This is a genomic window from Pseudomonas sp. MT92, from assembly GCF_058792515.1.
Genome location: NZ_JBXAFA010000012.1, coordinates 1 through 164,966 on the forward strand (window position 1 = coordinate 1; position 164,966 = coordinate 164,966).

A 164,966-nucleotide genomic window follows, 5' to 3' on the forward strand; every position below is an offset into this window, starting at 1 on the left:
AGGATTCCTTAACAACTTCAACCACTTGCGCTTTCGATCTCTCGTCAGCGGGAGGCGAATTCTACAGCGTTACTCGCCGCTGTCAACACCTCTTTTTCAACTTCCTTTCGACTTCGATGACCTGAAGCAACCTGCTGCCGAACACTGCGTAACTCATTGTTTGCCAAGGAGTTTTCCGTTTCGACTGCGCCGGAAGTGGGGCGAATTATAGGCTTCCAGAATCTGCCGTCAACTCCTATTTTCGTAAATCTGTCATACAGGTCAAAAAGGCCCGAAAACAAAAAGGCCGACCCAATGGGTCGGCCCTCTATTCCCTTCTACTTACAAGCTAGGGAATGCGAACTGCGACGCTTCATGGCTAGCACGCTGCGGCCAACGCTGAGTGATGGCCTTGCGACGGGTGTAGAAGCGCACGCCATCCGGGCCGTAAGCATGCAGGTCGCCAAACAGCGAACGCTTCCAGCCACCAAAGCTGTGATAAGCCACCGGCACCGGCAACGGCACGTTGACGCCGACCATGCCGACTTCGATCTCGTCGCAGAACAACCGTGCCGCTTCCCCATCACGGGTGAAGATGCAGGTGCCGTTGCCATACTCATGATCGTTGATCAGTTGCATGGCCTCTTCCAGGCTGTTCACTCGAACCACGCACAGCACCGGCCCGAAGATCTCTTCTTTATAGATGCGCATTTCCGGGGTGACGTTATCGAACAGGCAGCCACCCAGGAAGAAGCCTTCCTCGTGACCGGCCACGCTCAGACCACGGCCATCAACAACCAGTTTCGCGCCGGCTGCAACGCCGTCTTCAACATAACCGCTGACCTTGTCGCGTGCCTGACCTGTGACCAGAGGCCCCATGTCCAGACCGCAAGAAGTGCCGGCACCGATTTTCAATGCCTTGATTTGCGGTACCAGTTTGGCCACAAGCGCATCCGCCACCTGGTCGCCAACACAAACGGCTACCGAAATCGCCATGCAACGCTCGCCGCAGGAACCATAAGCGGCCCCCATCAGTGCGCTGACGGCGTTGTCCAGATCCGCGTCGGGCATCAGCACCGCGTGGTTCTTCGCCCCGCCCAGCGCCTGGACGCGCTTGCCGCGCTTGGTGCCTTCGGAATAGATATATTCGGCAATCGGCGTCGAACCCACGAAGCTCAGCGCTTTGACTTCCGGCGCTTCGATCAGCGCGTCCACCGCAGTCTTGTCGCCGTGCACCACGCTCAGCACGCCTTTCGGCAGGCCGGCTTCCAGCAGCAGCTGTGCGATCAGCAGCGTCGAGCTCGGATCACGCTCGGAAGGCTTGAGGATGAAGCAGTTGCCGCACACGATCGCCAGTGGATACATCCACAGCGGCACCATGGCCGGAAAGTTGAACGGGGTGATACCGGCCACTACGCCCAGCGGCTGGAAGTCGGACCAGGCATCAATGTTCGGACCAACGTTACGGCTGTACTCGCCCTTGAGGATTTCCGGTGCTGCGCAAGCGAACTCGACGTTCTCGATGCCACGCTTCAGTTCACCGGCAGCATCTTCCAGAGTCTTGCCGTGTTCTTCGCTGATCAGTTGAGCAATGCGGGATTCGTTCTGCTCCAGCAGTTGCTTGAAGCGGAACATCACCTGGGCACGCTTGGCCGCCGGCGTGTTACGCCAGGCCGGGAACGCAGCCTTGGCAGCATCGATAGCGCTCTGGATGGTTTCGCGGGTCGCCAGTGGCAGCTTGTGGATGGCTTGCCCCGTGGACGGGTTGAACACATCAACCGCGCGACCGTTCTCGGTCACCAGTTCGCCATTGATCAAATGCGGAATAACGCTCATGGAAGCTCCTGAAAAGTTGTCCACAGGCGCGCTCCAATCGGCGCGCCCGTTGTGTGTATGTATATAGAAGGAGAAATCAGTCGATTTTGCTCAGCACTTCACCCACCGCGTCGAACAGACGATCAAGGTCTTGCGGCTTGCTGTTGAAGGTTGGGCCGAACTGCAGGGTGTCGCCGCCGAAGCGCACGTAGAACCCGGCTTTCCAAAGCGCAATGCCCGCTTCGAACGGACGCACGATCGCGTCGCCGTCACGCGGAGCGATCTGGATCGCACCGGCCAGGCCGAAGTTGCGGATATCGATGATGTTTTTGGTGCCCTTCAGACCGTGCAACGCATTTTCGAAATGCGGTGCGACTTCGGCCACGCTCTGCACCAGGTTTTCCTTCTGCAACAGGTCGAGTGCTGCGAGGCCCGCGGCGCACGCCACCGGGTGTGCGGAATAGGTATAGCCGTGCGGGAATTCCACCGCGTATTCAGGGGTCGGTTGATTCATGAACGTCTGGTAGATCTCGGAGCTGGCAATCACCGCGCCCATCGGGATCGCACCGTTGGTGACTTGCTTGGCGATGCACATCAGGTCCGGGGTCACGCCAAAGGTGTCGGCACCGAACATGTTGCCGGTACGGCCGAAACCGGTGATCACTTCGTCGAACACCAACAGGATGCTGTGCTGATCGCAGATCTCGCGCAGACGCTTGAGGTAACCCTGTGGCGGAACCAGCACGCCAGCGGAGCCGGCCATTGGCTCGACGAATACCGCTGCGATGTTCGACGCGTCATGCAGTTCGATCAGCTTCAGCAGTTCGTCTGCCAAGGCGATACCACCCTGCTCCGGCATGCCACGGGAGAACGCATTGCTCGCCAGCAACGTGTGCGGCAAGTGATCGACGTCCATCATCGCCTGGCCGAACAGTTTGCGGTTGCCGTTCACGCCGCCGAGGCTGGTGCCGGCGATGTTCACGCCGTGATAGCCACGGGCACGGCCAATCATCTTGGTCTTGGTCGACTGGCCCTTCAGGCGCCAGTAGGCACGGACCATCTTCACGGCGGTATCGGCGCACTCGGAACCCGAGTCAGTGAAGAACACGTGGTTCAGGTTACCCGGCGTCAGATCCGTGATTTTTTCTGCCAGTTGGAACGACAGCGGATGGCCGTACTGGAAGCCCGGCGAGTAATCGAGGGTACCCAGTTGCTTGGCGACTGCTTCCTGGATTTCCTTGCGGGTGTGCCCGGCGCCGCAGGTCCACAGACCGGACAGCGAGTCATAAACCTTGCGGCCCTTATCGTCGATCAGCCAGCTGCCTTCCGCGCCGACAATCAAACGCGGATCGCGCTGGAAGCTACGGTTGGCGGTGTATGGCATCCAGTGAGCATCGAGCTTGAGCTGGCTGGCCAGAGAAGTCGGGGCGTTTTCGGGCAAGTTCATGAGCGAAACCTCGCAAGGCAATAAGCGGCGTAGGGATTGAAAACCGTTGTTGCAGCTAAGTTGCCACGGCGATAAAGTCGGTGAAATGCAACTTTTGTAACCTTCAGTCTGCCACTCACTAAACATTCGAGCAGCCCGCATGAGTATTCGCCGTCCCGATCCACTGGCTCAAGTCAGCGACTTCGATATCCGCCTGTTGCGGATTTTTCGCAGCGTGGTCGAATGTGGCGGCTTTTCCGCGGCTGAAAGCGTGCTCGGCATCGGTCGTTCGGCCATTAGCCAGCAGATGAGCGACCTGGAACAGCGCCTCGGCCTGCGCCTGTGCCAACGCGGTCGCGCCGGCTTTTCCCTGACGGAGGAAGGGCGCGAGGTTTACCAATCGGCATTGCAGCTATTGAGCGCACTGGAAAGTTTCCGCACCGAGGTCAACGGCCTGCACCAGCACTTGCGCGGTGAATTGACCATCGGGCTGACCGACAACCTGGTCACCCTGCCCCACATGCGTATCACCCACGCGCTCGCGCAATTGAAAGAGCGCGGCCCGGACGTGCAAATCCAGATCCGCATGATCGCGCCCAACGAGGTGGAACAAGGTGTACTCGACGGTCGCCTGCACGTCGGCGTGGTGCCACAGGCGAGCGCACTGTCGGGGCTGGAATATCAACCGCTCTACAGCGAACGCTCGTTGCTGTACTGCGCGGTTGGCCATCCGCTGTTCTATGTCGATGACAAACAATTGGATGATGAACGCCTGAACAGCCAGGACGCCATTGCGCCGACCTTTCGTTTGCCCGCTGAAATCCAGGCCCATTATCAGGCGCTCAACTGCACCGCCAGTGCTTCCGACCGCGAAGGCATGGCGTTCCTGATCCTGACCGGGCGCTACATCGGTTACTTGCCGGACCACTACGCCAGCCTTTGGGTGCAACAAGGCCGGTTACGCGCCCTGAAACCCAATGCGCGCTTTTATGACCTGAGTCTCGCCTCGGTCACGCGCAAGGGCCGTCGCCCTCATCTGGTGCTGGAAAGCTTCCTCGAAAGCCTGGCCGCCACGCGCTGAACAAACGCAAATCCTGCGACGGGACTTGTCTGAAGCCCATGGGTGCGCTATCAACGCACTGGATGCACCCACCCACTTGTCCGGAAGTGCCTATGACCTTTGAAGTCCCAGCCCACGGTGGAAAACCCGCCAGCCGCATTCGTCAGAAGAACGAAGAGACCATCATCAAAGCCGCCGAAGACGAGTTCGCCCGTCACGGGTTCAAAGGCACCAGCATGAACACCATCGCCCTGAATGCCGGGTTGCCGAAGGCGAACCTGCATTACTACTTCACCAACAAACTCGGTTTGTACGTGGCGGTGCTGAGTAACATCCTGCAATTGTGGGACAGCACCTTCAACACCTTGACCGCCGAGGACGATCCGGCTGAAGCCCTGACCCGCTACATCCGGGCCAAAATGGAGTTCTCCCGGCGTCAACCGCAGGCGTCACGCATCTTCGCCATGGAAGTCATCAGCGGTGGCGAATGCCTGACCGAGTATTTCAACCAGGACTATCGCAGCTGGTTCCAGGGCCGGGCCGCCGTGTTTCAAGCGTGGATCGATGCTGGCAAAATGGACCCAGTCGATCCGGTGCACCTGATCTTCCTGCTGTGGGGCAGCACCCAGCATTACGCCGACTTCGCCACCCAGATTTGCCGTGTCAGCGGGCGCAGCAAGTTGACCAGGCAGGACATGGAAGACGCCGGCAACAACCTGATCCGTATCATCCTCAAGGGCTGCGGCCTGACTCCGACTATTTAAGACACCTATGCCTTTTACCCTCAGTGGTTTTTGCGAATACCGCGAAGAAATTCGCAAAAGCCGCTTCATTACCTTCGCCGCACCGATCACCAGCCCCGCTGAAGCCCAGGCATTCATCGAACAACACAGCGACTTGAATGCCACGCACAACTGTTGGGCATGGAAAATCGGTGATCAATACCGCAGCACCGACGATGGCGAACCCGGCGGCACGGCGGGCCGACCGATTCTGGCCGCGATCGATGCTCAGGATTGCGACCAGGTCGTGGTGCTGGTGATTCGTTGGTATGGCGGCATTCAACTCGGTACCGGCGGACTCGCCCGGGCGTACGGCGGCGGTGCGAACAAATGCCTGCAGCCAGCACCGAAGATCGAGTTGATCAGTCGGGTGCCATTGAGCTGTGCCTGTGCGTTTAGTGAGTTAGCCCTGGTGAAGCTGCGCGTTGCAGAACTCGGGGGTCTGGTGGTGGAAGAAAGCTTCACGGCCAATGGTGTGGAATTGCAGTTGGCGGTCGGTGCAAGTCAGATTGATACCCTGCAATCCCAGCTCGCCGACTTGAGTCGGGGACGCATTTTGTTGCAGCGTTGAGGCCTGCATTTTTTTGGGGCGCACCGATTTTTCACTTATTCCATACTTGCCCACATCAGCTGTGCACCCGACTGTGGATAACCTGAGCACATACTGCTGTAACCCTTCTGTCATGCGGCTTTCAGGGCTTTGCTCACTTTTCGTCCAATTCGACATTGAAAACGCCAAATCCACATAAAAACAAATAGTTAGAGCGGTTTATCACCTTTAGAAGATAGCCGTCGCGCGCTTATGCCCTCCCTTTGAGCTTGCGCACAAATACTGTGGAGCAATCTGTGGATAACCCGTTCATGGCCGCTGCCGCACCATGCCGGACATGGCTTACGCTCAACTGCTCATTTTTTGATCAAACGCTGCCGAGCGAAAGCGGAGCCCGATCAAAGGCTTTGCCCTCAAGTGGTGCCGAATTCGGAAGGACTCCCAGCGAAGTGGCCTGCGCAACGCCTTGACGCATGGCGGTTTGACAATTTCCTGACCCAATGGCCAGAAAATTGCTTTATCCACAGGCACACGTCCATAGCACTGAGCCTGTCATGCCCAATCCCGTGCCACATTCCATTCAAGCGCCACGCTTGCAACTGCGCAGCATCAGCAAGCGCTACCCTGGCTGCCTGGCCAACGATGACATCGACCTGAGCATCGCCCCGGGCGAAATCCATGCCTTGCTCGGTGAAAACGGTGCGGGCAAAAGTACGCTGATGAAGATCATCTACGGCGTCGTCCACGCTGACGCGGGGGAGCTGATCTGGCAGGGACAACGCGTGACCATGCGCAACCCGGCTCAGGCGCGCAACCTCGGAATCGGCATGGTGTTCCAGCATTTCTCGTTGTTCGAAACCTTGAGCGTGGCGCAGAACATCGCGTTGGCCATGGGCGCAGCGGCTGGCACGCCGAAACAACTTGAACCGAAGATCCGTGAAGTCTCACAGCGTTATGGCATGGCGCTGGAACCGGAGCGACTTGTCCACAGCCTCTCCATCGGCGAACGGCAACGGGTGGAAATCATTCGCTGCCTGATGCAGGACATCCGCCTGCTGATCCTCGACGAACCGACTTCGGTTTTGACCCCGCAGGAGGCCGATGATTTGTTCGTCACCCTGCGCCGGCTCGCCGCCGAGGGTTGCAGCATTCTGTTTATCAGCCACAAGCTCGGCGAAGTCCGCGCCCTGTGCCACAGCGCAACAGTGCTGCGCGGCGGCCGGGTGGCTGGGCAATGCGTGCCTGCCGAATGTTCAGACCCGCAATTGGCGCGACTGATGGTGGGCGAGGCTGCAGAACTGATCACCGATTATCCAAAGGTGCGCGGCGCTGAAGCCTTCTTGAAGGTCAAAGACTTGTCCTGGCATAACCCCGATCCGTTTGGCTGTTCACTGAAAAACATCAACCTTGAGGTGCGCAGCGGCGAAATCGTCGGCATCGCCGGGGTGGCCGGCAATGGCCAGGACGAATTGCTGGCCTTGCTCAGCGGTGAAGAACGGCTGACCCGCGACGAGGGCACAACGATCTGCTTTGGCAGCGAAGCGGTGGCCCATTTGCGCCCCGACGCGCGTCGCCTGCGCGGCCTGGCGTTCGTCCCCGCCGAACGTCTTGGCCACGGCGCCGTGCCGGAACTGAGCCTGGCGGATAACGCCCTGCTCACGGCCTTTCAACAAGGGCTGGTCAATCACGGCCTGGTGCAGCGCGGCAAAGTCGTAGCGCTGGCCGAAGAAATCATCCGTCGCTTCGCGGTCAAGACACCGGACAGCCAAACCCCGGCCCGCAGCCTGTCAGGCGGCAACTTGCAGAAGTTCATCCTCGGCCGGGAAATCCTTCAGCAACCGAAACTGTTGGTGGCCGCGCACCCGACCTGGGGCGTGGATGTCGGCGCCGCCGCGACCATTCACCGGGCGCTGATTGCCTTGCGCGATGCTGGCGCGGCGATCCTGGTGATCTCCGAAGACCTCGACGAATTGTTCCAGATCAGCGACCGCCTCGCCGCCTTGTGCGGCGGACGATTGTCGCCACTGCGCGCCACGGTCGACACCCGCCTGATCGATGTCGGCGGCTGGATGGCCGGCCGCTTCGACGCCCCTCAATCACCTGTATCCGCAACGCTTTAACGGAGTGTCACATGCTGCTTTCTCTTGAACCCCGAGGCCAGCAATCGCGCCTGATGTTGTGGTGTTCGCCGATGCTCGCGGCGGTCCTGACGCTGAGCTGTGGCTCGCTGCTGTTCATCGCACTGGGGCATGACCCGCTGCTGACGCTGCACACCTTGCTGATCGCACCGGTCAGCGACTGGTATGGCGTGTCCGAATTGCTGGTCAAGGCCTTGCCCATTCTGCTCTGCGCACTGGGCCTGGCGGTGGCCTATCAGGCGCGGATCTGGAACATCGGCGCCGAAGGTCAACTGTTGCTCGGTGCACTGGCCGGCAGTGCGCTGGCGGTGAACATCATCGATATGCAAAGCCGTTGGGCGCTGGTACTGATCCTGCTCACCGGCACCTTCGCTGGCGCGGCATGGGCCGGTCTGACCGCCTGGTTGCGCACGCGCTTCAATGCCAATGAAATCCTCACCAGCATCATGCTCAATTACATCGCCCTGAACCTCTTGCTGTATTGCGTTCATGGCCCGCTGAAAGACCCGGAAGGCTTCAACTTTCCGCAGTCGGCGATGTTCGGCGATGCCAGTCGCTTGCCGTTGCTGACGGAGGAAGGACGAGTGCATGCCGGGGTGTATTTCGCCCTGCTCGCGCTGGTGGCGGTGTGGGTGTTGTTGCAGAAAAGCTTTGTCGGTTTCCAGATCAAAGTGCTTGGGCTGGACAAGCGCGCGGCCGGTTTCGTCGGCTTTCGCGAGAAGCGCCTGATCTGGCTCGCGCTGTTGATCAGCGGCGGTTTGGCGGGGCTGGCCGGCGTCTGCGAAGTCACCGGGCCGATCGGTCAATTGGTGCCACAAGTGTCGCCCGGCTACGGCTACGCGGCGATCACCGTGGCCTTTCTTGGTCGATTGAATCCTGTCGGCATTCTGTTTTCCAGCCTGTTGATGGCGCTGCTATACATCGGTGGCGAGAGCGCGCAAATGAGCCTGAACCTGCCCCAGGCGATCACGCAATTGTTCCAGGGAATGATGCTGTTTTTCCTGCTGGCCAGTGATGTGCTGATCCTCTATCGCCCGCGTTTGAACCTGCGCTGGACCCGCCGCGCCCCCACCACCGCCGTACACGCAGGAGCGCTGTGATGGATATCGATCTGCTGAGCAATATTTTCTACGCCATGGTGCGCTGCGGCACACCCTTGCTGCTGGTGGCATTGGGTGAACTGATCTGCGAGAAAAGCGGCGTACTCAATCTGGGCCAGGAAGGCATGATGCTGTTTGGCGCGGTGATCGGTTTCATCGTCGCGTTCAGTACCGGCAACTTGTGGCTGGGGGTGTTGCTGGCCATGCTGGCCGGGATGCTGTTGTCCTCGCTGTTTGCACTGGTGGCGCTGGTGTTCAATGCCAACCAGGTGGCCACCGGCCTGGCGCTGACGATTTTTGGCGTGGGCCTGTCGACCTTCGTCGGCGCGGCATGGGTCGGTAAACCACTGGCGGGTTTCGAACCCCTGGCGATCCCTTACTTGAGTGAAATTCCGCTGATCGGACGCATGCTGTTTGCCCAGGATCTGCTGGTGTATCTGTCGTTCGCCCTGTTTGCGCTGGTGGCCTGGGTGATTCTAAAAAGCCGCGTCGGGCTGATTATCCAGGCAGTCGGGGAAAACCCGGATGCGGCCAGTGCCATGGGCTTGCCAGTGCTGGGCGTGCGCGCATTGGCGGTGTTGTTCGGCGGTTCGATGGCGGGGTTGGCCGGGGCGTATCTGTCCCTGGCGTATACGCCGATGTGGGCGGAAAACATGAGCGCCGGACGCGGCTGGATTGCCCTGGCACTGGTGGTGTTTGCCAGTTGGCGGGTGTGGCGACTGCTGCTCGGCGCCTACCTGTTCGGGCTCGCCAGCATTCTGCATCTGGTGGCACAGGGTTTGGGGCTGGCGATTCCATCGAGCCTGCTGGCGATGCTGCCGTACGTGGCGACCATTGTGGTGCTGGTGCTGTTGTCCCGGGATGCGGTGCGCACCCGGTTATATGCGCCGGTGTCGTTGGGACAGCCGTGGCAGGCCGGGCGTTAGTCTGAACAACAGACAACAACGGACTCGACGCCTGGCATCAAGCGATGCAGCATAGGCTCAACCCGCGCGCCCATCGAGTCCGCGACGTTCAATTTTCAAGGAAGCCCATCATGTCCACGGCAAAAACCGCACTCATCATCGGCGCCTCCCGGGGCTTGGGCCTCGGGCTGGTGAAAACCCTGCTGGCCGACGGCTGGCAAGTCACCGCCACCGTGCGTAACCCGCAGAACGCCAATGCCTTACAGGCCTTGGGCAAGGTGCGGATCGAGAAACTCGACATGGACGACCAGCAAGCGGTAATCGCATTGAGCCAACAGCTCAAAGGCGAAGTGTTCGACCTGCTGTTCGTCAATGCCGGGGTCAAGGGCCCTGACGTGCAGACGCCGAACGGCGGTGCGACGCTGGCCGATGTCGGTCAGCTGTTTTTCACCAACGCCGTCGCGCCGATCAACCTGGCTCAGCGTTTCATCGGGCAGATCCGGCCGGATACCGGCGTGCTGGCGTTCATGAGTTCGGTACTCGGCAGCGTGACCATGCCGGACGCGCCGGAATTGGCACTGTACAAGGCCAGCAAAGCGGCGCTGAACTCCATGACCAACAGCTTCGTCACCCAGTTGGGCGAACAGAAGCTGACTGTGTTGTCGTTGCATCCGGGCTGGGTGAAGACCGACATGGGCGGTGAAGGTGCCGACATCGACGTTGAAACCAGCACCCGCGGCCTGGTGGATCAGGTGGACGCGTACACCGGCAAGGGCGGGCATCATTTTGTGAATTACCGGGGTGAAACCATTCCCTGGTAACACACAACCCCCTTTGGAAGCCGGTTGCTCTGTCGGACGAGGCTTGCCGGGAAAGCCGTTTTCATCGAAACTCCGCACCTCGCCTCCCCGGCGACCCTGGATCAGCAGACAGGGCAACACTGAGCTGGCAACCCTGAACCCCACTTTCAGAGGAGCCGGCCAACATGCCTGCGACCCGTACCTGGTTAAAAAATCCCCTCGCCATTTTCACGGCCAACGGTCTCGATGCCCGTGGCGGCCTGGTGCTGCAAGACGGCGTAATCGTCGAAGTGCTCAGCCTCGGTCAACAACCTTCGGCACCGTGCAATGACGTGTTCGACGCCCGCGAGCACGTGATCCTGCCTGGCCTGATCAACACCCATCACCATTTCTATCAAACCCTGACCCGCGCCTGGGCGCCGGTGGTCAACCAGCCTTTGTTCCCGTGGCTGAAAACCCTGTACCCGGTCTGGGCCCGACTGACGCCGGAAAAACTGGCCCTCGCCACCAAAGTCGCGTTGGCCGAGTTGCTGCTGTCCGGTTGCACCACCGCCGCCGATCACCACTATCTGTTCCCCGAAGGCCTGGAAAATGCGATCGACGTGCAGGTTGAAAGCGTGCGCGAACTGGGCATGCGCGCCATGCTCACCCGTGGCTCCATGAGCCTCGGTGAAAAGGACGGCGGCCTGCCACCGCAACAAACCGTGCAGGAAGGCCAGGTGATTCTCGACGACAGCCAGCGCTTGATCGCTGAGTACCACGAACGCGGCGACGGCGCACAAATCCAGATCGCCCTGGCGCCCTGCTCGCCGTTCTCCGTGACCCCGGAAATCATGTCCGCCAGCGCCGAACTGGCCAACAAGCTTGACGTGCGCCTGCACACTCACCTGGCCGAAACCCTCGACGAAGAAGACTTCTGCCTGCAACGCTTCGGCCTGCGCACTGTGGATTACCTGGACAGCGTTGGCTGGCTCGGCCCGCGTACCTGGCTGGCCCACGGCATCCACTTCAACCCGGATGAAATCGCCCGCCTCGGCGCGGCCGGCACCGGCATTTGCCATTGCCCGAGCTCGAACATGCGCCTGGCCTCCGGCATCTGCCCGACCATCGAATTGACCGATGCCGGCGCGCTGCTCGGCCTTGGCGTGGATGGCTCGGCCTCCAACGATGCGTCGAACATGATGCTTGAAACCCGGCAGGCGCTGTACATCCAGCGTCTGCGCTACGGTGCCGAGAAGATCACGCCGGAACGCGTACTGGGTTGGGCGACCAAAGGTTCGGCGAGCCTGTTGGGCCGTACCGATATCGGTGAGATTGCCGTGGGCAAGCAAGCCGACCTGGCGCTGTTCAAGCTCGACGAACTGCGCTTCTCCGGCAGCCACGATCCGGTATCGGCGCTACTGCTGTGCGGCGCGGATAGCGCGGACCGGGTGATGGTCGGCGGTAAATGGCGAGTGATTGATGGACAGGTCGAGGGGCTCGACCTCAAAGGCTTGATAGCCGATCACAGCCAGGCGGCACGACAGTTGATTGCCGGGACCTGATCCGACCACCATCCCTGTGGGAGCGGGCTTGCCCGCGATAGCGGACTGTCAGCCGACAGAAATGTTGAATGTGACGGCCTCATCGCGGGCAAGCCTGCCCCCACAAGGGATTTGTTGGAGATTCAAAGTCCGAGCAGCGACAACATGATAAACGTCGCAAACAGCACAAAATGGGTCATGCCTTCGATCGCGTTGGTCTGGCCATCGTTAAGGTTGATTGCGCTGACGATCAGGGTGATGAAGATCATCACGGTCTGAACCGGCGTCATGGCCATCTGGAACGGCTGGCCGGTGTAAAGCGCCATCGCTTCCATCACCGGCACCGTCAGGATCACCGTCGACAGCGACGCGCCCAATGCGATGTTGACCACTGCCTGCATGCGGTTGGCCAGCGCCGCGCGCAACGCGGTCAGAATCTCCGGCGCCGCGGAAATCGCCGCCACCAGGATTGCCGTTATCACCGGCGGCGCGCCTGTTCCTTCCAGGCCCAGATCGAGGGTCTTGGACATCACCTCGGCCAGTGCGCCAATCACCACCACACCGAACACCAGGATGCCGATGGACAACGTCAGGTTGATGGGTGCCGGTTCGCTTTCCAGGGGTTCCTTCTTGCGACGCTTGTCCGGATAGCTATAGCTGAAAAAATAACTGTGCGGCCCGACTTGCATGCGCAGGAACAAAGCGTACAGCAACACCATCGCGCCAATGGTGAAGGCCGAATAGAGCTTCCAGTTGGCCTCGGGAATGAACTCCGGCACCACCATCGACACCCCCATGGCGGTAAGGATCATCACGCTATAGCTGCGCGCCGAATCATCGTTGTAGGACTGTTCGCCATGTTTGAGCCCGCCCATCAACGCCGCCAGACCGAGGATGCCGTTGATATCGAGCATCACCGCCGAATAAATCGTGTCCCGCACCAGAGTCTTCGAGGCTTCGTTGCTCATCATGATCGCCAGGATCAGCACCTCCACCAGCACGGCGGCCAGGGTCAGGATCATGGTGCCGTAGGGGTCGCCGACTTTCTCCGCCAGCAACTCGGCCTGGTGAGCGACGCGCATGGAGGCAGCGACGATGAACGCGATCAGCAGCAGTCCGCCGATCAGTGCGATGGCCTGGCCGCTGTGCAGCAACCAGTGCTCCAGCGCGAAGGCAATGACTGCGGCAATCAGGGCCAGCAGCAGAAAGGTTTCTTGCTTGAGGACGGAGAGCATGTCGAGCCTTTTGCCGTGAGGAGCCGATGAGCTACTGACTGTGGAGCAGCGCTGATGGTTCGCGACACCTTAACGCACCAGTGCATTGCAGCCGTACAAGCCCATGCACTTTTTTTGGCCCTGCCGACCTCTTCGCGGGCAAGCCCGCTCCCACGGGGTTGACGGTGCTTTGGTGGAAGCGAGCTTGCTCGCGAAGGGCGTTATGCGATTCAGCGCCATTTGTTGTCTTGTTGGTCAGCAATTTGCATTGACCCTGCCAACCACACAACAACATGGAGTTCCAATTCATGCACAAGCGTCCGTTGAAGAAGCTGCTTTGCGCCATTACGGCGGCCATCGGTCTGAGCGCCAGCCTGTCCGCCAGTGCCACCGACCCGCTGAAAGTCGGCTTCGTCTATATCGGTCCGATCGGTGACCACGGCTGGACGTATCAGCATGAACAGGGACGCAAGGCACTCGCGGAAAAATTCGGTCCGCAGATCACCACCAACTACGTGGAGAACGTCGCCGAAGGTGCCGACGCCGAACGGGTGATCCGCAACATGGCCAAGGACAAGTACGACCTGATCTTCACCACCTCCTTCGGCTACATGAACCCGACGCTGAAAGTCGCCAGACAATTTCCCAACGTGACCTTCGAACACGCCACCGGCTACAAGCAGGACAAGAACCTCGGCACCTACCTGGCGCGCACCTACGAGGGTCGCTACGTCGGCGGCTTCCTCGCGGCGAAGATGACCAAGACCAAGAAGATCGGCTACGTCGCATCGTTCCCGATCCCGGAAGTGATTCGCGACATCAACGCCATTCAACTGGCCCTGAACAAGTACAACCCCGGTACCGAAATCAAGGTGGTGTGGGTCAATTCCTGGTTCGATCCGGGCAAGGAAGCCGATGCCGCCAACGCACTGATCGACCAGGGCGTGGACGTGGTGTTCCAGCACACCGACAGCCCGGCACCGATCCAGGCCGCCGAGCGGCGTGGCGTGTATGCCGTCGGCTACGCCTCGGACATGGCGCACTTCGGGCCCAAAGCGGTGCTGACGTCCATCGTCAATGACTGGGCCCCGCACTACATTCAGGCAACCCAGAGCGTGATCGACCATGCCTGGAAATCCCAGGATTACTGGGGCGGATTGAAAGAAGGCACGGTTGAACTGCCAATCAGCGACCTGGTGCCGGCGCCGGTGAAAGCCGAGGCCGAGCAGATCATTGCCGACATCAAGAGCGGTGCGTTGCACCCCTTCAGCGGGCCGATCAAGGATCAGGCCGGTGTCGAGAAAATCCCGGCGGGCGTGAGCGCGACCAATGCGGAGCTGGCGTCGATGAATTACTACGTGGAAGGCATGAAGGCCGAGATGCCGAAGTAAACCAACGATCAACACAAACCCTGTGGGAGCGGGCTTGCCCGCGATAGCAGACATTCAGTCAACAGAGATGCAGGATGTGCTGACGTCATCGCGGGCAAGCCCGCTCCCACAGGCTCCCCAGCGTTTCCCGTTTGCGTACTTCTCAGGACAATCGCATGACCAGCCGTCCCATCATCGACATCGCCCCGCTCTACAGCGACAACCAGAACGCCTGGTCTGAGGTGGCAACGCAAATCGACCACGCCTGCCGCGAATGGGGCTTTTTCTATATCAAGGGCCATCCGATCAGCGCCGCACGGATCGACGCCGTACTCGACAGCGCCAGGCGTTTCTTCGCTCAACCTGCCGCCGAAAAGCTCAAGATCGACATCACCCAGACCCGCCACCATCGCGGTTATGGCGCCATCGCCACCGAGCAGCTTGACCCGAGCAAACCCAGCGACCTCAAAGAGACCTTCGACATGGGTTTGCACCTGCCCGCCGACCATCCCGAGGTACTGGCGGAAAAACCCCTGCGTGGCCCGAATCGTCATCCGTCAGTGCCAGGCTGGGAAGCACTGATGGAGCAGCACTACCTCGACATGCAGGCCCTCGCGCAAACGCTGTTGCGGGCGATGACCCTGGCGCTGGGGATCGAACGCGACTTTTTCGATACGCGCTTCAACGAACCCGTCAGTGTTTTGCGGATGATCCATTACCCGCCGCGCCACACGGCCAGTTCCGCCGAACAACAAGGTGCCGGTGCGCACACCGATTACGGCTGCATCACCCTGCTCTATCAAGATGCCGCCGGCGGCCTGCAAGTCCGGAACGTAAAAGGCGAATGGATTGAGGCGCCCCCCATCGAAGGCACGTTCGTGGTCAATCTGGGCGACATGATGGCGCGCTGGAGCAATGACCGTTACCTGTCGACGCCACACCGGGTGATCAGCCCGCTGGGCGTGGATCGCTATTCGATGCCGTTCTTCGCCGAGCCACACCCCGACACGCGCATCGAATGCCTGCCCGGCTGCCAGGATGAGCTGCGCCCGGCGAAATATCCGACCACTACCTGTGCTGAATTCCTGCTCTCGCGCTTCGCCGATACCTACGCCTATCGACGGGAACAGCAAACGGTGTGATGAACCCCTCGGTCAGGTTTTACCAATTATTGCAGCGAGCACCTGTAGAATGGCGACCATTGCACCTGATGAGAACAGACTATGTACGACTGGCTGAACGCCCTGCCCAAGGCGGAACTGCACCTGCACCTTGAGGGTTCGCTGGAACCCGAGCTGCTGTTCGCCCTGGCTGAACGCAACAAGATCGCCCTGCCGTGGAGCGACGTCGATACCTTGCGCAAGGCCTACGCCTTCAACAACCTGCAAGAGTTCCTCGACCTGTATTACCAGGGCGCCGACGTGTTGCGCACCTCCCAGGATTTCTACGACCTGACCTGGGCCTACCTGTTGCGTTGCAAGGCGCAGAACGTGATTCACACCGAACCGTTCTTCGACCCACAGACCCACACCGACCGTGGCATTCCATTCGAAGTGGTGCTCAACGGCATCGCCGCCGCGTTGAAGGACGGTGAACAGCAACTGGGGATCACCAGCGGTTTGATCCTGAGTTTCCTGCGTCACCTGAGCGAAGAACAAGCACAGAAGACCCTCGACCAGGCACTGCCATTCCGTGACGCATTCGTCGCCGTCGGCCTGGACAGTTCCGAGATGGGCCACCCGCCGAGCAAGTTCCAGCGCGTGTTCGATCGTGCCCGCGGCGAAGGCTTCCTCACCGTCGCCCACGCGGGTGAAGAAGGCCCACCCGAGTACATCTGGGAAGCCCTCGACCTGCTGAAAATCCAGCGCATCGACCATGGCGTGCGCGCCATCGAAGACGAACGCCTGATGCAACGCATCATCGATGAGCAAATCCCGCTGACCGTGTGCCCGTTGTCGAACACCAAGCTCCGCGTGTTCGATCACATGTCGCAGCACAACATTCTCGACATGCTCGAGCGTGGCGTGAAAGTGACCGTGAATTCGGATGACCCGGCGTACTTCGGCGGTTACGTCACCGAAAACTTCCATGCGTTGTACACCGATCTGGGCATGACCCAGGACCAGGCCAAGCGGTTGGCGCAGAACAGCCTGGATGCACGCCTGGTAAAACCGTAACCACACCGTAAAGCCAATGTGGGAGCGCGCTTGTTCGCTCCCACAGGGTCAGCATTTAGCCGATGGACACCGGCTCGCTCAATTCCTCCAGGGTCTTGCCCCGCGTCTCCATCCCGAAGACCCAGACCACCAGCGCCGCCACCGCAAAACACAACGCCCCCAGGGCGAACACCCCGCCCTGCCCCGTTATCGGGAACACCAGCCCGGTCACCAGAGGCCCGAGCAGCGAACCCACGCGACCAATCGCCGAGGCAAAACCCGAGCCGGTGGCCCGCGCCGATGTCGGGTACAGCTCCGGCGTGTAGGTATAGAGCACCGCCCACATGCCGAACAGGAAAAACTGCATCAGCAACCCCGAGGCGATCAGCAGGCTGACGTTGCCGCCAAACACCGCACTCTGCCCATAAAGAAACGCCATCACCCCGCCCCCGAGCAGCGTCACGACGCACACCGGCTTACGTCCCCAGCACTCCACCAGCCAGGCCGCCATCAGGAAACCGGGAATCCCGCCAAGGGAAATCAACACCGTGTAGTACACCGACTGAGTCACGGCAAAACCCGATTGTTGCAGCAAGGCACTGAGCCAGGAGGTCAGGCCATAGAAGCCGAGCAAGGCGAAGAACCAGACGCTCCAGATCATCATCGTGCGCTGGCGATACAGCGGCGACCAGATCTGCCTCAGTGCCGAAAAAAAGTTGCCCGGTTGACTGGCCACCTGCGGCAGGCGAATCGGCTCGGGCAAGTGCGAATGGCCCAATGACGTCCTGACCCGCTCCTCGATGCGCCGCAATACCGTATCCGCCGCCTCATGGTGACCGGCCTGTTCCAGCCAGCGCGGTGACTCGGGAATGAAAAAGCGGATCGCCAGGACGAACACCGCCGGCACCGCCAACACCAGAAAAATATCCCGCCAACCAATCACCGGCAGCAGGAAGTAGGAAAGCACCCCGGCCGCGACGAAGCCAAGCGGCCAGAAACCGTCCATCAAGGCGATGTAGCGTCCGCGCCGTTTGGCCGGAATCAGTTCGGACAGCATCGACTGAGCAATGGGAAACTCCATGCCCATGCCGATCCCCAAGAGGACTCGGAACAACGTCAGTGTCTCTACCGTTTGCGCCGTGGAACACAGGTAGCTGGCGAGCCCCCACAACACGATGCTCCACTGGAACACCGGCTTACGCCCGAAGCGATCGGCCAGCATTCCGGACAGAGAGGCGCCCACCACCATTCCGAAAAAGCTCGAACTGGCCAGCAGCCCGGCCTGCGCGGTGCTCAGGCCGAACTCGGCTTTGATGGAACCGAGCAGGAACGTCATCATCGCCAGGTCCATGGAGTCGAAGAAAAACGCCAGGGCGATAATGATGAAAATGACGCGGTGATAACCGCTGATGGGCAGTCGTTCCAGACGTTCTGCCGCGCTGTAGCTTCGTGTGTCCATACCGCATCCCCCAATCCAGGAAGTCCCCGGTTCGAGTGTGCGTGATAGCCATGCTGGGTAATTGCTGGATGCGACCTGTCCAGGCTTCTGAACGACGTCTGGCGCCCCAACCCCAGACGTCAGCCTGAAAAAGCCCTAGAGCGCCAGTTCCAGCTCGGTTTCCTTGGCAAAGCGGTGAATTTCACGCTGCCCGGCGGCGGTAATCTGCAAGGCCCGCGAATCGTTGGCCAGGCTCAACCAACCTGATTGCATGAACAGCTGCAACAACGCAGCCCCCAATGAGCCGCCCAGGTGAGCGCGTCTTTCGCTCCAGTCCGGGCATGCGCACGCGACCCGCCCGTTGCGATGGGCCAGTGCCTGGATGTAGACACCACGAGCCGCCAGCTCCGTGGAACCCTTGAACGTGATCGTGACACGCTGATCGAACTGTTCGATCCAGCCTGAATCCAGTAACCGCTGATAAAGGTCAGCGGCCAGTGTGCCGCCCAAATGATCATCGCAAAGCCGGGCACGCAACAATGGCGAACGGGTCGGCAGCGATTTGGCCAGGGGCGCGGTGCGTTTGAAAATGTCAGGGATATTCTGTGGCGTGCTGGCAATCGTCGCACTGGCCAGGGCTTCGATCGCCGCTCCGATTTCAGGGGCGGCCAGGCGAAAGAAACGCTTGCGCCCGCGAGGCTCGACCTTCAACAGACCTCCGGCGGACAAACGCCCCAGATGCGCACTGGCCGAAGAGGGTGACAGACCTGCCAACAACGCCAACTCTTCGGTCTGTCGTGCCGAGCCGTCCATCAAGGCCCACATCATTGCGCTGCGCTTTGGGTCAGCCAGCAAGGTGGCTATCTGGCTGATGCAAGGTGCATGTTCCATGTATTCACTCCCTGTTGAATCGTTTCGTCTACTGCTCACGGGACATCTTGAGCAGTAATGTGTCGTCGGCCAAGACGCGATAACCGCCATTCACCGGACAAAACCATCGCTCACTCAAGCCCTCACCGGACAAGGGTTGCAGAGGGCAAACGACGGGATATGGGGCAAGGTCGGCTCCAGCGAGGCCTCGCCATTCGGATCGACGGTGCAGACATGAGGCGAGCGCTAGTATAGGCGGGTTAGCGCCTGGTTCCTGCCCTCCGCGAAGCGTTGGTGGTGATAGTTCCTGAGGGAAATTTCGCTTTTTTACTGCGATTAATGATCGATGCCCGCCAACCCCGGAAAATGACTGCTCAACCGCGCACATCGGCTGGCCAACATTTCTCGCAAAAGCTTCACTGGCTTACTCAGTTGGGCGCGATGGGCGCACAGCAGATTCAGCGGTGCGCGCTCGCAGAGCAGCTCGGGCATCAGCACCTTCAAACGGCCGGCGATTACATCGGCCGCCACGTCAAGCCAGGACTTGTAGGCGATGCCTGCCCCCGCCACCGCCCACAAACGCACCACATCGGCATCGTCACTGAAACGATCGCCACTGACCGTCAGGCTGATCTCGCGCTTGCCATCATGGAAACTCCAGTGGTCGTGGACGCGGCTGCCGAGCATGAACAGCAGGCAATTGTGTTGGGCCAGTTGCTCCAGTTGCCGCGGCTCACCATGCCGGGCCAGATAGTCCGGTGAAGCGCAGAGGACTCGCCGGTTCTGCGGGGCGATGGGCAATGCCACCAGGCTGGAGTCTTCCGGCTCGCCATAACGCAGGGCAATGTCCACCGGCTGCCGAAACAGATCGGCGATACGGTCGCCCAGCAACAGGCGCACCGTGAGTTTCGGGTGCTCGCGCTGGAACTCATCGAGCCAGGGCAGCAACAGGTTGCGACCGAAATCCGACGGTGCCGACAACTGCAACACGCCGCTGACCTGGTCCTGTCCGCTGGCCAACAAACGCCGACCCTCGTCGAGATTGCTCAGGGCCGCCCGGGCGTATTCGAGAAAACCTTCGCCCTCGGCGGTCAGCCGCAGGCTGCGCGTGGAGCGCGCCAACAGGCGGGCGCCGAGCTGCTGTTCGATGCGTTTCAAGGCGGCACTGGCCACCGCCGCCGACATGTCCATACCCCGCGCGGCCGCCGACAGACTGCCCAGGTCCGCCGCCCGGACAAACAACTGCAAGTCATCGAAACGCAGCATGTGAAGCCTCTATTATCAAAAAAATATTGAAAGAGACTGCTCTTTTAGCGGGTTTTATCTTCAGTAGAAATAGCCAATCATCTCTCCATCGAAATCACCCCGTTCCCGGAGTCGAAGATGTCCCAGCCTTTTACCGCTATCGCCACCCTCATCGCCAAACCCGGCCAGCAGGACGCCCTCGAACAGCACTTGCGGGCGCTGGTGGAGCCGACCCGTGCCGAGGCGGGTTGCGGGCAATACGATCTGCATCAGGACCTGGCCAATCCACTGGCCTTCTACATGATCGAGCGCTGGAGCAGCGATGAAGCCCTGCAAGCCCATGACGCCAGTGCTCATATCCAGCACTTCCGCGCCAGGGCCGGGGATTTTCTCGAACACTTCGAACTCAAGCGCCTGCAAGCCCTCGCCTGAATCTTTCTTCTATTAGTTAACGGAGTCCTCCATGAAAGCCATCGCCTATTACGCCTCCCTGCCAATCAGCGACGAAAAATCCCTGCAAGACATCGAACTGCCGGAGCCTGTCGCCGGGCCCCGCGACCTGTTGGTAGAAGTCAAAGCCATATCGGTCAACCCGGTGGACACCAAGGTCCGCCAGAACGTCCAGCCTGAGGGCGGCGCGGCCAAGGTGCTGGGCTGGGACGTGGCCGGTGTGGTCAAAGCCGTTGGCAGCGAAGTGACCCTGTTCAAGACCGGCGACAAAGTGTTCTACGCAGGCTCCATCGCCCGCGCCGGTGGTAACAGCGAACTGCACGTGGTGGATGAACGGATCGTCGGCCACATGCCCAAAACCCTGGGATTCGCCGAAGCGGCCGCCCTGCCGCTGACCGCCATCACGGCGTGGGAACTGCTCTTCGAACGCCTGCAAGTACGCGAGGGCAACGTCGATGAAGGCCAGAGCCTGCTGATCGTCGGCGCAGCCGGCGGTGTCGGCTCGATCCTCACGCAACTGGCGAAACAACTCACTGGCCTGAACGTCATCGGCACCGCTTCGCGTCCGCAAACCCAAAGCTGGGTGAAAGCCTTGGGCGCCGACCTGGTGGTCGATCACAGCCAGCCGCTGAGCGAAGCACTCAAACACGCCGGTATCGAACACGTGACCCACGTTGCCAGCCTGACCCAGACCGATCACCACCTGGATCAACTGGTCGAGGCATTGGCGCCGCAAGGCAAGCTGGCACTGATCGATGACCCGAAAACCCTCGACGTGACCAAGCTCAAGCGCAAGAGCCTGTCACTGCACTGGGAGTTCATGTACACCCGCTCACTGTTCGAAACCGCCGACATGATCGAGCAGCACAATCTGCTCAATCGCGTGGCCCGGTTAATTGATGCCGGGACGCTGAAAACCACGGTTGGCGAACACTTCGGCACAATCAACGCGACGAATTTGCGCCGAGCCCATGCGCTGCTCGAGAGCGGAAAGTCCAAGGGCAAGATTGTGCTGGAAGGCTTCTAGGCCGACGGCTTCGGTGTCGCCCCGAGCACGGGCGACACCGTCAGTCAGAAGCTTGATCCTTGTCACAATTGCGATCGTATTCAGGACTACAATCGACACCTCTGTGAGACACATTTTTATCTGAGGAGGTCAGTAATGAAGATCCTGATAAAAGAATTGGCAAAGTCCCAGTGGCAAGTTCGTCTGGACCAACATGCGGTGACTTTTCGCAGCGAAGCCGAAGCACGCGCCTTCACCAACACGCTTGAAGCGCGCTTGCAGGCCCCCCATCAAATTCCCGACCGTCAGCAGCGAGCTGCCGGCTGAGTCCGCCCTCAGACCTGGGCTTGCACCAACGCCCGGGCATTCTGCAAGCGTCGGGTAAGCATCGCCGCGCTCACCACCAGAATGCCGCACAGGCTGATGACCAAGGCCATCGGCATCGCGCTGCCGTCGTGTAAAACCCCCACCAGCGCGGAAGCTCCGGCGGCCACACTGAATTGCAGGCAACCGAGCATCGCCGAGGCGCTGCCGGCGCGGGCGCCCTGGCCGTTCATCGCGCAGGCCGAGGCGTTGGGCAGGATGCAACCCAGGCTGGCGATGCAGACAAACAGCGGAATCAACAACGGCCAAAGCTGAGCGGTATGCAGCGCACTGACGGCGAGCAACGCCAGGCCGGCGCCAAGGTAGATCCACACCGTGCGCGCCAGCAGGAACGCCGGGCCACGCCGGGCCAACAGCCGTGCATTGACCTGGGCCACCAGAATGAAACCCGCCGCATTGGCCCCGAAAAACCAGCCAAAATGTTCAGCCGGAACACCATAAAGTTTGATGAAGACGAATGGCGAACCGGCGATGTAGGAAAACATCCCGGCGATGGCGATACCACCGGTCAGCGCGTGGCCGAGATACACCGGATCCTTCAACAGCCGTCCATACTGGCGCAACGCCCCCGACAAGGGTTGGCGCGGCAAATGGGCGGGCATGCTTTCCGGCAATCCAAGGGCCACGGCCAGACCGGCCAACGCGCTGAAACCGGTCAGCACCAGGAAGATCGACTGCCAACCCGCGGTGTTGACCAGCACGCCGCCGAGCATCGGCGCAAGAATCGGCGCCAGCCCCATGACCAGCATCAACTGCGAAAAAACTTTCGCCGACCCTACTGCATCGCATTTGTCGCTGACCACCGCCCGTGAGATCACCATCCCCGCACACCCGCCCAGCGCCTGGACGAAACGCGCGCCGATGAGCCAATCGAGGTCCGGCGCATAGGCGCAGGCCAGAGAGGCAGCGGTGAACAGCCCGACGCCGATCAACAGGGGAATGCGTCGCCCAAAGCGATCCGCCACCGGGCCATAGGCCAATTGACCGATGGACAGGCCAAAGAAGTATGCCGCCAGCGTCAGCTGCACATGTTGCTCATCGGTAGCAAAGGCAAGCGCCATGGCCGGAAAGGCCGGCAAGTAAAAATCGATCGCCAGCGGACCGAACGCGCTCAAGGCGCCGAGAATGAGGATTGTGCGCAGGTTCATCAGGCATCCAGTTGGGCAGAGTCAGCAGCCCGACAGTCTAGCCGTGCATGGATGCCTTGAACATTCAGATAGCTCGCTAACTATTAAAAAATCAGGCTAACTTGACGTCATAACCTTCTTCGCTGATCGCCGCGATCACCTGCTCGGCGCTCAGCGAACTTTCGACGCCCACTTCTTTCGCCGCCAGATCGACCCGCACACTGGCGGCCGCATCCCTGGCCTGTACCGCAGCCGTGATGGCTTTGACGCAATGGCCGCAGGACATGCCTTCAACATTGAATACTTGCATGGGACAACTCCTTGAATAAGGTTTTTTAAACAGGCGACGCGCAGTGTCGAGCTTGCCATCATGGCAAGGTCAAGTTCTGAAATAATCTGCCGGGCTGGCAATCGGCGTCGCGCTCGGCCAAGCTGCGTCCATCTATGACTCGATCTCAGGAGATTCAGCCATGCGCTGGTCAGCTTTCAGCCTGTTTGGCTTTCTCAGCCTTTTCGCCGCCATGCCCTCGGCCAATGCTGCCGGGGAGGACTATGGTGTGCTGATCATTTCCCGCGAACGGCTGGAAGTGTCGACCAACTGCGAGATTGGCGTTTACATCCAGGATCAGTTGTCGGCGCGGTTGTTCCAGGAGCAAAGCACTTCGTTCAATCTGCCGCCGGGCAATGTCTCGCTGCGCCTGAAACTGCTGCCCGGCCAGGCACCTGGCTGCAATCCGGGCATGTTGGCGCCGGGCTCGCAAAACATCACGCTTCGGGCCGGGGACGTGCTGAAGTTCAGGATTGCGATGACACAGGAAGGGATGTACCTCAAACAAGCGGCGCTCGAGTACTGATCAGCACCTGATGTGGGAGCGAGCTCCCACTATTTACGGTGGTAGTTTTTCGATTCGCGCTTGACCTTACCCGCATGGCAAGGTTGATCCTGTGGGTATCCACTACAGGGAGCGTGCCCCATGTCCGAATCCATTACCTACGATCTGCCCATTGCCGGCATGACCTGCGCCAGTTGCGCCGGGCGTGTCGAACGCGCCTTGAGCAAAGTCGTTGGCGCCACGGCTGTCAGCGTCAACCTGGCCACTGAGCAGGCCCGTGTTCAAGCACCCGCCGACAGCCTGCCGGCCTTGATGGAGGCCGTGCAAAACGCCGGCTACAGCGTGCCGCAGCACAGCCTGGAATTGAGCATCGACGGCATGACCTGCGCCTCTTGCGTCGGTCGCGTCGAACGGGCGCTGAACAAAGTACCCGGCGTGAAGAGCGTCAGCGTCAACCTGGCCAACGAACGGGCCCACCTCGAACTGCTCGGCCAGATCGATCCGCAAACCCTGCTCGCCGCCGTGACCAAAGCCGGATACAGCGCCAGCGTCTGGGAGGCCGAACAGCCACAAACCGACCGCCAGCACACTCGCCTGCACGGCGAGCGCTGGGCCTTGCTCGCGGCCATCGCCCTCGCCTTGCCGTTGGTACTGCCAATGCTGCTGCAACCGTTCGGCGTGCACTGGATGCTCCCGGCCTGGGTGCAATTTGCACTGGCCACGCCAGTGCAGTTCATCTTTGGCGCGCGCTTTTATGTCGCGGCCTGGAAAGCCGTACGTGCCGGGGCCGGCAACATGGATTTGCTGGTCGCCCTGGGCACCAGCGCCGGTTATGGCTTGAGTCTGTATGAATGGGCCACTGCCGCCGGACGCATGCCGCACCTGTATTTCGAAGCCTCGGCGGTGGTGATCGCCTTGGTGCTCTTGGGTAAATACCTGGAAAGTCGTGCCAAACGCCAGACCGCCAGCGCCATTCGCGCCCTCGAAGCACTGCGCCCCGAGCGTGCCATTCAAATCGTCGACGGTCGTGAGCAGGAAGTTGCCATCAGCGCCTTGCGCCTCAATGACCTGGTGCTGGTCAAACCCGGCGAACGTTTCCCGGTGGACGGTGCGGTGGTCGAAGGCCAGAGCCATGCCGACGAAGCGCTGATCAGCGGCGAGAGCCTGCCGGTGCCGAAACAGCCTGGCGACAAAGTCACCGGCGGCGCGATCAATGGCGAAGGCCGGTTGCTGGTTCGCACTCAGGCGCTCGGTGCAGAAACCGTATTGGCGCGCATCATCCGTCTGGTGGAAGACGCTCAAGCGGCGAAAGCACCGATCCAGAAACTGGTGGATAAAGTCAGCCAGGTATTCGTGCCGGTGGTTTTGCTCATGGCCGTGGCGACGCTGATCGGCTGGTGGCTGTACGGTGCACCGATGGAAACCGCGTTGATCAACGCCGTGGCGGTGCTGGTGATCGCTTGCCCATGCGCCCTCGGACTGGCGACACCGACGGCGATCATGGCCGGCACCGGGGTCGCGGCGCGCTACGGGATTCTGATCAAGGACGCTGAAGCGCTGGAGCGAGCCCATGAAGTCAGCGCGGTGGTGTTCGACAAGACCGGCACCCTGACCTCGGGCGCTCCGCGTATCGCCCATTTGAGCGCCATCGACGGCGACGAAGCCGCGCTGCTGCAAATGGCCGGCGCCCTGCAACGCGGCAGTGAACACCCGCTGGCCAAAGCGGTACTGGATGCCTGCAGCGAACGGGGCCTGACCGTGGCCGATGTCGGCGACAGCCAGTCCCTGACCGGACGCGGCATTGCCGGCAGCCTTGACGGGCGGCGGCTGGCCCTGGGCAATCGGCGGTTGCTGGAAGAAAGCGGCTTGAGCGCTGGCCCCTTGGCCGAATCGGCAAGCGCCTGGGAAACCGAAGGCCGGACCTTGTCCTGGCTCATCGAGCAAAGCCCGGAGCCACGAATGCTGGGCCTGTTCGCTTTTGGTGACACCCTAAAGCCCGGCGCACTGCAAGCGGTGCAACAACTGAGCGCACGGCACATCAGCAGTCACTTGCTGACCGGTGACAACCGTGGCAGCGCCAAAGTAGTGGCCGAAGCACTGGGCATCACCGATGTGCATGCCGAGGTGCTGCCTGCCGACAAAGCCGCCACGGTCACCGCGCTGAAGAAGACCGGCGTGGTGGCGATGGTCGGTGATGGCATCAACGACGCACCGGCGCTGGCCGCCGCTGACATTGGCATCGCCATGGGTGGCGGCACCGACGTAGCCATGCACGCCGCCGGCATCACCCTGATGCGCGGCGATCCACGATTGGTGCCCGCCGCGCTGGACATCAGCCGCAAGACTTACGCGAAGATCCGGCAAAACCTGTTCTGGGCATTCGTCTACAACTTGATTGGCATTCCATTGGCGGCGTTCGGCTTCCTCAACCCGGTGCTGGCCGGCGCGGCCATGGCGTTGTCGAGTGTCAGCGTCGTGAGTAACGCGCTGCTGTTGAAAACCTGGAAACCCAAGGACCTGGAGGACAACCGATGAACATCGGCCAAGCAGCGCGCCACAGTGGCCTGAGCGCCAAGATGATCCGGTATTACGAGTCAATCGGCCTGCTCAAGGCCGCCCATCGCACCGACAGCGGTTATCGGATCTACAGTGACGACGATTTGCATACCCTGGCGTTTATCAAGCGCTCTCGGGATTTAGGGTTTTCCCTGGAAGAAGTCGGCAAATTGCTGGCCCTCTGGCAAGACCGCCAGCGCGCCAGCGCCGATGTCAAAGCCCTGGCCCGTCAGCATATCGAGGAGCTGAATCAGAAGATCCGAGAACTGGGCCAGTTGCGCGATACCCTCCAGGACCTGGTTGAGCATTGCCAAGGGGATCACCGGCCGGACTGTCCGATTCTCAAGAACCTGGAATCGGGGTGCTGTGCTGAACCTGTTTCTGCCTGACACCTTGATGCTGAATGTACTGACGCCTTCGCGGGCAAGCCCGCGAAGGCGGACGATCAGGCGACATCCATATTGAATCTGTAACCCTAAAAAAAGCCGGCCGAAGCCGGGTTTTTCTTTAGCCGATCACTGCATCCACGGCGGAGGTGGTTCTTCGGCCTTGCCCGGTGGCGCGTCATCAGCGGCACGTGCAGCCTGCTTGCGCTCTTCATCCAGGCGTGCGGCCTCGATCTCGCGCATGATGCCGCCCACGTCAGCCAACTCTTCCGGTTCGTCGAACTCACCGGTCAAGACGCTCGCCGGGTGCAAGGTGCCGGCCTCGTACAAGGCCCACATTTCCTTGGCGTACCGGGTCTTTTTCAACTCCGGCGCGAAACGCCCGAAGTAGGACGCCATGTTGCCCACGTCCCGCTCCAGCATGCTGAACGCGTGGTTGTTGCCCGCTGCGTCCACCGCTTGGGGCAGGTCGATGATCACCGGACCGGTCGGGGTCAGCAATACGTTGAACTCCGACAGGTCACCGTGCACCAGACCGGTACACAGCATCAGCACAATCTGCGAAATCAGAAACGCGTGATACTCGCGTGCCTGGTCCGGTTCCAGCACCACGTCGTTCAGACGCGGCGCGGCATCACCGTACTCGTCGGCCACCAGCTCCATCAGCAGCACGCCTTCGAGGAAGTCGTACGGCTTGGGCACTCGCACACCGGCATTGGCCAGACGGAACAGCGCCGCCACTTCGGCGTTCTGCCAGGCATCCTCGGTTTCCTTGCGGCCGAACTTGGAGCCCTTGGCCATGGCCCGGGCCTGACGGCTGTTGCGCACCTTGCGGCCTTCCTGGTACTCGGCCGCCTGACGAAAACTACGTTTATTCGCCTCCTTGTAGACCTTCGCGCAACGTAACTGGTTACCGCAGCGCACCACATAAACAGCTGCTTCTTTACCACTCATGAGTGGGCGCAGCACTTCGTCGACCAGACCGTCTTCGATCAGGGGTTCAATGCGTTTTGGAGTCTTCATCAGCTTTTATTGTGGGTCCTTTATTACCAAACACGCGAAAGTCATTCGTTATACGGCAATCCTCTCCTTGACGGGAGGGGTTGCCGACCTATGAACGCTGCCGTTGCACACAATGTGCCGAAAAACCTGACAATTTCCGCCGATGTTCATCGACCGCCAAGAATCATAGCCGAGCCCGCAGCACTTGTTGGAGAAGGGATGCAAGGGGATTGACGACAAAATCCGACATACCGGCCGACCTTTTTCGTAGGATTTTTTTCCAACAGCCCTCAATTTCCTACGAAAGCAGCCGAAGTCATCAGTAACAAAGCGAATTGTCCGACGCTCGTTTCGATAGAAGACGACGACTTCCCCAGGAACGGGATCAACAACTCAGTTTATGTCTGCCATTAAATTCCGCGAGTCCTCTGCACTACGTGGGTTACAACAAAATATGGAGCGCGGATGAATATCAAACAGAAGTTGACGTGGGCGTTTGCAATCATCGCCTGCTTGCCCGTGGTACTGGTCGCCACCCTTGTGGTGCTGAACCTGCGCAGCGATGCCAAGGACAATTTCATCGACGGCAGCGGCCGCGAGATTCGTCAGGTCAGCAACGCCATGCAGCTGTTTTTCGACGGCATCAGCCAGAACGTCGAGTACCTGGCCAACCAGCCCTTGGTCAAGACAGCCGACGCCAGCGTGAAAAGCCGCGTCAGCGCTGACGCCGCGAAAATTCCAGACACCGAGATCGACACCAAGCTGTTTGATTTGTTTGCGGCCCTGGCCGCCAGCCATCCGGCTTACTCCTACGTGTCCTACGGCCTGGCCAGTGGTGGCTATGCGTTCTGGCCTGGCGACGCCAAAATGGCCAACTACGATCCGCGCGTTCGTCCCTGGTACAAAACGGCGATGGCCAACCCGGGCAAGACTGTGCGCACCGAAGCCTATTACTGGGCTGGCGATGACGCCGTGCTGGTGAGTACCGTGCGCGCCGTGGCCAACCAACTGGGTGCCCAGGGTGGCGTGGTCAACATCGACGTGTCGCTCAAGCAGCTCACCGAAATCGTCAAACAGATCAAACTGGGTGAGTCCGGCTACCTGATGCTGATGGAAAACAACGGCACCGTGCTGGTGGACCCGAAACAACCGGAGCATAACTTCAAAGCCCTGAGCAGCCTCGGCGACGGTTACGCGCAATTGGCCAAGGCCGGTAAAGGTCTGGTCGAAGTCGAGCTCAACGGCGAGCGCTACATGGCCAACGTCTGGCCGTCGGAGCAATTGGGCTGGACCTTCATCGGCCTGATCAAGCAAAGCGAAGTCATGAGTGCGGCAACCCAACTGACCTGGTTGATCGCCATCATCGCCGCTGTGCTGGCGGTGCTCTTCGCCGTCGTCGGCGCCAGTTTCGCCAGCCTTATCGTGCGCCCGATCCGCAGCGTGGCCAGCGGACTGGAAGGCATCGCCCAGGGTGAAGGCGACCTGACCCAGAACCTGCAAATCCGTGGTCGCGATGAAACCGCGCAACTGGCCAACTGGTTCAACCAGTTCCTGGCCGCGATCCGCAACCTGATTCAGAGCATTGGCGGCGCCGCGAGCAAAATCCTCGACACCTCCAAGAGCTCGACGCAGGTTTCCCACGACATGGCCGAAGCGGCCGGTCGTCAACGTGAAGCCGTGGACATGGTGTCCACCGCGTTCCACGAAATGGTCGCCACCGCCAACGAAGTGGCCCGCTCTTGCAGCCAGGCCGCCGAATCGGCCGACAGTGGCCAGCGCCAGGCCCGCGAAGGCCAGCAACAGATTGACGCCGCAGTGACCAGCGTCGATCGCCTGAGCCAGGAAATCGAACAGTCGGCCCAGTCGATGCAACAGCTGGAGCGCGACAGCAACGACATTCAGTCGATTCTCGGGACCATTCGTTCGATTGCCGAGCAGACCAACCTGTTGGCGTTGAACGCCGCCATCGAGGCCGCACGCGCCGGTGAACAAGGCCGTGGTTTCGCGGTGGTCGCCGACGAAGTGCGAGCCCTGGCCAAACGCACGGCCGACTCCACGGCGGAAATCGACGGGCTGCTGGGCAACCTGGCCAAACGCACCAGCCAAGTGACCCAGCAGATGCATGCGAGCCTGGAAGTGTCGCAGCAATCGGTCATACGCATCGGTGAAGCGCGCAGCAGCTTCGGGCAGATTCGCGAGTCGGTGGACGTGATCCGCGACATGAACACCCAGATCGCCACGGCGGCCGAGCAACAGCATCAAGTGGCCGAAGACATCAACCGGCACATCAGCCACATCCATGGCGATGCGCAGTTGGTGGCGGAGCTGGCGAACTCGGCGCGCCTGGATTCCCAGAGCCTGGCCGGGTTGTCGAATGAGCTGGACGGGTTGGTGCGCCGCTTCCGCACCTGACCGAAGACCGCTGCGCGGTCGATCGCTGGCAAGCCAGCTCCCACAGGTTCGTGTCGTACCCAATATCGGGAATGACGCGACCTCTGTGGGAGCTGGCTTGCCAGCAAAGGCTTCATCACTGCCTAAACAACTCTCCCGGCGTAAACCCGAACAGGTTTTTGAACGCCGCAATGAACGCTGACGTCGAGTCATACCCGCATGCCAGCGCAGCGTTGGTCACGCTGTCGCCCTCCTCCAGCAAGCTCAGCGATGACAACAGCCGCATGCGCTGACGCCAGCCACGGAAACTCAAGCCCGTTTCGCGCTGAAACAAGCGCATCAGGGTTTTCTCCGAAATGCCCAAGCGCTCAGCCCACGCCTGCAAAGTCACGTTGAGCTCGGGATTTTCGATCAGTTCGTTGCACAACCCCAGCAACCGTTCATGCCGAGGCAACGGCAGGGAAAACCCGACTTCCGGCAACGTTGCCAATTGATCCAGCAGCACACTCACCAGCCGCGCCTGCGGGCTATCGCCCTGCGGATACTCCACCGGCAGCAGGCAAAAACTCTTGATCAGTTCACGGGCCAGCGGCGTCACTTCCAGCACCCGGCAACGCCCGTCCGCCCACTGGCAATCCTCGCGACGCACGTAGAGGCTGCGCATCTCGGCGCGCATCGAGGTCACCACCTGATGCTCAAGATCCGCCGGAATCCAGATCCCCCACTGGGGCGGCGCGAAAAAACTGCCTTCAGCAGTGTGTACGCCGAGTACGCCACTGATCGCGTAGGAAAACTGCACCCAGTCGTGGCGATGGGACGCCGTCCATGAACCGGCATTGAGGCTCTCCACCCGTGCATACAGCGGACGCGGCAACGCCTTGAGGGGAGGAATGCTGCGTTCGAGGGTGACTTGTCCGTTAGTCGGCATTGACTGACCTTATGTTGCGAGACGGCTGATGGGGCCGACGTTAGGCCATGTCACACATCGATTCAACACCGGTGGCCCATTGTGGGAGCGGGCTTGCCCGCGATAGCGGTGTGTCAGGCAACAGAGATGTTGAATGTGCGGGCCCCATCGCGGGCAAGCCCGCTCCCACAGGTCTTTCGCTGCCTTCAAAAATCAGCGCTCGATGATGGCGGTGACGCCCTGCCCTCCCGCAGCACAGATCGAGATCAGGCCCCGGCCTTTGCCTGCCGCCGCCAACAACTTCGCCAGGTTGGCCACGATGCGCCCGCCCGTCGCCGCAAACGGATGCCCGGCCGCCAGCGAGCTGCCTTTGACGTTGAGCCGGCTGCGATCGATCGACCCCAAAGGCGCATCGAGGCCCAGGCAGGTCTTGCAATAGTCCGGGTCCTCCCAGGCCTTCAAGGTGCAAAGCACTTGCGCGGCGAAGGCTTCGTGGATTTCGTAGTAATCGAAGTCCTGCAAGGTCAGGCCGTTGCGCGCCAGCAGGCGCGGCACCGCATACACCGGTGCCATCAACAGCCCTTCGGCGCCGTTGACGAAGTCCACCGCCGCCGCCTCGCCGTCGCGCAGGTAGGCCAGAATGGGCAAGCCACGTTCCTTCGCCCACGCTTCGCTGCCCAGCAGCACCAGTGACGCGCCATCGGTCAGCGGCGTGGAGTTGCCCGCCGTCAGCGTGCCCCTGGCACTTTTTTCATAGGCCGGTTTGAGTGAGGCCAGCTTTTCCAGCGTCGAATCCGCACGCAGGTTGTTGTCGCGGGTGAGGCCGAGGAACGGCGTCATCAAATCGTTGTGCCAGCCTTCCGTATAGGACGCAGCCAGTTTCTGATGACTCTCCAGGGCCAGTTGATCCTGTGCTTCGCGGGGGATGTTCCAGGTCTGTGCCATCAGCTCGCAGTGTTGTCCCATGGACAAACCGGTACGCGGTTCGCCGTTGCGCGGAAACTCGGGGATCAGATCGCGGGGCCGCAACTGCAGGAAGGTTTTCAGTTTGTCGCCGGTGGTTTTGGCGCGGTTGGCTTGCAGCAGAATCTTGCGCAGGCCTTCACTGACACTGATCGGCGCGTCAGACGTGGTGTCGACCCCGCCGGCAATGCCACAGTCGATCTGGCCCAAGGCAATCTTGTTCGCCACCAGCAACGCCGCTTCCAGTCCGGTGCCGCAGGCTTGCTGGATGTCATAGGCCGGGGTCGTGGGTGACAGCCGCGAGCCGAGCACGCATTCGCGGGTCAGGTTCATGTCTCGCGACAGCTTGAGCACCGCCCCGGCAACCACCTCCCCGATGCGCAGGCCATGCAGGTTGTAGCGCTCGATCAAGCCTTCGAGGGCAGCCGTGAGCATGGCCTGGTTACTGGCGGTGGCGTATGCACCGTTGGAGCGGGCGAAGGGAATCCGGTTACCGCCGATGATCGCGACGCGGCGCAGCTGAGTCATGAAAAGCTCCTGGTGAAAAATCCAATGTAAACACCGGCCTCTGTGGGAGCGGGCTTGCCCGCGATGGTGTGTCAGCTACATTGATTTCGACTGACACCCCATCGCGAGCAAGCTCGCTCCTACAGTTTGAACAAGCGTAGGCCTTATCTCGTGGATCGAACGACTGATCGCCATTCATGGTCCACACTTTGAACCTCAGCTGCTGGAGCGCGTTCCATGTCTGACCGCTATATCGACTTCGCCAATTCCTCCATCGGCCATCGTCTGGTCGGGGCCTTGGGCCTGCCTTCGCCGGTGCGCCTGGAGCGTTGGCAAGCGGGCCGCTTGCGTCCTATCGAAGGCGCATTGCTGATCGGCGGCGGGCCGCTGGCGGAAAACGTCAGCGCCTTCGCCAATCGACTGACCGATGCCATCTACAGCTACGCCACCGATCCTTCGCTGGCCACGGCGTGGATTCCCGGCCATGGCCCGAAACTCAAGGCCGTGGTGTTCGATGCCACTCACCTGGTGCAGACCGATCAGCTCAAACAGCTGCGCGAGTTCTTCCAGCCCTTGATGAAGAACCTCGACCACTGCGCGCACCTGGTCATTCTCGGGCGTGAGCCTCAGACCTTGAGCGACCCGTTCGCCGCCAGTGCCCAACGGGCGATTGAGGGGTTCAGTCGTTCGCTGGCCAAGGAGCTGCGCAGCGGCGGCACCTTGCAGCTGATCCACGTCGGCGAAGGCGCTGAAGATCAACTGGAAGGCCCGCTGCGGTTTTTCCTTTCGCCGAAAAGCGCCTTCGTCTCCGGGCAAGTCATTCGCCTGAACGCCTGCGACACCCCGGTGACCGACTGGACCCGTCCGCTGTCCGGGCGCAAGGCGCTGGTCACCGGCGCGGCGCGGGGCATTGGTGCTTCCATCGCCGAAACCCTGGCCCGCGACGGCGCCGACGTCATTCTGCTCGACGTGCCACCCGCCAAAACCGATCTCGACGCCCTCGCCGCACGCCTGGGCGGGCGCAGCATCACCCTCGACATCTGCGCCGAAGACGCCGCCACGCAACTGGTCGAAGCGCTACCCGACGGCATCGATATCGTGGTGCACAACGCCGGCATCACCCGCGACAAAACCCTGGCCAACATGACCCCGGAATTCTGGGACGCCGTACTCGCGGTCAACCTCAATGCCCCGCAAGTCCTGACCAAGGCCTTGCTCGATAACGGCACCTTGCGTGACCACGGCCGGGTCATCCTGCTGGCGTCGATCAGCGGTATCGCCGGCAATCGCGGACAAACCAACTATGCGGCGAGCAAGGCCGGGCTGATCGGCCTGGCGCAGGCCTGGGCGCCGCTGTTGCAGGCCAGGGGCATCAGCATCAATGCCGTGGCACCGGGGTTTATCGAAACCCAGATGACCGCACACATTCCCTTCGGCCTGCGCGAAGCCGGGCGACGCATGAGTTCCCTGGGCCAGGGCGGCCTGCCTCAAGACGTCGCCGAAGCGGTGGCGTGGCTGGCGCAGCCGGGCACGGGCGCATTCACCGGGCAGGCCTTGCGCGTCTGTGGGCAAAGCGTTTTGGGGGCATAGGCATGATCACTGACTGGCACACACTCAACCGCGAGCCGAGCCTGCCGGGGCTCTATCTACGCGCGGCGACGCGACGCAAAATCAGCGGCACCACCCTGCCCGATGCCGGTTTGCGCTGCTGGGTCAATGTCGATCCGCAACGCCTGGCGGCCTATCGCAAGGTCTGCGGGTTCGCCGACGATGGTTTGCTGCCACCGACTTATCCGCACATCCTCGCGTTCGCCTTGCAGATGCAATTGCTGACCGCCCATGACTTTCCGTTTCCGTTGCTGGGGCTGATTCATCTGAGCAATCGCATTCGCGTACTGCGACCCCTGGGCGGGGTCAATCGGGTCCGGGTCAGCGTGCAAGTGCAGAACCTGCAACCCCACGCCAAGGGTGCGACCTTCGACCTGGTGACCACCCTCGACGATCAACTCGGGTCGCTGTGGGAAGCTGAAAGCCGGATGCTCTGTCGCGGCGTCAAGCTTGAGGGTGATCCCGTCGAGCAGGTGTTGGCCTCGACACTGCCGCTGAGCGAAGTCGCGCACTGGAAAGCACCCGCAGATATCGGCCGGCAGTACGCCAAGGTGTCCGGCGACTACAACCCGATTCACCTGAGTGCCGTCAGCGCCAAACTGTTCGGGTTTCCTTCGGCCATCGCCCATGGTTTGTGGAACAAGGCGCGCACCCTGGCCGCGCTGGCCGATCACCTGTCGACGGCAAACCTCGAGATCACGGTGCAATTCCAGAAACCGGTACGCCTGCCCAGCGAGGTGACGTTGCTCGCCAGTGCGGCGGGGTCGAGTGGCGATCTGCGCTTGATCGGCGCCGGAGAGCTGGAGCACATGATTGGGCATTGGCGGCCGCTTGCCTGACAACGCCTGAAGAAGACGCAGTGCTGGCGAAGGATATTGCAGGGAGTCGTGTTCTACTGGCTGCCTTCGCGGGTCAGCCAGCCGTCAACGGATCGCCAGACCCAGACAGCGACATTCAGGGATAAACCAACTGAAGCCGCGGCAGTGGAAACAGGTTGTTCAACGTCTCCAACAGCCGTACGTGATAGATCGGCTTGCGAAACAGGTCCAGCACCTGCAACCGCAACATGTCACTCACGTCCTCCATGCCCGCATGCCCGGACATCACAATCACCGGCAAATGCTGGCGCGACGTATGCTCGCGCAAGCGCTTGATCAACGACATGCCACTCTCTTCCGGCATGCGCAGGTCGGTGATGACCAGTGCAATATCCGGATGGAGGGTCAAATGCTGCAACGCCAGTTTGACCGACGTCGCGGTAAAGCAAATAAAGCCTTCGCCCTCCAGCCACTCGGCCAACTCAAGTAACGCCTCTTCCTCGTCGTCGACCAGTAGAAGTTGCTGGCGCGAAAGCACAGGAGCGTTCATAGGAGACACCTGGAGTGGGTTAGCGCTGACATTAATATCGTTTTTTCAATATTGGGAAGTTGCGGGGTGATTCAACTTCCACCCAAAGCTACCGAAATTTTTCCAAAGATAGCCTTGATCGTATCGCCCATACCCCCGCTGAGATTGGCAATCACCACCGCCACCATCGCCGCCACAATGGCGTACTCAATACCCGAAGCCCCTTCGGTATCTTTGGCCAGACTTTTATAGAAAGCGATCTCGGATTTGATCTTCTGAACAACCTTGGCAACAGACATGACGTTCTCCTTGATGACCACGGGTGTTGCATCGACGCAACATGATTCCCCTATGCCAGCACCAGCATTGTCGGCATTTCCCCGGTCAACAACTGTAAGAACGCATTAATACAAAAGTATTAGTCACTTAGTTGGCGTCAAATAACCTGACATTTCAGCTTAATCATTCACTTTTATCAGATATTTCCGTGCCGGTAATGGCATTTTGCACTAGCTGCGCTAGGGTCAAATAGCGAAATAGTTCAATGTTCATAGCTGCCTTATTGCAAATTTTTCTCGTTCTCTGACACGGATTTTTGCGCAGCAGGAAAGGGAGAGCCGTCATGAACAGTCGTGCCATTCTGGGCCTTGCCGGACTGTCTCTGGTGGGCGCTGTCATTGCCGGTTACTGGGGTTTCACCCTGAGCCGGCAACCGGCTGCCGCACCTGTGGTTGCACAGACCGGGATCGTCACTCCGGCAGCCGCCACTCCCCAGGCAGCGGCACCACAGGAAGAAGACACCCGCCAACCCGTCGTCGTGCTGCTGCATGACGTCGCGCCGTTCGTGCAAATCACTGCCGCCGACGTGGCCGTGGAAAAACTCCGCACCGCCCCTGCCGGCAGCCTCACCCGTCTCGATCAAGCGATCGGTCGCACGCCCTGGCGCAGCCTGCGTGCCGGAACCTGGCTCAGTGACGAAAGCTTCGAAGCCGGCAGCAAACTGGCGCGGATGATTCGTTCTGACGAACGCGCGCTCGCCGTATCCGTGGACGAAGTCATCAATGCCGGCGGCCAACTGGCACCGGGGGACTATGTCGATGTCTTGCTGTTTTTGCGCATGGACGCCATCAATCCCCAACCCTCCGCACAACTGGTGGTTCCGGCATTGCGCGTGCTGGGGGTGGGCGAACAGTTGGGCCTGACCAACGATGGCCAACCCACCAACCCGGCCTACAGCAATGATGAAAAGCTCAAGCAGGAACAACAGCGCGCCAACGCCCGTACCGTACTGCTCGCCGTTCCCGCGCCACTGTTGAGTCGCCTGCTCCTCGCCACCCAGGCCGGGGTGTTGCGCCTGGCCGTTCGCAGTGCGGATGAGAAACGCCTGGCCCGTTATTGGGCCGGCGAGCGCGATTCTTCGGCCAACCTCGCCAACGCCAATCGCGAGTTGATCCAGTTCAATCAACTGGCCATGACAGCACCACCCAAACCCGTCGTCGCCAGTGTCCCCGTCGCACCGAGAAAATCGGGCGTGGAAGTCATTCGCGGCAATGAACTCACTCAACAGACCCCCTGAATCGAGCAAGGACGCCTTTCCATGCGCAGACGTATTACTCCGTTATTCAACGGTTTGTTCTGGGCCATTTTGATGGGTGGCATGCCGTTGACGGCAGCCATCGCGGCAAGCGGAAACTGCGCCGCGCTGGGCCCGTTACCCGCCACCGTGGAAATCGGCGAAGGGCAGCAACAGGAGCTGCAATCGCCCGTCCCCATCACGCGCCTGGCCGTGGGGGACCCGAAGATCGCCGACGTTCGGGTCAATGGCAACCAGGCGTTCCTGCTCACCGGGATGGCCCCTGGCACCACCAGCCTGATGGTCTGGACCGCCTGCGCCAGTGCACCGCGCCAAAGCATGGTGTTCGTCCAGGGGCGCGCCACTGCGGCCATGACCAGGGCCGCGCGGCTGCCATCGGATGATCCGTCGCTGCCGTCACAGGTGCAGACCGACATCCGTTTCGTCGAAGTCAGCCGGACCAAACTCAAGGAAGCCAGCACCTCGATCTTTGGCAAGAACTCGAACTTCCTGTTCGGCTCCCCTGGCACAGTGCCCAATACCGGGGTGACACCCCGTGTGCTCCCACTGCGCAACATCGATCCGCGCATCGCCGCCCCCAGCATTCCCCTGGCCAACGACGTGTTCAATATTGTCGCCGGTGGCGGCAACTTCCTCGCCATCATCAATGCCATGGAAAGCAGCGGCTTCGCCTACACCCTGGCCCGCCCGAGCCTGGTCGCCCTCAGCGGGCAGAGTGCAAGCTTCCTCGCCGGCGGCGAAATCCCGATCCCGATTCCCAGCGCCAACAGCAACAGCTATTCCATCGAGTACAAGGAGTTCGGCATCCGCCTGACGCTCACGCCAACGGTGGTCAGCAACGATCAGATCGCCCTCAAGGTCGCCCCCGAGGTCAGCGAACTGGACTACAACAATGCCGTGACCATCGGCGGCACCACGGTGCCGGCGTTCACCATTCGCCGCACGGACACCAGCATCTCCCTGGCCGACGGCGAGAGCTTTGTCATCAGCGGTTTGATCAGCACGCAAAACGGCTCGCAGGTCAGCAAGTTTCCGGGCCTGGGTGACATTCCGATTCTCGGCGCGTTTTTCCGCAGTTCTTCGATCAGCCGCGAAGAGCGTGAACTGCTGATGATCGTCACCCCGCATCTGGTCCAGCCGTTGGCCGCCAACGCGCAGCTGCCGTCGTTGCCCGGGGAGAAACTGCGCAACTACGACCCCAACTGGTATCGCCTGTACTTCCTCGAAAACGGCGACTTCGATAAACGCAGCGGGTTATCGCAATGAGCCAGAACCTGAGCCAGACCTTCCTCGCGATCACGCGCAACCACACTGACCTTGAGTGGCTGCAGGGCGCCCTCGCGCCGCTGGGTCAAGTGGTCAGTGCCGGCTCCGGCAGTCTCGACGAACTGCTGGCGCTGGTGGATGTGACCTTCGCCAGCCTGGTGTTCGTCGGCCTCGACCGCGAACACGTGGTGGCCCAATGCGCATTGATCGAGGGCGCCCTGGAAGCCAAGCCGATGCTGGCGATCGTCGCCCTGGGCGACGGCATGGACAACCAGCTCGTACTCAATGCCATGCGCGCAGGGGCGCGGGATTTCGTTTCTTATGGATCGCGCTCCAGTGAAGTCGCCGGGCTGGTACGCCGCCTGAGCAAACGCCTGCCGGCCGTGACACCGAGCACCCAACTGGGTGGCCTGACCGTGCTGTATGGCGTGCAGAGCAACGCCGACGGCGCGCTGCTGGCCAATCACATGGCGCAGGTGGTGCAGAAGAGCGGACAGCAAACCCTCTTGCTCGACCTCGGTCTGCCGCGCGGCGACAGCCTGGCCTTGCTCGGGCTGGAGAGTTCGTTTCACTTCGGCGATGCCTTGCGGCATTTGCGCCGACTCGACGCGACCCTGATCGACAGCGCCTTCACCCGTTGTGGAGTGGGGGTGCGAATCCTCGCCTACGCCAGTCACGATGAGCCGCTGGAGCACACCAGCGCCGCCGAGTTGTACATGCTGCTCAGCGCCCTGCGCCAACACTTCCAGCACATCGTGGTGAACCTCACCGGGCAACCGGACAGCGAAGCCCTGCGCACCTTCGTCAGCCATTGCGACAAGCTGTTGTGGTACACCGACCAGAACGTGCTCGACTGCCGCCGCAACCTCGAAGTGCTCAATCTGTGGCGCGAAAAGGGCATGAAACTCGATCACGCCCGGCTGTTGGTGGATCGCTACTTGCGCGCCGTCGCGCCGGACTCTGATGCCTTGGGCAAAAGCTTCGGCATGGAGGTCATCGCCACCCTCGCCTATAGCCCCGAGGTGCGCCTGAACGCCAAGAATCAGGGCGTGACCCTGTTCGAACTGGCGCCACGGGAAGTCCTTACGCAAAGCCTGCGCACCCTCGGAGAACGCTTGGCCAAGCGTTCCGAAAACCTGGCCAAGCCCAAGTCCTGGTTCAGCCGTTTGAGAGGTGCGCAATGAGCGGCGAAAAACTGTTCGGCGCGACGCAGCGCAGTGTGGCCGGCAACACCGACCATGAAGGCCTGAAACTGGTGCTGCACCGCTACATCATCGATGCGATCGAGGAGTCGGGCAAAAACCTCCTGGAAGGATCGCGGCAGGCGCTGTCGCAATTCGTCATCGACAAGGTGGCCGAATACATCGCGCGCCTGCACCTGGCGATTTCCCGTTATGAGATGGAGCGCCTGGCCGAAGAGATCGTCGACGAGCTCACCGGTTTCGGCCCGCTGGAAGTGTTGTTGCGAGATTCGGCGGTGACCGAAATTCTGGTCAACGGCCCGCACCGGGTGTTCATCGAGCGCGACGGTTTGCTGCACCAGAGTGATTTGCGCTTCATCGATGCGCACCACGTCGAACGCGTTATCCAGCGCATTCTCGCGCCCCTCGGCCGGCGGCTCGATGAGTCGTCGCCGATGGTCGATGCGCGCTTGCCGGACGGCAGCCGGGTCAACGCGATCATTCCGCCGATTGCCCTCGATGGCCCGTGCCTGTCGATCCGCAAGTTCCGCCAGGACATGCTCAACAGCACCGACCTGATGACCATGCAGACCATCGACCAGGCGATCTACGACTTCCTCAAGGAGGCCGTGGGCAAGCGCTGCAACATTCTGATCAGCGGCGGCACCGGCACCGGCAAGACCACGCTGTTGAACATTCTCAGCCAACTGATCAATCCCCAAGAACGGCTGGTGACCATCGAAGACATCGCCGAACTGCAACTGGGCCACCCTCATGTGGTGCGCCTGGAGACCCGTCCGCCGAATGCCGAGGGCCACGGCGAAGTGAAGTCCAGCGACCTGATTCGCAACGCCCTGCGGATGCGCCCGGACCGCATCATCCTCGGCGAGATCCGCGGTGTCGAAGTGGTCGATGTGCTCACCGCCATGAACACCGGCCACGACGGTTCAATGAGCACCGTGCACGCCAACAATGCACAGGATGCGCTGCTGCGCCTGGAAACCCTGGTCGGCCTGACGGGCCGCAGTATCGCCGAACGCACCTTGCGGCAAATGATCTGCGCGGCGCTGGACGTGGTGATCCAGTTGACGCGCTTGCCCGATGGCCGTCGCTGCGTCAGCGAGGTCGTGGAGGTGATCGGCATCCGTGAAGATGTGTATGTGACCAATACGCTGTTCCGCCTCGACCGTCGCAGCGGCTTCGGTTTCATGCGCGAAGCGGTCAACCCTGCCGGTGACAAACTGCGTCGCGAATCGGCGCTCTCTCCCTCGGCGTACTGAAGGTTACAGCATGCTCAAATCGCTGCTGCTCATCCTCGTTTGCCTGGCCTTGCTCGGCCTGTCGGCCCGCCTGCTTTACCGCGGGTTGCGCCAGCCCGGCACCCAGCGCGTGCTGGAGCGCCTGACCCAGGGACAACCCGAACGGGTGGTGCAGAAATCGTCCTGGGTGGCACTGGATCGCGCCTTTTTGCGTGCAGGCCTCGGGCGGCCCACGGAGCGCCTGGGGCTATGGCTGACACTTTGGGGGCTGGCGGTTTTGCTCGGGGTCGCGGCGGGCGGCTGGGCCGGTCTTTTCATTCTGTTGATGCTGCCGCCGCTGTTTCTACACCTGTACATCGGTTGGCGTTATCAACGCCGGCTCAAGCGCATGATCGAGCAATTGCCGTCACTGCTTGACCATGCGGTGCGCAGCCTGAAGTCCGGACGCACCCTGGCCGATGCGGTACTGGGCGCCATCAACGCTGCCGAAGACCCGCTGAAAAACGCCCTGGGCCGGGTGCAACGCAGTGTGCAGTTGGGCGTCAGTCTGCCCGACGCCGCCTCGGACTTTGCCGAGCTGTACGACAAAGACGAACTGCGCCTGTTCGCACTCGGCTTGAAGGTCAACCATCGCTATGGCGGCAACGCCAGCGAGCTGCTGGAAAACCTGATCAAGCTGATCCGCGAACGCGAGCAAGCAGCTCGTCAATTGAGCGCCATGACCGGCGAAACCCGCGTCACGGCGGTGGTCCTGGCCCTGCTGCCGGTCACCGTCGCCGGCTACTTTCTGATCTCCAATCCTAAGTACCTGCTCAGCATGTGGAACGACGGCTCCGGGCAATGGATGCTGGTGAGCGCCCTCCTCTTGCAGGTGTTCGGCTGTCTGGCACTGTGGCGGATGTTGCGTAGCCTATGAACCTGTCCATGTTGCTGAGCTCATTGCTGTTTCTGTTGGCATCGCTGCTGCTGTTGAGCGTCGTGCTGGAACTGCGTCGGCGTGCGCGGCAAGTGGTGCGACGACTGGACGGCAAAGCGCCGAGCGAGCCCCGCTTGAGTCAATGGCTGCTGGCCCTGGGCACCAGTCGGCTGGGTCAGCAGTCGGTCAAACTCGATAACGAAACCCAGACACTGCTCAACTGCCTGGGCTGGCGCACCGCGCGCAAACGCGCCCTGTATGCGGCGTTCCAGGTCGGCGTGCCGGTGCTGGCACTGGCCCTGAGTGTGCTGATTCAAGAGCTGTTTTTTGCGCACGTCACCCATCGCTGGGTCGCGCCGACGTTTGCCACCGGCATGGGCTATCTGCTGCCCAAACGCCTACTGGCGGCGGCCGCGCAGCATCGGAAGAAAAAACTGGCGATCGAGATTTCCACCTTCATTCCGTTGCTGCGCATCCTGTTCGAATCAGGCATGGCCGTGGAGCAATCGCTGCGTGTGTTGAGCAACGACGGCAAACAGCTGATGCCCACGCTCACCCATGAACTGCGCCTGGTGTTGGCCCGGGTCGATTCCGGCCTGGAACTGGGCGATGAACTGAACAAGGCGAGCCGCTTGCTGGCGGTGGATGAGTTCACCGACACCTGCGTGATTCTGCAACAGCTGATCCATCAGGGCGGCGGTGCGATGAAGTCGCTGCTGGCACTCAAGCTGTTGCTCGATGACCGGCGCCTGACGCGCCTGCAGGAATACATTTCCAAGATGTCCGCCAAAATGTCCGTCGTGATGATGCTGTTCCTCTTCCCGGCGTTATTGATCGTACTGGCCGGCCCGGGCCTCACCGCCCTGACCCGGGCCTTTGCTTCTTAGAGGGATCGTGATGAAAGTAGTGATTGCCGGTTTGAGTCTGCTGTTGCTGGGCGGCTGCGCGAGCAACGGCCAGACACCCTGGAACGCCCTGACCGACTCCGCCCGTTGCGGCAAGTTGAGTTCCGAAGAACAGCTGTCGCTGAACCTTGCGGACGACATGGCCAATGACGGCAAGCTGCACGCCAGCCTGGCCAATCTGCAGAACCTGCCGGACAACCTGGCCGATGTGCGCTTGCGCAAGGCCAAGGTCTATCGACTGCTGGGCCGCACCGAAGCCGAGCCGCTGTACCGCAGCCTGCTTGGCGGCTGCAAGGCGGCCGAGGCCGAACACGGCCTGGGTCAACTTGCTGTCGCACGGGGCGACAACGGCCAGGCCCAGTCCCACCTGCAACGGGCGGCACGCCTGGCGCCCACCGACGAAAAAATCCGCAACGACCTCGGTGTGGTGTACCTCAATCAATTGCGTGTCGAAGACGCCCGATTCGAATTCCTGACCGCCCTTGAACTCAAGCAAAACAACACCTTGGCAGGACTGAATCTGGTGACGCTGCTGATCTATCAGGACGACTGGAGCCGCGCCGCCGAACTGGTCAGCCGTCTCGGCCTGAGCCCCGCCCAGGTCACCGAGGCCCAGGCCCGCGCGCAAAGACTCAAGGCGCCAGCCACGTCCGCCCCGACCGTCGCCGCGCAAGTCGCCGTCGCCACCGCACCCGCCCTTCAGTAGGGAGAACCCAGGATGAAACCGACCACCCTCTGCTGCCTCGGCCTGCTGGCCCTGCCCCTCACCAGCCACGCCATCGACCCCGGCCCGAACTCGCCACAACAACAGGAAACCGAAGGCTGGCTGCAATTGCAAAGCAGCAAGAACGCCGCTTCGCAAAAACTGCAAACCGCTACCGCAACCGAACGGGAACTGACGATGCAGCGCTGGTTGAAGACTTATCAGCACGAGATCCCGCAGTTCTTTGATCAGGATGCGGGCGGTAAGGTGGACAGTGGGTCGGGGAATTAGCGTTGGTGGTTTGCGGCCATGGGGTGGACGCAAACCTGTAGGGTCGCCGTAAGGGCGAAGCCATAAGTCGCCATTACCGCGCAAACGGATAGGTACACCATCCAAAAAACCGATGGGCTATTCAGTGCGCGGTCACCCGCTGCCGCAACCCGGAACCGCTCGGCGAAAGCGCCAACGCCAACTGCGTCCGATTATGCATATGGGTCAAGCGCAGCACCTGGGACACATACAGCTTCACCGTGTTCTCGGTGATCCCCAACTCACAGGCAATCTGATAATTGGTCAGCCCCTTGCCCACCAGCCGCGCCACATCCAGTTGCCGGGGCGACAACTGATTGAAAATCGCCGGGATCTCTACCCGATCCGCTTCGCTGACGGCCTCATCGCCCGACTCCCCCGAACCCGACGAAAGCGGAGTCCGGCGAACCTTGTCCAGGTCCTGATACAGGTCCTCGATCGACTCGGACAGGTACTGCAGCTTCTGATCCAGGTGCCCCAGTTGCAGCGCCTTGTGCCGTTCCTGCAAGACCAGTTCCTGCCGCTGCAAGCCTTCGAGCAGCTCCGTCAGATCAATCGGCTTTTGGTAGTAATCGGCAAAACCGGCACGCAATGCCTTGATCACATCCTGCTTGTCCGCATGCCCGGTCAGCATGATCGCCTCGAACGCGCGGTGTTTGCCCGACAGCCGTTGCAGCTCCAGAACCAGTTGAATGCCGTCCAGACCCGGCATGTGCAAATCACAGAGCACCAGGCCGATATCAGGGTCTTCGTTAAACCGCTCAATGGCTTGATGGCTGGACCCGCAGGCAACGGAACGGTAGCCGCGGCTCTCAAGAAATTCGCAGAGTTCTTCAACGATGAATGGCTGATCGTCGACCACAAGGACTTTTACTGCCGAGGTACGCTTGCTCACGTGCAACTCCCTGCCAGGTCAAAGGCTGACCGTACTTCCACTCACAGCTCAGGGCTGTACAACTACTGAATGAAAGTAGTCGCACTTTCCGACTCTGTAAAAAAACGAAACACAGCCAATGTCAGCAACAAGCCCACGAGCAAAAACGGCGCGAAGGGTTGTTTCTTTGACATTCCAGGCTGCAGATAGCGAAGGCGTCCTCTAAGCCTTTGACCGATATGGAGCCAGACGCTTGGCGCCAGCAGCAGCCAGCACACACTGGCCAATCCGGCACCGATGAACACGCCCAGCACATGCCGACCATCGGTCGCCAGACCCAGGGCGGTCATGAGTTTCACATCCCCCGCGCCCAGGCGTCGTAACGCATAACCGGGCAGGGTGAATGCCAGCGCCAACAGGGCTGCCCAGCCGCCCTGCTCTGCGGGTGCTCCTACCCAGGTGGTTCCGCTCCACAGCATCCATGCCAGGGCCAATGCCCCTGCGCCAAGGGTCAAGCCATTGGCGATGTGCCGCTCCCGGGCATCCTGCGCTGCGCATAGCGCCAGCCAGATCAGTAGGACAAAGCTCTGCATCCGGTAAAAAACGTCCGTTTTGGCTGAATGATTCTATGCTGACATTACCTAGTGATGTCAGGGTAGACGCACTCATGAAAACCAGCTTCCCGCGCAAGCAAAAAGGTGCCGCAGCGATTGAGTTCGCCTTGGTCTTCGTCATTTTTTTCGGCGTGTTTTACGCGATTGTCACGTACAGCCTGCCGCTGCTGCTGATGCAGTCGTTCAACCAGTCGACGGCCGAAGCCGTGCGCCGGAGCGTGGCACTGGACCCGAATACTCCCGGTTACGAAGCCCAGTTGAAGTCCACCGCCACGCAGGAACTGACCCGGCAACTGGCGTGGATTCCTGCGGGTCTGAACTTCAACGTTGCCACTGACGCCACCACCACCTATGTCGGCGGAGTCCTGAAGGTGAGCATCAACTACCCCACCAGTAAATTGAATGCAGTCATTCCGTTTCTGAACCTGCCGGGAATAGGTCAAGTGCCTGATCTGCCCGCGACCCTCACCGCCAGTTCGAGCCTGCAATTTTGAGTGCCGGGGATAAACTCTTCGGGCGCTTGCTCAACCGCCATCCGCCTCTGGAGGCCCTGCAAGCGCCGAGCATGCCCGGTGTCGGTTTACAGATGCATCTGGACACCGAAGGTCGCGTGCTGCACCTGACCGGACCGCTGCGACACGTGCTGGCCCAGCAGGTACCCGACGCCCGGGCCCCGCATCTGCTCGACTTTTTGCTCCCGCATTGCGGCCTCGTCGTCGAAGGCTCTCCCGCCGATTGGCAGGGCCAGGCCCTGGACCTGGACTTCTGCACACTCAGTGGTCAAACCCTGCACCTGCGCGGCTGGGTCCAGCCTTTGGCCGATGCCTGGCTGCTGCAGTTGCTGGACATCGGCGACCTGCTACTCGAGCGCCGGCAATCGCGGGTGAGCGAACAATGCCGATTGCTCGCGGTGCAGATCGGCGAGCAATTGCGCCTGTGCAGCCTGACGCGCTTGCCGGAAATGCTCACCGATCAATTGCAATGCCTGGCCCAACGCTTTCACATCCCCTGCATCGCCCTGGCATTGCTCGACGAGCAAGAACAGGGCTGGCAGATTCACCAGCACTTTGCAGGCTTCGATGCGCCACAACTGTGGCACACCGGACAACGGCTGGGGACCGGCCTGGACAGCCTGAACGGCTCCGCACCGCAGCACCTGAACCCTGTCGAACACCCCCGTCTGCAAGTCATCTTTGGCAATGCCGAGGGGTTCGTCGTGCCTTATCACGATGCTCAAGGCGTGGCGGCCTGGTTGCTGTGTGGTTGCTATCCGGTGCAACAACGGGCGCCCGATGTCAGCGAGCGCGATTGGCTGCAGTTTGCCTCAGCGCTCGCCGGTCCCTTGTTGGAACGCTCCCGTGAGCAACGGCATCACCTGCAAATGGAGCGCCTGGAATCGCTGCAGGCTTTGCTGGGCGCCGGCTGGTGGGAAGTGTTCAGCGACAGGGCCGAGGTGCAACTGGCGCCCTCGCTGGCCAGCACCCTGAACCTTGCCAGCGGGCGTTTACCGCTGAACGACTGGCTCGATCAGGTGCATCCCGCTGACCGCGAAGAACTGCGCAGTCGCTTGCAAGACCTGCTGGACGAAGGCACGCCTTTGATGCTGTGCGTGCGTTTCTATCGCCCCGACGCCGCGCTGCCGCCGAGCTGGTATCGCTTGCAAGGCCAGGCCCTGGGTGTCGGCCGCCATCGGCGCCTGGTGGGTTTCATGCTCGACATCAGCGACATCAAAAACCAGGAACAACACGCCGCCGCCGCACACGCACGCCTGGACAATCTGATCGCCAGTTCGCCCGCGGTGATTTACGTGCAGCGTTATGGGGAAGGCGCGCTGCAACCGACGTTCTTCAGCGACAGCCTGCTGCCGCTGCTCGGCTGGACGCTCGCCGATTGCGCCACGACTGCGTTGGTTGAACGGGTCCACCCCGAAGACCGTGATCGTTATTTCGAGCGTACCCGGCAACTGCTGCGTGAAGGCTCGGTGCGCGCCCGCTATCGACTGCGGGACAGTCGTGGCGATTACCATTGGTTGCTCGACGAGGCCAAGCTGCTGCGCGACGACCTGGGTCTGCCGGTGGAAGCCGTGGGCCTGTGGCTGGATGTCACCGAAGCGACCGTGGCGGCCGAACAGGTCAAGCAAAGCGAAGAGCGCTATCGGATTCTGGTGGAAGACTCTCCGGCGATGATCTGCCGATACCGCCCCGACCTGTCCCTGACCTTCGGCAACCGGCCACTGGCGGCGTATCTTGAGTGCACGCCCGAGCAACTGCCAGGGCTGAACCTGGGCAACTGGATGTCGGCGCAACAGCGCGAATCCTTCCTCCAGCGCCTGACCCGTCTGAGCCCGGAGTTCCCGGTCAGCACCGCGGAAATCAACCTGCAATTGCCGGGACGGGAACACGCCTGGTGGGTCTGGTCGGATCGCGGGGTGTTCGATGAGCAGGGCCAGTTGCTGGAGATTCAGGCCGTGGGCCGCGACAACACTGAAGTCCGGCGTTCCCAGCAGCAACTGACCCAAAGCGCAAAAATGGCCACCCTCGGCGAAATGGCCACCGGCCTGGCCCACGAAATCAACCAGCCTCTGAACGTGATGCGCATGGCGATCATCAATGTGCTCAAGCGCCTGGGCAACGGTGACGTGCAGGTCGATTACCTGACCGACAAGCTCAATCGCATCGATGCGCAGGTACAGCGCGCCGCGCGGGTAGTCGATCACATGCGGGTGTTCGGCCGCCGCTCGGAGATCGAGCAACAACCGTTCAATCCGGCCCAGGCCATCGAAGGCACGCTGTCGTTATTGGCCGAAGGCATGCGTGGCAAAGGGGTGGAACTGCGCATCAGCGAAACCGGGTTCGAGGTGCAAGTTCGCGGTTACGTCGATCAGCTTGAACAAGTATTGATCAACCTGATGGTCAACGCCCGGGATGCATTGCTGAGCAAGCGTGAAACCCACCCCGAATTCAAACCGTGGATCGCGGTGTACGCCGAACGTGACCCGCAGTCGGTGCGCCTGTGGGTCGAGGACAACGGCGGCGGCATCGACCCGCGACTGCTGGAACGGATTTTCGAACCGTTCTTCACCACCAAACCGGTCGGGATCGGCACCGGGCTCGGCCTGTCGGTGAGCTACGGCATCGTCGAAAACATGGGGGGCAAACTGAGCGTGCGCAACTCCACCGAGGGTGCGCGGTTTTGTATCGAGTTGCCGGTTGTGCAGGAGGATCAGATCACCAGGTAGGCTTTGCCTTTCTCGCCGCAGGTCAGGTTGAAGCCGACGTCAACTTTGTTGATGTCGATCCCCAGGTTCATCAGCAGGCTGTTCACGATCGGGTCGACCAGCGGCGCCAACAGGCCACTGATGGCCGATGCCAACAGCGCGACGACGTTGGACAGCGTCGACAGCAACGTACTCAACAAACTGCCCAACAGACTGCCAATGGTGGGCGTGTGTTGAATCAGCGTGATCCCGCCGAGCGTGCCCTTCAGACTGCCGACCACACCCGACACCATCACCGGGTGCGTCGGGTCCGCAGACACATTGATCTCATGGGGGTTGGCAAAGGTGTAATTGGGCTCGGTGGTGCCGGCGACCGGGCTGTCGATCATGATTTCGCTGCCGCCACCGCCGAAAGGGGTTCGTGCGCCACACCCTGAGAGATTGCAGGTTTTCGAACCGATATCGACCAGCGTCAGCGGCGACAGGCTTTGAGCCGGCGACGACGATAGCCAGATGGCGTCGTCGATCTGGCCGACCTTGACCTGCACTGCGGAAATGTTGGTGGTGGCGGTGAGGCTTTTGTTGGTCGGGCTGGCGCAGGAATAGTCCGTGACGTAACTGCTGCCCGTGCCGGCTTCAATGCCCAGATCGAGGTTGAGCCCATTGGGCAGTATCTGCAGGTCGGTCTGGGTGCAATTGCCCAGGAGACAACCGGGCGCCAGCAGTGTGTTGACCAGCCCCACCACCGGGCTCAACAGCGAGTTGACCAACTGCAGCACGGCATTGATCACCGACAGGTCCACCGACACCAGGATGCGAACCTGCGCAGTGCGCACGTAGATTCTGTTCACGCCCAGCGGCGCTGCTTTCGCCAGCGCCGGGTCGCCGACCGCCGAGAATTGCGGCGGTTGAATGACCTTGATGCGGGTGGTCACGCCCGCCAGTCCCAATACATTGACTGGCAACACAGCAGTCACCGCGCTGTTCTTGTTGGCCAGTTGAACGAACCCCTGAATCAATTGAAACAACTGCACCGTAGCGTCCAGCCCTGCCGCCTGCGTTCCGGTTTGCAGCTGAAGCAAATCACCCAGTTTGATGGGCGAAGCGCTGGTGGCCGCTACCTGCAAGTTGGCCAACGCGGTGGTGACGGCCGCCGTGGCGCCGTTGAGGTTCACCACGGTGGCCGCAGCCTTGATGAACTGGGTGACGTTGCCTTGCGTGTTCAACAGTGTGGTGTAGTTGCCGGCCGACACGCCCAGTTCGATGGCGAGTTGGTCCATGAATTTGAGCAGGTTGATATCGGTCTTGACCAAGCCATCCCAGCCGCCAACGGTCAGGTTGACATTACCCCCCAGCAGCGTCGAGAACAGCGGATTCAAGAGGCTGGATTGTGAGCTATCGACGCCCAACAGGGTGCTGCGGATGCTCAATTGCGCCAGTGAGATCTTGGGTTCGGCGGCGACGGCCGTGGCGCTGAGCCGGGTCGTGAGGCTGGCCGGCCCACCGGAGAGCAACGCGCCGATACCGGCCGCGACGCTGGTGGCCACCGTGCGGGTGGCGATGACTTGAACGGCAGCGGACTTCTTCGGGTCGGCGCTGAAGGCGCGCAAGTGATCGGCGCCGATCTGCAAGGTGCCGCAACTGACGGTCAGCGTGTTGTCGGCGTTGACGGTAAAACCGTTACGGGTAGCGCTTTGGGTGGCGTAAGCGGTGGCACTCGCCCCGGACAAGCAGTTGCCATCGCGGGTCACCGCCTCCAGTGCGGCGGTGTCTGCTACGCGCTGCAGTTTGCGCTGCTCCAGGTAAAGCCTGCCGCTATCGATCACCAACAGCATGAAACCCAGCGCCAGCGCCAGCGTACCGGCAGCCATCAAACCAATCGCCCCCCGTTGCCGGGCCGGACCGCGAAACTGCAAGCAGGGAGACATCGAGCACTCCTTTGCCGGCGCACTGCCGAGCGCGACCTCCGTTGGTGTGAAGCAGTGTAGACAAGGCGTGGCAAGACTGCTGGCAACTCGCCAGTGCCGTGTTGTATTTATCGTGGGGGATAGTTGGACAGTATCCGGGTGACCGTTTCGCGTATCGCGTCGCTGCGGTCCGAAGGGTTCGGTGTGCGGCTGAGTATCTGCTCGTCACTGCCGCGCCACACCAGTTTGCCGTCCTTGCCATCGAGCAGATCGATCTGGAGAGTGGCGACCTTGTAGGGAACCACGCGGGTTTCGTTGTACATCGGCGCGCCCCAATAGCCGTTCCAGGGATTACCCCAACCGCCGCCATAGTTGGTGCTGATCTGCTGCTGGCGCTCCTCGACAATCAGGTAGGTCTGCACATTCAAATCGCCCTTGGCACCTGCGGCAGCCGGGCGCAGGCCACGCTGATCCAGTTGATCGGCCACCGACTGGCGCACGCGCTGTTCGGTCAGGTCACTCTTGATCCGTGGGTCGTCGGGGCGATATTGCAGGGCGGGCTCTTTCCAGCTCCAGCTGCGATAGGCGGAGAAATCGCGGCTGGCGTCGAAGTCATGATTGACCTGGTTGGCGGCGCAGGCACTGAGCAGCGCGGCCACTGCCAGTAAAACGAAACGGCGGAACATGATGATTCTCCGGTAGAAGGCATGAACCTGCGAAACGCTCCATAACGACAGAAGCTAACTCGGAGGATACGCCGACATTGCCTTTTCCACAGCCTCCCGAATCGCATCGGCCTGTTCCATCTGCGTGCCCTTGCGCAGGGTTTCGGCGCTGGAGCTCCAGACCGGCTGACCGCTTTGTGCGTCGAACATATCGACCTGCACCACCACGACCTGTTCCTGATAAGTGCGGACGATCGGCACCGTGTTGTACATGCCAACGCCGTTGCCATAACCGCCGTGACCGCCGTAGTAGCCGCCGCCGTAATAGCCATAGTCATCCTGGACCTGGCGCAGGCGGGTTTCCAGGCGCAGGTTGGCGCTGACAAACAGGTCCGCCGGGCGATTGTCATGCAGCGGGCGCAAGCCGCGCTGATCGAGGGCATTGCTGACCGCTTCGGCGACCTGCGCCGAGTCGGCCCATGCGCTGCCCGGCGGCAGTTGCCCATTGAGCCAGGCCCAACTGCGGTAGCGACCGTAATCACGTGGCGCAGCCGGGTAAGCGCTGCGATCGAAGGTGTTGGCTGCCTGAGGCGGCGCCGGTGGCAAAGGGTTGGAGGTTGCCACATAGGGATTGCTGCCCTGACAAGCCGCCAACCCCAGACACAGAACTAACAACCCTGAACGACTGCTCATTTCATACTCCGATCAGACCGGCCGACAAATCCAGTGCAAATAACGCCCAAGCCCGGCAAAGCTTGGGTGACGACGATGGGCCAGTTCCATTTCCAGCAAGTCCACCAGCTCGGCGCGGGCCTGGAATTCCACCGGCATATAATCGTGAAAAACCCGCACGCCGCTCTGGGTTTCGACTTGCCACAGACCTTCAAGTTGCGCCGCCAACTCCCGTGGATCAAGGGGCTGTTGCGGGGTCAGGCTTTGCTTCTCGCCCGCCATGTCGTTCTTGCGCATCTTGCGGAAATGGCCCTTGAGCAAGTTGCGGTAGATCAACGCATCACGGTTATAAAAGGCCAGGGAGAGCCAGCCGTCTGCCTTGGTCAGTTGATGCAGCACCGGCAGGATCGCATGGGGTTCGGCCAGCCACTCCAGCACCGCATGACAGAGCACCAGATCGTAAGGTTCGTTGAGTTGGCCGAGCAGATCCTGCCAGGGCGCCTGAATGAACGTTGCCGCTTGCCCGGCCTCGGCGAAACGCTGGCGGGCGCCTTCGAGCATGGGTTCGGCGGGCTCGGCCAGCGTCACCTGGTGGCCGCGTTGTGCCAGCCACAGCGACATGTGGCCGAGGCCTGCGCCAATGTCCAGTACGCGCAGCGGGCGTTCCGGCAAGGTTTCGGCCAGATCCGCCTGCAGCACTGCCAGCCGGATCGCACCTTTGGCGCCGCCGTAGATTTTTTCGGCGAAGCGGGTCGCCAACTGGTCGAAATGACGATCGCTCATCAGCTGAACCTCCGTTCGCTGTCCGCCAGCTTGCTGCGCACCACTTCATTCATGTCCAGACCCAACTCGCTGCACAACAGCAATAGATAGAGGACGATGTCGCCGACTTCCTGCCCGGCATGGGCCAGTTGGTCCGCCGGCAACTGGCGCGACTGGTCTTCGGTCAGCCACTGGAAAATTTCCACCAGCTCGGACATTTCGACGCTCGCGGCCATGGCCAGGTTTTTCGGGCTGTGAAATTGCCGCCAGTCATTGCGGTCACGGATGGCGTGCAGGCGTTCGGTCAGTTCAACAAGGTTCATCGGGCTCTCCTGAAGGCGTATAGCTTCGGGGGGATGGCGGATGAAGGCAAGCGGCAGAGGTGAGTCGTGGTCACCGGATCGTTCCCACAGCGGCAAGACAACCCTCTATGCTTGTGGGGAACCCGGCGCTGCAATCGACAGCCCAAGGCTTAAGTCCGGCAACCCCGCCTTTCATTATCAGGACGCTCATTCCATGCAGGTAGAAGGTTTTTTCGAATGGCTCGGCCAGGCCCTCGGTTCCGTCATCCGTTTCATCGTTGATGGCCTCAGCGGGTTGTTCCAGATGATGAGCCGCGCCAGCAGCAATTTTGTCGAAGGCTTGTCCCGCGCCCTGGGCATGGACACGTCGATCATCAGCATTGCCACGCTGATCCTGGGATTGGTGGTGTTGTGGTCGGCGATCCGCGCGTTCATGAACGCCTCATTCATCATGGGAATCATCTGGTTGATGCTGGGCCTCTGGTTGTTGAGCTGGGTGGTTCACTGACACCCTGTAGGAGCGCGGCAAATCCAAAATGTGCCGCTACAATGCCCGCTCCTCAAGGAGCCTGCATGTCCAACCTGATTGCCGACTGGCGCGACCGCCCGACCCATCGCCGGGTCTGGGCGCTGGCTGCGCCGATGATCCTCTCGAACATTTCCGTTCCCCTGGTGGCGCTGGTCGACAGCACCGTCATCGGCCACCTGCCCCACGCCCATCAACTCGGTGCCGTCGCGGTCGGGGCCAGCCTGTATACCTTTCTCGCCTGGGCCATGGGGTTTCTGCGCATGGGCTCCACCGGATTCGCTGCCCAGGCGGCCGGCCGTGGCGATGGCGCGGCGCTGCGACAGATTTTATTGCAAGGGTTGCTGTTGGCCATGGGACTGGCCGTGGTGTTGGGTGCGCTGGGTGTGCCGTTGAGTGGCGTCGCCCTGCATTTCATGCAGCCGTCGGCGGAACTGGACCAAATGACCCGCGAGTTCTTCCACACGCGGCTCTTCGGCCTGCCAGCGGCGCTGGCCAGTTATGCACTGGTCGGCTGGTTTCTCGGCACGCAGAACGCCCGCGCGCCATTGGTGATTCTGCTGAGCACCAACCTGGTCAACATTGCGCTGAATCTCTGGTTTGTCCTCGGCCTGGAATGGGGCGTGGTGGGTGCCGCCCGTGCATCAGTCATCGCCGAGTGGACCGGCGCCCTGATCGGCCTGCTGATGACCCGCCAGGCCCTGCGCGCCTACCCTGGCCACATCGCCTGGGCCGCACTGGCGCTGTGGCAGAGCTGGCGACCTCTGCTGGCGGTCAATCGCGATATCTTCATCCGCAGCCTGGCCCTGCAATCGGTGTTTTTTCTGATCACGGTGCAAGGTGCACGACTGGGGGATGCCACCGTCGCCGCCAACGCCCTGTTGCTCAACGGCCTGCTGCTGACCGCCCATGCACTGGATGGTCTGGCCCATGCCGTCGAAGCCCTTTGCGGCCATGCCATCGGGGCTCGTGACCGCAAGGCCCTGCGCCGCTCATTGGTGGTGGCCTGCGGCTGGTCGCTGCTGGCGAGTCTCGGTTTTGCCGCGTTGTTCCTGTTTGCCGGGCATCTGTTCATCGAGATGCAGACCGATATTCAAAGTGTGCGCGACACCGCGTTCATCTATCTGCCCTATCTCGCGGCGCTGCCGTTGATCGCGGTCTGGAGCTACCTGCTCGATGGCCTGTTCATCGGCGCGACCCGCGCCCGGGAAATGCGCAACGGCATGCTGCTGACGGTGGCGTTGCTGGTGCCGTTCGGTTGGGCGTTGCGAGGTTTCGGCAACCATGGCCTGTGGATAACCTTCCTGTTGTTCATGGTGTTGCGCAGCCTGACCCTGGGCGCGATTGCCTGGCGTCTGCGGCGCAACGATGGCTGGTTCGTGCAGATTCAGGGTTGAGGGTTCTGCCAACGGTTGCGCAGGAAATCGAGGCGCTCTTTCTGGGTAGCGCCCGGCAGCGGCAGATCGGGCACAGCCTCCGGGTGCTGCAAGCGTAGCCATAACCAGCCATCGAGCACCGCGCGCTCGCTGAACCCCAATGTCAGCCCTTCCTGGAGATGGGACCACAGCGTGCGGTAATCGGTGCCGGTGGATTTGAACCATTGCCAGGTGTGGTGCTCCAGCAGGCAGGTTTGCAGCCTTGCCTTCTGATGGGGGCTGAGTGCTTCTTCGATCGCCAGCGGGCTGACGGCAAGCCCCGGATTGAGCAGCCGTTGCCAGCCCTGGCTGCCGTTGGCCCGGTCCGCCCAGGTGCCACCGAACCAGCGCAACTGGCTGATCGGCCCCAGCCAGCGACTCAGCTCCCTGGCGTCGCAGGCATCGAAGAAGTAACTGGCGGTGCAAGGGTTGTAGTAACTCAGCAAGGCGCGGTGATGCGCGCCGAAACCGACCGTGAGCATGCGCCGCAAGTGCGCCAGCAAGGCCGATGCCGATGTCTCGCTGATCAACAGCAGGCCACGCCAGTACCGCGCATCGCGCTGGCACGCCCGGGCCAGAATCGGACAGCTCCGCAGATCGATCAGGGCCGGACCTTGCTCGCGCAGCGCATGCCACTCCGTGCCTTCGAACAGCCAGAACCACCGCGCATGCGCAAACCGGTGCGGCAGGGCGGCGCCCGCTTGTGGCACACCCGGTGTATCCAGCAAAAACCAGAGCGGGGTCGATTCGGGCATCTCGACGGCGATCATGCCGCACCACTCTGGCCAAGCCGCAACGCCGCCCGACAGGCACAAAAAGCCTGTTCACAATGATTGAAACTGCCGCCCCCGGGAAGCAGGCACAGCAACAACAAGGGCTCTCCAGAGCACAACCAGCCCTGAATACCTTCGGGCGGATCGTCGTCAATAGAGAGCGAACCGGGTGTATCGACCGCTTCGGGCATCTGCATCGGGTTAAGAACGCCGATAATCAATGGTTGATCCGGATCGCCTTCGATGAAACTCACCACCACTTCCGTGCCTTCACTCAAACGAGCGACGTTTGCCGCTTCCAGCTCCGGTGATATCGGCAGCCAACAATGACTGGGCGCTGCTCCCTCGCCTTGATAAAGCCAGTCAAATTGCACCGCCACAGGCCTGGACGGATCGGGCCGGGGCTCATCGACGTCAACAATCCAGGCCCGTTGCAGGCTGTGCATGACCGGTTTGCGTGCAGAATGAGGCGACTTGAACGACACCTCCCAACGCATCGCACGCACCTGGTTGCTGTAGGGAACGTCCGGGTCCTGACGGCCCTGATGCTCGACATGGGTCAGCAACCACGATCGATTCCACTCGGCCACTGGATGTTCGGCGAGCGGCATCATCTGCCCGCTGCGCAGTGTTGGCAGATCCGTGTGACATTGCGCGCGCTGCACCGCACTCTGCGCGCATTGCCGAACCTCGAAACGACGCACCGCCGGTTGTTCGCCATCGCTGTTGAACAACGCCCTTTCGCCACGAGAAAAACAGCCCCGACCATCGGAAAACACCACGCAGTGTCCTCTCGGCCGATGTTCGAAGTGGTAGTGCAGCCGTTCCTGGGCACACAGGCGCTGAACGAATTGCAGATCCGATTCCCGGTACTGCGTACAGAAATCATGAGGCGGGTAATCACCGCCCAGTTCGAAGCGCCGGTTCGGACCGACGATGCCGTGCTCCTTGAGCACCTGATCGAGGATTTGCGGCACCGAGCGGGCACTGAAGATGCGTTGGCTGGAACGCTGGGAAAGGCAAGCCAACCGAGGGCCCAGACGAACATGACAGAGCCTGGCCAACGGCCCGTGGTCGCGCTGGACCAGCTCATGCAGCTGTCCGTGCACACGGTTTCCCGGTGGCCCGAAATGCAGGGAGGCCGAACGGTACAACAGGCTGGAGAGGTCAAGACTCAGGTCATCGATCAGCAACTCAATGTCAAACACGAATGGCTCGCTGATGGATTCTCTACCGGTAAAGGCCAGGACCTCGAAGGTGTCGGACAGACCAGCTACGTCCAGACGAAATGCGGGTTCGTTGACTGGATCGAACATCGGCGATTCTCTACAGGAGGGGCGGTCGGGGATTCTCGCCGAGAGACATGGCCGAGTAGAGAGGCGAAGTACAACTTAGGAAATGACCTACGCGAAAAGAGGACTAAATGGCCTGGATGGGCGAGGACGTAGGTCGTTTCGCTTAGAGAAAGAGAGGTGTCGCACCAGGTCATCTGAAGTTTCCGCAGCGTACGGTAAATTTTCAGACAACCTGATGAGAGCGGGGCTTACCTCAAGAAGACAGGTAAGACGAACGGGTCAGGCCCAGACGCAGGGCATCGAGGAACTGGGTGCGCTCGCTGGCACTGATGCGGGCACTGGCGCACTTGTCGCGGTAGTGGGTCATCAGTTCTTCTGGCGACAGGTGCACGTAACGCAGCATGTCTTCGATGGTGTCGTGGGTTTCGATACCCGCGTGATACACGCTGCCGTCGGCGTTCTGATAGATGTTCACCGAGTCGGTGTCACCGAACAGGTTGTGCATGTCGCCGAGAATTTCCTGATAGGCGCCGACCAGGAAGATGCCCAGCAGGTAGTCTTCACCGTCCTTCAGCGCGTGCACCGGCAGACTGGTTTCGATGCTCTGCTCGTCGACGTACTGCTTGATCTTTCCGTCCGAGTCACAAGTCAGGTCCTGCAGCACGGCGCGACGCAGCGGCTCCTCGTCGAGGCGGTGCAGCGGCAGGATCGGCAAAACCTGGCCGATGGCCCAGGTGTCCGGCAGGCTCTGGAATACCGAGAAGTTGCAGATGTACTTGTCGGCCAGCTTGTCATTGAGTTCGTCGAGCACCTGGCGGTGGGAGCGCTGGCGCGCCTTCAACGAGTTGTGCAGGCGACGGCACACGGCGAAGTAGCATTGCTCGGCCAGGGCTTTTTCCGCCAGGGTCAGCTTGCCGTCGGCATACTGGGAGGCCACATCGCTCATGTAGTGCGTGGCGCGCCAGTAGGTTTCGGTGACCATTTCGATATCGGTCGGGCCGAGCAGGTCCACCAGCCACTGCACGGTTTCCGGCAGCGCTTCCTTGTTCTCGATCTGCGGCACGTCGTCGTTGTGTTTCTCGACGTCGGTGACCTGCACCACCAGCATGGCGTGGTGCGCCGTCAGGGAACGGCCGCTCTCGGAGAAAATGTTCGGGTGCGGCAGGCTCTGCGCGTCGCAGAACTCCTTGAGCATGCCGACCACGACACCCGCGTAATCGTCCATGTCGTAGTTGATCGAACTGGCGTTACGCGAGTGCGTACCGTCGTAGTCGACGCCCAGGCCGCCGCCGACGTCGATGTGATCCACCGGCAGGCCGAGGTTGCGCAGTTCGCCGTAGTAGCGAATCGCCTCCTTGAAACCGTGCTGGTAGTCCGCCAGGTTGGCGATCTGCGACCCCATATGGAAGTGCAGCAGGCGAATGCCTTGATCCAGGCCGGCAGCACGGAAACGCTCGACCACCGACAGCAACTGCGCCGCCGACAGACCAAACTTGGATTTCTCACCACCGGTGTCCGCCCACTTGCTCGACGCCAGGGAGGACAAACGCACGCGCAGACCGACCTGGGGCTTGACCTTGAGCGACGCCGCTTCTTCGATCACCAGGCCGACTTCGGACTCTTTCTCGATCACGATGAACACGTTGTGGCCGAGTTTCTGGCCCATCAGCGCCAGACGGATGAACTCACGGTCCTTGTAGCCGTTGCAGACGATGGTGCCGCCCTTCGGCGCCAGTGCCAGTACCGCCAGCAGTTCAGGCTTGGAGCCGGCTTCCAGGCCGATGGAGACGTTCTGGGTAGCGATGATGTTTTCGATCACCGCTTCCTGCTGGTTGACCTTGATCGGGTACAACGCGGTGTATTTGCTTTGGTATTCCAGGCGTTCGATGTTGGCGTCGAACGCACCGGTCAACTGACGCACGCGGTCTTGCAGAATGTCCGGGAAACGGACCAGCAGCGGCAAGGACAAGCCGCTTTTACGCAACTGGTCGACTTGCTCGAACAGGTCGATCGGCGCGCTGCTCGGGCCGTTCGGACGAACTTCGACGCGACCGGCGTCGTTGATCGCGAAATACCCGGCCCCCCAATGGCGAATCCCGTAAACACTGCGGCTGTCCGCAACTGTCCATTGGCTGCCATCGTCTTTGCGTGTGCGTCGTACGGACATCGAAGTCCCCTATAAAGAAGTCATAGTGCGTCGCCTGGATTCAGGCCGGCGCAGTCTAAAGAATGAAAATGACGGTTCGTCAACGAGGGGTAGACCCCGTCGACGGCAGTGAGTTTAGAAACCGGTCATGAACAGGCTCTGTGAAAACCATGATGACGACGCCAGACCTGACGTTCATCAGGACCGGGTCAAGCCACGGGTGGTTTTCACAGAGGCTGCTAGCCGCCGGATTTCTTCGCTTTGAAACCGTGTTTGGTCAACTCGGCCAAGAGTAGCTCGACATGGTCGCCCTGGATTTCAATGATCCCGTCTTTCAACGCCCCACCGGTGCCACAACGTTTTTTCAACGTCGTGGCCAGCTCCTTGAGCGCGTCTTCAGCCAGCGGCACGCCGGTGATGGTCGTCACCGTCTTGCCGCCACGGCCCTTGCTTTCGCGACGCACGCGAGCGATGCCGTCGCCGGCCGGAATAACGGTCTGTTTGCAGATACAGGCGTCCACCGGTTTACTGCAATCCGGGCAATGACGACCTGCGTCGGTGGAAAATACCAGGCCACCGAGGGCGGCGAAGGATGCGGCTTTTTTGGCCACCGGCAATCCTCTTGGGAGGACAAAGACTGGTCGCAGCACTTGGGAAAGGCTATCGACCGCGAAACCCCACTCAGGCAGGGGCAGCGCTAGTGAAACAGTACATCACTGCAGGAGCTGGCTTGTCGGGTCGCCGCATCGCAGCGATGGACATCAACGATAACGCGCGGCACTCGGCAGCACGCGTCGTCCTTGCGTTTTTCGCGAGCAGGCTCGCTCCTACAAAAGGTCGCGCAGTGTAACGGCAAAAACGCCGATTGCTAAGAGCCAATCGGCGCCAATTTACAGCTCTTTTGCGACGTCGCCGCCGCGGGCCCTGAGATAGCGTTTCAGCGCGGCCAATGAGTCCGGGCAATAAGGCTTTTCGTCGATTTCCCGAAGCACTTCGTCGATTGGCAGAAAACGCGCCTCAAGCACCTCCTCCGGTTGCAGGACCAACGGACCGTCCCACACCGCCGAAAACGCTGAGCACCAGAGCCGGTTGCCGGTGTCTTCGAAGAAAAAATGGTCATGGGCGGTCAATTCCACACCGCTCACGCCAAGCTCTTCTTCCAGCTCGCGGGCCGCCGACTCGGCATAACTTTCGTCGGCCAGCACCATGCCGCCCGCCGCCACGTCCCAATATCCGGGATAAATCGCTTTGCTCAGGGTTCGACGGTGCACGCAAAGCTCACCGGCGGAATTGAACAGCATGATGTAGGTGCCCCGCCCGATCAGCCCGCGCTCGCGCAGATCGGCACGCACCAGGGCTCCGAGCGGGTTGTCCTGCTCGTCGACCCAGGCGATCTGTTCAGCATCCGAAGCTGCCCGGTGGGCAGCCTCCTTGGCACTATCGACCATGACTCAGCCCTGATTCAGCAGTTGACGCAAATCGATCACCGCCGCATTGGCGCGGGAGATGTAGTTGGCCATGACCAGCGAGTGGTTGGCCAGCACACCGAAGCCGCTGCCATTGAGGATCATCGGGCTCCATACCGGTTCCTGCGAAGCTTCCAGTTCACGGATGATCTGGCGCACGCTGACCGTGGCGTTCTTCTTCGCCAGCACATCGGCGAAATCGACCTCGATAGCGCGCAGCAAGTGCGACAGGGCCCAGGCCTGACCACGGGCTTCATAGAATACGTTGTCGATCTGCATCCACGGGGTTTCGACGATTTCTTCGTCAACCTGCGGCGCCACACCCGGTGCCACGACTTCGGTTTTCAACGCCGTGTTGAGCTTGACTCGGCCGACGCTGGCCGACAGGCGTTGCGACAGCGACCCCAGGCGAGTCCCGACATCACCCAGCCAGTTGTTCAGGTTGTCGGCACGGGCATAGAACAGGGCCGTCTTCTGGTTCGGATCAGACAGGCGCGCCTGATAGCGACTCAGGGAATTGATGCCTTCCTGATACTCGGACTCACTGGACGGCAACACCCAGCTCTTATTGTCGAAGTTGAAACGCGGCTCGGCCTTGGCCAGATCGGCGTCTTCAGTGGACTGCGATTGCGAACGGGCGAAGTCCTTGCGCATCGCACGACTCAGATCACGCACCTGGACCAGCACGCCATATTCCCAGCTCGGCATGTTGTCCATCCACAGGCCCGGCGGGAAACGGTCGTTGGAAATGTAGCCGCCTGGCTTGTTCAGCAATGTACCGGCGACGGTCTTGAGGGTTTCGACCGTGGTATAGCCGACCACCATCTGCTTGCCTTCTTTCTCGGCCGCCATTTGGGCATTCTGCTGCACCGGAAACAGCGATGGCTCCTGGCTCCAGTACCAGCCCAGAATGCTCGTTACCACCAGGTAGATCACTAGCAGCGTGAGAAGCGCCCGACTGAACAACAGGCCGCCCAGATAACTGCGGGTAGCCGACTTCGGTTCAGCGGCACGTTCAGGCGCGCTACCGGCGCGGTTCTTCCAGTCCAGCATGGCGATATCCTTTCAATCACTTGGGTTCATCGGTTCGACCACAACCATACAACAACGTGCCTTGGCCCGGCACCCGCCGTTGGGTTGATGCTGAAAATTAGTCGCCTCGTTCGCGAAAAAAACCGGGGTTGCCGGCGGCTGACTATCAGGGCCGGTATTGATCGGTTGTTTTTTGCGACGACGGCTCAGGGCCTGACAGAAAGCTTGTAGGGGATTCCCCTACCTGCGAAAAACGAAAATCGTCGTCAATCCGTCCCGTCAAAACGCCGCGAATCGTTGCCGGGCAAGGCTGGAAAACCACCAGAATCGGCACCCTGCCAAACCAGAAAAACCCTGAAAGCCCCCGATCTAAAAGGCCCTCCAAAGAACAGCCATTCAATTAAAGACCGAACAGTCACAAACTGAATGAAGGTGCTTTACAGATTATTGACTTACAACACTCATACAATCGAAAAGAGGTGCTAGCATAGAGCCACCAGTCGACCCTCAGCGTGCACCCTAACTAGTAGTCAGGATATGACCGAGCCAGAAGACCCCAGCCGCGAGCGCCTCAAGCATCACTTTGCCCAGCGGGTAATTCATCAAGCACGTCAGATTCTTGAGATATGGCAGCGCCTGCAGCGCAGCGAGTGGTCGACCAATGACCTGTCGGAACTGAGCGAGGCCAATCTGCGCCTGCTGCGTTTCGCCGAACGTTTCGAGCAACCGGAACACACGCAACTGGCCCGCCATATCAGCCAGTCGCTGGAAGCTGTCGACGCCAATCGCGGACGACTGAGCAGCGGCCTGATCACCGACCTCAATCGCTTGATGCAACGCTTGTCGCGTACCGGCCTGCGTCATGGCGATCAGCTCGACCAAACCTTCCTGCCGCCCCTGCGCAAGCCGATCTACGTGATGCTGCAGGATCATGACCGTGCCGAACGTCTGGCCAAACAGCTTGAGTTCTTTGGCCTCAGCGCCCAGTCCCTGGACAGCGTGGCGGCGTTTCGTTCCTCAATGGTTGAGCGCCTGCCGGCGGCGATTGTCATGGACGTGGATTTCAGCGGCCCCGGCATCGGCCTGAAACTGGCCGCCGAAGCCCAGGAAGGCCTCGATCATCGTTTGCCGCTGTTGTTCTTCAGCCTGCACGAAACCGACACCCCGACTCGCCTGGCCGCGGTGCGAGCCGGTGGCCAGGAGTTTCTCACCGGTACCCTCGAAGCCTCGAGCCTGCTGGAGAAAATCGAAGTCCTGACCTGCGTCGCCCAGTACGAACCTTATAAAGTGCTGATCATCGACGATTCCCGCGCCCAGGCGCTGCACACCGAACGCCTCCTTAATAGCGCAGGGATCGTCACCCGGACCTTGATCGAGCCGATCCAGGCCATGGCCGAGCTGGCGGACTTTCAACCGGACCTGATCATCCTCGATATGTACATGCCGGCGTGCACCGGTACGGAACTGGCCAAGGTGATTCGCCACAACGACCGTTACGTCAGCGTGCCAATCATTTACCTGTCGGCCGAAGACGATCTGGACAAGCAACTCGACGCCATGAGCGAAGGGGGCGACGACTTCCTGACCAAGCCGATCAAGCCTCGGCACCTGATCACCACCGTGCGCAACCGCGCGGCACGGGCACGCAACCTCAAGGCACGGATGGTCCGCGACAGCCTCACCGGGTTGTACAACCACACCCACATTCTGCAATTGCTCGAAGACTGCTCGTTCCGCGCCCGCCGCGAGAACAAGCCGCTGAGCTTTGCGATGCTCGACATCGACCACTTCAAACGGGTCAATGACAGCCACGGCCACCCCATGGGCGACCGCGTGATCAAGAGCCTGGCCCTGTTTCTCAAGCAACGACTGCGCAAGACCGACTTTATCGGCCGTTACGGCGGTGAAGAGTTCGCCATCGTCATGCCCGACACAGACCTTGAGGCGGCCTACCGGGTACTCGATGAAATACGTCAGCGGTTTGCCGAAATTCATTACCCCGCTCAACCCCACGATCTTTGGTGCACCTTCAGTGCCGGGGTGGTCGAGTTGTGCGAACACTCGGACAGCCTGTTGATGGCCAGCCAGGCGGACGAGGCGCTCTATCGGGCCAAAGACGCCGGGCGCAATCGCGTACAGGCGGCCAGGACGTCAAAGCAAAGTGCCACTTTTTCATCGCAAATCACTCCATCAGTCATAACCCTGTAACAGAAACGCAATAAATTCAGGCGCTTATCAATCTGCCGTTGGTAGACACGATGCGCCTTAAGCTGCTGACCAATCTCAATACCCTTCTTTTAGTTGCCGTCTGCGTAGCCCTTGGCGCGACACTCTGGTGGTCGCAAAAGGCCCTCGAACGCCCCTATCTGTTGATGGAGCGATACCTCGGCCTGTCCCAGCGGTTTCAAAATGAAGTCGCGCGCAACGTCGAAGACTATCTCGCCAGCGGCGATGCCCTGCGCTTGAGCAGCGCCAGCCAGGCGATCGATGGTTTACAGAACGAACTCGGCGAATTGCCGCCGGCCCTGGCCGAAACCTTGCGCCCCAGCCTGTCGACCCTGGACGAATTCAGCAAAACCGACCTGCTCGCCGCCGGCAAACTCGCGGGAGACCCGCAAGCCCTGTTGCTGCAAGCCGAACGGGAACTCGGCGCCAGCCTTGACCAACTCAGCCAGTACGCCAGTGGCAACGCGGCTTACCTGACACCATTGCTCGCCGCCGCCCAGCACCTGGGCAAACTTTCCCTGGCCCGCGACAAACTGGTCAGCAGCGGCCGCAGCGAACTGGCTGCCGATGTCGAGCGCGAAGTCGCCAACATCCGTGCCCAGGCTGAGCAGCTGGATGCCCTGCCACTGCTGGGCGTGGCCGTCAGCGCTGAATCGAATACGGATGATTTCGCCGCCATGATGGGGCTGGAAAACACTGAAAAAGCCGTTGCGGAAGATGCCGGCGTCGGCCTCAAGCGTGAACTGAACAGCCTCCTCACCCGCTACCCGGCGGAACTGGCGCGTACCCGCGAGCAGATCCAGAAACGCGCCGACCTCAGTGCCGCGACCCACCTGAAAATCACCGCCGTACAGCAAGCGATCGCCGGTCTTGAGCCCGTGGTACGCGCCCAACACGGACAGATCCAGAGCGAAGTGCGATTGATGCAAGGCGTGATGATCGGCCTGATTTTGCTGATCGCCCTGCTCATCGACACCCTGCAACGCAAGCTGGCCCGAACCCTGACCAACCTCGCTCCGGCCCTGTCCACCTGGGCCGAAGGCGATTTCAGTCGCGACATTCAATTGGGCAAAACCAACCGCGAACTGCAAGACATCGAAGCCTCGCTCAATCGCCTGCGCGCCTATCTGGTGGATCTGGTGGGCACCATCCGCCTCAACGCCGAGCAGGTCGCCGGCAGCAGCCGAACCCTGGCAGAGTTGAGCAATGACCTGCACAGCGGCGCCGAACATCAGGCCGGTGACACGGCCATGATCCGTGATTCGCTCAGCGAACTGGAAGCGACCATTCAACAAGTGGCCGGCGATGCCAGTCAGGCTGCCGATGCCAGCCGCCACGCTGGCCAGGCCGTCGCGCACGGGCAGCAAGTCATCGGCCTGAGCCTCACCGGCCTGCATGCGCTGGTGGGTGAAGTGCAAGGCAATGCGCAGATGATCGAACACCTGGCCGAGGAGTCGGCCACCATCGGCGGTGTGTTGACCGTGATCCGTTCGATTGCCGACCAGACCAACCTGTTGGCCCTGAACGCGGCCATCGAAGCCGCTCGCGCGGGGGAAATGGGGCGCGGCTTTGCCGTAGTGGCCGAAGAAGTGCGCTCCCTGGCACAACGCACCGCCGGCGCCACGGGCGAAATCCAGACCCTGATCGCCGGCCTGCAAACTGCCGCGCGGCAATCGGTCGAAGGCATGCGCGCCCAGGTCGAACACGCCGAAGCCACCGCCAATCAGGCTCAGGCGGCCGACGGTGCGCTGGATAAAATCGTCGGAGCGATCCAAACCATTTCCGAGACAGCCGTGCGCATTGCCGATGTCACCGCCCAGCAGAGTGGCGCTGTCAGCGAGATACGCGATCACAGCGAGCGGATTCACCAACTGGGTGGGGATAACTTGCTGCGCATTGGCGAAGGGCGAGAGCAAGGGGAAAACCTGCTGGTGTTGGGCGGGCAACTGCATACGGCCGTTCAGGCGTTCCGCGTCTGACGAATTGCTATCGCGGGCAAGCCCGCTCCCACTGGATTCTTGGCAGTACACAATGTTTGTGTTCACTGAAGATCACTGTGGGAGCGGGCTTGCCCGCGATGGCGTCAGTTCACTCACCACACTTCCGTGGCTCTGCACACCGAACGACTGTCCGCTATCATGCCCCCAATTCCGATACGCGAGATTGTCATGCGCCGTTTGCTCTGCCTGCTGCTTTTAGTGCTCGCCCTGCCGGCCACCGCCACCGGGCTGCTGGAGAGTCGGCCCAGTTCGACGCTGGGTTCGATCAACAACAGCGCCGATTTCCTGCCGGTGCGCGAAGCCTTCCAGCTCAGTCTGGTGGAAAGCACGCCGCAATCGATCAAGCTGCGCTTCGTGGCCACCGAAGGTTATTACCTCTACCGCCACCGCTTTCAGTTTCGCGCCGATCCAGCCGATGTCGCCCTCGGCACTGCACGACTGCCGGACGGGCAAAAGAAGCATGACGAGTACTTTGGCGACGTCGAGGTCTACCACGGCATTCTCGACGTGGAACTGCCGCGCACTGATCAACGCGCCTTTACCCTGGCCGTGACCTATCAGGGCTGTGCCGATAAAGGCCTGTGCTACCCACCCGAGACCGAACGCCTGAACATCAATGGCGACGGCGCAACGACAGCCCGTGACTGGGGCTGGCGTGAACTGGCGCTGTTCTTTCTCGCGGGCCTGGGCCTGACCTTTACGCCCTGCGTACTGCCCATGCTGCCGATTCTTTCCGGTGTGGTGTTGCGCGGTCAGGTCGGTGGCTGGCGCGGGTTCAATCTGTCGTTAGCCTATGTACTGCCGATGGCCACCTGCTTCGCCCTCCTCGGGGCCTTGATGGGATTGTTTGGCGCGCAGCTCAACTTGCAGGCACGCCTGCAATCAGCCTGGGTGCTGGTGCCGTTCGCGATGTTTTTTGCCGTGTTCGCCCTGGCGATGTTCGGCGTGTTCGAACTCAAGTTGCCACACGCGATCAGCAGCCGACTCGATCGCATCGCCGGACGCACCGAAGGCGGTTCGTTGTGGGGCGCCGCCGTGCTGGGCGTGGTCTCGAGCCTGCTGGTTTCACCTTGCGTCTCGGCACCTCTGGCCGGCGCGCTGCTCTACATCAGTGCCAGCGGCGATGCCTTGGGCGGAGGCCTGAAACTGTTCATGCTCGGCCTCGGCATGGGTGCACCGTTGCTGCTGGTGGCCACGGGGGGAGCCGCCTGGTTGCCAAAGAGCGGGCCGTGGCTGGTCTACGTGAAAAACGCGATTGGCGTATTACTGCTCGGGCTGGCGATCGGCCTGTTCAGCCGCGTCATGCCCGGGCAGGTCACCTTGCTGTTGATCGGCTTGCTGGCCGGTGGTGTCGGCCTGTTCATGGGCGCGCTGGAGTTCGTCTACAAACCGCCTCGAAAACGCCTGGGTCAATTGCTCGGGTTGTTTCTGCTGTTTTATGCGCTGGCCTGCTGGTATGGGGCGTTCAGCGGACAGACCGATCCGTTCAACCCGATCGGTCAGACGCGCACGGTTGCCGGCAACCCGCCAGCGCCCAACAGCAATGCATGGCAGACCGTCAGCACCCCGGCCGACCTCGACCGCGCACTGGCCGAAGCCCGCGCGTCGGGCACTGCGCTGCTGCTCGACTGGTACGCCGACTGGTGCATCAGTTGCAAAGTCATCGAACACGAAGTGCTCAACGACTCCACGGTTGTTGAACGGCTCAAGGGCTACCGGCTGATTCGATTCGACATCACCGCCAGCAATGCCGAGCAACGCGCCCTGCTCGACCGCTACAAACTGTTCGGGCCTCCGGCACTGATGTTTTTCGGCAAGGACGGCATCGAACGTGCCGAAGTGCGGGTGATCGGCGAGATCAATGCGGCGGACTTCGCCGAACGTGTCGCCAGGGCGAATGACCGGATTTAATCAAGCGGTCATATAACTCGCGCAAACATCGGGCATCGTGCTGGCTATTGCAGAGAACTGGACAGTCACAAAGGCTTTGCGGCATAGTCGCCGGGTTCTGACAATTGCACACGGATAACAAAGGAACAGCCGATGGCGACCCTACTGGTTCTGCACGGACCCAACCTGAACTTGCTTGGCACCCGTGAACCGGGCACCTACGGCGCCACGACACTGGCGCAGATCAACCAGGACCTGGAACGCCGGGCCCGTGAAGCCGGCCACCATTTGCTGCACCTGCAAAGCAATGCCGAGTACGAATTGATCGACCGCATCCACGCCGCTCGCACTGAAGGCGTGGATTTCATTTTGATCAACCCAGCAGCTTTTACACATACAAGTGTCGCATTACGTGACGCGTTGCTGGCGGTGAGCATCCCATTCATCGAAGTGCATTTGTCTAACGTGCACAAACGCGAACCTTTCCGCCATCACTCTTACTTCTCCGACGTAGCGGTGGGAGTGATCTGCGGCCTTGGCGCCAGCGGTTATCGACTGGCCCTGGAGGCCGCCCTAGAGCAGCTTGAAAAACAGGCAACAGCTTGAACAACAAGCGTTAAACGCCCCTGACCGACCCTTGGGAGTTGATGATTCATGGATATCCGTAAAGTTAAGAAACTGATCGAATTGCTGGAAGAGTCCGGCATCGACGAGCTCGAGATCAAGGAAGGCGAAGAGTCCGTACGCATCAGCCGTCATAGCAAGACCCCGGCTCAGCAGTACTACGCACCGGCTCCAATGCATGCCCCGGCTGCCGCGCCTGTCGCTGCTGCTCCGGCTGCCGCTGCCGCCCCTGCTGCTGCGGCCGCACCAGCGCTGAACGGCACCGTTGCCCGTTCGCCGATGGTCGGCACGTTCTATCGCAAGTCTTCGCCAACCTCGCCGTCCTTCGTTGAAGTTGGCCAGACTGTGAAGAAAGGCGACACCCTGTGCATCGTTGAAGCCATGAAGATGATGAACCACATCGAAGCTGAAACCAGCGGTGTGATCGAATCCATCCTCGTCGAAGACGGCCAGCCGGTTGAGTACGACCAACCGCTGTTCACCATCGTTTGAACCGCGGAGAGCCTTTGATGACTGCGAAGTTGGAAAAAGTTCTGATCGCCAACCGCGGTGAGATCGCACTGCGGATTCTGCGCGCCTGCAAAGAGATGGGCATCAAGACCGTCGCCGTTTATTCCAAGGCTGACAAGGAACTGATGCACCTGGGCCTGGCAGACGAGTCCGTCTGCATCGGTCCTGCATCGGCCGCCCAATCTTACCTGCACATCCCGGCGATCATCGCCGCGGCCGAAGTGACCGGCGCCACCGCCATTCACCCAGGCTACGGTTTCCTCGCGGAAAACGCCGACTTCGCCGAACAGGTCGAGAAATCCGGCTTCGCCTTCATCGGCCCGAGAGCTGAAACCATCCGCCTGATGGGCGACAAGGTTTCGGCCAAGCACGCCATGATCGCCGCCGGTGTGCCTACCGTTCCGGGTTCCGACGGCCCGCTGCCGGAGGACGAAGAAACCGCCCTGCGCATCGGCCGTGAAGTCGGTTACCCGGTGATCATCAAAGCCGCTGGCGGCGGTGGTGGTCGCGGCATGCGCGTTGTGCACAAGGAAGAAGACCTGATTTCCTCGGCGAAACTGACCCGCTCCGAAGCGGGCGCAGCGTTCGGCAACCCGATGGTCTATCTGGAAAAATTCCTGACTAACCCGCGCCACGTGGAAGTCCAGGTACTTTCCGACGGACAGGGCAACGCCATCCATCTGGGCGACCGCGACTGCTCGCTGCAACGCCGTCACCAGAAAGTTCTCGAAGAAGCGCCGGCACCGGGCATCGACGAGAAGGCTCGCCAGGAAGTCTTCGCCCGCTGCGTCAAGGCGTGCATCGATATCGGCTACCGTGGCGCAGGCACCTTCGAGTTCCTGTACGAGAACGGTCGCTTCTACTTCATCGAGATGAACACTCGCGTCCAGGTAGAGCACCCGGTATCGGAAATGGTCACCGGCATCGACATCGTCAAGGAGATGCTGAGCATCGCCGCCGGCAACAAGCTGTCGTTCACCCAGGATGACGTGGTCATCCGCGGTCACGCGCTGGAATGCCGGATCAACGCCGAAGACCCGAAAACCTTCATGCCGAGCCCTGGCACGGTCAAGCATTTCCACGCCCCGGGCGGCAACGGCGTTCGCGTCGATTCGCACCTGTACAGTGGTTATGCCGTTCCGCCGAACTACGATTCGTTGATCGGCAAGCTGATCACCTACGGTGCAACCCGCGACGAAGCCATGGCGCGCATGCGCAATGCCCTGGACGAGATCGTGGTCGACGGGATCAAGACCAACATCCCGCTGCACCGCGACCTGACTCGCGATGAAGGCTTCTGCAAAGGGGGCGTGAACATTCACTACCTCGAGCACAAGCTGGCGGGCGAGAAGCACTAAGCTTCGACCTCATCAACAAGGCCGCCTTCGGGCGGCCTTGTTGTTTCCGGAGGGCCAACCTACTCCCACAAACCCCCCGCGCTCGCGTAAACTTGCGCGCTTCTCGCAGCCCGCTAGGCTGCAATCAATACTTTTCAAAGGTGCCCGCCATGCCTTGGCTGCAAGTCCGTCTCGCCATCAGCCCAGAACAAGCCGAAACCTATGAAGACGCTTTCCTTGAAGTGGGCGCCGTGTCGGTGACCTTCATGGACGCCGAAGATCAGCCGATCTTCGAGCCGGAACTCAATACCACGCCACTGTGGTCGCACACCCACCTGCTGGCCCTGTTCGAAGGCGGCACCGAAGCCGCCCCGGTACTGGCCCATCTGGAACTGCTGACCGGCAGCCCATTGCCCGAGCACCACAGCGAAGTGATCGAAGACCAGGACTGGGAACGCAGCTGGATGGATAACTTCCAGCCGATGCGTTTTGGCCAGCGCCTGTGGATCGTGCCGAGCTGGCACGCCGCCCCCGAACCTGAGGCGGTCAACCTGTTGCTGGACCCGGGCCTGGCGTTCGGCACCGGCACCCACCCCACCACCGCGCTGTGCCTGGAATGGCTCGACGGTCAGGACTTGAAAGGTTGCAATGTGCTGGACTTCGGGTGTGGCTCGGGGATTCTGGCAATCGCCGCCCTCCTGCTGGGTGCGAAGGAAGCCGTGGGCACCGACATCGACGTTCAGGCGCTGGAAGCCTCCCGCGACAACGCCGGACGCAACAATATTGCCGAAGAGCTCTTCCCGCTGTATCTGCCGGAAGATTTGCCGCAGGTTCAGGCCGACGTGCTGGTCGCCAACATTCTCGCCGGCCCGCTGGTGTCCCTGGCACCGCAGCTGTCCGGACTGGTCAAGACGGGCGGTCGCCTGGCGCTGTCAGGCATCCTTGCCGAGCAAGGCGAAGAAGTGGCCGCCGCCTATGCCAAGGACTTCGACCTGGATCCGATCGCCAATCGCGATGGCTGGGTGCGCATCACCGGCCGTCGGCGCTAGAATGAGCCTCTGCATAATCCGGATCGCCGCATGACCGACAGCTTCGTCACTCAGTGCCCGCATTGCCAAACCAGCTTCCGCGTCAGCCATGCTCAGTTGAGCGTGGCTCGCGGCGTTGTTCGCTGCGGCTCATGCCTGCAGGTGTTCAATGCCGCCAAGCAGTTGCTTGAGCAGGCCGGCAAAGAACCTGTCGCACCGGTCGTCCCGGCCATCGTCGAAGCACCGCCACCCGCAGAACCCCGCGCCATCAGCCAAAAACAATGGACGGCCGCCGAGCTGGACCTCGACAGCCTCGACCTCGACGAAGAGCTGGCCCGACTCGAGCAGCGGGAAATCCAGCCGACCACGGAGTTCACCCGGCATCGCGAAGACACGCTCAGCGCCCGTCGCGACACCGCCGAGACCGAAGAGCCCTGGTCCGACAGCCTGTTCAGCGAATCGGCTGCCGATCGTGCCCAGACCGAAGAAGAGGATTTGCCGGAACCGGAGCAGGTCCCGAACAAACCCTCGCGCACTGAACCTTCGCTGTCCCTGGAGCCCGTAGAACCGGAGGACGAAGCAACACCGCCACAACTGCGCCTGCACGACCCGCTCGACACACCGGTTCATCATGAACGCCTGTCGGCCACTGCAAGCGACGAACATGACGACGACCTGCCCTCGATCGAGCCATTGCGCAAGCGCCGCGAACGCAGTGAACCCGGCGTGCGCACCGACGTGTTGCAAGACCTGACCGACGATCCGCTGCAACTGGACTGGCAACAACGTCGCTCCCCGTGGGGTCGCCGACTCTTCTGGCTACTGTTGATCGTGCTCGGCGCTGGTGCGCTCGTCGGCCAGTACGTTGCTTACCACTTCGATGAACTGGCACGTCAGGACCAATACCGTCCGTGGTTCCAGCAACTGTGCCCGCAAATCGGCTGCACAGTGCCATCCAAAGTCGACATCGCGAAAATCAAAAGCAGCAACCTGGTGGTGCGCAGTCACCCGGAATTCAACGGCGCCCTGGTGGTCGACGCGATCATCTACAACCGCGCGCCTTTCTCCCAGCCATTCCCGTTGCTGGAACTGCGCTTTGCCGACCTCAATGGCCATCTGATCGCCAGCCGTCGCTTCAAGCCCGGCGAGTACCTGAGCGGCGACCTCGAAGGCATGGCCGAAATGCCCCCGCAGACACCGATCCACATCGCACTGGACATTCTCGATCCGGGCGCCAAAGCGGTGAACTACAGCCTCAGCTTCCACTCACCGGAGTGAAACGGTTCACCGATCCTGAATTGACGACAACTTTCTGACTTTACCCGCCCGGACCAAACCGCTGGCGATAACAGAATAACTGTTCAGATTTTGTTCAATTCAGCCTTTATCCAGTCATCGAGAGCGGGTATCATGCCAACCCTTTTTCGAACTCTCATGATCCGGCCCCACAACAGGGAAGTCCTATGTCGGCGGTACGCATCGGCCCATACACATTACACAACGGCTTGATTCTCGCCCCAATGGCGGGCGTCACCGACCAACCCTTTCGTCAGCTGTGCAAGCGACTGGGCGCGGGGCTAGTAGTCTCCGAAATGGTCACCAGCGACATGAGTTTGTGGAACACCCGCAAGTCGCGCATGCGCATGATCCACGAAGGCGATCCCGAGCCACGCTCGGTACAGATCGCCGGTGGTGACGCACAGATGCTGGCGGATGCGGCCCGGGCCAACGTCGAGCTGGGCGCACAGATAATTGATATCAACATGGGCTGTCCGGCAAAAAAAGTCTGCAACAAGGCTGCCGGCTCCGCACTGTTGAAGGATGAGGCATTGGTTACCGAGATCCTGCAGGCCGTCGTGGCTGCGGTTGATGTGCCGGTGACCCTGAAGATCCGTACCGGCTGGGACCGGGACAACAAGAATGGCCTGACCGTGGCGAAGATCGCTGAACAGGCGGGCATTTCGGCGCTGGCGGTCCATGGCCGCACCCGCGCCGATCTGTACACCGGTGAAGCCGAGTACGACACCATCGCCGCGATCAAGCAGGCGGTGTCGATGCCGGTCTTTGCCAATGGCGATATCGACTCGCCAGAGAAGGCGCGATACGTGCTCGATGCGACCGGTGCCGATGGCCTGCTGGTTGGTCGGGCTGCCCAGGGACGGCCATGGATTTTTCGCGAGATCGACCATTTCCTGCGAACCGGCGAGAAGCTCCCGGCGCTGGAACTGATCGAAGTGGAACGCATACTGCTAGAGCATCTGGCTGCGCTTCACGCCTTCTACGGAGACGTGATGGGCGTACGCATTGCTCGAAAGCATGTGGGCTGGTATCTCGCAACCTTGCCGGGCGCCAGGGAGTTTCGCGCCCACTTCAATCGTTTGGAAGATACGGAAGCACAATGCGCCAACGTTCAGGGCTTCTTCGCAGAACGTTACAAGAGCCTGACAGGGGACGGAGAGGGGGTGGCCGCATGACGATGATGACCGAGACTTTAGTGAGTGGAACAACACCCGTGAGCGACAACGTGAATTTGAAACAGCACCTCAATACCCCGAGTGAAGAAGGCCAGACCCTTCGCGGGAGTGTCGAGAAAGCGCTGCACAATTATTTCGCCCACCTTGAGGGCGCTGCCGTCACGGATGTGTACAACCTGGTGCTCTCCGAAGTCGAGGCTCCCCTGCTCGAGTGCGTGATGAACTACGTCAAGGGCAACCAGACCAAAGCCAGCGAGATGCTCGGGCTGAACCGAGGCACGCTGCGCAAGAAACTCAAGCAGTACGATTTGCTGTAAGCATTCAATCAAACCAGAAAGGCGCCCGCGTAAAACCGGCCGCCTTTTTTGCTGACTCCTTTGCTTTTGATGGAAATTGAAATGACCGACCAGACTACCCGCCTGCCGATCCGCCGCGCCTTGATCAGCGTTTCCGACAAGACCGGGATCCTCGAATTCGCCAAAGAACTTGAAGCACTGGGCGTCGAGATCCTCTCCACCGGCGGGACGTTCAAGCTGCTGCAGGACAACGGCGTTGCCGCAGTGGAAGTCGCTGATTACACCGGCTTTGCCGAAATGATGGACGGTCGGGTGAAAACCCTGCACCCGAAAATCCACGGCGGGATCCTGGGTCGTCGCGGTATCGACGACGCCATCATGAACGAGCACGGCATCAAGCCGATCGACCTGGTAGCAGTTAACCTCTACCCGTTCGAAGCCACCATCAACAAGCCAGGCTGCGACCTGCCGACCGCGATCGAAAACATCGACATCGGCGGCCCGACCATGGTTCGTTCGGCAGCGAAGAACCACAAAGACGTCGCCATCGTGGTCAACGCCAGCGATTACGCCGACGTCCTGGAAAACCTCAAGGCCGGCGGCCTGACCTACGCCCAGCGTTTCGACCTGATGCTCAAGGCCTTCGAACACACCGCTGCCTATGACGGCATGATCGCCAACTACATGGGCACCGTGAACCAGGCCGCTGATACCCTCAGCACTGAAGGTCGCAGCGAATTCCCGCGCACCTTCAACAGCCAGTTCATCAAGGCCCAGGAAATGCGCTACGGCGAGAACCCGCACCAGAGCGCGGCGTTCTACGTGGAAGCCAAGCCTGCCGAAGTCGGCATCGCCACCGCGACCCAGCTGCAAGGCAAGGAACTGTCGTACAACAACGTGGCCGACACCGATGCCGCGCTGGAATGCGTGAAGAGCTTCGTCAAGCCAGCCTGCGTGATCGTCAAGCATGCCAACCCGTGTGGCGTGGCCGTCAGCCCGGACGCCGAAGGCGGTATCCGCAAGGCCTACGACCTGGCCTACGCCACCGACACCGAATCCGCTTTCGGCGGCATCATCGCGTTCAACCGCGAGCTGGATGCTGAAACCGCCAAAGCCATCGTCGAGCGTCAGTTCGTCGAAGTCATCATTGCCCCGAGCGTCAGCGAAGAAGCCCGCGCCATCGTGGCCGCCAAAGCCAACGTACGCCTGCTGGCCTGCGGCGAGTGGTCGGCTGACCGCGCGGCGGCCTGGGACTACAAACGCGTCAACGGTGGCCTGCTGGTGCAGAGCCGCGACATCGGCATGATCAGCGCCGACGACCTGAAAGTCGTGACCAAACGCGCACCGACCGAACAGGAAATCCACGACCTGATCTTCGCCTGGAAAGTCGCCAAGTACGTTAAATCCAACGCCATCGTCTACGCCAAGAACCGTCAGACCATCGGTGTCGGCGCTGGCCAGATGAGCCGCGTGAACTCAGCACGTATCGCCGCGATCAAGGCAGAACACGCTGGCTTGCAGGTAGCCGGTTCGGTAATGGCTTCCGACGCATTCTTCCCGTTCCGCGATGGTCTGGACAATGCGGCCAAGGCCGGTATCACTGCGGTGATCCAGCCAGGCGGCTCGATGCGTGACAACGAAGTGATTGCAGCCGCCGACGAAGCCGGCATCGCCATGGTGTTCACCGGCATGCGCCACTTCCGTCACTGACAGCACAGCATTCCCTTGTAGGAGCGAGCTTGCTCGCGAAGAACGACTAGACGCCACAGTGTTTCAGACACCCCGCGTTATCGTTAACCACCATCGCGAGCAAGCTCGCTCCTACTGTTCCCAGATTTGCGTCATCCGAGGTTTTTGAAATGAATGTTTTGATCATTGGCAGCGGTGGCCGTGAACACGCCCTGGCCTGGAAAGTGGCTCAGGATCCCCGTGTGCAGAAGGTTTTCGTGGCTCCGGGCAACGCCGGCACCGCCATTGAAGCCAAGTGCGAGAACGTCGCCATCGATGTGCTGGCGCTTGAGCAACTTGCAGACTTTGCCGAGAAAAACGTTTCCCTGACCATCGTCGGCCCTGAAGTACCGCTGGTCGCTGGTGTCGTCGATCTGTTCCGCTCCCGCGGCCTCGACTGCTTCGGCCCGACCGCCGGTGCCGCTCAACTGGAAGGTTCGAAAGCGTTCACCAAGGACTTCCTGGCTCGCCACAAGATCCCGACCGCCGACTACCAGAACTTCACCGAGATCGAGCCAGCCCTGGCTTATCTGCGTGAAAAAGGCGCACCAATCGTGATCAAGGCCGATGGCCTTGCCGCCGGTAAAGGCGTGATCGTTGCCATGACCCTGGCCGAAGCCGAAGACGCCGTACGCGACATGCTGGCGGGCAACGCTTTCGGCGACGCCGGCTCCCGCGTGGTGATCGAAGAGTTCCTGGACGGCGAAGAAGCCAGCTTCATCGTCATGGTTGACGGCAAGAACGTCTTGCCGATGGCCACCAGCCAGGACCACAAACGCGTCGGTGACGGCGATACCGGCCCGAACACGGGCGGCATGGGTGCCTACTCCCCTGCTCCGGTGGTCACCAACGAAGTGCATCAACGCGTCATGGACCTGGTGATCTGGCCGACGGTTCGCGGCATGGCCGAGGAAGGTAACGTCTACACTGGTTTCCTGTATGCCGGTCTGATGATCGACAAGGCTGGTAACCCAAAAGTTATCGAATTCAATTGCCGTTTCGGCGACCCTGAGACCCAGCCGGTCATGCTGCGCCTGCAGTCGAGCCTGGTACTGCTGGTCGAAGCAGCCCTGGCCCAGGCGCTGGACAAAGTTGAAGCGCAATGGGATCCACGTCCGAGCGTCGGTATCGTTCTGGCCGCTGGCGGCTATCCAGGTGACTACGCCAAAGGCGCGGCCATCAAAGGTCTGGATGCAGCCGCGACACTGGAAGGCAAAGTCTTCCACGCCGGTACTGCACTCAAGGACGGACAAGTCGTGACGGCCGGCGGTCGGGTGCTGTGCGCCACCGCCATGGGCGCAAGCGTCGATGCCGCTCAACAGCAGGCATACAAGCTGGCAGCCAAAATTGATTGGGAAGGCTGTTTCTATCGCAAGGACATTGGCTACCGTGCCATTGCCCGCGAGCGTGGCGAAAATCCGGAATAAGCTACCCATTCAGCCGGGCAAGGGCTTCGAGCCCTTGCCTGACTATTCCGGCGCCGCGCATAGTTATATTCTGGCATCAACCTACGAAGGGATTTCGCCGTGCGCTGGCTCAGGATTGCCATAGGTTTTACCGTCACTCTGCTGACCTTGCTCTGCATGCTTACGGCTCAGGCCGCACAAGGCAGCGGCTGGTCCGTTTTGCTCGACGAACAGGGCGACCTGCAGCTGAGCGACATCCGTTCCACACGCTATACCAATCAATTCAGCCCTATCGAACTCGATGAGCTCACCGCCGCCGAGCCCGAAGGCGCCCTCTGGCTGCGGTTCCGGCTTGCTCCCGGCAAGCATGAACAGTTGCTCCGGGTGTTCGCACCCGATTTGCTGCACTTCAATATGTATGTGCTGGACGGCGACAAGCTGATCGAGCAATCGAAGACAGGCAGCGAACAAACCAATACCGATCGACCTTTGCCCAGCAGCGACCTGATGCTGCCGTTGCCGCAAAGCGACAAGCCTCTCGACGTTTACCTGCGGCTGGTTTCCGAACACCAGCTACGCCCTTACATCACCTTGCAATCAGCGGTCATGACCGCAGCCAACCAGAGCCAGACGCTGATCTACGGCCTGCTGTTGGGCTGCATTGGCATGCTGATCCTGCACAACCTCATCCGTTACGCCTACACACGCTCACGCAGCAGCCTGTGGCTGGCGGCATCCGAAGGCTGCCTGATGCTCAGCCTGGTCCTGCTGTTGAACCTGGCCGGCCCCTGGCTTGCGGAGTGGCAAGCGGTGAAAACCCCTGGCGCGTACCTCGCCTTGTTGCTGACGGCACCCTGCGGCCTGATGTTTGCGCTACGCTTCTTCGCCCCCCTCGGTTTCCACCCGCTGAACAAAGTGATCGCGGGCGAAATTCTGTTGATCGCGATCTCAGGGCTGCTACTGCTGTTCGTCAACACGCTGCCGTTGAACTTCATCACCTACGGACTGGTGGCCCTTGCAGGCTTGACGATGCTGTTCGTCAGCGCCTTCCACTGGCAGAAAGGCTATCGCCCGGCGCGGCTGTTCGTGGCCGCCATGGTGGTGTTCAACCTCGGCGTACTGATCATCCTGCCTGCCCTGCTGGGGCTGACCCACATCGAACCCCATGGCCTGATCACCACCCTGCTGGCATTCATTTGCATCAGTGGCCTGCTGATGAGCATCGCCTTGAGCGAGCGCCAGCGCAGCATCACCGAAGACCGCTTTAGCATCAGTCGCGACCTGGCCGCCAGCAACGCCGAAATCAACGCCAAGGCAGAGTTTCTGGCGAAGATCAGCCATGAGATCCGCACCCCGATGAACGGCGTACTGGGGATGACCGAGCTGTTGCTGGGCACGCCACTTTCGGTCAAGCAGCGCGACTACGTGCAGACGATTCATAGCGCCGGCAACGAACTGCTGACGCTGATCAACGAAATTCTCGACATCTCCAAGCTCGAATCCGGACAGATCGAACTGGACGATGTGCAATTCGACCTCAACGCCCTGATCGAAGACTGCCTGAACATCTTCCGCGCCAAGGCCGAACAGCAGAACGTCGAATTGATCAGCTTCATCCAGCCTCAAGTGCCGCGAGTCATCAGCGGTGATCCGACACGTTTGCGCCAGACCCTGTTGAGCCTGGTTGAAAACGCCCTTAAAAAATCCGATGAAGGCGAAATCCTGATCGTCGTCGCGCTCGACGAACGCAGCCCTAAACCGCGCCTGCGCATTGCCGTGCAGGACAGCGGCGAGCCCATGGACGCTGAAGAGCGTGACGCGCTGATGCACGCCGAATTGCACAGCAAGCATTTCCTCTCGACCAACCGGCTGGGCGGTAATCTGGGTCTTGTCATTGCCCGTCAGTTGATTCGCCTGATGCACGGCGAGTTCGGCATCAAGAGTGGCACCAACCAGGGCAGCACACTGTGGCTGACCTTGCCGCTGGACCCTGACCGCCTCGAACACCCGACTTCCGACCTCGACGGTCCTTTGCAGGGCGCACGGGTGTTGGTGGTGGACGACAACGACACCTGCCGCAAAGTACTGGTGCAGCAATGCAGCGCCTGGGGCCTGAACGTCAGCGCCGTACCCTCCGGCAAGGAAGCGCTGGCCTTACTGCGCACCAAGGCGCACCTGCGCGACTACTTCGACGTGGTCCTGCTGGACCAGAACATGCCTGGCATGACCGGCATGCAACTGGCCGCCAAGATCAAGGAAGACCCGAGCCTGAACCATGACATCCTGCTGATCATGCTCACCGGCATCAGCAATGCGCCGAGCAAGATCATCGCACGCAACTCAGGAATCAAACGCATCCTCGCCAAACCCGTGGCCGGTTACACCCTCAAGACAACCCTGGCCGACGAGTTGACCCAGCGCAACAAGGGCCTCGCCGTGATGCAGCAGCCATTGGGTCCACCTCTGCCGATCAAGGTCCCCAGCGATTTCCGCATTCTGGTGGCCGAAGACAACAGCATCTCGACCAAGGTCATCCGCGGCATGTTGGGCAAGCTCAACCTGCAACCGGATACCGCCAGCAATGGCGAAGAAGCCCTGCAGGCCATGAAGGCCCAGCGCTATGACCTGGTACTGATGGATTGCGAGATGCCGGTCCTCGATGGCTTCTCGGCCACCCAGCAATTGCGTGCCTGGGAAGTCGGCAACCAGCGCACCCGCACGCCCGTGGTGGCATTGACCGCGCACATTCTCGCCGAGCACAAGGAGCGCGCGCGCCAGGCCGGCATGGACGGACACATGGCCAAACCCGTCGAATTGTCGCAATTGCGCGAACTGATCGAACACTGGGTTGCCCAGCGTGATCAACAAGACCGCGCCACGACCCCAACGTCCTGAGCCGACAGACCCCGCAACGCCTGATAGACTCCCCTCCTCGACTTCCCTCGCCAGTGAGCCTGCACCATGCTTCACGTGTTGTTCAGTGTTTACCTGAAGATGCTGGTGCTCTACAGCCCGTTCTTCGTATTGTCCTGCTTCATCAGTCTCACCCGCGGTTACTCGCGCAAGGAACAGCGTCGCCTGGCCTGGAAAGTGGCAATCGCCACGCTGGTTTCCAGCGTCTTGCTGTACCTGTTCGGGAGAGTGATTTTCAGCGTCTTCGGCATCACTGTGGATGCGTTCCGCATCGGTGCCGGTAGCGTGCTGTTCATCTCGGCACTCGGCATGGCGCAAGGCAAGTCGGCAGTGCAAACCGACAACGTGCAACAGGACGTGACCATCGTCCCGCTGACCATCCCGCTGACGGTCGGCCCCGGCACCATCGGTGCCTTGCTGGTCATGGGTGTAAGCCAGCCGCACTGGGACGACAAGCTCACCGCAATCCTCAGTATTGCCCTGGCCAGTTTCACGGTCGGCGTGGTGCTGTACCTGGCCAATCATATCGAGCGCATTCTCGGCGACCAGGGATTGCAGATCGTCAGCCGGTTGATGGGGTTGTTCGTGTGTGCGTTGGCGGCGCAGATTATTTTCACCGGGGTCAAGGGCTATCTGATTCCTTGACTGGCACCGCCCGCTCCGCGACTTCACTCGGGAGAGATAACGCCAGCATCAATCAACGAGCCATTTTTCAGACGGGCCAGAGGCAGCAGATGCCTCTGACCCTTTCGTGTTACTTGCGACGCCTGAAACGCTTGACCAAAATTTCCTTTCGATGCTCGCCAAGATACTCTTCAATGTCCGCCCTTATTTCCGCATATCGGGCAGGATTGAAGGTGACGAACGACTTCCCGTGAAAAATATCCAGCGAGGAAGTTTTCCAGTCGACAAACAGCACGCCCCCCTCACGGCCTCCACCTTGATGATCAACAGCGGCTAGCGCAACCAGGATAATTCCATTCGACATTTGTTCGCAGGGAATCGTGGACAAACGTACGCCTTCAGCACTCTTCGCCCCTATATTCAGCAAGTTGATGGCTTCAGGCTCTTTCTTTAGTGCGTCCAATGTAGAGTTCGCGACCGCACTAAGCACCGCGGCGCCTGGGAAGGCCGCTTTGGCCGCTTCGACGGCAGCCCGGACAATATCAACCATGACATTATCGATTTCCAGCTTCAGCGACATTGCGCTGTACTTCGAGTAGCCTTTATCTGGAACAAAACATCCCAGGTCTTCCATGCACGTCGTAAAGGCGTGATACCAGGCCTTGGGATCTTTATTTCCTGGAACTTCGTAATTAGCCTCCATTTTCGACATGGTGATCAAGTTCTCGATAATCGCCATGTTCTCAATGCTTATCTTGTCACCATAACCAATCAGGCTATTGCCGAGCACCAGTGCATCCAGCTCTTTTGTTGGACTCGTTGCAACCGTCGACGGCACCGACCTTTTAAGCCGCTTGCCTGCCACGGCTTTTTTGCGTCTTTCAACGCGCGCCCTTACCAGATCGATACGCTCAGAAACGCTTAAAGAACTTTCAAACTCACTCACAATAATATCCTTTTATTTATTAACAACCGCTCCCTCCCGGAGCGAATCAAATCTAACGCGACCACACTCAACCAACAACCATAACTAAATACAACATATGTAGCGCGCATCAAATAATCATGCACACAATTACGACCACAACAAAAAGCTCACAAAACAAACCGGACCGCCACCGAACAATAGTTCGGGCGATCCGGGGTTATTCGATACAAAAAATGAAGCCGTTATTATCGGGCGGGATTGAGCTTATCGCCGTAGCTACGTGGCGTGTACACCCAGGTACTACCGCCTGGGCGAGGAATCACACGAGTCGTCGAGGAGCCAATGAGCACCATCGTTCGCATGTCCACCTGATCGGCAGTCAATTGCCCGAGTGTCGTCACCCGCAAGGTCTGACCCGGGCGACCGATATCGCGCCCCAGCACGACTGGCGTTTCAGGTGTGCGATGCCTGGCGACGATGTCCAGCGCCTGCCCCAGCTGCCAAGGGCGCGAGCGCGAGATCGGGTTGTAGAACGCCAGGGCCAGGTCCGCCTGGGCCGACAGATCCAGGCGCTTTTCGATGATCGACCAGGGTTTGAGGTTGTCCGACAGCGACAACACGCAGAAGTCATGACCCAGCGGTGCGCCTGCTTGTGCGGCAGTTGCCAGCGACGCGGAAACGCCCGGCAGGATCTCAAGATCGACGTTGTGCCAATGGACGTCCGTAGACTCGTCGAGCGCTTCCAGCACGGCGGCAGCCATGGCAAAGACACCCGGATCGCCAGACGACACCACCACCACCGACCGCCCTTGGGCCGCCAGTTCGAAGGCGTGGCGAGCGCGCTGCATTTCTTCACGGTTGTCGGTGCAATGCAGCACTTGATCAGCCCGGAATGGCCCGGCCATGCGCACATAGGTTTCATAACCCAGCACATCGTTGGCACGCGCCAGTTCGGCCTTCACCGCCGGGACCATCAGCTCGGCCGCACCGGGCCCCAGACCGATCACGGCCAGGCGCCCACGAGGTCGGCCGATCTGCAGCGGGTCCACTGGCTGTTCGGCAATCGCTACGCTGATGGTTTCATCGCCAGCGATGGAAACAGCCTGCCCGATGGCATCGCGGGCCAGCTCGCTGAGCGTTCCTGCCGCGCTGGAAAAACGCAGGGGGACGCCCAATTCGAGTGCGGCTTCACGCAGAGCCGGGTCAGCCATTTCCGTGTCGGCAGCCAACAGGCAGGCCAGCGATTGCCGGGCAATATTGGCCTGATGCAAAACATCACCAATCACCTTCGGCAAATCCGCAACGCCGGGCCTTACCGCGACCACCACGCAACGTGGATAGATCAGCAGTTCATTGGCCGCGACCGCTCGCTCGGCATGGCCGACATGAACGGTCAACCGCGCCTGCCCGTCCTCAGGCAACTGCGCCTGCGCCAGCCAGGGCGCCGAACCTTCGATGCGCACCGTTTCACCGGCCAGCAAATCGGAGACGAAACGCTTGCCCAGCTCCAGGTCACCCAAGGCATAGCCACTGGGTGGATTGAGCAGGCAAGTGCCAAAACGCAGCTCGCCACTGGTGGTGATCGCAGGCGCCACCTCGAGATGAGCAGCAATCTCTCGCGCCAACACATTCACCCCGCCCAGGCCGCCGAGCAGCGGCACCACTGCGCTGCCGTCTTCGGCCACGGCCAGCACCGGCGGCTCACTGCCCTTTTCAAGTAGCAGCGGCGCCAGTGTACGAATCACGATCCCGGCCGCGCACAATGCAATGATCGGCGTGTCTTGCCTATATAGATCGCGCAACGTCGCACCGAACTCGCGATAGAGACAGTCCGCGCCTTCAACCCGTTCGGCCAGGCCGTGGATCAGCGCATCCGGGTAGAGTTGTTGAATCTTGCGTGCGGTCGCAAGGCTGCCATGGCCGAGTATGACAATCGCCGGAACTGGACGGGGCATCAGCCTTGCCACCTTTCGCCGGGAACGATGATCAGCGAGAAATACGGCGAAGACATCGGCTCGACCTCATCCAGCGGGACGATTTTCTGATTGGCCATGGTCGCGCGCTCGACGTACAGCGCACGCTCGGCCAGACCGAGCTCTTCCAGAACCTGGCGGACCTTGGGGAAGTTGCGCCCCAGCTTCATGATCACCGCCGCGTCTGCATCGGCCAGGCGACGCTTGAGTTCATCGTGCGGCAATACACCGGACAACACCGACAGGCTCTGATTGCGATACACCAGCGGCGCCCCGAGTACCGAAGCACCGCCGAGCATTGAGCACACGCCTGGCACGACTTCGGCGTCATAGCGCTCGGCCAGGCGATCGTGCAGGTACATGTAAGAACCGTAGAAGAACGGATCACCTTCGCAGATCACCGCCACATCTCGACCAGCATCCAGGTGCGCGGCCAGTTGTTCGCCAGCGGTATCGTAGAAGTCGCTGATCACTTGCTCATACGACAGCGGCGCGGGCAGTGCCTCGGTGGTCACCGGGTAAACCAGCGGCAGCAGGGTTTGTGCATCCTGCAAATGGGCCTCGATGATGCCAAACGCATTGCCCTTTTTTCCCTTGGCGACGAAGTACGCCACCACCGGCGATTCGCGCAGCAGACGCAGGGCTTTGACGGTAATCAGTTCAGGATCACCCGGGCCGACGCCGAGGCCGATCAAACGTCCTGGTTGCTGCATCATTCGATCTCCGTGGCGAGGGCATTGACAGCGGCCGCGGCCATGGCGCTACCGCCCAGCCGGCCTTGCATGATGACGAAGGGCACGCCACGACTGTCGGCGGCAAGCGCTGCCTTCGATTCGGCGGCCCCGACGAAGCCCACCGGGAAGCCGAGGATCAGCGCCGGTTTCGGTGCTCCGGCGTCGAGCATTTCCAGCAGATAGAACAGCGCGGTCGGCGCATTCCCGATCACCACCACACTGCCTTCCAGATGCGGGCGCCACAGCTCCAGCGCGGCGGCGGAGCGGGTGTTGCCCAACTCACGGGCCAGCTCCGGAACGCTTTCATCGCGCAAGGTGCAAATCACCGGGTTGTTCGCCGGCAAGCGCGCGCGGGTGACGCCTTCGGAGACCATCCGCGCATCACACAGGATCGGCGCACCGGCCGCCAGCGCATCGCGTCCGGCCTTGCCCGCGCCTTCGGAAAACTGCAAACCGTCGATGGCATCGACCATCCCGCAGGCGTGAATCACCCTCACCGCGAGTTTTTCCAGATCGGCCGGGATTCGCGCGAGGTTGGCCTCGGCGCGAATGATCGCGAAGGAATTGCGATAGATCTCCTGACCGTCGCGGATGTAATCAAGCATCTAGGGGGCTCCGTGAGCGGGCGTCGAGCAAGGCGCCGACCGCGTCGATAGTAAGGTTGCGTGCGTGCAAGGCGCCGAATCCCGGCTGCGCTGCATCGCGAAAATAGAGGTCGTAATGACCGGGAGAAACGGCCAGCAAAGTGACCGGAGCAATATGCGCGGCAGCACAGGATCGTGAGCAACCGCTCAAGTGCACCTTCAATGCATGCCCATGGCGTTGCAGCAAAGCAGCCAGTTGCAACGCGTCCGCCTTGGTGTCGGCCAGGCCTTTGCCGCAACCGCTGGATCCGGTACAGGCGATCAACCGGGACAATGGTTGAGCGCTTGCGCATAACAAGCCCAATGACTCCAGGCGCCGGATGACTTCAGCGGCGTTTTCCTCATGGATATTGGGCAGCAGCAAACTCTGCCAAGGGGTGAAACGCAGGCTCGAATCGCCGAACGCTTGCGCCAGTTGCGACGCGCCTCGGAGCATATCCGGGGTCAGTCGGCCCAGCGGCGGCACGGCGCCGATGTACACCAGGCTCGCCTGTGCCTGTGGGTGCGCGCCAATGTGCAGAAAGTCCGGGCTCACGCGGCGTTGCCAGCCAACAACGGGATTGATTGGCAACTGCGCCTGCAGCCGGGCGAGGAACGTGGCGACCGGGTATTCGGCCAACAAGTGGCGCATTCGCGTCTGATCCGGTCGTGCGAGTTCAAGAAACAACTCCAGCACCGCCACCACCAATGCGTGACCATCGTCCAGCCTCACCGCACCGAGCGCAGCATCCATGGGGGTGCCGGCCAGGCCGAAGACGAGCCAATGGGTGCCATCCTGCTCTGTCGCGCTCAGCCACAGATCATGAGGGTGTTCCAGCATCGCCAGCGCTTCGCCGCCATCGATTTGCACAGCAAACTTGGCGCTCAGATCGTGGAAGCGTGCATGAGTTTGCAGCGTGTCCAGCACCTGTTCCGCCAGTGCGCGGGTGTCGAACAACATCTGAGGGTCTATCCCGGCAGCCGGGCTGAGCATCAGATTGCGTACATCATCACCCTCGGCATGGCTCGGCCCCAATCCAGCGGCGAGCAAGCTGTCGATCAACGCCGCCGTTTCGCTGCCAATCCCGCGAATCTGCAGGTTGGCGCGGTTGGTCGCCTCGATCACCCCGGCGGCATATCGTTCGGCGCCCTCTGCCACGGAGATCGCCTGCCGGGCCTTGATCGAGCCACCGCTGAGTTTGATCCGGCAGATACCACCGTCCAATGCCTGGACGACCCGCAACAACCCGGGACAGGCCGAAGGGCGCAAAAGGGTGGGTTTCTGATGTGGATTCACAGGATGACCGGTACGAGATGAAGGGCAGCATTATGCCTGCTTTGTCTGGCCGGATGAAAAGCCCGCGCAGATTGACGACGAAAAGCGATCCCGGGGCCGGTTTGCAGCTGTTCGAGCCTGCATTGCGCATGGGCAATTCATTCAGGCAATAACGCCACGATAACGCTTAACAGCAAGAATCAAATTTATAACCCGCCATCATTTCAACGACCGATGATTCTTTGTAGTTTCATCAACCATTAAAAACACGCATCACAACACAAACACCATCTACAAGGAGCAGTGTATGGTTATGGACAAACTCTCTGGAACATTAACCGGCCCCAATCTTATTTCATGCATCAGTGAACTCTCACCCGCGGACTACGATGATTTTACCTTTTGCACACAAATAGCCACCCATTCCGCGGACCTGGTCAGCAGCCGATTTACCGATTCGGAAAAATGGTTACATGAGTATGTAGTGACGCTGAATTTTTTTTGGCTGGTCTGTCTTTCAGGACGCCATCTTCACTCGCACGCGATACGACATCTCGACGAGCATCGCGGATTTTCTGGTTCAGAGCGCACAGCGCATGCCCGACTCCCGACAAGGGAACGCCATGATCGATACCCTCGACGCGTTGAAACCGGACAATCCGGCGATCGCCTCACTGGATAAGGAAAGTCTTAATGGCAAGCGCTTTCAGGTTATCCCTGTGCGGTATGACTCAAAAGGCTTTCTTGAAGTTGCAGTGTTCAATCTGGAATTGGTAGCCAACGCCAAAAAGAACAGTTTTATTTTCTGGAGCTGGGAAGAACAGCCCGTAACAATCATCCAGCATCGAGCCAGCCTTAAACTGGATAAAAGAATACTTGAAAGCAAAAGATCAATGATCGAGAAAAAGCGCCTCGAAATCAGAATGAAGAGATTCGATCTGAGAAAGCGTCATCAATAAAATTAAATCCACCGCCCCCATTAACACCTCTATCACCGTCAACAACGATTTCGCACGCTGCCACAGGCGAATGCATTCGCCGCCGCGTTATGATGCGCAACCTGCGTGAGTCGACGCAGGTTGCGCAGAGTGATTTGGCTTCGGTTTACAGAAGAGGAACGGCATGGCCCCCTGGCTGACGGTAGTAGGCATCGGTGAAGACGGTTTCAAAGGCCTGGGCAAGAACGCCCGGCACGCCCTGTTGCATGCCTCACGGATCTTCGGCGGTCAGCGGCACCTGGACCTGTTGCCGGCGTGCATTCGGGGCGAGCGCCAGAGCTGGCCGAGCCCGTTTTCCGTCGAGCCCGTGCTGGCCCTGCGCGGTGAGCCCGTGTGTGTGCTCGCCAGTGGCGATCCGATGTTTTTCGGGGTCGGCGCCAGTCTCAGCCGACAACTGGCCAGCGACGACCTGCAAATTCTGCCAGCCCCCTCCTCTTGCTCGCTCGCCGCCGCCCGAATGGGCTGGCCCTTGCAGGAGGTCGTGACGTTATCGGTGGTGGCCCGCCCCGTCGCCGCTCTCAACGCGCAATTGTTCAGCGGCGTGCGCTTGCTGGTCCTGAGCAACGACGGGGGCAGCCCCGCCGCCATCGCCGCATTGCTGCGTGATCGCGGATTCGGCCCCAGTCGCCTCAGCGTGCTGGAACACTTGGGCGGCCCCGCGGAACGGCGGATCGACGGCATTGCCAGCGAGTGGAGCGATCCCGCTATTGCCGACCTGAACCTGATCGCCATCGACTGCATCGCCGAGTCCGATACGCCGCGCCTGTCTCGACTGGCCGGTTTGCCGGACTCGGCGTTCAAACATGACGGCCAACTGACCAAGCGCGATGTACGCGCGATCACGCTCGCCCGCCTGGCCCCGATCCCCGGTGAGCTCTTGTGGGACGTCGGTGCCGGCAGCGGCTCGATCGGCATCGAGTGGATGCGCGCCCACCCAAGCTGCCGGGCGCTGGCCATCGAAGCCGATGCAGGGCGCCAGCAGTTGATCGAACACAACCGCGATGCCCTCGGCGTCCCCGGCCTGCAACTGATTCGCGGCAGTGCCCCGCAAGCCCTGACCGGGCTGGAGCGACCGGACGCGATTTTCATCGGCGGCGGCGTGACCCGCGAAGGCGTGCTCGACGCCTGCTGGGCCGCCCTCAAACCCGGCGGCCGGCTGATCGCCAATGCGGTCACGCTGCAAAGTGAAATGACCTTGATGGCCTGGCGCGACCGACACGGCGGAGACCTGACGCGGATTCATATCGCTCAGGCACAACCGCTGGGCGACTTCGATACCTGGCGTCAGGCGTTGCCGATTACCTTGCTGGACGTGACGAAGCCTTTCGATGCGTGACGAAACCGCCGAACAACCCGCCCCCCTGCGCAGTGGCCTGACCACGGGCAGTTGCGCGACGGCGACCAGCCTTGCGGCGGCTCGCCTGCTGCTCGGCGGCGCGAGCTCGGATGCCGTGGAGATCATCTTGCCCAAAGGCAAACAGGTGCAGATGCGCCTGGAGTTTTGCCGCACGACCGAGGACGGCGCCGAAGCGGGCACCATCAAAGATGCTGGCGATGATCCTGACGTGACCCACGGCGCCTTGCTCTACTCCCGGGTCCGCCTTGTGGGCGAGCCGGGCGTCAGCTTCAGGGCCGGTCGTGGTGTCGGCACCGTCACCCGGCCGGGGTTGGTGCTGGGCGTCGGCGAACCGGCGATCAACCCGGTGCCGCGCAAAATGATCACCGATCACCTCACCCGACTGGCCGATGAATTCGGCTACGGCGGCGGTTTCGAGGTCACGGTGAACGTCGAAGGCGGCGAGGAACTGGCGCTGAAAACCATGAACCCGCGCCTGGGGATTCTCGGCGGTCTGTCGATTCTTGGCACCAGCGGCATCGTCCGGCCATTTTCCTGCGCGGCGTACATTGCCTCGATCCATCAGGGCATCGATGTCGCCAGGACCAACGGTTACCTGCACATCGCCGCGTGCACCGGCAATGCCAGCGAAGACACGATGCGTCGGGTCTACAACCTGCCGGAAATTGCCCTGATCGAAATGGGTGACTTCGTCGGCGCCGTGCTCAAGCACCTGCGCAAAGTGCCGGTGGAAAAACTCAGTCTTTGTGGCGGCTTCGGCAAGATCAGCAAGCTGGCGGCCGGGCACATGGACTTGCACAGTCGGCACTCCAGCATCGACCTGCCACAACTGGCCGAATGGGCGGCAGCGATTGGCGCCGACGCGGCGCTGCAGCAAAGCATCCGCGAAGCCAACACCAGTCAGCAAGCGTTGGCCATGGCCAGTGCCGCCGGCATCGCCCTCGGCGATGCAGTGTGTCGGCATGCCCTGGACTTTGCCCGCAGCGTGGTGCCGGCGCAGGTTCAGGTCGAAGTGTTCGCGATCGATCGCCAGGGCGGGATCGTCGGCCATGCGGGTGCCTTCCAATGAAACGCCTGCTGTTGCTCGGTGGCGTCACCGAGGCCCTGGCAATTGCCCGAACCTTGGGGCCACAACACATCTACAGCCTGGCCGGTGTCGGTCGGGTGCCGACGGATCTGACTTGCCAGGTGCGCGTCGGTGGCTATGGCGGTGCCGAAGGCCTGGCGCAGTTTATCCGCGATGAAAGGATCGATCTGCTGCTCGACGCCACCCATCCCTACGCCGCCCGAATCAGCCAAAACGCCGCGACCGCCGCCCGCTTGAGTGGCATCGCCTGCTGGGCGCTGCGGCGTCCGGCGTGGCAATCACAGCCCGGGGATGACTGGCGCGAAGTCAGCGACTGGGCAGAACTGACCCAGGCACTCAAACCCTTTCGGCGACCGCTGTTTACCCTCGGACGCGAGCCCCTTCAGCACCTGGATGAAATCCCGCCGGATCAATTCTGGACCCTGCGCGCACTGGACGTTTATCCCGGCAACGAGCGCTGCGAAGTGATCGGTGCACGCGGGCCGTTCCTGATCGAGGATGAGCGTGTGCTGTTCGAACGCCGGCAGATCGACGTGCTGATCAGCAAAAACAGCGGCAGCACCGCCACCGAACCGAAGCTGGAAGTGGCGCGGGAACGCGGGGTGCCGGTGCTGGTGTTGAAGCGGCCGGTGTTGCCGGGGGTTGAGCGGGAGTTTCTGACGCTTGAGGAAACACTTGATGCGTTGGCGGCCTGCGCTCAGTAAGGCAGGATCATTGGCTTGCATGAACAGTAACCTATTTGTTACCTTCAGGGCCGCCTGTGATCACACTCGAAGAATACGTGCAGGACAACGAATCAAGCCCCTTTGGGCGCTGGTTTTCCACCTTGAATGCTCAGGCAGCGCTAAAGGTTTCCAATGCATTGCTCAGACTGGAGCTAGGCAATACATCCAACATCAAGTGGTTTGAAGGTCTCGGCGAATATCGAATCAATTGGGGCCCCGGCTACAGGATCTACCTTGTTCAAGAAGGGAAACGCCTGATCATCCTTTTGGGTGGAGGCGACAAGTCCACGCAAAAAACCGACATCAAACAGGCAAAAATACTGATAGCCGAATTTCGGACCCGAAAAAAAGCTCAACGAAATCGGAGATAGAGTCATGGCGCTAACCCGAAGCTACAAACACACGATCGCCGAGCGTGCCCAGCGTGATCCCGAGTTCGCCCAAGCATTGTTGGATGAGGCTGCTACCCTGTTTCTCAATGGTGAACCTGAAATGGCCAGGATCATTCTGCGTGACCTCGTTAACGCCACTGTAGGTTTCGAAGAACTGGCAAAGGGAACAGCGAAGCCCAGCAAAAGCCTCCATCGGATGCTATCTGCCAAAGGCAATCCGAGCATGGACAACCTGGCTGCGATATTCGCGGTCATTCGCGCTACGCTTGGAGTAGATATGCAAGTACATGCGGTGCGTGCGCACTGACAGCATAAGAAACAAGCGAACTTGGCTGCGACACCACACCGCACGCAGCCTTTTTACTTATCGGCCCTGATCAGGCTAAATAGCCCGCGCCTGATCGCCCACCCAAACGGATTTTTTCCATGTCCCGACAACGGCTCGCAATTGCCTGGATAGCCTGCTTCGCAGTGCTGTTCAACATGCTCGCCATGCCGATGTCCGGAGCGATGGCGAAGACGGCCACAGCGCCTGCCGAACAAGTGTTGTGGGGCAGTTTCTGTTCATCCAGCGGCACCAAAATGGTGGCGATTTCTCTGGGCAAGATTGAGCAGAAGGCACCGCAAAGCGACGAACATTCCAATATGCAGCATTGCTGGTGCTGCTCCGGTTCCGCGCCGCTGGTGGCGCTGCCCGGGCATGAACCGCAGCTGTATTTCGCCAGTTTCGAATCCAATCGCAGCTTGCCTCCGTCGTCCCTCAACACCCCGACTCCACGCCAGCAATGGCCCAGTCTCAATCCCCGCGCTTCCCCTCTGGTGTGATTCCTTCTCGCAATCGAACTGCGTTTTGAATCGTTCCGGAGAACTGCCATGTTGAACAAATTCATCGTTCTGGCCGCGTTGCTGCTGCCTGCCTGCTTTGCCAATGCCCACGAATACAAAGTTGGCGAATTGGAAATCGCCCACCCGTGGTCGCAAGAGTTGCCGCCCAATGCGCCGACCGTTGCGGCGTACTTCGTGATTCACAACCAAGGCAAAACCGCCGACCGCCTGCTCAGCGCCGATACCCCCATTGCAGGCGAAGCTCAGTTGCATGAGCACGTCATGCAAAACGACATGATGAAAATGCAGCACGTACCGAGCGTGGAGATCCCCGCTGGCGGCGAGGTCACTTTTGCGCCGATGGCCTATCACGTGATGCTCCTGAACCTGAAAGACCGCAGCCTGCTCACTGACGGCAAACGGTTCCCGATGACCCTGCACTTCGAGAAGGCCGGTGACGTGAAGGTCGACGTCACGGTGCAGAAGCAGGCGCCGGATGGCATGCCAGCACACGCGCATACCCCGTAATCGCCTGAGCTGAAAACGCCCATGCGCGCGCTTAGCGCCAGGTCATCCAGGTCACGTCGTCAGCCATTGAGCCTGACACGCGGCAGCTGGATCAGCCTGTTCGCCATGCTGATGATTTTCATCGGCCCGCTGATATCTCAGTCGATGCCGATGGATTCGCGTGCGGCCATGTCCATGAACATGTCGATGGACATGAGCATGGACATGTCGGCAATGGAGCACGCCGACCACGGTGCGCAACCCGCCGCCGAGCACTGCCCGCCACAAGCCGGGCATCATGTCCTCTGGGAAAAATGCGGCTATTGCAGCCTGCTGTTCAACTGCCCGGCGCTCACCGGTGGCGTGTCATTCACCGCATTCGACACCCCGCACGTCAATACTTTCACCCCACCTTCCCCACGCCTGGGCCATGCCCGGCAAACCTTCTTCCCCGGTGCTCGCACCCGCGCCCCGCCCGTCCTCGCGTAAACACCCACCACTGATTTCACACGTCCGCAAGACAACCGAAGCTCGGTCCCACAGGGATTGCGCAGGTTGTCGGCCGTGTCGTTTACGACTGTTCGATGGAAATTGTCATGTCCAGGTTTTCTGCTGACTCACGCTTGAGCCCTGCCCAAGCCTCTTTTGCCCTGAACGAAGCCAGCATTCGTTTCAGGCACGCCACCGCCATCCTGTGCGGTGCCCTTCTGGCGCCGGTGGCGCTGGCCGATGAACACGCCAATCATGTTGAAGAACTGAGCCCGACGGTCATCACCGCCGTTGCGCCGAGTTCACCGCTGACCATCGTCACCAACCCCAAGGAGCCGCGCCAACCGGTGCCGGCCAGCGACGGTGCCGACTACCTGAAAACCATTCCCGGATTCGCCATGGTGCGTAACGGCGGTACCAATGGCGACCCGGTCCTGCGCGGCATGTTCGGTTCACGGCTGAACATCCTCACCGACGGCGGCATGATGCTCGGCGCCTGCCCCGGCCGGATGGATGCACCCACCTCGTACATTTCTCCACAAACCTACGACAAGCTGACCGTCATCAAAGGCCCGCAAACCGTGCTCTGGGGGCCTGGCGCTTCGGCCGGCACCATCCTGTTCGACCGTGAACCGGAACGTTTCGGCGAACTCGGCACCCGGGTGAATGCCAGCGTGCTGGCCGGTTCCAACGGCCGGTTCGACAAGCTGGTGGACGCTGCTGCCGGTGGGCCGCTGGGATACGTGCGCGTCATCGGCAACACCGCGCACTCCGATGATTATCGAGACGGCAACAACGACACCGTCGCGTCGCGCTACGACAAATGGAACGGCGACGTCGCTGTCGGCTGGACCCCCGACGCCGATACCTTGCTGGAACTGACCGCCGGCAAGGGCGACGGCGAGGCCCGTTACGCCGGGCGCGGCATGGACGGTTCGCAGTTCAAGCGCGAAAGCCTTGGCCTGCGCTTCGAAAAGTCGAACATCAGTGACGTCCTGGACAAGCTCGAGGCTCAGGTCTACTACAACTACGCCGACCACGTGATGGACAACTACACCCTGCGCACGCCGTCCGGCACCGGCATGATGGCCGGCCCCATGGCCTCCAACGTCGACCGCCGCACCCTCGGTGCCCGCATCAAGGCCACCTGGCACTGGGCCGATGTGCAACTGATCAGTGGCATCGATGCGCAGACCAACGAACACCGCCAACGCAGCGCCATGGGTGTCGACACCTACCAGAATCTGCCCTACACCAAGGACGCCGACTTCCATAACTACGGAGTGTTCGGCGAGCTGACCTGGTATGCCGCCGAGCGTGACCGTTTGATCAGCGGCGCACGCCTGGACCGTGCTTCGGCCAAGGATTACCGGCAAACCACCGGCTCCGGCATGATGACCCGGCCCAATCCGACCGCCGACGACACCTGCGCCGACACCCTGCCCAGCGGCTTCATTCGCTATGAACACGATCTGGCTGACAGCCCGACCACGCTGTACGCGGGCCTCGGGCACACCCAGCGTTTCCCGGATTACTGGGAGCTGTTTTCGCCGAACTCCGGTCCTGCCGGTTCGGTGAACGCCTTCGATTCGATCAAACCGGAGAAAACCACCCAACTCGACGTCGGCCTGCAATACAAGACCGAAGCGCTCGAAGCCTGGGCCTCGGCTTATGTCGGTCAGGTGCGCGATTACATTCTGTTCGACTACACGCCGGGAATGATGGGCACCACCTCGCAGGCCGAGAACATCGACGCGCGAATCATGGGCGGTGAATTGGGCGCGGCCTACCAGCTCACCGACCGCTGGAAAGCCGACGCGACCCTGGCCTACGCCTGGGGCAAGAACAGCAGCGATGGCAGTGCGTTGCCGCAAATGCCGCCGCTGGACGCACGTTTCGGCCTGACTTACAGCGAAGACAATTGGAGCGCCGGCGCACTGTGGCGAGTGGTCGCCGCGCAAAACCGCATCGACCAGAACAAAGGCAATGTCGTCGGCAAGGACTTCGACAAGACCCCGGGGTTCAGCGTGTTCTCGCTCAACGGCGCCTACCGGATCAACCAGAACTGGAAGGTCAGTACTGGCGTCGACAACCTGTTCGGCAAGGCCTACGCCGAACACCTGAACCTGGCGGGCAACGCCGGTTTCGGTTACCCGGCCAATGACCCGCAAGCCATCAAGGAGCCCGGGCGCACATTCTGGACCAAGGTGGATATGAGCTTCTAACCCTTGAGGGCAACCCGCTCCCCCTGTGGGAGCGAGCTTGCTCGCGATCGGTTGCGCAGCAACCGTAACAGACAACAAAAAGATCCAAGCCAAGCGGAGCACACACGATGAAACAGCCCAAAGTGAATTTCTACAACCTGGCCTGGCGCTGGCACTTCTATGCCGGCCTGTTCGTGGCCCCCTTTATGGTGATGCTGGCCCTGACCGGCACGATTTACCTGTTCAAGCCGCAACTCGATTCATTGATGTACAGCAGCCTGCTCAACGTCCCCGCCGGCCATCACACCGTCCCGGCCGACGACCTGCTCAAGCGCGTGAAAGACGCGTATCCACAAGGAACGATCAAGCAGTACCTGCCACCGGTCAACGCCGAACGCAGTGCCCAGTTCGTCGTGCTCAATGGCGGCAACGAACTGAATGTATTCGTCGACCCGTACCACGGCGACATCCTCGGCGAGCAAGATGCCAAGAAGAACCTGCAAGCCATCGCCCGTGCGATTCATGGCGAGCTGATGATCGGCACCGTGGGTGACCGACTCATCGAACTGGCGGCCGGTTGGGGCGTGGTGCTGGTGGTTTCCGGGGTATTCCTGTGGTGGCCGCGCGGCCAGGCGGCGGGGATTCTGTGGCCACGCCTGAACAGTCGCGGACGGGTGCTTTGGCGCGATCTGCACGCTGTGACCGGGTTCTGGGGCGCCTCGCTGCTCTTGGTGATGCTGCTCAGCGGCATGACCTGGACAGGGTTCTGGGGCAAGCAATACGCCGAAGTGTGGAACGTGTTCCCCGCCGCGATGTGGGATGACATCCCCAAGTCCGACGTCGAGGCCCGCAGCCTCAACAGCGCCACGCGCCAGACCGTGCCGTGGGCCATGGAAAATACGCCGATGCCGATGTCCGGCGACCATGCCGAGCACATGGCCCACGGCGGTGCGCAAGCCGGCCCTGCGGCACCGGCCATCAGCCTGCAAGACGTGCAGGACATCGCCGTGCAACGCAAGGTCGAGCCGGGTTACAGCATCACCTTGCCGACCACCGCCACGGGAGTGTTCACCATCGCCGTGTTCGCCGATGACCCGCGCAATGACGCCACCCTGCATGTCGATCAGTACAGCGGCAAGGTCCTCGCCGATGTGCGTTTTGAGCAATACGGCACCGTTGCCCGCGCCACGGAAATCGGCGTGATGTTGCACGAAGGCAAGATGTTCGGGGTGTTCAATCAGATCATTGTGCTGCTGATCTGCCTGATGATCCTGCTCAGCGCCGTCAGTGGCGTGGTGATCTGGTGGAAGCGTCGCCCACAAGGCAAGTTCGGCGTTCCGCCGCTGCGTCACGACCTGCCGAAATGGAAAACCGCGATGGTCATCATGTTCGTGTTGGCCGTGGCGTTTCCGTTGGTGGGTGCCTCGCTGGTGGTGATCTGGGTGCTCGATCGTGTGCTGTTTTCGCGCTTGGGCCGGCAAACTGAGTCGGCCTCATCTTCATCTTGAGACAGGCGAGATGCGCAGGGTTGTCAGCACTGTAGACTGCCTCGCGCATCACCCCGGCAGTTCCGGGTTTTCTTTCGGGCCCCTTCGCTGGCAAGCCAGCGAAGAGACCATCAGCTTCACCTCAAGAGTAGCGGCATGACCTCGCTTCACCTCAACAACATCACCTGGTCGCCCCTGGGCCACGGCCACTGTCATCACCAGTTCCAGCTGCGTGATGCCTCGCTGCACGTGGCTGCCGGTGAGTTCGTCGGCTTGATCGGCCCCAACGGCAGCGGCAAGACCAGCCTGTTGCGTTGCGCCTGGCGCTTCAGCAAACCGCAGGGCGGCGAAGTCCGGCTCGAGCATCACAACGTCTGGAAGCAATCCTCACGCTGGTGCGCGCAACGCATCGCCGTGGTCCTGCAGGAATTCCCCGAGGCGTTCGGCCTGACCGTGAACGAAGTGGTCGCCATGGGCCGTACGCCCCACAAAGGCCTGTTCGATGGCGACTCCCTCGAAGACCGGAATCTCGCGGCCCAGGCCCTGGAATCAGTCGGCCTCAAGGGCTTCGAGGACCATGCCTTCTCCACCCTCTCCGGCGGTGAAAAACAGCGCGTGATCCTCGCCCGGGCCCTGGTCCAGCAACCACAGTTGCTGATCCTTGACGAGCCAACCAATCACCTTGACCCGCGCTATCAGCTTGAGCTGTTGAGGTTGGTCAAGCGCCTGAAGATCGGCACGCTGGCCAGCATCCACGACCTCAATCTGGCCGCCGCCTTTTGCGATCGACTGTACGTGATCAACCACGGCCGCATCGTCGCCGGCGGCACGCCCAAAGAAGTCCTCAACGCCGCGCTGTTGCGTAACGTTTTCGGCGTCGAAGCGCTGATCGATGAACACCCCTTGCACGGCTACCCACGAATGACCTGGATAACCCGACCATGATTTTGCGCTCCCTGCTGCGCCGCAGTTTCACCCTCGTTTTACTGCTGGGTAGCGCCCACGCCTTGGCCGAGGCGACGCATTACCCGCTGACCATTCAGAGCTGCAACCGCGAGGTGACCTTCCAGCAGGCGCCGAAACACGCGGTCAGCCATGACATCAACATGACCCAAATGATGCTCGCCCTCGGCCTCAAGCCACAGATGGCCGGGTACAGCGGTGTGTCCGGGTGGAAGGCGGTGACGCCTGACATGCAGACCCTTCTTGATGGCTTGCCGGAACTGGCGGCGAAGTACCCGTCGGTGGAAACCCTGCTCAATGCCAACGTCGATTTCTTCTTCGCCGGCTGGGACTACGGCATGCGCGTGGGTGGCGACCTCACGCCGCAAACCCTTCAGCCTCTAGGCATCAATGTCTATGAGCTGACCGAGTCCTGCGCCTTCGTGATGAAGCGCCCGCCGGCCACGCTGGAAGACACCTACAACGACCTGCGCAACCTCGGCAGAATCTTCGATGTGCAGGATCGCGCCAATGCCTTGATCGGCGCCATGCAGGCGCGAGTCGCCGGGATTCGCCAGGGTCTGCCCGCCGAAAAACCACGCGTGTTCCTGTACGACAGCGGTGAAGACCGGGCCATGACCTCGGGCCGCCTCGGTATGCCGCAAGCTTTGATCGACGCCGCTGGCGGGCGAAATGTGCTCGACGATGTCGAGGCGAGCTGGACCAGGGTCAATTGGGAAACCGTGGTCGAACGCAATCCTCAGGTGATCGTGATCGTCGACTACAGCGAGATCACCGCCGATCAGAAGATCCGGTTTCTGCTGAACAACAAAGCCCTGCAATCGGTGGACGCGATCAAGCACCAGCACTTCATCGTCATTCCTTACGTGCAGGCCACGCCGGGGATCGATAACGTGCTGGCCGTCGCCACCCTGGCCAAGGGTTTTCACGGCGAATGATTAACCGTCACTACCCCTGGTTGCTGATCGCGCTCGGCACGCTGTTGCTGATGTCGGCGGTGGTGTCACTGGGTTTCGGCCCGGCGCGGGTGCCGCTGGACGTCGTCTGGCGGATTCTGCTGCACAAGCTCTGCGGTCTCGGCTTACCCGACTGGAGCACCGGACAGGAACACATCGTCTGGCTGATTCGCGTGCCACGGATGTTGCTCGGTGCGCTGGTCGGCGCCGGGCTGGCATTGATAGGCGCGGTGCTGCAAGCGGTGACGCGCAATCCGCTGGCCGACCCGCATCTGCTGGGCGTGACCTCGGGTGCCACCCTCGGCGCAGTGATCGTGGTGTTGCACGTGGGTGAAATCGTCGGCCTGCTGACGTTGCCCATCGCGGCGTTTATCGGTGCCTTGTCGAGCATGCTGCTGGTGCTGATGATCGCCAACCGCAATGGTCGGCTGGACAGCGATCGCCTGCTGCTGTGTGGCGTGGCAGTGTCGTTCGTGATGATGGCGATGGCCAATCTGCTGCTGTTCATGGGCGATCACCGCGCCAGTTCGGCGGTGATGTTCTGGATGCTCGGCGGGCTCGGCCTGGCGCGCTGGGAATTGCTCGCGGTGCCGGCTGCCAGCGTGATGCTGGGGTTGCTGTTGCTGCTCGGCATGGCCCGGCCGCTGAACGCATTGATGGCCGGTGAACAAACCGCCGTGACGCTGGGGCTGAATGCACGAACGATCCGGCTGCGGGTGTTCGTGATTGCCTCGCTGATGACGGGCGTGCTGGTGTCCATCAGCGGTTCCATCGGCTTTGTCGGCCTGATGGTGCCGCACATTGCGCGGCGACTGGTGGGGGCCGAGCATCGGCGGTTGCTGCCAGTGTGCGTGTTGCTCGGCAGCGTATTTCTGGTGTGGGTCGATGTGGCCGCCAGGACGTTGATCGCGCCGGAGGACCTGCCCATCGGCGTCGCCACTGCGGCGATTGGCGGCCTGTTCTTCATCGGTTTGATGCGTCGTCGCTGACCGCACTGCTGCGCACCCGCAGTGATCGGTGCCAACCAACACCTCTTCGCCCCAATCTGGCGCACCCCTGCGCACCAAGGTGCCGGACACGATCCTTCATGGTGCGCCAGCCACTCGCGCAACGGCGCCAAACCGACATTTCCCTGTCTTTTCCCGACCGGGCACAGCCCTTGCTAAAGACCCTTCAGTAGTCCGCATCTGCCAACCAGAAAAATTCATAAGTTCATGGAGATCGCACAATGAAGCGTCGTAGCTTGATCAAGGCTTTCACACTCTCGGCATCGATTGCCGCGATGGGCTTGACCTGGACCGTCCAGGCCGCCGAGACCATCAAGGTGGGTATTTTGCATTCGTTGTCCGGGACCATGGCGATCTCCGAAACATCGCTCAAAGACATGGCGCTGATGACCATCGACGAAATCAACGCCAAGGGTGGCGTGAACGGCAAGATGCTGGAGCCGGTAGTGGTCGACCCGGCATCGAACTGGCCACTGTTCGCCGAGAAAGGCCGCCAGTTGCTGACCCAGGACAAGGTCGCCGTGGTGTTCGGCTGCTGGACGTCCGTGTCGCGTAAATCGGTATTGCCGGTGTTCGAAGAACTCAACGGCCTGCTGTTCTACCCGGTGCAGTACGAAGGCGAAGAGATGTCGCCGAACGTGTTCTACACCGGCGCCGCGCCAAACCAGCAAGCGATCCCCGCAGTGGAATACCTGATGAGCGAAGAAGGCGGCAGCGCCAAGCGCTACTTCCTGCTCGGCACCGACTACGTCTACCCGCGCACCACCAACAAAATCCTGCGCTCGTTCCTGCATTCCAAAGGCGTGGCGGACAAGGACATCGAAGAGGTCTACACCCCGTTCGGTCACAGCGACTACCAGACCATCGTCGCCAACATCAAGAAATTCTCCGCAGGCGGCAAGACAGCCGTCATCTCCACCGTCAACGGCGACTCCAACGTGCCGTTCTATAAAGAACTGGCCAACCAGGGCCTGAAAGCCACCGACGTACCGGTCGTGGCGTTCTCGGTGGGCGAAGAAGAACTGCGCGGCATCGACACCAAGCCGTTGGTGGGCAACCTCGCGGCGTGGAACTACTTCGAATCGGTGGAGAACCCGGTGAACAAGAAGTTCGTCGCTGACTGGAAAGCCTACGCCAAGAAACACAACCTGCCGGGCGCCGACAAAGCGGTGACCAACGACCCGATGGAAGCCACTTATGTCGGCATCCACATGTGGGCCCAGGCCGCTGAAAAAGCCAAGTCCACCGACGTCGACAAAGTCCGCGAAGCCCTCGCCGGCCAGACCTTCGCTGCGCCGTCCGGCTACACCCTGACCATGGACAAGACCAACCACCACCTGCACAAGCCGGTCATGATCGGCGAGATCCAGGCTGATGGTCAGTTCAACGTGGTCTGGCAGACCGAAGGCCCGATCCGCGCCCAACCGTGGAGCCCGTTCATTCAGGGCAACGACAAGAAGCCGGACTATGCGGTGAAGAGCAACTAAGCCACTGGAGGTCGGGCCCGGGCATTCGGACCCGACACAAATCCCTGTGGGAGCGAGCCTGCTCGCGATGACGGCAGCACATTCAAGATCTCTGTGACTGACCCACCGCTATCGCGAGCAGGCTCGCTCCCACAATGTCCGCGTCAAGGCGACTCTCTATGCCCACTGCCCTTTACCGACTTGTTCTGACCATCGCACTCTTGCTGCCAATGGTTACCTACGCCGGCGACGCCGAAGACTTCGTCGCCGCCAATCCCGTGCAGCAAGCCAAATTGCTGGAAGCCTGGGCCGCGCAGCCCGATCCGGCGCGCATCGAACTGATCAACGCCCTGCAACAAGGTGAGTTGAGCATCGACGGCCAGCCGAAAACCCTGCGCCTGAACAACCGCCTGCGGGGTCTGATCGACACCGCGCTGGCCAGCCATCAACTGCTCGCCGCCGACGCCAAAATCCGTCTCGGTGCCGCGCAGCAATTGCAGAAAAGTGCCAAACCCGCGCAGTTGAAATTCCTCGATCAGCAACTGGCTGGCGAAAAGGACGAAACCGTTCACGCCGCCCTCAGCCTGGTCCTGGCCAATCTGCAACTGGTCGACAGCGCCCCGGCCGTGCGCCTCGCCGCAGTGCGACTGTTGGGCGAAACCGGCGATCCGCTGGCCCGCACCCGCCTCGAAAGTCTGCTGGAACCGGGCGTCGAAACCGATGCCGGCGTGCGCACCGCCGCCGAAACCAGCCTGGCTCAAGTCAAACGCAAACTGCTGGTCGGCGAGTTACTCGGCCAGGCCTTCAGCGGCATGTCACTGGGCTCGATCCTGTTGTTGGCGGCGCTTGGCCTCGCGATCACCTTCGGCCTGCTCGGCGTGATCAACATGGCCCACGGCGAGATGCTGATGCTCGGCGCCTACTCGACCTACGTGGTGCAGTTGATGTTCCAGCGCTTTGCCCCGCAGGCCATCGAGTTCTATCCGCTGATCGCCTTGCCGGTGGCATTTTTCGTCACGGCGGCCATCGGCATGGCCCTGGAGCGCACGGTGATTCGTCACCTGTATGGCCGCCCGCTGGAAACCCTGCTCGCCACCTGGGGCATCAGCCTGATGCTGATTCAGCTTGTTCGATTGGTGTTCGGCGCACAAAACGTCGAAGTGGCCAATCCGGCCTGGCTGTCGGGCGGGATTCAAGTGCTGCCCAATCTGGTGCTGCCGTACAACCGCATCGTCATCATTGCCTTCGCGCTGTTTGTGGTGGTGCTGACCTGGCTGCTGCTGAACAAGACCCGTCTTGGCCTGAACGTGCGTGCGGTCACCCAGAACCGCAACATGGCCGCCTGCTGCGGCGTGCCCACCGGACGCGTGGACATGCTCGCCTTCGGCCTCGGCTCTGGCATCGCCGGCCTCGGTGGCGTGGCCCTGAGCCAGATCGGCAACGTCGGCCCGGACCTGGGCCAGAGCTACATCATCGATTCGTTCCTGGTGGTGGTGCTTGGCGGCGTCGGGCAATTGGCCGGTAGCGTGCTGGCGGCGTTTGGCTTGGGGATTGCCAACAAGATTCTCGAACCGCAAATCGGTGCCGTGCTCGGCAAGATCCTCATCCTCGCGCTGATCATTCTGTTCATCCAGAAACGTCCGCAAGGCCTCTTCGCACTCAAAGGACGGGTGATCGACTGATGAACCAGCCCCTGCTCGTTACCGCCACACAAAAAGCCGGCCCCAAAGTCACGATTGTCGTGGGTGCGGTCATCCTGATCCTGCTGCTGGCGTTGCCGTTGCTGTCGCTGTTATCGGCGGACAGCGCCTTTCACGTTTCGGCCTACACGCTGACGCTGGTGGGCAAGATCCTGTGCTACGCCATCGTCGCCCTGGCGCTGGATCTGGTCTGGGGCTATGCCGGATTGCTGTCGCTCGGCCATGGCTTGTTCTTCGCCCTGGGCGGCTATGCGATGGGCATGTACCTGATGCGCCAGGCTTCGGGCGATGGCCTGCCGGCGTTCATGACCTTCCTGTCGTGGACCGAACTGCCCTGGTTCTGGACCGGCACCAGCAGCTTTCTCTGGACCCTGTGTCTGGTCGTCCTGGCGCCGGGTTTGCTGGCACTGGTGTTCGGTTTCTTCGCCTTCCGTTCGCGGATCAAGGGCGTGTACTTCTCGATCATGACCCAGGCCCTGACCTTCGCCGGCATGCTGTTGTTCTTCCGCAACGAAACCGGGTTTGGCGGCAACAACGGCTTCACCAACTTCCGCACGATCCTCGGCTTCGGCATCACCGAACCGGGCACCCGCGCCGTGCTGTTTTTCGCCACGGTGCTGTTGCTGGTGGCGAGCCTGTTCATTGGCTGGTGCCTGGCGCAGAGCAAGTTCGGCCGAGTACTGACCGCACTGCGCGATGCGGAAAACCGCCTGATGTTCTGCGGCTACGACCCGCGCGGCTTCAAGCTGTTCGTGTGGGTGCTCAGCGCAGTGTTGTGCGGCCTGGCCGGTGCGCTGTACGTGCCGCAAGTGGGCATCATCAACCCCAGTGAAATGTCGCCAACCAACTCCATCGAAGCGGCAGTCTGGGTAGCACTGGGCGGTCGCGGCACGCTGATCGGCCCGCTGCTCGGCGCCGGTGTGGTCAACGGCATGAAGAGCTGGTTCACCGTGGCGTTCCCTGAGTACTGGTTGTTCTTCCTCGGCGCGCTGTTCATCGTCGTGACCCTGTACCTGCCCAAGGGCGTGATCGGTTTGCTGAAGAAGAACGGCGAACAATGAGGATTGTAAAATGAGAACCACTGCGACGGCTGAATTCATGCTCGAACCGGCGTTTTTCCCCGTGGAGCCCAACAAGGACGCCGGCACCAGCCGCGATTCGATCGGCCTCGGTCAGCGCGCCGGCAAAGGCCTCAATACACGGCACGGCACCATCCTGACCCTGGAAGACATCAGCGTCAGCTTCGACGGCTTCCGCGCGTTGAACAACCTGAACCTGTACATCGGCGTCGGCGAGTTGCGCTGCATCATCGGCCCCAACGGCGCGGGCAAGACCACGCTGATGGACGTGATCACCGGAAAGACCCGCCCCAGTCATGGCAAGGCCTGGTTCGGCGAAACCCTGGACCTGACGCAGATGAGCGAAGTGCAGATCGCCCAGGCCGGCATCGGTCGCAAGTTCCAGAAGCCCACGGTGTTCGAGGCACTGAGCGTGTTCGAGAACCTGGAACTGGCGCAGAAAACCGACAAGTCGGTATGGGCCAGCCTGCGGGCGCGGCTCAATGGCGAGCAGAAGGATCGCATCGCCGAAGTGCTCGACACCATCCGCCTGACCCCTTCGGTCAATCGCCCTGCCGGTTTGCTCTCTCACGGCCAGAAGCAGTTCCTGGAAATCGGCATGTTGCTGATGCAGGACCCACAACTGCTGCTGCTCGACGAGCCGGTGGCCGGCATGACCGACGCCGAAACAGAATTCACCGCCGAGCTGTTCAAGCGCCTGGCCGGCAAGCATTCGCTGATGGTGGTGGAACACGACATGGGCTTCGTCGGCTCGATTGCCGACCACGTCACCGTGTTGCACCAGGGCAGCGTGTTGGCCGAAGGATCACTGGAGCAGGTGCAGGCCGATGAACGAGTCATTGAGGTTTATTTGGGTCGGTGAATCGGCCAGCTACAAGCTTTCAGCGACAAGCGGCAAGTTACGAGCGAAAAGCCGTCCGGCTTTTTCTTGCGGCTTGTAGCTTGCCGCTGACAACTGCCCGGAGGGCCCTATGCTGCAAGTCGACAAACTGCACCAGTACTACGGCGGAAGCCACATCCTGCGCGGCCTGACGTTTGACGTGAAGGTCGGCGAGGTCACCTGCCTGCTCGGGCGCAACGGCGTGGGCAAGACCACCCTGCTCAAATGCCTGATGGGCTTGCTGCCGGCCAAAGAGGGCGCGGTGAATTGGGAAGGCAAGCCGATCACCACGTACAAGCCGCATCAACGGGTGCATGCCGGCATCGCTTACGTGCCCCAGGGTCGGGAAATTTTCGGACGCCTGACCGTGGAAGAAAACCTGCTGATGGGCCTGTCGCGCTTTCCCGGCTCCGAAGCCAAAGCAGTCCCGGCGTTCATCTACGAGCTGTTCCCGGTGCTGCTGCAAATGAAGCACCGACGCGGCGGCGACCTGTCCGGTGGCCAACAACAGCAGCTCGCCATCGGCCGCGCCCTGGCCAGCCGCCCGCGCCTTTTGATTCTCGACGAGCCCACCGAAGGCATCCAGCCATCGGTGATCAAGGAGATCGGCGCCGTGATCAAAAAACTCGCAGCCCGCGGTGACATGGCGATTTTGCTGGTGGAACAGTTCTACGACTTCGCCGCCGAACTGGCCGATCAATACCTGGTGATGTCACGGGGCGAGATCGTGCAACAGGGTCGCGGTGAAAATATGGAAGCCGAGGGTGTGCGCGGCCTGGTTACCATCTAAAGTTGCGATCTGATCCGTAGCATCCTAACGATAATTAGACATCATGAATCTACCCGCCTCGCCGTTGTTCACGCCCAGTTGGCATGCCGAACTCGAACTGGCTTACGCCCGTTTCGGTGACAGCACACGTCCGGTGCAGCGCCGCCACCTGGGCCCGTTGCGGGTGCAGAAGCACCTGTACGCCGAAGGGCCGCAGGTCTGCCAGCACATCATCGTCCACCCGCCGGGCGGAATCGCCGGCGGTGATCGCCTGAACATCTCGGCCAGCGTCGGCCGCGATGCCTGGGCACAGATCACCAGCCCCGGCGCGGCCAAGTGGTATCGCGCCGCCGGCCCCGCTTATCAGCAATTGAAATTGCAGATCGCGGCCGGTGCGACACTGGAGTGGTTGCCACAGGAAACGATCATCTTCAGCGCGGCACAGGCTGAACTCAGCACCGCCATCGACCTTGAAGGCGATGCGCGGTTGTTCTACTGGGATGTCGTCGCCCTGGGTCGCCCGGCCAGTGGCGAGCGTTTCGACCTCGGACACTTTCAGGCGCAACTGGATATCCGCCGCGATGGCCAGTTGCTCTGGCACGAACGCCAGCGCATTGTCGGGGCTGACGGTTTGCTCGACTCACCGATTGGCCTGGACGGGCAACCGGTGTTCGCCACCCTGTTGGTGACCGGGGAAATCGATAGCGAGTTGCTGGAACGCTGTCGCTCGTTGCCCCATGCCGTACGCGGGGATCTGACGCAATTGCCGGGGCTGTTGATCGCCCGGTGCCTGGCCAGCGAGGCACTGCTGGCCCGTGGCTGGCTGATTGATTTATGGCGAATGCTCAGGCCTGTGCTGCTCGGCCGTGAAGCGGTCCCACCCCGAATATGGAACACCTGAACACCGACCCCTGTGGGAACTGGCTGGCAAGCCAGCTCCCACAGGGGTCGTGTTTATGTACCCGAATACCTTTTTAATCTGCCCTGATGGATTGCACCAATGGACCTGACCCCACGCGAAAAAGACAAGCTGCTGATCTTCACCGCAGGCCTGGTGGCCGAGCGGCGTTTGGCGCGCGGCGTAAAACTCAATTACCCGGAGGCCATGGCCTACATCTCCGCGGCGCTGCTCGAAGGTGCCCGCGATGGCCAGACCGTGGCCGAGTTGATGCACTACGGCACCACCCTGCTCAGCCGCGAACAAGTGATGGAAGGCATCCCGGAAATGATCCCGGAGATCCAGGTCGAAGCGACTTTTCCCGACGGCACCAAACTGGTCACCGTCCACCAACCGATCGCCTGAGGCCACGCCATGACTTACCACATCCGCGATGCGGTACATGCCGACCTGCCGGCCATCCGCGACATCTACAACGACGCCGTGCTCAACACCACGGCCATCTGGAACGAACAGGCCGTGGACCTGGGCAATCGCCAGGCCTGGTTCAGCGCCCGGCAATCCCAGGGGTACCCGATCCTGGTGATCGTCGACGCCGAAAACCAGGTGCTGGGCTACGCTTCATTCGGCGACTGGCGGCCTTTTGATGGCTTCCGTCACACCGTCGAACACTCGGTTTACGTACGCAGCGACCAGCGTGGCAATGGCCTCGGTGCTCGGTTGATGGAGGTACTGATCGAACGCGCCAAGGGTTGCGGAAAACACGTGATGGTCGCCGCCATCGAAAGCGGCAACACCGCGTCCATTCGCCTGCATGAGCGCATCGGCTTCGTGACCACCGGGCAAATGCCTCAGGTGGGCACCAAGTTCGGGCGCTGGCTGGACCTGACCTTTATGCAATTGACCCTCAATCCTGGCGCCCAACCACCGAGCGCCAACAAGGAGTGATACCCGATGAACCCCGCCCAACTGCGACGCGTCAATGTTGAAAGCTTTGCGCACTATCGTCAGGGTTTGATTGACCTGCTGCTCGACGCCGTGGGCTATGGCGCCAGCGTCGGTTTCATGGCCGACCTGGATGCGACTCAGGCCCGCGCGTATTTCGATGAAGTCCAGGAAAACCTGAACAAGGGCCATGTGCTGCTGTGGGTGGTGGTCAAGGACGAACAAGTGCAGGCCAGCGTGCAACTGACCCTGTGCCAGAAAGCCAACGGCCTGAACCGTGCCGAAGTGCAAAAGCTGCTGGTGCGCGAACACGCGCGGCGTCGAGGGTTGGGCCAACAGTTGATGAATGCTCTTGAGCAAGCGGCCCTGCAGCACAAGCGCGGCATGCTCTACCTCGACACCGAAGCGGGCTCTGTGGCGGAAGATTTCTACAAGGCCCTGGGTTACACCCGTGCCGGCGAAATCCCCGACTACGCCTGCGACCCGAGCGGACGCTACAAGCCGACCGCCCTCTACTACAAGATTCTCCAAGGAGCCCATTGATGATTCCCGGTGAATACCAGATCCAGCCCGGCGACATCGAACTCAACGTTGGCCGCCGCACCCTCAGTTTGAAAGTGGCCAACAGCGGCGACCGGCCGATCCAGGTCGGCTCGCACTACCACTTCTTCGAAACCAACGACGCCCTGACCTTCGACCGTGCCGCCAGCCGAGGCATGCGCCTGAACATTCCCGCCGGCACAGCCGTGCGCTTCGAGCCGGGGCAGAGCCGCGAGGTCGAGCTGGTCGACCTGGCCGGGCATCGGCGGGTGTTCGGGTTTGCCGGCAGGATCATGGGGAGTCTCTGATTAAGGCAGTGTCTGTTCCGGCCCCTTCGCGAGCAGGCTCGCGCCCACAGGAGAATGCGATCAACTGTGTGCGAGCCTGCTCACGAAACTGAGCGCAGCGAACGATTTCAAATTCAATTGAATCTCAAGGCAAACGAATGAAAATCTCCCGTCAGGCCTACGCCGACATGTTCGGCCCTACCGTCGGCGACAAGGTGCGTCTGGCCGACACCGACCTGTGGATCGAAGTGGAAAAAGACTTCACCACCTACGGCGAAGAAGTGAAATTCGGCGGCGGCAAAGTGATCCGCGATGGCCAGGGCCAGAGCCAGTTGCTCGCCGCCGACGTGGTCGACACCCTGATCACCAACGCGCTGATCATCGATCACTGGGGCATCGTCAAGGCTGACGTCGGCCTCAAGGACGGGCGCATCGCCGCGATCGGCAAGGCCGGCAACCCGGATGTCCAGCCCGATGTCACCATTGCCATTGGCGCCGGCACCGAAGTCATCGCCGGCGAAGGCATGATCCTCACCGCCGGCGGCATCGATACCCACATCCACTTCATCTGCCCGCAACAGATCGAAGAAGCGCTGATGAGCGGCGTCACCACCATGATCGGCGGCGGCACCGGCCCGGCCACCGGCACCAATGCCACCACTTGCACTTCCGGCCCATGGCATCTGGCGCGGATGCTTCAAGCCGCCGATGCCTTCCCGATGAACATCGGCCTGACCGGCAAAGGCAACGCCAGCCTGCCGGGGCCGCTGATCGAGCAGGTCAAGGCCGGCGCCATCGGCCTGAAGCTGCACGAGGATTGGGGCACCACGCCCGCGAGCATCGACAACTGCCTGAGTGTCGCCGACCAGTACGACGTGCAGGTGGCGATCCACACCGACACCCTCAACGAATCCGGCTTCGTCGAAACCACCCTCGCCGCCTTCAAGGGTCGCACCATTCACACCTACCACACCGAAGGCGCGGGCGGTGGTCATGCCCCGGACATCATCAAGGCCTGTGGTTTCGCCAACGTACTGCCGAGTTCCACCAACCCGACCCGACCGTTCACCCGCAATACCATCGACGAACACCTGGACATGCTGATGGTCTGCCATCACCTGGACCCGAGCATTGCCGAAGACGTGGCCTTCGCTGAAAGCCGCATCCGCCGCGAGACGATTGCCGCCGAAGACATCCTCCACGACCTCGGCGCGTTCTCGATGATCAGCTCCGACAGCCAGGCCATGGGCCGCGTGGGCGAGGTCATCACCCGCACCTGGCAAACCGCCGACAAGATGAAAAAGCAGCGCGGCCCGCTGCCCGGCGACGGTGAAGGCAACGACAACTTCCGCGCCAAACGCTACATCGCCAAATACACCATCAACCCGGCGATCACCCACGGCATCAGCCATGAAGTGGGCTCGGTGGAAGTCGGGAAATGGGCCGACCTGGTGCTCTGGCGCCCGGCGTTCTTCGGGGTCAAACCGACGCTGATCCTCAAGGGTGGCGCCATCGCCGCCAGCCTGATGGGCGACGCCAACGCTTCGATTCCGACGCCGCAACCGGTGCATTACCGCCCGATGTTCGCCAGCTTTGGCGGCTCGCTGCATGCTACCAGCATGACCTTCATCAGCCAGGCCGCACAGGAGGCCGGCCTGCCCGAAGCCCTGGGCCTGAAGAAAAAAATCGCCGTGGTCAAAGGCTGTCGCCAGGTGCAGAAAACCGACCTGATCCATAACGACTACCTGCCGAACATCGACGTCGACCCGCAGACCTATCAGGTCAAGGCCGACGGCGTGTTGTTGTGGTGTGAGCCGGCGGATGTGTTGCCGATGGCGCAGCGGTATTTCCTGTTCTGAGTGCGAGCCGCTCGTCCAAAGAAAAACCCGATGGCGGTCACCCGCCATCGGGTTTGCTTTTTCTGCCGTAGGCGTCAACAGGCTTAGCTGTAGGCAATGGTCAAAGATTTTGTAGCTCTGATGACAAAACCCTGAAAGCGCTTAAACAAGCCCTGTCGAAATGCGTTTAGCGGACAAAGACGCAACGTTTAGAAACGATGAAAACCCTTGAAAAATCGAGGAAGCATCCGACGCTTTTTTAGGGTTGGCCGTCGGAAGTCAGAGGGGTAGCGTGGCATCTCCAGACCTACCACGGAGACTCACCATGCCCAACGTCACCGACACACCCGCTGGATCAGACGCTCAATGCACTCACGCGAACCTCTGCCCCCCTTCAAAAAAGCTCCACCCCGCCGTCGACCGCGCACTGGACTATTACCTCAAACCCAATATGCCGACGACGGCCGCGACGCGCTCGCCCAGCACCATTTTTGTCGTTGCACCGGACGTCGACAACGAAACGTTATTGGCCCATGCCTGCGAGTCGTTGGCGTCGGCGAGCGTGATGGCGAGTGAGTTTGCCGGGATGCTGGACGGTGCGAACCGCAACGCCATGCTGGCGCTTCAGCAGGTGATCATGCTCAGTGAGCTGGCGGTGAATCGGGTGCTGGATAATCGGGCGTGAACCTCAAAAAGGCTCTGTTCAGTTCAAGACGAACACCGCACCTGTGGCGAGGGCGCTTGCTCCCTCGCCACAGGTTACTGATTGCTCGCTCTACCTCTTAAATGAACGTTCTGGTTCGCGGTTATTGAGCGGGTGGAAGCTCAAGGCGCGTTAACCGGGCTCGTTCGATCGCTTGTTGAGTGATCGATTTCAGCGTCTGCCGGATCTGCCGGTCGATGTCGGTCAACGCCTTGATGTAGTCCTCATCACTCATGACCTGCCCCTCGCTGAAGGCGTTTTCGTCGCGGTTCAACTCGCGACAGAGCGCCTTGATCTCCACCTCAAAAGCCACCTTCGCCGTCGGTTCCACGGCCTCGGAGCGACGCAGCAACGCATCTTGCAACTCCGTGGTCGCGTCGATCTGTCGCTTCAAACTGTCCAGTTCTTTAGCGCTGGAAGACTCCAGCCAGGTGTTCCACAAGGGCTGTTCAAGGATTCGATCCGTGAGCAAGTCGCCTTCCTCCAGCGCCACGATTCGCCGGAACGCCGCGTCGATCATTTCCTTGCTGACCCCGGCAATCTTGCGGAACTGCATGCCCCGGGCCTGCCACGGCAAATCAAGGCGCTGCGCCAGGTCCGTCATGTACGCCAGGTGCACTTCCACTTCATCGATGGTCCCGGTGACATTGCCCTGCCCGTCGAGTCGCCGAAACCGCTCCCCCGCCGCCAATCGTGACGCGACCCGTTGACGAGCGATGGCGCCCAATTCATCGAGCCTGGATTTGCCCTGGGCCAGCTCCAGCAACCGAGTTTCGATCAGGTCCGCGCTGCCCAGGGCGTAGGCCTCGTGAATCAGCACTTGCAGGCCCATGGCGTTGAACAGTTGGGTGCCGCCATCCACGCACTCGGTGGGTGTGGCGGCCTCGTTGAACAACTTGACCCGCAGTTCGCTGTCCTTGGCCATGGCCTCGAGCATGCGCCAGACCTTGGCGGTCAGGTCCGTCTTGTAGGCGCCGCCCGCCGTGAAGTCGGCCGATTGAGTGAGCTTGCGGATTTCATTGAAGAAAGGCACCGAGTCGAACTCATCCTCGACCTCGTTCCAGATTTCCTGTTTTTCCTGCCATTGCCGATCGGTCATGCCCATCCACCAGTCAGAGCTGTCCAGCGTGCCGCGCGGTGGGTACGGTCGCTCCGGGTCCATGCCCACCGATTCAATGTAGGACTTGAGGGTGTCGAGGTTATCCGGCGAAATCCAGCGGGGTTCACGGCTGATCAAGGTGCGCGCCAGCAGTTCGGCGCGAAACGATCCCGGTGCGACCTCCGGGATCCGGGTGATCGGGTTGTGTCGCAGATCGAGGTAAATACTGCGCGGCCGCGACTGGGAAAACAGTCCGACGGGCCAGCTGTCCAGGCCCGTTTCGTTGAGCAAAATGACCTGCAATTGCGGCATCCGGCTGATGTTCGGCGCGAGCTTCAACGGGTTGCCCCGCAAGCCGAGCGAACGCAATTGAACCAGCTTTTTCAGGCGATCCACCGCCAGTGCGTCCAGTTCGATGCGATTTTCATTGAAGGAAAGGTCCGTGAGATGACTCATCTCGTTGATCGCCTCTGGAACGGCGGTCAGCAGGTTGTCCTGCAGGTTGAGATAACGCACCCGGCGAAACGAGCGGAGAAACCCCAGGTGCTCGTTGCGCAACTCGCCGCTGCGCACGCTCAGACTGGTGACGTGATCGAAGTTGGCCTCCAGTTTCGGCAGCGTCTCAAGCAGCCGACGGATCAGAGGAAAATCGTCGAGCTGCAGCCATTGCGTGTGCGCCGCACCTGCCACTTGCACGCCCTCGGGCCCGCTGCGCTGCCAGCATTGCCGGATCGCCTTGTAGAAGCGCTCCCGGGCGCGCAATTCGGCAATCCCTGACGGCGTGAAACGGAAGGACGCCGTCGGTGAAGTCATCCAGTTTTGCATCGTCCGGTTCAATTGATCGAACTCGGCCTCCAGCGCGGTCAGCCTTTCATGGGCCGAACCACCGTTCTGAGTGAACTCGGTCAACAGCGTTTCAACCTCTTGCGCAGTGAAACCCGGATACAGCGAACGAGCCCGGCGCCGCAATCCCATGCCGCGCGGGACCTGTGCATAACCTGGCATTCCGCCGCGCAAGCGCATGACGCTCGGGTCGTAGGACGGCTTGAGGACCGGGTTGTCCCGCAGGACCGGTTCGAACACGGATCGATCCAGCGGCCGTGCCTTTATCGCTTGCTCAAGTCCCGCTGCATCATGGATTTCATAACCCAGGGCTACGCGCTGTTGGTCGGGCAATGCGTGCAGCACGGCGGCATAAAGCGTGTCCGCGCCGTGCAGATGTTGATCGAGCGCATCCCGGGCTTCATATCGGCCATCCTCGCCCAGAATCAGCACCTTGCGGATCGGCGCGTCCTCCGGGCCAAGACTGTCGCGCAACGTGCCCGAAGATGAATATTCACGAATCTCCAGACGCAGGTCCGCAGGCCAGCCAGGCAGGGCTGCCAGGGAGTGCAGCTGCAGTCGCTCGGTGTCGGTGTTGTGCAATTCGTCGAGGTACAGGCCCTCATACGCTCGCGCCACCCTGAGCTGGTGCGCCGCTTCCCGGGCCTGTTGGGAAAGCCTCAAGGGCACGCGTTTTTTCTCGGCCAGATGCCGCAGGTCCGAAGGGTCTGCGTGATCCAGAAGCGCTTGCGCCACGCTGGTCGACAGCGAGGACTCGTCGCCCTTGAGCAAATTCAATCGGGCATCGTCCGTACCCTCCCGGCGCTCGTACAACTTGTCGAACAAACGCCTTTTACTGCCTCGTGCCTGATCGGCCAGACGATCGCGCAACGCCTTGACACGCGCCTTTGAATTCCCGAAAAACCACTGCCCCAGCATTTCGCGCAGGGCCTGTTCATCCAAGAACCCGACCACGCGCTCAGGCAAGCCACCGGCCAACAAATCCTGCCAGGTCATTTGCAAGGTGTCGGCCGGCAACGCGTCGGCATAGCCCTCCTTGATCGCCGCCCCCGACAGGCCCGGCCCCTCGAACACTTCGATGGCCTTGCCCTCGGGCCAGCCTGGCAGTTCCGTCATGAAGCGCACGGCATAATCGCCCCAATCCTGGCCGACTCGATTGGCCTGAATCTGTTCCGCACAGGCCTCGGCGTCGGCGTATGCCCTGAAGCGCTTGAGGGTATCGGTCAGCAGCGCGGGCGGGGTTTCGTGTTCCACGTGCAGCCGGCGCAATGCATCTTCGTGAACGCCACTGACGGTCAGGATCTGCTCCAGGGTTTGATCCGTGAATCCATCCACCGAGGCGCCCAAACGCTGGAGCAATTGACGCCGATCCCACTCCAGGGGTTGATCCAGCTCCGTCTTCCACAGGCCCGCGCCGTTGTGTTCCAGCAAGGGTTGATAGGCGTCTGCACGGGTTGGGTGTTGCAGGCGATGCTGGCCCGTGTCCGGGTCCTGTTTGACTTCATAGCATTTTTCGTCGATGCGCAGCAGGTCCCGATCCTGATGCCGGTACAAGCCTTTTTCACCGACGACGCCCTCCTTGGGCACGGTGAGCGATTGCTCATAGGGCGTCAGATCCGGATTCCACAACCGCTGCTTGCCCGCGACCTCCACAGGCTTGAGCCCTTCGACGAAGGGCGAGACCTTGAGCGGTGTCAACTGGCCGCTTGGCAATGCATGACCGGCGCTCATCAGCGCCAGCTGTGCAAAGTTGATCAGCACGCCATTGAAGTAGGCAGAGGCCTCTTCCTTGTCGCCTTTGCTCCAGTCTTCGATACCTTCGGCTACCTCGGCGAGCATCTGCGCAATCATGATGCCGAGCATCGCTTCGCCCACGCCGGGCACCAGCATCGCGGCGAAATTGAACAGGTTCCAGCCGATGTCCAGGTAACTGGTCAGGCGCTTGAAGCGGGCGTTGGCGTCCTCGTCGTCGGTCGGCACCGCGATGCGTCGGGCATCGGCGATGGCCTTGTCGCGGCGCTGCACGAACAGTGTCGCCCACAGATCGCCGGTGATCTGATTGGTAATGGGTTCCGCATCGGGATTCTCCACCGCCGTTTCGCGCCACCACGGCCCCATGTCCAGCGGCTCGCGTTGCTGCCAGGTAAACGTCTTGAGGCGCTCGTTGACCCGGTGGAAAAACAGCCCTTTGTCCTTTTGCGCCACGAACCGGCTGAAAAAGGCCTGGTACTCAGCGTCGCGCAGCTGTCCGATCAGGGTTTTCATGAACTCGGTCAGCGACGAGTATTCCTTGAGAGGATGCTCCGGATCATCCGGAACATAGACGATCAAGTGGCCGGACAAACGACTCTGATGGTAGACGTCGTCCCGGCGCAGAAGCTCATCGCTGAGACCCTGGGGCCCATTGGCAAAAAACGCCTGCAGCAGTTTGAACCGCTCGTACTCTGTTCCGGGCAATACCGGGATACGCTGCGACCATTCGCTCCAGAACTTCAACAACTCAGGGGTCAAGGCATCGATCGCCTGCTTGATCTGCGACGGATCACTCACGGCGCTGAACAGCACGATGCCCGTCAACCGAAAGCCCATCAGCGACAATCGGTGGCACTGCAACGGTCGATCGTACAGCGTGGTATTGGCCTGGCCCTCGCATATTTGCCTGAGCTTGCCGTAGGCATGGTCGCTGATATCGCCCTTCAATCGCGCGACCAGTGACGCCAGCTGAAACGTGGCTTTTTCACTGGCCACGGATTGGTCCTGCAAGGCGCTCCGGGCTTTGGCTGTTGCGGGCAGCAGGACGGATGTGATGTGCCGCTGGTACTGTCCGCCAAGGTCGAGGCTGCGGCACATCGATGCAAACCCGGACAAGGAAATCGCGGGCTCAAGCGCAAGAGCGCCACGCTCATCCTTGCGATAGATGCCGGAGTTGCTGCGCCAGGCGTCCTCGGTGGTTTCAGATTCCTCGAAATTGTGCAGCGCCGCCTCCAGCAACGAGGACTGCCGAACGCGACTGGCCCCGGCATCAATGACAAGGCCAATTTTGCTGGGCACTTCAAGTTGTACGCTGAGCCCGTCGATGCCTTTGACGTTTTTGAAATTCGATTGCATTGCCGTGCGCAGCAGTGGCTCGGCGAAGGCATTGATGTCGTGCTGCAAATCGCCCAGGGTCTTGTCCAGTACGCCTTGCAGACGCCCCTGTTCTTCAATCAATTCCTTCAGGTATTGGCGGTCTGTTTCCCGTGCACTGCTATACCACTCGGGGGGCAATGGCCTGAGCGTTTCAAGGCTTTCCAGTCTCGACATCGAGGCCTTTTTGATCGCCTCAGGTATTACCGCGAGTACACGACGGTAATAAACCCCATTATTTTGCGCGGGGGTTGCCCGCACGTTGCTTCCATGCAAATCAGACACTGTTCAATCACCTTGATGACAGGATAGGAATCACCAGCTTATTGATCCACCCTCGAAAAAAAAGACCAAATAACTGTTGGACCAATGCGCTGAAATGGCCTGCACGCTTCGAAAATCAAGGAGCCTTCAATAGGTATGTACCGCCACAAAAGCGGCCGGTTATGCCACTGAATGAGCGGTCGTGTATTTCTCGCCAAAGGGGCTACTATTCGAGTCGATCTTCCATGTTTCATGCTCAGGTACCTGCCATGCGTCTTTCCGAATTCATCGTGTTACATGTCGATCGCATCGTCGATGAATGGGAGCTGTTCGCCGAAACCATCACCCCTGCCGCCGAGCTCATGGACAGTGCCGCGTTACGCGATCATGCGAAAGCGATCCTGCTGGCCGCCGCGCGGGACATGACCAAGCCTCAAACGCCCGATGAACAAGCGGCCAAGGCCAAGGGCGAAGGCCCGGAAAAAACCCCGAGCCTGGACCAGGCCGGCGCCAGCCACGGCGAGTTGCGTCACAACGTCGGTTTCGATCTGGTGCAGATGACCAGCGAATTTCGCCATTTGCGCGCCTGTGTGATCCGCCTGTGGGTCGACAGCCTCGTGTCCCCCGACATGGCTTACTTCCAGGACATGATCCGTTTCAACGAAGCCATCGACGAAGCCCTGGCCGAGTCCACGGCGGCCTATGCCGAGCAAGTCAATCGTTCGCGGGACATCTTTCTGGCGATTCTCGGCCACGACCTGCGCGCGCCGCTGCAAGCGGTGAGCATGTCCACTGAACTGCTGTTGCGCAAAACCGCACTCGAGGGCGATGCCCTGGCCTGCGTGACCCACATCCAGCGTGGCACACGCCATATGACGGTGATGGTCAGCGACTTGCTGGAACTGGTGCGCAGCCGCCTGGGCCGGAGCCTGCCGATCGAACCCGCCCCCATGGACATGGCCGAAGCGGCGCATGCGGCGATTGCCGAGGCCTGTGCGGGCAATCCGGAGTCTGATCCGACCCTGGAAGTACTGGGCGACGTTCGTGGTAACTGGGATCCGGGGCGCATCGCTCAGTTGTTGCAGAATCTGATCGGCAACGCCTTGCAGCATGGTTCGGACAAGCGCGACGTGACGGTGACCCTCAAGGGCGAGCCGGACGCCATTCGTCTAATGGTGCACAACCACGGATCGCCGATCTCCGAAGACGCCATCGCCACCATCTTCGACCCACTGGTGCGCAGCGCCGACGAACAACTGGGTCAGCCTTCAACCAGCCTGGGATTGGGGTTGTTTATCGTCAAAGAGGTGGTCAACGCTCACCAGGGGACGATTGAAGTCAGCTCGAATGAAGAGGACGGCACGCGGTTTACGGTGGTATTGCCCAGAAAGCTTTGAAGCCGTTGCGACCGGCGGGCTTTTTGTGGCGAGGGCCCCAAGCTCCTCGCCACAGATTCGGTGTTCCGATTACTCCACCACCAACCGCCCCAGCCGCTGCCGCAACATCCGGTTCTCCGTCCGCAGTTGCTGCACCTCTTCGAGCAGGTCCAGCGCCAGGGCGACGCCTTCCCATTCCAGTTCCAGGTCGCGCCGCAGCTTGGCGGCGCGCTTGGCCAGGGTCAGTTCGTAATCGGTGAAGCGCCAATCCTTCGGCGTGCCCCCTTGGGGTTCGAGGATGCCGTGTTCGACGATTTCGATCACGTAGACGTCCGACAGGTCGGTCGCCTCACAGAATTCGGCCAGGTCCAGTTGAACGATCAGAGGGCTGCTCATTACGGGCTACTCCGGGTCTTGGATCAGAAATTTTCTCTCGGGTCGAACGCGGCTTTTTTCGCCAGTTCCTGCCACAGGGCCTTGATCTCATCGTCCGATTTTTTCGGCATGACGGCCTTCAGTTGCACGAAAAGGTAACCGCGCTCGCCGGCCTTGCTCTGCAGGCCATGGCCCTTGGCGCGCATGCGCTGGCCGTTCTGGCTGCCGGCCGGCACCTTGAGGTTGATCTTGCCGGTCAGGGTCGGCACGGCCACTTCGGTGCCCAGGGCCAATTCCCAGGGGGCCAGCGGTAGCGTGATGATCAGGTTTTCGCCTTCGACATCGAATTTCGGGTGCGGCGCAAAACGGATGGTCAGGTACAGGTCGCCATTGGCGCCGCCACCGATACCCGGTGCGCCCTGGCCCTTGAGGCGAATGCGCTCGCCGTCGGTCACGCCGGCGGGGATCTTCACGTTCAGACTTTTAGTGGTATTGCTGACGTGTTGGCCGGCGGCGTTGTACTGCGGCACCTGGAAGGTGACCTTCTTCGATTCGTTCGAGAGGGTTTCTTCCAGAAAAATCGCCAGTTCCATTTCCACGTCCTGTCCTCGGCGCCCGCTGCTGCGACGCGACTCTGCCCCGCCAAAGCCGGGGCCACGGTTACCGAAGATCGAACTGAAGAAGTCCGAAAAATCGCCAGTGTCCTGACCGCCGCCACCGAAACCGCCACGGCTTTGCCAGCCTGGCGGTCCCTGGAACGGTTGACCATGCTGGCCATAGCGGCGCAAGTCGTCGTATTCGGCGCGTTTGTCGGCGCTTTTCAACGCTTCATAGGCCTCGGAGGCATCCTTGAACTTGGCCTCGGCGTCCTTTTCCTTGCTGACGTCGGGGTGGTATTTGCGCGCCAGCTTGCGATAGGCGGCCTTGATCGCCTTGTCGTCTGCGGTCGGCTCCACACCGAGAATCTTGTAATAGTCTTTGAAGTCCATCGTGGGAATCACCATCCGTTATCGAAATCGCGCCACCTGACACAGCATGCGCCTTATTTGCCGCACAGAGTTTGACCGATCTCAAGTTTGTGACCGGGCAGCGCTTCATAAGTTTATCGGCAGCCGGCGGGACTTCTTGCGATTGCCCTGCGGCTGTCCGGTTGATGCAGGGTAGTTTGGGGGTGATCGCGCGTCTTTCAAGCAGTTGATCGGCAGATTTAGCGGATGGTCGGCCTTCGATTCTGTGCCGCACTGACATACACTGCGCGGCCGTTTTTTAACCGGAACTTGAAAGACATGAAAAACGCATCTCCAGCTCGTGCCTGTGGCATCGACTTTGGCACGTCCAACTCCACCGTCGGCTGGCTTCGCCCTGGCATGGAAACGCTGATCGCGCTGGAGGACGACAAGATCACCCTGCCTTCGGTGGTCTTCTTCAACATGGAAGAACGCCGCCCGGTGTACGGCCGGCTGGCGCTGCACGAGTACCTGGAAGGCTACGAGGGGCGCCTGATGCGCTCGCTCAAGAGCCTGCTGGGTTCCAAGCTGATCAAGCACGACACCAGCGTGCTGGGCACGGCGATGCCGTTCAAGGACCTGCTCGGACTGTTCATCGGGCAGCTGAAAAAGCGTGCCGAGGCTGCCGCTGGTCGGGAATTCGAAGAAGTCGTGCTGGGTCGCCCGGTGTTCTTTGTCGATGACGATGAAATGGCCGACCAGGAAGCGGAAAACACCCTGGTGGACGTCGCCCGCGCCATCGGTTTCAAAGACGTGTCCTTCCAGTACGAACCGATTGCCGCGGCATTCGACTACGAGTCGACCATCGAAAAAGAAGAGTTGGTGCTGATTGTCGACATCGGCGGTGGTACTTCGGACTTCTCCCTGGTGCGCCTGTCCCCGGAACGTCGCAACCACGACAACCGTCACGACGACATCCTGGCCACCGGTGGCGTGCACATCGGCGGGACCGACTTCGACAAGCAACTGAGCCTGCAGGGCCTGATGCCTCTGTTCGGCTACGGCAGCCGGATGAAAAGCGGCGCCTACATGCCCACCAGCCACCACATGAACCTGGCGACCTGGCACACCATCAACTCGGTGTACTCGCAAAAGTCGACCCTGGCGCTGGGCAGCATGCGGTATGACATCGAAGACACCGGTGGCATCGATCGCCTGTTCAAGCTGATCGAACAGCGCGCCGGACACTGGCTGGCCATGGAAGTGGAAGAAACCAAGATCCAGCTGACCCATGCCGACAGCCGCCACGTCGCGCTGGACCGCATCGAACCCGGCCTGAGCGTGGAATTGAGCCGTGCACTGTTCGAGTCAGCCATCGAGAACCTGCTCGAGCGCGTGCGCGACAGCGTGACCCGATTGCTGGCGGACGCCGATGTGCGGGTCGATCAGGTGGACACCGTGTTCTTCACCGGTGGTTCGAGCGGGATTCCGGCCCTGCGCAACAGCGTTTCGGCGATGCTGCCGAATGCGCGGCACGTGGAAGGGAACATCTTTGGCAGCATCGGCAGTGGTCTGGCCATCGAGGCCGCAAAACGCTATGGCTGAGGAGCAGCTGCAAGCTGCAAGCTGCAAGCTGCAAGTAAGAACCCAGAGCGAACACCGTCCTGCTTTTACTTGAAGCTTGCAGCTTGAAGCTTGCAGCTCACAGCTCGCAGCTATTGGCTGCCGTCAAACCATCCCCACCTGCTTCAACTCGCTCTTCAGATACGCGTAATAAATCGGCCCTGCCACCACCCCAGGCAGGCCGAACGCGGCCTCGAACACCAGCATCGCCAGGAGCAACTCCCAGGATTTGGCACTGATCTGTCCGCCGACAATGCGCGCATTGAGAAAGTATTCGAGCTTGTGGATAAAGATCAGATAACCCAATGCCGCCACGGCCACCCAGATCGACAGCGACAGGCCGACGATGGTGATCAGGGTGTTTGACATCAGGTTGCCAATCACCGGCAACAGTCCCAACAGGAAGGTCAGCACGATCAGGGTTTTGGTCAGCGGCAGCTTGATGCCGAACAGCGGCAGGATCACCGCCAGAAAAATCCCGGTAAAGAATGTATTGAGCAGGGAAATCTTGATCTGCGCGAACACGATGTTGCGAAATGCCTGGACCAAAAGGTGCAGGCGATCAAACAGCGCCGCGGCCAATGGCTTGCGCTTGGTCAGATCCGGAACGCGCTGCAAGGCAATGATCGCACCCAGCACCATTCCGATCAGCAATGTCACAAACATGTGCGCCGCGTCTTTGCCCACCAGTTGCAAGTCGCTGAGGTGCTTGCTCATCCACTCGCCAATCGCCACGCGAAACTCGGCGGCGCTGGCCGGCAGGTAAGCGTCGATGAACGGCGGCAGCTGTCCGCGAGCGCGGTCGACCACGTGCATGAATTTATCGAGGGAAGCGCCGGGGTTCTCCGCCTCGTGCAGCAGAAAACTGATGGCGCCGGCGAAGATCAGCGTCAGCACACTGACCACTAATGTCCCCAGCAACGCCACGGCCAGCCAGCGCGCGCGCCGCCCTTCGATCAGCCGCTGCAGCTGCGGGGTGAGCATGTTGACCAGTTCAAACACCAGCAACCCGGCCAGCAGGCTGGGCAGCAACCGCAACGGAATCACCAGCAGCAGCCCGCCGAAAATGATGACCCAGCTGATGACCAGCAACACTTGACGCTGAGAAAACGTTGGCATACAGCCTCAAAACGAACGGCGTAAAAGGATGGGCAGTCTGCCAGCGATCCGGTGGCAGCACTAGAGATTGTGTGGGACGACCTTGGTGGTGCGGCGTTCGGCTATTTTTCTGCGGCCGTACCGGCCCCATCGCAGGCAAGCCCGCCATGGGGCCCGAACAGTCACCGCAGGCCCGCGCCCCGGCCCATGACTCATTTTTTCTTCAGGCAATCGCTCATGAACGCCTTGCGCGCGTCACCCTTGAGGGCTTTGGTGGTGGCGTCGGCGTTGCAGGTTTTCATCTTCTCTTGCTGAGGGGTCAAGGCTTTGCCGGCATCGTTGGCCGCTGGAGCGGCTTTCAGACAATTGCTCATGAAGGCTTTGCGCTCGTCGCCCTTGAGGCTTTTAGCGGTAGCGTCGGCATTGCAAGTGGTCATCTTGTTCTGCTGGTCAGTGGCGGCGAAACCCTGGGAACAGAGCAGCAAACCGATCATCAACAAAGGGACACGCACTATCTTCATGGAGTTTTCTCCTTGTCGCCGCATCGAGCGATGCAGCCTTCCCGAGGAGTGTAGTCAAGCCTTGTTACACCTTCCTCCAGACATAAACGCCCCACCTCGATGCGTTCGTTAAAACATCTTGTTGCGCCGATAGTAGTCAGGCGTGCACCCGGCCTGGCGCTGGAACATCGCGATAAATGCCGAGCCTGTGCTATAGCCCAGGTCAAAGGCGATTTCCTGAATGCTGCGCTGGCTGTCCAGCGCCTCAATCGCCGTCAGAAAGCGCAAACGCTGGCGCCACTCGCCGAAACTCATGCCCAGTTCGCGGATAAACTGCCGCGCCAGGGTGCGCTCACTGACATGAATGCACCCGGCCCAATCCGCCAGTGGCCGGTTATCCCCGGGATCGGCTTGCAGCGCCTCGAGTATGCCCAGCAGCCCGGGACTGCTGGCGTAGGGCAAGTAGCACTCATGCACCGGTGCCTGTTGCAACTGGTCCACCAGGACCTGGGCCAGGCGTTTGTCCGCATCCCGCTCGGGGATCTTCACGTCCCGGGCCGCGAAGTCCTTGAGGATTGCCTTGAGAATGTCGCTGATGGCCAGCGTGCATGCCTGCTGTGGCAGATCGGCACAAACCGTCGGCGCCAGGCAAACGGCACGGTAATTGATTGGCTGATGACTGTAGAAACTGTGCTCGATTCGCGGCGGCACCCACATGGCGTATTGCGGCGGCGACATGAAACGGCTGCCGTCGACGTCCATGTGCAGCACCCCGTGGGCCGCATACTCCAGCGTGCCCCAGGGGTGGCGGTGCGGCGCGGCGAATTCGTGGGTATCGAAGTCGGCGTAGCGGAAGTAGACCGCTGAAGGCAGTTCGCTGAAATCCAGCAGGTCGATGTGTTTTCGGTTCATGCTGTCCGGAATCAGGGGCGGGTTGTCTGGATCGAAGTATAGGCTTGTATCCAGACAGGGGATAATCACCCTTCATTAACGTTCTGGTTTTTCCCTGATGCAATACGCTTATCCCCTGCTGGCCATCTTTATCTGGGCCGGCAACACCGTGATCACCAAAATGTCGGCCGGGGCGATCTTCCCCGCCGAGATCGGCTTCTACCGCTGGCTGCTCGCCGGACTGCTGTTCACCCCCTTCATGCTCAAACCGGTGATCGCCCATTGGCTGGCGATCCGCCCGAACCTTGGCAAGATCTTTGTCCTCGGCGTGCTCGGCATGGCGGTTTATCAAAGCCTGGCGTACTTCGCCGCAGGACTGACCTCGGCCACCAACATGGGCATCATCCTGTCGTTGATGCCCTTGATGTCACTGGCCATGGCGATCATCAGCCTCGGCCAGCGCCTGACCATGGGCGCACTGGCCGGTGCGGTGCTGTCGTTTGCCGGGGTATTGGTGGTCGTCTCGTCCGGCAGCCTTGCGGTACTGCTCGAGCATGGCGTGAACCTGGGCGATGCGATGATGCTGATCGCCACCCTGGCGTACGCGATCTACAGCACGCTGCTGAAAAAATGGCAGCTGCGCTTGCCGCCCCTGGTGTTGCTGTACTTGCAAGTGCTGGTCGCGGTGGTGGTGCTGTTCCCACTGTTTCTCGCGTCCCCGAAAGTCGGCCTGACTTTGCAGAATATTCCGCTGGTGCTGTACGCCTGCCTGCTGGCTTCGATGATCGCTCCCCTGGCCTGGATGCAGGCCGTGGTTCGCCTTGGACCGAGCCGGACCACGTTGTTTTTCAACTTGCTGCCGTTGATCACCGCGCTGATTGCGGCGGTGGTACTGCATGAACAGTTGGCGCTGTATCACTTGGTGGGCGGCTTGTTGACCTTGGGCGGGGTGATTCTGTCCGAGCGGTGGACCACGGTGTTGGGCCGCGCGTAATCCCTCGCCACAGGGTCGGTCTAAAGGCCGGCCGCGTTCAACCGGGCCGCATGTTCGACAAACAATCGGATCGGCTCGGCCTCCTTGCCCACCCACCCCCAGGGCTGATTGACGATGTCGAAATGGTTCAGCGGAAACTCATCGCCAATCACCCTTCCAAGGTGCGAGCTGTAGCGCCCGACCATCCCGTCGCAATACCCGGATTCGCGCACGAAGGTTTTGGCGAACAATCGGCAACTGCGATGGGTGCCATCAAGCGGATTGCGCCCCCGGTCGGTCTTGCCCGGTTGCAAGGTCCCGGACCAGGAGTAATACCGCACGCCGTTGACCTCTTCCGGTCCGTGCCCGCCCCAACACTCGGGCAGGCCTTGTGGATAACGTTGATTGAACAACGCCACGCCTGCGCTGGTGAGTGAATGGTGGGAGGCATGGATATCCACCGGCAGCTTCGGCCCGCGATAGCCGGTTTCGAGCAGGCTCATCAACGCCGCGACCCACCGTAGCAGGCTGCTCAGCATCCGCCCTCTGACGCTGTCATGGGGATAGTGTTCGTGCAGGTAGTCCGCCAGCTCCGAGCCGTGATTCGGCCCCGCCACCGATGTGACTGACGCCACCCGGTCGGGGCGTTTGGCGGCGGCGTATCGAGCGGTCAACGAGCCCTGGCTATGACCGATCAGGTTGACCTTCTCGGCCCCCGTCTCGCGCAGGATCTCGTCGATCCGCGCCAAGAGTTGCTCACCGCGCACTTCGCTGGAATGCAGCGGCGAGACCTGTACCGCAATCACCACCGCCCCACCCTGACGCAGCGCGGAAATGATGCCGTGCCAATAGGGATAGAGCAGTAACCGGACAAACCCGAGCATTCCCGGGACCAGCACCAGCGGGTAACGCGGAGCGGAATCTTGCGACATGGGCGGACATCCTGATGATCGATGAGGCGATGCAAGGAGCGAAGCAAAGACTCGCCAAGCATCGCCAGCAAAGATGACAACTCATACACCAGTTTATGACATCCACCCTGCTTCAGATCCCCCCGCGACGATCAGCCCGACGAGAGCGACTCGATCACGGGCAGGCAATATTCAGCGGCCGGCTCGCGATGGGGCCCTGATGGACGCCCGATTACCGGGTGGGCTTGACGGTCACCGGGGCCTTGCCCGACTTCATCTGCTCCAGCAGCGGCGCACACTGGTTCGGCTCGCCCCCACTCGGGGCCACCAGCGCCAGCAAGCCTGCCGCCGGCGCGGCGATCACGCCCAATGCGACCATGCCGGCGCCGCGCAACATCAACGGCACGGCTTTCACCCCGGCATCAGGCTTGATGAACTTGCCCCGCACGTACAGCGGCGAACGCAACGAAATCAAGCGCCAGCCCTTGGATTCCGGGGTGATGGTCAGGTCCAGTTGCTCGGTTGCCATGTTCGCCGTGCCATCGATGTAGATGATCGCGTTCTCGGTATCGAACACGAACAGCCGCGTGGTGGCCAAGCCGGTCTTGATGTCGAAGTCGGCGGCCGCGCAGTTGATCTTCACCTCCTTGTCGCCAAAGATCCGACCGACCACATAATTACCGACGTTCAACCCGGCCAGCTCCATCAATTCGCGACTGATGGCACCGTCGTTGATCAGCATCTTCAGCGTGCCGTTGGCGCTGCCCAGCAATTTGGCCACCGAGTTGCCGCGACCGGTGATGTCGGCATCGCCATTGAGCTCGCCGAAACTGGTTTTCATCGGTTCGAAGGTCGGGAACAACTGTTTGAGCTTGAACCCCCGGGCCGTGAGTTTGGCCTTGCCCTCCAGCGGCTCGGTCTGACCGTTCAGGCGAATCTGCGCATCCAGTTTGCCGCCCGCCACGCCGAATCGCAGCGGCTCGAGGCTGAGGACGCCATCGGTGAGCACCAGGTGCGTATAAAGATCGTTGAACGGCAGTTTTTCGCTGTGGACGATGCGCTTGCCGGTGAATTCGACATCCGCGTCCATATCGCGCCAGCGCTCGGTCTTGAACTCTTCGACCGGCAACACTTTGTCCGCCGGTTGCTTGCTCTCACCACCCCGGGCCTTCTGTTTGGCATTGGAATCGGCACCGATCAGCGGCGCCAGGTCGGCAAACAACAATTGATTGGAAAGCAGCGAGCCGCTGAGTTTCGGCCGAGGCTGGCTGGCGACGTAAGCCAGACTGCCGTGGATGTCGCTGGCGCCGATCTTGCCGTTGAAGTCCTCATAGCGGAACACCGCGCCAGTCGGCTCGTGCAGCTTGGCGATCAAGTGACCGTCGGTGGCGTAAGGCGGTGTGTCCGGCAGGGTCACGCCGGTCAGCGGGTAGAGATTGCCCAGACTGGTGCCGGCCAGTTTCAGACGCAGATCCAGGGCGCCAAGATTCAGCGGATCGGTCAGGGTGCCGGCCAGTTCGATGCGGGTGTCGGCAATCGTTGCCTGTGCCTGGAGCGGAAACGGTCTGGCGGCATCCTGCAAGGCCAGCAAGCCGCCGATCTTGCCCTGACCCGCGAGTTTCTGCCCGTGGTATTGGCCTTTGACCTTCAAGGCGAAGGCGTAGTCCTGGGGGGCTGCGCCCTTTTCTTGCGCGGTTTTCGCGGCTTTGTCGCCAACGATCTCGCTGAATGGAATCGGTTTGCCCAGCGGGTCGATCAGCAGGTCGAGTTGGGTCTTGAGGCTCTGGTCATCCAGGGTGACGTGCCCCTTGTCGAAGCCGATCGCGCCGATATCCACCACCCACGGAGACGGTTGGGCATTCGGGTCCTTGGGGTCGAACTTGAAGGTCCAGTTGGCGCGACCGTCGGCCAGACGTTGCAACTCGGCATTGGGCTCAGTGAGGTCAATGCGCGGGATCACCACGCGCTGGGCCAGCAGGGCCAGGGGCGAGATGCGAAGTTCGACACGCTTGAGACTGGCCATCTGCGGCGCTTTCGACCAGTCCGGGTTGCCCAGGCTCAGGTCTTCGGCCACCACATGCGGCCAGGGCACCCAAGCCCGCCAGCCACCCTCATCGAGTTCACGCCGCCAGACCACCGCCAGGTTGCCGTTGATGGCGAACGGGCGGTGCAGTTCTTCAGAGACTTTGGCATTGAGGGCTGGTTTGATCCGGTTCCAATCGAAGAACACGATGATCAGAACCAGGGCCGCCAGCAGAACAACCAGGCTGAAGATGCTCCAGGCGAGAATTTTACGAGTGCGCGTCATTGCACAGGGCTCCTGATACGACTGAGCGCCCCGACCGCGACGCACATGAGAAACGCGGAGCCAGAACCGGCCCGCTATGGAATCTACGACTGAAGAACCGCCCGCAGGTTTAATCGAAAAGCCGATTTTGCCGCCATCGCCCCACCGAACGCAGCGCTCTTGCGCCCCCAGCGTTACCTTGCCCGCACTTTTGCGTGGCGCCAGTGAGTCGAAAATACCCACCTCGGTGCACCGCAAAGGCCCGTTTTACAAGGGCTGCAGAGAACAATCAATTCCGTTGATTATTACCATTGCGTTTATGAACTTTTATATCGACTTATCGAGAGTAGCATTGTCTTCGTACCCAATTTATCGCCCTCCTACGGAGCACCCGAACATGAAACGCCAACTTCTGCTTAGCCTGACACTCTCTATGTTGGCCAGCACTGCATTTGCACTGCCGGCCGCCGAGCAAGCCACTCCACAAGTGAAAGACAGCCACTCGGTGTTCAGTCACACCCTCGCCGCTGACGGTTCCGACCGCACTCCTGGTCAAACCCTGGCCGAAGGTGGTAACGATCGCCTGAAAGAAAAAGGTCTGATCACCGAAGATGGCTACGACAAGACCCCTCAGGGCCAAACTGTGGCTGCCGACGGTTCCGACCGTACCCCAGGCCAAACCCTGGCTGCCGATGGTTCTGACCGTACCCCAGGCCAAACCCTGGCTGCCGATGGTTCTGACCGTACCCCAGGCCAAACCCTGGCTGCCGACGGTTCCGACCGTACCCCTGGTCAAACCCTGGCCGAAGGTGGTGGTGATCGTGTGATCGAACGCAACAGCGCTATGAGCTAAGCCCATGGCGGCCATGAAAAAAGCCCAATCACTCGATTGGGCTTTTGATTTTCTGGCGATTCACCTGATCGAAATCGCCTCTGTGCAATTGATCTCCTCTCGTCGTTCGACGCCAGCAAAGCCGATTTGCTAGAGTGCGCCGCTCTCCTTCTCCAGAAAACGCCCTTGCGATGCTGCCCCGCGCCGAACAGAAGCAACAAACCCGCACTGCCCTCATGGACGCTGCTCGCCATTTGATGGAAGGCGGCCGAGGATTCGGCAGTTTGAGCCTGCGCGAAGTGGCGAAAACCGCCGGGATTGTCCCCACGGGTTTTTACCGGCACTTCGCCGACATGGACGAACTGGGTCTGGTGCTGGTCAGTGAAGTCGGTCAGACCTTCCGTGAAACCATCCGCCTGGTGCGGCACAACGAGTTTGTCATGGGCGGCATCATAGACGCCTCGGTACGGATCTTTCTCGATGTCGTCAGCGCCAACCACTCGCAATTTCTGTTTCTCGCCCGCGAGCAGTACGGCGGCTCGCTGCCGGTGCGCCAGGCCATCGGCCGCCTGCGCGAGGACATCAGCTCGGACCTGGCCGCCGACCTGTCGTTGATGCCGAAGCTGCAACACCTGGACATCGCCGGCCTGAGCGTTATGGCGGACCTGATCGTCAAAAGCGTGTTCGCCACGTTGCCAGACATCATCGACCCGCCTCTAGAGGCGCTGCCTGCACACCTGACCCCTCAGGCCAAGATTACCCAGCAACTGCGGTTCATCTTTATTGGCTTGAAGCACTGGCAAGGGCTCGGCAGCACTGAATAACCCTGTCGAGCAGGTTCGCGCCCCTCCAGCAAATCGTCGCGCATTAAATCGGTGCACTCAAAAAAAACAATGCACCAAAATCATCCAAAACCTGCACCAAGACCGACCTCGCCCCACCTTTCCCACAGGCATTTCCTACAATTCCATCGATTGGCAAGCCCCTTGCTCTAGCCTGAGCATTGTCCATTGCTGGAAGCTTTCCGATGCTGGTGATTCACCGCAGAATCGACCCTCAACCCGTCTGGGCCGCCGAGTTGCACCTGACCTTCGAAGCCCGGAGCAAAAGCCGGCTGCGCTGTTTCAGTGCCGAGGGCGAAGACGTCGGTTTGTTTTTGGAACGTGGTCAGTCGCCTCTTTATGACGGCGAATGCCTGCAGGCCGAAGACGGGCGCATCGTCCGCGTTTGCGCCCGCCCCGAACAACTGCTGCACGTCACCTGCGCCAATGCCTTCGAACTGACCCGTGCCGCCTATCACCTGGGCAACCGGCACGTCGCCTTGCAGGTCGGCGACGGCTGGTTACGCCTGCTCGATGACTACGTGCTCAAGGCCATGCTCGAACAACTCGGCGCCACCACCGAGCACATCGAAGCGCCGTTCCAGCCGGAACACGGGGCTTACGGCGGAGGCCATCACCATTCGCGCCACGGCGATGAAGACTTCAACTACCCGCCCAAACTGCACCAGTTCGGCGTGCGCCCATGAACCCGGCCTGGGCGCTGCTGCGTCTGGCCAGTCCGCAATTGCCGATTGGCGGCTACAGCTATTCCCAAGGCCTGGAAATGGCCGTGGAGAATGGTCGCGTTCATGACCCTGCCAGCGCTCGGCGCTGGATCAGCGATCAGTTGCTGTTGAACCTCGCCCGTTTCGAGGCCCCGTTGTTACTCGCCCATTGCATGGCGGCGGCCGAGGACAATTGGAGCGACCTGCTGCTGCGCTGCGAAGAACACCGCGCCAGTCGGGAAACCCGCGAGCTGCATCAGGAAAGCCGGCAAATGGGCTACTCCCTGCAACAACTGCTCAGTGGCTTGCCCGAACTCGATGCACCGGCCCGTACCTTCCTCGAACAGCGCGCCGAACCGCACCTGGCCCTCGGCTGGGCGTTGGCCGCTCGAGCCTGGCAGATCAGTCCGCAGGACGCACTGGCCGCCTGGCTCTGGAGCTGGCTGGAAAACCAACTGGCGGTGCTGATGAAAACCCTGCCATTGGGCCAGCAAGCCGCGCAACGCCTGACCAGCGAGTTGCTGCCGCTGTTGCAGCAAGCCCAGCAGGACGCTACGCGAATCAACCCCGAACACTACGGCAGCGCCGCGTTCGGCCTGTCCCTTGCGTGCATGGCCCACGAGCGCCAGTACAGCCGTCTGTTCCGTTCCTAGGACCTTTTATTCTGGAGAGTCACATGAACACACAACCTCTGCGCGTCGGCATCGGCGGCCCGGTCGGTTCCGGCAAAACCGCCTTGACCCTGGCCCTGTGCCTGGCCCTTCGCGACCGCTACAACCTGGCGGTGGTCACCAACGACATCTACACCCGTGAAGACGCCGACTTTCTGGTGCGCAATGAAGCGCTCGCGCCGGAACGCATCATTGGCGTGGAAACCGGCGGCTGCCCGCACACGGCGATTCGCGAAGACGCCTCGATCAACCTTGAGGCCGTGGATCAACTCAATCGACGCTTTCCGGGCCTGGACCTGATTCTGGTGGAGTCCGGTGGCGACAACCTGTCGGCCACCTTCAGTCCGGAACTGTCGGACCTGACCATCTACGTGATCGATGTGTCGGCCGGCGACAAGCTGCCGCGCAAGGGCGGGCCGGGGATCTGCAAATCCGACCTGCTGGTGATCAACAAAATCGACCTTGCTCCGCTGGTAGGGGCATCGCTGACCTTGATGGACAGCGACACCACCCGCATGCGCAACGGCAAGCCTTTCGTATTCAGCAACCAGAAAACCGGCCAGGGCCTGGAAGAGATCATCGCCTTCATCGAGCGCCAGGGCCTGCTGACGGCAGCCTGATCATCACTTATCAACAAGGAAGCTTATCCATGACACTCAAACGCATCTTCGGCACCCTGGCCCTGCTGCTGACCCCTGCCATCGCCTTCGCCCACCCCGGGCACGGCGACAACGGCTTGATCGCTGGCATCAGCCATCCACTCGGCGGCCTCGATCACTTGCTGGCGATGCTGGCCGTCGGCCTCTGGGCGGCGCAGCAACAAGGCGCCGCGCGCTGGGTGCTGCCGTGCACCTTCGTCGGCACCCTGCTGATGGGCGGGCTGCTGGGCTTTGAAGGGCTAAACCTGCCGGCGCTGGAAAGCGGGATTGCCGCGTCCGTGCTGGCGCTGGGCCTGGCCGTGGCGCTGGCGGTGCGTCCGCCGTTGAGCGTGGCGGTGGCTGCAACAGCGCTGTTCGCGCTGTTCCATGGCGTGGCCCATGGCCTGGAACTGCCGGACATGTCGAGCCCCTGGACGTACGCCGCCGGTTTTGTAGTGGCGACAGCTGCGCTGCATGCAGCGGGTTATGCCGTGGTACGCGTGCTGCCCCGGGCAGCAGCACCGTTGGTTCGACTGGCGGGTGCGGCTTCGGCGGCGACGGGGGTGTGGTTGCTGGCAGGTTGATTCTTCATAGCCTGTGATGAGCTCTTCGCGGGCTGGCTCGTTCCCACAATGAAATGCCTACCCCTGTGGGAGCAAGCCTGCTCGCCAAAGCGGCCTGACAGACAACACACCGCTCAGGCCTGCTAACATGTCGCGCAATCGCCCCTGCCGTGACGACGCCAGCCAATGCCGCATGTTTCCCGCTCCGCCTCCCAGCCTGAACTGACCGCCCTGTTCTCCTCGGTGCAACAGCACTTCCAGGATGTGATCGTGCCCCTCTGGCAGGGCCCCGGCTGGAATGCCGACATGGCGCTGCCCTATGAGGCGCTGGATGCCGAGCATCAGCCTCTGCCCCCTCAGCGCTACCGGGCCATGGCCTGTGCGCGACAGCTGTACCTGTTTTCCAGCCTGATCGGCCAGGTGCCGGCCGCCGAAGAACGCGCGGCAGCCCTGTTCCGCTCTTTGCAGCGGCATTTTCACGACGCCGAGCATGGCGGCTGGTTCTACAGCATCGACCCGCACGGCGCGCCGCTGGATCAGCGCAAAGACCTCTACACCCACGCCTTCATTCTGTTCGCCTGCGCCCATTACTGGGACAAAGTCCGCGAGCCGCTGGTGGAGTCCGTGCTCAACGCCGCCCTGGAAGTGATCGCCCGGCGATTCGCCACGGGTGATGGCCTCTACGAAGCCAGCCTCGACCGCAACTGGTCGTCCCTGGGCAGCGGGCCGCTGCAGAACCCGTTGATGCATCTGGCGGAAGCCTTTCTCGCCACGCTCTCGGTACGCGAAGACCGCGCCGTGCAACGGGCACTCCTCGAGTTATGCACAGCCATGCAGAAGCGCTTCATCGACCCGCAACATGGGGTGTTGATGGAAAAACCGCTGGGCGCTGTGGATAACTGGTTTGAACCGGGGCACCAGTTCGAATGGTATTTCCTGCTGGAGTCATCGCCGCTGCTACGCGGCTCGACACTGCATGCGTCCCTGGAGCGCGCCTTTGCCTTCACCGAGCAACTGGGGGTCGATCAACAGACCGGTGCGGTGCGGGCCATGCTCGACTTCGGACCGGACGGCGGCTCTCGGGACGCCACACAGCGCATCTGGGCCCAGGCCGAATACCTGCGCGCGTTGACCCTGCGTCCGGACAGCGAGCCCGCGGTGTTGCGCCAGTTGCAGGCGCTGCAACAGCATTCGCTGCACTCGCGTGGCTGGTACGAGTGCCGTGACGAGCAGGGTCAAGTGAGCCGTCGGGACATGCCGTCGACCACGCCTTATCACTTGGCGACCTGTTATCGCGGGTTGGCCGAGTATCTTCGCTGACATTCAGATAGCGATTGCGAGCAAGCTCGCCCCCACACTCGGTCCTGTGCATGCAGTTCCATTGGGGGAGCGAGCCTGCTCGCGATTGACCGCGAAGCGGTCTTAAGCCTTGCCACCACTGCGATCAATGGCAAACCCGGCCCAGGTCTGGCTCACCGGCATCAGCTCCAGGCTGTTGATGTTGATGTGGGCCGGCGCATTGAGGACCCAGAAAATGGTGTCGGCGATGTCTTGCGGCTGGATCGGATCGGCACCGGCGTAAGTGGCGTTGTAACGCTCCTGATCACCGGCAAAACGCACCAGCGAGAATTCGCTCTCGCACAGGCCAGGTTCGATGTTGCTGACCCGCACGCCGGTGCCTTGCAGATCGCAGCGCAGGTTCAGGGAGAACTGTTTGACGAACGCCTTGCTCGCGCCATACACGTGGCTGCCCGGGTAAGGGTAGTTGCCGGCGATGGAACCCAGGTTGACGATGCCGGCCCCGCGACCATGGGCGATCAGGCGCGGCAACAGCAGACGGGTGCTGTACATCAGGCCTTTGATGTTGGTGTCGACCATGGTGTCCCAATCATCCAGATCGCACTGGGGTGCCGGGTCAACGCCCAGGGCCAGGCCAGCGTTGTTGATCAGCCCGCGCAGCTTGGCGAAGGACGGCGGCAGATTGGCGATGGCCGCTTCCATGGCCTTGCGGTCACGCACATCGAGGACCAGGCCATGAACCTCAGTCTGCTTCGACAGTTCGGCGCACAGCGCGTTGAGGCGTTCTTCACGACGACCGGTCAGCACCAGTTTCCAGCCGGCCTCGGCAAAACGACGGGCACAGGCTTCACCAAAACCGGAGGTCGCGCCGGTAATAAACAGGGTGTTGGACATCGTGTTCTCCTTGCTTCGGCTGATCGACAGCCATTGGAATAGAAAATCAGCAGGCAGCATGCCCGGCCTTGTCCACAGCGGCAACCACCACCCAACCTGTACAAAAAACGATCAGACCTCGTCACCCCTTGTCCAGCGTGGCCTGCAGACAGGTGCGCGCATGTTATCCACAGGTGGGTCCACAGTCTTTGGGGGCAAGTGTAAAAAGCTGAAAGCCGCTATCCACAAGGCTTTGCGACGGATTTTGAAATTTTTTTACTTGACCCTCATTGGTCTGCTGTGCACCAAAGGGCAAACAACCCGACCGGGCGGTCAAGTCGATGATGGCGCCAAGCCTCTAACTACGGCCTTTATCCGGGTCTTTCCAGAGTTTAATCACAGACTTATCCACAGGCTTGTCCACGCCTTTTCGAGCGGTTTTCGACGCCAATAAAAAGGTTGACAAAGCGGCCTCATGGCTGCGCAAAAACGCCTGATCAAAAAACAACCACACGCCTGCAGGCCTCGAATTCAAAGGCGTTCAGCCAGCTACTCCCACGTTATTCACAGCCAGCTCCACAGCAAACGGGGACAAGTCAAAACCTCGGCAAAACAACTATTTGCAGCGGCTTTATGTCGCGCTTTCAGAGCTTGGCTAATTTGTTTTCCACAATTTCCCGAAGGCACACCACAGCCCACTGTAGGAGCGAGCTTGCTCGCGATGGACGTTAACGAAAACGCGAACATTCTGAATAAACGCGTAGTACTGAAGACCTTCGCGAGCGGGCTCGCTCCTACAAGGGATTGTGGCGAATTGGAGGTGTAAAAAAGCCCCGGCGATTGCGCGCCGGGGCTTGTGTACAACAGGTATAACTCAGTGCCCGCCGAGATAGGCGTTACGCACGTCCTCATTGACCAGCAGCTCCTTGCCGGTGCCGGTCATGCGAATCTCGCCGTTGACCATCACATAGGCCCGGTCCGAAAGCCTGAGGGCGTGGTTGGCGTTCTGCTCGACCAGGAAGATGGTCATGCCGGTCTTGGCCAGTTCCCGCAGGGTGGCGAAGATCTGTTTCACCACAATCGGCGCCAGCCCGAGGCTAGGCTCGTCCAGCAGCAACAGTTTCGGGCGGCTCATGAGCGCACGGGCGATGGCGAGCATTTGCTGCTCGCCGCCGGACATGGTCATGGCGCGCTGGTTGCGCCGCTCTTCGAGCCGCGGGAACAGTTCGAACATGCGCTGCATGTCTTCCTTGGCGTACTTGTCACCGATCGGGATGGTGCCCATCAGCAGGTTTTCCTCGACGGTCATGTCGGGGAACACCCGCCGCCCTTCCGGCGATTGCGCGATGCCGTTGGAGGCAATGTAGTGCGACGACTTTTGGGTAATGTTCACACCTTGATAGAGAATCTGCCCGCTCGCCGCCCGTGGCTGGCCGAAAATCGACATCAGCAGGGTCGATTTGCCGGCGCCGTTGGAGCCGATGAGGCTGACGGTTTCACCTTCATTGATGTGTAGCGAGACTTTCTTCAGGGCCTGGATCGGCCCGTAAAACACGTCCAGCTCCTTGAGTTCGAGGATGGCACCGTTAGTCATACGAGCTCCTCTTCGTCGGCGCCCAGGTAGGCGGCAATCACTTTCGGGTCGTTACGGATATCGTCAGGGCCACCCTCGGCGATGACGATGCCGTGGTCCAGCACCACGATGTGATCGGAAATACTCATTACCATGCCCATGTCGTGTTCGATCAGCACCACGGTCAGATCGTGCTCGTCGCGCAGCAGCCGGATCATCGCGCTCAGCGCTTCGGTTTCCTGAGGGTTGAGGCCGGCGGCCGGTTCGTCGAGGCAGATGATCTGCGGGCGGGTGCACATGGCCCGGGCGATTTCCAGGCGACGTTGCTGGCCGTAAGACAGTTCACCGGCCAGACGGTTGGCGCAGTCCACCAGGTCCACCACTTCCAGCCAGTAGAACGCATGGTCCAACGCATCGCTTTCGGCCTTGCGATAGCCCTTGGTGTTGAGGATGCCGGCCAGCATGTTGCGGTTGACCCACATGTGCTGGGCCACCAGCAGGTTTTCCAGCACCGACATTTCCTTGAACAGGCGAATGTTCTGGAAGGTCCGCGCCAGGCCGGCACGGTTCACCAGGTGGGTGCCGCCGAACGCCTTGTAGAACAGGCGACTGGCGAAGGATTTCGGCGAGACGAAATCGGTCGGTTTGAACGATTCGCCGAGCAACTTGATGACGTTGGTTTTCTCGCCGCGCACATTCAGTTCGATCTTGCCGCCCGAGGCCTTGTAGAATCCGGTCAGGCAGTTGAACACGGTGGTCTTGCCGGCACCGTTGGGGCCGATCAGGGCGAAGATCGAGTTGCGCTTGACCTGCAGGCTGACATCATTCAATGCCTTGATGCCGCCGAAGTGCATCATCAGCTTCTCTACGGAGAGTACGACTTCGCTCATGGCGCTACTCCTTTACGCGGGGTCACACCGGTACGGCTGATCCGAATCAGGCCGCGCGGTCGCCAGATCATCATCAACACCATCAGGATGCCGAACAGCAGCACGCGGTACTCCGCAAAGCCGCGCAGCAGTTCCGGGGCCACGGTCAGCACGAAGGCTGCCATCACCACACCGATGGTCGAACCCATGCCGCCGAGCACCACGATGGCGAGGATCAGTGCCGATTCGAAGAAGGTGAACGAGGTCGGGTTCACAAAGCCCTGGTAGGTGGCGAAGAACACGCCGGCCAGACCGGCCGTCGAGGCGCCAATGGTAAACGCCGAGAGCTTGACCAGTACGTGGTTCAGCCCCATGGAGCGGCAGGCGATCTCATCTTCACGCAGGGCTTCCCAGGCACGCCCCACCGGCATCTTGACCAGACGATGCTTGATGTAGAGCACGGCCAGCACCACCAGGAACAACACCGCATAGATGAAGTAGTACTTCACGTCCGGGTTATAGGCGATACCGAAGAACTCGTGGAAAGGCACCCCGCCATCCTTCGCCCGCTTGCCGAACTCGAGGCCGAAGAATGTCGGCAACGGTGCCGGCATGCCGTTCGGGCCACCCGTCAGGGACAGCCAGTTGTTGAGGATCAAGCGGATGATTTCACCGAAACCCAGGGTCACGATCGCCAGGTAGTCACCGTGCAAGCGCAGCACCGGGAACCCGAGGATGCAACCGGCCAGACCGGCGGTGATCGCCGCCAGAGGCAGCACCGTCCAGAAACCCAGTCCCAGGTACTGATACCCGAGCGCCAGACCGTAGGCCCCGATGGCGTAGAACGCCACATAACCCAGGTCGAGCAGGCCGGCCAGGCCGACCACGATGTTCAGCCCCAGCCCCAGCAACACATAGATCAGGCCGAGGATAACCACGCCCAGCAGGTAGGAGTTGGAGAAGAACGGAAACACCACCGCGATGACGATCACCAGCGGGATGATCCAGCGCAAGCGGGATTTGTAATCGGGTGGCAGTACATGCACCCCGGAGCCGGTAGTTTCAAAACCTTCGAGGATTTTCAGGCCCTTCGGGGTTTGCAGGAACAGACTCAAGATAAAGCGACCGGCCATGACGATGGCGACAATCCATGCCACCCGGGTCGTTTCCAGGTTGAAGCCGTAGCCGTCGAGCACGACGCCGACGATCGGTCCGAACACAATCAGGGCGATGAGACCGGCAAGAATCGCGTCAACCAGACTTTTTTTGACATCAATGGATTTTTTAGTGGTTGAAGACATCGCTTACACCTTCGACACAAGAGGACGGCCGAGCAGGCCTTGAGGCCGAAAGACCAGAACGAGAACCAGCAGCGAGAAGCTGAAAACGTCTTTGTAGTCCGAGTTGACCAGACCAGAGAACAGCGACTCGGAAATCCCGAGAATGATCCCGCCGAGCATGGCGCCAGGCAGCGAACCAATCCCGCCGAGTACGGCGGCGGTGAACGCCTTGATGCCGATGATGAAGCCGGCATAGAAGTCGAATGTGCCGTAGTTCATGGTGATCAGCACGCCGGCCAGGGCCGCCATCGCTGCACCGATGATGAACACATAGGAGATCACCCGATCGGTGTTGATCCCGAGGATCGAGGCCATCTTGCGGTCTTGCTGTGTTGCGCGGCACATGCGGCCGAGCTTGGTGTACTTGATGATGTAGGTCAGCACGGCCATGCCGGCAAACGCGGCGACCAGAATGAAGACCTTGGTGTAGGTCAACTGCACGAAACCGGTGCCGATGTCGACGCGCCAGGCACCCGTCAGCAAGGTCGGTACACCTTGTTGCTTCGCGCCTTGGGCGATCTGTGCATAGTTTTGCAGGATCAGCGAAATACCGATGGCGCTGATCAGCGGTGCCAGTCGGGTGGAGTTACGCAGGGGTTTGTAGGCGACACGCTCGATGACCCAGCCATACACCGCCGTGACGACGATGGTGAAGATCAGAGTGCCGAGCATCAGCAGAGGGAAGGATTCAATACCGAAGTATGCCAGCAGAGCCAGACTGATTGCCGCGAGGTAAGCGGAAATCATGTAAACCTCGCCGTGGGCGAAGTTGATCATGCCGATGATGCCATAGACCATTGTGTAGCCGATGGCGATCAGGCCATAGACCGACCCGAGGGTCAGGCCGTTGACCAGTTGCTGCAGGAAAATACCATCCATAACGCAATCTCACGCATTTGAGAGACTGCACAGAAGCCGGTTGCGACGGACCGGGGTTCAGCCACCGGCGCAACACGGTTGTGTGCAGCTCTACGAGAAAAGACAGGTACTGCACGGACATGTTTCAGGATTGCCCGACACCCAGGGCGTCGGGCAAATCAGCTGTTCATATCACTTCTGTTTTTCCAGTTGATGGTATTTGCCGTCCTTGTCCCACTCGTAAACCACGTAGTCGGAGACTTTCAGGTCGCCCTTGCTATCCCAGGACTTCTCGCCCATGACGGTCTTGACCGGGTGTGCTTTCAGCCATTTGGCAGCGTCCTCACCCTTGTTGGATTTGGCGCCGTTGAACGCTGCTGCCAGGGTCTGGACCGACGCGTAGGCATACAGGGTGTAGCCCTCTGGCTCGGTGCCATGTTTGCGGAACTCGTCTACCACGGTCTTGCTGTCTGGCAGCAGGCGTGGGTCGGCGCCGAAGGTCATCAGCACGCCGTTGACGAATTGCGGGCCGCCAGCGGTGGTCACCAGTTCGTCGGTCACGATGCCGTCGTCGGACATGAACTTGACGTCTTTGAGGCCTTGTTCACGCAGTTGACGAACCAGAGGACCGGCTTCCGGGTGCAGACCGCCAAAGTAGACGACATCGGCGCCAACACCGCGGATTTTGGTCACGATGGTGCTGAAGTCTTTCTCACCACGGGTCAGGCCTTCGTACAGCACTGGCGTCACGCCGCGCTTGACCAGTTGAGCCTTGGTGGCATCTGCCAGACCCTGGCCGTAGGTGTCCTTGTCGTGCAGCACGACAACCTTCTTGCCCTTGAGCACGTCGACGATGTAGTCGCCGGCCACGATGCCTTGCTGGTCGTCACGACCGCACATACGGAACATGGCGCTCAGGCCGCGTTCGGTAACCTGTGGGTTGGTGGAACCTGGAGTGATCGCGATGATGCCCGCTTCGTCGTAGATCTCGGAGGCCGGGATGGTCGACGAGGAGCAGAAGTGACCGACCACGCCGGCGACTTTCTGGTTGGTCAGGTCCTTGGCGACCGTCACAGCCTGTTTCGGTTCGCAGGCGTCATCGCCCTTGACCAGTACGATTTTTTCCCCGTTTACGCCGCCCGCTGCGTTGACCGCATCGGCAGCTGCCTGCGCACCCTTCATGTACTGCTCGCCAAATGCCGCGTTGGCGCCCGTCATTGGACCCGCTACGCCGATCTTGATGTCAGCCTGAGCAAACGCAGAAACACCCAACGCAGTTGCCACTGCGAGGGCCAGAAAGCCTTTCTTGTAAAACGTCTGGGACATGAGGTGGTGCTCCAAGGTTTTTTTAGTTGGCACTGCGACTTCATTAATGCTCAGAGCAAGTGCCGTGCCATCGGTTTTTTATTCTGAAAAAAGTCGCTGCTTTATTGTTATTTTGACTGTTTCGATCCCATTTTCATTGGGTGTGCAACCGTCTAAACCGGAGAAGGTGAAACCTTTTATTTATTGAGGCGCAACCCTCCCGTGCCATCATTGCAACCACTACACCAAACGGTGTGCAACCCGCCTGTAACAACGCACGTCACCGAACTGCACACTGCTGGTGCGGTACTGCTACAACCCGCACCATTACAGGCTAGTCGCTGCGCGAAAAAGCGCCGCTCTCCAGCACGATTTCAATCATCAAATGACGATCCGCAGGCACTGGCCCGCGTGATACAGCGAAAAGCCCGCCTCATAGAGACAACTGCGCAACCCGACCCCTGCCAATGGCTGCATGGGTGCAAAGGGAATCGGTAGCGCTTGAGGATTTCCGTTACACAAATAATCGGCAAAGGCTTTACCAACGACTGTACCCGTGGTCACGCCCCGGCCGTTGTAACCGGTGACTGCCACTAAACCGGGCGCCGGTTCGAACAATCGCATCAAATGATCGGGGGTGAACGCAATGCGACCGGTCCAGGTGCACTCCCACTCCACCGGTTTGAGGTAAGGGAAATAATGCTGCTGGACGCGATCGGCCCACGCCTTGAGGAACCAGGTCGGTTTCTGATTGCCGTTGCCCAGACTGCCGAGCAATAGACGGCCGTCTTTATCGCGGCGAATACTGCTGAGCACCTGGCGGGTATCCCAGGAACCCTGGCCACCCGGAAGAATGTGTTGCGCGGCCTCTTCCGTCAGCGGCACCGACGCCACCTGGTAGTAATAACCGGGGAAGAAATTGCGCCGTAATTCCGTCCAGTCGCCCTCGGTGTAAGCGTTGGACGCAATCACCACTTGCTCGGCCAGTACCGAGCCCTGTGCGGTCTGCACCGACCAGCGCTGGCCCTGACGTTCGAGTCGGGTGACCGGGGAATGATCGAACAATTGACCACCGAGGCCGATGGCCGCTTTGGCCAGCCCCGTGGTGTAGGCCATGGGATTGATCGTGCCGGCACGCCGGTCGAGCAAGGCGGCGGCAATCTTTTTGGTGCCCGTGGCTTGTTCGCAAGCCTGCCCGGTCAGTAGCTCGACCGGCGCACCACGGCGCTTCCACTGTTCTTCGCGACTGCGCAGATCCGCTTCACCGCGGGCGTTGTGCGCCATGTGCAACGTGCCTTCACGGCGTAACTGGCAATCGATGTTGTATTTGTCGACCAGGCTGAACACCAGGGCCGGTGCCGCACCGAGCATGCGGTTGAGCTGACTGCCGACCGCCTCGCCAAACCCGGCCTCAATGTCGTCCGGTGGAATCCACAGGCCGGCATTGACTAGCCCGACGTTGCGCCCGGAACCGCCATGACCGGCGCGATGGGCTTCGAGCACGCAAACCGTTTTACCCTGCTCCAGCAAATGCACGGCCGCCGACAGACCGGTAAAACCGGCGCCGATGACGCAGACATCGACCTTCACCTCTCCCTTGAGCGCCGCGTTATCAGGCCTTTGCGGCGTCAGTTTTTCCCAAAGACACTCTTCGCGTAACGGCATTGCCAGACTCCAACAGAAACCTAACCAACACACAATTCAACTGTAGGAGCGAGCTTGCTCGCGATGGACGTCAACGATGACGCGCGCTGTCTGGATGACTGCGTTGCCCTGACGTTTTTCGCGAGCAAGCTCGCTCCTACAAAGGGATCGACTCAAGCATCAGTCGAACGTAATACCCTGTGCCAATGGCAACTCCAGCGAGTAGTTCACGGTGTTGGTCTGACGGCGCATGTAGCCGCGCCATGCGTCGGAGCCGGACTCGCGACCACCGCCGGTTTCTTTCTCCCCACCAAACGCGCCGCCGATTTCAGCGCCGCTCGGGCCGATGTTGACGTTGGCGATACCGCAATCGCTGCCCACCGCCGACATGAACTGTTCGGCTTCACGCACGTCGGTGGTGAAGATGCACGAAGACAGGCCTTGCGGTACAGCGTTGTTCAAACGCAGGGCTTCGTTGAAATCGCTGTAACCGACCACGTACAGGATCGGCGCGAAGGTTTCGTGGCAGACCACGTCGCTCTGCTCCGGCATTTCGACGATGGCCGGCGAAACGTAGTAAGCGTTCGGGAATTTGTCTTCAAGCTGACGCTCGCCGCCGAATACCTTGCCGCCTTCGCTCAGGGCCTGCTCCAGCGCGTCCTGCATGTTTTCGAAGCTTTGCTTGTCGATCAACGGGCCGACCAGGTTGCCTTCCAGTGGATGGCCGATACGCACTTTGGAGTAAGCGGCTTTGAGGCGGGTGACGATCTCTTCCTTGACCGATTCGTGGGCAATCAGACGACGCAACGTGGTGCAACGCTGACCGGCAGTGCCGACGGCGCTGAACAGGATGGCGCGTACGGCCATGTCCAAGTCGGCGCTTGGGCCGAGGATCATGGCGTTGTTGCCGCCCAGTTCCAGAATGCTGCGGGCGAAGCGTGCGGCGATTTTCGGCGCCACTTCACGGCCCATGCGGGTGCTGCCGGTGGCGCTGACCAGCGCGACACGCGGGTCGTCGACCAGGGCTTCGCCGGCATCGCGGCCACCGATGATGACCTGGCTCAGGCCCGCAGGCGCATCGCTGAAGTTCTTCAGCACGCGGTCGAACAGTGCCTGGCAGGCCAGTGCGGTCAGTGGAGTCTTTTCCGACGGTTTCCAGATCACCGGGTTGCCACAGACCAGTGCCAGCGTGGCGTTCCAGGCCCAGACCGCGACCGGGAAGTTGAACGCACTGATCACGCCGACGACGCCCAGCGGATGCCAGGTTTCGCGCATGTGGTGGCCAGGACGCTCGGAAGCGATGGTCAGACCGTACAACTGACGGGACAGGCCGACGGCGAAATCGCAAATGTCGATCATTTCCTGAACTTCACCCAGGCCCTCCTGAGTGATCTTGCCGGCTTCCCAGGACACCAGTTCACCGAGATCGGCCTTGTATTCACGCAGGATGTCGCCCAGTTGACGCACCAGTTCGCCACGGCGTGGCGCCGGAACCTTGCGCCACAGCTCGAACGCATGATCTGCGCGACTGATGTGCTGCTCCACTTCGGCGGCACCTTCCCAGTTCACGGCGGCGATGCGGCTGCCATCGACAGGCGAATGCACCGGCACTTTGCCGTTCTGGTACAGGGCCGGGTTTACACCAAGACGATCAAGCAATGCGGCAACCATGGGTGACTCCTCAAGCAAAAAACGGAACGGGCGCAGCCGGAAAATCACGGCTGATCAGGCCTGTAGTTTTAGCTCCCCGGAGGTTACTCAACAAACGACCTTTAAGAGAGATATCATTCCGTTTATTCATGCTGTGCATTGCTGGCAATAAAGAGACAAGAACAAAGGACCGCCCATGCTGAACAAACGCTATTTGCCATCGATCGCTGCACTGCAGTGTTTCGAAGCCGTGACCCGGCATCTGAGCTTCACCCGGGCCGCCGAAGAGTTGAATCTGACCCAGAGTGCGGTCAGTAAACAGGTCGCGCAACTCGAAGAGCTGTTGCAGCACCTGCTGTTTCGCCGGGTGCGTCGACGCCTGCAAATGACGCCAGCGGGCGACTTGTACCTGGTCGAGGTCAGAAAAATCCTCACGCAAGTCGAGATGTCGACCCATTACCTGCGCTCCTATGGCGGTGAAACCGAAGTCCTGCGCGTCTCGACGCCACCGACGTTCGGCGCGCGCTGGCTGGTGCCACGCCTCAAAGGCTGGCGCCTGCGTCATCCATCGATTCACCTGGACCTGTGCAGCGAACAGGAGGCCGACGATCTGCTGCAAGGGCGCAGCGACCTGGCGTTCTACTTTGGCCAGGGCTCACGGCCCGGCACCGAATGCCTGAAGCTGTTCGGCGAGGAGCTGGTGCCCGTCTGCGCCCCCGGCAGCCTGCCGGCCGAGCCGTTTACCGATCCAACGCAACTCACCGATCTGGTCCTGCTGCAAAACGCCTCGCGCCCCCAGGCCTGGCATGACTGGTTCGACAGTCAGGGCTACCACACCGAACACAGCTACCACGGCCCGCGTTTCGAAACCTTCTACATGTGCATTCGCGCGGCGCAGGTCGGCTGTGGCGTGGCACTGCTGCCGCGGTTTCTGGTGGAAGAAGAGTTGGCGGACGGCAAACTGGTCATTCCCTGGAAGCATGCGATGCCCAGCACTGATGCGTATTACCTGGCGTACCCGGAGCATTCGGCGGAAGTGCCCAAGGTGCGGGACTTCGTGAAGTGGATGCTGGAGCAGGTTGATAGCCCGGAGCCTCCACCACTTTAGGCTTTAGCCATCCCCTGCGGGAGCGAGCTTGCTCCCACAGGGGATCTGTTGTGATCCAAGAAATCGCTGGCAATCCAGCCCTCTGATATGCGCCACTAGCGCCATTGATCAATACCGCTGCAACGCTGGAGATTCCCGTTATGAGCGAGAGTGTGTTTGCCGATCGCATCGTGCAGAACCTGCTCGACACCGACTTCTACAAACTGACGATGATGCAGGCGGTGCTGCACAACTACCCGAACGTGGAAGTCGAATGGGAGTTTCGTTGCCGCAACAGTGAGGATTTGCGCCCTTATCTGGCGGAAATCCGTTACCAGCTCGAGCGCCTGGCCGAGTTAAGCCTGAGCGCCGACCAGCTGAGTTTCCTGGAACGCATCAGCTTCATGAAGCCGGATTTCTTGCGCTTTCTCGGGTTGTTTCGCTTCAACCTGCGCTACGTCCATACCGGTATCGAAAACGGCGAACTGTTCATCCGCCTGCGCGGCCCCTGGCTTCACGTGATTCTGTTCGAAGTGCCGATGCTGGCGATCGTCAGTGAAGTGCGCAACCGCTACCGCTATCGGGAAGTCGTTCTGGAACAGGCGCGCGAGCAGCTTTATCGCAAGTTCGACTGGCTGACCGCCAACGCCAGCAGCGACGAGCTGTCCGAATTGCAGGTCGCCGATTTTGGCACTCGCCGTCGCTTCTCGTACCGTGTGCAGGAAGAAGTGGTGAACGTGCTCAAGCATGACTTCCCGGGACGCTTTGTCGGCACCAGCAACGTGCACCTGTCCCGCGAGCTGGACATGAAACCGCTGGGCACCATGGCCCACGAATGGATCATGGCCCACCAGCAGCTCGGCCCGCGACTGGTCGACAGCCAGATCGCGGCGCTCGATTGTTGGGTCCGCGAATATCGCGGCTTGCTGGGCATCGCCCTGACCGACTGCATCACCATGGATGCCTTCCTCGGTGATTTCGACCTGTTTTTTGCGAAGCTTTTCGACGGTTTGCGCCATGACTCGGGTGATCCGGTGGTTTGGGCGGAAAAAGCCATCGCCCACTATCACAAGCTCGGCATCGACCCGATGAGCAAGACGCTGACGTTCTCCGACAGCCTGACACTGCCCAAGGCCCTGGAAATATTCCGTGCGTTGCGTGGGCGGATCAACGTCAGCTTCGGCATCGGCACCAATCTCACGTGTGATATTCCGGGTGTCGAACCGATGAGCATCGTGCTTAAAATGACCGCCTGCAACGGCCAGCCGGTGGCAAAGATCTCCGACGAGCCTGGCAAGACTCACTGCAAAGACCCGAATTTTGTCGCCTATTTGCGACACGTTTTCCAAGTTCCTGCCCTTCCCAGCCTATCTAGCAAGGAGTGAATTCATGCAAGCCGTACAGCGTGAGATTGCTGAACAGCTCAAGGTCCAACCGCCGTTTGCCGACGAGGCCGCCCTCAAGGCTGAAGTCGCCCGGCGGATTACCTTTATCCAGGACTGCCTGGTCAATTCCGGGCTCAAGACCCTGGTACTGGGCATCAGTGGCGGTGTCGACTCCCTGACGGCCGGCCTGCTGGCTCAGCGTGCCGTGCGTGAACTGCGCCAGCGCACGGGTGACGATCAATTCAAGTTCATCGCCGTGCGCCTGCCGTACGAAACCCAGTTCGATGAACACGACGCCCAGGCCTCCGTGGATTTCATCGATCCGGATGAGCGCCACACCGTGAACATCGGTCCGGCGGTCAAGTCGCTGGCCAACGAAGTCGCGGCCTTTGAAGGCAAGCACGCGGTCTCGGTGGACTTCGTACTCGGCAACACCAAGGCGCGGATGCGCATGGTCGCCCAGTACACCATCGCCGGCGCGGCCCACGGCCTGGTGATCGGTACCGATCACGCGGCAGAGGCAGTCATGGGCTTTTTCACCAAGTTCGGCGATGGCGCTTGTGATCTGGCACCGCTCAGTGGCCTGGTGAAAAACCAGGTCCGGGCGATCGCCCGCAGCTTCGGTGCGCCGGAGTCGCTGGTGGAGAAAGTACCAACCGCCGACCTCGAGGACCTGTCCCCTGGCAAACCGGACGAAGCGTCCCACGGCGTGACTTACGCCGAGATCGACGCCTTTCTGCATGGCGAACCGGTGCGCGAGGAAGCGTTCAAGATCATCGTTGGCACTTACAACAAGACGCACCACAAGCGGGTGATGCCGTTTGCGCCTTGATTCGTGAATGCATGAAAAAGCCCGCTGAAGTGTTGATCTTCAGCGGGCTTTTCTTTGGCCATTGCATTCACTGATGCTGATGACCCCTTCGCGAGCAGGCTCGTTCCCACATGAACCACCACCGTACCTGTGGGAGCGGGCTTGCCCGCGATGAACGTTAACGCGGTGCTTCGGCTTACTTCAGCGTCACGGTGCCTTTCATCATCGAAATGTGGCCTGGGAACGAGCAGAAGAAGCCATATTTTTCAGCGGCGTCGAGCTTGGACACGTCGAAGGTCACCGAATCTTTCTCACCAGCGCCGATGACTTTGGTGTGCGCGATGATGCGAGCATCACCTTCTTTCAAGTAGTTCTTTTCGATACCGGCGCCCAGGCCGTCGGTGGCGATCGGCTGCATGTCGGCTTCCTTGCTCAGCACCCAGTTATGGCCCATGACGGTTTTCGGCAAAGCGCCGGAGTGGGTCAGTTCCACGGTGAAGGTCTTGCAGCTCTTGTCGATTTCAATGGCCTTGGTGTTGAAGGACATCTGATCAGTGGAGTCGATAGTCGTTTTGCACTCTGCAGCCATCAGTTGGCTGCTGGCCAGTGTCAACAGAGATACCGCAACGAGTTTGGCAAACATGGTGAATCTCCAAGGCAGGGTTAACAGAAATGCGAGTGGACAGAAGACTGCCTGAAAACTTCGCAAGTTCCTATGACCTGAATCAAAAATTGTATACAACTTTCGGGCTATGACACCCATCGAAACAATCTACCAGCCAGACCTCTGGACCGGGCCTATGATCAGGCCATAACCCCCAACCGGAGCGTCTGACATGTCCCTCAATAGCTTGTTGTGCAGCTTGCTTGCCGCCTACGCCTGTGGCGCCAGCGGCACTTACGAAACACCCAAGCGCGAAGTCTAGCCCTTGGAGCGTCGCGCGCCTGCCTTTACTCTGTGGCCCTGATCGACCATGGAGTAAGGCATGTCTTTAGTATCCGTTTGTGTATTTTGTGGTGCCAGCACCGGGACCCATCCCGCTTATCGGGAAGCGGCCGAGGCCCTCGGCCGGGCACTGGCTGAGCGTAAGCTGACGCTGGTTTACGGCGGCGGCGCTGTCGGACTGATGGGCATCGTGGCCGATGCCGCGCTGGCGGCCGGTGGCGAAGTCGTGGGCATCATCCCGCAAAGCCTCATGGACAAGGAAATCGGCCACAAAGGGCTGACTCGCCTGGAAGTGGTGGACGGCATGCATGCGCGCAAGGCACGGATGGCCGAACTCAGCGATGCCTTCATCGCCCTGCCGGGCGGCCTGGGCACGCTGGAAGAGCTGTTCGAGGTCTGGACCTGGGGCCAACTCGGCTACCACGGCAAGCCGCTGGGCTTGCTGGAAGTGAACGGTTTCTACAGCCAACTCACCGGTTTTCTCGATCATATCGTCGGCGAAGGCTTCGTTCGCGCAGCGCACCGTGACATGCTGCAGGTGAGCGAATCGCCAAAATCTCTGCTCGACGCCCTCGATCAGTGGCAACCCACCGTACTGCCCAAGTGGGTCGAGCAAAAACCCGACTAACGACTTGGCACCGATACAGGGCAGAATACGCGCCGCTCAACCTCACCTTCGACCCCAGAGGATCGCCCATGGCTAAACCCAACTACTCCTTCGCCAAACGTCAGCGTGACCTGGCCAAGGAACAGAAGAAAGAGGAAAAGCTTCAGCGCAAGAAAGCGATGGCTGAAGACACGGCACTGAACCCTGACGGTGAAGTCGCTGCAGAAGATGATGTTGATGCACCGAAAGATCAGGCGCCGGACGCCTGAGTCCCTCCGGGCCGGATGATCCAGTCAGGCCCACCGGATCTGTGTCCAGGGCTGGCAGCGTTGCTGCCGGCCCTCACAGGCCGATCTGAAACACCCTATCCAGAACAGCCCACGCACTCCCTGTGGGAGCGAGCTTGCTCGCGATGGTCGTCAACGATGACGCGTTTTATCTGGATTGACGCGGCGCCCGTTGGTCCATCGCGAGCAGGCTCGCTCCTACAGTAGGGCTGCACTACTCCAATGGCATAACGGTGACGCGCACTTCCGGGTCGTGGTTTCCTCCGCCCAGAATCACCCCGCGCAACGGCGAGACATCGGAAAAGTCCCGGCCCCAGGCCAGCGTGATGTGCTCCAGCGCCGGTTGCACGTTGTTGGTCGGGTCAAAATCTACCCAACCCAGCACCGGGCAAAACACCGAAACCCAGGCATGGGACGCATCGGCGCCGATCAGTCGTGGCTGGCCCGGTGGCGGTTGTGTCAGCAGGTAGCCGCTGATGTACCGCGCGGCCAATCCACGAGACCGCACGCACGCGAGCATCAGGTGGGCGAAGTCCTGACAGACACCCCGCCGACGCTCCAGCACTTCCACCAGGGGCGTCGCCACTTGCGTCGCTTCGGCGTCGAAGGTGAACTCACTGAAGATTTTCTCCATCAGGGCCTGAACCCCCAGCAGCAATGGCCGCCCCGGAGGAAAACAACTCTGTGAGAACTCGACGAAGTTGCGCTTGAGATGCACGTAGGGTGATTCGAACCGGTAGCGGCAGGCGTCCAGGATTTGTGGGGACAGTGGCTGGCTGCTGTAGGTCAGTGCATTGCGGGTGTCTTCCCAGGCCGGAGACTGATTGAAGTCCAGCACCGGCCGGGGCAGCACTTCGATCGTGAGGCTCGCATTGACCAGCAATTCATCATGGGGACGCTCGAACGCCAGCCGGGTCAACGGATTGCCGAACACATCCAGCTCATCACGGCGCGAGGTGGGTTCCGGGCTGATCTGCAATTGCTGTGCGGTACAGCGCTGCCAGGCACAGGGGCGCGGCCACAGGTGCGCCAGTTGCTGGGCCAGGGATACCGGGCTGTCGTAGTGATAATGGGTGTCGTGCAATATCTGGTAATGGGCACTCATCAGACGGACACCGTGCGTTGGCTGACATCATCGACATGGGCGAAATGGCGCAAGGCCAGGCGATCCGACACTTGCCCGCTGGCATCGGCGATTTCTTGCAGCAGATCGGCCAGCCCCTCGACGGCGGCACGCACGCTGGCGGCACCAAACAACGGGTTTTCCAGACAGCCCAGATCGAAGCGCGCCAGACGCTCCACCAACTGCGGCAGACCGGCTTCACGAGGCACGCCAAAGTCGTCGTTCAGGCGTTTGAGTGTGCGGGTCACCAGTTTCAGCTGGAACAGCACGGCATGGGGGTTCTGCTCGTCGAGCAGCAGCAGGTCGAGCACCGGGATCAATTGCGCCACCGCCAGGTAACGCGAACGGTAGGTAATGCTGCTGTTGCCCAGCTCCAGGAGCCATTCCAGCCCCGCCTGATCGAAGGCCCCGGCGCCACGCAGGAACGCCGCCAGGCTGCCACTGAGAAATTGCAGACGCTCGATCCGCCGGCCGATCATCAAAAAGCGCCAGCCTTCGTCGCGGGTCATGTCGTCCAGGGCAAACCCCGACAGTGCCGCCAGGGACATCACCAATCGGTTGAGAAAATCCAGCAACTCGCCGAAGTCCGGTTCTTCGGTTTCCAGCTCCATGGCTTCGCGCTGCAATTCCACCAGCGCCTGCCAGTTTTCCCGCGAGAGCTTGCCACGCACCTGCGAGGCCGCCCATTGCAAACGTTGCAGGTTGGAACGCAGGCTGAAGGGCCAGTCATCGCCCAGTATCGCGGCCAGCAAGCGCTCAGGCAGTTCGCCTTCTTCGGGCAGCAATATCAAGCGCTCCCCGAGATCGACCGCCGCGTCCAGCGCCTGCGGGTCATCGCCGTCGACATAGCGCGCCAGCATGATCCGCAACAACCGCGCACTGTCATCGCAGCGCTCGCAGTAGCGGCCGAACCAGAACAGGTTTTCCACCACCCGTGACGGCAGGTACGGGTCGCGGCGCACCAGATCATGTACGCCGATGTTGCGTTGGGCTTTCCATTGCTCGCCGCTCGGCGGCCGGTCGCCCAGGACCCAAGTGTCCTTGCTTGCCCCGCCGCGCTGCATCGACACCACTTCAGCGTCCGCCTCGGCGGCGACGCGGGTCAAACCACCGGGCAGGACACGGTAACCATCGCGACTGGCCACGGCGTACACACGCATGCCTATGGCCCGGGGTTGCAGTTGACCGTCCTCGGCCTGCCAGATGGGCGCCTGGGAGAGTTGAGCCAGTTCTTGCGCAACATAAGCGTAAGGACGCGCCTGCATGCGCTCAGCGAGCGATTGCCGCTGTTTTTCGCTCAGATCACGGCCAAATACCGGTGCAAAGCTCTGGGACGGGAATGCCGGTTTGATCAGCAATTCCGGCAATTTCTCCAGGGCCTGGGCCAGCACGGGCGCTTCGCCGCACCACCAAGTGGCGATGGACGGCAAAATCAGCTCTTCACCAAACAGGAACTGATTGATCTTCGGCAGGAACCCCAGCAGTCCCGGCGATTCGAGTACGCCGCTGCCGAGGGCGTTGGCCACCAACACCCGCCCCTGGCGTACGGCCTCGAGCAAGCCCGGCACACCCAGAGCCGAATCGGTACGCAGCTCCAGCGGGTCGCAGAAGTCGTCGTCGAGCCGGCGCATGATCGCGTGGACCCGGCGCAGGCCACTGAGGGTTTTCAGGTAGACCGTGGCGTCGCGCACGGTCAGGTCGCCACCCTCCACCAGCGGGTAACCGAGCTGACGCGCCAGGTACAGATGTTCGAAATAGCTTTCGTTGAATCGCCCCGGCGTCAGCAGCACTACCAACGGCACCTCTTCATCGCTTGGCGCCTGGCGAGCCAGGGTTTCCTGGAGCGTGCGGAAGAACCCGGCCAGGTGCTGCACCTTCAAATCGCGGTACAACTCGGGAAAGGCGCGGGACACGATGGTGCGGTTTTCCAGCGCGTAACCGGCCCCGGACGGTGCTTGCGTGCGGTCTGCCGTCACCCACCAGCGACCATCGGGGGTGCGCGCCAGATCCACGGCATACAAATGCAGAAAGGCCCCTTCAGGCGGATTGATACCCTGACAGGGCCAGAGGAAGTTGTTGTGGCCGAATACCAGCTCGGCCGGCAGCAAGCCTTCGGCGATCAGGCGTTGCGGGCCGTACAGGTCGGCCAGCACGGCATTGAGCAAACGGGCGCGCTGGGCGATGCCGGCCGACAGCTGTTCCCATTCATCGGCGGCAATCACATGGGGCAGCAGGTCCAGCTCCCAGGGACGATCGGCGCCCTTGGGATCGGCGTAAACGTTATAGGTGACACCGTTTTCATGAATCTGCCGGGCCAGCAGTGCCTGGCGCTGCACCAGTTGCGCAGGCGTGCTGCGCTGCAATTGGTCGAACAGCCGGCGCCAGTGCGCACGCACGGCGCCGCTGTCGTCGAGCAGTTCATGATAAGTGCCCGCCGTCAGCGGGTAGCGGTCAAGCAGGTCAGGCATTGGAAAGCTCGGCAGACAGCAGGGAAAGGTCAGACTAACGCAGGCTCATGACGCCCGGATAGACGAAACATCCGGGCGTCGCGTACGGTTTAGAAGCGTCGTAAATCGAGCGTCATCGGCAGTTCGTCGTTAATTTCCAGAATCGGCACAGGAAGTTTCCCGGGGGTGAGTCCGATCCGGAAGAAGCGCGCCATCCGCCGGCTCTCGGCCTCGTTGGCATTGACCGGCAAGCTGTCGTAGTTGCGCCCGCCCGGATGGGCCACGTGATACTGGCAACCGCCCAGCGAACGCCCCATCCAGGTGTCGAGCAGATCGAACACCAGCGGCGCATGCACGGGAATGGTCGGTTGCAGGCAGTTGGCCGGTTGCCATGCGCGGAAACGCACCCCGGCGACAAACTCGCCGACGCGCCCGGTGGGCTGCAGCGGCACCGGGATGCCGTTGCAGGTCAGCAAATAGCGCTGCGGCGGCAACCCGTTGAGTTTGACCTGCAGACGCTCCAGCGACGAATCCACGTAGCGCACCGTGCCACCAACCGCGCCCTCCTCGCCCAGTACATGCCACGGCTCAAGTGCCTGGCGCAGTTCCAGCGCAATGCCACTGACGGCGTAATCGCCGACCTTGGGAAAGCGGAACTCCAGATGCGCCGCGAACCACTCGGCCCGCAGCGGATAACCGGCGGCGTTGAGGTCGACAATGACGTCGGCGAAATCCTGCTCGATAACGTGCGGCAACAGAAACCGGTCGTGCAGCTCCGTGCCCCAGCGCGCCAGTTTCGGCGGTGCATAAGGCTCGCGCCAGAAACGTGCGACCAGCGCCCGCAGCAGCAGCTGTTGAGCCAGGCTCATGCGTGCGTGAGGCGGCATTTCAAAGGCACGCAACTCAAGCAATCCCAAGCGACCCGTTGCGCCGTCCGGCGAGTAAAGCTTGTCGATGCAGAACTCGGCGCGGTGAGTGTTGCCCGTCACGTCGATCAACAGATTGCGCAGCAACCGGTCGACCAGCCACGGCGCGCATTCCTCGCCGGGTTGCGGCATTTGGGCAAAGGCGATTTCCAGCTCATACAGGGCATCGTTGCGCGCTTCATCGACCCGTGGCGCCTGCGATGTCGGGCCGATAAACAGCCCGGAAAACAGATAGGACAAGGACGGGTGGTTATGCCAGTAGCTGATCAGGCTGCGCAGCAGATCCGGACGCCGCAGGAACGGTGAGTCGGCCGGTGTCGCGCCACCCAGTACGAAATGGTTACCGCCACCGGTGCCGGTGTGGCGGCCATCGATCATAAATTTCTCGGTGGTGAGCCGGGTTTGCCGCGCCTGCTCGTAAAGGAATTCAGTGCGTTCGACCAATTCATCCCAGGTGGCGGACGGCTGCACGTTGACCTCGATCACCCCCGGGTCCGGCGTGATGCGGAAGTTGCTCAAACGCGGATCGCTCGGCGGTTCATAGCCTTCCAGCAATACCGGGCAATGCAGCTCTTCAGCGGTGGCTTCAATCGCGGCGACCAGTTCGAGGTAGTCCTCAACCCGCTCCAGCGGCGGCATGAACAGGTACAACCGACCTTCCCGCGCCTCGGCACAGAACGCGGTGCGGGTCAGCCAGTCGGCGGATTCATCGATTTTCGGTGCACGATCAACCACAACGGCAGCGCCCTGGCTTTGCAATTGAGCGGTGTCAGGCAAATCCGGGAAATCCTGGTTCGGGTCCTGCGGATGAATGAACGGGTATTCCGCGGCTTTCACCCAGGGCTGCGAGCCGAGGGGCAAGCGATAGCCCAGCGGTGAATCCCCTGGCACCAGGCGACAGTGCTCGTCGCGCAAGTACCAGCGTCCGCTCTGCCACTGGTCGCCCTTGGCGGTCCGCGCCAGCGGCAAGACCTGGCCAATCACCTTATCCAGGCCCTGGCTGAAGACTTTACGCAGTCGCGCACGCTCCAGCGGCTCCTCGAGACGTGAATCCTCGGCGCTGACGTTCTGCGGCAAGGTGCCTTCACGCCAGAGGTAATAGAAATTGTCTTCGTAGGCGGGGAACACAAAACGTGTCGGAATTTTCAGGCGTTCGGCGACACTCGCCAAAAACCGCCCGGCCAGTTCGCCATCAGCGCCATAGTCTTGCTGCTCGTCGGCGATCAGCGCGCTGTTGTGCCAGATCGGCACCCCGTCGCGGCGCCAGTAGCAGTTGAGCGACCAGCGCGGCAGTTGCTCGCCGGGGTACCACTTGCCCTGGCCGAAATGCACCAGGCCCTTGGGCGCGTAGTGCTGACGCATGCGCTGGAACAGTTCGGCAGACAGGCGACGTTTGTCCGGCCCCAGCGCCGCAGTGTTCCACTCGGCACCGTCCGGGTCATCGATGGACACGAACGTCGGCTCGCCGCCCATGGTCAGGCGGACATCGCCTTCCAGCAGGTCGGCATCGATCTGCCGGCCCAGGCTCTGAATCGCCAGCCACTGCTCTTCGGTGTAGGGCTTTGTGACCCGAGGCGCTTCCCAAATCCGCTCCACGGACATTTCGTGGCTGAATTGACATTCGCACGGCTCCACCAGGCCACTGATCGGTGCCGCAGAGGACGGATCGGGACTACAGGCCAAGGGAATATGGCCTTCACCGGCAAACAGCCCCGAGGTCGCATCCAGGCCGATCCAGCCGGCGCCGGGCAGATACACCTCGCACCAGGCGTGCAGGTCTGTGAAATCCACATCCGTGCCCGAGGGTCCGTCGAGGCTTTTGACGTCGGCCGTCAGCTGGATCAGGTAGCCGGAGACAAAACGCGCGGCCAGTCCGAGGTTGCGCAGCAGTTGCACCAGCAACCACGCGGAATCGCGGCAAGACCCGGAGGCGTGTTCAAGGGTGTGCTCGGGCGTTTGCACGCCAGGTTCCATGCGGATCAGGTAGCCGATGTCTTCGCTCAGGCGCTGATTGAGCGCGACGAGGAAATCCACAGCGGGTAACGGTGTGCGGTCGATGCCCTCCAGGTACGCCTTGAACTTCGGCGTCAGCGGCAAGGTTTCCAGGTAGGGCGCCAGCTCCTTGCGCTCATCGGCGGCATAGGTGAACGGAATTTTTTCCGCGTAGGGCTCAAGGAAGAAATCGAACGGATTGAACACCGCCATTTCCGCCACCAGGTCGACTTCGATCCGCAGCTCATCGGTTTTTTCCGGAAACACCAACCGCGCCAGGTAATTGCCCTGGGGGTCCTGCTGCCAGTTGATGAAGTGTTGCTCGGGCGAAACCTTCAGCGCATAGGACAGGATCCGCGTGCGACTGTGGGCGGCCGGACGCAGGCGAACGATCTGCGGACCGAGCTCAACGGCACGGTCGTAGCGGTAATGCGTAACGTGATGCAATGCGACATGAATCGACACGGCGTGCCTCCTGCGAGCCCTAAGCGTATGTGAAAGCGCGCAAGACTTATGCCACCCAGCAGTGCTGGCGCTTTCTCCGGTTACTGGAGGCAGTACAGCACCAAAATCGGGCGAGGCGGGAAATTGGTTGGGGGGCATTGCACGTATTTGTGGCGTTACGCGGCCCGGAAATGCAAAACGCCAACCCGAAGGTTGGCGTTTTGTTCAGCCCAAGCGCGGTTTAGCGCGGTACGACCGGCTTGCGAGCCGGTTTCGGCCCTTTGCCTTTGGCCGCATCCTTGCGCTCCTTGGCCGCCTGCTGGTTACGGGCGAATGCCGCAGCCTTGGCTTGTTCACGCTTGTCCCACGGGTTACCGCCGTCGCTGGCGCGTGGTGGCAGGCCGGTGTGCTGGGTCAGGATCTTGGTCGTTTCCTTGGCCACTTTATGGCTGCCGGCCGGCGTCGAATTCTTGCGACGGGCGCTCTGGTAGCTGTCGGTGGACGGCTGGTGCAACGGGATCAACTGGTTCTTGCCCGGCCCGATCAGGTCGCTGCGGCCCATGCGGATCAATGCTTCACGCAGCATCGGCCAGCCTTTCGGGTCGTGATAACGCAAGAACGCCTTGTGCAGACGGCGCTGCTCCTCGCTCTTGACGATGGTCACCGCGTCACTCTTGTAGGTGACCTTGCGCAGCGGGTTCTTGCCCGAGTGGTACATCGCGGTGGCGGTGGCCATCGGCGAGGGGTAGAACGCCTGCACCTGGTCGGCACGGAAACCGTTGCCCTTGAGCCACAGGGCCAGGTTCATCATGTCTTCGTCAGTGGTGCCTGGGTGGGCAGCGATGAAGTACGGAATCAGGTACTGCTCTTTGCCGGCTTCCTTGGAGTACTTCTCGAACATGCGCTTGAACTTGTCATAGCTGCCAATGCCCGGTTTCATCATCTGGTTGAGCGGACCTTCCTCGGTGTGTTCCGGGGCGATCTTCAGGTAACCGCCAACGTGGTGGGTCACCAGCTCTTTGACGTATTCCGGCGACTCGACCGCGAGGTCGTAACGCAAGCCGGAAGCGATCAGGATCTTCTTCACACCCGGCAAGGCACGGGCACTGCGATACAGCTGAATCAGCGACGAGTGATCGGTGTTCAGGTTCGGGCAGATACCCGGGAACACGCACGACGGCTTGCGGCACGCGGATTCGATTTCCGGCGTTTTGCAAGCGATGCGGTACATGTTCGCGGTCGGGCCGCCGAGGTCGGAGATGACGCCGGTAAAACCTGGAACCTTGTCGCGAATTTCTTCGATTTCGCGAATGATCGACTCTTCGGAACGGTTCTGGATGATCCGGCCTTCGTGCTCGGTGATCGAGCAGAAGGTGCAGCCACCGAAGCAGCCACGCATGATGTTCACCGAGAAGCGGATCATCTCGTAGGCCGGGATTTTCTCCTTGCCATACGCCGGGTGCGGAATGCGCTGATAAGGCATGCCGAACACGTAGTCCATTTCTTCGGTGGTCATCGGAATCGGTGGCGGGTTGAACCAGACGTCGACTTCACCGTGTTTCTGGACCAGTGCGCGGGCGTTGCCCGGGTTGGTTTCCAGGTGCAGCACGCGGTTGGCGTGAGCGTAAAGCACCGCGTCGTTACGGACCTTTTCCACCGACGGCAGACGAATCACGGTCTTGTCGCGGGTCATCTTGGGGCTGGCCAGGATCTGCACGACCTTGGCTTCCTGCGGATCCTCAACCGGACCTTTTTCCTGCTCGATGGCGCAGGCCTGAGTGTCCTGGGTGTTGACGTACGGGTTGATGATCTTGTCGACCTTGCCCGGACGGTCAATGCGCGTGGAGTCGACTTCGTACCAGTCTTTCGGCGTGTCGCGACGGATGAACGCGGTGCCGCGCACTTCGGTGATGTCTTCGATCTTGTGACCGTAGGACAGGCGCTGGGCGACTTCGACAATGGCACGCTCGGCGTTGCCGTAGAGCAGGATGTCGGCGCTGGCGTCGATCAGGATCGAGTTGCGAACGCGGTCCTGCCAGTAATCGTAGTGAGCGATGCGGCGCAGGGACGCTTCGATACCGCCAAGCACGATGGGCACGTGCTTGTAGGCTTCCTTGCAGCGCTGGCTGTAAACCAGGCTCGCGCGGTCCGGCCGCTTGCCCGCCAGGCCACCCGGTGTGTAAGCGTCATCGGAACGGATTTTCTTGTCGGCGGTGTAGCGGTTGATCATCGAGTCCATGTTGCCGGCCGCGACACCGAAAAACAGGTTCGGCTCGCCGAGCTTCATGAAGTCGTCTTTGGACTGCCAGTTTGGCTGGGCAATGATCCCGACGCGGAAGCCCTGGGACTCCAGCAGCCGGCCGATGATCGCCATGCCGAACGACGGGTGATCGACATAGGCATCACCGGTGACGATGATGATGTCGCAGGAATCCCAGCCAAGCTGATCCATCTCCTCCCTGCTCATCGGCAGGAATGGCGCAGGCCCGAAACATTCGGCCCAGTACTTGGGATAGTCAAATAACGGCTTGGCTGCTTGCATGTCGATAACCGGTGTTGGCTTTCATTGAATTTCGGGGGCGCGGAATATAGCACAAATTTTGACCAATTCCGACGGCTATGGTCGGAAATTGCGGCGCGTCTAGCGCTGGCAAGCCAGCTCCCACCGGGATCGCATCAGCCCTGTGGGAGCTGGCTTGCCAGCGATGGGGCCCTTCAAGACGCTGAATTACTCGTCGTCATCGAAGTTATAGCTACCCGGTGCCAGGTTCTCGAACCGGGTGTACTTGCCGATGAATGCCAGGCGGATAAAGCCGATCGGCCCGTTCCGCTGCTTGCCGATGATGATTTCGGCGATGCCTTTGTGCTCGGTTTCCGGGTGGTACACCTCGTCGCGATACACGAACATGATGACGTCGGCGTCCTGCTCGATCGCTCCGGATTCCCGCAAGTCGGAGTTCACCGGGCGCTTGTTCGGCCGCTGTTCCAGGGAACGGTTGAGCTGGGACAACGCCACCACCGGGCAGTTGAATTCCTTGGCCAGCGCCTTCAGGGACCGGGAGATCTCGGAAATCTCGTTGGTCCGGTTGTCGCCGCTGGAACCGGGGATCTGCATCAGTTGCAGGTAGTCGATCATGATCAGGCCGACATCACCGTGCTCACGCACCAGACGCCGGGTCCGGGCGCGCATTTCCGACGGGCTGATGCCGGCGGTATCGTCGATAAACAGCTTGCGGTCGTTGAGCAGGTTGACCGCCGAGGTCAGGCGCGGCCAATCGTCGTCTTCCAGCTGGCCGGAACGGACCTTGGTCTGGTCGATGCGTCCCAGGGACGACAACATACGCATGATCAGCGATTCACCTGGCATCTCCAGCGAGTAAACCAGAACCGCTTTCTCGCTGCGCAGCACGGCATTTTCCACCAGGTTCATCGCAAAGGTGGTTTTACCCATGGATGGACGGCCGGCAACGATGATCAGGTCGGCCGGTTGCAGACCGCTGGTTTTCTCGTCGAGGTCGGTGTAGCCGGTGGACAGGCCGGTGATGGCGTTGTCAGTGTTGAACAGGGTGTCGATGCGGTCGATGGCCTTGGTCAGCAGGTCATTCACGCCCACCGGGCCACCGGTTTTCGGCCGGGCCTCGGCAATCTGGAAGATCTGCCGCTCGGCTTCGTCGAGAATCTCGGCGGCGGTACGGCCCTCCGGGTTGAACGCGCTGTCGGCGATTTCGGTGCTGATGCCGATCAACTGGCGCAAGGTGGCCCGCTCACGAACGATCTGCGCATAGGCCTTGATGTTGGCGACGGACGGCGTGTTTTTCGCCAGTTCGCCAAGATACCCAAGGCCGCCGACTTGCGAAGTCTGACCTTCCTTGTCCAATTGCTCGGCCAGGGTCACGACGTCGATCGGCGAGTTCTGATCGGCCAGTTTGGCGATCGCACGGAAGATCAGGCGGTGGTCATGTCGATAGAAATCACCGTCGGAGACTTGATCGAGGACGCGTTCCCAGGCGTTGTTGTCCAGCATCAGACCACCGAGTACAGCCTGTTCGGCTTCGATGGAATGCGGCGGCACTTTCAGCGCGGCGGTTTGCAGATCGTATTGCTCGGGAGCGGAAATTTCGTTCATGGCCACTTGGTATTTTTTGGAGAAGCAGGGGTTAAAAAACGGAACTGCCAGAAAGACAAAGGGCACGACCTGTAAACAGGATCGTGCCCGATGTTACCGGCAAGCACCCGAGGGTGCCAGCCGACAAGTGCTGCTTAAGCTGCTACCACGACAACGCGTACGGTGGCTTCAACTTCGGCGTGCAGGTGCACGGCTACGTCGAATTCACCTACGTTGCGGATGGTGCCGTTCGGCAGACGAACTTCGCTTTTTGCCACTTCAACGCCAGAGGCGGTCAGTGCATCAGCGATGTCGTGAGTACCGATCGAACCGAACAGCTTGCCTTCGTCACCAGCGGTGGCAGTGATAGTCACTTCCAGCTCAGCCAGTTGGGCAGCGCGGCTTTCAGCCGATGCTTTACGGTCTGCTGCAGCTTTTTCCAGCTCAGCGCGACGCTCTTCGAACGCAGCCAGGTTGGCTGGGGTCGCAGCGGTAGCTTTGCCGTAAGGCAGCAGGTAGTTACGACCGTAACCAGCCTTAACGTTCACTTTGTCACCCAGGTTGCCCAGGTTGGTGACTTTTTCCAGAAGGATCAGTTGCATGTGAAAATCCTCTTAACTTTTAACCTTCACCGTTCGCGTTATCGGCGTCTTTCGGCGCCAGACGACCGCGAAAATCAATCAGGCTGTCGACGATGGCCAGGACCACCAGCAACGGATAGATCAGCTGCATGAACAGCAACAGCGTGACGTACAACCCCACCAGCCAGAATCTGGCCAGTCGCTTTTGCGCCACCAGCCCGTGAATCAGGGCCAGCCCGGCGAAAACCAGCGGTACGCTGCACAACGGCACGAGCATGGACATCTGGACACCGAAGTTCGGTGTCACAACCATGCCGGCCAGCAGCAACATCGCGGGACCCAGCGGGATTCGAATGGCGCGAAACTCGCGACCGAAACCACCCGGGTTGTACAACAACGCCTGCCAGTAGCGCCCGACAATCAGGCTCAGCACACTGACGATTTGCAACAACGCCGCAATCAGGCCAGTCAGGATTGGTGCAATCAGGGACGCGAAACGCGCTTGCTCGTCTACCGACATCTTCTGGTAGACCTCACCGAGTAGCGACGGCATGACTTTTATCAAAGCCTGCGCCAGCATCTCGATCTGAGGACCAAAAGCCGTCCCCAGCACCACTGAAAACACCACTCCCATCGCTATGCTGACCAGCAGCACGCGGTTCCAGGACTCGCTTGCGCGCAAAACCAACGCAAGGCTCGCAGACCCCAGCAGCACCAGAAGTGCACGTGGATCGTCGAATTTCAGCCACCAGATCAACGCCGGCAGCAGCCCCAGAGCAAGAACGCCCAAGGCGTCCCTCAATCCGCGCCGCAGGAGCACAAGGCATCCGGCGGCAGCACCCAACCAATACAACAACGGCAATGCCGCGCATCCGGCCACTACCAGAGTGGCCTGCATACGGCCCCGCATGATGAACTCAGCTAAGGCACGCATACATTCAATCCTTTGCTACGTGTCGACTGCCCGGTCTCAGCGGCCGTGGCTGTCGGTGTAGGCCAGCAGGGCCAGGAAGCGGGCGCGCTTGATAGCGGTGGCCAGCTGACGCTGATAACGAGCTTTGGTACCGGTGATGCGGCTTGGAACGATTTTGCCGGTCTCGGATACATAAGCTTTCAGAGTGTTGAGATCTTTGTAATCGATCTCTTTCACGTCTTCAGCGGTGAAGCGGCAGAATTTACGACGACGGAAGAAACGTGCCATGTAATTGGCTCCTCAAAAGGTCCGTGGATTACTCGTCAGCGTTATCGCTGTTGTCGCTGTCATCACCATCAACGCCTTCAGCGTCGGAGTGCTCAGGACGGTCGCGACGCTCACGGCGCTCACTGCGGTTTTCTTCAGCCTTGAGCATCTCGGATTGGCCGGTAACGGCTTCTTCGCGACGGATGACCAGGTTACGGATCACTGCATCGTTGTAGCGGAAGTTGTCTTCCAGCTCGGCCAGGGCCTTGCCAGTGCACTCAACGTTCAGCATCACGTAGTGAGCCTTGTGAACATTGTTGATTGCGTAGGCCAGTTGACGACGGCCCCAATCTTCCAGACGGTGGATTTTGCCGCCGTCTTCTTCGATCAGCTTGGTGTAACGCTCAACCATGCCGCCGACTTGCTCGCTTTGATCCGGGTGGACCAAAAAGATGATTTCGTAATGACGCATGAATGCTCCTTACGGGTTGTAGCCTGCCGCTCAAAAGCGGTCAGACAAGGAGTGAATGACACTTATGGACTTGTGGACGCTAGACACATGCGTGCCTGCCATCGCAGCAAGGGGCGCAATTGTAGAGAAGGGGCGAGAGAGGCGCAAGGTAATTGGTGATTATTTGAACAGCTCGTTTGCCCGCCATTTTTTGACTGGCCAGAAACCATTGTGGGAGCGAGCTTGCTCACGATGAGGACGTAACATTCAACATTGATGCCGAATGTTACACCGCTATCGCTAGCAGGCTCGCTCCCACAGGGATTGCAGCCGGATCAGGCCTTCTTGGCGGCAGCCGCAGCCTTGACGCGGCGCTGACGCTGCGCCTCGAACAGACATACGCCCGTCGCCACGGAAACGTTGAGGCTGCTGACGCTACCGGCCATCGGCAAATTGACCAGGTAGTCACAATGCTCGCGGGTCAGGCGGCGCATGCCTTTGCCTTCGGCCCCCATGATCAGGATGGTGGGGCCGGTCAGGTCCTGGTCATACAGACTGACTTCGGCCTCCCCCGCCGTACCGACAACCCACAAGCCACGCTGCTGGAGTTTCTCCAGGGAGCGCGCCAGGTTAGTCACGGCGACCAGCGGAATCACTTCCGCAGCACCGCAGGCGATTTTTCGCACAACCGGCGTCAGGGTCGCCGACTTGTCCTTCGGAACAATCACCGCCAGCGCGCCCGCCGCATCGGCGGAACGCAGGCAGGCACCCAGGTTGTGCGGATCGGTTACACCGTCGAGCACCAACAGCAACGGCGCACCTTCGGTACGGTCGAGCAGTTCGTCGAGCATCGCTTCGCCCCAGACCTGGCTCGGGCTCACGTCCGCGACTACACCCTGATGCACACCTTCGACCCAGGCGTCCATTTCACGGCGCTCAGCCTGGCCGACCTGGACACGATTCTCGTTGGCCAGTTCGATCAACGTCTGTACGCGCGGATCACTGCGACCTTCGGCCAGCCAGATCTGCTTGACGCGTTTCGGGTGATGACGCAGCAATGCTTCTACAGCATGCACGCCGTAGATTTTTTCCAACTGACTCATGGCTTGGCCTTAGGTTTACGCGCCCCGCCACTTTTGGCTGGGGCCGAGCCCGCTTTTGGCGGGCCTTTACGATGTTTGCTCGGTTTGGCAGGCTTGCCGCCGACGGCCTTTTCAGGCGTCGACCTTCCGGTCTTTCCCGCAGACGCCGCTTTACCGCCGCTTTTCGCATCGGCCAGCAAGGCCTGCTTCATTTCACGGCTTTTGCGTACTTCGGCGTTTTTCGCCGCCGCATCGCTTGGGCGGTAGGCTTCTACAACCTTTTCTCTGGCAGGACGACGACCGGTTTTCTCCGGCACCGGCTCTGCGGCTGTTTTTGCAGCAGATGCCGCTGGCGCCGCAGTTTCAGTACCGCGTTTTTTACGACCGATTGGCGCGCTGAGGGTTTTTTCGGCCATTTCGAAGTCGATCTTGCGTTCGTCGAGATCGACGCGCATGACCCGCACTTCAACAGTGTCGCCCAAACGGAAGCTGCGACCGGTACGCTCACCGGCCAGGCGGTGATGCACAGGGTCGAAGTGGTAGTAATCGCCCGGCAATGCGGTGACGTGCACCAGGCCTTCGACGTAGATATCGGTCAGTTCGACGAACAGACCAAAGCCGGTTACGGCGGTGATCACACCCGGGAACGATTCGCCCACGCGGTCTTTCATGAACTCGCACTTGAGCCAGTTCACCACGTCGCGGGTCGCTTCGTCGGCACGGCGCTCGCTCATCGAGCACTGCTCGCCGAGTTGCTCCAGGGCCGCTTCGTCGTACGGATAGATACGCGCCTTCGGAATGGTCATCGCACCAGCACGGCGAACGTGCGGGGTGTCCCGCTTCGAATGGATGACGCTGCGGATTGCCCGGTGAGTCAGCAAGTCCGGGTAGCGGCGGATCGGCGAGGTGAAGTGGGTGTATGCCTCGTAATTCAGACCGAAGTGGCCCTGGTTATCAGCGCTATACACCGCCTGGCTCAACGAACGCAGCATGACGGTCTGGATCAGGTGGAAATCCGGACGATCCTTGATACCAGCCAGCAGTGCCTGGTAATCCTTCGGCGACGGGCCGTCCTTGCCTTTGTGCAGGGACAGGCCGAGCTCACCCAGGAAGGCGCGCAGTTTTTCCAGGCGCTCCGGTGGCGGACCATCGTGGACGCGATACAGCGCCGGGATTTCGTGTTTTTTCAGGAATTCGGCAGTGGCCACGTTGGCCGCCAGCATGCATTCCTCGATCAGCTTGTGGGCATCGTTGCGCACGGTCGGGCGAATTTCCGCGATCTTGCGCTCGGAGCCGAAGATGATCCGGGTTTCCTGGGTTTCAAAATCGATCGCGCCACGCACATGACGCGCCGCCAGCAACACCTTGTACAGCGAGTACAGCTGCTTGAGGTGCGGCACGACATCGGTGTACTCGCCACGCAGCTTCCGCGCTTCGGTGGCTTTCGGCGTTTCGAGCATGGCGCTGACTTTGTTGTAAGTCAGGCGTGCATGGGAGTGGATCACCGCTTCGTAGAAGCAGTAGTCGGTCATTTCGCCGGTTTTGGAGATGGTCATCTCGCAAACCATGGCCAGACGATCGACCTGCGGGTTCAGCGAGCACAGACCGTTGGACAGCTGCTCAGGCAGCATCGGGATCACGCGCTCGGGGAAGTACACCGAGTTGCCGCGCACCTGGGCTTCAGCGTCCAGCGCCGAACCGAGCTTCACGTAGCTGGAGACGTCGGCAATCGCCACGTACAACTTCCAGCCACCCGAGAACAGACGCAACTTGCCCTTACGGGCTTCGCAATAGACCGCGTCATCGAAGTCACGGGCATCTTCGCCGTCGATGGTGACGAACGGCAGATGACGCAGATCGATGCGCTTCTCTTTGTCTTTCTCTTCGACTTCGGGCTTGAGCTTGGCCGCTTCCTTGAGCACCGCCTCAGGCCAGACGTGAGGAATGTCGTAAGTGCGCAGGGCGACGTCGATTTCCATGCCCGGCGCCATGTAGTTACCCACGACTTCAACCACATCGCCCTGAGGCTGGAAGCGTGGCGTCGGCCAGTGAGTGATCTTCACTTCGACGAACTGACCGATCTGGGCGTTGGCATTGCGACCCGGCGTCACCAGCACTTCTTGCTGGATCTTCGGATTGTCGGCAACCACGAAACCGATACCGCCCTCTTCGAAATAGCGACCGACGATGCTCTCGTGAGCACGCGAGACCACTTCGACGATCATGCCTTCGCGGCGACCGCGACGGTCGAGGCCGGAAACCCGCGCCAGGGCGCGGTCGCCATCGAACACCAGACGCATTTGCGCCGGGCTCATGAACAGGTCGTCACTGCCATCGTCCGGGACCAGGAAACCGAAGCCGTCACGGTGACCGCTGATGCGGCCCAGGATCAGGTCGAGCTTGTCTACCGGTGCATAAGTGCCACGACGGGTATAGATGAGTTGAGCATCGCGCTCCATGGCGCGCAGGCGGCGGCGCAGGGCTTCGATCTGGTCCTCTGTGGTCAGACCAAACTCTTCGACCAACTGCTCGCGGTTAGCAGGCGAACCTCGATCAGCAAGGTGCTGAAGGATCAGTTCGCGGCTAGGAATAGGGTTTTCATATTTTTCCGCTTCACGAGCGGCCTCGGGATCGAGGGACTGCCAATCGGCCATTAGAGAGTTTTCACCTTGTCTATATACGGGTTAGTTTGGCATAGGCGTAATGAAACGGGAAATTTCAAGCTATGACGGCCCTTCTAAAGCCTTTTATCGACGTCACAAAGCTGATTTGAAGACCGCTGGTGAAATTTTTCAGGTTTTTTTGATGTCAGGGGTTTACAGTTAAAAAGACGCTCCGTATAGTGCGCGCCATCGACGACAGACAACGTTGCCGATACTGCCCAGATGGTGAAATTGGTAGACACGCCAGCTTCAGGTGCTGGTGGCCTTACGGCCGTGGAAGTTCGAGTCTTCTTCTGGGCACCAATTTCGAGCTTGAGATTAGTTCAATTTCAAGACTCACACAAAAACCCGCGAAAGCGGGTTTTTGCATTTCAGGCCGTTGATTTATTTATTTTAAATCAGGGGTTTACAGATCAAATTGCGCTCCGTATAGTGCGCCACATCAACAGCGGCAACGCTGAAGATAAATGCCCAGATGGTGAAATTGGTAGACACGCCAGCTTCAGGTGCTGGTGGCCTTACGGCCGTGGAAGTTCGAGTCTTCTT

The 164,966-nt window shown here is 60.8% G+C and carries 147 protein-coding genes and 1 tRNA gene; 89 read left to right on the forward strand and 59 right to left on the reverse strand.

Translation table 11 applies throughout. From position 1 onward, the window contains the following. Window positions 1-321: 321 nt before the first annotated feature. Together AC1Q6D_RS21485 and aptA are read right to left on the reverse strand one after the other, a co-directional pair. Window positions 322-1,815, reverse strand: coding sequence for a CoA-acylating methylmalonate-semialdehyde dehydrogenase (locus tag AC1Q6D_RS21485; protein WP_090465112.1), 1,494 nt, complete (start codon window positions 1,813-1,815; stop codon window positions 322-324). Window positions 1,816-1,891: 76 nt separating this feature from the next. Continuing rightward, window positions 1,892-3,241: an omega-aminotransferase AptA gene (aptA, locus tag AC1Q6D_RS21490; protein ID WP_103403217.1), complete on the reverse strand. Its 1,350-nt coding sequence runs from the start codon at window positions 3,239-3,241 to the stop codon at window positions 1,892-1,894. Window positions 3,242-3,380: 139 nt separating this feature from the next. On the opposite strand from aptA, the gene AC1Q6D_RS21495 reads away from it, so the two are divergent. The 8 genes from AC1Q6D_RS21495 to AC1Q6D_RS21530 all read left to right on the forward strand — a co-directional run bounded on the left by AC1Q6D_RS21495 (window position 3,381) and on the right by AC1Q6D_RS21530 (window position 12,099). Next, the gene (locus tag AC1Q6D_RS21495; RefSeq protein ID WP_047537148.1) at window positions 3,381-4,301 is read left to right on the forward strand and encodes a LysR family transcriptional regulator; all 921 of its coding nucleotides are present in this window, start codon (window positions 3,381-3,383) and stop codon (window positions 4,299-4,301) included. A gap of 92 nt (window positions 4,302-4,393) precedes the next feature. Further along, window positions 4,394-5,044, forward strand: a complete 651-nt coding sequence (locus AC1Q6D_RS21500) for a TetR/AcrR family transcriptional regulator (protein ID WP_047537145.1) — start codon at window positions 4,394-4,396, stop codon at window positions 5,042-5,044. Between the two features lie 7 nt (window positions 5,045-5,051). Further along, window positions 5,052-5,633: an IMPACT family protein gene (locus AC1Q6D_RS21505; protein WP_103403218.1), complete on the forward strand. Its 582-nt coding sequence runs from the start codon at window positions 5,052-5,054 to the stop codon at window positions 5,631-5,633. Between the two features lie 533 nt (window positions 5,634-6,166). Next, on the forward strand, window positions 6,167-7,732 hold the full coding sequence (locus AC1Q6D_RS21510) for an ABC transporter ATP-binding protein (protein WP_103403219.1): 1,566 nt from the start codon (window positions 6,167-6,169) through the stop codon (window positions 7,730-7,732). Between the two features lie 11 nt (window positions 7,733-7,743). Next, window positions 7,744-8,850, forward strand: coding sequence for an ABC transporter permease (locus AC1Q6D_RS21515; RefSeq protein WP_103403220.1), 1,107 nt, complete (start codon window positions 7,744-7,746; stop codon window positions 8,848-8,850). Then, the gene (locus AC1Q6D_RS21520) at window positions 8,850-9,776 is read left to right on the forward strand and encodes an ABC transporter permease (protein WP_103403221.1); all 927 of its coding nucleotides are present in this window, start codon (window positions 8,850-8,852) and stop codon (window positions 9,774-9,776) included. The genes AC1Q6D_RS21515 and AC1Q6D_RS21520 overlap by 1 nt, the downstream gene beginning before the upstream one ends. Before the next feature lie 110 nt (window positions 9,777-9,886). Continuing rightward, window positions 9,887-10,576 carry an SDR family oxidoreductase gene (locus tag AC1Q6D_RS21525; protein ID WP_103403222.1) on the forward strand — a complete coding sequence of 230 codons (690 nt, stop codon included), beginning with the start codon at window positions 9,887-9,889 and terminating at the stop codon, window positions 10,574-10,576. Between the two features lie 164 nt (window positions 10,577-10,740). Next, the gene (locus AC1Q6D_RS21530; protein ID WP_103403223.1) at window positions 10,741-12,099 is read left to right on the forward strand and encodes an 8-oxoguanine deaminase; all 1,359 of its coding nucleotides are present in this window, start codon (window positions 10,741-10,743) and stop codon (window positions 12,097-12,099) included. 122 nt (window positions 12,100-12,221) lie between these two features. Here the strand turns inward: AC1Q6D_RS21530 and AC1Q6D_RS21535 are convergent, their stop codons facing one another. Further along, window positions 12,222-13,313, reverse strand: a complete 1,092-nt coding sequence (locus AC1Q6D_RS21535; RefSeq protein ID WP_103403224.1) for a calcium:cation antiporter — start codon at window positions 13,311-13,313, stop codon at window positions 12,222-12,224. A gap of 287 nt (window positions 13,314-13,600) precedes the next feature. Between AC1Q6D_RS21535 and AC1Q6D_RS21540 the strand changes: the two genes are divergently transcribed. From AC1Q6D_RS21540 to AC1Q6D_RS21550, 3 genes are all read left to right on the forward strand, one after another. Then, on the forward strand, window positions 13,601-14,683 hold the full coding sequence (locus AC1Q6D_RS21540) for a BMP family ABC transporter substrate-binding protein (protein WP_103403225.1): 1,083 nt from the start codon (window positions 13,601-13,603) through the stop codon (window positions 14,681-14,683). A gap of 155 nt (window positions 14,684-14,838) precedes the next feature. After that, window positions 14,839-15,804 carry a 2-oxoglutarate and iron-dependent oxygenase domain-containing protein gene (locus AC1Q6D_RS21545; RefSeq protein ID WP_103403226.1) on the forward strand — a complete coding sequence of 322 codons (966 nt, stop codon included), beginning with the start codon at window positions 14,839-14,841 and terminating at the stop codon, window positions 15,802-15,804. 81 nt (window positions 15,805-15,885) lie between these two features. Further along, a complete protein-coding gene (locus AC1Q6D_RS21550; protein WP_103403227.1) occupies window positions 15,886-16,839 on the forward strand; it encodes an adenosine deaminase in 954 nt (317 codons plus the stop codon). 55 nt (window positions 16,840-16,894) lie between these two features. Here the strand turns inward: AC1Q6D_RS21550 and AC1Q6D_RS21555 are convergent, their stop codons facing one another. The 3 genes from AC1Q6D_RS21555 to vimR all read right to left on the reverse strand — a co-directional run bounded on the left by AC1Q6D_RS21555 (window position 16,895) and on the right by vimR (window position 20,392). Then, entirely contained in the window at window positions 16,895-18,277 is a 1,383-nt protein-coding gene (locus AC1Q6D_RS21555) for an MFS transporter (protein ID WP_103403228.1), read from the reverse strand. Window positions 18,278-18,412: 135 nt separating this feature from the next. After that, entirely contained in the window at window positions 18,413-19,147 is a 735-nt protein-coding gene (locus AC1Q6D_RS21560) for an ArsR/SmtB family transcription factor (RefSeq protein ID WP_103403229.1), read from the reverse strand. Between the two features lie 315 nt (window positions 19,148-19,462). After that, the gene (gene vimR, locus AC1Q6D_RS21565; RefSeq protein ID WP_103403230.1) at window positions 19,463-20,392 is read right to left on the reverse strand and encodes a transcription regulator VimR; all 930 of its coding nucleotides are present in this window, start codon (window positions 20,390-20,392) and stop codon (window positions 19,463-19,465) included. A gap of 117 nt (window positions 20,393-20,509) precedes the next feature. Here vimR and AC1Q6D_RS21570 point away from each other — a divergent pair, with 117 nt between their 5' ends. The 3 genes from AC1Q6D_RS21570 to AC1Q6D_RS21580 all read left to right on the forward strand — a co-directional run bounded on the left by AC1Q6D_RS21570 (window position 20,510) and on the right by AC1Q6D_RS21580 (window position 22,154). Further along, entirely contained in the window at window positions 20,510-20,803 is a 294-nt protein-coding gene (locus AC1Q6D_RS21570) for a putative quinol monooxygenase (RefSeq protein ID WP_047537098.1), read from the forward strand. 31 nt (window positions 20,804-20,834) lie between these two features. Beyond that, window positions 20,835-21,848: a zinc-binding alcohol dehydrogenase family protein gene (locus tag AC1Q6D_RS21575; RefSeq protein ID WP_103403231.1), complete on the forward strand. Its 1,014-nt coding sequence runs from the start codon at window positions 20,835-20,837 to the stop codon at window positions 21,846-21,848. A 135-nt stretch (window positions 21,849-21,983) separates the two neighbouring features. Continuing rightward, on the forward strand, window positions 21,984-22,154 hold the full coding sequence (locus tag AC1Q6D_RS21580) for a hypothetical protein (RefSeq protein ID WP_167361795.1): 171 nt from the start codon (window positions 21,984-21,986) through the stop codon (window positions 22,152-22,154). An 8-nt stretch (window positions 22,155-22,162) separates the two neighbouring features. Here the strand turns inward: AC1Q6D_RS21580 and AC1Q6D_RS21585 are convergent, their stop codons facing one another. After that, window positions 22,163-23,359: a multidrug effflux MFS transporter gene (locus AC1Q6D_RS21585; protein ID WP_047537092.1), complete on the reverse strand. Its 1,197-nt coding sequence runs from the start codon at window positions 23,357-23,359 to the stop codon at window positions 22,163-22,165. Window positions 23,360-23,450: 91 nt separating this feature from the next. Beyond that, window positions 23,451-23,648 carry a cation transporter gene (locus AC1Q6D_RS21590; protein WP_047537090.1) on the reverse strand — a complete coding sequence of 66 codons (198 nt, stop codon included), beginning with the start codon at window positions 23,646-23,648 and terminating at the stop codon, window positions 23,451-23,453. Window positions 23,649-23,808: 160 nt separating this feature from the next. On the opposite strand from AC1Q6D_RS21590, the gene AC1Q6D_RS21595 reads away from it, so the two are divergent. From AC1Q6D_RS21595 to cueR, 3 genes are all read left to right on the forward strand, one after another. Next, on the forward strand, window positions 23,809-24,192 hold the full coding sequence (locus AC1Q6D_RS21595) for a hypothetical protein (protein ID WP_047537087.1): 384 nt from the start codon (window positions 23,809-23,811) through the stop codon (window positions 24,190-24,192). Window positions 24,193-24,312: 120 nt separating this feature from the next. Continuing rightward, complete coding sequence (locus AC1Q6D_RS21600; RefSeq protein ID WP_103403232.1) at window positions 24,313-26,706, forward strand: heavy metal translocating P-type ATPase; 2,394 nt, start codon at window positions 24,313-24,315, stop codon at window positions 26,704-26,706. Next, window positions 26,703-27,116 carry a Cu(I)-responsive transcriptional regulator gene (gene cueR, locus AC1Q6D_RS21605; protein WP_090465209.1) on the forward strand — a complete coding sequence of 138 codons (414 nt, stop codon included), beginning with the start codon at window positions 26,703-26,705 and terminating at the stop codon, window positions 27,114-27,116. The genes AC1Q6D_RS21600 and cueR overlap by 4 nt, the downstream gene beginning before the upstream one ends. Window positions 27,117-27,242: 126 nt before the next feature. Here the strand turns inward: cueR and AC1Q6D_RS21610 are convergent, their stop codons facing one another. Next, window positions 27,243-28,136 carry a PA4780 family RIO1-like protein kinase gene (locus AC1Q6D_RS21610; RefSeq protein WP_103403233.1) on the reverse strand — a complete coding sequence of 298 codons (894 nt, stop codon included), beginning with the start codon at window positions 28,134-28,136 and terminating at the stop codon, window positions 27,243-27,245. 444 nt (window positions 28,137-28,580) lie between these two features. Here AC1Q6D_RS21610 and AC1Q6D_RS21615 point away from each other — a divergent pair, with 444 nt between their 5' ends. Beyond that, complete coding sequence (locus AC1Q6D_RS21615) at window positions 28,581-30,527, forward strand: methyl-accepting chemotaxis protein (RefSeq protein WP_103403234.1); 1,947 nt, start codon at window positions 28,581-28,583, stop codon at window positions 30,525-30,527. A gap of 115 nt (window positions 30,528-30,642) precedes the next feature. Here AC1Q6D_RS21615 and AC1Q6D_RS21620 read toward each other — a convergent pair whose 3' ends face one another. Both AC1Q6D_RS21620 and AC1Q6D_RS21625 read right to left on the reverse strand, forming a co-directional pair. Beyond that, window positions 30,643-31,434 (reverse strand): AraC family transcriptional regulator, encoded by a 792-nt coding sequence (locus AC1Q6D_RS21620; RefSeq protein ID WP_103403235.1) that lies wholly within the window; start codon window positions 31,432-31,434, stop codon window positions 30,643-30,645. Window positions 31,435-31,626: 192 nt separating this feature from the next. Then, on the reverse strand, window positions 31,627-32,904 hold the full coding sequence (locus tag AC1Q6D_RS21625; RefSeq protein ID WP_103403236.1) for an acetyl-CoA C-acetyltransferase: 1,278 nt from the start codon (window positions 32,902-32,904) through the stop codon (window positions 31,627-31,629). A 216-nt stretch (window positions 32,905-33,120) separates the two neighbouring features. Between AC1Q6D_RS21625 and AC1Q6D_RS21630 the strand changes: the two genes are divergently transcribed. Both AC1Q6D_RS21630 and AC1Q6D_RS21635 read left to right on the forward strand, forming a co-directional pair. Then, complete coding sequence (locus AC1Q6D_RS21630; RefSeq protein ID WP_103403238.1) at window positions 33,121-34,473, forward strand: 3-oxoacyl-ACP reductase; 1,353 nt, start codon at window positions 33,121-33,123, stop codon at window positions 34,471-34,473. A 2-nt stretch (window positions 34,474-34,475) separates the two neighbouring features. Beyond that, on the forward strand, window positions 34,476-35,330 hold the full coding sequence (locus tag AC1Q6D_RS21635; protein ID WP_103403239.1) for a MaoC family dehydratase: 855 nt from the start codon (window positions 34,476-34,478) through the stop codon (window positions 35,328-35,330). Between the two features lie 115 nt (window positions 35,331-35,445). Here AC1Q6D_RS21635 and AC1Q6D_RS21640 read toward each other — a convergent pair whose 3' ends face one another. Together AC1Q6D_RS21640 and AC1Q6D_RS21645 are read right to left on the reverse strand one after the other, a co-directional pair. Then, complete coding sequence (locus AC1Q6D_RS21640) at window positions 35,446-35,859, reverse strand: response regulator (RefSeq protein ID WP_047537065.1); 414 nt, start codon at window positions 35,857-35,859, stop codon at window positions 35,446-35,448. A 71-nt stretch (window positions 35,860-35,930) separates the two neighbouring features. Next, window positions 35,931-36,137 (reverse strand): Flp family type IVb pilin, encoded by a 207-nt coding sequence (locus tag AC1Q6D_RS21645; RefSeq protein WP_103403240.1) that lies wholly within the window; start codon window positions 36,135-36,137, stop codon window positions 35,931-35,933. A 323-nt stretch (window positions 36,138-36,460) separates the two neighbouring features. Between AC1Q6D_RS21645 and cpaB the strand changes: the two genes are divergently transcribed. From cpaB to AC1Q6D_RS21685, 8 genes are read left to right on the forward strand one after another with little or no spacing between them, the layout of a single operon-like run. Continuing rightward, a complete protein-coding gene (gene cpaB / locus AC1Q6D_RS21650) occupies window positions 36,461-37,414 on the forward strand; it encodes a Flp pilus assembly protein CpaB (RefSeq protein ID WP_103403241.1) in 954 nt (317 codons plus the stop codon). 21 nt (window positions 37,415-37,435) lie between these two features. After that, entirely contained in the window at window positions 37,436-38,698 is a 1,263-nt protein-coding gene (locus AC1Q6D_RS21655; protein WP_103403242.1) for a type II and III secretion system protein family protein, read from the forward strand. Beyond that, window positions 38,695-39,882, forward strand: coding sequence for a CpaE/TadZ family protein (locus tag AC1Q6D_RS21660; protein ID WP_103403243.1), 1,188 nt, complete (start codon window positions 38,695-38,697; stop codon window positions 39,880-39,882). The genes AC1Q6D_RS21655 and AC1Q6D_RS21660 overlap by 4 nt, the downstream gene beginning before the upstream one ends. After that, the gene (locus AC1Q6D_RS21665; RefSeq protein ID WP_103403244.1) at window positions 39,879-41,159 is read left to right on the forward strand and encodes a TadA family conjugal transfer-associated ATPase; all 1,281 of its coding nucleotides are present in this window, start codon (window positions 39,879-39,881) and stop codon (window positions 41,157-41,159) included. Before AC1Q6D_RS21660 ends, AC1Q6D_RS21665 begins: the two co-directional genes overlap by 4 nt. Window positions 41,160-41,169: 10 nt before the next feature. Continuing rightward, the gene (locus AC1Q6D_RS21670; protein WP_103403245.1) at window positions 41,170-42,054 is read left to right on the forward strand and encodes a type II secretion system F family protein; all 885 of its coding nucleotides are present in this window, start codon (window positions 41,170-41,172) and stop codon (window positions 42,052-42,054) included. 8 nt (window positions 42,055-42,062) lie between these two features. Beyond that, window positions 42,063-42,941, forward strand: coding sequence for a type II secretion system F family protein (locus AC1Q6D_RS21675; RefSeq protein WP_371919883.1), 879 nt, complete (start codon window positions 42,063-42,065; stop codon window positions 42,939-42,941). A gap of 10 nt (window positions 42,942-42,951) precedes the next feature. After that, entirely contained in the window at window positions 42,952-43,665 is a 714-nt protein-coding gene (locus AC1Q6D_RS21680) for a tetratricopeptide repeat protein (RefSeq protein WP_103403247.1), read from the forward strand. A gap of 12 nt (window positions 43,666-43,677) precedes the next feature. Beyond that, the gene (locus tag AC1Q6D_RS21685) at window positions 43,678-43,953 is read left to right on the forward strand and encodes a DUF3613 domain-containing protein (RefSeq protein ID WP_103403248.1); all 276 of its coding nucleotides are present in this window, start codon (window positions 43,678-43,680) and stop codon (window positions 43,951-43,953) included. Between the two features lie 121 nt (window positions 43,954-44,074). Here the strand turns inward: AC1Q6D_RS21685 and AC1Q6D_RS21690 are convergent, their stop codons facing one another. Both AC1Q6D_RS21690 and AC1Q6D_RS21695 read right to left on the reverse strand, forming a co-directional pair. Next, window positions 44,075-44,866, reverse strand: coding sequence for a response regulator transcription factor (locus tag AC1Q6D_RS21690; RefSeq protein WP_103403249.1), 792 nt, complete (start codon window positions 44,864-44,866; stop codon window positions 44,075-44,077). 62 nt (window positions 44,867-44,928) lie between these two features. Then, the gene (locus AC1Q6D_RS21695) at window positions 44,929-45,438 is read right to left on the reverse strand and encodes a prepilin peptidase (RefSeq protein WP_103403250.1); all 510 of its coding nucleotides are present in this window, start codon (window positions 45,436-45,438) and stop codon (window positions 44,929-44,931) included. Window positions 45,439-45,512: 74 nt separating this feature from the next. Here AC1Q6D_RS21695 and AC1Q6D_RS21700 point away from each other — a divergent pair, with 74 nt between their 5' ends. Together AC1Q6D_RS21700 and AC1Q6D_RS21705 are read left to right on the forward strand one after the other, a co-directional pair. After that, on the forward strand, window positions 45,513-45,953 hold the full coding sequence (locus AC1Q6D_RS21700) for a TadE/TadG family type IV pilus assembly protein (protein WP_047537036.1): 441 nt from the start codon (window positions 45,513-45,515) through the stop codon (window positions 45,951-45,953). Continuing rightward, on the forward strand, window positions 45,950-48,697 hold the full coding sequence (locus tag AC1Q6D_RS21705; RefSeq protein WP_103403251.1) for a PAS domain-containing protein: 2,748 nt from the start codon (window positions 45,950-45,952) through the stop codon (window positions 48,695-48,697). Before AC1Q6D_RS21700 ends, AC1Q6D_RS21705 begins: the two co-directional genes overlap by 4 nt. Here the strand turns inward: AC1Q6D_RS21705 and AC1Q6D_RS21710 are convergent. The 5 genes from AC1Q6D_RS21710 to AC1Q6D_RS21730 all read right to left on the reverse strand — a co-directional run bounded on the left by AC1Q6D_RS21710 (window position 48,682) and on the right by AC1Q6D_RS21730 (window position 53,005). Next, window positions 48,682-50,604, reverse strand: a complete 1,923-nt coding sequence (locus AC1Q6D_RS21710; protein ID WP_103403252.1) for a pilus assembly protein TadG-related protein — start codon at window positions 50,602-50,604, stop codon at window positions 48,682-48,684. The two genes, AC1Q6D_RS21705 and AC1Q6D_RS21710, sit on opposite strands and share 16 nt — an antisense overlap. A 107-nt stretch (window positions 50,605-50,711) precedes the next feature. Continuing rightward, entirely contained in the window at window positions 50,712-51,269 is a 558-nt protein-coding gene (locus tag AC1Q6D_RS21715; RefSeq protein ID WP_103403253.1) for a DUF4136 domain-containing protein, read from the reverse strand. Between the two features lie 54 nt (window positions 51,270-51,323). Continuing rightward, window positions 51,324-51,941 (reverse strand): DUF4136 domain-containing protein, encoded by a 618-nt coding sequence (locus AC1Q6D_RS21720; RefSeq protein ID WP_103403254.1) that lies wholly within the window; start codon window positions 51,939-51,941, stop codon window positions 51,324-51,326. 12 nt (window positions 51,942-51,953) lie between these two features. After that, the gene (locus AC1Q6D_RS21725) at window positions 51,954-52,703 is read right to left on the reverse strand and encodes a methyltransferase domain-containing protein (RefSeq protein ID WP_103403255.1); all 750 of its coding nucleotides are present in this window, start codon (window positions 52,701-52,703) and stop codon (window positions 51,954-51,956) included. Continuing rightward, window positions 52,703-53,005: a MazG-like family protein gene (locus AC1Q6D_RS21730; protein ID WP_047537017.1), complete on the reverse strand. Its 303-nt coding sequence runs from the start codon at window positions 53,003-53,005 to the stop codon at window positions 52,703-52,705. The genes AC1Q6D_RS21725 and AC1Q6D_RS21730 overlap by 1 nt, the downstream gene beginning before the upstream one ends. A 193-nt stretch (window positions 53,006-53,198) precedes the next feature. Between AC1Q6D_RS21730 and AC1Q6D_RS21735 the strand changes: the two genes are divergently transcribed. Together AC1Q6D_RS21735 and AC1Q6D_RS21740 are read left to right on the forward strand one after the other, a co-directional pair. Beyond that, window positions 53,199-53,492 carry a hypothetical protein gene (locus AC1Q6D_RS21735; protein WP_103403256.1) on the forward strand — a complete coding sequence of 98 codons (294 nt, stop codon included), beginning with the start codon at window positions 53,199-53,201 and terminating at the stop codon, window positions 53,490-53,492. Between the two features lie 65 nt (window positions 53,493-53,557). Then, a complete protein-coding gene (locus tag AC1Q6D_RS21740) occupies window positions 53,558-54,907 on the forward strand; it encodes an MATE family efflux transporter (RefSeq protein WP_103403257.1) in 1,350 nt (449 codons plus the stop codon). Here the strand turns inward: AC1Q6D_RS21740 and AC1Q6D_RS21745 are convergent. The 6 genes from AC1Q6D_RS21745 to AC1Q6D_RS21770 all read right to left on the reverse strand — a co-directional run bounded on the left by AC1Q6D_RS21745 (window position 54,898) and on the right by AC1Q6D_RS21770 (window position 61,658). Then, the gene (locus AC1Q6D_RS21745) at window positions 54,898-55,695 is read right to left on the reverse strand and encodes a DUF4123 domain-containing protein (protein ID WP_103403258.1); all 798 of its coding nucleotides are present in this window, start codon (window positions 55,693-55,695) and stop codon (window positions 54,898-54,900) included. The two genes, AC1Q6D_RS21740 and AC1Q6D_RS21745, sit on opposite strands and share 10 nt — an antisense overlap. After that, window positions 55,692-57,014, reverse strand: a complete 1,323-nt coding sequence (locus tag AC1Q6D_RS21750) for a type VI secretion system Vgr family protein (RefSeq protein ID WP_103403259.1) — start codon at window positions 57,012-57,014, stop codon at window positions 55,692-55,694. The genes AC1Q6D_RS21745 and AC1Q6D_RS21750 overlap by 4 nt, the downstream gene beginning before the upstream one ends. 232 nt (window positions 57,015-57,246) lie before the next feature. Next, window positions 57,247-59,160: an arginine decarboxylase gene (speA, locus tag AC1Q6D_RS21755; RefSeq protein ID WP_047536999.1), complete on the reverse strand. Its 1,914-nt coding sequence runs from the start codon at window positions 59,158-59,160 to the stop codon at window positions 57,247-57,249. A 218-nt stretch (window positions 59,161-59,378) separates the two neighbouring features. Beyond that, window positions 59,379-59,750 carry a translation initiation factor Sui1 gene (locus AC1Q6D_RS21760; RefSeq protein ID WP_103403260.1) on the reverse strand — a complete coding sequence of 124 codons (372 nt, stop codon included), beginning with the start codon at window positions 59,748-59,750 and terminating at the stop codon, window positions 59,379-59,381. 279 nt (window positions 59,751-60,029) lie between these two features. Then, a complete protein-coding gene (locus AC1Q6D_RS21765; protein WP_047536994.1) occupies window positions 60,030-60,587 on the reverse strand; it encodes an NUDIX hydrolase in 558 nt (185 codons plus the stop codon). Window positions 60,588-60,590: 3 nt separating this feature from the next. Further along, on the reverse strand, window positions 60,591-61,658 hold the full coding sequence (locus AC1Q6D_RS21770) for a DUF2333 family protein (RefSeq protein WP_103403261.1): 1,068 nt from the start codon (window positions 61,656-61,658) through the stop codon (window positions 60,591-60,593). A gap of 516 nt (window positions 61,659-62,174) precedes the next feature. Here AC1Q6D_RS21770 and gcbA point away from each other — a divergent pair. The 14 genes from gcbA to AC1Q6D_RS21840 all read left to right on the forward strand — a co-directional run bounded on the left by gcbA (window position 62,175) and on the right by AC1Q6D_RS21840 (window position 80,714). Continuing rightward, window positions 62,175-63,845, forward strand: coding sequence for a diguanylate cyclase GcbA (gcbA, locus tag AC1Q6D_RS21775; RefSeq protein WP_103403262.1), 1,671 nt, complete (start codon window positions 62,175-62,177; stop codon window positions 63,843-63,845). Window positions 63,846-65,113: 1,268 nt separating this feature from the next. Continuing rightward, the gene (locus AC1Q6D_RS21780; protein WP_371919886.1) at window positions 65,114-65,842 is read left to right on the forward strand and encodes a methyl-accepting chemotaxis protein; all 729 of its coding nucleotides are present in this window, start codon (window positions 65,114-65,116) and stop codon (window positions 65,840-65,842) included. 189 nt (window positions 65,843-66,031) lie between these two features. Further along, entirely contained in the window at window positions 66,032-67,774 is a 1,743-nt protein-coding gene (locus AC1Q6D_RS21785) for a protein-disulfide reductase DsbD (RefSeq protein WP_103403263.1), read from the forward strand. 132 nt (window positions 67,775-67,906) lie between these two features. Continuing rightward, window positions 67,907-68,359 carry a type II 3-dehydroquinate dehydratase gene (gene aroQ / locus AC1Q6D_RS21790; RefSeq protein ID WP_090328693.1) on the forward strand — a complete coding sequence of 151 codons (453 nt, stop codon included), beginning with the start codon at window positions 67,907-67,909 and terminating at the stop codon, window positions 68,357-68,359. A 48-nt stretch (window positions 68,360-68,407) separates the two neighbouring features. Continuing rightward, the gene (accB, locus tag AC1Q6D_RS21795) at window positions 68,408-68,869 is read left to right on the forward strand and encodes an acetyl-CoA carboxylase biotin carboxyl carrier protein (RefSeq protein WP_103403264.1); all 462 of its coding nucleotides are present in this window, start codon (window positions 68,408-68,410) and stop codon (window positions 68,867-68,869) included. Between the two features lie 17 nt (window positions 68,870-68,886). Continuing rightward, window positions 68,887-70,245 (forward strand): acetyl-CoA carboxylase biotin carboxylase subunit, encoded by a 1,359-nt coding sequence (accC, locus tag AC1Q6D_RS21800; RefSeq protein ID WP_047536979.1) that lies wholly within the window; start codon window positions 68,887-68,889, stop codon window positions 70,243-70,245. Window positions 70,246-70,394: 149 nt separating this feature from the next. Then, a complete protein-coding gene (prmA, locus tag AC1Q6D_RS21805; RefSeq protein ID WP_103403265.1) occupies window positions 70,395-71,273 on the forward strand; it encodes a 50S ribosomal protein L11 methyltransferase in 879 nt (292 codons plus the stop codon). 30 nt (window positions 71,274-71,303) lie between these two features. Continuing rightward, window positions 71,304-72,530, forward strand: coding sequence for a DUF3426 domain-containing protein (locus tag AC1Q6D_RS21810; RefSeq protein ID WP_103403266.1), 1,227 nt, complete (start codon window positions 71,304-71,306; stop codon window positions 72,528-72,530). A 185-nt stretch (window positions 72,531-72,715) separates the two neighbouring features. Further along, a complete protein-coding gene (dusB, locus tag AC1Q6D_RS21815) occupies window positions 72,716-73,726 on the forward strand; it encodes a tRNA dihydrouridine synthase DusB (RefSeq protein ID WP_047536969.1) in 1,011 nt (336 codons plus the stop codon). Then, window positions 73,723-74,043, forward strand: a complete 321-nt coding sequence (gene fis / locus AC1Q6D_RS21820; RefSeq protein WP_015093301.1) for a DNA-binding transcriptional regulator Fis — start codon at window positions 73,723-73,725, stop codon at window positions 74,041-74,043. The genes dusB and fis overlap by 4 nt, the downstream gene beginning before the upstream one ends. Before the next feature lie 81 nt (window positions 74,044-74,124). Beyond that, window positions 74,125-75,732, forward strand: a complete 1,608-nt coding sequence (gene purH / locus AC1Q6D_RS21825) for a bifunctional phosphoribosylaminoimidazolecarboxamide formyltransferase/IMP cyclohydrolase (RefSeq protein ID WP_103403267.1) — start codon at window positions 74,125-74,127, stop codon at window positions 75,730-75,732. A gap of 149 nt (window positions 75,733-75,881) precedes the next feature. Next, the gene (gene purD / locus AC1Q6D_RS21830) at window positions 75,882-77,177 is read left to right on the forward strand and encodes a phosphoribosylamine--glycine ligase (protein ID WP_103403268.1); all 1,296 of its coding nucleotides are present in this window, start codon (window positions 75,882-75,884) and stop codon (window positions 77,175-77,177) included. A gap of 99 nt (window positions 77,178-77,276) precedes the next feature. Continuing rightward, window positions 77,277-80,051, forward strand: coding sequence for a hybrid sensor histidine kinase/response regulator (locus AC1Q6D_RS21835; RefSeq protein WP_103403269.1), 2,775 nt, complete (start codon window positions 77,277-77,279; stop codon window positions 80,049-80,051). A 66-nt stretch (window positions 80,052-80,117) separates the two neighbouring features. Then, entirely contained in the window at window positions 80,118-80,714 is a 597-nt protein-coding gene (locus AC1Q6D_RS21840; protein WP_047536956.1) for a MarC family protein, read from the forward strand. Window positions 80,715-80,823: 109 nt separating this feature from the next. Here the strand turns inward: AC1Q6D_RS21840 and AC1Q6D_RS21845 are convergent, their stop codons facing one another. From AC1Q6D_RS21845 to cobG, 5 genes are all read right to left on the reverse strand, one after another. Further along, complete coding sequence (locus AC1Q6D_RS21845) at window positions 80,824-81,639, reverse strand: hypothetical protein (protein ID WP_256590135.1); 816 nt, start codon at window positions 81,637-81,639, stop codon at window positions 80,824-80,826. A 227-nt stretch (window positions 81,640-81,866) separates the two neighbouring features. Then, window positions 81,867-83,576: a precorrin-3B C(17)-methyltransferase gene (gene cobJ / locus AC1Q6D_RS21850; RefSeq protein WP_103403270.1), complete on the reverse strand. Its 1,710-nt coding sequence runs from the start codon at window positions 83,574-83,576 to the stop codon at window positions 81,867-81,869. Beyond that, window positions 83,576-84,307 carry a precorrin-2 C(20)-methyltransferase gene (locus AC1Q6D_RS21855; RefSeq protein ID WP_167361838.1) on the reverse strand — a complete coding sequence of 244 codons (732 nt, stop codon included), beginning with the start codon at window positions 84,305-84,307 and terminating at the stop codon, window positions 83,576-83,578. The genes cobJ and AC1Q6D_RS21855 overlap by 1 nt, the downstream gene beginning before the upstream one ends. Beyond that, the gene (locus AC1Q6D_RS21860; RefSeq protein ID WP_047536952.1) at window positions 84,307-84,933 is read right to left on the reverse strand and encodes a precorrin-8X methylmutase; all 627 of its coding nucleotides are present in this window, start codon (window positions 84,931-84,933) and stop codon (window positions 84,307-84,309) included. Before AC1Q6D_RS21860 ends, AC1Q6D_RS21855 begins: the two co-directional genes overlap by 1 nt. Then, the gene (gene cobG, locus AC1Q6D_RS21865) at window positions 84,926-86,248 is read right to left on the reverse strand and encodes a precorrin-3B synthase (protein WP_103403271.1); all 1,323 of its coding nucleotides are present in this window, start codon (window positions 86,246-86,248) and stop codon (window positions 84,926-84,928) included. The genes AC1Q6D_RS21860 and cobG overlap by 8 nt, the downstream gene beginning before the upstream one ends. 602 nt (window positions 86,249-86,850) lie before the next feature. On the opposite strand from cobG, the gene AC1Q6D_RS21870 reads away from it, so the two are divergent. From AC1Q6D_RS21870 to AC1Q6D_RS21995, 26 genes are all read left to right on the forward strand, one after another. Beyond that, a complete protein-coding gene (locus AC1Q6D_RS21870; protein ID WP_256590136.1) occupies window positions 86,851-87,186 on the forward strand; it encodes a hypothetical protein in 336 nt (111 codons plus the stop codon). A 163-nt stretch (window positions 87,187-87,349) separates the two neighbouring features. Continuing rightward, window positions 87,350-88,561, forward strand: a complete 1,212-nt coding sequence (gene cbiE / locus AC1Q6D_RS21875; RefSeq protein ID WP_103403272.1) for a precorrin-6y C5,15-methyltransferase (decarboxylating) subunit CbiE — start codon at window positions 87,350-87,352, stop codon at window positions 88,559-88,561. Beyond that, window positions 88,554-89,651, forward strand: coding sequence for a cobalt-precorrin-5B (C(1))-methyltransferase (locus AC1Q6D_RS21880; protein WP_103403273.1), 1,098 nt, complete (start codon window positions 88,554-88,556; stop codon window positions 89,649-89,651). Before cbiE ends, AC1Q6D_RS21880 begins: the two co-directional genes overlap by 8 nt. After that, entirely contained in the window at window positions 89,648-90,373 is a 726-nt protein-coding gene (locus AC1Q6D_RS21885) for a cobalt-precorrin-6A reductase (RefSeq protein WP_103403274.1), read from the forward strand. Before AC1Q6D_RS21880 ends, AC1Q6D_RS21885 begins: the two co-directional genes overlap by 4 nt. Window positions 90,374-90,429: 56 nt before the next feature. After that, window positions 90,430-90,765 (forward strand): type II toxin-antitoxin system RelE/ParE family toxin, encoded by a 336-nt coding sequence (locus AC1Q6D_RS21890; protein WP_047536938.1) that lies wholly within the window; start codon window positions 90,430-90,432, stop codon window positions 90,763-90,765. Window positions 90,766-90,769: 4 nt separating this feature from the next. Next, window positions 90,770-91,093, forward strand: a complete 324-nt coding sequence (locus AC1Q6D_RS21895; RefSeq protein WP_047536935.1) for a helix-turn-helix domain-containing transcriptional regulator — start codon at window positions 90,770-90,772, stop codon at window positions 91,091-91,093. 119 nt (window positions 91,094-91,212) lie between these two features. Further along, window positions 91,213-91,611, forward strand: a complete 399-nt coding sequence (locus tag AC1Q6D_RS21900; RefSeq protein ID WP_103403275.1) for a DUF2946 domain-containing protein — start codon at window positions 91,213-91,215, stop codon at window positions 91,609-91,611. A gap of 48 nt (window positions 91,612-91,659) precedes the next feature. Beyond that, window positions 91,660-92,139 (forward strand): copper chaperone PCu(A)C, encoded by a 480-nt coding sequence (locus tag AC1Q6D_RS21905; protein ID WP_103403276.1) that lies wholly within the window; start codon window positions 91,660-91,662, stop codon window positions 92,137-92,139. 21 nt (window positions 92,140-92,160) lie between these two features. After that, complete coding sequence (locus AC1Q6D_RS21910) at window positions 92,161-92,607, forward strand: DUF2946 domain-containing protein (protein ID WP_103403277.1); 447 nt, start codon at window positions 92,161-92,163, stop codon at window positions 92,605-92,607. A 107-nt stretch (window positions 92,608-92,714) separates the two neighbouring features. Then, complete coding sequence (locus AC1Q6D_RS21915; protein WP_103403278.1) at window positions 92,715-94,832, forward strand: TonB-dependent copper receptor; 2,118 nt, start codon at window positions 92,715-92,717, stop codon at window positions 94,830-94,832. A 107-nt stretch (window positions 94,833-94,939) separates the two neighbouring features. Next, window positions 94,940-96,319: a PepSY-associated TM helix domain-containing protein gene (locus tag AC1Q6D_RS21920; RefSeq protein ID WP_103403279.1), complete on the forward strand. Its 1,380-nt coding sequence runs from the start codon at window positions 94,940-94,942 to the stop codon at window positions 96,317-96,319. Between the two features lie 135 nt (window positions 96,320-96,454). After that, window positions 96,455-97,243 carry an ABC transporter ATP-binding protein gene (locus AC1Q6D_RS21925; protein ID WP_103403280.1) on the forward strand — a complete coding sequence of 263 codons (789 nt, stop codon included), beginning with the start codon at window positions 96,455-96,457 and terminating at the stop codon, window positions 97,241-97,243. Continuing rightward, window positions 97,240-98,199 carry an ABC transporter substrate-binding protein gene (locus tag AC1Q6D_RS21930; RefSeq protein WP_103403281.1) on the forward strand — a complete coding sequence of 320 codons (960 nt, stop codon included), beginning with the start codon at window positions 97,240-97,242 and terminating at the stop codon, window positions 98,197-98,199. The genes AC1Q6D_RS21925 and AC1Q6D_RS21930 overlap by 4 nt, the downstream gene beginning before the upstream one ends. After that, window positions 98,196-99,206, forward strand: a complete 1,011-nt coding sequence (locus tag AC1Q6D_RS21935) for a FecCD family ABC transporter permease (RefSeq protein WP_103403282.1) — start codon at window positions 98,196-98,198, stop codon at window positions 99,204-99,206. The genes AC1Q6D_RS21930 and AC1Q6D_RS21935 overlap by 4 nt, the downstream gene beginning before the upstream one ends. Before the next feature lie 239 nt (window positions 99,207-99,445). Further along, the gene (urtA, locus tag AC1Q6D_RS21940) at window positions 99,446-100,711 is read left to right on the forward strand and encodes an urea ABC transporter substrate-binding protein (RefSeq protein ID WP_103403283.1); all 1,266 of its coding nucleotides are present in this window, start codon (window positions 99,446-99,448) and stop codon (window positions 100,709-100,711) included. Between the two features lie 158 nt (window positions 100,712-100,869). Then, the gene (urtB, locus tag AC1Q6D_RS21945; RefSeq protein WP_103403284.1) at window positions 100,870-102,372 is read left to right on the forward strand and encodes an urea ABC transporter permease subunit UrtB; all 1,503 of its coding nucleotides are present in this window, start codon (window positions 100,870-100,872) and stop codon (window positions 102,370-102,372) included. Continuing rightward, window positions 102,372-103,451 carry an urea ABC transporter permease subunit UrtC gene (gene urtC, locus AC1Q6D_RS21950; protein WP_103403285.1) on the forward strand — a complete coding sequence of 360 codons (1,080 nt, stop codon included), beginning with the start codon at window positions 102,372-102,374 and terminating at the stop codon, window positions 103,449-103,451. The genes urtB and urtC overlap by 1 nt, the downstream gene beginning before the upstream one ends. Window positions 103,452-103,461: 10 nt before the next feature. Next, the gene (urtD, locus tag AC1Q6D_RS21955; RefSeq protein ID WP_103403286.1) at window positions 103,462-104,331 is read left to right on the forward strand and encodes an urea ABC transporter ATP-binding protein UrtD; all 870 of its coding nucleotides are present in this window, start codon (window positions 103,462-103,464) and stop codon (window positions 104,329-104,331) included. Window positions 104,332-104,440: 109 nt separating this feature from the next. Continuing rightward, complete coding sequence (gene urtE / locus AC1Q6D_RS21960) at window positions 104,441-105,139, forward strand: urea ABC transporter ATP-binding subunit UrtE (protein WP_103403287.1); 699 nt, start codon at window positions 104,441-104,443, stop codon at window positions 105,137-105,139. 43 nt (window positions 105,140-105,182) lie between these two features. Next, on the forward strand, window positions 105,183-106,019 hold the full coding sequence (locus AC1Q6D_RS21965; RefSeq protein WP_103403288.1) for an urease accessory protein UreD: 837 nt from the start codon (window positions 105,183-105,185) through the stop codon (window positions 106,017-106,019). Between the two features lie 99 nt (window positions 106,020-106,118). Beyond that, a complete protein-coding gene (gene ureA / locus AC1Q6D_RS21970) occupies window positions 106,119-106,421 on the forward strand; it encodes an urease subunit gamma (protein ID WP_007937143.1) in 303 nt (100 codons plus the stop codon). A 9-nt stretch (window positions 106,422-106,430) separates the two neighbouring features. After that, window positions 106,431-106,964, forward strand: coding sequence for a GNAT family N-acetyltransferase (locus AC1Q6D_RS21975; protein ID WP_103403289.1), 534 nt, complete (start codon window positions 106,431-106,433; stop codon window positions 106,962-106,964). A gap of 6 nt (window positions 106,965-106,970) precedes the next feature. Beyond that, window positions 106,971-107,504, forward strand: a complete 534-nt coding sequence (locus tag AC1Q6D_RS21980; protein WP_047536889.1) for a GNAT family N-acetyltransferase — start codon at window positions 106,971-106,973, stop codon at window positions 107,502-107,504. Beyond that, window positions 107,504-107,809 (forward strand): urease subunit beta, encoded by a 306-nt coding sequence (locus AC1Q6D_RS21985; RefSeq protein ID WP_103403290.1) that lies wholly within the window; start codon window positions 107,504-107,506, stop codon window positions 107,807-107,809. Before AC1Q6D_RS21980 ends, AC1Q6D_RS21985 begins: the two co-directional genes overlap by 1 nt. A gap of 137 nt (window positions 107,810-107,946) precedes the next feature. Continuing rightward, window positions 107,947-109,647 (forward strand): urease subunit alpha, encoded by a 1,701-nt coding sequence (gene ureC / locus AC1Q6D_RS21990; protein ID WP_090465358.1) that lies wholly within the window; start codon window positions 107,947-107,949, stop codon window positions 109,645-109,647. 304 nt (window positions 109,648-109,951) lie between these two features. Beyond that, entirely contained in the window at window positions 109,952-110,311 is a 360-nt protein-coding gene (locus AC1Q6D_RS21995) for a DUF6124 family protein (RefSeq protein ID WP_103403291.1), read from the forward strand. Between the two features lie 121 nt (window positions 110,312-110,432). Here AC1Q6D_RS21995 and AC1Q6D_RS22000 read toward each other — a convergent pair whose 3' ends face one another. Then, window positions 110,433-115,574 (reverse strand): dermonecrotic toxin domain-containing protein, encoded by a 5,142-nt coding sequence (locus tag AC1Q6D_RS22000; RefSeq protein WP_259334669.1) that lies wholly within the window; start codon window positions 115,572-115,574, stop codon window positions 110,433-110,435. A 356-nt stretch (window positions 115,575-115,930) separates the two neighbouring features. Between AC1Q6D_RS22000 and AC1Q6D_RS22005 the strand changes: the two genes are divergently transcribed. After that, window positions 115,931-117,058 (forward strand): sensor histidine kinase, encoded by a 1,128-nt coding sequence (locus AC1Q6D_RS22005; RefSeq protein WP_103403293.1) that lies wholly within the window; start codon window positions 115,931-115,933, stop codon window positions 117,056-117,058. Window positions 117,059-117,127: 69 nt separating this feature from the next. On the opposite strand, the gene AC1Q6D_RS22010 is transcribed toward AC1Q6D_RS22005, so the two are convergent. Further along, window positions 117,128-117,433, reverse strand: coding sequence for a chaperone modulator CbpM (locus AC1Q6D_RS22010; protein WP_103403294.1), 306 nt, complete (start codon window positions 117,431-117,433; stop codon window positions 117,128-117,130). 23 nt (window positions 117,434-117,456) lie between these two features. Next, window positions 117,457-118,401, reverse strand: a complete 945-nt coding sequence (locus AC1Q6D_RS22015; RefSeq protein ID WP_103403375.1) for a DnaJ C-terminal domain-containing protein — start codon at window positions 118,399-118,401, stop codon at window positions 117,457-117,459. Window positions 118,402-118,698: 297 nt separating this feature from the next. Here AC1Q6D_RS22015 and AC1Q6D_RS22020 point away from each other — a divergent pair, with 297 nt between their 5' ends. Next, window positions 118,699-119,964, forward strand: a complete 1,266-nt coding sequence (locus AC1Q6D_RS22020) for an Hsp70 family protein (protein ID WP_103403295.1) — start codon at window positions 118,699-118,701, stop codon at window positions 119,962-119,964. A gap of 123 nt (window positions 119,965-120,087) precedes the next feature. Here AC1Q6D_RS22020 and AC1Q6D_RS22025 read toward each other — a convergent pair whose 3' ends face one another. The 3 genes from AC1Q6D_RS22025 to AC1Q6D_RS22035 all read right to left on the reverse strand — a co-directional run bounded on the left by AC1Q6D_RS22025 (window position 120,088) and on the right by AC1Q6D_RS22035 (window position 122,492). Next, on the reverse strand, window positions 120,088-121,101 hold the full coding sequence (locus tag AC1Q6D_RS22025) for an AI-2E family transporter (protein WP_047536867.1): 1,014 nt from the start codon (window positions 121,099-121,101) through the stop codon (window positions 120,088-120,090). Between the two features lie 191 nt (window positions 121,102-121,292). Then, window positions 121,293-121,601 carry a PsiF family protein gene (locus AC1Q6D_RS22030; protein WP_103403296.1) on the reverse strand — a complete coding sequence of 103 codons (309 nt, stop codon included), beginning with the start codon at window positions 121,599-121,601 and terminating at the stop codon, window positions 121,293-121,295. A gap of 108 nt (window positions 121,602-121,709) precedes the next feature. Further along, window positions 121,710-122,492 carry an AraC family transcriptional regulator gene (locus AC1Q6D_RS22035; protein WP_103403297.1) on the reverse strand — a complete coding sequence of 261 codons (783 nt, stop codon included), beginning with the start codon at window positions 122,490-122,492 and terminating at the stop codon, window positions 121,710-121,712. Between the two features lie 97 nt (window positions 122,493-122,589). Here AC1Q6D_RS22035 and AC1Q6D_RS22040 point away from each other — a divergent pair, with 97 nt between their 5' ends. Continuing rightward, entirely contained in the window at window positions 122,590-123,465 is an 876-nt protein-coding gene (locus tag AC1Q6D_RS22040; RefSeq protein WP_103403298.1) for a DMT family transporter, read from the forward strand. 20 nt (window positions 123,466-123,485) lie between these two features. Here the strand turns inward: AC1Q6D_RS22040 and AC1Q6D_RS22045 are convergent, their stop codons facing one another. Beyond that, the gene (locus AC1Q6D_RS22045; RefSeq protein ID WP_047536857.1) at window positions 123,486-124,376 is read right to left on the reverse strand and encodes an esterase/lipase family protein; all 891 of its coding nucleotides are present in this window, start codon (window positions 124,374-124,376) and stop codon (window positions 123,486-123,488) included. 211 nt (window positions 124,377-124,587) lie between these two features. Continuing rightward, entirely contained in the window at window positions 124,588-126,663 is a 2,076-nt protein-coding gene (locus AC1Q6D_RS22050; RefSeq protein WP_103403299.1) for an AsmA family protein, read from the reverse strand. Window positions 126,664-127,039: 376 nt separating this feature from the next. Here AC1Q6D_RS22050 and AC1Q6D_RS22055 point away from each other — a divergent pair, with 376 nt between their 5' ends. From AC1Q6D_RS22055 to AC1Q6D_RS22090, 8 genes are all read left to right on the forward strand, one after another. Next, on the forward strand, window positions 127,040-127,495 hold the full coding sequence (locus AC1Q6D_RS22055; RefSeq protein WP_047536851.1) for a hypothetical protein: 456 nt from the start codon (window positions 127,040-127,042) through the stop codon (window positions 127,493-127,495). Window positions 127,496-127,499: 4 nt separating this feature from the next. After that, complete coding sequence (locus tag AC1Q6D_RS22060) at window positions 127,500-127,628, forward strand: hypothetical protein (protein ID WP_256590140.1); 129 nt, start codon at window positions 127,500-127,502, stop codon at window positions 127,626-127,628. Window positions 127,629-127,665: 37 nt separating this feature from the next. Continuing rightward, window positions 127,666-128,298 (forward strand): TetR family transcriptional regulator, encoded by a 633-nt coding sequence (locus AC1Q6D_RS22065; RefSeq protein ID WP_047536848.1) that lies wholly within the window; start codon window positions 127,666-127,668, stop codon window positions 128,296-128,298. Between the two features lie 203 nt (window positions 128,299-128,501). After that, a complete protein-coding gene (gene ureE, locus AC1Q6D_RS22070; RefSeq protein ID WP_047536845.1) occupies window positions 128,502-129,002 on the forward strand; it encodes an urease accessory protein UreE in 501 nt (166 codons plus the stop codon). Continuing rightward, a complete protein-coding gene (locus tag AC1Q6D_RS22075; protein ID WP_103403300.1) occupies window positions 128,999-129,673 on the forward strand; it encodes an urease accessory protein UreF in 675 nt (224 codons plus the stop codon). The genes ureE and AC1Q6D_RS22075 overlap by 4 nt, the downstream gene beginning before the upstream one ends. A 23-nt stretch (window positions 129,674-129,696) precedes the next feature. Continuing rightward, the gene (gene ureG / locus AC1Q6D_RS22080) at window positions 129,697-130,311 is read left to right on the forward strand and encodes an urease accessory protein UreG (RefSeq protein ID WP_047536839.1); all 615 of its coding nucleotides are present in this window, start codon (window positions 129,697-129,699) and stop codon (window positions 130,309-130,311) included. A 29-nt stretch (window positions 130,312-130,340) separates the two neighbouring features. Next, window positions 130,341-130,913 (forward strand): HupE/UreJ family protein, encoded by a 573-nt coding sequence (locus tag AC1Q6D_RS22085; protein ID WP_103403301.1) that lies wholly within the window; start codon window positions 130,341-130,343, stop codon window positions 130,911-130,913. Window positions 130,914-131,078: 165 nt separating this feature from the next. Further along, complete coding sequence (locus AC1Q6D_RS22090; RefSeq protein ID WP_103403302.1) at window positions 131,079-132,212, forward strand: AGE family epimerase/isomerase; 1,134 nt, start codon at window positions 131,079-131,081, stop codon at window positions 132,210-132,212. Window positions 132,213-132,314: 102 nt separating this feature from the next. Here AC1Q6D_RS22090 and AC1Q6D_RS22095 read toward each other — a convergent pair whose 3' ends face one another. The 8 genes from AC1Q6D_RS22095 to amaB form a co-directional block, all read right to left on the reverse strand. Further along, on the reverse strand, window positions 132,315-133,085 hold the full coding sequence (locus tag AC1Q6D_RS22095; RefSeq protein WP_103403303.1) for an SDR family oxidoreductase: 771 nt from the start codon (window positions 133,083-133,085) through the stop codon (window positions 132,315-132,317). Window positions 133,086-133,938: 853 nt separating this feature from the next. Continuing rightward, window positions 133,939-134,658 carry an ABC transporter ATP-binding protein gene (locus tag AC1Q6D_RS22100; protein ID WP_103403304.1) on the reverse strand — a complete coding sequence of 240 codons (720 nt, stop codon included), beginning with the start codon at window positions 134,656-134,658 and terminating at the stop codon, window positions 133,939-133,941. Next, window positions 134,655-135,527, reverse strand: coding sequence for an ABC transporter ATP-binding protein (locus AC1Q6D_RS22105; RefSeq protein ID WP_103403305.1), 873 nt, complete (start codon window positions 135,525-135,527; stop codon window positions 134,655-134,657). The genes AC1Q6D_RS22100 and AC1Q6D_RS22105 overlap by 4 nt, the downstream gene beginning before the upstream one ends. After that, on the reverse strand, window positions 135,524-136,807 hold the full coding sequence (gene livM, locus AC1Q6D_RS22110; protein ID WP_103403306.1) for a high-affinity branched-chain amino acid ABC transporter permease LivM: 1,284 nt from the start codon (window positions 136,805-136,807) through the stop codon (window positions 135,524-135,526). The genes AC1Q6D_RS22105 and livM overlap by 4 nt, the downstream gene beginning before the upstream one ends. A gap of 3 nt (window positions 136,808-136,810) precedes the next feature. Continuing rightward, window positions 136,811-137,725: an ABC transporter permease subunit gene (locus AC1Q6D_RS22115; RefSeq protein WP_047536821.1), complete on the reverse strand. Its 915-nt coding sequence runs from the start codon at window positions 137,723-137,725 to the stop codon at window positions 136,811-136,813. Between the two features lie 171 nt (window positions 137,726-137,896). Next, window positions 137,897-139,030 (reverse strand): ABC transporter substrate-binding protein, encoded by a 1,134-nt coding sequence (locus tag AC1Q6D_RS22120; protein WP_103403307.1) that lies wholly within the window; start codon window positions 139,028-139,030, stop codon window positions 137,897-137,899. Window positions 139,031-139,390: 360 nt separating this feature from the next. Next, window positions 139,391-140,674: an L-pipecolate oxidase gene (gene amaA, locus AC1Q6D_RS22125; RefSeq protein WP_103403308.1), complete on the reverse strand. Its 1,284-nt coding sequence runs from the start codon at window positions 140,672-140,674 to the stop codon at window positions 139,391-139,393. 159 nt (window positions 140,675-140,833) lie between these two features. Further along, window positions 140,834-142,324, reverse strand: a complete 1,491-nt coding sequence (gene amaB / locus AC1Q6D_RS22130) for an L-piperidine-6-carboxylate dehydrogenase (RefSeq protein ID WP_103403309.1) — start codon at window positions 142,322-142,324, stop codon at window positions 140,834-140,836. 175 nt (window positions 142,325-142,499) lie between these two features. Here amaB and AC1Q6D_RS22135 point away from each other — a divergent pair, with 175 nt between their 5' ends. From AC1Q6D_RS22135 to nadE, 3 genes are all read left to right on the forward strand, one after another. Beyond that, entirely contained in the window at window positions 142,500-143,411 is a 912-nt protein-coding gene (locus AC1Q6D_RS22135; RefSeq protein WP_103403310.1) for a LysR family transcriptional regulator, read from the forward strand. Between the two features lie 140 nt (window positions 143,412-143,551). After that, on the forward strand, window positions 143,552-144,775 hold the full coding sequence (gene pncB, locus AC1Q6D_RS22140) for a nicotinate phosphoribosyltransferase (RefSeq protein ID WP_103403311.1): 1,224 nt from the start codon (window positions 143,552-143,554) through the stop codon (window positions 144,773-144,775). A gap of 4 nt (window positions 144,776-144,779) precedes the next feature. Then, on the forward strand, window positions 144,780-145,607 hold the full coding sequence (gene nadE, locus AC1Q6D_RS22145) for an NAD(+) synthase (RefSeq protein WP_103403312.1): 828 nt from the start codon (window positions 144,780-144,782) through the stop codon (window positions 145,605-145,607). A 175-nt stretch (window positions 145,608-145,782) separates the two neighbouring features. On the opposite strand, the gene azu is transcribed toward nadE, so the two are convergent. Next, window positions 145,783-146,229: an azurin gene (gene azu, locus AC1Q6D_RS22150; RefSeq protein WP_047536804.1), complete on the reverse strand. Its 447-nt coding sequence runs from the start codon at window positions 146,227-146,229 to the stop codon at window positions 145,783-145,785. A gap of 343 nt (window positions 146,230-146,572) precedes the next feature. Between azu and AC1Q6D_RS22155 the strand changes: the two genes are divergently transcribed. Then, a complete protein-coding gene (locus AC1Q6D_RS22155; protein WP_103403313.1) occupies window positions 146,573-147,160 on the forward strand; it encodes a cytokinin riboside 5'-monophosphate phosphoribohydrolase in 588 nt (195 codons plus the stop codon). A gap of 68 nt (window positions 147,161-147,228) precedes the next feature. After that, window positions 147,229-147,408, forward strand: a complete 180-nt coding sequence (locus AC1Q6D_RS22160; RefSeq protein WP_103403314.1) for a hypothetical protein — start codon at window positions 147,229-147,231, stop codon at window positions 147,406-147,408. Window positions 147,409-147,640: 232 nt separating this feature from the next. Here the strand turns inward: AC1Q6D_RS22160 and AC1Q6D_RS22165 are convergent, their stop codons facing one another. The 11 genes from AC1Q6D_RS22165 to rnr all read right to left on the reverse strand — a co-directional run bounded on the left by AC1Q6D_RS22165 (window position 147,641) and on the right by rnr (window position 164,411). Beyond that, window positions 147,641-148,531: a transglutaminase family protein gene (locus AC1Q6D_RS22165; RefSeq protein WP_103403315.1), complete on the reverse strand. Its 891-nt coding sequence runs from the start codon at window positions 148,529-148,531 to the stop codon at window positions 147,641-147,643. Beyond that, window positions 148,531-151,017, reverse strand: a complete 2,487-nt coding sequence (locus AC1Q6D_RS22170; RefSeq protein ID WP_103403316.1) for a circularly permuted type 2 ATP-grasp protein — start codon at window positions 151,015-151,017, stop codon at window positions 148,531-148,533. The genes AC1Q6D_RS22165 and AC1Q6D_RS22170 overlap by 1 nt, the downstream gene beginning before the upstream one ends. 89 nt (window positions 151,018-151,106) lie before the next feature. Next, window positions 151,107-154,379, reverse strand: a complete 3,273-nt coding sequence (locus AC1Q6D_RS22175) for a transglutaminase family protein (protein ID WP_103403317.1) — start codon at window positions 154,377-154,379, stop codon at window positions 151,107-151,109. Between the two features lie 220 nt (window positions 154,380-154,599). After that, window positions 154,600-156,900, reverse strand: coding sequence for a YgiQ family radical SAM protein (locus AC1Q6D_RS22180; protein WP_103403318.1), 2,301 nt, complete (start codon window positions 156,898-156,900; stop codon window positions 154,600-154,602). Between the two features lie 186 nt (window positions 156,901-157,086). Continuing rightward, window positions 157,087-158,484 carry a replicative DNA helicase gene (dnaB, locus tag AC1Q6D_RS22185; RefSeq protein ID WP_047536783.1) on the reverse strand — a complete coding sequence of 466 codons (1,398 nt, stop codon included), beginning with the start codon at window positions 158,482-158,484 and terminating at the stop codon, window positions 157,087-157,089. A gap of 134 nt (window positions 158,485-158,618) precedes the next feature. Further along, window positions 158,619-159,065: a 50S ribosomal protein L9 gene (rplI, locus tag AC1Q6D_RS22190; protein ID WP_007939577.1), complete on the reverse strand. Its 447-nt coding sequence runs from the start codon at window positions 159,063-159,065 to the stop codon at window positions 158,619-158,621. 19 nt (window positions 159,066-159,084) lie between these two features. Next, window positions 159,085-159,978, reverse strand: a complete 894-nt coding sequence (locus AC1Q6D_RS22195; protein ID WP_047536780.1) for a YybS family protein — start codon at window positions 159,976-159,978, stop codon at window positions 159,085-159,087. Window positions 159,979-160,014: 36 nt separating this feature from the next. Beyond that, on the reverse strand, window positions 160,015-160,245 hold the full coding sequence (rpsR, locus tag AC1Q6D_RS22200) for a 30S ribosomal protein S18 (protein ID WP_002551829.1): 231 nt from the start codon (window positions 160,243-160,245) through the stop codon (window positions 160,015-160,017). A 28-nt stretch (window positions 160,246-160,273) separates the two neighbouring features. Then, on the reverse strand, window positions 160,274-160,696 hold the full coding sequence (rpsF, locus tag AC1Q6D_RS22205; RefSeq protein ID WP_008035342.1) for a 30S ribosomal protein S6: 423 nt from the start codon (window positions 160,694-160,696) through the stop codon (window positions 160,274-160,276). A 314-nt stretch (window positions 160,697-161,010) separates the two neighbouring features. Further along, window positions 161,011-161,778: a 23S rRNA (guanosine(2251)-2'-O)-methyltransferase RlmB gene (gene rlmB / locus AC1Q6D_RS22210; protein WP_103403319.1), complete on the reverse strand. Its 768-nt coding sequence runs from the start codon at window positions 161,776-161,778 to the stop codon at window positions 161,011-161,013. Further along, a complete protein-coding gene (gene rnr, locus AC1Q6D_RS22215; protein ID WP_103403320.1) occupies window positions 161,775-164,411 on the reverse strand; it encodes a ribonuclease R in 2,637 nt (878 codons plus the stop codon). Before rnr ends, rlmB begins: the two co-directional genes overlap by 4 nt. A 225-nt stretch (window positions 164,412-164,636) precedes the next feature. On the opposite strand from rnr, the gene AC1Q6D_RS22220 reads away from it, so the two are divergent. After that, window positions 164,637-164,723, forward strand: a tRNA-Leu gene (locus AC1Q6D_RS22220). The last annotated feature ends 243 nt before the right edge of the window (window positions 164,724-164,966 follow it).

What these genes read in the sequence shown, in the direction of transcription:
- AC1Q6D_RS21485 (WP_090465112.1), bottom strand. Translation starts at nt 1,815, where the DNA reads ATGAGCGTTATTCCGCATTTGATCAATGGCGAACTGGTGACCGAGAAC.
- aptA (WP_103403217.1), bottom strand. Translation starts at nt 3,241, where the DNA reads ATGAACTTGCCCGAAAACGCCCCGACTTCTCTGGCCAGCCAGCTCAAG.
- AC1Q6D_RS21495 (WP_047537148.1), top strand. Translation starts at nt 3,381, where the DNA reads ATGAGTATTCGCCGTCCCGATCCACTGGCTCAAGTCAGCGACTTCGAT.
- AC1Q6D_RS21500 (WP_047537145.1), top strand. Translation starts at nt 4,394, where the DNA reads ATGACCTTTGAAGTCCCAGCCCACGGTGGAAAACCCGCCAGCCGCATT.
- AC1Q6D_RS21505 (WP_103403218.1), top strand. Translation starts at nt 5,052, where the DNA reads ATGCCTTTTACCCTCAGTGGTTTTTGCGAATACCGCGAAGAAATTCGC.
- AC1Q6D_RS21510 (WP_103403219.1), top strand. Translation starts at nt 6,167, where the DNA reads ATGCCCAATCCCGTGCCACATTCCATTCAAGCGCCACGCTTGCAACTG.
- AC1Q6D_RS21515 (WP_103403220.1), top strand. Translation starts at nt 7,744, where the DNA reads ATGCTGCTTTCTCTTGAACCCCGAGGCCAGCAATCGCGCCTGATGTTG.
- AC1Q6D_RS21520 (WP_103403221.1), top strand. Translation starts at nt 8,850, where the DNA reads ATGGATATCGATCTGCTGAGCAATATTTTCTACGCCATGGTGCGCTGC.
- AC1Q6D_RS21525 (WP_103403222.1), top strand. Translation starts at nt 9,887, where the DNA reads ATGTCCACGGCAAAAACCGCACTCATCATCGGCGCCTCCCGGGGCTTG.
- AC1Q6D_RS21530 (WP_103403223.1), top strand. Translation starts at nt 10,741, where the DNA reads ATGCCTGCGACCCGTACCTGGTTAAAAAATCCCCTCGCCATTTTCACG.
- AC1Q6D_RS21535 (WP_103403224.1), bottom strand. Translation starts at nt 13,313, where the DNA reads ATGCTCTCCGTCCTCAAGCAAGAAACCTTTCTGCTGCTGGCCCTGATT.
- AC1Q6D_RS21540 (WP_103403225.1), top strand. Translation starts at nt 13,601, where the DNA reads ATGCACAAGCGTCCGTTGAAGAAGCTGCTTTGCGCCATTACGGCGGCC.
- AC1Q6D_RS21545 (WP_103403226.1), top strand. Translation starts at nt 14,839, where the DNA reads ATGACCAGCCGTCCCATCATCGACATCGCCCCGCTCTACAGCGACAAC.
- AC1Q6D_RS21550 (WP_103403227.1), top strand. Translation starts at nt 15,886, where the DNA reads ATGTACGACTGGCTGAACGCCCTGCCCAAGGCGGAACTGCACCTGCAC.
- AC1Q6D_RS21555 (WP_103403228.1), bottom strand. Translation starts at nt 18,277, where the DNA reads ATGGACACACGAAGCTACAGCGCGGCAGAACGTCTGGAACGACTGCCC.
- AC1Q6D_RS21560 (WP_103403229.1), bottom strand. Translation starts at nt 19,147, where the DNA reads ATGGAACATGCACCTTGCATCAGCCAGATAGCCACCTTGCTGGCTGAC.
- vimR (WP_103403230.1), bottom strand. Translation starts at nt 20,392, where the DNA reads ATGCTGCGTTTCGATGACTTGCAGTTGTTTGTCCGGGCGGCGGACCTG.
- AC1Q6D_RS21570 (WP_047537098.1), top strand. Translation starts at nt 20,510, where the DNA reads ATGTCCCAGCCTTTTACCGCTATCGCCACCCTCATCGCCAAACCCGGC.
- AC1Q6D_RS21575 (WP_103403231.1), top strand. Translation starts at nt 20,835, where the DNA reads ATGAAAGCCATCGCCTATTACGCCTCCCTGCCAATCAGCGACGAAAAA.
- AC1Q6D_RS21580 (WP_167361795.1), top strand. Translation starts at nt 21,984, where the DNA reads ATGAAGATCCTGATAAAAGAATTGGCAAAGTCCCAGTGGCAAGTTCGT.
- AC1Q6D_RS21585 (WP_047537092.1), bottom strand. Translation starts at nt 23,359, where the DNA reads ATGAACCTGCGCACAATCCTCATTCTCGGCGCCTTGAGCGCGTTCGGT.
- AC1Q6D_RS21590 (WP_047537090.1), bottom strand. Translation starts at nt 23,648, where the DNA reads ATGCAAGTATTCAATGTTGAAGGCATGTCCTGCGGCCATTGCGTCAAA.
- AC1Q6D_RS21595 (WP_047537087.1), top strand. Translation starts at nt 23,809, where the DNA reads ATGCGCTGGTCAGCTTTCAGCCTGTTTGGCTTTCTCAGCCTTTTCGCC.
- AC1Q6D_RS21600 (WP_103403232.1), top strand. Translation starts at nt 24,313, where the DNA reads ATGTCCGAATCCATTACCTACGATCTGCCCATTGCCGGCATGACCTGC.
- cueR (WP_090465209.1), top strand. Translation starts at nt 26,703, where the DNA reads ATGAACATCGGCCAAGCAGCGCGCCACAGTGGCCTGAGCGCCAAGATG.
- AC1Q6D_RS21610 (WP_103403233.1), bottom strand. Translation starts at nt 28,136, where the DNA reads ATGAAGACTCCAAAACGCATTGAACCCCTGATCGAAGACGGTCTGGTC.
- AC1Q6D_RS21615 (WP_103403234.1), top strand. Translation starts at nt 28,581, where the DNA reads ATGAATATCAAACAGAAGTTGACGTGGGCGTTTGCAATCATCGCCTGC.
- AC1Q6D_RS21620 (WP_103403235.1), bottom strand. Translation starts at nt 31,434, where the DNA reads ATGCCGACTAACGGACAAGTCACCCTCGAACGCAGCATTCCTCCCCTC.
- AC1Q6D_RS21625 (WP_103403236.1), bottom strand. Translation starts at nt 32,904, where the DNA reads ATGACTCAGCTGCGCCGCGTCGCGATCATCGGCGGTAACCGGATTCCC.
- AC1Q6D_RS21630 (WP_103403238.1), top strand. Translation starts at nt 33,121, where the DNA reads ATGTCTGACCGCTATATCGACTTCGCCAATTCCTCCATCGGCCATCGT.
- AC1Q6D_RS21635 (WP_103403239.1), top strand. Translation starts at nt 34,476, where the DNA reads ATGATCACTGACTGGCACACACTCAACCGCGAGCCGAGCCTGCCGGGG.
- AC1Q6D_RS21640 (WP_047537065.1), bottom strand. Translation starts at nt 35,859, where the DNA reads ATGAACGCTCCTGTGCTTTCGCGCCAGCAACTTCTACTGGTCGACGAC.
- AC1Q6D_RS21645 (WP_103403240.1), bottom strand. Translation starts at nt 36,137, where the DNA reads ATGTCTGTTGCCAAGGTTGTTCAGAAGATCAAATCCGAGATCGCTTTC.
- cpaB (WP_103403241.1), top strand. Translation starts at nt 36,461, where the DNA reads ATGAACAGTCGTGCCATTCTGGGCCTTGCCGGACTGTCTCTGGTGGGC.
- AC1Q6D_RS21655 (WP_103403242.1), top strand. Translation starts at nt 37,436, where the DNA reads ATGCGCAGACGTATTACTCCGTTATTCAACGGTTTGTTCTGGGCCATT.
- AC1Q6D_RS21660 (WP_103403243.1), top strand. Translation starts at nt 38,695, where the DNA reads ATGAGCCAGAACCTGAGCCAGACCTTCCTCGCGATCACGCGCAACCAC.
- AC1Q6D_RS21665 (WP_103403244.1), top strand. Translation starts at nt 39,879, where the DNA reads ATGAGCGGCGAAAAACTGTTCGGCGCGACGCAGCGCAGTGTGGCCGGC.
- AC1Q6D_RS21670 (WP_103403245.1), top strand. Translation starts at nt 41,170, where the DNA reads ATGCTCAAATCGCTGCTGCTCATCCTCGTTTGCCTGGCCTTGCTCGGC.
- AC1Q6D_RS21675 (WP_371919883.1), top strand. Translation starts at nt 42,063, where the DNA reads ATGTTGCTGAGCTCATTGCTGTTTCTGTTGGCATCGCTGCTGCTGTTG.
- AC1Q6D_RS21680 (WP_103403247.1), top strand. Translation starts at nt 42,952, where the DNA reads ATGAAAGTAGTGATTGCCGGTTTGAGTCTGCTGTTGCTGGGCGGCTGC.
- AC1Q6D_RS21685 (WP_103403248.1), top strand. Translation starts at nt 43,678, where the DNA reads ATGAAACCGACCACCCTCTGCTGCCTCGGCCTGCTGGCCCTGCCCCTC.
- AC1Q6D_RS21695 (WP_103403250.1), bottom strand. Translation starts at nt 45,438, where the DNA reads ATGCAGAGCTTTGTCCTACTGATCTGGCTGGCGCTATGCGCAGCGCAG.
- AC1Q6D_RS21700 (WP_047537036.1), top strand. Translation starts at nt 45,513, where the DNA reads ATGAAAACCAGCTTCCCGCGCAAGCAAAAAGGTGCCGCAGCGATTGAG.
- AC1Q6D_RS21710 (WP_103403252.1), bottom strand. Translation starts at nt 50,604, where the DNA reads ATGTCTCCCTGCTTGCAGTTTCGCGGTCCGGCCCGGCAACGGGGGGCG.
- AC1Q6D_RS21715 (WP_103403253.1), bottom strand. Translation starts at nt 51,269, where the DNA reads ATGTTCCGCCGTTTCGTTTTACTGGCAGTGGCCGCGCTGCTCAGTGCC.
- AC1Q6D_RS21720 (WP_103403254.1), bottom strand. Translation starts at nt 51,941, where the DNA reads ATGAGCAGTCGTTCAGGGTTGTTAGTTCTGTGTCTGGGGTTGGCGGCT.
- AC1Q6D_RS21725 (WP_103403255.1), bottom strand. Translation starts at nt 52,703, where the DNA reads ATGAGCGATCGTCATTTCGACCAGTTGGCGACCCGCTTCGCCGAAAAA.
- AC1Q6D_RS21730 (WP_047537017.1), bottom strand. Translation starts at nt 53,005, where the DNA reads ATGAACCTTGTTGAACTGACCGAACGCCTGCACGCCATCCGTGACCGC.
- AC1Q6D_RS21735 (WP_103403256.1), top strand. Translation starts at nt 53,199, where the DNA reads ATGCAGGTAGAAGGTTTTTTCGAATGGCTCGGCCAGGCCCTCGGTTCC.
- AC1Q6D_RS21740 (WP_103403257.1), top strand. Translation starts at nt 53,558, where the DNA reads ATGTCCAACCTGATTGCCGACTGGCGCGACCGCCCGACCCATCGCCGG.
- AC1Q6D_RS21745 (WP_103403258.1), bottom strand. Translation starts at nt 55,695, where the DNA reads ATGATCGCCGTCGAGATGCCCGAATCGACCCCGCTCTGGTTTTTGCTG.
- AC1Q6D_RS21750 (WP_103403259.1), bottom strand. Translation starts at nt 57,014, where the DNA reads ATGTTCGATCCAGTCAACGAACCCGCATTTCGTCTGGACGTAGCTGGT.
- speA (WP_047536999.1), bottom strand. Translation starts at nt 59,160, where the DNA reads ATGTCCGTACGACGCACACGCAAAGACGATGGCAGCCAATGGACAGTT.
- AC1Q6D_RS21765 (WP_047536994.1), bottom strand. Translation starts at nt 60,587, where the DNA reads ATGGTCGATAGTGCCAAGGAGGCTGCCCACCGGGCAGCTTCGGATGCT.
- AC1Q6D_RS21770 (WP_103403261.1), bottom strand. Translation starts at nt 61,658, where the DNA reads ATGCTGGACTGGAAGAACCGCGCCGGTAGCGCGCCTGAACGTGCCGCT.
- gcbA (WP_103403262.1), top strand. Translation starts at nt 62,175, where the DNA reads ATGACCGAGCCAGAAGACCCCAGCCGCGAGCGCCTCAAGCATCACTTT.
- AC1Q6D_RS21780 (WP_371919886.1), top strand. Translation starts at nt 65,114, where the DNA reads ATGATCCGTGATTCGCTCAGCGAACTGGAAGCGACCATTCAACAAGTG.
- AC1Q6D_RS21785 (WP_103403263.1), top strand. Translation starts at nt 66,032, where the DNA reads ATGCGCCGTTTGCTCTGCCTGCTGCTTTTAGTGCTCGCCCTGCCGGCC.
- aroQ (WP_090328693.1), top strand. Translation starts at nt 67,907, where the DNA reads ATGGCGACCCTACTGGTTCTGCACGGACCCAACCTGAACTTGCTTGGC.
- accB (WP_103403264.1), top strand. Translation starts at nt 68,408, where the DNA reads ATGGATATCCGTAAAGTTAAGAAACTGATCGAATTGCTGGAAGAGTCC.
- accC (WP_047536979.1), top strand. Translation starts at nt 68,887, where the DNA reads ATGACTGCGAAGTTGGAAAAAGTTCTGATCGCCAACCGCGGTGAGATC.
- prmA (WP_103403265.1), top strand. Translation starts at nt 70,395, where the DNA reads ATGCCTTGGCTGCAAGTCCGTCTCGCCATCAGCCCAGAACAAGCCGAA.
- AC1Q6D_RS21810 (WP_103403266.1), top strand. Translation starts at nt 71,304, where the DNA reads ATGACCGACAGCTTCGTCACTCAGTGCCCGCATTGCCAAACCAGCTTC.
- dusB (WP_047536969.1), top strand. Translation starts at nt 72,716, where the DNA reads ATGTCGGCGGTACGCATCGGCCCATACACATTACACAACGGCTTGATT.
- fis (WP_015093301.1), top strand. Translation starts at nt 73,723, where the DNA reads ATGACGATGATGACCGAGACTTTAGTGAGTGGAACAACACCCGTGAGC.
- purH (WP_103403267.1), top strand. Translation starts at nt 74,125, where the DNA reads ATGACCGACCAGACTACCCGCCTGCCGATCCGCCGCGCCTTGATCAGC.
- purD (WP_103403268.1), top strand. Translation starts at nt 75,882, where the DNA reads ATGAATGTTTTGATCATTGGCAGCGGTGGCCGTGAACACGCCCTGGCC.
- AC1Q6D_RS21840 (WP_047536956.1), top strand. Translation starts at nt 80,118, where the DNA reads ATGCTTCACGTGTTGTTCAGTGTTTACCTGAAGATGCTGGTGCTCTAC.
- cobJ (WP_103403270.1), bottom strand. Translation starts at nt 83,576, where the DNA reads ATGCCCCGTCCAGTTCCGGCGATTGTCATACTCGGCCATGGCAGCCTT.
- AC1Q6D_RS21855 (WP_167361838.1), bottom strand. Translation starts at nt 84,307, where the DNA reads ATGCAGCAACCAGGACGTTTGATCGGCCTCGGCGTCGGCCCGGGTGAT.
- AC1Q6D_RS21860 (WP_047536952.1), bottom strand. Translation starts at nt 84,933, where the DNA reads ATGCTTGATTACATCCGCGACGGTCAGGAGATCTATCGCAATTCCTTC.
- AC1Q6D_RS21870 (WP_256590136.1), top strand. Translation starts at nt 86,851, where the DNA reads ATGATCGATACCCTCGACGCGTTGAAACCGGACAATCCGGCGATCGCC.
- cbiE (WP_103403272.1), top strand. Translation starts at nt 87,350, where the DNA reads ATGGCCCCCTGGCTGACGGTAGTAGGCATCGGTGAAGACGGTTTCAAA.
- AC1Q6D_RS21880 (WP_103403273.1), top strand. Translation starts at nt 88,554, where the DNA reads ATGCGTGACGAAACCGCCGAACAACCCGCCCCCCTGCGCAGTGGCCTG.
- AC1Q6D_RS21885 (WP_103403274.1), top strand. Translation starts at nt 89,648, where the DNA reads ATGAAACGCCTGCTGTTGCTCGGTGGCGTCACCGAGGCCCTGGCAATT.
- AC1Q6D_RS21895 (WP_047536935.1), top strand. Translation starts at nt 90,770, where the DNA reads ATGGCGCTAACCCGAAGCTACAAACACACGATCGCCGAGCGTGCCCAG.
- AC1Q6D_RS21900 (WP_103403275.1), top strand. Translation starts at nt 91,213, where the DNA reads ATGTCCCGACAACGGCTCGCAATTGCCTGGATAGCCTGCTTCGCAGTG.
- AC1Q6D_RS21905 (WP_103403276.1), top strand. Translation starts at nt 91,660, where the DNA reads ATGTTGAACAAATTCATCGTTCTGGCCGCGTTGCTGCTGCCTGCCTGC.
- AC1Q6D_RS21910 (WP_103403277.1), top strand. Translation starts at nt 92,161, where the DNA reads ATGCGCGCGCTTAGCGCCAGGTCATCCAGGTCACGTCGTCAGCCATTG.
- AC1Q6D_RS21915 (WP_103403278.1), top strand. Translation starts at nt 92,715, where the DNA reads ATGTCCAGGTTTTCTGCTGACTCACGCTTGAGCCCTGCCCAAGCCTCT.
- AC1Q6D_RS21920 (WP_103403279.1), top strand. Translation starts at nt 94,940, where the DNA reads ATGAAACAGCCCAAAGTGAATTTCTACAACCTGGCCTGGCGCTGGCAC.
- AC1Q6D_RS21925 (WP_103403280.1), top strand. Translation starts at nt 96,455, where the DNA reads ATGACCTCGCTTCACCTCAACAACATCACCTGGTCGCCCCTGGGCCAC.
- AC1Q6D_RS21930 (WP_103403281.1), top strand. Translation starts at nt 97,240, where the DNA reads ATGATTTTGCGCTCCCTGCTGCGCCGCAGTTTCACCCTCGTTTTACTG.
- AC1Q6D_RS21935 (WP_103403282.1), top strand. Translation starts at nt 98,196, where the DNA reads ATGATTAACCGTCACTACCCCTGGTTGCTGATCGCGCTCGGCACGCTG.
- urtA (WP_103403283.1), top strand. Translation starts at nt 99,446, where the DNA reads ATGAAGCGTCGTAGCTTGATCAAGGCTTTCACACTCTCGGCATCGATT.
- urtB (WP_103403284.1), top strand. Translation starts at nt 100,870, where the DNA reads ATGCCCACTGCCCTTTACCGACTTGTTCTGACCATCGCACTCTTGCTG.
- urtC (WP_103403285.1), top strand. Translation starts at nt 102,372, where the DNA reads ATGAACCAGCCCCTGCTCGTTACCGCCACACAAAAAGCCGGCCCCAAA.
- urtD (WP_103403286.1), top strand. Translation starts at nt 103,462, where the DNA reads ATGAGAACCACTGCGACGGCTGAATTCATGCTCGAACCGGCGTTTTTC.
- urtE (WP_103403287.1), top strand. Translation starts at nt 104,441, where the DNA reads ATGCTGCAAGTCGACAAACTGCACCAGTACTACGGCGGAAGCCACATC.
- AC1Q6D_RS21965 (WP_103403288.1), top strand. Translation starts at nt 105,183, where the DNA reads ATGAATCTACCCGCCTCGCCGTTGTTCACGCCCAGTTGGCATGCCGAA.
- ureA (WP_007937143.1), top strand. Translation starts at nt 106,119, where the DNA reads ATGGACCTGACCCCACGCGAAAAAGACAAGCTGCTGATCTTCACCGCA.
- AC1Q6D_RS21975 (WP_103403289.1), top strand. Translation starts at nt 106,431, where the DNA reads ATGACTTACCACATCCGCGATGCGGTACATGCCGACCTGCCGGCCATC.
- AC1Q6D_RS21980 (WP_047536889.1), top strand. Translation starts at nt 106,971, where the DNA reads ATGAACCCCGCCCAACTGCGACGCGTCAATGTTGAAAGCTTTGCGCAC.
- AC1Q6D_RS21985 (WP_103403290.1), top strand. Translation starts at nt 107,504, where the DNA reads ATGATTCCCGGTGAATACCAGATCCAGCCCGGCGACATCGAACTCAAC.
- ureC (WP_090465358.1), top strand. Translation starts at nt 107,947, where the DNA reads ATGAAAATCTCCCGTCAGGCCTACGCCGACATGTTCGGCCCTACCGTC.
- AC1Q6D_RS21995 (WP_103403291.1), top strand. Translation starts at nt 109,952, where the DNA reads ATGCCCAACGTCACCGACACACCCGCTGGATCAGACGCTCAATGCACT.
- AC1Q6D_RS22000 (WP_259334669.1), bottom strand. Translation starts at nt 115,574, where the DNA reads ATGTCGAGACTGGAAAGCCTTGAAACGCTCAGGCCATTGCCCCCCGAG.
- AC1Q6D_RS22005 (WP_103403293.1), top strand. Translation starts at nt 115,931, where the DNA reads ATGCGTCTTTCCGAATTCATCGTGTTACATGTCGATCGCATCGTCGAT.
- AC1Q6D_RS22010 (WP_103403294.1), bottom strand. Translation starts at nt 117,433, where the DNA reads ATGAGCAGCCCTCTGATCGTTCAACTGGACCTGGCCGAATTCTGTGAG.
- AC1Q6D_RS22015 (WP_103403375.1), bottom strand. Translation starts at nt 118,401, where the DNA reads ATGGACTTCAAAGACTATTACAAGATTCTCGGTGTGGAGCCGACCGCA.
- AC1Q6D_RS22020 (WP_103403295.1), top strand. Translation starts at nt 118,699, where the DNA reads ATGAAAAACGCATCTCCAGCTCGTGCCTGTGGCATCGACTTTGGCACG.
- AC1Q6D_RS22025 (WP_047536867.1), bottom strand. Translation starts at nt 121,101, where the DNA reads ATGCCAACGTTTTCTCAGCGTCAAGTGTTGCTGGTCATCAGCTGGGTC.
- AC1Q6D_RS22030 (WP_103403296.1), bottom strand. Translation starts at nt 121,601, where the DNA reads ATGAAGATAGTGCGTGTCCCTTTGTTGATGATCGGTTTGCTGCTCTGT.
- AC1Q6D_RS22035 (WP_103403297.1), bottom strand. Translation starts at nt 122,492, where the DNA reads ATGAACCGAAAACACATCGACCTGCTGGATTTCAGCGAACTGCCTTCA.
- AC1Q6D_RS22040 (WP_103403298.1), top strand. Translation starts at nt 122,590, where the DNA reads ATGCAATACGCTTATCCCCTGCTGGCCATCTTTATCTGGGCCGGCAAC.
- AC1Q6D_RS22045 (WP_047536857.1), bottom strand. Translation starts at nt 124,376, where the DNA reads ATGTCGCAAGATTCCGCTCCGCGTTACCCGCTGGTGCTGGTCCCGGGA.
- AC1Q6D_RS22050 (WP_103403299.1), bottom strand. Translation starts at nt 126,663, where the DNA reads ATGACGCGCACTCGTAAAATTCTCGCCTGGAGCATCTTCAGCCTGGTT.
- AC1Q6D_RS22055 (WP_047536851.1), top strand. Translation starts at nt 127,040, where the DNA reads ATGAAACGCCAACTTCTGCTTAGCCTGACACTCTCTATGTTGGCCAGC.
- AC1Q6D_RS22060 (WP_256590140.1), top strand. Translation starts at nt 127,500, where the DNA reads ATGGCGGCCATGAAAAAAGCCCAATCACTCGATTGGGCTTTTGATTTT.
- AC1Q6D_RS22065 (WP_047536848.1), top strand. Translation starts at nt 127,666, where the DNA reads ATGCTGCCCCGCGCCGAACAGAAGCAACAAACCCGCACTGCCCTCATG.
- ureE (WP_047536845.1), top strand. Translation starts at nt 128,502, where the DNA reads ATGCTGGTGATTCACCGCAGAATCGACCCTCAACCCGTCTGGGCCGCC.
- AC1Q6D_RS22075 (WP_103403300.1), top strand. Translation starts at nt 128,999, where the DNA reads ATGAACCCGGCCTGGGCGCTGCTGCGTCTGGCCAGTCCGCAATTGCCG.
- ureG (WP_047536839.1), top strand. Translation starts at nt 129,697, where the DNA reads ATGAACACACAACCTCTGCGCGTCGGCATCGGCGGCCCGGTCGGTTCC.
- AC1Q6D_RS22085 (WP_103403301.1), top strand. Translation starts at nt 130,341, where the DNA reads ATGACACTCAAACGCATCTTCGGCACCCTGGCCCTGCTGCTGACCCCT.
- AC1Q6D_RS22090 (WP_103403302.1), top strand. Translation starts at nt 131,079, where the DNA reads ATGCCGCATGTTTCCCGCTCCGCCTCCCAGCCTGAACTGACCGCCCTG.
- AC1Q6D_RS22095 (WP_103403303.1), bottom strand. Translation starts at nt 133,085, where the DNA reads ATGTCCAACACCCTGTTTATTACCGGCGCGACCTCCGGTTTTGGTGAA.
- AC1Q6D_RS22100 (WP_103403304.1), bottom strand. Translation starts at nt 134,658, where the DNA reads ATGACTAACGGTGCCATCCTCGAACTCAAGGAGCTGGACGTGTTTTAC.
- AC1Q6D_RS22105 (WP_103403305.1), bottom strand. Translation starts at nt 135,527, where the DNA reads ATGAGCGAAGTCGTACTCTCCGTAGAGAAGCTGATGATGCACTTCGGC.
- livM (WP_103403306.1), bottom strand. Translation starts at nt 136,807, where the DNA reads ATGTCTTCAACCACTAAAAAATCCATTGATGTCAAAAAAAGTCTGGTT.
- AC1Q6D_RS22115 (WP_047536821.1), bottom strand. Translation starts at nt 137,725, where the DNA reads ATGGATGGTATTTTCCTGCAGCAACTGGTCAACGGCCTGACCCTCGGG.
- AC1Q6D_RS22120 (WP_103403307.1), bottom strand. Translation starts at nt 139,030, where the DNA reads ATGTCCCAGACGTTTTACAAGAAAGGCTTTCTGGCCCTCGCAGTGGCA.
- amaA (WP_103403308.1), bottom strand. Translation starts at nt 140,674, where the DNA reads ATGCCGTTACGCGAAGAGTGTCTTTGGGAAAAACTGACGCCGCAAAGG.
- amaB (WP_103403309.1), bottom strand. Translation starts at nt 142,324, where the DNA reads ATGGTTGCCGCATTGCTTGATCGTCTTGGTGTAAACCCGGCCCTGTAC.
- AC1Q6D_RS22135 (WP_103403310.1), top strand. Translation starts at nt 142,500, where the DNA reads ATGCTGAACAAACGCTATTTGCCATCGATCGCTGCACTGCAGTGTTTC.
- pncB (WP_103403311.1), top strand. Translation starts at nt 143,552, where the DNA reads ATGAGCGAGAGTGTGTTTGCCGATCGCATCGTGCAGAACCTGCTCGAC.
- nadE (WP_103403312.1), top strand. Translation starts at nt 144,780, where the DNA reads ATGCAAGCCGTACAGCGTGAGATTGCTGAACAGCTCAAGGTCCAACCG.
- azu (WP_047536804.1), bottom strand. Translation starts at nt 146,229, where the DNA reads ATGTTTGCCAAACTCGTTGCGGTATCTCTGTTGACACTGGCCAGCAGC.
- AC1Q6D_RS22155 (WP_103403313.1), top strand. Translation starts at nt 146,573, where the DNA reads ATGTCTTTAGTATCCGTTTGTGTATTTTGTGGTGCCAGCACCGGGACC.
- AC1Q6D_RS22160 (WP_103403314.1), top strand. Translation starts at nt 147,229, where the DNA reads ATGGCTAAACCCAACTACTCCTTCGCCAAACGTCAGCGTGACCTGGCC.
- AC1Q6D_RS22165 (WP_103403315.1), bottom strand. Translation starts at nt 148,531, where the DNA reads ATGAGTGCCCATTACCAGATATTGCACGACACCCATTATCACTACGAC.
- AC1Q6D_RS22170 (WP_103403316.1), bottom strand. Translation starts at nt 151,017, where the DNA reads ATGCCTGACCTGCTTGACCGCTACCCGCTGACGGCGGGCACTTATCAT.
- AC1Q6D_RS22180 (WP_103403318.1), bottom strand. Translation starts at nt 156,900, where the DNA reads ATGCAAGCAGCCAAGCCGTTATTTGACTATCCCAAGTACTGGGCCGAA.
- dnaB (WP_047536783.1), bottom strand. Translation starts at nt 158,484, where the DNA reads ATGAACGAAATTTCCGCTCCCGAGCAATACGATCTGCAAACCGCCGCG.
- rplI (WP_007939577.1), bottom strand. Translation starts at nt 159,065, where the DNA reads ATGCAACTGATCCTTCTGGAAAAAGTCACCAACCTGGGCAACCTGGGT.
- AC1Q6D_RS22195 (WP_047536780.1), bottom strand. Translation starts at nt 159,978, where the DNA reads ATGCGTGCCTTAGCTGAGTTCATCATGCGGGGCCGTATGCAGGCCACT.
- rpsR (WP_002551829.1), bottom strand. Translation starts at nt 160,245, where the DNA reads ATGGCACGTTTCTTCCGTCGTCGTAAATTCTGCCGCTTCACCGCTGAA.
- rpsF (WP_008035342.1), bottom strand. Translation starts at nt 160,696, where the DNA reads ATGCGTCATTACGAAATCATCTTTTTGGTCCACCCGGATCAAAGCGAG.
- rlmB (WP_103403319.1), bottom strand. Translation starts at nt 161,778, where the DNA reads ATGAGTCAGTTGGAAAAAATCTACGGCGTGCATGCTGTAGAAGCATTG.
- rnr (WP_103403320.1), bottom strand. Translation starts at nt 164,411, where the DNA reads ATGGCCGATTGGCAGTCCCTCGATCCCGAGGCCGCTCGTGAAGCGGAA.